The following is a 230686-nucleotide window of genomic DNA, read 5'->3' as shown; positions in this document are numbered from 1 at the left end:
AGTAGCGAAAATGAGTTATTCTAAGCATTAGCATGCTGCTCATTTCCGTATAAATCTTACATGAGTACTAATTTCAAATGTAAAATTAGCATAATAAACTATCCACAGTTATAATCAAAAAGTCATGAAGCTCAGGTCCAAAGCGGCGTATACACTAATGGACGGATATTTTTCCTGCAAAATTTCACCCGCATATACAGAGAGATCAGAAATGGATTCCCTGTGTCACTATGTCTATAATGACCGGAGAAAGTACCATTTTTAGGGAAGGAATTAAATACGAAGGCTCTGCTAAAAAAATAGGAAGCAGAAGGTAAAGAAAATAATAATAATAATAGGGACGTCCACACTAAAGCAATCACCAAAACTTTGTCATTACAGAGAGACTGCATTTGTTATCATACGTAAAGTTCTCCCGGGCATGTGCAGATATACACTGGAAGCTGCTGTGATTATTCGCATGTTCACTTTATTGTTTCTGAATTCTCAGGAGGCCGTTCTCCCTATCTTGGAACAGCGCAGCTTCTATCATCTGAATCCAACCTGTTCAATCTCTCAATAGATGCGCATATAACTATCCTGACCTTGCCTCGTCTTATCGAATTTCATACTGTTTTAGCACTTCTTCGTCAATTTCAAATCCAAGTCCCGGTTTGTTGCCACCATGCAAATAACCATGTTGATCCAATTTCAATCGCGTATCTGACGTTTGGAGAAAATCGCGGCGTTCCACAGACCATGCAGGCGGATCATAAGGGAATTCAAGATAAGCTGTATTTCCTACCCCAAGAGCTGTATGAAGGTTGGCAGCCACACCGATGCCATTGGTCCATGTATGCGGCGAATATACACCTCCATTTGCCTGAACATAGTCAGCGATCTTTCTTCCAAATGTAATTCCTCCACAAAGCGCTACGTCAGGCTGATAAACATCAAGTGCACCAGCATTACTTAACTCACGAAATTCATGGAAGCGACGATTCATTTCACCGCCGGCCACACGCACACTCGTCATATTTCGCAGACGTACCATATTTTCCAAATCATCATGAGGAAGCGGCTCTTCAAGCCAATAAACATTCAGCTGCTCCAGTTCTTTAGCAACTTGGGCGGCCATTTTCAAATCCCATGTAGGTTCAGTATCTCCCGGCATCTTCCAGCCTTGATTTGCATCTACCATAATCTCCATTTTATTCCCTATTGCTTTGCGGACTTCCTCCACTACAGCAAGATCCTCACGCACATCCTGATGATGGAAGCGTATTTTCATTGCTTTGAATCCTCGCTGAGCAAGATGCTCCGCCCGTCTGGCCCGTTCTTCTTTGCTTACTAATTCACCCGTTGAGGCGTAAGCGAGAACTTTATCTTGCTTGCCCCCCAGAAGCTTGTAAACGGGCTGGGCAGTTATTTTACCTATCAAATCCCAAAGAGCAATGTCAAGGGGCCATGATCGCCCATAGTGAAAATCAATGTTATTTAAAACCTGGGCATGCCGTTCCACGTCAAATGGATCGCGCCCAATAAAGAGGTGCTCATGACCTTCAAATCCTGTCATCAAATCGCCGGAGCCAATGCCTGTAAAACCTTCATCTGTATGCACAAAAACGAGTGTTGCCGGAAACTTCTCTCTCGGTTCTGGATCCCAAGCAGCTTTAAATGGCGGATCTAATGGCAGCAAATAATGCTTAATCTGAATTTCTGTTATTTTCATAGATGAAAATTCTCCTTATAATTATCCATTATTTCTAAGCTTTATCTTATATGTTTTTTTACAAGCCAAACTTAGGAAACGCCAAAGAGCAAATATACAATATTTGCTGATAAAAAATCTTTCACAACTGGCAGAAAAAGTGCAACTAAATGCTTTTTTCCGATTACGTAATAATATCTTGATCATGATCATGTATTGATATTTGAATTTTCTAAAATTTAAACTGAAATATAACTTCCCCTGATATAATCAGGGAGACTATCCATTTGTTGTTGTACTTCACTTTTAAATATCTGCATTCCTATATTTAATGTCATTATCATGAATTCAGATTAATTGCTGTAACGAGATCGCCTGATTAGAGTCATAAAAAGCTACTTTTTTTCAGGGCATTTTTGATCTTCACCGACTGAACGGGACTGTGTTTACTTGCCCATCAAGATCGTTACTTCCAGCTGGAAAGAGTCTATGGATAGCTGCCCCTGATAATTAATAATTTAGTGTTACAATCAATCATATAAATCCCCCCATTTGCTCAATATATAAATAAATTCTGCTTTTTAAAGCTAAATTAGCACATATATGATTTTATAATATATTCCCCTAAAAAAATTTTTGAAACCACAAAAGCGGCAAATGCCCCTGTTTTATTTTAATCACATAAAAAAAGCTATTTCTTAAGCCCGGTAATATTGGCTCAAAAATAGCTTTTGCAAATAAGGAAATAATATAATCTTTTTTATAAACCAATAATAAATAATGACTGCAATCAAACAAGTATGATAATTATTCTTTTGATTGGACCTGGTGTATTTTCCACCCCAACATCTTATACGCAAGGGGGAATAAATTATCCAAACCTAATTTTTCTGCATATTATCAAAAAAACCTTTACAATAACTCTTTATTTTTCTTATATGATTTTTTTAATGAAATGAATTCCAATAAAAATGATATGATACCAACACTTATTACCATTCCAAAAAAATCATACCAATTGGCTTCATTAGATGCCATTGTATATACCAGATAGCCGATTCCAAACAGAACAACAAAAGAAGCTGTTCTAGATTTAAGAGCTCTTAACGCTCTTTTATATTCCTTTTCCGTTGCAATATCGGTATATTCGATTCCCGACAGAGTATATCTTCCTAAAATATAAAAAAGGAAAATTGCTATACCGGCTAATAAGATGACACCTGTATCTAAGCTTATAAAATTACTGCAGATAATCATGATTACCAGGAAAAGAAAAAGCAGAACTGCTCCTTCAGCTAAAAAATACAGCATCTTTTTCTCCTTATACTCATCATCCGGCATTAAAAAGGATATCCATGATTTCATTAATCTTCTACCTCCCAAAATAATTCATCTAATGTTTTTTCCAGCTCTTTTGCTATTGCAATACAGAGTGAGAGCGTTGGGTTGTATTCCCCTTTTTCAATCAATCCAATTGTCTGTCTCGTTACACCAACATTCTTTGCCAGCTGCTGCTGGGTCATTGACGTTTTTACACGTGTTATTTTCACATTATTTCTCATTATTCACTCCGCCCCATGAATGCAATATATAAATTACTTTTGTTAATTATATATTACATCATCATATTAATAAAATCAAACTATTTTTTGAATAATGATTGCAGCAATCTAAAGAAAACTAACAGCTGCGAAGCTTTGAATCAGATACTTAATTAACTTATACTGCAAAGAAAAAAGCCATTTGAAGAGTTCCTTCTGCTCTACAAATGGCTTTGCTTTTAATTAAACCAGCTTCTATTTCATTAACAATCTATTCCCTACTTAATCCATCATCCGCTTTTTAAATGTAACAGCAGTTAATACTAACGTTACTACAACCCAGGCTCCAATAATTGCAAAAGGCTTCCAAAGCTCATCAAAACCAGCTCCTGCTTCACTTAAGTTAGCGATTTCTTCCAACTGAATTCCCGGTGTATACTCTAATACTTGTAAAAAACTGAACTGATCAGCAAGCCCAATGAACATATTCGCCATACCAAATATAAACATTACAGGAAGAATATAGACAGATGCTTCCACTACACTTCTTGTGATTAATCCCATCCAAGTTCCTAAAGCGATAAAGAAAATCAGAGATAGAAGAATCCCCGCAATTAACCAGCCTCTTCCAGAAAGTGAAAAATCCATGATGAACATACTAACAGCTGTTACAATAACCGTAATCACAATGGTAACAGCGCTTTTTCCGGCTATAATTTCTGTCAGTGTAGCTGGAGAAAGCATCAGACCGCGCAATGTATTTTTCTCCTTTTCTTCTGCTATTATTGCACATTGCAGAAAGGTTCCAACCAAAGCAAGGGATAACGTAATTACAAATAGGTGCATTGCTAATGGCATTTCCCCTATCCGACTATATATGACAGCAAATATAAGCGGCATCAGCGCTGTGGATGAAATGTACAAATTTCGATATAAATCTTTTAAGTCTTTTTGAAAAATAGCCATAAAACGTTTTACAGAAAATGTCATACTAATTCCCTCCCTGTTACTTCAACAAATATATCTCCTAATGTCGGTTCTTTTGTATAAATTCGCTCCACCATTTCCCGGGAAATATATTGTTGAATTTCCTCAGCACTTGATGCTTTCAAGGGAAGTTCTAATTCTCTTCCATCCTTTAATTCGATACCAATAATTTCTTCCCGATACTGTTTTTTCAGCTGTTTCGGCTCGTCTAAAAGCTGGACAACCCCTTTATTTAAAAAGGCTACCTGGCTGCACAGATGATCAGCCTCCTCCATATCATGTGTTGTCAGAAAAATAGTCGTTCCCTGTCGATTCAGTTCTTTTAAACCATTATGGATATGCTTGGAATTAGCAGGATCCAATGCAGATGTCGGTTCGTCTAAAAATAATAACTCTGGCTTATGCAAAAGTGCTCTTGCCAATAATACCCGCTGTGTCATTCCTTTAGACAGCTTGGCGACCTGTGTTTTTTTCTCGGAATCTAAATTAACGGATTCCAGCGCTTCGTCAATTCGCTGTAAGGATGTACCATATAAATCTGCGTAAAGCTTTAAGTTATCATAAATAGTCAGCCTTGCATATAAACCGCTATTATCTGTCACTACACCAAAACGTTTTCGATATTCAGATGTGTTTAACTTTGAGACTGGTACTCCAAATACATTCGCTGTACCTGAACTCTGCCTCATCTGGCCGGTTAAAATCTTTATTGTTGTTGTCTTTCCTGAACCGCTTGGACCCAGAAAGCCAAATGTTTCTCCTTTTTTAACTTGAAAGGACACATCATGTAATGCCTGTTTATCACCAAAAATCTTCTCTAAAGATTTCACTTCTATCATATTCTCCACTCCAAAAACCTCCTGATCAGTTATTTACCTGTGACTAAAGATTAGTCTCTTTTCAACAATCGTGCAGTATATTTTCAATGAATGGAGTATATTTTAAGCTGAGTTGTGCTTATTCTACTCCCAATAATTCCTTTAGCTCGTTCAATTTTGATTTCGATAATGGAACCTGGGAGCTTTTTTTATCAATAAGGGATAAGCTGTAACTGTTTCTGGTCCATGTAATAACCTCTCTTATTTTTTGAAGATTCACAATATAAGAGCGGTGACAGCGAAAGAAGCCTTGGTGAGATAAACGCTGTTCTAATTCTTTTAAGGTAAGACCTGTTGGAAATCCTTCCCCACGCGTATACAGATATGTTTGACCATTCTGGCTTTCAATATAGTCGATTTCCTGTGGGTCAAATAAAATAATTTTCTCCTCTACTTTGGCAGAAATTTTATTTAACTGAAAGCTTTGCTGTACTTGAACCTCTTCTTCCTCTGATTCTATCCCATCTGTTTCTAAAGATTTCAACCTGCCTTTCTCCTCTGTTTCAACTTCGATTTGATGCAGGCCCTGTTCATCTAAACGATAGACTGTATCCGCAATTGTAATGGCACTCTCCGTGCTTGTTGTTAAAATAAGTACCGCTTTTTGTTGTTCCTGCAAAATCCCGACAAATTGATGAAGTACACGTTTCGTTTCCAAATCCACATTTACCTCAGGCTCTTCAAAAACCACAATTTCTGCTTTCTGCATTAATATTCTGCCGAACTGGACCCGGCGCTTTTCAGAACGGTTCAACTGATGCATTTTCCATCTTGCTTTTTCCTCCAGTTGAATCAGCTGTAGAACTTCCTTTATGGAAGCCTTGCTTTGATATAAGGACCCGATAAATGCCAAATATTCCTGTACCTGCAACCGTTCATAAATACCTTCTTCATACCAGCAAATTCCTAAAGAAGAAAAGTATTTCTGCTTATCCTCCGCCAATGTTTTATGCTGTATCTGAATAGAACCTTTTCGTATACTTTCTTCTCCGGCAATCATCTGCAATAATATCGCACGGACATTAACAGTGGACTGAATCGCTTTAATTTCTCCAGGTTTTATTTCTATATCTATCCTCGGAAATAATGTTTGATCTCCTTGACGATATTCAATTCCGTTCATTCTTAACATGCTTTATACCTCTCTATCCATAAAAACTTCATTCCATTTTATTCTGATAGCTTTTAAGCCTGATTATTATTTCATGACAAACAGTTGAATCTTTGATACAGTAGATTCAAAGAAAATAATGAAAAGCAACTACTAGGGGAGCCCAAAACTGCGGGCTGAGAGGGAAGCATGCTTACTTTCCGACTCTTACAAACCTGATCTGGCTAATACCAGCGTAGGGAAGTAGTCAATCAACTTATGATTACTCTCAGTATACCAAATCAGGCTTCTCTATAAAGCCTGATTTTTTTATTTTTACAAAGTAGTTTACTTTTCATTCCAAAAAGAAAAGCGAAAAGCGCCCGCTTAAAAACGTAGAGATTGCGCCCCCGATCTTTGGGGGGGTTCGACTTTAGTCGAACTTCCTTCACCCTTGAGATAAAGGAAACATGCCCCTTTAGGGGTATGCCGACGTTAGGCTTCAGCCTGCTTTTAGTCGGCCTTCCTTTACTTTAAATCGATGTTGACTTTCACCCGCAGGGTATGACGTGAAATCTCTAAAGATTGGCGCTTGGAGCTAGACATAAAGAGGAGATGATTGGATTGAAAAACCGTACACGCTTATTAACGCTGATGGCTGTTTTTATAGCCATTGGAACAATTGGCTCTCAATTGCTCTGGTTTCCTGCAGGGGTTGCCAGAGCTTATCCCGTGCAGCATGCCATTAATGTCATTGCTGCAATTATACTGGGACCGGGGCCGGCAGTAATTATTGCATTAATGATCAGCCTGCTTCGAAATCTTTTAGGTCTGGGCACAATCGTTGCTTTTCCCGGAGCAATGATTGGAGCATTTGTTGCGGGGGTATTGTATAAGAAAACACAAAGATATTCTATGGCGGCTTTTGGAGAAATAATTGGAACAGGGATTATCGGTTCATTCTTTGCTGTTCCTATTGCAAATCTCCTGATGGGGAGCTCAGTGGGAGCACTTGCATTTATCCCGCCGTTTATTGTCAGCAGCGTCTCCGGTGCTTTGATCGGCTGGCTGCTGGTCAGCCGTTTACCGGCACGGCAGTTTTCTTTAACAAAATAAATTATTTTACAATCCTAAGGAGGATTTTTATTATGAGTCAGGTTCGTTGTGCATTAACCATTGCCGGCACTGATCCAAGCGGTGGTGCTGGAATTCAGGCAGATTTAAAAACATTTCAAGAGTTAAAAACCTATGGTATGTCTGTTATTACTTCTGTTGTAGCCCAAAATACAACAGGTGTCCGTTCTGTCGAGCATATGCCGCTTTCTATGATTGAGGACCAGCTGGATGCAGTCATCGAAGACATGCCAATCCATGCAGTAAAGACAGGAATGATTGCAAGCAAGCCAATGATGGAATTAATCGCTAAAAAATTAGAAAAGATTGATGCACCATATGTGATGGATCCTGTTATGGTTGCGACCAGCGGTGATGCTTTAATAAATAAAGAGGCCCGTAACTTTTTGCGTCAGTATCTTCTTCCTTTAACGACGGTTGTTACACCAAATATTCCGGAAGCAGAATTTCTGACCGGCTTATCTATTGAGTCTACAGATGATATGAAAAGTGCTGCAGAATATCTCGTTCATGAGTATGGTGTGGATGCTGCCTTAGTTAAAGGAGGGCATCTGAAAGGTCAGGCTGTCGATTTTCTTTATGACGGCAAGCAGATGCACAGCTATGCTGCAGATCGTATTGATACGAAAAATACGCATGGAACCGGCTGTACCTATGCTGCTGCCATTGCTGCTTATTTAGGGAAAGATTATCCACTCCCAGAGGCGGTAAAGCATGCAAAAGCTTTTGTAACTGCCGCTATCTCCAAATCATTTGCACTTGGAAAAGGAAATGGCCCGACAAACCACTGGGCAATCCGTGAAAATGCCGGAAAGGAGATTACGCATGAATCCTGATATTATCCAGCAAGTCAGAAACAATACGCCGCTTGTCCATCATTTAACCAATCAGGTTGTTATGAATTTTAGTGCTAATGGGCTGCTCGCTTTTGGCGGCAGTCCTGTTATGGCAAAGGAATTAAAGGAAGCAGCAGATATGGCTAAAATTGCGGATGCACTTGTTTTAAATATTGGCACGATTTTAGAGAATGAAGTCGAAGCAATGATTGCAGCAGGAAAAGCTGCCAATGAAAAAGGTATCCCTGTTGTTCTTGATCCTGTCGGTGTGGCAGCAACCTCTTTTCGGAAAGAAATAATCGAAAGAATTTTACAAGAAGTGCATCCAACAGTCATCAAAGGGAATGCAGGTGAAATTGCTTCCTTGGTTAATGCCGATATTCAAACACGCGGAGTAGATTCTGTCGGTGAAGGAAATATAGATGATATTGCAGAAAAGGCTGGTAAACAATTTGATACTGCGATTGTAGTTACTGGAAAAACGGATGTTATCTATGCTGAGCAGAAATTAATTTATAATCAGACTGGGCATCCGCTTCTCTCCAGCATCACTGGAGCAGGATGTTTATTAGGATCCGTTGCAGCAGCATGCCTGACTACATCCTATCCGGTCGTGGAACAGCTTCGTTCAGCACTCAGCTTCTACGGACTGGCCGCAGAGCATGCAGCAAGGGAACCTCATGTGCAAGGACCGGGAACCTTTTTACCAAGCTTTATTGATGCTTTATCCTTTACACCCAAGCAATTAAATGGAGGAACGGTAGATGGAATTTAATAGACAACAACTAAGAAAATATTTTATTATGGGAAGCCAAAATTGCCACAGAGATCCTTACGCTGTTTTAGAGGAGGCACTCGCTGCAGGCATTACGGCATTTCAATTTCGGGAGAAAGGCACCGGTTCGTTAAATGGTGAGGAAAAACTTAAACTGGGTAAAAGCTTAAGAGAGCAATGCAGAAATCATGATATTCCATTTTTTATTAATGATAATATTGAGCTTGCTGAAGAGTTGGATGCAGACGGTATACATGTAGGTCAGGATGATATGCCTGTCAGGGAAGTTCGTGCTAAGTTCCCGGATAAAATCATTGGCCTGTCCATATCTACACAGCAGGAGCTTGATCAAAGTCCGCTCGATTTAGTGGATTATATTGGTGTCGGACCAATTTTTGCAACCTCTACAAAAGAAGATGCAAAACAGGAAGTAGGCTTAGAATGGATTCATACCATCCGTTTGCAATTTCCAGAAATGCCTGTTGTGGCAATCGGCGGGATTCAGATAGAAAACGCAAGCTCTGTTATAGAAGCAGGCGCTGATGGCGTTTCTTTTATTACTGCTGTTACTGAAGCAGATAATATTAAGGAAGCTGTAGATAGACTGTAGTGTATATCATTTAGATTCATTTTCCGTTGTCTGGTTATTCCGCCCAATCTGTTTGTTATGAAGCGCAAATAATACAGATGCCTCATATGCTATTAGGGAACATCAGCCTAATAGAGGAGGAAAATTATGAATTATTTTCAACCACCGCATCCAAACGGCGAGGAAAACAAACAGAATAACCTGCCCGGGAAGATGCTGAACAACTATTTTCAACCGGCTCCACAGCATGAATATTCCAATGGATTCTTTGCAGGGAGTCCAGAGGGGCCGGAGGGGGAAACTGGCGGGCCAGGAGACTATTATCAAGAGCAGCAGTCTACTGATAATATGCCGTACCAACATCAACATGGACAGCAAAACTTGCCGCCCCAGGAGCGAATCGGCAACTTTTTCCCTGGCTTCCCGGGTGGAAACGGTAATGAATCTCCATTCCCAGACTTTGATACAGATCAATTTATAGGTAATGTATTCCCCGGCCCTCCAAATAACACCGGGGGTGGAGGAGGAAATGAAGGTGCTCCTCCAAATTGGCCGTCGGCTCCATCTTTTCCAAACTTTCCAGGGAGTGGAGGAACTCCTGGACAGCAATCAGGCCCGGCAGAAATGGGCGGCATGAACAGCCAGCCTCCGGTGGGACCGCCGCCAAACTTTGTACCGCAAAAGCAGCAGGTGCAGGCATTTGCGGTTGATCCTGGCGGCATCAGACATTGCATGTTCCGCTTCACCTATATTTGGCCAAATCGAGGCAACGGATTTTGGGCCTTCTCGACGTTTCTAGGCAGAAATTCCATTGCCGGCTTTCGCTGGAATGGTTTCCGCTGGGTTTACTTCGGAATGGATTTAAATAGTATTGAATCCTTTCAATGTATGTAACTATAAAAACGAGCCGCTGAAAAGGTTTTGCTTTCAGCGGCTCGTTTTTATCTTATATTCTTTAATTAATTATATTTCTTATCTTCTTTCTTACGCATTTCACGCTGCCAAATAAGTCCCTGTTCCAATGCCATTTTCTTAGCAATTTTCGGCGCGTTCCAAAGCGGCGGCAATATCAATAGCGATACCGGAACGGCTGTAATGACAATGGAGTTCTGAATAGATGTTATACTATCTTCACCAATTGTAAGAATAACCGCAGTAAATGCTCCAAATAGAACAGCCCAGACAACCCGCAGCCAGCGCGTTGGATTATCATGTCCTGTCAATGTTGCAGCAACTGTATAAGACATTGTATCTGCAGTTGTTGCAACAAAGATAATAGATACAAGCAGGAAAGCAACTCCCATCGCTGTTCCTAAAGGAAGCTGATCAGTAATCGCCATAACTGCAGCAGGCATCCCGCCATCAGTTAATGCTTCAGAAACAGAACCCGGTTTTTCTATTTCAAAGAAAACACCGGTTCCACCAACAATAGAGAACCAGAAATTCGTCACAAGAGGAGCTACAACAGAAACTGCAATGATAAGCTCACGAATTGTTCTCCCTCGGGAGATACGGCTGATAAAGACAATAAGCATCGGTGCATAGCCGATAAACCATGCCCAAAAGAAAATCGTCCATCCTGCCAGCCATTCTCCATCTCCACGATAGAACATCATTTCAAACATATTTTGAATATGGACCCCTGTACCGCCGACAAACCCATCAATAATAAATGCAGTAGGTCCAATAATTAATACTATAATAGCTAAAAGAATTGTAAATTGGACATTCCAGTTACTCAAGTGGTAAATTCCTCTATCAACACCGGTAGCTGCTGAAATTGCTGCTACGGTAACCAGGACAATAACAACGATAATGCTAATTGTTAATGTATTCGGTACATTAAATAGGTGATTTAATCCATAAGAAATCTGTAAACCTAAAAATCCAAGTGGTCCCAATGTTCCTGCTGCCGTTGCAATAATAGAAAAGGAATCGGCCAACGTTCCAATGGCACTTTTTTCATATATCTTATCTCCAAAAATGGGGTACAATAATCCTCGCGGTTTTAGAGGATAACCCTTTTGGTAATGCACATACATCATTACAATAACTGCAAGCGTACCAAGAATTGCCCATGCAAGGAATCCCCAATGCATAAAAGCTTGAGCAAAGGCCGCTTCTATATTATTAAATTCTCCTCCACCAAAAAGAGGCGGTGTAGACATATAATGATACATTGGTTCCGCAGCGGCCCAAAAGACCCCTCCACTGGCCAATAATGTTACTAATATCATACATACCCAGCCAAAATAGCTATATTTTGGCTTATCCTGATTTCCTAACTTTACTTTTCCATACTTTGAAATTGCCAGGCCTAAACCGATGGCGAAATTAAGGAATAAGAGTATTTGCCAATAAGCGCCAAACCACTCAGCAGAATAATTAAATAAGGTGTTTACTGCATTATCCACCATATCACTGTTAATCAGTGACAGGATAATAAATACAACTAAAAATCCTCCACTGATATAAAAAACTGGCCAATCTAAACCTTTTCCTTTTTTTGACTTCACACTTTACCTCCTGATTAATGTAAGCGTCTAAAATATCATAAATGTTATTTACAGACCTTTTTTGGATGAAAGCATTATTTAGAGAAATGCTTGACAAACTTTCATCCTCTCACTTGTTTTATTTGCACATGTCTATCTATTATAATTATATGCTTCATACAATACAACTTATAATTTAGAGACGTATTCAACGAATTACTTTGAATATAGAAGTATTTCCCTTATTAGATATTCCTAAACCCTTCTTATCCCCGAAAATAAAAAAATCTCGTCATATTTAGCGAGATTTTTTTACGAGCCCTTTCTTATTCATCTTTTCATACCTTAAGAATTAATAATTTTATCAACTGTTTCTTCCACTTCATCCCGGGACATTTTTTCTTTACCACTTTTCAGGGCATTTAACGTTTTATGTGCCAATGCTAACGGTATCCGGCAGAAAAGCAGAATATTTTTGGTCGAGATTTGTGTCATATACTCATCTGCTTTTTGCAAATTCGCTTCTGCATATGCAAACATTTCCTTCTTAGACCAGTCATTCGGGAAAAAGCCGACACCTCTTTCAGCATCTTCATCAATATTCCGTAATATATTCACAGCCTGCAGCCCGCGTCCATAACCGATAGCCAGATCACGGTCTGTTTCAGTTCCATCATACCAATTCCAAATATCAGACAGCATCACACCGACAAGGCCTGCTACATAATATGTATACTCATCCAAATCCTCTTTTTTCTTTACTTCCCAGTCTTTACCTACCCATTTAGCCATTCCTTCTGCCATTTCACTTGTCGAATCCTTTACTTTTTGCTGAATATCCTCCGGGCAGAATTCAATCCAGTCAGCTAAGCGCAATGTCACTTCAGGAAGTTCGTTTTCATATGGAGCTACCAGCTGGTGATAAGCCTCGCGGTTAAACACATCTTCCTTTAATAGATGGCTTGTCTCATTTAATAAATGCTGTTTTATTTCTGCATCCATTTCTTCATGGTCTTCCATTTCGTCAACAGCGCGCATGCAGAGGTAAGCTGAACCAACTGTTTTCCGCAACGTTTTGTTCAACAGTTTAATGGGGATATAAAATGTTCTGCTCGTCTGTTTTAAAACCTTCATTGCATCTTTTTCTAATGTTGCTTTGTTACTCACCCAAAACTCCTCCTTATTTCATGCGTTACTATAAGTATAACAAACAAGTCTCATTTTTTCCTTTAAAAGTGTTGCATTCTCACTAATTTTCACATAAAGTCCTTGTGCTATCCTTTTTTTAAAGCTACTATGGTAGATAGTGTTTTTATCACTCAAATGTTAATAGGATAAATATAGATAAGGCGTGTTGATTATGAATAAAAGTGTATACTTACTTATGACAATTTCATTTGTTGTCGGAATGGTTGAATTGATTATTGGCGGTATTCTCGATTTAGTAGCGGATGACCTCGGTGTATCATTAGGAAAAGCTGGATTATTAATCACTATTTTCTCTCTTGTTTTTGCTATTGCTTCTCCAATTTTACTTTATTTAACCGCATCCGTTGAACGAAAAAAACTGACCATTATTTCTTTAGTGTTCTTTTTGCTTGGAAATATTCTTGCTGTTTTTAGTTTAAACTATACGATGATTTTTATTAGCAGAATAATTTCTGCAGCAAGTGCTTCTTTACTCATTGTACTTTGTGTGATGATGGCATCCTCCATTGTTAAGCCGGCTTACAGAGGACGGGCTATCGGTATCGTCAGTATGGGAGTAAGCGGATCTCTTGTTTTTGGGATTCCATTCGGACTGATCCTTGGAGAATCGTTTGGCTGGCGTGCTCCGTTTGTACTTATCTCTTTCTTAACGGTTGCTTCTATTATATTTGTTCATTACTTTATGCAGCGTATTCCTTCGGCGGAAAAACCCCTGCCGTTAACAACACAGCTAAAAATGATCCGGAACCCAAAGATTCTTTTTATATTATTAACAACTTTCTTTGTTCTGGCCGGCCACACAACCTTATATGGCTACTTGAACCCATTTGTAAAAGATTTCATGGAATTAGACGGCATTTGGCTAAGTGCTGTTTATCTGATTTTTGGTATTTCTGCTGTCAGCGGTGGCGGAGCAGGTGGAACATTATCCGATTTATTCGGACCAAAGCGAACTATTCTCAGCGCCATTATCTTATTTGTAGCTACCATTCTAATTATCCCGGTTTCGTCGTTCCATGTTGTCTTATTCCTTGTTGTACTTATACTGTGGGGAATGCTCAGCTGGGCAGTATCGCCGCCGGTTCAAAGCTATTTAATTGAGACCTCCCCGCAGAATTCGAGTATTCTGGTCAGCTTAAATAACTCTGCCTTACATTTAGGTATTGCAGTCGGTTCATTTGTCGGAAGTATCGTTATTGAACAGGCAAGCGTGGAAAAGAATGCCTATGTCGGCGGGGCTATTGTCTTTTTAGGATTAATTACAGCATTAGTCGCACTAAAAGGATATAAACGGCCGGAAGTAACAGCTGACTGATTGGTTGATAAACTGCATGGATGAGTCTGTTTCCATGCAGTTTTTTAATTTACATCAGAAAGTCCCCTGCTCATGTATACGATGTTTTATCTTCCTTATTATTAGAGACCTTCTCCTTCTTTATAATACTCCTTCTGTAAATGACAATAGGCAGCGTCCCAAAAATAAATCCGCTCACTGCGAACACTTCTAATTTATCCAGGCTGTAGCCAATGATTATACCCAGGCTTATGAAAAAAATAAATAACGCTCCAAGATGGTAGATCCGCATATCTTTATATCCCCTTTTTACCTATTATATGAAGGAGATAATTTAATGGTACGTAATCACTTGGGGGGCTTATCCCCATTTCCGCTTAATTATATAAATATCTTTTAAAATTCCGCGTTTTTTCAAGATTACTTTATTGCTGCATTTTTGATAACGGTTACATGCTTAAGCCCGGATGTATTCTAAAAATTCGCTATTGCCTTACTTCCCTTTTCATGTTTAAATAAATTCAATATACAATAGGAAGCGTAGAGGTGGTTAGATGGAAGAGAAGGTTTCAGTAGGATTATTAGGTCTTGGTGTCGTTGGCTCAGGCGTTATTCACTTAATTGAAGATCACCAGGAAAAACTGGCGCATCAATTAGGCTGTAAAGTTGAAGTAGTTAAAGCGCTTGTACGTGATATAGAAAAAGCAAGAAATATTGATGTGAACCAGGAAATTTTAACAACAGATCCCGATGACGTTCTTGAAAATCCGGATATTGATCTCGTCATTGAAGTAATGGGCGGAATTGATCATACAAGAGATTATATGCTAAAAGCCTTTTCTAATAAAAAACATGTTGTATCAGCTAACAAAGACTTGGTAGCTGTGCACGGTCCTGAATTACAGGAAGCTGCGGTTAAAAATAATTGTGATTTTTATTATGAAGCAAGTGTAGCCGGCGGTATTCCTATATTACGTGGAATTAATGAGGGGTTATCCTCCGACCATATTCAAAAAATTATGGGGATTGTCAATGGGACAACCAACTATATTTTAACAAAAATGGATGAAGAAGGTGTAAGCTATGAGGATGCTCTTGCAGAAGCACAGCGCCTCGGCTTTGCAGAATCAGATCCGACTTCTGATGTAGAAGGATTAGACGCGGCCCGGAAAATGGCTATTCTCGGCCGCTTAGCATTCTCTACTCCTGTCGATTTACAGGATGTTGAAGTAGAAGGAATTCATGGTATTGAATTAAAAGATCTCCGTTATGCTTCACAGCTGGGATATACGATGAAGCTTATCGGGTTTGCCAATTTCTTTGACCAGGAATTAGAAATTAGTGTACAGCCCACTTTACTGGCAAAAAACCATCCGCTGGCAAGTGTAAAAAATGAATATAACGCAGTTTATGTTTATGGTGAAGCAGTTGGTGAAACCATGTTCTATGGTCCCGGTGCCGGAAGTCTCCCCACAGCTACAGCGATTTTATCCGATGTTATTGCTGCAATTAAAGCGATGCGTCTCGGAGTATCTGGAAAGCAATTAAATGACATGCAATTTCCAAAGACATTGCTTCCAAAGGATAAGCAGCATGGTCAATATTATGTTCGTTTATGCGTAGAAGACAAGACTGGGGTGTTCTCAGAAATTTCATCGATTTTTCATTCACAGGACATCAGTTTCCAACGTATTCTGCAGACTCCAGTGGATGAAAAAGATTCTGCAGAAATTGTATTAGTCACACACGACACACCATACTCTCAATTTGAACAAGTACTGAATCAGTTAGAAGCATTCGATGCAGTGAATGAGATAAAGAGTTATTATAAAGTAGAAGGAGATGCGTAAGATGGCTTGGAAAGGGTTAATTGAAGAATATCGTGACTTACTTCCTGTCACAGATAAAACACCCGCTTTATCATTATTAGAAGGGAATACTCCCCTATTTCATTTTCCAAATCTATCAAAGGAACTGGGAATTGAATTATACGGGAAGTTTGAAGGCTTAAATCCGACCGGGTCATTTAAAGATCGCGGCATGGTAATGGCTGTTGCCAAAGCAATAGAAGAAGGCTCTAGCTCTGTTATCTGTGCGTCTACCGGAAATACATCTGCCGCAGCAGCAGCGTATGCTGCACGTGCAGGGATCCGTGCAATTATTGTTATTCCAAAAGGAAAAGTCGCTCTTGGAAAACTTGCTCAGGCTGTTATGTACGGAGCTGAAATTGTTGAGATTGAAGGCAACTTTGATCAGGCCTTGCAGCTCGTTCGAAAAATCAGTGAAAAATCACCTATTACTCTAGTAAACTCTGTTAATCCATATCGTTTGGAAGGCCAAAAAACAGCAGCGTTTGAAGTATGTGATCAATTGGGAGGCGCTCCTGATATTCTGGCAATTCCTGTCGGTAATGCTGGAAATATCAGTGCCTACTGGAAAGGCTTTAAAGAATACAGTACATCAAAAGGAACAGCCCTTCCAAAAATGTTTGGTTTTGAAGCGGAAGGTGCAGCAGCCATTGTCAGAAATAAAGTTGTTGAAGAGCCGGAAACAGTGGCAACAGCGATTCGAATTGGAAATCCTGCCAGCTGGGATTTAGCTGTCCAGGCCAGAGAAGAATCAGGCGGAATGATTGGTTCTGTCACAGATGACGAAATCATTTCTGCCTTTAAACTGCTTCCACGCAAGGAAGGAGTTTTTGCGGAGCCGGGCTCAGCTGCTTCTATTGCAGGTGTGATCCAGCAGGTAAAAGCAGGTAAAATTCCGGAGGGCAGCAAAGTTGTTGCGGTATTAACGGGTAACGGATTAAAGGATCCGCAGACAGCCATTGACCAATTAACAATTGATCCTGTTTCGCTTCCCAACGACGAAGATGCCATCCTTGAATATTTAGAGAAGATGATTACATCATGATGCCGTTTCGCATTTCTGTACCTGCAAGCAGTGCTAATCTTGGCCCTGGTTTCGATTCAATGGGCCTTGCATTAGGCTTGTATATTCATTTAGATGTTGAGTGTGCAGATCAGAATGTTTTTTTTGCACATGGTTCTGAGGAATCAGAAGAAAATCATTTTATCTGGAATATCACGACGCAGGTAGCTGAACGATACGGGGCAGCATTGCCTCCGTGTAAGGTACAGGAAACCAATGAAATTCCGTTAGCCAGGGGATTAGGAAGCAGTGCATCTGCAATTGTCGCAGGAATTGAGCTCGCTAATCAGCTTGGAAATTTGCAATTAACCGATGAACAGAAACTGGCATTTGGAACAGAAATCGAAGGTCATCCAGATAATATTGCGCCTGCTTTGTTTGGAGGATTAACAATCTCTACGATGCTTAAAAATGATATCCCTTCTGTCCGGCTAAATGACATCGAATTAGATTTAATTGCATATATTCCGGAGGTAGAGCTGAAAACAGAGGTTGCCAGGGATTGTCTGCCGGATACATATGAACGGGGTTATGCAGCAAGAGCGAGTGCGATGAGCAATCTGGCCGTTGCAGCACTCTACACCAAAGACTATGCTTTGTTTGGAAAAATGCTTGAGAATGATTTATTTCATGAGCCTTTTCGAAAAGCACTTATTCCTAATTTTGATCTTATCCGTGAAAAAGCAAAAGAAGCCGGGGCATATGGTACAGCTTTAAGCGGTGCAGGACCAACGATGCTTTCTTTTATGCCAAAAGGAAATGGGGAAAAAGTTAAGAATGAAATGGTAAAACAGCTTAACGGTTATCAAGTACAGCTTTTAGAGATCGATACAAAAGGGGTTTCTATTTCTCAGAATATATAAAAGTCAAAAATGTGCAAGAGTTTATGGGAGACTCCTGCACATTTTTTTAAATGATGTCATTATAGATTTGACCGTTATTATTCCGAATATCTATGATTTTCAAGCGGTTATCATTTTTAACAAAAATGGTTTTATAATATTTTTCCCCGTCGATTTCATAAAACATCACGCGGGACCCATTGTTGTCTGTTTCAACAACCACATCATATTCACCATCCTCTATCTGCTGCCCGATAACCTTTTGTTCTTCATATTCATAAGCTTCTTCATCTGCCGCCGGTTCTGAATCATTGTTTCCCTCCTCTGAAGTATCCTGTGACTGCTCAGACACTTCTTCAGTAGATCTATCAGAAGGATGTGCTTCTGTTGCTTCATGGTTTTCTTCCGGTTGGCAAGCACTGATAATTAATAAAATAATCAGAAGCCCTGCTGTTTTTAATATGTTCTTCATTTTCCTACCTGCCTTTCCATCAAAACATCACTTGCATTATAACAAATATTTCTATTTTTTCATTTAACAAACACAGATGATTCTACAAGAGTAATTTCATAAGGTCAAGTCCACAGAAAGCTTAGTGTATCTCTGGGGACTAAGATTACTCACCCTAGGGCGGATACCTTCAGCATCTTTATATGCTTTCTTATTCTAAAAAAGAGACAGATAAAAACATGCTCTATCCGTCTCTAATTAATCTTTTATTGTTCCATATAAACATCTTTTAACAGCAAGTATTTTGTAGGAAGCATTTCTAAATTCTTCACTGAATTATTTACGGCCATTAAATAATCCTTATGCATTATATAAAGCATTGGCGCTTCCTCAACAAGTAATTCCTGCGCATCTTCATAAATATTAAAGCGCTCTTCCTCATCCAGCTCTTGGAGCCCTGCTACTAATAATTCATCCAATTCATCATCTTCTATAAAGAAACGGTTGCCGGCAGAACCATGATTATCTGAATGGAACAGTGGTCTTAAGCCCGCATCAGCATCTCCTGTACCTGTTGACCAGCCCATAAGAAACATCTCATGCTCCCCGTTATTGATTTTTTCCTGATAGGAGCCCCACTCAAACATTTCAATGCTTACTTCAATGCCCATTTCTTTTAACTGAGCTTGAATATTGGTGGCAATATCCGTCCGCTCACGAGTTTCATTTGTCCAAAGTGTTGTTGAAAAACCATCCGGATACCCTGCTTCTTCCAGCAGTTCTTTTGCAGCATCAACATCATAGTCCAGACCGGTTAAGCCCTCAGCCGATCCAACAACATCCGGTGCTAATGGTCCTACGGCTTCCTGTGCATAGCCGTTTGCAACACCGTCAATAATCTGTGCTTTATCTATAGCCATAGAAATTGCCTGACGGACTCTTTTATCACTAAATGGTTCCTTATTCATATTAAATCCTAAAAAGTCTAACGAAACACTGCTTTGCTGATATACTTCTAAATTTTCTTCCTGCTCAATTTGATCAATATCTGAAGAACTGAGCGGATTGGAAATATGTGATTCTCCAGTATGTAATTCAGCAATTCTTGTCAGATCCTCAGGCACAACTTTAAATGTCACTGTATCCAGATTCGCTTCTCCATCCCAATAATCTTCATTTTTCACTAATCGGATGTACTGGCCCGTCTGCCATTCATCAAATTTAAAATAGCCCGTTCCAATTGGATTTGCATTGATGACAGATCCAGGGTTTTCCCCATCCTCCATGGCAGCATAATCTTCTTCTATTTGCTTCGGTGAAATCATTGCCCCTATGGAGTGAGCCAAATGTGCAGGCAGGCCGAGAATTGGATATTCGGTTTTAATATGTACAGTGTAATCATCTACCGGATTAATCTCTTTAATCATTTCAATTAAATAAGAAGCCGGAGCTCCAACCTCAGGATCTAAAGAACGCTCCAAATTCACCTTCACAGCTTCTGCATTAAAAGTCTCACCATCATGAAAGGTTACACCTTCCTGAAGCTTAAACTCCCAGGTTGTATCATCAATCGTTTCCCATTCTGTCGCCAAACTCGGCAGCAAGTTCATATCCTGATCATAGTTAACTAATTTTTCAAAAATATTATATTGCACGTCAAACGAAGGTACATCATTTGCTCCGGCAGGATCTAAGGAAACTGCATCAGAAACAGTAGCAATGACAAGATCTCCTCCTGACTGCTCTCCACCATCGGCTGATGTATTTCCTTCTGACTCATCCGGTTCGCTGGCACAGGCAGCTAATACCAGCATACTTAATGCAATAATAAGCATGCTCCACAAATAGTTTTTTCTCCTCATATACTCATCCTCTCTATTATATAAATTCTCTTGCTCACAACTCTCCAAAAAAGATAGAGCTGCTGCTAAAAATCAGCAGCTGCTCTTATTCTGAAACTAATTATTTTCTGTTGCCTTCAATATACTTTACTGTTCTAAATAAACATCTTTTAACAGCAGCATTTTCGTCGGCAGCATTTTTAGGTTTTGAACCTCTGTTCTTTCAGCAAGCAGATAGTCCTTATGCATAATATAGACCATTGGCGCTTCATCAATCAGTAATTCCTGTGCCTCTTTATAGATTTCTAAGCGCTTATCCTCGTCTACTTCCTGACGTCCTGCATCCAGTAATTCATCTAACTCATCATTTTGTAAAAATGTACGGTTGCCGGGAGGTCCCAGATTATCCGAATGGAATAACGGAGCTAATCCAAGATCAGCATCTGCTGTACTGTTTGACCAGCCCAGAATAAACATATCATGATCACCATTACCAATCTGTTCCAGATATGCTCCCCACTCCATCATTTCAATATCGACATCAATCCCGATTTCTTTTAACTGAGCCTGGGCGTTTGTAGCGATATCTGCACGTTCCCGAGTTTCATTTGTCCATAGCGTTGTTGAGAATCCATCAGGATATCCTGCTTCTGCTAAAAGCTCTTTTGCTGCATCAACGTCATAGTCCAATCCTTTGATACTTTCATCATAACCAAACACACCCGGTGAAAGCGGTCCTTCCGCCTCTATCGCATAGCCATTAACAACTCCATCAAGGATTTGGCCTTTATCTAATGCCATAGAAATTGCCTGACGGACACGTTTATCATCAAAAGGCTCTTTTTGTGTATTAAATCCGATATAGTCTAAAGAAACACTGCTTTGCTGATACATTTCCAAATCTTCAGATTGTTCGACCTGCTCAATATCTGAAGAGCTGAGCGGGTTAGAAACATGCGAATCTCCAGTCTGTAATTCTGCTAATCTTGTTAAATCTTCAGGAACTACTTTAAACGTTACCGAATCAAGCTTTGCTGCTCCATCCCAATAGTCTTCGTTTTTGACAAGGCGAATATGCTGCCCTGACGCCCATTCATCAAATTTAAAATAACCTGTGCCAATTGGATTTGCATTAATAACAGATCCTGGATTCTCTCCATCCTCCATTGCCGCATAGTCTTCTTCAATTTGTTTCGGTGAAATCATTGCTCCCATTGGATGCCCTAAATTAGCCGGAAGGCCTGGAAAAGGATACTCTGTATTAATATGAACAGTATAGTCATCCACTACCTCAACATCTTCAATCATTTCCACCATATTTGCAGTTGGATATCCTACATCAGGGTCCATCATTCTCTCAATATTTACTTTTACTGCCTCTGCGTTAAAAGGCTCGCCATCATGGAAGGTTACGCCCTCCTGCAGCTTAAATTCCCAAGTTGTATCATCAACCTGCTCCCACTCTGTTGCCAGACTCGGAAGTAAATTCATGTCTTCATCATGCTTTACCAGCTTTTCAAAAATGTTATATTGTACATCAAATGAAGGTACATCATTTACAGCGCCCGGATCTAAAGAAACTGCATCAGAAATTGTAGCAATTACTAAATCCCCGCCTTCCTGAGCCTGCCCTCCATCTCCTGAGTCACCTTCTGACTCATTTGGCTCGCTTGCACAACCAGCCAACACTAAAGCGGCCATGATCATGCTCATAAAAAATGCTAAGTAAAATTTTTTCATGCTGTCTCCCCCTGTGTTATATTGTTATAATAAATTTTCATTCCGTAAGACTCTTGATTTTCTCTTACGGAATGAGCATTTTTAACAAAATTTCCTGATGTATTATTTTAAATACTGATTCATAAACTCAACAATTTTTGTATTCATTAGAATGTGATTTTCCAGTTTTTCTGTCTGATGTCCTTCATCATCGAATATAATCAGTTCAACATCCTTATTCTGCTTTTCCAAGTCGCTTGTCAGCTGTTCCGCTTCGGATACTGGTACACGTGTATCATTTCTTCCATGGAAAATAAGCAGCGGCACTTCTATCTTATCTGTATGGTTTAATGGCGCAATCTCTTCAAAGAAATCCACATCATTTTCCAATGAGCCATACTCTTGTTCACGCAGTCTCCTTCTCCAAGGGCCTGTATTTTCCAAAAATGTACGGAAATGACTGATACCTACAATATCAACAGCGGCAGCCCAAAGCTTTGGATAGTGTGTAATTGCAGCCAGCACCATAAATCCGCCATAGCTTCTTCCCATAATTCCTACATGGCCTTTATCTGCCTGATGATTTTCTATCAGGTCTTTAACAAGGTAATTCAAATCTGCAACAGAATCCATACGCTTACGGACATCATCTAATTGCACATATTCCCTGCCATATCCCATGCTTCCACGTACATTTGGAGTAGCAACTGCATAGCCTTGTGCAGCCAGGAATTGAATAACCGGATTGTATTCATTCCTTATTTGACTTTCTGGTCCGCCATGAACATGAATCATTACCGGCTGATTGGCATGCTTCTTGCCATATAGAAAATAAGGAACTTTCAGTCCATCAAAGGATGTAAACTGATAGAGCTCTGGTTCCACCCATTGCTTGGCAATCTCTGAATCTGGTGTAACATAGGTTAACCGGGTTGATTGATCTGCAGAAACTTCGACCTTCCATATGTCACCCGGAATGACAGCACTTGTTACGCCCGCCAATAATGACTCCTCATTTAACCAGCTGAGAGATTGATAAACACCTGATGGAATACTCTCTATTGTTTTCACGAAGTTATCTTCCAGATAATAAGCGGCTAATAGTGAGCTTCCTCCTTTATTTAAAGAGTAAGCAAGCTTTGTTTCATCCGGGGAAAGTTTTATTTCTTCAATATCCCACTGTTCATCCTTAAAAAGATACTCAATCTGCTGCGGTGAATCCATTGAAAAAGAAGCTATGGCTAATGTATTTCTACCTTCGTCTGTAACTAGGTATCCGGCACTTCCATCCTTTTTAAGCTGGACAGAATGATATCGTGCAGGAACGTCTGCATTGCCAATTAGTGTTGTCTCTCCTGAGTCTATGTCTAACATATGTAATTGGTTATCAATATTTGAGACTTTCACACTGATAATGAGACCCTTTCCATTTTTCGTCCAGCATAGTGCCGAACAATTCGTATCCGTTTCATATACTGTTTGTTCTTTTCCAGTTTCCACATCACAAACAAAAATATCAAAATAACCTGGATGCCTGCGATTGCTTGCAAAGGCAATCTTCTTTTCATCAGGTGACCATCCCCCAAATTCATGAAAATGATCTTTGGAAATAACTAAGTTCTCTACTGTCTCTCCTTTATCCCCTGTGATATAAAACTGCTGTTTCTCATTCCCTTCAAAATCAGAAGCAATAATAGATTTCTTTCCCGATGGAGAATGATATACCCCAAGGACACGATCGGACATTGTTGTAAAGGCTTCTACTTCATTTTGTTTATTCAGTGTCCATGCCTGAGGTCTTCCTGTAAGGTTAGCCAGAAAAGTAAATTCATCCAAATCACCAATTTTTTGGGGATTGTATGCTCCCTTAGCAGTCAAATATTCCAGCAAAGCTGTCTCGTCTTTTTCTTGCATGTAATCCCTCCAATATTGAATATTTAATAGTTTTACTATACGATAAAGTAAAACTATTACAAGTCTACTTAAATTTTTATATTATCTGAATTTAATTAATAGACTTATAATAAATTGATTATAGATTAAAGGCTTGTAGAAATCAATATTATTTTATCAAAGGAGAGTACATATGTTTGTAATTACTGGAGCTACAATTTGGAATGGCAAGGAAGAAATATTCGAGCATACTAACCTTTTTATCCGCAACGGTAAAATTGAAAAAATCTCTGAGGTATTAGATGCCTCAGATACTTACCGTACAATTGACGGAAAAGGTTACATCATTACTCCCGGATTAATTGATGTACACACACATTTAGGAGTATCCGAGGAAGGAGTAGGACAGGAGGGTGCTGATTTTAATGAAACCTCTGATCCTGTTACACCTGAAGTAAGAGCAATAGACGGTATCAACCCACGGGAAGAAGGCCTGAAAACAGCTCGAAAGTCTGGTATCACAACTGTCCAGGTAATGCCGGGAAGCGCCAATGTAATCGGCGGAGAAATGTCTGTTTTAAAAACAACTGGTCATATTGTTGATGAGATGATAATCCGTCAGACATCCGGAATGAAGGCCGCAACTGGTGAAAACCCTAAGAGATTTCACGGTTCAAAAGGAAAAATGCCGGCTACCCGGATGGGTGTTGCAGCAGTATTAAGGAAAAAGCTGCTGGAAGCAAAAGCATACACAGAAGAAGAGAATCCGAAATGTGATCTTGGTTTAGAGCAATTGGCGAAAGTAATAAATAAAGAAATACCTTTACGTGTTCATGCTCACCGTGCAGATGACATTATCACTGTACTCCGCTTAAAAAGGGAATTTGATATTGATGTAACGATTGAGCACTGTACAGAAGGCCACTTTATTGCTGATTATATTGCCAAGCATGATGTTATGGTTTCCGTCGGCCCGACAATGTCTTCACGTTCTAAGGTAGAACTGAAGGATAAGAGCTGGAGCACGATCAAAGCATTAATGGATGCCGGCATTTCCTGCTCCATTACGACAGATCACCCTGTTGTCGGAATCGAATATCTGCTGACCAGTGCCATTCATGCTGTCAAGAATGGCCTGACCGAACAGCAGGCTTTAAAAGCAATGACCTCCAATGCAGCCAGGCACCTTGGTGTCGCGGATCGTGTAGGGTCACTGGAAGCTGGAAAAGACGCTGATTTTCTGCTTTGGGAAGGAAATCCATTTGATCCGCAATCTAACCTGTGTCATGTATACATCAATGGGGAAGAAATAACAGACTAAAGAACAAAAGAAGCAGGAGGGTTTCTGTTCAGACTCTCTGCTTCTTTACTTTCTACTATTTATCCCATCAACGCTGTCATCAAAGCCTTTTGGGCATGCAGACGATTTTCAGACTGCTGGAAGACAACAGAATGTTCCCCATCAATGACTCCTGCCGAAACCTCTTCCCCGCGATGTGCTGGAAGGCAGTGCATAAAGGTTACATCTGACTTAGCCTTGGCAAGCAATTTTTCATTCACCTGATACTGCTGAAATTCCTGTACACGCTGTGTCTGTTCTGCCTCTTGTCCCATGCTTGCCCATACATCTGTATAAATAACATCAGCATCTTTAACTGCTGCATCCGGGTCATTACTCCATTCAATAGTTGCATCATACTCCCCGGCGAATTTTTTTGCTTTTTCCGTAACCTGTTCCTCAGGCTTATAATTATCTGGTGTCACAGTCACAATATGCATGCCCATCTTCGCAGCACCAATCATTAAAGAATGTGCCATATTATTGCCATCACCAATATAAACAATTTTTTGTCCTTGCAGCACTCCTTTGACCTCTTTAATTGTCTGCAAATCTGCTAATACCTGGCAAGGGTGATACAGGTCAGTCAGCCCATTGATTACAGGAATACTTGCATGCTTTGCCAGCTCCTCCACATCAGACTGATTATAGGTACGGATCATAATTCCATCCAAATAGCCGGACAACACCTGGGCTGTATCTGCGATTGTCTCTCCTCTGCCGATTTGAATATCCTTGGAGCTTAAGAAAATTCCCATTCCGCCAAGCTGATAAATACCTGTTTCAAAGGAGACACGGGTTCTTGTTGACGATTTTTCAAAAATCATGCCCAGCATTTTGCCTTTTAACGGTTCAAAAACAATTCCATCTTTACTTTGTTTCTTTTGATAATCTGCTAATTCAATTAAGTAGTCAATCTCTTCTTTTGTATAGTCCGCAAGCTTCAAAAAATCTCTGCCTTTTAGCGCCTGCTGAAATTGGATTTGGTTTGTTGTCATTCACCTACACCTGCCTATTCAATAAGTTGTTATGCATTATTATGCATTAAAAAGAATATTTATTCAATAGTTTTTGAGATTTTTATTGTCTTTTTTCTTTAGTCCGTATTCCAAATATGATGAGTATATACATTTTCCCACAAAAAAAGGCGTTTTTACAACAAGCCTTGCACCGGTGTAAAAATGCCTCAATAAAATTTATCCCTTTACCTGAATAACTGCTACCTTCAAATAATTCCCCTGTTTAAAATGCTTATCCACCGCAAAATCACCCGGCAATGAGAACTCTTCCAAAATTGTATACTCCTTTTGCTTCGCCTCAAACCCCCTGTGAATCATATCTTTGAATTTCTTCATCCCAAAGGAGGCTGTGTTAGTGGAAGCAATAATCACTCCGTTTTTATCCAGCAGCTCAATAGAATTCTCTATCAGCTCCGGATAATCCTTCGCTGTCCGGAAAGTTCTTTTCTTAGAGCGTGCGAAGCTTGGCGGATCAAGAACAACCACATCAAATTGCAGATTCTTCCGTTTGGCATATTTGAAGTAATCAAATACATCCATTACAATAATATCCTGCTGCTCAAAATCAATCCCATTTACGCTAAACTGTTCAATCGTCTTGCTTTTACTTCGTTTTGCTAAATCAACACTGGTGGTCTTTGATGCACCGCCTAATGCAGCTGCAACAGAAAATGCACCAGTATAGGAAAAGGTGTTTAGCACATGCTTATCCTTGGCGTATTTGTCACGCAATGCTTTTCGGACCTCGCGCTGGTCTAAGAAAATACCGACCATTGCCCCGTCATTCAGATAAACAGCATAATTCATTCCATTTTCCTTCACTATCAGCGGGAATTCACCCCTTGTTCCTTTTACAAAATCATCATCTTCTACATACTGACCCTTCGTATCAAAGCGTTTCTTTTCATAAATCCCCTGATAGTCACCCAGCTCGTCAAAAACCTGTATAACCCAGTTTTTGAACGCATAAATTCCTTCACTGTACCACTGAATAACGTAGTAGCCGTCAAAATAGTCAATGATTAAGCCTCCAATTCCATCTCCTTCCCCATTAAACATGCGAAAGGCCGTTGTTTCTTCGGCTTGATAATAAGAACGTCGTTTATTCATTGCACTGAGCAGCTTCCGCTTAAAGAATGACTGGTCAATAGTCTCTTCCTGCTTAAATGTTAAGACCCAGCCCATCCCTTTATTCTGGCGGCCTGTATATGCCTGTGCCAAAAATTCTCCCTGTGGTGTATGCAGGCCAATGATCTCACCTTCACTAAGTTTATGGGGCTCATCAATAGCTTCTTCTAAAATTAATGGGTTTTGCTGTTTGATATTTTTTACATAGGATTGCTTTACTGTTACTCGCTTCATTATTTCACCTTTATTCCTAATTTGATTCAGGATCTTCAATCACTGCAAAAACACAGGTATCTCTGAGTTCCCCATTTTCTTCTATATCATCATTTCTCAAAATTCCTTCCAGCTCAAAACCGGCTCTTTCAGCAACTGCTTTGCTTCTTCCGTTTTTCGTATCACACCTGATTTCCACACGGTTTGCATCCAGCTCCCGGAATGCAAAAGCAGTCAGTCCTTTGACCAATTCTGTCACATAGCCTTTCCCACGATGCTTCGTATCAATCCAATAACCAATTTCAAATTTCCGTACATCCCAATTAATACGATGTAATCCGCTGGAAATAATAAATTCTCCACTCTCTTTATCAAAAGCATGGAATCGCAAATCCTCACGCGCTAAAAAATTCAGATAAGCCTCTTTTGTTGTCTTTTTCACACCTGATTCTGTCTGCTCCTGTCGTGCAAATGGGAGCCAGGGCATTAACTCATTGATAGAGTCCTGCATCGCTTTATAAAGCGGCTGCCAATCTTCCGGCTTCGGCGCCCGGATGACTAGCCGTTCTGTTTCAAATTGATGTGGAAATGTTAATAGTATAGGCTCCATTGTATCGTACTCCCTCTCTATATCCTAAGCATTTATTTTTCGCGTATCTTCAGATAAAATTCACTTGTATTGCCTTTTTCATATAAATTTATTGTTGAAGTAGAATATTCTTGGATAGCTGCCGGGAAGGATAAAGATTTTCCAGGAATGTTAACCTGAAAATCATTTTTATACAGCAATGTAGTAACGTCATGATAGGTTTCGCTGGTAACATCAAATGAAAATGCGATCTGTTTCTTACCAGCTACTTCATCCAGTTCAACCTGTTTCCCTTCAAACACTTGTTCGTTTATCCTGATTTCCATGTATAATCTCCTCCTTAGTCTAGTCCTACATGCGGGCTGCGGCGTTCCACAAGCACAACATCCCGCCATCTGCCGTCTTCCATCTGTCCGATTTTTTCTCGAAATCCTACCTTGCGAAAGCCCATCTTTTCATGCAGCTTCAGACTGCCTGTATTTTCAGGGAAAATTTCTGATTGCAGCATCCACATTCCTGCTGCTTCACTTTCCTCAATCAATGCCTGCATGAGCTTTGTGCCTACGCCTTTTCCCGTGCTGTCTTTATGCAAATAAATACTGACCTCTGCAACTCCCTGATATGCCTCTCTTGCGGATATCGGTAATAGGGAGGCCCAACCGAGGACATGCTCCCCCTCACGGACCACCAGACGGCACCACTTCAAATGGTCACGATCCCAGTCTTCCCAGGATTTCCAATCAGGTTCATTCATTTCAAAGGTCGCATTACCTGTTTCCATTCCATAATGATATATTTCCAAAACCTGCTTCCAATCTTCCGCTCTCATCTGATCAATAACAAGTTCCATGCAGCAAAGCTCCTTTTTCACGATAGATAATGATTAATATCTTACATGTTTTTCAAATGAAATTCTAGTGAATAAGACAAGTTCTTTAAATGTTGGGGCTTTATTATGGTATAACTAAAAGAGAAACAACTATAGTGAGGAAGGAATTTGAAGAAATCTACCACTCACTAAAAAAGGAAGTGAACGGATGAAAGTTTATGTAGATGCCGATGCCTGTCCGGTCAAAGACATTATTATAGAGGAAGCAGGGAAGAAATCTGTTCATGTAGTACTCGTAACCAGTATCTCACATTTTTCTTTAAAGGAATATCCTGACTGGGTGGAGACGATTTATGTGGACACAGGTGCAGACGCTGCAGATTATCGGATTATGAAGCTTGCCAAAAAAGAGGATATTGTGGTCACACAGGATTATGGACTTGCTTCTCTCGCACTTGCGAAGGGCTGTTATGTACTGCATCATAAGGGATTCACCTATACTAATGACAATATTGATCAGCTTCTGCAATCCCGCTACCTGAGCGCCAAGGAACGGCGGAGCGGAAAGCATTCAAAGGGTCCTAAAGCTTTAACAGAAGAAGACCGGCAAAAGTTTTTAGAGCTTTTCCGCAAATATTTATCGGGTAAAAATTAAAAAAGCACTCTTACTGTTTTCTTAGCCCTTCTTTATCAGGTTGAAAACGTTAGAGTGCTTTTTAAAGGTTATTTTATTCGTCTTCCTCAAAAGCTGCAAAATTGGTGGAGAATAAATGCTTCACGGGATCTCCCGGATCAGCGATCTTTTTCGCGCGGTTAACTGCAATTGGTCCTTCATTAAACGCTCCGGCGATTAATCCAAGTTTATCCGGATAATGTGCGATATCACCAATTGCAAATACACCTTCAACAGAAGTTTGCATACTGGAATCTACAGCAATCATACCGTCTTTCATTTCCAATCCCCATGTAGTAATCGGCTCCAGATTAATTTGAAAACCATGATTGACTACTAGCCGGTCAACCTGAATTTCTTTCTCATCCGCTTCATTCTCTAAATGTCCCAATATTACCTTTTCAATCTGCCCATCTGTTCCATGCAATGCCTTTAATTCATACGGCGTCATTACATTTACACATGAATTTTTCAGCTTCGTCACACTGCTTTCCAATCCTTTAAATTCATTACGGCGGTGGATAAGCGTTACACTTTTTGCAATGTTCTCAAGCTCCAGCGCCCAATCTACAGCACTGTTGCCGCCGCCGGAAATAAGCACATGCTTATCATGATAATCCGCCAGCTTCCTTACCGTATAATGCAGGCTTTTCTCTTCGTAATAAACCGCTTCCGGATGGTCCAGTTTCACAGAGTGCAATGTCCCAAATCCGGTTGCCAGCATAATTGTTTTAGAATAATGGATATTTCCGTTGCTGCTTATAAGCTGAAAATTCCCATCATCCATACGTTGCATATCAACGACCTGTTCTCCCAGAACAACCGTCGGGCCAAAGGTCATTGCCTGTTCCACCAGCTGATCGGTTACTTCTTCTCCAGTAGCATGTGCAATACCACCGATGTCGCGAATTACTTTTTCCGGATAAAAGTACGGTACCTTTCCGCCGAGGTATGGAAGATATTCAATAATTTTTGTCTTCATTTCCCGCATGCCACTATAGAAAGCAGCAAATAACCCGGCAGGTCCGCCGCCAATAATCGTTACGTCGTATATTTCTTCGTTCATAATTACCTGAATCCCTTCCCTTTATTAATTTGTTTTCATCAGCAGATATACAAAATAAGGTGTACTGACAATCGATACAACAATTCCTACTGGTATTGTTGTTGGCGCCAGAATATTACTTCCAATCATATCTGCTGCCATTAAAATAAATGCCCCCAGTAAGGCAGAAATCGGAATCACGTAATGATGCAGCGGCCCTACCAGCTTACGGACAATATGCGGCACAACAAGTCCTAAAAAGGCAATCGCACCACCGGCCGCGACGGATGCTCCCGCTAATGCTACAGCAATTAATAATAAGATTCCCCGCTCTCTTTCAACATGTGTACCAAGACCAGACGCAACATCATCCCCTAAGTGAAAGACATTTAAGTTTCTCGCTTTATTTATTGCGATTGGAATAAGTATCAGCATCCAGGGCAATAAAGCAAATACAAAATTCCAGTTCGCATTCCAAATCTCACCTGACAGCCAAATCGTTACCTGACGATAATTTTGCGGATCCATACGCAGCTGAAAAATCGTCAGAAGAGCACCAAATGCCGCGTTTACCCCGATTCCGACTAAAACAAGCCGAATCGGTGATACTCCTTTTTTCCAGGCAATGGCATAAATCAATATTGCCGCTGTAAACGCCCCAATTAATGCAACAAAAGGAAGCATATAAGTGTTTAGTGCACTCGCTGCCGGTATAACACCTTGAAAGAAATAGAGAAATAACACAATCGCAAAGCCCGCTCCTGAATTAATTCCTAATATTCCCGGATCAGCAAGTCCGTTTTGTGTGATACCCTGCATAATCGTTCCAGAAACCGCCAGGCCTGCTCCGATTAATAATGCCAAAATAATCCCCGGCATCCGGAATTTAAACAACACCAGCTCTTGTCTGTCTGATCCCTGTCCCATCAGTGTTCGAATCACTTCTTTCGGAGAGATGGAAATCGTCCCCAGATTTAAACTGAGAAAGGAAAAAACAATAATCCCGATAACTAATATAATGATAATCGTCCAAAATCGAAGTTTTTTTTGCTTTTCTAATGGATTCATTTTTTGTCACCCCCGCTGCCTCTGGCCAAATAGAGGAAGAATGGCACACCGATAATGGAAGTAATAGCGCCTACCGGTGTTTCAAATGGGGCGTTAATCATCCGTGCAATAAGATCCGCATTCACAAGTAATAAAGCACCCAGCACTGCTGATGTAGGAATAATCCATCGGTAGTCTGTCCCAATAATAAAACGTGTAATATGCGGAATAATCAATCCGACAAACCCGACAGAGCCGGCAACAGAAACTGCAACACCTGTTAATATTAATACAACTACAATGCCGGTAATTTTAATAAGCGTATTATTCTGTCCTAATCCCGTAGACAAATCGTCTCCCAAGCTCAAAACAGTGATGGACTTCGCAATAGATAATGCCAGGATCACCCCTATTGCTCCGGCAATAAGAAGAACCATTACCGCATTCCAGCCTGCTCCGTCTAATCCGCCTGCAAGCCAAAATCCTATATCCTTCTCCAGCTGGAAATGCAATGAAAGAATCGAGGAAACAGACCGCAGCAAAGTTCCTATTGCGACTCCGGCCAGCGCCAGCTTAACAGGTGTCAATCCACTGCTCGAAAAGGATCCCACTAAAAACACCAGGGTTACAGCGATACCCGCCCCAAGAAAAGAAGCAAACATTAAGCCGACACTGGAAACAGCCGGGTAAAAGGCCAGGATAATCACAAGCATAAACGCAGCGCCATCTGTTACCCCCATAATAGATGGCGATGCGAGCGGATTACGCGTCATTCCCTGCATGACAGCTCCAGACATAGCTAAAAACGCACCTACCAGCACGGCAGCCAAGGTACGCGGAATACGCAACTCCCAAATAACCTGGTGGGCCTGTTGTCCTTCACTGAATTTGAACACAGCCTGCCAGACAGTATGTAAATCAATCGTTGTTGCACCATAAGAGATAGACACACCAATCGAAAAAATAACAAGGCAAATCCCTATGATATTAATTAGTATCTTCGTCAACTGAGAAGAACGTGAAAACAATCTCATTTCTTGTATACTCCTATACTTTCTTCATAAAATATGGTTGTAATATGATTTGATTTTTTTAGAATTAAAATTTCGTAAAAGCTTGCTTTTAAATAACTTATTGACTTTCTAATTGAAACTGATTATCATTATCGTTAGACGTTCATTATAACATAAAAGGAGAAAAAGAGATGAACAAATTTATGCAAAAAAAATATTTATTTATGCTGATACTTACCACTCTATTACTTCTTGCTGCTTGCGGCAATAGTAATGATAACAAGTCTGATGATTCAAATACATCTGACGATACAGAGGAAGCATCCGAGATCACCGTTGATTCGGAAATGGGAGAAGTTACTGTTCCGGCAAACCCGGAAAAAATTCTTGCCTCTTACAATGAAGATACATTAATTGCACTTGATGAAAAACCTGTTGCAAAGTGGGCGATTGGCGAAAGTGTCCAGGATTATTTGGAAGAAGACCTTGCAGATGTAGAAACCATTGAATGGACATTGCCTTTAGAGCAAGTACTTAGTATAGAGCCTGATCTTATTATTTTAGATCATACTTTAGATAACTATGAAGGCTCTTACGAAGACTACGCAGCAATTGCTCCAACATATGTATTATCCGAGGAAGAAGTAAGTGACTGGAAGGTACGTTTACAGAAAATAGGAGAAATACTTGGAAAAGAAGAAGAAGCTGAACAGGCTTTAGCAGGCTATGATGAAAAAGTGACAACAGCGAAAGAAGAGCTGGATGAAACATTAGGTGATGAATCTGTTGCGATGATGTGGGTTGTCGGCGGAAAATATTTCTTATTTGAGGAAAATCGTCACTCTGCAAACATGATTTACAATGAATTGGGTGTAGAAGTTCCTGAGCTTGTCAAGGAGCTTGGACAAGGTGAAGAAGCCTGGAACCCAATTTCTTTAGAGAAGCTCTCTGAGATTGATGCGGACCATCTGATTATTTTAGGCTACGAAGACGATGAAGGAATCGAAGCATTGAAAAACAGTAGTGTATGGAACAATACCGATGTAGTCAAAAATGATCAGGTATACTACATTGAGGATGAAAGTAACTGGACAAACAGTGGTTTAGTCGCCTCTGAACAGACGATTGATATGTTTGTTGATTTATTTAAATAATTTCTTGAATAGTATGTCCCTAAAGAACAAAAGCTGACCTCTTCTTTTATCAGCTTTTGTTCTTTTTTTAGATTCAGTCCAATAAAAATTAACTTAACTCTCCTGTTTATCGATAAATTCAACGGCTCAACTCGCTATTTTGAATGTCGCCATAGACAAACTAATCCAGAGCACTGCAAAATATTTCAGAAACAAGCTGCAAATTTGTTACTTCTATAATCAAAGCTTGTCATACCCTGACACAAAAATAGTAATCTCTAAAGAAGTTTAAATATTATTTGTCACCTAATTGAAAATTATTATCATTGACTATTAGTCTCCCAAGCAATAAAATGAAGTAAGTAGCTAATACGCACCTTTTTAGGTCAGGAGGCGTTTTCATTGAACTCATTAACAGCGAGTAACTTAACACTTGGGTTCGGAGACCGGATTATTATAGATGAATTGGACATTTCCATCCCTACAGGGGAAATTACTGTTTTTATCGGCCCAAACGGCTGTGGAAAATCAACTTTATTACGTTCTTTGGCACGTTTATTAAAGCCAAAGCAGGGATCTGTTATATTAAACGGACAAAATATTGCTAAAATGCGGACCCGTGAGGTGGCACAAAACATGGCTATTCTTCCTCAGGCGCCAACCAGCCCGGAAGGATTAACAGTGTATGAGCTTGTTAAGCAGGGCAGACATCCCTACCGTAAAGTTATGAAGCAATGGTCCAAAGAAGATGAGGAAGCTGTACAAAAAGCATTAGAGGATACAAATATGTCTGATTTGAAAGACCAGTCTGTTGATTCACTCTCCGGCGGACAGCGTCAGCGGGCTTGGATTGCTTTAACATTAGCACAGGATACAGACATAATCTTATTAGATGAGCCGACTACTTATCTTGATTTAACACATCAAATTGATGTCCTTGACCTTCTGTTTGAATTAAACGAAAAAGACGGTCGGACGATTGTGATGGTACTGCACGACTTGAATTTGGCAAGCCGTTACGCGCATCATATTATTGCAATTAAAGATAAAAAAGTATATGCGCAGGGAAAGCCTGAGGATACAATTTCAGCAGATCTTGTATCTGCAGTATTCCGGATGCGGTGTAATATCGCATGTGATCCAATATTCGGAACCCCAATGTGTATCCCGCACGGACGGGGAAATTGTTTAATCAAAGATGCTGTGCAGGAGAATTCCATACATCAAACACCAAAAGCTTTATAATATATATAACCGGACCAATTCAAATTCTGATAAGCGAATTTGAATTGGCCCGGTTTTTTCTTTTGGTGACAAATACCTTTTTTTCCGCTATACTGTAAACAACAAATATCGAAAGGGTGAACAAAGGGAACATGAAGTACTAATCCTGTTTTTTTAAAGAATGAATTCAAATAAAAGTATGGTTAACAGCAGAACTATCAGGTTCCATCCTGCTGTGTTATTTTTCATGCTTTCATTGAACGATTTCGGAACAGGATTAGCCTTTATCCTTTGTGGTACCCATATGGAATGAGCAGACGAATGCTCACTCCCTTTTTTGGCGACCCCTGTTCTGATCTGAATGCAGAACAGGGGTTTTGTCATTTGCGAAATCTCCCTGTTCGAACTCTTAACAGATACGGAGATGATTTTATGACTATTTTAGAAGCACATCATATTAAACAAAGTATTAAAGACCGGGAATTGTTCTCTATAGAAAATTTAGCCATTCATTCCAAGGACCGGATTGGTTTAGTCGGTAAAAACGGCTCAGGAAAAACAACCCTGCTCAATCTGCTTGCCGGTAAAATGCAGCCTGAACAAGGTACAATTCAAATGTATACTTCTGTAGAGTTATTGCCACAATTAAAAGAGAAACGTGACCAAAAAAGCGGAGGTGAAGTAACACAGGCTTATATTGTTGAAGCTTTAAAAAAGCAAACCGGACTTCTCCTTGCAGACGAACCAACAACAAATCTGGATACGGCTCATATTGAATGGCTTGAGAAACAGCTGTCTCATTGGCAGGGAGCTCTTATTATTGTCTCTCATGACCGAAACTTTTTAGATAAACTATGCAATGAAATTTGGGAAATAGATGAAGAAATTTTAAAAGTTTATTCCGGCAACTATACAGCTTATCGCCAGCAAAAGGAAAAAGAAGTGGAAAAACAACGACTGGCATATGAGCATTATCAGCAGAAAAAACAACAGCTTGAGCGCGCAATCGAGAAAAAAGAACAGAAAGCACAACGGGCAACAAAAACACCGAAAAGTAAAATTGGTTCTACCGAAGAATCTTTAAAAGGTGCTAAGCCCTACTTTGCCAAAAAGCAGAAAAAGCTGCAAAAAACATCAAAGGCTTTGGAAACAAGATTAGATAATCTCGAAAAAGTGGAAAAGGTCCGAGAAGCTGCTCCTCTGAAAATGACTCTTTCCAATCAAGCAAGATTACAGCAGAAAATTATTTTACGGATAGAGGATTTAGAAGGAGCTGTTCCCGGAAAGCAGTTATGGAAAAAAGCCAGCTTTAATATAAAGGGTGGAGATAAGGTTGGCATCATCGGTCCAAATGGAGCGGGAAAAACAACTTTTGTCAAAAAAATAATGCAGGGAGATGCCGGTATCGCCTTAAACCCATCTGTTAAAATCGGTTATTTTAAACAAGACTTATCAACACTGAACCCAGAAAAGTCGATTCTGGAAAATGTCAAAGAAACCTCCAAGCAGGATGAAACACTAATTAGGACAGTTTTAGCCAGACTGCATTTCTATCAGGAGGATGTATTTAAGCCTGTCCGCGTTCTCAGCGGCGGAGAACAGGTAAAGGTAGCATTTGCTAAGCTTTTTGTCAGTGATATCAATATGCTTATTTTGGATGAACCGACAAACTACCTGGATATCGAGGCGGTAGAAGCATTGGAAGGTCTGCTTCGAGCTTATGAGGGTACTGTTTTGTTTGTATCGCATGACCGGCAGTTTATCGAAAATATTGCAACAAAAATGATTGAAATTAATCATCAGGAGCTTACTTTTTTTGATGGAAGCTCCCGACAGTTCTATGAAGAACCGGCTGAAAAAGAATCGCAAGAAGACCCGGTGGAACAGCAGCTAATGATTATTGAAACAAAGATAACAGAAACCCTGAGCAAGCTCAGCCTGGAGCCTTCCGATGAATTGGATAAGGAATTTCAAAAGCTTCTCCAGGAAAAACGTATTCTTCAAAACAGACAGAAGAAATGATAGAATAAACCTTAATGCAGCAGGAGGGATTTCCCTTCTCCTGCTATATATTTCAGTGCACCTAAATTCAATAATGTCTCATTTCATCGCAGAAAGGAATGCATACATGCAGCAATCAAATGACGTAACTGGTAAAGTAGCGATAGAACTAAATCATGTCAGCTATTCGGATGAAGGCTTAGATATTATTAAAGATGTTTCGGGCATTCTCCCTGAAGGAAAGATTACTACATTTGTCGGACCTTCCGGAGCTGGAAAAACAACCATTTTCCGCCTATTAAACGGACTCATTTCTCCAATAAATGGAGATATTTATCTTTTTGGGGAAAATACTCAATCCATTGAACCGACCGAATTACGGCGTACAGTCGGTATTGCGCTTCAGGATGCTACTATGCTGCGCGGCTCCGTTTATAAAAATCTCGCAATGCCTAAAACATTGCAAAACCAGGAATTTCAAAAGGAAGAAGCAGAACACTTATTAACACAAGTTGGACTGGATGCTTCTTTTCTCAATCGGGATGTAGCAGATTTATCAGGCGGCCAGCGGCAAAAGGTATCGATTGCACGTACACTTGTCAATCAGCCAAGGGTATTGCTGCTTGATGAAATTACTTCCTCCCTTGATCGTATATCTACATCAGACATTGAGCACTTGATCCAGCATATCAATCAGGAATTTGCAGTGACCATTGCCTGGATCACACATAATTTAGAGCAGGCACTGCATATTGGAGATTATACATGGGTCATGATGAATGGGGAGCTTATCGAATCAGGAAATACAGATTTATTGGAAAACCCGGCAGACCCCCGGGTACAGCAATTTGTAAAGGGGGATTGGCAATGAGTTTTCTATCCCTCGGCTTATCGCTTATTTTTGTCCTTATTCCTTTAATCCTTTCCAAAACACTAAATCTCGGCTTGGGAAAAGATACTTTTATCGCAACTATCCGTTCTATCATTCAGCTTATAGCTGTGGGTTATGTTCTGACTTTTGTATTTGAATCTGGCAGCTATCTTTTTATCATCCTGATGGTTGCTCTAATGATTGGAGCGGCAACACATAATGCCCAGAAAAAAGGAGCTTCTATCAAGGGAATTGTATGGAAGCTGATTTTTACATTTATATTTATTGAGATACTGACGCAAAGCATCTTATTAGGGTTTCAAATCACACCGCCGACTGCGCAGTATATTATTCCAATCAGCGGGATGGTTGTCGGTAATTCTATGGTGCTTTCCATTCTTTTTCTCAATCGTTTCACAGCAGAGATTCAAACGCAGAAAAAAGAAACAGAGCTTCTGCTTTCTTTAGGCGGCACACCAAAACAGGCTATCCATCTGCCGCTTATCCATTCTATTAAAGCAAGCCTGATTCCGACAATTGAAAGCCAAAAAACAATCGGTCTTGTTCAATTGCCAGGAATGATGAGCGGACAGATTATTGCCGGGGCAGATCCGATTCAAGCCGTCCAATTTCAGCTGTTAATTCTCTTTCTGTTACTGACAACAGCCGCAGTAACCAGTATAATGCTCGGCTTCTTATCCTATCCAACGCTCTTTAATGAACGGATGCAAATGCTTAAGATTAAGAAGGATGAGGAAGAATAGGTCTACAGGAAGCTCCATTTTTGCAGGCTTTCAAGCTAAATTCTGCTTTTAGGTTAATTTAAAAGAATTCATTTTGAAAAGGATAATCAAAATGAATTCTTTTTTGAATCCACATTTGGAAAAATCAATCGCATACGGCATTCCTTTGTAGTTACTACAAGCATCGACTAAGCCCCGTCAATTTGACAAGTAAGTTATAATTCAGTATTATTTAATTAAATATATCTTAATTAAAAATATATACACTTATATTATCACTTAATAAAAGGAGGCAAAAAAATGTCTGAGAATTTATCACTAAAAACCTTTGTAATTACTATGAAAGCATCCAAGGCTTTAGAAGAAGTTACCAAGCAGGATATAAAAAAACATGGCATGCGTGCATCCGATTTTGCTATTTTAGAAGCCCTGTATCATAAAGGCAGACAAACTATCCGGGAAATTTCTGAATCAGTATTAATCAGTACAGGCTCAATAACATACGTCATTGATAAGCTTGAAAAAAAGGAACTCCTCATCCGGACAAATTGCCCTGATGACAGAAGAGCAGTTTATTTAGAAATCACTGTTAAAGGAAAGCAAACCATGGATGATATTTTCCCAAAACATCAGCAGGTCATTGAAGAACTATTTGAAGGAATCTCGGAGAGTGATAAAAAGACTGTTATCGATGTCTTAAAGAAGGTTGGATATAAAGCAAGCGATAAAGAATAACAGATAAGAAAGGGTGAGAATCAATGAAATATATCTATGAAGAAAAAGCTGGTCCCAATGGTCCTACTCTCCTTCTCCTGCACGGAACCGGCGGCACAGAAAGTGATTTATTACCTTTAGCAGGCATTATTGATCCAAATGCAAATGTCCTGAGTGTCCGAGGAAACGTATTAGAAAATGGTATGCCCCGTTTTTTCCGCCGTCTGGAGGAAGGCGTCTTTGATGAAGAAGATTTAATCAAACGTACTGAGGAATTACATGAATTTTTAAATGAGGCCAGCCAGAGGATTGGTTTTGATCGGAAGCAGGTTACGGCTATCGGCTATTCGAACGGAGCCAATATTGCCGGAAGTCTTTTATTCCATTATAAAAATTCCTTACAAAAAGCAATCCTGCATCATCCGTTGGTTCCCAGAAAAGGAATTGAACTCCCGGATTTAACTGGAACAGAGGTATTTATTGCTGCGGGTGATAACGACCCAATGTGTCCGCCGGAAGAAGCAGAGGAATTACAGCGGTTATTGACAATAGCTGGTGCTAATGCCAATATTCATTGGGAAAGTAACGGTCATCAGCTGACAATGAATGAGGTTAAAGCAGCTGCAAGCTGGTATGCGAATTAAAAAGAAGGAGAGCTTGTTCTCCTTCTTTTTAATTTCTTATAATAATATAGACTGTATACACTATATAGATGAGAGCCAATATAATTCCTTCTCTTCTTCCAATTCGGAAGCTTGTTCGCGAAAAAATTAACAAGAGTATCGTCAATGCTATCATTATCCAGATATCCGTAAAAATCACTGGGTTGATGGATAAAGGTGAAATAAGTGATGCTGCCCCAAGAACAAATAAAATATTAAAAATCCCACTGCCGACAACGTTTCCCAATGCGATTTCACTTTCATTTTTAAGTGCTGCCGAGATAGAAGTAACTAATTCAGGCAATGAGGTTCCTATTGCAACAATGGTCAAACCGACTAACGCTTCACTCATTCCCCAGGACAAAGCAATTTCTGTAGCGTTGGTCACAACAAACTGTCCTCCAAGAATAATTGCAGCCAGCCCAAGAAGAGTAATCAGTGTACTCTTCCCCCATTTTACATTTGAATCTTTAATAGCTTTGGTTTCTTTCCTGCTTTTCAAACCGACCTCAATAATGTAATACATAAAAATCGCTAGAAACAGAAAGAAAATGATTCCATCACTTCTGCTGAGGATATTTTCTGTTGATCCTTGAAGCAGCATATCGCTTCCTAATGCAAACAGTGCTACTGCAGCCAATAATGCAAAAGGAATTTGTTTGACAATCATTTCATTCTGAACCTGAAGCGGGTAAATAGCTGCTGCCAATCCAACAACCATTGTAATATTAAAGATATTGCTTCCAACCACATTTCCGACTGCTACATCAGCTGTTCCCTGCACAGCCGCAATAATACTTACCGTCGCTTCCGGTGCACTCGTCCCTAAGGCAACAATCGTTAATCCAATTAAAATCGGCGGAACACGCAACAGCTGTGCAATATTAGAGGAACCGTCAACAAACCAGTCTGCTCCTTTGACTAATAATGCAAACCCGATAATTAATAAGACATACTCCATGAATGTACTCCTCATCTCACCCTGCTTATTGTGTTTTTATTCTACCTTAATTGTATTTTCCTATCCACTATTTTCATGGAGAGATTTTTTACTTTGTCAAATCAGATAAAAAGATTTGATTTCCTGCCGGGTCTTTTATCATCCCCTTGTGAACCGGATAACCCAATGCTTCCAGTCTTTGAACAGCCTCGTCTGCCTCTTCCTTCATTGGATAAGTTATTGTAAAAAACTTCAACCCAGTTTCATTGGAATCCGGAACCGGCGCCCCTTCTCCATTCCACGTATTTATTGCAATATGGTGGTGATAACCGCTGTCAGATAAAAAAGAAGCTCCAGGATAAGCGGTCACTTCTTGAAAGCCTAATCCTTCTACATAAAATTCCTTTGCTTTTGGCAAATCATTCACATGTAAGTGAATATGGCCAATAATAGTTTCTTCAGGCATGCCCTTCCATTCCTCTGTGGCTAATTCGAGAAGTCCATCTGCATCCAGCGGTTCTGTACTCATCTGTACAAGTTCTTCTGACCAGCTCCAGCTTTCAGATAATCGGTCTCTCGCTATTTCAATCCCATTTCCATCCGGATCTGAGAAATAGAGTGCTTCACTGACTAAGTGATCAGCAGCGCCTAATTGTAAAGAGTACGCTCTTCCTGCTTGCAGAAGATGCTTTAGAAAAGCAGCCAAATCCTTTCTTGCCGGCAGCAGAATAGCAAAATGATAGAGACCGGTTGTCCTTCTCTGTTTTGGTATAACCTCTTCCGGCTGCTCCAGATTGATTAGCCCCTTTTTTCCATCAGCTGAAAGCATCGCTTTATCCTCTGTTTCCTCTATCACCTGAAAACCTAAAAAATCTTGATAAAATTCAATAGACCGTTGCAAATCTGTTACTTGAATAGTTATATCTGACACATGTATTGCTTGTTCATCAAAAAATTTCTTTTCCATTTATCATAGTCACCTTTCCGGTTTTATATTTAACTAAAAATAATTAACTTACTTTATGTAACTAATTATAAATGAGTAAAGTCCGACGGTCAAAAATGTATTCTCATTCAGATTCTTCAATTTCTGTTTAAAGCAATACTTATAATAATAGCTGCAGCAGCAATCCATATTGCCATGATTGAACCAGTAACGAGAAAAGTATAAAATCGATTAATCGTTACTCTGCAAATAAAAATAGTATAAAACGATTGTTTTCCGATTCGAATACTGATATGATAAGCGTTGCATGACGTGGTTCGTAACCATCCCACGCTAAAAAACTAGGAGGAAAATAAAATATGCATATAAGAACACTTGTTATTAATGGGATTATTGCAGCATTATACGTTGCAGTATCTTTACTGGTAGCTCCAGTCGCATTTGGAGTAATTCAATTTCGAATATCAGAGGTATTTAATCATCTGGTTATCTTTGATAAACGTTACTTTTTCGGAATTACCATTGGTGTATTTTTAACAAATTTATTTTCAATGGCTGGCGGTTTAGATTTAGTGTTTGGGACAGCGCACACTGCTATATCCTTAGGAATAATTATTTTTTTAAAAAAATATATTAAAAATACATTAACGCTTTTATTCCTTAATACATTAATTTTCAGCTTTAATATGTTTATTGTAGCTTTCGCTTTAAATGTAGTAGTAGAATGGTCATTTCTATTCATTTGGTTCACACTGGCAATGAGCGAACTGATTATATTACTTATAGGCATTCCAGTTATTTCTGCTTTGCAGAAACGCCTGCGCTTCGATAAGCTTATATAATCAAAAAGAAAAAACGGTGGAATTCCTCCATCGTTTTTTCTTTTTAAAATTGATTAATTATCAAACACCTGTATTTACTAGTGATTTCACAAGATTTTAATGAAATAAATAGGTTCTCTATTTTAGAGTTAATAAACCATGTATTCATTAGAAAGCCTATTTATCTTTTATACCTGTTTTAAATCACCCTGTCCATTGAACAAGCTGTGCAAAGATTAGCATGACAATTCCAATTCCCGACAACACTAAGAATACCGGCAGATAAAAGCGAATCCACTTCTGCCATGAAACGCCGGCAATAACTAATGCTGCCATGAAATAACCTGATGTCGGGAACAGAATATGTGCAAATCCATCTCCAACTTGAAATGCGAGTACAGCAGTTTGTCTTGTAACACCAATGATATCAGCCAGAGGCCCCATAATCGGCATAGTTACAAGAGCTTGTCCACTTCCGGATGGGATGATAAAATTGATGGTCAACTGTGCTAAGAACATCCCAACCGCCCCAAGAACGGATGGCATTTCACCTACAACAGAACCAAGAGCATTTACAATGGTATCCATGATACGCCCATCTTCAAGTACAACTGCTACTGACCGGGCAAGACCAATAATTATTGCCCCCATTAAAACTTCACGAAATCCTTTGGTAAATGCTTCAGAAATTTCCGTTGCATTAAGCCCAGAAATTAAACCCACAACAATTCCCATGAAAATAAAGAGACCAGCCATTTCGACCATAAACCAGCCTTCGTTTAATACACCATAGACTAAAACTAATGCAAATAGTAGTGCTGCAACTGTTCCAAACTTTTGCCTTGTATTCATTGTTCTCATTTCTATATTATCTTTATGTTTATAAAGTTCTCTTTTCTCCATGTCCTCTTCATATACTAAACTGTTTTTAATTGGATCCTGCTGGACTTTTTTTGCATAGCGCATTATGAAGAAGATTCCCACTGGTAATGCAATCACAAATAAGACAAGTCGCAGCTCAATTCCAGAGAAAACTGGAAGACCAACAATTTGCTGTGAAAGTCCTACGTTAATAGGATTTAAAACGCCAGCCGTAAACCCAATAACAGGACCTACTAATGAAACACTTGCTGCAACTATTGAGTCGTACCCTAAAGCAATCATCAGCGGCATAATTACAGGGATATAGACAAGAGCCAACTCCGGTGTTCCAATAAGTGTCGCAATTACTGCAAATACGGTTGTTAAAATTGGAATCAGAAATATACTTCGCTTAGAAAATTTATTTGCCAAACGATCAACGACAATTTCGATAATCCCAGTTGTTCTCAAAACCATGAACATACCGCCGATAATGAATGTAAAGAACACAACTTCTCCAGCATCGATAAGTCCTCTAGGTATAACAGTTAAAAAGTCTGTAATACCTACTGGTGTTGATTCAATCTGCGTAAATGAGTTCGGGTCAACTGTTTCCCTCCCATCAGGGCCAGGAACCCTTTCAAATTCTCCGGCCGGCACAAAATAAGTTGCAATTGCTGCCAGAGCACTAAATAAAAATAAAATCACATAAATATGTGGCATCTGGAACTTTTTTTTCTTTTCTGTTTTAGCCATACTTACTCTCCTTTTGTTTTGCTCCGTGCATAGATGAAGAATATGTGAATGATGTATTTTTTACTTCTCTTTTTTCTCTTATATGTGCTTCTTCTTTAGAATAAATCAATTATCTTAATCAGATTTAATAAATTTTCACATACTGCACGATCTTCAGTTTGAATTTTATTATAGTATAACTGGCTGGACCGGGACCGCGATTACTCGTTCCAGCGAAGGGCTTTTGTAAGACTCCCACTTCAAGAATAGGATAGACTGGAAAATTTCATTTCGAAACCAGGCAACCAGCGCCCGATTGATTCTGGCCAGCAAGATATAGGTCACAAAGGTGGTGTGACAACGGTTTTTGGTGGCACGAGTAATCACAAATGTATACGGCAGGGTGAGTAATCGTATTCTCAGTCCCACGACACCGCACACTTAACCTCTGTTCCTTAGACAGTTGGATACAAAACACTAAATGAAGTTTCACTTTATACGTAATATACAGTACCTATAATATAATAACAAATACTAAAATTGTACAAAAAAACCTACAAATTTTTTTGCTAAAATGTATAAAAACACTATTTATTTTAGTAATAATAGGTTATATGTAAAAATAAACTGGCGTAAATGCCAGTTTGTTACAAAATCTCGACGTAATTATCTACTGTGGACTTGGTTGCTTTTCCTGAATACTCGTTAATTAACACTCTTAATTTTAACTGCGATATGAATAGATCAGAAGTTTAAGCATCCCAAAACGCTTGCAGTGAGAATCAAATATGGAGCTGTTTCTCCCTAATGGAAAACAATCCCTATGTGTACCCATACAATATAACTATTATAATTGATGGGTACTATCGGTTACCTTAGGAAGATGAGGTTCTTCATACGGACGAAACTTCTTGAGGTTATCCTGTATCAAAACGGGAATACGGTGAAAAATCCAACTAAAATCATAACACAGTAATGCGAAATAAAAAAGAATGGAAAAACAGAGTAAACGTTCTGAATGTTTGAAATGGATTTCCCTATAGAGACGTTTGACTCTATGTGATAAGGAATTGGTTTGACAAATTCAATTACATTAGAATACGACCAACAATAAAAGAGGACCTGAAGGTATCCGGTCCCCTTAAGTGTAAGCCAAAACAATATACTTCATGCATTATATTTAATTTTATTAGACCAAGTCTGATTACAGTGACTAATGTAGTTTTTTTTATCATATTGCTATGGGATTCAGGTCACAGAGAGTTCGCGATTATTCTCCCCAAACATATGGAGTTTCCTGATACACATAGTAATTCAACCAATTAGAAAACAGCAGGCTGCAATGACTTTTCCAGCGATGCTTCGGCAGTTTGTCCGGATCGTTATTTGGATAATAATTTTCCGGCAATGCCGTGTCTACACCGCGGGCATGGTCTCGTTCATATTCTTCTTTTAACGTTGTCGCCGTATATTCTAAATGTCCTGTTGCCATAATATGCTTCCCATCCTTGGAAGCAAGTAAAAATACCCCCGCATCATCGGACACAGCTAACAATTGCAAGTCAGGATGATTATCAATTTCTTCCAAAGAAACTGTGGTATAGCGGGAATGCGGTGCTAAGAATATTTCATCAAACCCTCTTACCAGACGCTCTTTCGGCGCTAACACCTCATGCTCAAAAACTCCAAAGCATTTCTGGGGAAGTGCATGCTTATCAATACCATAATGATGGTATAAAGCTGCTTGTGCTCCCCAGCAAATATGAAGCGTAGAAGTAACATGATCATTCGTCCACTCCATGATTTCCTGCAGTTCCTCCCAATAGTCGACATCTGTAAAAGAGAGATGCTCTACCGGTGAACCCGTAATAATCATGCCGTCAAATGTTTTATCCCGAACCTCTTCAAAGGTCTTATAAAATGTATCCAGGTGGTTCTGACTCGTTGTTTTTGATTCATGTGAAGCCATTCGTAAAAAGGAAATCCGCACTTGCAACGGTGTATTTCCCAGATATCTTAACAATTGCGTTTCCGTCTTTTGTTTTTCCGGCATTAAATTGAGGATCAGAATACTCAGCGGACGAATTTCCTGGGAATCGGCACGCTGTTCATCCATCACAAAGATATTTTCCTCTTCTAAAATCTCTTTTGCCGGCAGTTCTCTTGGAATTTTAATCGGCATTGTCTGACCTCCACTTTTATGCTTAAAATATTTTAAACGCTCTGTTCTCAAAATGAAAGATGCTCTATACAAGGAACGCTACTTCCAAATTATTAGTCTATTTCTTATTGTAAAGGCTTGCTAAAAAAGTTCAAGCCTTCTTCCTCTATTTCTTCTAAAAATAAATAAGATTTTTTTGCATATTGTTTACTGGTTGTCCCTATTATAAGATGGATAAATAAGAGGTACAATTTTTCTTAGGAGGGGTATTTATGAAATTAAAAGACAAAGTAGCCATTGTAACCGGAGCTGCTTCAGGCATGGGTAAAGCAATTGCAGAGTTATATGGCAAAGAAGGAGCAAAAGTAATTGTTGCCGATCTCAATTTAGAAGGAGCAGAACAAACAGCTGCATCTATTTCCGATAATGGCGGCAGTGCCGTAGCACTTAAAGTTAATGTTGCGAAGCTGGAAGATATCGAAAATATGATAGACACCGCTGTCTCCGAATTTGGAACACTTGATATATTAGTAAATAATGCAGGAATTATGGATGGAATGGAAGCTGTCGGTGATATTGATGATGAAAAATGGGATCTTATTTTTGATATAAATACAAAAGGGGTTATGCGTGCTATCAAAAAAGCGATCCCCATCTTCTTAGAAAAAGGCAAAGGAAATATTATTAATACCGCTTCTACAGGAGGTTTAAATGGAGCCCATGCTGGTGTTGCATATGTCGCATCTAAACATGCAGTTGTCGGCTTAACAAAAAATACAGGCTTTATGTATGCGAAGGAAGGTATTCGATGTAATGCAATTGCACCAGGTGGAGTGGAAACGAATATTGGTTCGTCCATATCAAATTTGAATGAATTTGGTGCCAGCCGCACACAATTAACACATGCAGTGATGCCAAGATCTGGACAAGCTGAAGAAATTGCACAGGTTGCTTTATTCCTGGCGTCTGATGAATCCAGCTTTGTAAACGGAACTGTTATTACAGCAGATGGCGGGTGGACAGCTGCTTTTTAATACCATTATTAACGAATGCGGATGCAATATCTGCATTCGTTTTTTATTTGGACAAAAATCCTTAAAATAAGGGTTAATTTCATCTCGATTGGCAATGCTAATGAGAAGAAATTTATAAAGGAAATGAGGCTCAACACATGTCTAAAAAAGAAAAATCCACCAGCCAAACAAATATTGAAAATGATAAAACTCTAACTACCCGTCAAGGTCATCCCGTAACAAATAATCAAAATATCCGCACTATCAGCAATCGTGGCCCTGCTACATTAGAGAACTATGATTTCATTGAAAAAATAAGTCATTTCGACCGTGAAAAAGTTCCGGAACGTATTGTGCACGCACGCGGTGCAGGGGCACATGGCTATTTTGAAACCTATGGAACAGTTGGTGATGATCCTGTTTCCAAGTATACAAGAGCAAAAGTTTTTCAGGATAAAGGGAAGCAGACACCCGTATTTGTCCGTTTCTCAACAGTAGTTCATGGAAATCATTCTCCAGAAACCGTCCGTGATCCGCGCGGTTTTGCTGTTAAATTTTATACAGAGGACGGCAACTGGGATCTGGTCGGTAATAACATCAAAATTTTCTTTATCCGTGATGCGATGAAGTTTCCTGATATGATTCATGCTTTTCGTCCGGATCCAGTAACAAATATTCAGGATTCCGAGCGCTTCTTTGATTTTTGCTCCAACTCTCCTGAATCCTTTCATATGGTAACCTTTATCTACTCACCATGGGGAATTCCTGCAAACTATCGGATGATGCAGGGGTCAGGTGTAAACACCTATAAATGGGTCAATCAGGATGGAGAAGCTGTTCTGGTGAAATACCATTGGGAGCCAAAACAGGGGATTAAAAATTTAACGACCAAAGAAGCTGCTGAAATCCAAGGAGAAAATTTTAATCATGCTACCCAGGATTTATATGACGCGATTGAAAAAGGCGATTATCCAGAATGGGAGCTGCTGGTACAAATTATGACAGATGACGATCATCCAGAGCTTGATTTTGACCCGTTAGATGACACAAAGCTGTGGCCGGAGGATAAATTCCCATGGCTTCCTGTAGGAAAAATGGTACTAAATAAAAATCCTGAGAACTATTTTACTGAGGTAGAGCAGGCATCATTCGGAACTGGTGTATTAGTTGACGGACTGGATTTTTCTGATGATAAAATGCTTCAGGGCAGGACCTTCTCCTACTCTGATACACAGCGCTACCGTGTTGGGGCTAACTATTTGCAGGTTCCAATCAATGCAGCTAAAAAGCGGGTTGCTACCAATCAGGAAGGCGGGCAATTACGTCAGCAAAATGACAAAGCTCCCGATCAAAATCCGCATATTAATTACGAGCCGTCCGTGCTTGGCGGGCTGGAGGAAGCGAAACAAACCGGCAAGGAATATACACCTTTTGTAGAGGGAAACCTTGTACGTGAATCTATTGACCGCAATGATAATACAAAGCAGGCGGGAGAAACCTTCCGTCAATTTGATGACTGGGAAAAAGATGAACTATTGTCCAACATGGTTGGTGATTTATCAACCTGTGATAAACGGATTCAGGATAAGATGATTGCACTTGCTGAAGAAGCTGATGAAGAATATGGCCGTCGCCTGAGAGAAGGTTTAGAGCATACGAAAAAGCATGGCACCAGCCAGAATCCATTAGGGGCATCCGATGCAGAACAGGCTCCGAAACATGCTGAAGAGCTTGGTCATGATGCAGACCCTTATTAATAATAAATGGTACCTCAATGATTAAGCTTTGAGGTGCCATTTTAATTATTTATCTTCCTGCAACAGCGGATCAACTAATTTTTTATATGCTTCATATTTCACTTCCCAGGATTCCTTTGGAAAATCCACTGGACTTCCTTCCAATGCTGCCTCAAACATATCTAAACAGATATGCCAGCCGGCTAAGTCCTTAGAAACATGGTCATTGAGCACGGGAATGTATTCTTTTAATTTTAAAATACATTCATTGCCTGCTGACTCCAGTTCAAACCGGACAGAACCTTCTCCCCATTCAAATTGCCAATAGGACTGCGTTTGAAAATCTAAAATAGAAATATCTAAAGATTTCCCTGTTCCATCATTCATATTAAATTTCATTTTTCCATTTTCGTTCAGATCTACCACTTCTAAATTGGGCATCCATTGTTGCAGTTTATCATTTTGTGTTAATGTACCCCAAACTTCGTCAACAGATCTGTCAAATTTACGTTCAAAAATTGCTATATAACCATTGTCTACTTTTTCTACAGCAGCCAGCATGTTCTTTTCCTCCAATAATAAGAATTGTTTGGTTCTGTTTATCTTTATCTTATATTATTATCTCAACTTTCGCACCTAAGAATAAGCAACTATACCTTACTATTCCAGGATGGACATGTATATTGTTAAATCATCCAATGGAAATTGTGTATTGCTCCCGCAACCAACCACTACGCTTTCCATGGGGACGGCTTCAGCTAACTTGAAAAGAAAACCGCTTTTCAAGTGGATCTTCAGCTCGCCCTGTTCCCATAGGAGTCTTCGTGGTTGGTCTGCGCTCAGTTAGGCTTCTACAGCGAATGAAAGGAATCATATCCAGATGGATCTGGATGAAATAATTGCTTTTTGTTTGATAAAAAGATCATTTTAGTGTTTCAACTTGTATAGAGTGCTCCTTCTAGCGGAGGCGGACCGTTTTGACTCCTGAAAGAAAGGCGGAAAGCGTCGTTTAAAAACGTAATAACTGGACCGAAGCAACTGAGATAAAGGAATCACCGTGAGTTTACGAACGGATGATGACTTTCACCAGCGTGGCATAAGTGCGACTTTAGCTCTGTCTGCGCCTGACGGCTTGCCAGTCGCTAAGTCTTCTTTATCGTAGGGCGCTATCGGGAAGTTGTCTAGTTTTTGACGCTTGTAGCTGGACAGGGATCAGCACCATCTGAAGATCCACTTTTGCAAAGTGATCTTCTTGGCAAAAGTTAGCTGAAGAGCGTGCCCCTAGGAAAGCAAAACGGTCCGCCGCAGCGGTCGCCTCACACGTTACCTTCTCTCTGGGTAGAATCTATGCTTTGTCAAGAAATAGATGGAAGGAACAATCAACACCTGTCTCTATGATAGGCAAGTTATTTTTTAAGATGCGAAAGTTGAATTATTATTATATACTTTTCTAAGCTGGAAACAATATTCTAAACTTGCTTCCTTAAGAGTTCCCGGTGATAAATGATTCTGCCGGATAGTAATTTATTATTTTGCAGAGCTGTTTTGCCATATAATCAGGAGATTGCTCAAAATCATTTTTAATCCAGTCCAGAATAATGCCTAAAATTCCATAGGCATAGAACGAGGTATACATATTGTTATCCAACCCATCACGGTAAGGGGTAATCAAGTTAATATCATGCTCGAAAAATTGAGTAATAGATTGCAGAAAAACTTCATAAAAACCTGGTATGGCTTCGAATTCCCTCCAAAGTGCATAAAAACGCTTATTTTCGATAATATAATTAAAAATAACAATTTCTGAAGGAGCTAAGTCGTTTAAATGGATATAATTATTCTTCTTATAAGGGACTTTAAAAGCTTGAATAAGCCCACTTGCCTGATCAGTAATAATTTCCTTGACTAAATCAGACTTTTGATTATAGTGCCGGTAAAAAGTAGCACGATTATAATCCGCATGCTCCACAATATCCGTAACCGTTATTTGCTCATAGCTTTTTTTATACATCAATTCAAGAAGCGCATATTTTAATAATTTTTTTGTCCTCCTCACCCGTCTGTCCAGTATTATATCCTTGGCAACCACTCAAATCACCCCAAATTTCTTTTCATTTTTAAACAGATTGCATTCATCTGTTGTTTATGTGTACAGACCTTAGGTTATTACCGATTGAAAGCGCTTCATGTAAAATTTATACTAAAATTAATTCACATATATAGTTTAACATAATTCAAAAAATCAAAGGGGGTCATCCTATTGGAAAAACAATGGAATGAACATTACGATGTTGTAGTCGTTGGTTCAGGTGCCGGGGGGTTAACAGCTGCTTTAACAGCACGCTTACAGGGGTTATCAGTAATTGTCATTGAAAAGACGGCTCTGTTTGGCGGTTCCACATCAAAATCTGGCGGGACCATCTGGATTCCCAATAATCTTTATTTAGAAGATGCCGGGGTTAAGGATACGTATGAACAGGCAAAAACTTACCTGGACTCTACCGTTGGAGACTGTGTTCCAGATGCTTTAAAAAAGGCTTACCTGAAAAAGGGACCTGAAATGGTAAAGTACCTGCACGAGAATACGGAACATTTCAGATGGGAATACACTCCTGGATATTCTGATTATTACCCTGAAGCACCAGGCGGCCTGGCTTCAGGGAGAGCCGTTGAAGCCCAGCTGTTTGACCTTAGGAAATTAGGAGATGATATCAAGCATTTACGTACTTCAGGTTTGCCGACGAAAGGAATGGTACTTAAATCCAGTGAGTTCCACAAAGTGAACATGATTATGAGGACATGGATTGGAAAAGTAAAGGCAATGAAAGTAGGTATGCGCCTGATTCGCACACTTATTTCCGGCTACAAGCCCACTACTTTAGGAGAGGCAGCAGTTGCCCGTCTATACACTTCACTCAAGGAAGCTAAAGGCGAGGTTTGGCTTAATACCCCTTTTAAAGATTTGATTTATGAGGAAAATCACGTGACAGGTGTCATTGCTGAAAGAGATGGAAAAGAAATCAATATTCAGGCACGTCAAGGTGTGATTTTTGCTTCCGGCGGCTTTTCTCACAATCAGGAGCTGCGGGAAAAATATTTACCACAGCCTACTAATGCAGAGTGGACATTAGCAGCCGAACAGCAGACAGGTGATGTCATTGCTGCCGGTGTAAAGTTAGGCGGCCAATTGGATTTAATGGACAAAATGTGGGGAACTCCTACATCAGCGCCGCCTGGAGCTCCGGCATTTATGCCTGTAGCTGAGCGGGCTACACCCGGCTTAATTATCGTAAACAGTAATGGCGAACGTTATATCAACGAATCTGTTCCATACCATGAATTTGTAGATCAAATGTATGAAAATAATAATGAACAAGGCTCTACAATACCGTCATGGATGATATTTGATAAACGCGTAAAGAGCCGTTATCTTGTATTTGGAATTATGCCATTTCAGCCGTTCCCTAAAGAATGGTTCGAAACAGGGTACGCCAAACAAGCAGATACTCCTGAAGAACTTGCCAAGCAAATCAATATACCTCCAGAAAAATTGGCTGAAACTATTGCCAGGTTTAATACGTTTGCAGCTAATGGGAAAGACGCGGATTTTCAGCGCGGGGATAGTGCTTATGATAGATATTATGGTGATCCGACACTGGATAACCCCAATCTGGCACCACTGGACAAGGCTCCTTACTATGCAATTCCGATTTATCCAGGTGATATCGGAACAAAAGGCGGGCTGGTCATCGATGCATCAGCAAGAGTGATTACAAAGAATGGTACTCCAATAACAGGCTTATATGCTACAGGAAATTGTACAGCCTCTATAATGGGAGAAACATACCCCGGACCCGGTGCAACGATTGGAGCATCTATGGTGTTTGGTTATGCAGCTGTAATGGATATCGTTGAAAGTGAGGGAAAGAAAGACAGTCAAATTCCAAAGGTGACACTGACTGTTTAAGCACATCTATATTTAAATAAGGAAGGAGCATTTATATGCAGAATAAAATGAAAGCCTATCGTCTTCTTGATTGGCAGACGAAGCCGAAATTAGTTGAAACTGAAATTCCTGAACCAGCAGGAGGTGAAGTATTAATAAAGGTAGCCGGAAATGGACTTTGTCATTCAGATATTTCCATGCAGCAAATGCCAAAGGAGATGGTCGAGCAGATAGGATGGAAGGTTCCATTTACTTTAGGACATGAAATTGGCGGCTGGATTGAGAAGCTGGGCGCAGGAGTTACAGGCTTTAAAATTGGAGATCCAGTAGTTTTGGTCAGCTCTTATTTCTGTGGTAATTGTGAATATTGCCTTAAAGGACAAACAAATAATTGTGAGAATGCTGCAGCCGGCAGAGGCTATGGAATCAATGGAGGACTGGCAGAATATGTTTTGGTAGACAAGCCGCAGCAAATTATCAAGCTCGACAAATTAGACCCTGCAACAGCGGGACCATTAACCGATGCGGGCAGTACGTCCTATCATGCAGTCAAGCGTATATTACCCAAATTGATCCCCGGGTCAACAGCTATTGTTATCGGCTCAGGAGGACTAGGAGGATTTGCTATACAGTTTATCCGCGAGCTCAGCCCTGCAAAAATAATTGCAATCGACACAAATGAGAACAGATTGGAAATTGCCAAAGATTATGGTGCCCATCATACACTGGTTGGGGTGAATGAAGCTACATTAGGAGAAATAATGGATTTAACGGATGGACGCGGGGTTGAAGTTGTGCTTGATTTCGCCGGCTTTGATGCAACCATTGAGACGGGATTAGCTGCTGTCAGAAAATCAGGGTCATTCGGCTTAATTGGAGCCGGAATGGGGACTTCAAATAAACCATGGTATGGCAGCCTTCCATTGGATGGAGAAGTATTTAATTTTCAGGGCGGCTCTATCAATGATACAAAAGAAGTTATTAAACTGGCAGAAGCCGGACTTATTCGAAATGAAGTAGAGCTCTTTTCATTGGATGATGTAGAGAAAGCATATGAAAAGATGGAACAAGGAATGCTGAGAGGAAGAGCTGTAGTCAAACCATAGTAATCGCGTGAGCGTGAATCTCCCGGCCCTTTTTTGGAGGAAGAAGCCCTGCGAAATGAATTCCTTTCTCCCTATGATAAAAAAAGAAGATTTCGATTCACTGCTGCTGTTGCAATAGCTAAATCGAAATCCTCTTTTTTTCATGCCATGCCATTAGATTCAGCCCTCTCTTTCTAAACGAAAATATGACTTTTCCCAGTTCTTTACTTTATGTTTTTTCTTTTTATTTTTACATTGCTCCATTGTCTTCCGTACATCCTCCACTTGATAATCAATTTGGCTTTTTAACATTTCATAAGATGAAAACATGGGATAAATCAGCTCCTGAGTATAAGTTATTTGATACTTTTATTGTATCGGCTTATCTCTTCCTGCACATCGGATCAGTGACTGATTTATCCCTTGAAATTATCGCTGCTTCAGACCGAAGAGTTCCTCCTGCTTAAGGTTGAGAACCTCTCCGTCTTGCCTCATTTTAAAGCGAATATACTGCAAATATCGGCTTCATTATAACTGCTTATTTCTCCCCCATCGACTTTTCAATAACATCAAGTACTTGCTGCAGTTTCTGAACTGGAATTTGTCCCGGTGCTGAAGCTCTTTCTCCAGCTCCAAAGGTTAGTACTGAACCGAAAACTTGCCCGGACAACCGGGTAATAACTCCAAGCGGGCCCATCGCCATTGTGATCATTGGCTTCTTTGTAAGTTTTTTCATTTCATTGGTTGCTGTTAACAGCTCTAAAACATCCTCTGTTTCATTTGGCATCACAGCAATTTTTAATACATCGCCGCCAAGCTCATCTGCCCTTTTTAATCGATTGATAATCTCTGATTTAGGCGGTGTTTTTTGAAAATCATGATTGGAAATGATTACGTATGTATGCTGCTGATGTGCGATAGAAATCAGATGCTGAACCGTATCTTCTCCCTGATACAATTCTACGTCCACAAAATCTGCAAGACCTGTCTGGATGACAAATTGATTCAACGATACATAATCTTCTTTGGAAAGTTCCTTTTCTCCCCCCTCTTGATGACTGCGGAAGGTGAAAATCAGCGGAATTCCTTTTAAGATATTCACTAAATCTTTTAGAACCTCCTCTACCGCTTCCTGATTTTCCACTTCTTCAAATATATCCGCACGCCATTCAACAACATCTATTGCCTCTTTTTGATAACGTTTCGCTTCTTCAATGATATCTGCTTTTTTTGAAGAAGTTAAAGGAATACAAATACTCGGCTTCCCTTCTCCCAGTGTTCTATTTTTAACTGTTAATGCTTCTGTCATAATCCATACACCCTCCATTCATTACTGAAACTTATCCTTTAAAAAAACTCTTTCATTACGCACTATACCTGCCTCTTTCCCTTTGAGAAAAGTGAAAAACAACCCATGCTCCTGCAACCAGCAGCATCACTAGACTCGATAGATAGAAAACAGCGGAAATTCCATATACATCTATAATAATAAATGATAGCAAAGGTCCGATTGCTGCTCCTAAATCGACAGCTACCGTATGCAGTGTCATCATCTTAACAGGATTGCTTCTTGCTGCTGCATCTCCCGCCAAGGTGTCTGTTATCGTTACAAGTCCGGTTGAAACCATTTGGAAAAACATAATCGTTATTAATAAAAGAACGAAAGATTCCACACTCCCTATTATCAGAAAAGCAATGCTTCCCAACGTTAACGGGACAAGAATCCAGTTATATTTATACTTGCTTCTATCTACAAAGCTGCCTATCATCGGGGCAAATACAGGATCCCAGGCCCAGCGGATTGCCTGGATTATTCCAGCCAGTGTCGCAGCGCCAATAACAATTCCAAACATTGACCAATTAGCATGATAGGTTTGTTCGATCAGCGGACTTAGTGTAGAAGCAAAAATCCCCATTGTAATAAAGCCCGTCGTTCCTCCAGTCAGGATAACAAGAATAATATATGGATTAAGGATTGCTTGTTTCCCCTTGTCAGGTAAGTCATTGCTTGCAGCTGATTTACCATCTTCTTTATTATTTTTAGGTACCAGCCTGATGATAAAAGGAGAGACTGCAACAGCTATCAATGCAAACAGGGTTGTTACAAATGGTATCGATAGCTGATCCACTAAAAAGCCCCCTGCCAGCATGCCAACTAATCCGCCCAATCCCCATAGTCCATTGTATAATCCCATATAATGGCCTCTTGTTTTTTCTGTAGAGAATGTTACGACTGTAAGCATTCCTCCCAGCTTAACAAATGACCAGGCGACTCCCCATAGTATTCTCGCAAGCAGTAACAGCCAAAAACCCTGAAGCAGACCATAGGATAACGTGCTTAAGGCAGCACAGGCTACAGAAATCAATACACCTGTCCGGATATTGAATTTGCTGTAAAACAACCCCACTAATGGTGTAATCGGCAAACGTACAAAACGATTAATGGATAGCAGCACACCAATTTGCCAGATAGCAGTTAATCCGAAATCCTGCCAATATAGAGGAAGTACAATAAAAAGCATCGCATCTCCCATCACAGTTATTGCTGTAATCAGCGCAATTCCGACAACCTTTCCTTTGTCACTCATAGCATTGACTCTCTTAAACTTGCATGATAAGTATCTCCTCTCACCATCAACCTCTCCTGTCTATCTGTTTTATAATCCATCTCCTTAAATTTTTAGATTACTCTCCAACATACCATAAATTCAAAATATTTCATATAGTAAATTTCTATTTATATAAACCTTATAAATAAAAATGTAATTGTTTGTATTCCCAGTTCTACACCTTCCTATCTCACTTTCCTCCGGGATGTTTTTAATTTTATTGACAATAATCTGTAACACTGTTATGGTTATACACATAAGTATATAACCATAACACAGTATAAGTTTAAATATAATCTTTTAAAGGAGGATATATATGTCTTATTCCATTGAGGTAAGTGATTTAACGGTATATTATAAGAATTTCAAAGCATTGGACCAATTGAATTTCAAGCTGTCTCCAGGCAAGGTTCATGGAATATTAGGAAGAAACGGGGCTGGAAAAACGACCTTATTAATGTACCTCGCTTCCTTTCACAAAGCAAAGCACGGGACAATTGTTATTGATGGAGAAGACCCTTTTGAAAATGAACGGATTATACAGGGAACATCTTTTATTTACGAAAAAGATAATACGTATCACTACGATAAGATCGATAAAATAATCAAGAGTATACATTATTTCCGTCCACATTTTGATGAAGCATATGCGAGAGACTTGGCAAAAAGATTTAAAATTCCAATGAAAAAAAGTGTTGACCAATTATCCAGAGGACAATCTTCCGCTCTACAAATTACAATCGGCTTAGCGAGCAGAACACCTTTAACTATTTTTGATGAAGCGTATCTGGGTATGGATGCACCGGCACGAGAGTTATTTTATAAAGAAATCTTATTGGAGCAGGAAAGATATCCGCGTACGATTTTATTTTCTACACACCTTGTCTCAGAGATGGAATATCTCTTTGATGAAGTGCTCATTATTGATAATGGGAAAGTTCTGCTGCAGGAAACAAATGAACAGCTTCTCGAAAAAGGGCACTCTATCACCGGGCCCAAAGAAAATGTTGAAGCATTTACAAAAACATTGAAAGTCATTCATGAAGAGATGCTGGGAAGAACGAAATCTGTCATGGTTTATGGACATTTACCGGAACAGGAACAACGGAAAGCGGTAGAGCTCGGCTTAGAAATCGGTACATTATCTATAAATAATCTATTTATACATTTGACAAGGGAAGGTGAAGAGGCGTGAAATCATTTCAATTAGTTTGGCATTTTTTCAGCGAACAGATTAAATGGGCAACCTGGTTTTATGGCATTCTGGTAATTTTGACAATTGGAATGACTATCGCGGCGAACCATTGGGGGTTTTTCGATAATCTGGATACCCGCAATACAACTTCTACTATATTTATTCTGATTATCGGGCTGCTTTATTCTTACTGGTTCTTAGATCACTACTTTAAATTAGGAGTTTCACGGAAAAAGTATTTTAAAGCGGCATTGTTCGCTACTGCTATGCTTTCCATTGTATTAGCTTTGGTAACGACAATCATCATTACTTTATTTGAAACAATTGTTCCGAATTTAGGATTTGCTGTTCCGTGGACTGACTTATTAACAGAGAATGGATCCTTATTTGTTATCCAAAGCTTCGTTGATTATTCCTTCTACCATTTCGTTTATCTTCTAATCGGCTGGTTTATGGGAATTGGATTTTATCGTTTTCGCTGGAGGTTTGGATTATTGTTTATTATTCTTTCCTTTCCATTTATCGGCATAACAGAGTTTTTACAGAACAAAGCGGGTGTTGCACATACCATGAAATTTTTCACCGCCAATCCACAGATTATCAGCATTGGCCCATATCTTATTTTCCTTATCATGATAGCCATCTTAATCGTCAGTAACTACCGCTTAACTAAAGACGCACCAATTCGATTATAAAATCAGATCAGAAAGGAGGCTTTACGAATTATGTCTACACAATTTCGGAGTGATAAACCTATCTTCATTCAGGTTCGCGAACAGATTGAAGACCAGATTGTCAATGATCAGTTAAAGGAAGGTGAGCAGGCCCCTTCCACCAATCAGCTGGTCCAATTTTATAAAATTAATCACGCCACCATCTCCAAAGGGGTTACACAGCTTGTAGATGAAGGCATTCTATATAAAAAGCGGGGTGTCGGTATGTTTGTTGCAGAAGGGGCAAAGCAAAAACTCGTTCAAAAACGGAAGCAGGCGTTTATGGATGATTATGTCATCGGTTTAGTCCAGGAAGCAGAGAAGCTTCGTATTTCAGAGAACGAGATCATTGAACTGATAAAAAAAGCGGGAAAGGGGGATAAAGCATGAGTTATGCGATTGAAGCAAAAGAAGTTAGTGTACAATATAAAGGTTTCACAGCCATTGATCAGGTCAGCTTTCAGCTGCAGGCTGGAAAAATTCATGGCTTATTAGGAAGAAATGGCGCAGGGAAAACTACCTTATTATCCGTACTGTCTGCTTTTCGAAAAGCAGATGCAGGAAGTCTCATCATTGATGGAGAAAATCCTTTTGAAAACCCCAGAATCATGCAGGATACAGTCTTTATTTTTGATCAGCAGAAGGACCTGGAGTATACCTATGATAAAGTTGATGAAATGTTAAAAGAAATGGCTTATTTCCGGCCAAATTTTGATGAAGCATATGCATTTGAATTGGTTAAGAAATTCAAGCTGCCTTTAAATAAAAAAGTGAATCAGCTGTCCAAAGGGAAGAAATCAGCTTTTCAGGCTATTATTGGTTTAGCATCCAGAGCTCCTTTAACTATTTTTGATGAAGCTTATGTAGGGATGGATGCACCGACAAGAGAAATTTTTTATAAGGAGATTTTAAATGACCAGGAAGTGTATCCGAGAACGATTATCTTCTCCACCCATCTCGTTTCCGAAGCAGATTACCTATTCGATGAGGTGCTGATGATTCATAACGGAAAGGTTTTATTACAGGACACAAATGAGCAAGTGATTTCCAAAGGATTTTCTCTTACAGGTTCCCTGGAGCAGATAGATGCTTTTTCAAAGGACTTAGACGTTTTAAACAGTCAGGTACTGGGCGGAACAAAATCCGTCACGGTATATGGTGAACTCTCTGAGAAGCAGAGAAATGCAGCGAATCAAGCTGGAATTGAGATTGGCGTCCTCTCTCTCCACGATTTGTTTGTGCATTTGACAAAGGAGGAAGATGAATGAGTTCTATTATCTTATCACCCAAAAAAATAGCCCGGCTCTTATTTATGGAACAGGTGAAATGGACGATGTGGTTTCTTTCCTTTATGTTTGTGATTTATATTGTCGTAGTAAGCTTTGCTTCTGGTCCACATTCCAGTTTTATAGATTTGACAAACTTTTCAAATGGATCCTCAGGTATTTACATGTTAGTTATTGGTATCCTGACAACATCATCTTTCTTTTATTATTACATGCAGCAGGGAGCCGCCAGAAAAAATTTCTTTCTTGGTACAATCATATCATCTGTCCTGATAGCCATTACAATAACAGTCATCTTGATACTGTTAACTTTTATTCTCCAATTTATATCTGGTTGGGTTGGCTGGAATATTCATGGACAAGAGGTTGATTTCACAAGCAGCTTCTCTGCATTTATATATATCTTTGTCAAACTCGCCCTCATGCACCTTATTTACTTTTTAATCGGGTGGATGATTGGTCTGACCTTCTATCGTTTAGGCTGGCTGTACGGACTTTTATCCATTGCTTGCAGCATTATTCTGTTAACAATAACCGGTATTCTGATTGACATCACACATTTTTCTTTCTTTACAAGTTTGCCAGCTTTTATAGCCACACCACTTACCATTGTATTAATTGTTCTTCTTTTTGGTGTTAACTATCGGCTGATTAAAGATGTGACAGTAAAAATATGACTGAATAAAAAGAGTAAAGCATATCCATCCATTATGACATGCTTTACTCTTTTATTTTACTTCAACTGCTGCTCCGCAAAAGAACGGTACAGTTCATGCGATTCAATCAAATTCTGATGGGTCCCTTTCCCGGTAACCTCTCCATTTTCAATAAAGATAATCTGATCCGCATCAATAATTGTTGCTAAACGATGGGCAATTACAAATGTTGTTCTTCCTTCCATCAATCGCTGTAATGCTTTTTGAACCACCTGTTCTGATTGACTGTCGAGACTTGCTGTTGCTTCATCAAGCAGTAAAATTTTCGGATTACGCAGGAAGGCTCTCGCAATATTAATCCGTTGCCGCTGCCCGCCTGACAGCTTTGTACCGCGTTCCCCGACCTGTGTATCCATTCCATTTGGCAGCTCCTGTATAAACTGCGCTGCATAGGCCATTTCTGCAACTGCCCAAAGCTTTTCATCAGCAATATTTTCTGCATTCTCCAATCCATAGGTTAAATTATCACGAATGGTTCCAGACATCATGGAGCTCTCCTGTGATACATATCCGAGCTGGGAACGCCAGGAGCCAAGAGAAATATCCTGAATCGATTCCCCGCCAAGCAGAATTGCTCCTTCATCCGGCTCATAATAGCGTTCAATTAAGCCGAATACAGTGGTCTTCCCTCCACCGCTTGGTCCGGCAAATGCCACCATTTCTCCCGGAGATGCAGAAAACGATACCTTATTGAGAACCTGCTCGCCCGCTTCATAAGAAAAGCTGACTTCTTTAAACTCCAGCGGCAGCTCGCCAATTTGTTTTTCAGAGCCGGGCAAAACCTCTTCCTCTTCTTCCTGTAAAATTTCTGAAATACGCTCGGTAGCTCCTTTTGCTTTTTGTAATTCGGTAAAGAACATCGCAAATGTTGTAATAGGAAAGACAATCTGGAATAAATACAAAAGAAATGCGACAAGCGATCCTGTTGTCATGGTCCCCTGCTCTACCCGGATACCCCCATAGCCGATAATCATAACGATAACAAGCATCACAATCATATACATAAACGGTGCAATCACAGCGAAAATCTTTGCCTCTTTCAAGCCTGTCTGTAATAGCTTGAAAATTCCCTGTAGCCCCCGTTTTTCTTCCTTCTGTTCTGCTGTAGAAGATTTCATTAATCTAATTTCACTGACTGTCTGCTGAATCTCTCCTTGAAAATTAGCTGTCTGATCCTGCAGACTGCGAGATACTTTTGCCATCCGATTACCCAGCGGCAGCATCACTGCCAATGTAATCGGAACAGCAATAAACATAATTAAAGTCATTTTCCAATCCATGAAAAGCAGAATAATAACAGCTCCTATAATGGAAATCAGACCGGAAATAAACTGTGGAAAATGCTGGGATACTAAATCCTTTACTATTCCTGTATCATTAATAACACGGCTGACAGATTCCCCGCTCGGCTGCTTCTGGAAATAAGGAACCGGCAGACGGATCAGCTTTTTCCATAAGATTTCACGAAGCCGCGCAACAACCTTTTGCCCGACATAGGCAAGAGCATAGGCTGATAAACCATCCACCAAGGCATGCACAATAAATACGCCAATAATAACAGCAATAAACCGCCAATCTAAATCAGCGATAGAAAATCCATCCACAAGCTCCCTTGTCAAAAGCGGGATTGTCAGTCCTACCAAAGTGGTCAGAATACTTCCCAGTAACCCTAATGTTAAAACAAGCTTCGGTATTCTTGTAGATAGTAAGAGCTTTATAAAATTACTCGATGATCGCTTCGATGCTTCCATTTAATTCTCTCCTTCTTCCTCGTCCCATAAAGGACCCATATAATCAGTTGTAATTTTCCCAAGCCACGCTTCTTCCTCTTCCGTAATTGGCGAAGGAACAAGCCGCTCGATTTCTTGAACATATGCTTCTATCCGTTCTTCATTCTCTTTATCCTCGATATTTAAAGAAAAAATATCTGTTAATTCTTTCAAAGAGTCCATACCCATTACTTTCAGAATAAGACGATAAAAATCGTCCAGCATCTGTTGAACCTCTGGATCATCTGCAGATTTTCCAAAATGCTTTTTGACCCGCTTATAAAATATCAACAGTCCCTGTTCAAAGATCATCTTCTCCTTAGCTGTCTGCGGAAACATCTTCTTCATGACATCATCCTTAATAATTCCTTTTGCCAGCTCCTCCTGCTTCTTCTCGTTTTGCATGCTTGCCAGTAAGCTGATAAGCACAGCATGGTCAACTTCTTTTTCATTTTCTAAAAGATACGCCGTACGCTGGATAGCATCTAAAGCAATATCAATTTGCTCTTTATCCTTGATCAGCTTTGACTCCTGCAGCCTTAATGTATCAATAAAGCTTAAATCAAAGATATCCGTCTGCATATAATCTTTGATTTCATCTAAGCTCATTCCTAAAAATTTCATTGTCATAATCTTATGCAGCTGAATCATATCCTCTTGTTCATAAACACGGTGTCCTGTATGTTCATCCCGTTTCGGCTTCAATATATTCTTCTCATCATAATAATGCAGTGTCCTTACAGATACGCCTGTCGATTTAGCAAACTCACTGATGGAGAATGTTTCTTTTTTCATATCTGCTTCAATTCCCTTCCCGCTTAATAGCTTTATCATATCACCTCACGTTACGTCAGGCGCAAGCCTAAAAATTAATTTGTGGAATGCAACTGAAGTTAACATAAATGGTTACCCTGCATTGGTTGTTTCCTTTCTATTAACCGTTAAAATAAAAGTATACCCAAACGAAAGGGATGCATGAGATGAACAAAATTACTTTATCACGGAACCTTGCTTTTTTAAGAAGAGAAAATAATTATTCCCAGGAAGAATTAGCAGAAAAAATTGGTGTCACCCGCCAATCGATTGCCAAATGGGAAAATGGAGAGTCCTTACCTGATATTATCAATTGTGATGCACTTGCCACCTTATTTGATGTCTCTTTAGATAATTTAATTCATTATGATCAAAAAGAAAGCGGCTTTCCGATCCCTCCAAAGGGAAAGCATATGTTTAACACCATCCCTTTGGAGGAGGATGGTTATGTAAAATTACCGGAAAAGGCTGTGAATATGGTCAATATGCAGGAAGGGGATCAGTTTCTTGTTTTAGGTGACGAGAATCCTGAAAGTATTGGTATCGCCTTAGTTCCGGTAGAATTTTTCACAGCAATGACGCAAGAAATTCTAAATCCCACAAAGGATCTTAAAAAATGACGGAATATATTCTCGAAGCTAAAAATATCTTCAAAGACTATAATGGCTTTCAAGCATTGGAAAATGTATCGATATCCCTGGAGAAGGGGAAAATTTATGGACTGATCGGTCAAAATGGAGCCGGAAAAACAACATTTATGCGGATTATTGCCGGCCTATCCTTTCCTACTTCCGGAGAGCTGTATTTATTTAACCAATCGAATCAAAAATCATTGCAGGCTGGCCGGAAACAAATGGGCAGTATGATTGAGAATCCAAGTATCCTCGGTAATATGAGCGCACGGGATAATCTCCGTGTCCATAAAACAATGAAAGGAATAAAAGAAGAGAATGTAGAACAAAAAGTGCTCGACATCGTCGGACTGGGGGCCACAGGTAAAAAGAAGGCAAAAGATTTCTCCTTAGGAATGCGGCAGCGCCTGGGAATTGCGATTACTTTACTCGGTAATCCGAAAATACTGATGCTTGATGAGCCTGTTAATGGACTGGACCCAAGCGGTATTGCTGAAATTAGACAGCTAATCAAGAACCTGGCTGCTAAATACCAAATAACCATTCTTTTATCCAGTCACCATTTAGCAGAGCTCCACCAAACTGCTGATGAATTTATTATTGTTAATGAAGGAAAAATCCTTAAAAAGCTCAGTCATGACAAATTAGAGGAACAAATCAACAAGCATCTTCTCGTTGATTGTAATGAGCCGGAGAAGCTGCAGAAGGTGCTGAGAGAATCACTTCAAACAGAGAACTTTATTGTCCAGCCTGATAAAAGTATTAAACTATATGATTTTATTAATAAAAAAGAGGAATTATCAAAAGCCCTAATCAACCATGATATTATTGTGACTACTTTTACGACACAGGAAGAAACATTGGAGAGCTATTATCTTCAATTAATTGGAGGTGTACGCTGATGCAGCTGTTAAAAGCCGATTTCTTTAAATTAAGCAGGTCCATTTCGCCCTGGACAGTATTTATATTATCCATTCTCAGTGCTATTATTTTTGCTGCCAGTTCTCATTATGTTGCGTCAGGAAGCCTAAGCTTAGAGACAGCCTCTGGCACCTTATCCCTTTTTTCTGAAACACAGATGATGGCACTACTGGGCAGTATTGCTGCAGGTATTTGCCTTACGACCGATTTTGAAAATAAGATCATTGAAAATGCAGTTTCTGGAGGGCATAGCAGAAACGCTATTATTATCAATAAGATTGTTTTGTTTTTTATTTTAATTGCATTGTTATATCTGCCCTATATCATCATTACACTTATTTTTGCTTTTACAGATACAGCATTCAGCGGTTTTGTTCCGACACCGACCTTAAACATTTTAGCCGGAGCAGCAGAACAAGGAGTTACAGCCGGATTATTCGGCAAAATCATATTGATCAGCGGACTTTCATTGCTTATCTTTTTCAGTCAGCTGATGGTCAGCATTTTTTATATGTTTCTATTTAAAAGAGCAGTTCTCGTTATTGCTGCCACATATATGACAAGCCTGATCCTTGGACCAATCTCAAGCCTGAATGACACCGTTCATTCTGTGATGGCTTATACTCCTTTTGGGATTGATTTATCACAGCTAGCATTCGGTATGAGCGGTGAATTTATAGTAAAAAGTATGATGATCAGTCTATTATTTATTTTTATTTTCTACCTGGCCAGTTTTCTTATTTTCCGGAAAGCAGAGGTGAAATGATTTTACCTGTTGAGAGTTAACCTGATTACAAATTTACGCTTTTTATCAAGAAAGTCATTCATAAAGTCCCCTGCTCTGATCGATAGCACACTTCACGGGATAAGTAATCGCAATCTTACATTACGATGTTGCCGCACAGGTTTTTTCGCAAATGCCTTTGATTGGGTAAATTCTGGTATGCGAAGATACTTGTGTTTTTTATTCCCTGTAAATGAAAAATGCATAGTTTCATTTGACAGAATAAAAGCATGTCGATATCATATTCTCTATGAAAGCGAGTGACTAACATGAAAACATACACTTATAAAGTAACCAATAACTGTGAAATAAAAGGAACACTGCATGAAACAGGTAAGAAACAAGCACCGCTGCTTATGTATATTCATGGGGGCGGATTAATATGGGGCACAAGAGATGATTTGGATAAAAAGCAGGTTGAATTGTATATTGATGCCGGTTTTAACGTATTTTCCATCGATTACCGGCTGGCTCCAGAAACAAAATTACCAGAAATTATAGAAGATATTCGTGATGCCATCGTCTGGCTTATAGAAGAAGGGAACCGGGAATTTGACTTTGATACGGAAAACATTGCAGTCATCGGCTCTTCTGCCGGTGCTTATCTGGCATTAATGACTGGCGTGCTGGAAACCCGGCCAAAAGCAATTGTTTCCTTCTACGGCTATGGGGACATTACAGGAGACTGGTATACAGAGCCCAGTCCACATTTTACAAAAATGCCTTCTGCTCCGGAAATGCTCGCCAATCAGCTGATTATGGATAAGCCTATCGCTGCTTCTCCTATTGAAAAAAGATATGCTATCTATCTTTATTGCCGGCAGCAGGGAAAATGGATTGATTATGTAACCGGCAAAAGTTCCAAAGAAGATCTATCTTCCTTAAACGAATACTGTCCCGCCCGTCTCGCAGACAGGAACTACCCTCCAACCATGTTATTACATGGTGATCAGGATGAGGATGTACCCTATCAGGAATCTGTTAATATGAAGCAGGTATTGGATGAAGCGGGTGTTGTCAATCAATTGATTACTATATCTGGCGGAAAACATACATTTGATCAGAATATGGAAGATCCGCAGGTTGTCCAGGCATTTGAAAAAGTAATTCAATTTCTGAAACAGCAGCTTAGCTAATTTCTTACAGAGAAATGAATAGGAACGCTGCTAAGTGCATCCGCATCCTGTGACAGTCCGTCAGCTTACTTTTGTACTGGGAGCTGCTGCCTTAGCCTGATCCTTTTCATTATATTTTTTGGCGCCATTGAAAGAGTATTTTACAAACAAGTTTTCTAACACTAAAAGAACAGCCTGCACATCAGACAGGCTGTTCTTTTTTATTCCGAGTTACTTTTAAGCTTTCATTTTAACGTAAGCTTCCGTATTTCTGTTAGGCGGCTTTCGGTATAATATAATTATTCTACAGATTCATATACATCGAGCGCAGCCTGCAGTCCTTTTCCAGAGTTCAATTGAACTCCATGACGAGTTAATACACCTTCCATTGCCGAAATGACAAATAAGACATTTTCTTTCCGACAGCTGTATCCCATCGTACCAATACGCCAAATTTTCCCATGCAAAGGACCAAAGGAGCTCGCAATTTCAATTCCAAATTGCTCAAGAAGCATCTTTCTCACAGAATCACCATCAACACCGTCCGGAATTTTCACACAAGTAACCATCGGCAGCTTCCAGGCTACATCATTGAACAACTTCAGCCCCATTGCTTTAATCCCTTCCATAAGAGCTTTTTCATGAAGCTTATGACGCTTAAAACGAGCTGTCAATCCTTCCTGCAATACAATTCTTACACCTTCACGCAGCCCATACAGCATAGTGGTTGCCTCTGTGTGATGATTTAGCCTCCTAGGCCCCCAATAATCCTGCAGCTGACTTAAATCAAAATAATTACTTTGAATCGGTTCACCTGCATTAACATGATCCTCAGAGGTTGCAATTCCTTTTTCCACTTTTTTTCTGGATGAAAGAATATGTTCAATTCGTTCATTATATGTGATTGGCGCCATACCAGAAGGAACTGACAGACATTTTTGAGTCCCTCCGATGACAGCATCAAGCTGCCATTCATCCACTTTCACCGGAGTACCTCCGATAGTTGCTACTGCATCCACGATACATAACACATCCAGTTCGCGGCAAGCCGGTCCAATTTGATCCAGAGGCTGCATACAGCCCGTAGAGGTTTCTCCGTGTACAATAGCAAGAACTTTAGGATTCACTCTTTTCATCTCTTCGATAATGACTTCCTGATCAAAAACCTCTCCCCACTCGCAATGAATGGTATGAATCTCAGCTTTATTTCTTTCAGCAATTTCAGTCAGCAGATGTCCGAATCTCCCAAAAATAGGAATTAGCACCTTATCTCCCGGCTCAATGACACTGCTCAGCAAGGCTTCTATCCCGGAACGTGATGTTCCATCTACAGGAAAAGCCCATTTATTCCTGGTTTGAAAGACTTCACGAAGCATGTCCATCGTCTCATTCATCATTTTTGTAAAAGCAGGGTCGAATTGTCCGAGAATCGGTGTACTCATCGCACGAAGTACCCTTGGATCAACCTCGACTGGCCCTGGTGTCATAATTGTCCGTAATGGGGCATTAATTTCTTGATAGCTATTCATCCTCAGTCCTCCTAATAAGCTGATTTATTGAATAAAGCTTGGCTGATTATTAAGCTTTAGCTTCTTTACCAGTATCCGGCAAATGACTTTCATCAATTAAAGAGCTTGCAATCCAAGCAATGATTAACAATGCAGCCGCAAAATAAAATCCAATATTCATACTTCCGGTTGTATCCGTAAGCCACCCAGTAATATATGGAGCTAAGATAGAACCTAACATCCCGACAAAATTATAAAACCCAAAAGCTGTCCCTAAGGATTGCCGGGGTGCATTGTTCGCCACAACAGCAATTAAAACAGGATTAACACTGATTTTCCCTACAATTCCGTATACAATAAGCGTGATATATAGAATCGGCATGCTGTCAAAATAAACAATAGAAGCTGTTGATAGAATACCAAACGGCAGCATCATTAGCAATACTGGTTTACGGCGCCCCCACTTATCTGACAGCCAGCTGAAGAATAACGAGCCTGGAATTGCAGCCCAGGGAACAAGCGATGCAACAAAAGCAATGTTTCCACCCGTTAAACCACGTGCTGTTTCCAAATAGTAAGGTAACCAGGTAATAATCATAAAGAATCCGTAAATGGAGCAAAAAATAATAATATATGCCAAAATTAAATTTCTATTAAATAAAGAGGAAAACTTAAACGGCTCAGCTGTCTGGCTTTGGACCTCTTCACTCGTTTTGGGCTTGTCCTTAACGACAATTGCCATAGCAATACCGATAATAACTACAGGTACTGCAATAACGAAAAAGGGTACTCTCCATCCAAAGCCCCATTCCCCTACAACATAGCTGGAAATATAATAACCAATGGATGTCCCAAAAGCCATCCCGGCATTAATTACGGCACTTCCAAGAGTTAATCGATTCTTAGGGATAATCTCAGATGATATGCCATATTGCGGGCCATAGTATACTCCTTGCGCAAGACCAACCATTAACCACGCAGAAATAAACAGAAAGAATGTAGGCATCATTCCAGTGACTGCCGCCAATGTTCCAAATAAAATAACCCCGGGAACAAGCACCTTCTTTTTCCCAATTTTATCACCTAATATCCCAGCAGGGACGTTCATAGCTGCATATCCGATAAAAAAGATACTTGAAATTAATCCAAGCTGTGCCTTGCTTAATGAAAATGCTGATTCAATATCACCCATTATCGGGTTTAATATAGTTCTTGTTGCATATAATGCCACCCAGCCAAAGAAAAACACGATAACAACTTTTCCCCAATAAGGAATCAGCGGCTTTTTTTCGTTGGTTGTATTCACCTTATTTTTCATTTAATTAGCCCTTTCCGTCTCAACCTTTTCAGGTTAACTATTAATTTTAAGCTAAATCAGATGTGTTCCTTCATTCTGATACGTGCTTTGTATCGTAACGTGAAAATGATTCACAATAAATAAATGAATTATTCCGAAAATAAAGCGTCTTTTTAATGATTGTAATAATTGTTAAGAAAGAGGGAGGATGCTAATGCTTTATCCTCTCCCTCAGTATAAATAGTCTATCTTGAATGAAGCTTCACTTTATTTTGAGATACGTGTACCTGCTTTACCTTCTAAAGCATCTACAGCCTGGTCCAGTGAACAAATAATAGCCTCTTTGCCTGCTTTGGCCATTTCTATTCCTGCTTGTATTTTCGGCAGCATACTACCGGCAGGGAATTGTCCTTCTGCTACATATTGCTCTGCTTCCTCAATGGAAACATGGCTTAGCTTCTGCTCGTTTTCTTTACCAAAATTGATATATACATTTGGTACATCTGTTAACATCATGAAAACATCGGCGTTTACCTGCTGTGCCAGCTTTAATCCGGAACGGTCTTTGTCAATCACTGCTTCAACCCCGTGGAGCATACCTTTATCATCCTGATATACAGGTATACCGCCGCCGCCAGAGGAGATGACAATCGTCTCGTCTATCAAACGTCGGATTTCTTCTATTCCGTGTATTATTTTTGGTTCTGGAGAAGGCACTACTCGTCTATAGCCGCGGCCTGCATCTTCTGCCATGGTATAACCATCTGCTTCCATACGCTTAGCCTCTTCTTCAGAGAAAAACACCCCAATGGGTTTTGTCGGGTTTTCAAATGCTTGATCATTTTTATCTACTTCCACCATTGTTAATAATGTAGCTACATTGGCAGCAATACCCCGCTCTTTGATATGATTTTTCAAAGATTTTTCCAGCATATAGCCGATAAACCCTTGTGATTCTGCATTACTAACGTCAATTGGAAATGGTTCTACTACATTTTTAGCGGCCTCGTTTTGTACAATAATATTTCCTACTTGCGGTCCATTACCGTGTGTAATGACAATGTTGTGGCCCGCTTCTCTGATTTCAATCATGTGACCTGTTGCTGATATAACGTTGTTTAATTGATTTGTATAGGTTGCTTCTTGCTTCGGCTGTAAAATTGCATTACCTCCTAATGCAATTACGACACTTTTACCCATTCTTTCACTCCTTCTTTAAAGCCATCCAAATTCCATATAATGTATCTTTTCCAGAAGAAGAGCCTACTTCCATAAGACTTTTCAAACTTTCTAAAGACGAATCATGTTGCAATTGTGTAATCTTTGAACTAAATAAACCTTTCAGAGCACAGGTTAAAAAACGCTTGCTGACAACCGTTGTTAAAGGTTCTTCAATTAGTTTCTCCAAAGTTTCGAGATGATTTGCTGCGATAAAGGGATTAATAAAATGCCCGTACAATATACCAACCAATATATCATCACCTGTTGGAGTTAACCCTTGTCCCCGTCCAATAAAGTACCTGAATTCATCTTCCAGATTTCCAGAAGAGTCCTGTAGTTTACAGATTAATTCAGTTACACGTTTTAATTCAAAATCAGTGGATTCATACGAATTAAATGAAATTTGCTGCATATTTTCTTTTAACATATTAATATTGGCATGTTCAAAATCTGTATTTAAGGGAAGTATCTTTGTATCATCGAACTTGATATCCAAGCGGTTATGGGAAAGGCGTTTATTGCGGACGATGAAGGTATCTCCTACTTCAATTTCTGCTTTCACCTTTTGCTTCGTTTGTGGATCCAGTAAAATTCCAAATGGAAAGGTTCCATTTTCATCTGTACCCAGGAATATCAATTCTTCATTGCAATCAATGATATTCCATCCCTTTTCAAAAATACTGTGAACCGTAAATTTTTTCCCTTCAATTAAGAGCTCGAGTGCGACTGAACCAATCGCACTCGTCTCTAAAATCATTCTTTAAAACCTAATTTTTCAGCATATGCCGTGATTGCTTTTTCAAAACATTCAATTGGAGGGTTAACTGTACCCGCACCAATTTGTCCATAACCAGCAATTTTATGTGCAATACCAGTGTTGATTACCGGTGTAATACCAGTTTCAACAACTTTTCTTGCATCAAGGCCTAAGCATGCACCTTTGAAATCCCATGTTGGAATTGCAAAGTTTGGATTTTCACCGATATAAATTTCAGTCATTTGATTACTTGTTTCAAGCGCATCATTAAATCCGCCAGAACCAACAAATCGTGTAACTGCAGGAGCAGCAATCATGGCTACCCCGCCTACGCCCATTGTTTCTGTAATGGCAGAATCACCAATATCTGTGTTGGCATCTTCTGCTGAATAACCAGTGAAATATAATCCCTGTGGTGTATTAACAGGAGCGGTGAACCATTCATCTCCCATACCAGCAATGCGAATTCCGAAATTTTCACCGTTACGGCACATAGCGGTAACAACTGTTCCATGGCCAATAGTTGCTGCAGCATCCATCATTGCTTTTCCGGTTGCCATTGCAATATTTAAGAAAAATTGATCGGTGTCAGCTAAAAATTGAATAACCTCCGTACGTTTTTCTTTTTCAACATCTTCCAATGCTGAAATGATTGGAGCTACCTCTTTTAAAAACGCAAGTGATGCTGCAATATTGCGCTGGTGGAATTCATCTCCCATTGCAATAGCTTTTGCAATCAAAACATTCACATTTAAGCCGTCTTCCATCGTTTTTAATGCTTTACTTAATACAGGACCAAGCACATCTTTCATCCAGTGCAGACGATTGACTACCTGCTCATTGTATGCACCAAAGCGCAATACAGCACCAATGCCTTCGTTCATTTGACAATAAGCTTCGTTTCCATTCTCTTTGTTGACAACAACAAGAACCGGCATATTAGGTGACGTAATACCGCCCATTGGTCCAACTGCATTCACATGATGACATGGAATGAATGTAATCTTACCATTTTCAAGCAGTTCACGTGCTCCTTCTTCATCTTCTGCCCATCCTTCAAAAAGGATTGCTCCCACACAAGAACCTTGCATTGGATCTGTCATATTTTCATATTTAATCGGAGGCCCGGCATGTAATAATACATGCTCTTCTAATTCAGGAATCACAGACTTGGCAGGCACAACATCTGTTAAAAATGGTGCAGCTGCTATTATCTTTTGGTTAACAGCTTCGTTGGCTTCGTTTATTGTTTTGTAACCCATATTAGATCTTATCTCCTTCATAATAGTTTAGGAATTGAAGTACTTTCATTAATTTTTCATCGCCGCCGGCAATTGGACGCCAGTTAAATTGAACACATTCTGATCCGCTGCTTTGAACAGCTTCTGTAAAGCTTTTCAGTCCAATATTGATAACACTTGGTTTTGTATTGATTAGAGACATAATTTTTTCATCTACTGACAAGTCTTCTTTTGTGTGGTCAAATGTTTGTACATCAACAACAGGCTGTTCCACTTTGCCACCTACAAGATTAATGGCTGTACGTACCATTTGATCGTTTGTTTCACAAATAATAGCGCCACTTTCTCTTAAGGTTTCAACTTGTTTATCATAACCCTGAGGATCCTGCTCTGTACCTACAACTGTCGCCAGTACAGCAAGCTCACGGCCATCTTGACGTGCATTTTCTAAAACACGTTTAATTGTTGGCGCTAATTCATTCGCCATATCATCATGACTGCCATAACCAATGACATTATCAATCATGATTACCGCTGTTTCAGGATCGTTTCCGGATGTCTCAAGCATCTCGATTCGTTTTTCCGGATCAATCATTGGATGCGGCTTTCCTTGGGTATAAATATCATCACCTAAGTCAATAATTTCATGATGTTTTGTTTTTAGGATATAAGCTTCTTTTTTCTCTTCAGGTACTTCATCTTCGAATGCAGCTTTTACTAATACAGCTGCTTCGTACGCTAATGTACCACCTGAGTAATAACCTTTAATACCCACTTGTGAATCTTTTAACGCCACGTTTACATCTTCTTTTACTTTTGGTTCGAAATTTGGTTTCTCACCATTAGATAATTGAACAGACACAACCGCTGCTTCTTCAAGCGTATACGCATGATAAATATTCTCTTCCTGATAAGCTGGCTTATCTCCTAAGAATAATGTAACAACCGGTTTTTCAATATTTCTTAAAACATTTAATACTTTTTCCTGTACTTCTTTTGCCGGCGGCTTAGAAATTACTGTAATCACTTTAACTTTTGGATCTTCATTTAAGGCTTTAATACTGTCTAAAGCTGTGATTGCACCAACCTCTGTAGATAAATCACGGCCGCCGGTACCAATAGCATTGGTAACACCTTTGCCATAACGGTCAATGATAGTTGTTACTTCCTGAATACCTGTACCTGATGCTCCGACAACGCCAATATCTCCTTCTTTTACGATATTGGTAAACGCTAGCGGCAAGCCGTGAATAATTCCGGTACCACAGTCAGGCCCCATCACCAACAGGCCTTTTTCATGTGCTTTTTGTTTCAATTTAACTTCGTCTTCTTTAGCTACGTTATCACTGAACATGAATACGTGCAGTCCTTCATTCAACGCATTTTCTGCTTCCATTGCTGCGTATTGACCAGGAATCGAAATTAATGCCAGGTTAGGGTTGTTAGCAAGCTCCAATGCACGCTTCCAGTTATGAGCTTCCTGATCTTTGGATGCATCCTGTGAACCGGACTCCCCTTTTAACGCTGCTTCTACTTCTTCTTTTACTTCTGTTACTTTTTCTTCCTGTTCTGCATCTACAACGATGACAATATCATTCGGTTTTGCTTTTTCCAATTCATCTGTGCCTAAGCCGGAAGACTTAAAAATATCTTTGTTAGCTGGCGTTCCCATCATGATGGATACTTTGTTTACGCCATCCATTGCAGATAACTTGTTTGATAAAAGCATTAACACGATAGAATCTTGATAAGTGTTTTCTTTTATAATTGTATATAACATAATGTGCCTCCATTTTATTATTCTGCAAATCTATTCTTTCCATGATAACGGTCGTAATGAACATCGTCTGAAACCAGATAATTGTAAATATCATCGACGATTTCAATACCCTCTTTTTCATACTTTGCTTTTCTTAATCCTGCACGTTCTCCAGGATAATAAATTTCTCCAAAGCCTTCTGCCGCCGGTTGTGCTTTTAATTCATCAAGCATCGTTGAGATCTGTTTCTTAAAAGCATCTAAATCGGTAAAGTATGCCGGATTGATTACAATATGAATCTGGCCTAGATCCCGGCCTTTGGTCAAATCTTGATACATGGACGATACATGGACACCATGAGGCACTCCGAGGAGGCTCCCTGATAAAATATCCACCATCATCATCAATCCGTATCCTTTGGGCCCTGCAATTGGAACGAGCGCATGTACGTCTCTTGCATTCGTTGTCGGTTTGCCGGTCGCGTCCACAGCCCATGTGTCTGGAATGGACGCATCTTTACTTCTTGCATCCAGCACTTTTCCCCAAGCCTGAACAGTAGTCGCCATATCAAATGTAATCATGCGCTCATCTGAAGAGGGTGCGCTGAATGCAATCGGGTTCGTTCCAAAATATGGTTCAGTTCCTCCAAACGGGACCACCATAGGGTCAGACTGACACATGCTTATACCAACCATATCTTGTTCTGCTGCCATTTCAACAAAATAACCCAGCGCCCCGCTGTGTGAAATATGCTTCATCCCTACTACAGCAATACCAGATGCTTTTGCCATATCTATGGCTTTTTCCATCGCTTGTTTTGCAGCCTGATGACCTGGACCATTGTCTCCGTCAAAAATGGCAGATGCAGGTCCTGTCTGTTCAAACGTGTAATTCGGGTTTGCTGTAATACCGCCTTTTGCGATTCGTTCTGCATAGTATTCCACACGTACAGCCCCATGAGAATGAATACCCCGGTAATCAGCGAATGTCAATACATCGGAAACATCATGCGCTGCTCCTTCATTTAATCCGGCCTTTATAAACTTTTGTTTCATTAAATCAAACAATTCCTGCTTAGATACACGCATCTGATTACTCCCTTTCATCAAATGATCAGTAAATCTTATCAGACTCTAAATAATCAAAAATATCCTTTGTAACGGGAATGCCTGTTTCTTTGTACTGCTTCATTACATCATTTTGAATTTCACCTGGGTAATACACTTTGTCAAACCCTTCAGCAGGTGGATTATCATGCAATTCTTCAACCATTTGAGATATGTTTTCAAGAAATTGCTCTTTGCCTCCAAAATATTCAGGGTTAATCACAATTTGAAATTGCCCTAAACGGCGGTACTCTGTTAAATCCTTATACATAGAAGTAACATGTTTGCCAAATGGCAAGCCAAGTAAACTTCCCGCCAGAATATCCACCATCATCATTAACCCATATCCTTTAGGTCCTGCTACTGGCAATAGTGCATTTACCTTAAACGGATCCGTTGTAGGTGACCCGCTTTTATCCACTGCCCATGTATCCGGGATAGAATTGTGCTTGCTTCTTGCATCTAAAATCTTTCCCCAGGCTTGTACCGTTGTTGCCATATCAAAGACAATAGGATCACCATCTTTTCTCGGAGCTCCAAAAGCAATAGGGTTTGTTCCAAAGTACGGTTCAGAACCGCCAAACGGCACGACCATAGGGTCAGATTGACATACTGTTATGGAAACCATGCCTTCTAATGCAGCTTGGCGCGCATAGTAGCCGATTGCCCCGCTATGCCCCATTTCTTTAATACCGACGACACCGATGCCGGATGTTTTTGCCAATTCAATTGCTTCTTTTGTTGCCTGATAGCTTACATAATGCCCTGCAGCATTATCTCCGTGATAAATTCCCGATGCCGGACCTGTTTTTTCAAACCTTAAATTCGGTGTCAGGTTAAAGCCGCCTTTTGACGCACGCTCGGAATAGTATTGCATTCTTACTGCACCATGAGAATGGATACCCCGTTCATCTGCAAAAATGAGTAAGTCAGCAGTTTTATCCGCATGATTTTCCGGCAGCCCGGCCTTCACTAATTTATCTTTCATTAGCTGCCGGAGATGATCACGTTCTACATACACTAATGGTTCACTCATAAAACTTGCCCCTCTTTATATATTAATATCTCTATTCGCATCCTTAGAGTAAATATAGGCGAATGGTTCATCCAGACCAATTGCATAGGTAGCCTGCGGTGCATAAGCGCCCATAAAGATATAATCGCCTTTATCCACTGGCATCCATTCATTGTCCAGATTATACATTCCACGTCCGCTTAATACATAGGCGCCGTGTTCCTGAACATGTGTTTCAATGTAACCGTGTGAAGCTCCCGGTTTAAAGGAAAGAATATGAATATTCATGTCATATGCGATATCTTTTGGTAATAAATCTTGAATTAATACTTCTTTCATACCTTCATAAGCTTCTTGTTTAATTTCATCCACATTGCCGGCAACAATCTCGGGTGTATGCCCTTCAAGCGGCTGATAACGTTTTTTATATAGAAATAATCGGCTATCCTCTCCATTATTACTATTTTCAAATGTTAACTGTAAGTGTGGAGGTACATATAAATAGCCGCCTTCTGTTAATTCATATTTTTTCTCATCCACGAAAGCGTTGATTTTACCATATTCGACATAGACAAATGATTGAACTCCATCACCAGCAAAACCAGTTTTATTTCCACCCTGATTTTTAACTGTTACCAAATAATCTACAAACCGTGCACCTAAACGTGGAGAGCCCAAAATGGTTATATCACAATCTTCAAAGCCGGGCACAACATTATTAACCAGACCATCCGGCGTAATTAGCGCATAATTATCTTTTTTAATGACAGAACGTGTTTCTAACAATCCTTCTCTGTATCCTTGATTATGATTCAAATAACTCAAAAGTATCTCTCCTTTTTCCTGTTTATTATTCTTTATAAGCTAATTCATACAGTACATCTTTCAGTACTTCAATCCCTTTTACGAGGTCTTTTACTTCCGTTTCTTCATTGGTGTTGTGGCTGATTCCGGCAATTGAAGGCACAAACAGCATCGCTGTAGGAACAAAATCTGCAAAAATTTGTGAATCATGGCCAGCTCCAGACGGCATGACTTTATAGGCATCCCCTACATTTTTCTTGGCTGCCTGTTCAACAATATTTATGATTTTTTCATCCATTAATGTCGGTGCTTCATCCATCCACAAATTAATGTCATAAGTCATATCATTTGCTTCTGCCACTGACTTAATTTTTTCTTCTATTTCTTTTGAAAAATCATTTAAAGCCTGCTGATCAATATGACGGCAATCTACGGAAAAAGTAATTTCGCCTGGAACAACATTTACAGTGTTTGGAACTGGAGTAACATGGCCAAACGTTAATACAAGGGGCTCTCCGATTTCTCTGGCCCGTTTTATCAAATCCGTAACAATTTCACTATATGCAACCACTGTATCTCTTCGTAATGACATTGGTGTTGTACCGGCATGATTTGCTTCGCCCTTTAAATTGACTGTATAACGTTTTTGACCCACAATTCCATTTACCACACCAATTGTTTTATGCTCTGTCTCCAATACTTTTCCTTGTTCAATATGCACTTCTACAAATGCTTTAATGTCATCACGGACATTGTCATTTTGACGGTAATCAAAACCAGATTCGTGCATCGCATCTTCAAATTTAATACCGTCTGCATCTTCTATCGTTTCAACATCAGCTTTTTTAGCTAAATTAAAGAAGTTTTTGCTTCCCCAAAAAGTATATGGGAATCGGCTTCCTTCTTCTTCTGCAAGTGATAATACTTCTAATGTCCGTAATGGCTGACCATATTTTTCTTTCAAATATTTTACTGCAATCAATGCAGATAAAATACCGAATTGTCCATCCAGATGACCGCCTTCGACAACTGTATCAATATGTGAACCTGTTAAAATCGTCTCATCAGAATATTTACTTCCAACAAGGCGCCCTGATAAGTTACCGACATCATCAAAGCTTACTTCCAGGCCTTCTTCTTTAAAGGTAGATTCCAATTCACGAACTGCATCATTCCATTCCGGTGAATACAACAGTCGAGTAATACCGCCTTGTTCCAAACCGCCAAAACTTGTAAATTTCTTATCTAGCGCTTCAAAGGTTGATTGAATATCCATTCCCTGTTCACTCCCTTTTTCTTATTAATTTCATTATAAAATTCTGGACGCAACCATTCATTGACATAAACAACAATTATATTGGAACGTTTTATGCACTATCAACAAATAACCTTTTCACTAACATATACTATCTGAATATTGAAGCAAACAAAAATAGGCTCTTCATCATTCAGGGAATCAAGCCTCTGCACTGTCGCCATTATAGTATGAGTCACCGGGGTTAATCTTACACTTCGAAATGCAGAAAAATTTTATTATCATTATTCCCATACCCTCCAAAAGAGCAGTCCAATCATGTTTAGAAACAAAAAAACACTATCACTTTTCTTCAGCATCTTCTTTTATAAAAACCAAGAAAATCACATGGTCTTTAAAATACTGGTGTTCTTGACGTGGAGATGTCCGCTACGGGAAGTCGCTTTCCGCGGGCACCTCTTCAGTCCAAGGAAAGTGAAGATACAGCTCTCATCCGTAATGCCCAAAAATGAAGTGCGGATGAATTTCTTTGTTCAAGCAACTGGAGCATGGTATTCTTATTATATAACCCCGCTTTTCCCAAAGGACGCAAATCACGTTGCATATTTTGACCATTCGCAGCCATAATAAATCCCTTTTGATTAAAGAGGGATATATAATAATCTTCAAAGTCAGCATATAATCGAAATTGCAGAACATGCTTGTACTGGCTGACATATTTAATTTTCATTTTATCTTCTGTTAACATAACTGAAAAATAGGGAGGAAGCCTTTTATGGCAACATTGAAAGAAATACTATCTGTATTACAATTTTCAGATTTAACATTGCTGAATGATCAGGGTGATCTGGAGAGAGAGGTGAGAATGGTTGACATTACAGAAACGCCTGATATCAAGGATTTCACAACACCATACTCTTTTATCGTAACAACCGGGATGAATTACAAGGATGACCAGGCCGGGTTAATCAGCCTTATCAACGAACTAAATGATATACAAGTTGCAGGTTTAGGAATCAAGCTATCCCGTTTTTTGAAAAGATTGGATGATGAAGTCATAGAGTTTGCAAACAAATTAAAGTTTCCAATCATTGAAATTCCTGACAGCTGGAATTTAGGATCTATTACGCATCATATATCATCCTTTATTTTGGATGAAGAAACAGAAAAATTACATTTTGCTTTAAATATTCAACAAGAATTAAATGCTATGCTTATGCAGGGGCTTGATTTGAATATGATGATTGAACGATTAAGCAGAATTATAAAGGTCCCGGTAATGCTGTTAAATTCTTTTCACCATGTGGAATCGTTGAGCAATCACTTTCACCAGCATTCCGAACAGGTTCAAAAAAATCTAAATTATTTCAGAAGATATTTATGCTCAGAAAAAAGCAACGCAAATAATAATACAGATTTCCAGGAAGAATATGCCATTTTTAAGGTGCCGGCATTTAAATATTTTCCGTATTATCTTATGGTTTCGAATATAAAAACGCTGAACTATCCGATTAGCTTATTAACAATAGAACAGGCAGTTAATACACTCAGTTTAGCAATTTACAAAAATAGTAAGATTAAAGAAGCTGAACAGGAGGATGTGAATCATTTTTTCTCATCACTCATGTCTGAAAATCCCGATAATCTAAGTTCGCTATCGCAACATATGGATCTTCTAAAAAAATATCATATTCAGCCTTCCAAGTTTTATCAGGTGGTTACTTGTGCAATCGATAAAGAACAGCATATAGAAAATAGTGTCTATTTAAATGAACGGTATCAAATGACATTTGAGTGGTTAACACATAAGCTTACAGCGATTGATCCTTCTATCAGCATTTATATGTCTCAGAGGAAGCGAAGATTTACAATACTTTTTCAAGCAAAGCATCAGTACTATTTAGAATACTGTAAGTATATCCAAAAAGAATATCATTTATTTTTTAATAGTTCTCTTTCATTTGGTATCGGAAATGAGGTTACTGAACTTTCCCAGCTGCCGCTGTCCTATTTTGAAGCGAATGAAGCTTATGATAATAAATATGACCAGGGTGAAAATGAATTTATCGAATTTTATAAGTCCAAAAGTGTGGAAGAATTATTACAGCTGATTCCAGCAAGTAAATTAAAACCATTTATTATGTATACACTAGGTTCTTTAGCTTATCCGCAAACAACGAAGGAAAAGGAACTAAGGTACACGTTAAATGTTTATATGGCGAATCAATGTGATCTCACAAAAACATCAGAAGAAATTTTTATCCATCGTAATACAGTAAAATACCGCATTAAAAAATGTGAAGAGATATTAGGTCAATCTGTAGAATCTCCTGATGCATCATTAGCCATTCGGTTAGCATTATTCGCTTTAGAAAAAGTAACTTTAAAATAAAAATAGGCTGCCTCGACAGCCTATTTTTTATTTTATAATTCGTTCGCAGGTGTTTTTTTCTGTTTCAGCATAACCACAAGGAAGAATAGCACCGCTGCTAGAGCAAGCAGGATAGTTGCAATGTAGAATGCTAATACTTGTGAGCCAGCTACGTCACCAATATACCCTGTAAGTGCTGGTGCAATAACAGATGAACTCATTCCAAAGAAGTTAAAAAGCGTCAATGCTCTTGCCACTTTATCTCCTGCAACGGAATCAGACACATAAGTTATTAATACCGGATCAATGGCAAGCTTACCTAATAAACCGTATAGAATAAGCGCTACATAAAGCACCGGCGGATTTGGTGCAAAAACTGTTAAACCAATCGTTACAGATGCGGCGATTAATAGTAATAAAATTAAACGCAGACGCATATGTGCATTTTTATCAATATATTTAGTAAATAACAAAGCACCAGGTACGGCAGTGACTGCAACTAACGCAGCTACATATCCTACTGAACCTTGATCAAAACCTTTTTCTGAAACGAGGAAGGATGGCAGCCAGGTTACAATCATGTAATAGCCATAACACGTTGCAAAGTATACAAAATATATAACTAATTGTTTTGGAGCAAATAAACTTGCAGAGGAAGTATTTGCACTTTGTACATCCTCTTTCTTTTCTTCAACTTCTTCTTCCTGGTTGACCGATACTTTATCTTGCTTAATAAACAGCATAAATACAAATGTTACAGCAACGATAATAATGGCAGTTATAAATAAAGTATAGTTCCATTGAATTTGGAGACCACCTACCAAGACAGAGGAACCGATTAAACCAATAATCATCCCTAATGCGGAACCACTATTTATAATCGCATTAGCAAAGCTTTTTTTATCTTTTGGTGTATGTTTGGCTGACAATGAAAAGGCAGCACCATAGTAAGATCCAGTTGAAATACCTGCTATTAAAGAACCCAGGTATACCTGCATAATTGTTGAACTTGTACCGATAATAACGGCTGCAAGCGCAAAAGCGATAAATGCAGGAACCAATACCCTTTTTTGTCCAAATTTATCAACCAGAATCCCTGAAGGAATCTGCATTCCCGTATAAGCAAAGAAATAAACTGAAGCCACAAGTCCCATTTGTGTACCAGTAACATCTCCCAAAGACTCTTGAATTTGTGGATATATAGGTGTAAGAATTGTACGATAAATCCAAATAGCAACCCAACCTAAACACAATGCAACAATAATCTTCTTGTAATAATTCGGGTCAGATTTAATTGTTTTGTCCATGATAAGACACGCTCCCCTTTAATTATTTAAATATATTTTCTTCTTAATTTAGATTGTAGGTCATAAGCAGATAAATAACATTGTTCACTTTTAACAAAAACGAAAGTAACATTACACATTTTAGACAAAAGATATTTTATTGCCTCAACTTTCGCATCTGAGAATAAGCATCTATACCTTATACTCAGAATTAGCTGAACCTTTATAAGTATGTTCCAAAAGCTTCTGCTTTATCACTAAAATTTAAGAATTACCTTTATAAATACATTTATAAGGAAGCGTATCGTTTATTGCCTGAATTTTTTCAAATTTAACATTTTTTACGAACTGGCTACAGTAACAGGGTAACCTTTAAACTGGTTTAATCACCCATCAGAACTTGAAGAGGACCTTCTTGCACCCTTTTGTATTATCGTCACTAATATTAAATAGCCTATCGGCAATATACCTGCTATCCAGACTACTGCATTCCACCCTGCTTTATCCCAAATTGGCCCCACGGCGGTACTTCCAAATGCAACACCAATATAATAAGATACTAAATATAGACTGGATGCGCTCCCTTTATGATGTGTTGCCTTTTCAGTTACAAAGGTTGCTGTTAAAGAATGTGCTGTAAAGAAACCAAGACAGGTAACGCATAAACCGACGATAATCCAGGGTAAAGAAAGTATCATGGTCATGGTAATACCAGCAGATAGAATAATTATTCCTGCTATCCGAACAATGTTCAGTCCCAAAGACCCTGCTAGCCAGCCCGCAACGGGAGCTCCAACTACCCCAAAACCATACGCCAAAAACGTATATGAAATAGCTTTTGCGGACAGAAAAAATGGCTCCCCTTCCAGATGGAAAGGCAAATAAGTCCAAACCGATGTAAATGAAAGCTGAAAAATAATTCCCATACCGAAAATTAAAAGCATTGCCGGATTTTTCACATGAAAGGCCATACCCTCTATGTCCTTTCGAAATGGAAGATGAATCGCTTCAAAAAAACGGGACTTTGGCAAAAATATCATGACAACTGCAACAATAATTACTCCCATCCCGGCAAAAATATAAAATATCGTCTGCCAGGCAAAATCCTCAGCTAAGTAGCCCGCCAGTACTCTTCCAACCATTCCGCCAAAAGCATTACTGGCTATGTATAAAGCAGTGGCAATTCCAATACTCGAGCGGTCAATTTCTTCATTAATATAAGCAAGTGATGCTGCCGGTAATCCCGCCAGTGCAAACCCTTGCAAAAATCGCATCAGAATAAAAAAATAAAAGGAGTCTGTCATTGGAATTAACAGAAACGGGATAACCGAAGCAAGTAACGAATATTTGATAAAGGGAACTCTGCCAATTCGATCCGAAAAAAATCCAAGAACAATTAAGCCGATAATTAAACCAACGATATTTACAGATAGCGTTAAAGTAGCTTCTGATACTGATATATCAAAATCCCTGACAAACACAGGCAATAAAGGCTGAACGACATAAAGGCTCGCAAACACGAAAAAAGAAGCCGAAGCTAAGCATAAAGTGATTTTCCAAAAATAAAAATCTGTTTTATGATATTTTTTTGTTTCCATATCATGCCACTCCCTATTCACACCATTATACTATTAAAATAAGTATTTATGATATGATAAATTGTTTATCATATATCGTTACAATAAAGGAATAGATGATTCTGAACGGATGTAAAAAATCTTTAAAAAAATAAATAAACCCTCCTTCAAAAGCCGGATTCCTCCTCTGAATTTTGAAGGCCGGTTTAAAGAGCTCCTTCTTTTAACTTGATTATCAAATAAAAATCCCCAGCCATATAGCTGTCGCAAACGCAAGAAAAAGCAGCTTTTTCTCATCATTTGTTACTTTTTCAACATCGTCAATATCCATTTTGGTAACAAGATAAATGGCATACCCTAAGAAAATACCAGCTCCGATTGCTCCCGCTGGACGGGTAAAGGCTGTCCAAATGAGCAGCAAACCGACAACAATAAAATAAAGCATCGCCGGTAATTTAGCGCCTCTTGCTCCAAAAACATCCTCTGCCCAAACAACAGAGGTCTGCTTTAACGGAGTTGATTCTCGATCAGCATGCCTATCAGGAATATGATGCACCATCACCCAAGCCATACACCAGATTGCATTAATAATACCATTCTGCCAAGCCCACACGGGAATCTGCTCCAGTAAAATCCAAGGCGCCGCAATTCCCAGCGTCAGCATCGTTGGAAATAAACTGAACCATTCCCCTGCGAATGGATAGTAGGCAAATTGAAAAGGCTTTAATGAATAAGATACTGCTCCCCAGATTCCGATCAAGGTTAATACAGCAAATTCTGTAAGCCCGAGAATAGCAAACAATACAGCAGTTATCAATAAGATAATAGTCACCCAGGTACCTAATTGCTTCAGCATCCCTACAGACATTGCTCCAGTCTGTAATACGCCGCTGCCTCCAGACAGGATCCCCGGACTATTTTGATCCGTACCTGATTGATAATCAGCAATATCATTCAGGGTATGCGTCAGCATGCCATGGATGCATACAGCGCCAATTAATAATACGGAAGCAATTGTCATCACAGTACCTGCTGACAAATCCGTATAAAATAAAAGCGGTAATACCGTCGATAGAATTGTTGCCACACTGGAAAATACAACGGCAACAAGACGTAATAGCATAATAATATTTTTTCTGGTTATAGCTGGTTGTGCTGGAATCATTGTCATCATCCTTTTTATAAGAAATCGATTTACATTGAATTCTTTTTTATTAGCATACTAGCTTTTCCCATATTTTATACAGATTATAGTTATATAAATGGTCTTCTTCTATACTGCAACTATTTTTGAAAAGGGGGGTAATCGATATCAGCTCCAGATAAATCATCTAAATTCCATAAAAATACAAAACACCTCTGGTAATAGATGTTCACTCTAATACTTGAGGTGCCGGGTTTCTTAGCTGTCCACCTTTGCCGCCAGGTCTATTCAACGTTTAACATGTGCATGGATACTCCTATGCACTTCTTTCTTTAACTATAACAAGAAAGAGCTTATAATTCTAACCATACATTATTTGAAAAACGTTTCCACTTATTCCATTTTGTTCTGAAAAGAATCTAATTTTCTTTCTATCGCAGCAAGTCTTTCTTCCAACTGCCGATCCTTTTCACTTGTGTCTCTTGCTTCTTGTACGTATTCATCAATTGCCAAGCTTCCAGCATAGGTGCTTATGGCATCTCCTAAAGTAGCTAATAACCCGCCGATTAAAGCAAGCTTTAAACTGTAAGCAATTTGGATTTCATCCGTATTCAGAGAATCATTATTATTCTTTTCATTCATTTGACCTCAACCTCTCGATTCAAATCATGTTCCGTTATTTATAGTATTCAGATTAGACGCTTGCCGTTAATGTAATATAGAAGAAAAACGCCACAGTACCATACTATGACGTTTTTTTCATTACTATTTTCTTTTATATTTCCATAACTCCGCCAGTGTTAGCCGAAGTTACCAGCTTGGAATAGCGGCCAAGCCAGCCTTTTTTCACTTTTGGCTCAAAGCCTTTCCAATTTGCTTTTCGTTTTTCAAATTCTTCATCTGAAACCAGCAGATTCATTTTACGGTTTTCAAGATCTAATTCAATCAAATCTCCATCCTCTACAAAGGCAATTGGACCGCCCTCTGCAGCTTCTGGAGAAATATGTCCAATAGATATCCCTCTGGATGCACCGGAGAAACGTCCGTCCGTGATTAAACCAACTTTCGCACCCAGTCCCCGTCCTACAATCTGCGAAGTCGGAGCAAGCATTTCCGGCATTCCCGGTCCGCCCTTAGGTCCTTCATAACGGATAACAACGACATGACCTTCTTCAACTTTGCCAGATTCAATTCCTTCCATGGCTTCTTCCTGTGAATCAAAGCAGATAGCCGGTCCTTTAAAATATCCGCCAACCTCTGGATCAATAGCACCTACTTTAACAATAGAGCCATTTGGGGCCAAGTTACCAAACAGTACGGCCAGTCCGCCCCGTTCGGAGTGTGGATTATCGAGTGTATGGATAACATCCTTGTCCAGGATTTCCGAATCCTGTACGTTTTCCCGGATTGTTTTCGCCGACACACTGAGGTTATCTCCATAAAACGCACCCGGCTTCTTAAGTAATTCATTAATAATTGCACTGATTCCGCCTGCTCTGTCAACATCTTCAATATGATAATTGGATGCCGGGGCAACTTTCGCTAAATGAGGTACACGATTGGCAATCTCATTAATGCGTTCCAGTGGATAGTCTACTTCTGCTTCATGCGCCAGTGCTAATGTGTGTAACACTGTATTTGTAGATCCGCCCATTGCCATATCCAACGCAAAAGCATTATCAATAGCTTCTTTTGTCACGATATCACGTGGTTTAATATCTTTTTCGATTAATTCCATTAATTGTTTAGCCGAGCGTCTCACAAATTCTTTCCGTTCTTCTGCTACAGCAAGGATTGTTCCATTACCTGGAAGCGCAAGCCCAATTCCTTCTGCCAGACAGTTCATTGAGTTAGCGGTAAACATTCCTGAACAAGACCCGCAAGTCGGACAGGCATTTTGCTCCAATTCCAGTAATCTAGCTTCATCAATTTTTCCAGATTGATAGGCTCCTACCCCTTCAAAAACAGATGTAAGCGAAAGTGGATTTCCCGCACTATCAGTCCCCGCCTTCATCGGGCCGCCGCTGACAAAGATAGATGGAATATTCACACGCAGAGATCCCATCAGCATCCCAGGTGTAATTTTGTCGCAGTTCGGGATACAAACCATGCCATCAAACCAGTGCGCATTTGCTACTGTTTCCACAGAGTCCGCAATAAGCTCACGGCTCGGCAGGGAATAGCGCATTCCAATATGCCCCATTGCAATACCGTCATCTACACCAATTGTATTCATCTCAAATGGTATTCCGCCAGCCTCACGGATTGCTTCTTTAACAATTTTACCAAATTCTTGTAAGTGAATATGTCCTGGAACAATATCTATATAAGAGTTAACCACCAGAATAAATGGTTTTCCCAAGTCCTTTGTTTTTACCCCTGCAGCATGTAGCAGGCTTCGATGCGGTGCGCGATCAACACCCTTTTTAATCATATCGCTGCGTAGTTCTGCCAATTTCAATACCTTCTTTCTAAGATTTTCACTAAAAGTGTAACAGTCAAAGGATGAAACCTCTGTACTGCTTGTTCTGGAATGCATCAGCACGCATTTCATCTAAAAAACCTTCAAAACAGATTTATTTTTCAGTCTATTTTGAATTGGAATTTTATAAATGATTGCTTCATAAAAAACATTCTAATTTTATTATTTTACTACTTATACTATAAAATTAATATACTAAATTACAAATTTAGAGAAAAATCTCAAGATATTTTGACAGCATGTATAAAAAAACGACACAAGAGCTTTTACAACACATATTTATCTATATAAAAGAAAAAAATCGCTAACAGCAGCGATTTTTTCTTTTATACAGATTGGCAGAAGTCTAAGAGACATCCAGCACCGTTCAAAACCTTTCTAAATCACACCAATAACTGTAGCAATAATTACTAATACAATACTTAAGCCCCATAGCCAAGGAAGAGAATATTTGATATGACGTCCCATTTCTAAACCTGATAAACCAAGTGCCAGCCATACTGCCGGCGCAAGCGGACTAACAAATGTTCCAACTATGTTTCCAATAACCATCGCATATACCGTAGATACTGATTCTACCCCAAAGCCTGACGCAATCTGTTCAACAACCGGCATTAATCCAAAGTAATACGCATCTGTACTCGTTAATAAATCAAGAGGTACCCCTAAGAAACCGATAATCAGATGTAAATATGGTCCTACAGCTTCCGGCATGATTTTTACACCATCCTCTGCAATAGCATCCAGCATTCCTGTTCCTGTTAAAATTCCTAAAAATGTTCCAGCTGCTAAAATGATGGTTGCCATTGTCAAGGCACTTGATGCATGTGCTTTGATTCTTTCTGTTTGATCGTTCATTTTTGGATAATTGATTGGCAATGCAAAACCAAGCCCGATCATAAATGCAAGACCAGCCGGGATAATCCCTGACACCAGCAGCGCAATAACCCCTATTGCAATAATCGCATTTACCCAAAGTAATTTAGGGCGAGCATATTGATTTTTATTGGAGGCATCCTTCTCATCATCATATACACTGTCAGCACCTGCTTCTTCAGCAGTCTTCTCCAACGCAGCAGCACCTTTCAATTTTCCAAAGCGCGATTCAACTTTCTTTTTTTCCCTATATCCAAGAAATACCGCTATACCAATCATCAAAACCATCCCAATGATCTGGATTGGAATAAGAGGATACCATAATTCTGTAACATCGGTATCTAAAATAGAAGCAGTCCGCCCTAACGGACCTGCCCACGGAATCATATTCATAATGGCTGCACTTCCTGCGACCAAAAGAAGCAGCAAATATGGATTCATATTCAATCGTTTATACAGCGGAAGCAGTGCCGGTATCGTAATAAGAAATGTTGATGCTCCAGAACCATCTAAATGCGCAATAGCTGCAATAAATACTGTAGCTACACTTACAGCAATAATATTCCCGCGGGAAATGGCAACCATTTTATTAATAAAAGGATCAAAAAGGCCGGCATCTGACATAACACCGAAGAAAAGAATTGCAAAAATGAACATAACAGCAACACTGATTACAGTACCAATTCCTTCATTAAAAAAAACTCCAATTTCCTTCAATCCAAAACCAGCAACAAATGCACCTAAAATAGGTATTAATACCATGGCAATCATCGGTTGAACCTTACCTCTAATCAATAAAATAACAATTGCCAGTATTGTTGCAAATCCTATTAAACTTAACATCCTATCTCCCCTTATTTCATACTATTTATTAACCCTTATAATTGCCAGTTAGTTCTGCCCCTGTCTGAAAGCGTTAACATTTTTTTTCGATTAATAAATAAAATAGCATGAAAAAAAAGAAGGCGGAACCTTCTTCCCATAAGTTGTTTATTTCTTATATTAATCATTTTGTTCATAAGTTTCACGACGCATATATTCCCGTTCCGGTCTGCCAACGGTTCCGTATTTTAATGTCGTATAAACCTCTTTCGCAGACACCAGGTATTCCAGGTAGCGGCGAGCCGTGGATCTGCTCGTCCCGATTTTCTTACTCAGTTCCACAGCGGTGATCCCTTTCCCTTTATCTGCTTCCAAAAGCTGTTTGATATCATTCAAAGTAATTGGATCAATTCCTTTAGGTAAATTCATATTTGCACTACTGGAGTGAAATGAATAACTGACGTCTGTAGCACCTATTAAGGTGTCAATTTCATTTTGTTCTAAAGACGCTTTAGCAGAAAGAAATTTCCGATATTCCTTATACCGCTCCAGAGACTGTGCAAAACGGTCCGCATCGACAGGCTTTACAATATAATCAAAAGCGCCTCCCCTTAATGCTTCTTCAATCGTTCCTGTCTCGTTAGCCGCAGTAACAGGAATCAAATCGATTGCATGATAGAGATGACGTATTTGCCAAAGCAGCTCCAATCCTTTTACGTCAGGAATGTAAATATCAAGCAGAATCAGCTGTGGACGAGAAGCACATGTTTTAAGGTACGCAAGCGCCTCTTCCCCTGTTTTCACTACTTTCTGAACTGTGTACCCTTCTACCTTCTCTACATATCTCCGATTTATTTCTGCAATCCGAAAATCGTCTTCGATAATAAGTGCCTGTATGCTATGACTCATCCGAATCACCCCCACCTTTAGGTATAATCATTACAAAACAGGCACCGCCCATTTCTCCTTCTTCCAGTATAATTTGTCCGCCTTGCTTGTGGACGATATGCCGTGTTAATGCCAGCCCTATTCCGCGGTTTTCCTCTCCTTTTGTGGAGTATCCCTGTTCAAAGATATGGGCTGCCGCTTCTTCTGATACACCCTGGCCAGAATCATCCACCTCTACTACGATATCGTCCCCAATGTCAGTGAAAAAGAGACTAATTTGCCGCTCACCCTCCTGATTACTTTTCACGGCTTCTAACGCATTTTCGAGCATATTTCCAACTCCAGTAATTAATGCCTCCTGTTTATCCCCATGGTAAGCATGATTAAGCTGACTGTCCGGGTGAATCGAGATAGTCACCCCAAGCTCATTAGCCTGATTGATTTTCCCTTGCAAGAGTCCTTGAACTACTGGATCAGCTGCATGCTGTGTTAAGATTTGCGATTGTTTCTCTTGAATATTTCTTTTCTTTTTAATAAAATCAATGGCTTCTTCGCGTTCTCCTAACTGAAGCAAGCCGAGGATGGTATATAAACTGTTGGCAAATTCATGTGTTTGAGCACGTTGGGCATTTGAATACTGTTTGATTTGTTGAAGTTCCCGGGTCACATGCTCTATTTCTGTTTTTTTCCGGAAAGTAGATACTGCTCCAGCTACTTTTCCTTCCATATAAACAGGTACTTGATTTACAATAACAATGGATTCTCCGAATATCATTTCCTTGTCGTACTGACTCTTCCCACTTTCTAGTACATCAGACAAACCAGTATGGGGAATGAGTTGATTAATTGATTTCCCTGAAAATTGATCCAGCTGCTGGTCCTCACGAAAAAGGATCTGTTTTGCTGCTTTGTTCATCATGATTATCATTCCATTATGATCAACCGCTATCATTCCTTCATGTGTGGACTGTAATATCGCTTCCTTTTGCAGTAGTAAATAAGAAATATCCTTTGGTTCCATATTGAACAATAACTTCTTTATATGGTACGCAATAAAAATGGCACCTGCAATTCCTAATACGACAATTCCTATCATGGTAAGCCATAGGGACTTACTTTGATTTGCTATAACGCCTTGGACATCCTCGCTTAGAAAGCCTACCGATACTACACCGATAATATTTCCTGCTTCATCCTTTATTGGTACCTTTCCACGAATGGATAATCCAAGTGACCCCTCACTCTGGGATACATAAGCTTCTCCATTTTGTAAAGCGCGGGTGTTGTCTCCACCCACCATTTTTTCTCCAATTCTTTCCGGGTTTGGATGTGAATAACGGATCCCCTCCTTATTTCCAACAACAATAAATTCAGCATCCGTTTCTTCCTGAATAGGTGCTACTGTTTCCTGAATGACCGAAGCAGGATCATTTAGCTCAAAGGCTGACCTTATTTCTGACATATTGGCAACACTTTTAGCTACGCTTAGTGCCCGTTTCCCAACCTGGTCTTCAATGGTGTCGGAAATAAATGAGTGAAGAAACCAGGTAAATAGAATAAAAATACTTAATATCAGCAAGCTGATCAGGAAAATCATCTTGCTTTTTAAACTCAATGCTGCTTTAGGTTCCAAGTTTTCATTTTTATTTGACTTATACGTATGAAACATATTGTCGATCTCCTCATTATTTGACAACTCCCACAGCTAAAGCAGTGGGGTTCCAAGGTACTCATACACTTCTTAACAGTGCCCTGATCTTTCTATGAAGAAAGAGTTCCCATGGAAATACTGGTGTATATTCTCTTAAAACATTAACGGACGTACTGCGAGATTGCAAGGCACTTCACCAATCCAGCTTGAAAAGACTTCTTGTGTGCTTTTCGTTCCGCATTCTCCTGAACTTTATCAGGACCAGTCAGGTTTGTTTTTTATGTGATAAACCAACGCATTGTTTTACTTTCCTTCTGTCTTAGTCGATCCATTTCACAATAATGCAGTATTGTATAATCCCAACTAAATTTGTCTACTCATTAACCGCAAATCCATTTCCCTTCTTATTTCTAACTTCTATTGCGGACCTCTCCGACTTTTTTTAGAGCCATCAGATCACTCATACGCTATGGCTATGCTTATCTTCTTTTGTGACAGTGTCACCATTCAGATACATACTTATTTACTTCTCTCTACTCTAATAATTACGAACATAAAAAGTAACCTCTTACAACAATCTAGTTAAAGAGATTACTTTCAATTAAATTATAATTATATACTTTCCTTCCTCACAAACAAAAGATTAAATCCTTTATTTAAAATTTCTGCAATCACTTTATTTTTCTCCGTCTGTTATCCTTCTATATCACGCCGTTTATACCCCAGCGCGCCAATAAACATGAATAATACACTTACTCCGCAAAGAATCAGTAACGCTGCATAAGACAGCTCCTCACTTGGATAAACCGGAACATGTTCATAGATTGATAGACTTCGTACCCAATCAGGAAGCTCTAAAATATCTCCTAAATAGATTACGATAAACCCGTAGACAAGCAGCAGCCACACAAGTGAAGCAGCTTTCGGCAGCCAGCCGATGAATAAAACAGCCATACTCAATACGAGTAAAAGGGCAGGGGTATAAACCATAGAGGCACCCAGTACATCTGAAAATGGCATCATATCCTCACTGACGGAAGTTCCTACGCTCCATAATGCCACCGCCTGCAATACCGGCAGCAGAACCGCAATCAGGATAGATGGTATGAGATAAGCCCTCAGCAGCTGCATCCGTGATATTGCCCTGCTGAATACAAGCTCTGTCCGATTGGCTTTCTCCTCTCCGCGCAGCCTCAAAAAACTGATGATTACCGGCGCTGTGATAAATAAGGCCATAATGCCCATCAATAAAACAATAAACTGCTCCATTACATTGCCTTCCCCTGTTAAAAAGGCCTGCATTGCTTCATTTTCTAAAAAGAAGGATTCTAAATCTCCTAATATAAGTGCAAATACAATATTAAGCAGCAAAATGCCAATCGTCCACATGAAAATTATTGTTTTTTGTAAACGAAAGACCAGTCCCGTCTTTGTTTTCAAAAAGCTGGAAGCATGAACAGAGCCTGCCCGTTCAGGTAATAATCCATCTCCTATATCACGTTTTGCCTGCAGGGTAAATGCAGCAATTCCCAATACAAGACTGCTTACCAGCAATAAGCCGATTGGAAAAAAGTTATTTTCTACAAAGACATAAGCTCTTGATAACCAGCCAAGCGGACTGATCCAAGATAAAAATGCCGCATCCACATCCCCGACAGCACGCAAAAGATAGAAGAAAAACAACGCTCCAAAGCTAAATACACTCGTTCCCCTTGAGGAAGTAACAAAATGAGCAAAGAATGCTGTCAATGTACCAAAAAGCAGTCCAAAGCTGCCCAAAAGACCACTATACAGAATGACTCCAGGGAGGCCAAATCCTTCTATTTGCATAGACCCCATTGCTGCTGCAAGCAGGATAACGAATAAAACATTTACAGAAAGCATTACCATAAAGGAAGCTGTCAAATAACTTAAACGCCCGACGGACCTGGATTGAACGAGTTCTAAGATGCCGTTCTCTTCATCATCTCTGGTCAGTTTAGACATGAGTAAAATATTCATAATAGCCACTGCAATCGCAGAAAACAACAGCATCTCCAGTGCAAATAAACTGCCGGCTTTCTGATAATGATCATATCCTATTCCAAGCATGGCAATCATTGCCGGGTTCTCCATGGTGATAGAATAAGCTTCTCTGGAGGCTTGGTCAGGATACATTTCTGGATACGCATAAGCTACCGAACAAGTCACTAAAACAAGGCCTGCCAGCCACAGAAGTAATCGAAGCCGATGCTGCCGGAGTAAAATAGGAAAAAGAATCCTGGTTCCTTTGATTTGCTTTCTCATTGCGCACTCTCCTCACTGCTTCGTTCCTTATAGTGACGCATAAATAAATCTTCTAATGTTGGCGGTGTACTCTCCATTTTCCGCACACCATATTTATTTAAATAGTTGATAATTTCCTCCATATGGTCTGTGTCTGCCTGAAAGGAAATCCACCTTCCTGATTCTTCCAGCTGATGCACGCCGGACAGCTTTGTCAACCCTTCTGGAGCTTCTCTTGTTTCCACCTGTATTTGCATCCTTGTTAAATGCCTCAAATCATCCAGCGTCCCTCTTTCAATGATTTTTCCTTTGCGAATAATCGCAACACGATCACAAAGCTTCTCCACTTCCGATAAAATATGACTGGACAAAAGAACTGTCTTTCCTGCTTCCTTTACTTCTCTGACACTCTGCTGAAAGGTATGCTCCATTAAAGGATCAAGACCAGAAGTCGGCTCATCCAAAATAAATAAATCAGCTTCTGAAGCAAAAGCAGCAATCAAAGCAATTTTTTGCCGATTCCCCTTCGAATAAGACCTTGCTTTCTTGGTTGGATCAAACTGAAATCTTTCCACCCATTCATCACGCTTCTTCTTTGAATAGCTCCCATTCATTTTCAGAAGAACATCAATCACTTCTCCGCCAGTTAAATTGGGCCATACATATACATCACCAGGCACATAAGCACAACGTTTATGAACTTCTGCTGCATCCTTCCAGACATCTTTACCAAATAAGGTTGCACGTCCACCCGTTGCCTTTAGCATTCCCAATAAAATACGTATCGTTGTTGACTTTCCCGCACCATTAGGTCCAATAAACCCATAAATTTCCCCTTCATTTAATTCCATTGACACTTGATCCAGCGCTTGAAAATCGCCAAATTTTTTCGATATTCTATCCAGCTGAAGCACAGACATAAGAAAACCTCCCGAAAGTTTTGAAATATTTAACCTTATATATTTCATAATATAGATAAAATCATCTCAGGTCAATAAGTTTTGAAATATTAATATGTTTATATTTCATTTTTAAATATGATATGATAAAGATGGAGGTGGCAAGCTATGGATGGTTTTGAACGCAGAACATCGATGAAAAAAGAAATGATTTTAAATACAAGTACAACACTCTTTCAAAAGGATGGCATCAAAAAAGTTTCCATCTCAAAGATAGCGAAGGAAGCAAATGTTTCACAGGTAACTATTTATAATTATTTTGAGAGCAAAGAAAAGTTATTGTATGAAGCACTTATTTACTTTGTGAATCAAACATGGGAAAAATACCATAAACTAATTGAAGAGCCGATATCATACGAAGAAAAAATGAAGCAGTTTATATTTTCTGAGGCACAAACTGTAAATGGTTTACACGAAGAATTTTCCAACTATATGATGGACCAATACAAAATACCTGGAAATTTTATTGAACACCTTTATCAAGAAAAAGCACTGCCTGCAATGATGCAGCTCGTTCAGCAAGGCAGAGATGAAGGCTTTATTGATCCTGGTATCAGTGATGCAGCCATCTTCGTCTACCTGCAGATGTTTACCGATTATTTACAAAAAGGAGACGCTATCGAGCAGCTTGTTCCTTTAACAGAAGAACTAATGAAGCTGTTCTTCTACGGTATTGCAGGCAATGGAGAGATAAAAAAACCTGACTGAAAGATTTTTCATCTAACAGTCAGGTTTTTTATTTATCTTTTCACTTTTGCAATAACAATCATAATCACCGCTACAACTGCAGCTGGCAACAGCCAGCCCAAACCTTCTGCATAGAGCGGCAAGGCACCTTCAAGCGTTTTTACAATCGCAGTTAACCATTCCGGAAGTCCCAGATCTAAAGACTTAAAAAGTGCTACGAGCCCGTCAATAATACTAAATATAAACGTAACTGCAATAGTTGGTATATACACAATACGGGAATGCTTGAAAAACGGTGATACAAACGTCAATAATACTAACACCATCGCCAGCGGATATAAGAACATGAGCACTGGTGTAGAGAAAGAAATAATATTTTCTAAACCAAAGTTAGCTATCACAAATGTTAAAATGGAAAAGAAAAAGACCCATGGCTTATAAGCAATCGCAGGAATTAAGGTATGGAAATACTCCGCATTGGCTGTAATCAGACCAATAGCAGTGGTCAAACAAGCTAATATAATAATAGCAGCCAGCAAAATCGTTCCCAATGTACCGAAATAATAGGCTGCCGCACCACTTAGTACAGGTCCCCCATTTTCAAATATCCCTAACTCTGTCACACTTGTTGCACCTAGATAAGAGATTCCTACATAGATAATAACCAGCAGCGCTGTAGACGTTAAACCAATTTTAGTAACAGCAGAAAGAATTTGATTATTATCGGTAATACCAAATCCTTTGATAACATTAATAATAATAATACCAAATACGAGCGCAGCCAAGGCATCCATCGTATTGTAACCTTCTAAAAAGCCAAGAAAAAAGGCTGACGATTGATACGTTTCATCCGGAGATTGAATAGATCCCATTGGATTAAAAAAGGCGACTGCTAATAAAATAAACAGCAGAACCACCAGCGCCGGCGCCAAAAACTTCCCAATATTATCAACAATTTTAGATGGGAATAACGAGAAAAGCAGGGCGATTAAGAAAAAAGCTCCTGTAAAAATCAAAAGAACTGTTGATTGTGCTCCTTCACTTACATATGGAGCAATACCAACTTCATAAGCAACAGTTCCTGTTCTTGGAGCTGCAAAGAATGGTCCAATCGTTAAGTAAAGTAATGCAGTAAATGCTAGACCATAAACAGGATGAACACGGCTCGCAAGCTCCTGCAAATTATTTTTTCCAGAGAAGCCCATTGCCATAATACCGAGAAAAGGCAATCCTACTCCGGTTATTAAAAAGCCAATCGTAGCCGGGGTAATATTATCTCCTGATAACTGCCCCAGTTGAGCTGGAAAAATCAGGTTCCCCGCTCCAAAAAATAAAGCAAATAACATAAATGCAATCGCTAAATAATTACCTATACGCAGTTTGGTATTCATTTTATTCCTCCTACTTCCAAACCTATAGTTATTGGAATTATCTAATTATTTAACATAATTTGACACGATTTCTATCTTACTACTTTAAAATATGAAATGCAATGGAAAGCAGGGGAATAGCGCAATTAGAAAAATATTCCACAAGTAGCTGCTAAAATCTTATCTTTTTTTGATAGACAATCTCTCTGCAAACTTATACTATTATATATAATTATAAAGTGAAATTTCATTCAGGCAGGAGGACTCCTATGCCTGTTAGACTGAGAAAACATTTACAAATCATAATGTAAAGAGGTAGATAAATAATGAAACTATCCCAACGTGTAGAACAGCTTCCTTCCCAGTTCTTTGCATCACTTGCCGGTAAAGTAGCTGCTGCAATCGCAGAAGGAAGAGATATTATTAACCTGGGGCAAGGAAATCCGGATCAGCCGACACCACCGCATATTATCCGTGCCCTTCAGGAAAGTGTTGAAAATCCTGTTACACATAAATACTCTCCTTTCCGCGGTACAGATGAATTAAAGCAGGCCGCTGCAGCATTTTATAAAAGAGAGTATGATGTCGATTTAGATCCCGATACAGAGATTGCTATTTTATTCGGCAGTAAAATCGGCTTAGTAGAACTCCCTTTAGCTCTAATGGATAAAGGTGAATTAATGCTCTTACCCGACCCTGGATACCCGGATTACCTGTCCAGCGTCCCATTAGCAGATGTTACTTATGATACTTTTCCATTATTAGAAGAAAACGATTTTTTACCGGATTATACAGCCTTAACAGATGAACAGAAGAAACTTGCTAAGCTATTATATCTCAACTATCCGAATAACCCGACCGGAGCAGTTGCAACAAAGGAATTTTTTGAAGAAACTGTTGCATTAGCCCGTGAAAATGAAATTGGCATTATCCATGATTTTGCATATGGCGCAATCGGTTTTGACGATTATCAGCCGGTTAGCTTCCTGCAAGCAGAAGGTGCAAAAGATGTTGGTGTTGAGCTGTACACCCTCTCTAAAACCTATAATATGGCAGGATGGCGCGTCGGTTTTGCTGCCGGAAATAAAGATATGATTGAAGCCATCAATATTCTGCAGGATCATTTATTTGTCAGTCTTTTTCCTGCTATTCAAAAAGCTGCTGCCGAAGCATTATCAGGTGATCAAAGCTGCGTCACCTCTCTTGTAAAGCTTTATGAACAACGCAGAAATGTTTTAATGGAAGAATGCAAACGCATCGGCTGGGAGGTAACTGCCCCAAAAGGCTCCTTCTTTGCCTGGCTCCCGGTACCGGCAGCATTTACAAGTGAAGAATTTGCGGATTACTTATTAGAGGAAGCAAAGGTCGCTGTTGCTGCCGGTAATGGTTTCGGAAAAACCGGAGAAGGCTATATACGTGTCGGGTTATTGGTGGAAGACGAGCGGATTCGTGAAGCAATCAGACGTATTGAAAAACTTGATTTATTTCAAAAATAAGCATTGACGAAACCTGTAAAATAGGATATTTTTAAATAATACAATTCTATAAATACTATATCTCTTATCCAGAGTAGCTGAGGGACTGGCCCGTTGAAGCTCGGCAACCTTAAAAAGGTGCTAATTCCAGCAAGACATCCGTCTTGAAAGATGAGAGCAGAAAATAAATCTATGTTTTCGAGCCTCTCTTTCGCCAGAGAGGCTCTTTTTATGAATTGTACAAGTATTGATTAAAAGCGCATCCGCCGCTTAAAAATAGAAAGGCAGGAAGAACATCAATGATCAAGTTAGAAAATGTCACAAAAGTTTTCCCGTCCAAAAAAGGAAAAGATGTTACTGCATTAGACAACGTGACGATTTCTGTCAATAAAGGAGAAATCCATGGCGTTATCGGTTATAGCGGTGCAGGAAAAAGTACATTAATTCGTTGTGTCAATTTACTGGAAACACCATCCAAGGGAAAGGTATGGATTGACGGAATTGATTTAACAAAATTATCTAAGGAAAAGCTTCGGCAGACAAGGCAAAAGGTCGGCATGATATTTCAGCATTTTAATTTATTAAAAACAGCTACCGTCTATGACAATATTGCAATCCCTCTAAAATTACTGGGTGTACCGAAATCAAAAATTGCTGAACGGGTTGTTAAATACTTGGAAATTGTTGATTTAGTTGAGAAAAAAGATTCTTACCCTGCTCAGCTTTCCGGCGGTCAAAAGCAGCGTGTAGCTATTGCAAGAGCACTTTCTCAGGAACCCCAAGTGCTCCTGAGTGATGAAGCAACCAGTGCATTAGATCCGGAAACAACCAATTCCATTCTCGAACTATTATTAAAAATTAATGCAGAGCTCGGGATTACGATCCTTTTAATCACACATGAGATGAATGTTATTCAAAAAATATGCGATTATGTATATGTTATTGAAAATGGAAATCTTATTGAACAAGGCTCTACGATTGAATTATTTACAAAGCCGCAGCAGTCGACCACAAAAAAATTCCTCAATACGATTTCACAGCGGAAGTTATCTGATCGTCTGGTTGATGAATTGAAATTGGGAGGAAGAGTCGTTCGTCTGACCTTCTTAGGGGAAAATACAGGGCAGCCGCTGCTCTCAAAGGTTACACAGCAATTTTATGTAGAACCGAATATCCTGTCAGCGAATATTATCGAATTAAAAAATGGTATCGTCGGTAATCTCGTTGTTCATTTAATCGGCAATGATCATCAGGTAGAACAATCACTCTCTTTCTTGCAGGAACAAGGCGTAGAAATAGAAGAATTGGGGGTAAACTAATATGCAATCATTTATCGATCAATGGCTGCCAATATTTTACGAAGCGATAAAAGATACGTTTCTAATGGTTGCTATTTCTCTTGCTTTCTCAGTACTTATAGGTATCATTTTAGCCATCATCTTAATTTTGACACGTCCCGGACAACCTTTGCAAAATAAATTTGTCTATCAGTTTTTTAATTTACTTATTAACGTCATTCGTTCGATTCCGTTTATTATTCTTTTATTTTTTATGCTTCCATTTACCAAATTCATAGTAGGCACCTCTATTGGCGTGGAAGGAGCTATTGTACCACTCGTAGTTAATGCTGCTCCATATATAGCCAGACTGATTGAATCTTCCCTGCTGGAGGTAAACCAAGGTGTCATTGAAGCATACCGTGCAATGGGGATCAAGACACATCAAATCATTTGGAATGTTATGCTTCGGGAAGCAAGACCGGCAATCGTACTGGCTTTAACCATTGCAACGATCAGTCTTATCGGGGCAACAGCTATGGCCGGCCTGGTTGGTGCAGGTGGCTTAGGTGACCTGGCATACAGATTTGGACATCTGCGCTATGAAACAGATGTGATGTACGTCACTGTTATTCTTCTGATTATTATCGTCCAGGGTATTCAATCTATCGGAAACCGGCTTGCGGCGCGAATGAAAAAAGATTAAAACGGGGGTAAAAACATGTCAGTATCATCACAAAAAGGCTCTTTTTTAGAGCATATAACCATACAGGATTCTTTTCCTATCGGGCCTGAACAGCTTGAAGCAGCGGCAAAGCATACCTTACCTGAAGAAGTGTTTGGCCACATCCGCTCCGGTGCCGGCGGGGAAGAAACATTAAGAAAAAATCGAACGGCCTTTGAGAAATATTCCATCATTCCAAGGTGTTTAAGCAATGTATCCCAGGTGGACACATCCATTCGTATTCTGGGAAAAGAATATACTTTTCCATTTATGGTGGCTCCCATCGGTCATTTAAAAATGGTTCACGAGGAGCCCGACTATGCCATTGCAAAGGTGGCTGCCTCTATGAATATTCCATATATCCAAAGCACCGTTACTGCCAGGTCTATCGAAGAGGTCTCAGAAGCTGTACCTGAAGGACCTAAATGGTTTCAATTGTATTGGTCAAATAATGATGCTATTTCCTACAGCATGGCAGAGCGCGCAGAAAAAGCGGGATATGAAGCAATTGTAGTAACTGTCGATACGGTGATGCTCGGGTGGCGGGAGGATGATATGCGCTATCAATACTCCCCGTTGAAAAAAGGATATGGAAAAGCCAACTATGTACAGGATCCAGCTTTTCAAAAAGGATTGAAGGAAGGCCAGGATGAAATTGATTCTATTATCGAGAATCTGCATCATCCACATCTTCACTGGGACAACATAGCAGAATTACGTCAGCGTACAAATCTGCCAATCTTTTTAAAAGGGATCCTTCATCCGGAAGATGCAAAGCAGGCTATAGAAGCCGGGATCGACGGGATTGTTGTTTCCAATCATGGCGGCAGACAAATGGACGGGATTATTCCAAGTTTGGAGGCATTGCCGGCTATCCGTAAAGCGGTTGGTCCAGACTTCCCTCTTCTCTTTGACAGCGGCATCCGCCGGGGAGCAGATGTAATTAAGGCTCTGGCACTGGGTGCCGATGCAATTTTACTTGGACGCCCTTATGCCTATGCACTGGCTCTGCAGGGCGAAGCAGGTGTCCAAAAGCTATTTGCCAATCTCGCACAGGAGGTTTCTGTATCGATGGCTTTATCTGGAGCAAAGACAGTTGAAGAAGTGAAGCAGCTTACTTTAAAAGCCTCTAATTATTCATTGTAAAAAAGTGCGAATTCCTGTCTGCTCTTTTCTTTTATAAAGCAGCTAAGATTTCAATAGTCTGGAGGAGACTTATGAACAGAAAAGAAAACATAATAATAGGTATCTTATTTGTGTTCTCAGGTATTCTAATTACTTTTTCCCTAAATACAGTAACTATGATTACAGCACTGCTTATTATTGCTGCTACCGCTGTTCACGATATTTATAAGAAACCGGCATTTCCTAAAATTCTTTTTTATATTATTGTATTTGCAGCATTTTCTGCTTATATTGTTTTATTTATTTAGTTTAAGGAGTAACTTTGCGGTAATACGTAGGGTTACTCTTTTTTCATTCAAAAAAGGATAATATAAACGAACTGCTCTTCCTATTTTAAAATATAAGCCTGTTTTTCAAATTTGATATTTATTAGAGTACAAAAAAAGGACATCATCTGTTAAAGTAAAAGTTAAAGCTTACAATAAGAATCTGATGCTATCCAAATTGATATTATTGTACAAGCAAAATCAGAGCGTTCAAGAGGTGTTCGAAAGATGGATGAATGGTACAAACTTGATAATGCAGGCAAAATGTTTCACGCTGTATCTGAACAGACAAATTCCTCTGTTTTCCGGATTGCCGCAGTAATGAAGGAAATGGTGCAGTCTGATAAGCTGCAGCTTGCACTTGATGACGTTTTGGGACGTCTGCCAATGTTTGCGGTAAAGCTCAGCAAAGGTTTATTTTGGGATTTCCTTGTTGAAAATAATGAAAAGCTTTTTGTTCAGTATGAAAACCAGTATCCATGCGCACCCATTGATCCTATAGAAACAAACGGCTTCTTGATGCGTGTTACCTATTATAAGAAAAGGATAGCTGTGGAATTTTTTCACTCTGTAACAGATGGTACAGGCGCTTTAGAATTTATAAAGGCACTTATTTATCATTATCTCCTTCATATGGGCGAAGACGTAAGCTATGAAAGCACACTAATTAACATTCATGATGAACCAAGCTATTACGAGCGGGATGACAGTTACCAAAATTACGTAACAGATGAAAAACCGCAAAAATTCAAAGAAGCAGCTTCGTACCAAATCCGCGGCGGGTCAATAGATCAGACGATTGTCATCCATGGAAAAATGAGCGCAGAGAAGGTACACCAGCTTGCTAAAAAGCATGGGACGACCATTACCGCCTTTATTTCAGCGCTTATTATTGCTGCTATTTATAAAGAAAGATTGAAATTCCGGGCTTATCAGGAGGAAATAAAAATTGCTATTCCTGTTAATTTAAGAAATCTTTTCCCTTCCAATACGCTGCGTAATTTTTTTGGAGTTGTTAATATCGGCATGGCAGTTACGGAAGCAACAACATTAGAAGAAATTATTTCTGAAGTATCCAAGCAGCTGCGGGAAAAAGTACGGAAAGAAAGCCTGCAGCAAAGTATTAATGACCGGGTAAAATGGCAGACGCGACTAACAGCCAGATTCGTTCCGCTTCCTCTTAAATACCATGCAATCCGCTATGGTTATAGAAGTTTTAGTGAACGTACCAAAGCGATGACAATGACGAATGTAGGGAAAGTACAGCTGCCAGAAGCAATGAAATCACACATTTCTCACATGGAGATTATTTTATATCCGAGTAAGAAAAGCCCAATTAATGGAGCAATGATTGCAGTTGGAGATGAGCTTGTGATTTCATTTTCAAGAATGATTAAAGAAGCGGATATTATTCGTACTTTTTTCAGAGAGCTTTCTAAGACATTTAATTTGGAGATAGAAGTATACTCCAATGACAGCAGGTGAAAACAATGCAGCATTATTGCAAAAATTGCAGTGTCTATACAAAACAAAAATATTGTCCGTTATGCAAACGGAAGCTTTCTGATAAAACAGGAGATAATGAATATTATCCTGTTTATGAAACCAAGGTCAAACGGCGCCGCTTTGCCCAGCGTCTTGTCTTATTTATTGCGATATTTGGTATTAGTACAAGCTTATTAATTAATTTATTGACTAATCCAGAAAGATTATGGTTTTTATATGTGTTGGGACCTGTACTGTACGGTGTACTGACGATAAATCATACCTTTCTTTCCAGAGCTCATACGGGATCAAAAGTAATTCTTCAAGTCATCTCGCTTTCTGTCATGCTGTTTATTTTAGATGCAGCATCCGGAAGCTCAAAATGGTCTATTCATTATGTTATTCCGTTTCTTGTTACATTGGCAACATTTTTTGTAACGATGATTGTACTGCGGAAACCAATGAAATGGCGGGAGTACATTGGATATATGTCAACAATGGTCATTCTCGGCTTTCTGCCCGTTATTCTATTTTTAAGCTCCTGGTCCACTGTTTTATGGCCGAGTGCAGCAACTGCTTTATATGCTTTACTGACATTAATCGGTATGATCCTATTTTCGGAAAAAACAATGAAGAATGAAATTGTACGGAGATTTCATTTCTAAATAAAGGCACATGCTCATAATTGAAAAAAGCATGTGCCTTGTTTTTTTACTATTCTATTACTTTCTTATTGTAATGCCCATTGTAAGGAAAACTACTTATCATCATTTTCAAATTTTTGTTGAAGAAAATCTAATTGTTTTTGAGTAGATCCAGCCGCTTTATCATCCGATACTCCCCGCTCCTGTATGTTTCATTTATTAAATGGAAAAACTAAACATACAAAACATTAAAAGGAGCGGCAGAAATGATTGCATTAGATACATATATGTCTGGAAAAAGAGGCTTTTTCAAAAAATTAAAACCACATTTAGAAGAGCTTGGATTTAACATAACAGGAAAAGATAGTGATGATAAAGGCTGTTTTAATGGAGTTCTGGCAAGTCAGGGTCAAAAAAAGCTTTATTTATCTCTTCCTTATCATGTAATAAAAGCAGGATACGACCAGCCATCTGCTCAAATTGAATTTGGAACTCCACTTATTATTAACCATGCTGCTCATTCAGACTCGAATTTCTTTCATCAGCATGATTGGAAGCTGGCAGGAGAACAAGCGGTGCAACAGATTATGAATCATATTGATAATAATCTCTAGTTGAAATCTCCTCTCCATTCCAGCATACTAAAAGAAGAATTACATTCAGGTTTCATAAGGAGGGGCGCTATGTATCACTTTGTGGAAGAGCAAATTAAAAAGGCAGTGGACGATGGCGAGTTTGATAATCTGGCTGGTAAAGGACAGCCATTGGACCTGCGTGATGAATTTGCCGGGTTGCCTGAAGAGGTGAAACAATCTTTTCGTATTTTAAAACGGGCAGGCTACCTTTCAGATGAGCAGGAAAATCAAAAGCAATATATATCGCACCGTGACTTAATCCAAATTGCAACGGATGGAGAAAAACAAGCCGATCTATCAGAAAAACAAGTGGCTTTTCAAACATTGACTAAAGAACGGAAGCTTGATAAAAGCAGCGTTTTTCGTAAATATGCGAGCAGGATCAGGCATAAATTGTTTTGGTAAAAAATAAATTAAATCTTTCCTTCTTCATTATATAAAGAAGGGGTAACCGCCCTTCCTTTACTAACAGTAAAACTAGCTATCTAAAATCAATTCATATTCTTTCTTCAGACTAGATAACTTTTCCTGATATCTGCTCCATTCATCATTTTCCTCTAAAGGCTTCCCTTTGCATAAAGGCTTTTTATTATAAATCTTTCTGATACCAAATTTAATTCCTTCACCTGTTACATTTGAATTAATTTTTATTTTATCCGGATAAATTGTTAACAGGTTTAATAAATGCACCACTTTGGGATCTTTTGAATTCCTTAAAATGCTTAACAGTTCATAATCAGTTAAAAAAGAGATTTCCTTATTAACCACTCTATTAAAATGTAATTTTATTGCCTCAGCTAAAATGCAATCTGCAGCTAACAACTCCGGTGACAGGAACAATTCATGATCTTCTAAAATTAAGTTCATTAAATAATGAGCGGTTTGATTATCTGTTGAAACACCTCTATTATCACATTTAATAAACTTCAATAAATCTCCAGGAAATCTTTCTATAGTTCCATTCATATAAGTATCTCTGAAAAAACTATCTAAATGATCCAGTCCAAGTATTTCATTTGTGCCTGTAATTTGATTATTTGAGTTGAGAAAATCGATTATTTCTTGAGGTGTGAGGTCTGCTTTATGTAGTATGCGTTCTATTTCTTTACTTCTAATATAGTTCTCAGTAATTTTATGATGGTTGTAGCCCAAATTTTTTTCAACCGCATGAGAGAATGGCAGATGTCCAATATCATGTAGTATTGCAGCAGCTTTGCTTAAATTATCTTCCTTAAAATAAATAGCTGTTAATTTCCATACGCCAATTGTATGCTCAAATCGGGAATGAACAACAGGAGAGATAAGAGAACCTGCGCCAAAATGAGATAAATGCTTTAATCTTCTTAAATAAATAGTACTGAACAGCTCAACTTCCCATTTATTCATGTCTATCATGGGGTATAGTGGTTCATTGATATAGTTATAATTTTTAATCATAATTATTTCCCCTTATATATTCTTTTTAAAGCAAAATATGCAGTGTAGATAAAACGATAAAAAAGGGACTAACCAGGTTAATCCCTTTTTAACTTTATATTAAACGTTCCATCTCTTTTAACAGCTCATAAGCTCCCTCAGATTCATTAGAGCACACTACCATCATCTTTTCATCATGTGGATAATGAACTGCACGAAAATTAACTCCCGGATCATATCCCATCTGAATATACTTTATCACTTCTTGATTGTCGTCTAATTCCATATAACCGGAGTAGCCGTAAAAGATATTATCTTCCTCATCTACACATTCACGTGCCTGCAGTACCTCCCGGGTCATTTCCTCAGATAACAGCTGGTAACTCGTCAAGGCATCCCAAAATTTAGCTATATCACGTACAGTAACATATGCACCGCCATCTGATCCGCCCCTAGCAGGAATAGAATAAATATTTGTCTTCCATTTTCCATCCGGTTCTTCCACATAACCTAACGCTGTCCGTTCAGGTAAACAATCCATTTCAAAATATCCTGAATCATTCATCCCCGCTGCTTTAAAAATATTCTCTTCTACAAATGAAGTAAAACTGCAGTTTTCAGCCTGCTCTACAATCAAACCTAATAAGATATAACCTGAATTATTATATTGAAAGGAACTGCCCGGCTTACCCTGCATTTTTCTATGCTGAAAAAGCGGCAGAAAATCTTTCGGTCTTCTGACACCATACATTGGGAAATCCTCCCACAACAACTCGAAATCATCCATCTCTTCCTCATCAAAATAGTCTGGCACTCCTGAAGTATGCGTCAGTAAATGATGGATGGTAATATCCTTGTCGAAGTAAGGAAATTCCTCTGTCACACACTCATGAAGCTTTGTTTCAAAAGAGAGTTTTCCCATTTCCACAAGCTTGGCAATAGCAATTGCTGTAAATAACTTACATCCTGAAGCAATTCCAAATCGGGTATCCACCTGATTTTCAAGTTTCTCAGCACGATTTCTGAATCCACTGCTTCCTGTTATTATCTCATCCTGCTTTTGTGCATAGAAAGCTCCTGAAAAAGAGAGTTTCTTCTGTACTTCCATCAGCTTGTTCCGTTTCTTTTCTGTATTCATTTTTGTCCCTCCTGAAATCCTTTCATATTTTTATTTATGATTTAAAAAAGGATATCAGTTAAGATGTTCATACCATATAACGAATCATATGATTTTCCTCCGTTCTTATAAGAGATAATATTATTGTACGTTAAAATACAGAAAATTACCACAAGTCCAGCTGCTTATAATTTTATTTCCTAAAACAACCCCAGCTGCTGCGAAGCCAGCCCATTAAATTCAATTCCCAACATCTGCTGCAGCTGCTTAGCATTCCCGGCTGCATGTCCGCCGGAGTTATTATTAAACAAAACGATAACTTCTTTGCATTGCTTTTCCAGCCTTTTTACTTCTTCTGCTATAGCAGTTAATTCCTTTTCACTATACTCATATAAATAGCGGACCTTCCGCCAATTTGCATTCCCTGAATAATTCCAGCCATGAACGTTCCTGCCATGCAGCCGGATAATGGCTTTTTCCTTTACGGTTACCACAGGCACAAACGGGACCGATTTCACACCAGCCTGAGGCTCATCAGCAATTGTATGAATCCAGCCCTCCTGCTTCATAAAATCCAGGGTTTGCTGCTGAAATCTTTCCTCATACCAGGATTGATTTCTAAACTCCAAGGCAACCGGTATATCTTTCATTTGCTTTTTACAATAACGGATATACTGTACATGCTCTTGTTTACAATCAAATTTTGGCGGGAATTGAAACAACACAGCTCCCAGCTTCCCTGCTCTCTGAAGTGGTTCAATCGACTCCCTGAAAGCCTGGAACATTTCTGCTATCGTTTCAAAAGGATTTTCCTTTTCTTCTCGATCATGCCCTGTCATCCCCTGATAGGCTTTCACGATAAATTGAAAATTTTCCGGTGTTTCCTTTACCCATTTTTCCATATTGCGGATGGGTTGTACTGCATAAAAAGAGGAGTCTAATTCTACAACCGGAAAATGACTGCTGTATTCCTGCAGCTTCTCATGTGTTCTGGTATCAGCAGCATAAATAGAATCATGGTCTCCCCATCCAGTTAATCCAATTTGAATCATTTTTCACACTCCTCCCCAGTTTATTCTCTTACTCTTCTTTGTTCCCTGCGTACCATATATTTTACGAATGGAATAATTATAATGGATAAAAATAAAATCCGAAACAGCTGAAATGAAGTCACAACGGTAACTTCTGCCTGGATAGAAGCAGCTATAATCCCCATTTGATCCACACCGCCCGGGACAACACTTAAAAAGCTAGTGGCGAAATCCATAAAATAATGTGCCATCCATTCGCTGATCAGAAATGCAACACCAATTAAAATAACACAGGAACCAATAGCATAAACAATATGTGATTTCATTTTCTTCAATTTATCCCGTTTTAACAACAAGCCCATATAAATCCCGATAAAAAGCTGTGCAATATGTAATAAATTATCCGGCATCACCGGAACTTGAATAGACAATAGATTGCATACCATAATCAGAAATACCGGCCCTAATAAATAAGCAGTAGGAACCTTAATAAATTTAAAAACAATTCCCGCTATGTAACATAGTACCAATAAACCTAATAAGATCAGGGAATAGCTTTCTGTTGATTTATCAGGAGTGGCTCCGCCGCTGTTACTGGAAACAATAAAGGGAACCATCGTAATAATTGCCAGCAAGCGCATAACATGATAAAACGTCACGACTGTAATATTTAAATTTTTTTGCTCCTCCGCAAAGACAACTACCTGCTGCAAACCTCCGGGAGCACAGCATGTCATTGCCGTTCCAATATCCAGGCGGGCCCATTTCGAAACTGCGTAACTGACACCAATAAATAAAATAAAAAAGATAATGTTAATCAAAAACATCATCGGAAAATAGCGCACCATCTCCTGAAGTGCATCTAACGTAAATGCAAAACCAATCGTATACCCGGCAAACACTAAGCCGATATTACGAAAGATTGGATCCCATACCATTTTCCAGGGCGACTTTAACTGGAACAGCAATGTCATTAGCATTGATCCGAGCAGCCAGGGAATCGGCAAGCCGATGAGTGAAAAAATAAAAGCTCCTAAGAGGCCAATTGCAAATGTTCTCAGGAATAAAAATATCATATAATTCCCTTCCTTCTCCCCTTATTATAACGTGTTCATGCAAATTCTAAAATCCATTATTTTGTATCTATAAGTAAAATATTTGAAAAATAAAATGCGAAGAAGAAGGTTTTATAAATCTAATTGCTCTCCAACAAAAATGAATCATCCCTATCAAACAAAGAATAACCGCGTCAAAACTTGTTCGTACTTCTTCTTTTTCTGCCTGCTATCTCCTACTTTTCACTAGCTGTCCTTTTCTGATTAGTAATTTGTAATATATATCAGCCATGTTAAATTTCTTCATTGACATACTATGACAGTCATAGTAATATACTTATAGAAATAATTACTTTGTCTGTCATAGTATTTTATTTGTTATAGATAAGAAGAAGCATTGCAAGGCAAGGAGGGGTTTTGTTGGAAGGAAGAATTTCAGCGGATTTATTACGTGGTCATACAGACACAATTGTGTTGGGAATACTATTAAAAAACGATGCCTATGGATACCAAATATACAAATCCATCATGGACCGAACAGACGGGCTATACCAATTAAAGGAAGCTACGCTTTATTCCAGCTATAAACGATTGGAAAAAGAAGCATGTATCGTCGCCTATTGGGGAGATGAAAGTCAGGGCGGCCGGAGAAAATATTACCGGATTACTGATAAAGGCCGCGTACAATACAAACAGAATATCGCCGATTGGGAATTTACTCAGCGAATTTTGAATCGATTATTGAAGGAGGAAGACGACTAATATGATGATAAAAAAATATGTCGATGATTTATTTCACGGGTATGAGTCAACAGCTGAACTGGAGGACTTCAAAGAAGAAATCATAATAAATTTAAAAGATCGCGTGCAGGATTTAGAAAAAGCAGGAAAATCATCTGATAAGGCATTTGCAGAGGCTGTCTCAGAATTAGGTGACATTACAGCCATTGCCGATGATTTAAGCAGAGAAAAAAGAAAGGAAATTATCGGAAAAATGTATGTGGACCCAAAGCCTAAGCTTTCTGCAGGATATGCCATTGGATATACACTTGCTGCTGGAATTTTATTGTTTGGAATTATTACAAGTCTAATCACTTATTTTTCTGCTGAAAATAATTTATTCATTGCTATTTCCTCCTTCCTGCCATTTGTTGTACCTGCAGGAGCAGCATTAACCTATTTAGGTTTAACAACAGAAACAACTGCCAAATATCCGATGAACTGGAAAAGGGCACTTATTTATGCGCTTGCTGTCGGCGTCATTTTATTCGGAATTTCCATCTCCAGTTCACACTATTTTATGGAAAACAGTGATCCAGCTGCTATCCTGGGAGTGCTGGTTCCTTTTGTATTACCAGGCGTTCTGGTTATTGCCTTCTTAATGCTTACCGAAAAGAAGCGGTTCAAACCATGGCTAATGCAAGAGCATGAACGATATCACGAAGCCTACGCTGGCTATTATAAAGATACAGAAGAAGTAACAAAACGCGGAATGCTTTCTGGAGCTTTATGGATTGGAGCGATAGGGGTCTTTCTTCTTATCTGGATATTGACTAATATCCTTTACGCCCTTCCTGTCTTCCTGTTTGCCATTGTAGGAGAACTCTTAATTGAGTACCGTATGATATCAAAGCATAAACGCAATTCAGCAACAAAATAGTATCCATGCTTCCATACTAAATTATCATCTGTTTTTCACACCCATATTCTGAAAAGAAATGGGTGTTTTTTTATGTATAAAATATTTATCCCCGAACAAATTAATTAATAAAGTTAAGTTGAGAATATAATCACTTATTTTCGAGGGTTTGATTCTTTATTTATTGGGTATTATGAGTTTAAATAACTCTCTTAAACAGAGATTGGAAAGGAAGAACAATCATGAAAAAAACTTTACTTCTATGTCTGACACTGCTTCTTTCCATTACTTTAGCAGCCTGCGGGACAAGCGATGACAGTAATACAGATAATAATGCAACGAATAATTCAGATACAAATGAAAAAGCTGACGATACAAATACAGAAGACAAAAATACAAACAACACAGATACCAATGATAATAACGGTGCAGCCGATAGTAATGATGACTTAGATCTTACAAGCGTATCCTTAAGCGTAGAGGATGCCCTCAGCGCATTCCAGGAAAAATTTGCTGATGCACGTGTCTCTTCTATTCAATTAGATGAAGAAAGAGGAGAGCTTGTCTACGATATCGATGGTTTCGATGATTCAATGGAATACTCCGCTGAAATCAATCAGTCCGGCGAAATTATAGCTGAGGAGCAGGAGCAGCAGGATGCAGATGACCGTTATGAAGAGTTGGCACTCGATGATTACATCACAGCAGAGGAAGCATTATCGACAGCTTCAAAAGCTCCCGAAGCAGATGGTATTACTGCAAGAGGATGGTCATTAGAATTTGAAAATGGCAGCCCAATATATGAAATTAATTTTGAAGATATGGGGTCTCAGGAAGTAGATGTTTATATTGATGCAGAATCTGGAGAACAGCTGCATGTGGAAGTAGATGATTAATTTTTAATGAAAGCAGGCCAAGCTATGAGCTTGAGCCTGCATTTTTTATATCAGCTAATTTCTAAGACCTTGAAGCAGAGGAAGACGCTGCAAAAATAGCTGCATTAGTCGAATCAAGTGTTGCTTTGACAGCTTTGGAAACAGGTAGATTCTTACTCATCTCCTTGATTTGTTTTTCTGCCCGTTTAGCTTCTTTCCGTTCCGGTAATACGATGCGAAGTAAATTGCTGATATAGACAAGTGACATCAATACAACGATTCGCTCTTCTTCTTTTTCTAAGAGATCTTGTTTTTTACTTTTTTCTAAAACCGTCCGAAAGCTTTCTCTCATCGTCCTGATAAAATCTGCTTGATTAAAGGTGTACGTATAAGAAGGAAACATACCTAGAATCCGCTTTTCTTCCATGTTACCTACACCAGCCCGGTCTAATTTCCCAGCAATTTTGTTTGGAAGATTCTTGTGTGAACGTTTTAAAGCAGACACCCAGTACTTTGGTGTTTTGTTCTTTTTTAGTTGCATGATTTTTAGTGTTTCTTTCAAAAGCGGGTCTTCTACTTCTGAATGAACAACTTCCAATTTAGAATGATGAAACTCTACCTGCCCTTCCAGCATAAGTTCTGCCAGCAAAGCACCGCTTAAACTATAGGGCAATGCGGAGGAAGCACGTCCATATGCCTGGTTAGTTTTGGGACCAAGTAAAAGCATGTTTTCCTCTCCTTTTCTATCTCCTATTTTTAACTGGTAACATTAAAATACTTTACGCTGATAAACAAATTGACTGATTGTCCAGGATAGGAGATATAAACTGATGGCAATAATTGCACCACTGAGATAAAGTGTTAATGACGACAAGCTTGTAAGAAAATGAATGATTACTGTAAGATTTTCGGTCAAAAAGGGCACAATTGAGGATAAAACAAATGAAAAGACGAGAAATCCAATCATAATTGCTGTTCCTATATATCCAGGCTTTAGTATATAAAATAACGGAAAAGTGAAAGCGGCAAAAATGAAGAACAATCCCGCTCCAATAGCCATATCCCTTATGGTATAGCTATAATTAAAGATATACAGAATGATTCCAGCTACTCCTATTGATAAAACCATAAATAGCGCTGCTCCTACATATTTTGCAGCAACAATTTCTCTTCTTGTGTATGGAAGCGAGTTCCATAATATATTTATTTTTGTCTTTTCTTCGTTTATATAAGCATTGAGCGGCAAAAAAATACTAGCCACCAAAAAAATAAAAAATGGACTGAGCTGCCTGGCAAAGATGGCATATAAAACAATTATAGCTACAGATACAAGCAGCTCTCCTTTTTGTATAATTAAATCCTTTTTTATCAAGTTAAACATATTCGTGTCTTCCTTCTTTCAAGTTGATTGATATTGCACACCATTTCAAAATACTTTACGCTGGTAAATTAATTGACTGACTACCCAGGATATGAGGTATAAACCAATCGCTATAGCTGCACCGCTAAGATAAAGCGTAGCGATTGATAGGCTTGTAATAAAATCTGTAATAGTTGTAAGATGTGCTGCTAAAAATCGAAAAACTGGCGGCAAAATAATGGTTGAAACAATAAATCCAATAAAAGCAGCTATAAAAATATACTCGGCTTTTAAGAAATAAAATAATGGAAAAGCAAAGGCTGCAATGAGACAGAATAATCCAGCAGCAATTGCCACATCACTCATGGTATAGTCAAATTGAAATACATATAGGATAACTCCTGCCAGGGCAATGGATAGAATCATATATACAATTGCGCCAATATATCTTGCAGCAACAATTTCTTTTCTTGTATACGGCAAAGAGTTAAGAAGAATATTTGATTTAGATTGTTGATCAAATATATATGCATTGAGAGGGATAAAAACACTAGCTATCAGAAAAATAAACGCTGGATGTATATTTTCAATGAAAATTGCAAAAATCATAATAATGGGAACAAGTAAGCCTATTTGCGTTTTCTGTATAAAAAAATCTTTTTTTATCAAATTAAACATATTGCCTCTCAGCTCCTTTTGCATAGAACATAATATCTTCTAAAGTAGCAGGTTCCATAGAAACACGATTTCCAAGTACCGCCTTTATTCCAGCTACATCATTTGTTAAAGCTGTGAATCCATAGGAGGAGCGCTCTATCTTAATAAACATTTTTTCGATATCCCGATTGATTACATCCATATTTCCTTTGACTAAAGCATAACGATCCTGCACATCTTCCATGGAATCGGTAAAGAGAATTTTTCCTTTTTGAATAAACGTAATATAATCGGCGATTCGCTCTAAATCACTGGTGATATGTGTAGAAAAAAATAATGTTCTTCTGCCATCCTTCATGATCTCCTGCAGTATGTCCAAAAGCTCTCTCCGGAAAACGGGATCCAATCCTGCCGTCGGCTCATCCATCATAATAAACTCTGCCTCATGCGATAAAGCTATTGCCAGCGAAGCTTTCATCTGCATCCCTTTGGAAAAGGTTTTAATCCCTTTATTTAAAGGCAATTCAAACTTCTTAATATAATCGTAAAATTGCTTGTCATCCCAATTTTTATATGCAGGTGCAACAATCCGTCGTATATCCTTTAAATTTAAACTTTCATAAAACACATTGCTATCGTAGACAAACCCCATCCGCTCCTTAATTTCTTTCTCGTTACTGGCATAATCCATTCCAAATACATTTATGTCTCCCTCATCAGCCTTTAATAAATTCATCATCAGCTTCATTGTTGTAGACTTTCCTGCTCCATTCGCCCCAATAAATCCAGTTACATAGCCTTGTTTAATTTGCAAATTAATATCTTTTATTGAAAAATCTTTTAAGTGCTTGGTTACTCCTTTAAATTCTACTATATTGTTCATATTTTTCACTCCTTCATTAAAATTATAATAATCAGTTCTATTTCGTTCCTACCCATGAAGTTCTGCTTTCGTGATGGCCTCTTTACTTATTTTTCTTAAAAACAAGACTCCAGATATCCGCAAATACACATAAAAACACTGAAATCAGACATAAAAAAGTAGCAAAATTAAAAAATGGATAACTATAAAAATGAAAATACTCCGTAAATAACTTTGCATTTAGGATTCGATTAATTAAATCCGTATCACGAACTCTTGGCTCCCAACCCGTTCCATCCAAAAACATAAAAATAATTTGAGCGAGGATACAACCTCCTATCGTTATTATTGTTTGTTTCCCTGTTTTCTTTGGCTTTTCTGTCTTCTCTGCCATTCGATTTCCCCTTTATATCGCTTTTATATCGTTAAACAAATATTGTATATATACTATATTAACACTATATACATTATTAAATCATCTTTTTATACCCTTTTCAACTATTAAAATAATTTTTTCACAAAAAAAAGAGACCTCAGCTCTATGCTTAAGATCTCTAATCAGTGCCTATTCAATGATTTCTGTGAACTTTAAAAAGTTTTCCGTTGATAAATAATTTGGCTAATTATCCAGGAAATTGCATATAATGCCGTGATAATACCCGCACCGCTTAAGTAAATCGCAAAAGAGGATACATTCATAAGAAAATCAACAACAGGTGTTAAGTATTCTTCAAAAAACATAACTGTCGGACCACTTAACACAACAAACAAAATAAATCCTATCGTAACTGCTGTCCCAATATTACCCGGTTTCAATAGATAAAACAGAGGAAAACTAAATGAGAAAAGGGTAAGTGTTATTCCTGCTCCAATGGCTATATCAGCCCATGTGAAAGGACGATTAAATACATAAAAAAGTGCTGTTGTGATGACAATAGATACAGCCATATAAAAAATAGCACCAATATACCTGGAAGCAATAATTTGCGTACGTGTATAAGGCAAAGAATTTAACAAAATATTTGTTTCTACCTTCTCATCATATGAATAGGCGTTTATCGGAATGAAAAAACCAGCAAATACAAAAATAAAAAAAGCTGACATGTGTGAGCCTGCAAAAATAAAGAAAAGAATAAACGGAATGAATAAATACAACTGATATTTCTGTATAATTAAGTCTCTTCTGATTAAATTAGCCATATAAATTTCGTGCTCCTTTCATATAAAACATGATTTCCTCTAAAGATGCTTCTTCAATCACAACATGCTTTCCGAACACTCCTCTTACCTTTGCCGCTTCTTTTGTCAAAGCCTGAAAACCGTTTGGAGAACGTTCTATTTTTATAAAATATACTTCCGTATCTGCATCAAGCAACTCGTTGCTTCCTTTCACTACCGCATACTGCTCCTGCAGCTCATAAACAGGTTTATCGATGAGTATCTCCCCTTCATCAATCAGAACAATAAAATCTGCTATCCGGTCAAGATCACTTGTGATGTGTGTTGAGAAGAGTATCGTTCTTTTCCCGTCTACCATCACCTCCTGGAAAATGTCTAAAAGTTCCCTGCGAGATGTCGGATCTAACCCCGCAGTCGGCTCGTCCATAACAATTAACTCCGCATCATGAGAGAGAGCCATCGCAATCGATGCTTTCATCTGCATTCCTTTTGAGAATTTCTTCATTGGCTTATTTAAAGGCAAATCAAACTGGTTCACATACGCTTTAAATTGCTGTTGATCCCAATGCGTATATGCCGGTGCAATAATCCTGCTGATATCCTTGAGATTTAAGGACTCATAAAATATATTGCTGTCATAAACAAAGCCGATACGATTCTTTATTTCTTTTTCATGACTGGCATAATCCAGACCAAATACATTTATCTCACCATTATCCGGCTGCAACAGATTCATAATAAGCTTCATTGTCGTCGACTTGCCGGCTCCATTTGCTCCAATAAAACCTGTTACATAGCCTTGTTTTATTTGTAGATCCATATTATGTATTGTGAATGCTTTCAGCGATTTAGATACATCATGGAGCTCTATCACATTTTCCATCCCCATCACTCCTCGTACAACAGCTTTAATAATTCCTGCAGCTCTTCATAAGGCAGTCCAATTTCTTTACTATTAGAAATAACTGCGCTTAGCTGTTCTTCAATTACTCTTAATTTCTTCTCCCGGATAACCTCTAAATTCTGCTCCGCTATAAATGAGCCTTTTCCGACAATGGAATAGATAAATCCCGCTTTTTCCAGCTCTTCATAGGCCCGCTTTGTTGTAATTACACTTATTTTTAAATCCTTTGCCAGCTGTCTGATGGATGGCAGAGCATCTCCTTCTGCCAGTTCACCTGATAAGATTGCTGTTTGAATTTGCTTCAAAATCTGCTCATAAATTGGTTCTTTAGAGCTGTTTGATATGATAATTTGCATGTCCATACCTCATTTTTCTGATTGTATATCTACATTATACACAGTATAAAAAGTATTGGATAATTTCGTCAAGCTAAACTCTATGAGCATCACTTCATTTAGAAATATTCGAGAGAGCTATTTTATACATTGTGCAGGGTGAGTGAAAAGTATGATGGGTCATTCACTTTTGAATACTCTTGAACAAAGCAAGAAAATCGTTTGCAGCACGATGATAACTACGCTAAGAAAAGTAATAAGATTATAAATATCAGCTGTGTAAAAATTGAATATATCGATGAACCATGTTGACTCCATAATACTATCCCGAATTCGCATCAAGAATGAACTATCATAGCGTAATTTTGGACTCCAGCCCATCCTGTCAAAAATAACAAGCAATATTTGCACTCCTGCCAACAAACCTGCAGTACTTAGCCACTCTGCCCAGACTCTATATCTTGAAGTTTTTTTCATAGGTCACCTCACCCATCATTGTGTATATACTTTATAAACAATATATACAAATTAAACCATCTTTTATTCCTTTTTTCAACCNGATGTCCGCTGCGGGAAGTCGCTTTCCGCGGGCAACGCCTCAGCCTCCTCAGAAGAAGACCACTTCTTGCGGGGTCTTCACCTGTTGCTTTTCCCGCAGGAGTCGACTTCCCTTCGCTCCCATCTAAGAAGAAATATGTTTTATTTACTTTTTCACAAAGAAATAAAACATATTTTAGCGACGGTTTTCGATGGGACGAGTAATCGTAGTCCCAGTCCCAGTTGGAAGACCCCGCAGGAAAAAAGTGCTCTTCTTTTTTCGAGGAGATGAGCTCGGGGCCCACGGAAAGCGTAGTGTATTTCTGGGGTTGCGATTACTCACCCCATGAAACCCGTTGCAGCGGCTGACTCCAGCATTTTTATATACTTTCTTATCTTTTAACAGTTGTTGAGCCATTCAATTTAAAGCAGATTGCTGAACCAGCTTCTGTTTCTCCTCTTCAATCTTTCCTTTATCTATTCTTTCAAAAAGCGGCACAACCTTGTTCACCTGCTGCGGAAGTTCACTTATTTCTTCCCAGCCCAGCTCTTTGATCGACAGCATTTCCTGAACCTGTTTTGTAGAATAAGGCAGAAATGGATACAATAGCTGCGTCGTATTTACAATTATATATACACAGGTTGCTAATGTTTTATCAGCTTCCTCAGGGTTTTCTTTCACCTGCTTCCAGGGCGCCTGAACATCAAAATATTTATTTGCTTCCCGTATAAGGTCAAAAACCTCGCTCAATGCCTGCTTTAATTTCCCTGTTTCCACAAGCTCTCCGACAACTGGATAAAGGCTTTTTATTTTATCCACTATCTCTGCTTCCAGATCTGCTTGGGGAATACTCGAATCATTATTTTTCTCAATAAACTTCAGTGTACGATTGATAAAGTTTCCATACGCTCCTAATAGCTCGCTGTTATGACTAAGGATAAATTCCTGCCAGGAAAAATCAGCATCGCGGTTTTCAGGAGCATTAATGGTCAGGAAATAACGTACTGAATCTGGATGATAGGTAGCCAATATATCCTTTATCCAGACAGCCCAGTAATTGCTTGTAGAAATCTTTCTTTTTTCCAAGGTAACATATTCATTGGAAACAATATGGGTAGGAAGCTGTTTATTTCCAAGAGCTAATAAAAGTGCCGGCCAGATAATGGTATGGAACGGAATATTATCTTTACCATGTACATAGTAAGCTTTTGTTGAATTATCAGGCTGCCACCATTTATCTATATCTTGCTGATGCTCCTCTCCCCACGCTTGGCTTGCAGTTAAATACCCTGCAACAGCTTCCAGCCACACATAAATTTTCTTCCCTTCGAATCCTTCTACAGGAACATCTATCCCATTGGGAAGATCTCTTGTCATCGCTCTTTCCTTCAGCCCTTCCCGCAAATAACGCTTTGAGAATTGAATTGCATTATCACGCCAGCGTTCTTCTTTCGCTGCTTTGTTAACTAAGGAAGTAAGCTCATCTGAAAAATTACCAAAGGAAAAATAATAATGCGCTGTTTCACGTATCGCCGGCTCTTCGCCGCAAAGCTTACATTTTTTGTCTTTCAGTTCAAGCGGATCAAGAACCGCAGAGCAATGATCACACTGGTCTCCCCGTGCATTTTCTCCACAGACCGGACATCGTCCTTCTACAAAACGATCCGGTAAAAAGCGCTTATCCTTTTCGCAATATGCCTGTTCTGTCGTTTTCTCTTCTAAAAATCCTTTATCAAGCAGATTTAAAAAGATTTTCTGTACTGCTTGATGATGGAATGTGCTATCTGTTCTCGTATAATAATCATAAGAGAAGCCTAATTTTTCAAAGATGTCCACAAATTCCTGATGATATTTTTCAGCAATAGCCTCCGTTGTCGTTCCTTCCTGTGATGCACGGATAGAAATTGGCGTTCCATTGCAATCACTTCCGGAAACATACAGAACCTCTTCACCCTTTAAACGATAATATCTTGCTAAAATATCCCCCGGCAATAGACTTGCAATATGTCCTAAATGAAGGGAACCATTTGCATACGGCCATGCGCCGCCGATAAATACAGCCATTTCCAACACTCCTTATTTTATAAATTCAATAGATACAGTTATGAGATAAGGAATTTAAGCAATAAAAAAACGCCCTAAGCTTTCTATATCAAAGAAAGCTTAGGACGAGTATTCCCGTGTTACCACCTAATTTTCACAGACTGCTCACACAGCCTGCCTCCTTCTGTACGTCTGGTGAGTCAGTTTTCAGCAGATTATACAGTTGCTGTTGTAACGAGTGCCTCTCGTCGCAGCCTACTATCCATTTGGGAGTTCAGTGCGCAGCTCAAAGGTCATTGTTCAATTGGGAATAGCTGCCTCATTTCCACCAGCAGAGGCTCTCTTTTAGCGCTTCCCAATCTACTTTTCCTTCTCATTGCCTGTTTAACTATTTGTTTCAGTTTACTCTTATTGGACAATATTATCAACTTATTATTTAAAATTGAGTATCCTGCCCGGGTCATATACATGATAAAGTAATATTATTCTTCCAGCTTAAACACACGAGTCGCCTCGACCGCTTTTTGCCAGCCTTTATATAACTTTTCACTTTCTTCATTATCCATTTTATCCTCGAATGTTTTCTCTACTTTCCATTGCTTCGCTATTTCCTCCTGGCTTTCCCAGAAGCCGACAGCTAACCCGGCCAGATAGGCAGATCCAAGTGCTGTTGTCTCCTGAATCACTGGTCGTTCAACAGCTACATCCATAATATCACTTTGGAACTGCATTAAGAAATCATTTTTCACCGCTCCACCGTCTACACGAAGCGTTTTTAATTCCATTTCTGAGTCCGACGCCATTGCCTCTATGACATCTCTTGTCTGATAAGCTAACGACTCTAATGTTGCACGAATAAAGTGTTCTTTCTTAGTTCCTCTTGTTAGTCCAAATACGGAACCTCGTGCATCACTATCCCAATATGGTGTTCCTAAACCGACAAAAGCTGGTACAACATACACGCCGTCTGTAGACTCTACACGTTTCGCAAAATCTTCACTTTCCGGACTGGATTCAATCATTCTTAATCCGTCACGCAGCCACTGAATAGCAGAACCGGCAACAAAAATACTTCCTTCCAGTGCATAGTTTACTTTTCCATCTACACCCCATGCGATAGTAGTCAGTAACCCATTCTTAGATTCCACAGGCTCTTCACCTGTATTCATTAATAAGAAGCCGCCTGTGCCATATGTGTTTTTCGCCATTCCCTGTTCAAAACATGCCTGCCCAAATAAAGCAGCCTGCTGGTCACCGGCAATACCGGCAATCGGAACTTCCTCGCCAAAGAAATGGTAGGATACCGTTTTTGTATATTCTTCAGAAGACGGACGAACCTCTGGAAGCATTGACTTCGGTACGCCCAAAATGTCTAACAGCTCTTCATCCCATTCTAAGTCGTAAATATTAAACATCAATGTCCTGGCAGCATTAGAATAATCAGTAACGTGTGTTTTTCCGCCTGAAAACTTATAAATAAGCCATGAATCAACTGTACCGAATAACAGATCGCCGGCATCTGCTTTCTCTCTTGCTCCCTCTACATTATCCAGAATCCATTTCACCTTGGTTCCTGAGAAATACGGGTCAATTAAGAGACCTGTTTTACTGCGGAATGTATCTTCGTACCCTTGTTCTCTCAGCTCCTTACAAATAGGCTCTGTTTGGCGGGACTGCCAGACAATTGCCTTATAAATCGGTCTGCCAGTGTTCTTGTCCCACACAATTGCCGTTTCGCGTTGATTGGTAATTCCAATCCCTTCTATCTGACTCGCTTCAATACCTGTTTTATTTAATACTTCTGCGATACAGCCAAGCACAGATGTCCATATCTCATTTGCATCATGCTCTACCCAGCCCGGTTTTTCAAAATACTGTTCAAATTCCTTTTGAGCTGTATCGATAATTTCCCCTTTATTATCAAATACAATCGCCCGTGAACTGGTTGTTCCTTGATCGATTGAAAGAATATATTTCTCTGCCATCCCTGATTCCTCCATTTTTAAATTTAGAAAATTACCTGATTTAAAAGTTCAGGTTTACTTATTACGTTTAGTACGCCCTCTTATATTTCATTCCCTTAATTCTTTTTTCTATTCCTATTTTATGAAACAGAATGCGGCGTCCGCTTTTGTTCATTTACAAAAGCTGTTGCAAATATAACAACTACCACAACGGTCATAACCCAAAATCCTGCGCCCATACTTTCATCAAAGAAAGCATGATAGAAAAAGGCACCGTATACTCCGCCGATAATTGGTCCAATCACTGGTATCGGTGCATAGCTCCAATCTGAACCGCCCTTGCCTATTATCGGTAAAATAGCATGTGCGATTCTTGGACCTAAGTCCCGGGCCGGATTAATCGCATAACCCGTCGGTCCTCCCAGCGACATTCCAATCGCGACAATTAACAAACCGACGATAGCTGGATTTAATCCCTCTGTGAATTCGTTTGCACCAATAAATAATAAGCCCATAACCAATACAAAAGTTCCGATTATCTCACTTACTAAATTGGCCGGATAACTTCTAACAGCTGGCCCTGTGGCAAATACCCCAAGTTTTGCCCCTTTATCCTTTGTTTCTCTCCAATGCGGGAGATACTGAAAGTAAATAATGATTGCGCCGATAATTGCGCCAATTAATTGGCCAGCTAAATATGCCGGCACCTTTGCCCATGGAAATTCACCAATTGCGGCAAAACCTAAAGTTACTGCCGGATTCAGATGGGCATCAGATATATTCCCAACTGCATAAACCCCCATTGTTACACCTAAGCCCCATCCTAATGTAACCAGTACCCAGCCGGCGCCAGCAGCTTTTGATTTTTTCAATTCCACACCAGCTACGACTCCTGCACCTAAAATGATCAGAATCATTGTACCGATTAACTCTGCCATAAATTCAGACATGCTTATCGCCCCTTTGTTAAATAGATAGTTCAACTTGAACTTCACAAGTTCGGGAATAGGAAAAAAGCTCACACAGATGTAACCGCATTCTCCTTGCTGAGAGGGCGGCCTACCGTGTGAACTTCATCTCCTACACAATCCTTAACTTGTCTTTTAATACCTTATAACAGAATTAAAACGCTGTCAATAAATTAAATTTATATACTGCATAATTACTCCTGTGATTTTGAACCTGAAGCTTAGAAGTAAAAACGTCCCAAACTTTCTTCACAAAAGGAAGTTTGGGACGTTTTTATTTTGCTGTACAGGGTGTTTAAATTTTTTTATAAATATCATTTCCGGCTGTCCATTCAGCTGTTTTAATTTACTTTTTTTGATTAATATTTCCATTTCCTGTTTCCAGATCATCCTCATATAAGTGACTTCGGATTTTAAAGAACTCAAAGGCATGTGTTACAAACACTTTCAAAAGTGCGTAGCCTGGAACAGCTAATAAGATACCGACAATTCCAAATAGGTTTCCGGATGTCAGGATGATAAAGATGATTGTAATTGGATGCACGCGAAGGTTTCTTCCCATAATCTGCGGAGAAATAAACTTCCCTTCAATAAGCTGTACAATCGTCCAGACAATAATCAGCTTGATAACCATAAATGGCGACGTCACAATTGCAACAATTAGAGCAGGGGTAATCGCAATCGCCGGTCCAAGATAAGGAACAACATTCGTAAAAGCTGCAATTAAAGCTAATACTGGCGCATACTCCAGCCCAATGATGGTAAAGCCGATATACATCAGCACACCGATACAGAAGGCGACAATAATTTGCCCGCGGATAAAGCTGCTGATTTGGTGATTCATTTCCTTCAAAATGTCGAGGGTTGGCTTCCTCATAGATACTGGCAGAAATTTAATGAAATATCCCGGCAGCTTTTCTCCATCCTTTAATAAATAAAATAAGATAAACGGCAGCGTTATAATTGCCAAAACAATCTCTGTCACAGCTCCAATGACATTGCCAATATTGGAAAAGGCACTATTCACTATATCAAGCGAACGATCAGATAATTGCGTAGCAAACCCCTGCAGGTCAATATATTCTACCAATTGAAACTGATTAATAAAATTCCCGCCAATAAAATCATTCACCATTTTCTCAATATCAGAAATAAATGGAGGCAGACTGGTTATGAAACTCGTAATCTGATCTCTCAGAAAAGGAAAGACAGAGCTGATTAAAATAGTTAAAATTCCGATAATAATCAGGTATAACCCAAAGATAGAATAGACCCGCTTTACCTTTTTCTTTTCCAGATAATTAACAATTGGATTCAATAAATAATAGAGAATCGCTGATAAAATAATTGGCAGCAATACTGTTTTCAAAAGCACAACAAACGGTGTGAACACAAATGAGATGTGTGTGAAAATAAGTATGTTTAAGCCAATTAACAATAAGATGACTAAAAATACAACAAAGCGGTTATTTAAGAAAAATCGTTTAAATAAATCTATTTTATCGTTAACGGATTTCAACGCAGCACCTTCTCTTCTCCTCGTAATTCTATGTTACTTCTATTATATCGCAAAAAACGACAGGAATCTCTATCCATCTCATCAATTTTTGCACATTTTAAATGTTAAAAAAATTAGCATCGTTTTTCATAAGGCAGGTAATCGCAACCCCGACATTTTTGATGGGGCAGTCCCAGCCCTGCCCCATCAAAGCCATTCATCTGACAGCATAATGAATTCCTTCTGTTTCTATCCTTCTTTCTCGAAAACTACCAGCTTTTCATAGGCATTCTGTCTTTCTTTATCATAGTTTTCCTTCTGTTTCTGCAGCTTTTGCAGCTCTTCCACTTCTTTCGTCTCCGTCATCCTCAGCTCTATTACATAGATTTCCGCTTCTAACTCTTCAATTTGCTTCTCCAGCTTCTCTATCATTATTGACGAATTCTCTGTACTTTTATACGATTTTTTCATATTTTTGCTTGTTATTTTAACAGAAGAAGATTCCGCTGCCTGTTTTTCTGACAGCTGCTCTTTCCGTTTTTCCTTTGCCCACGAATAATTTCCCAGGTATTTTGTTATTCGCTTATCTTCTATCCAGTATAAATAGTCAAACTGTTTATCTAAGAAATAACGGTCATGACTAACAGCAATAAGGCTTCCTTCAAACCTCTCCAAGGTCTCCTCTAATACTTCTCTCGAATCAATATCTAAATGGTTTGTCGGCTCATCCAGTATAAGTGTATTGATATCCTGATGCATCAACTGCGCTAATCGCAAACGCATTTTTTCACCACCGCTTAATTGCGTTACTTTCCGAAAAACATGCTCCCCGTAAAAAAGAAACTTTGCCAGAATATGTCTTGCTTTTCCTTCTGTTACGGAGATAGCTTCACGGAAGGTTTCGAGTACTGTCTGATCAGGGGCAATATCATGAAACACATGCTGAGACAGATATCCATACTTTACATTACTGCCAATAATAACCTCTCCGTTATCCGGCTTTAAATTACCAAGCATGAGCTGAATAAGGGTTGATTTCCCTGTTCCATTCTCTCCAATAATAGCAACGCGATCCTGATAACGAATATGCATATCTGCATTGGCAAAAAGCAGTTTTTCTCCAAATTGCTTCCGTACATCCGTCATCATAATTACATCCTTGCCGCTTCTTCCTGAACTATCCAATTCCATTTGCATTTTTTTCCGGTTTAACTGGGGCTTATTCAGTTTATCCATCCGTTCCAACGCGCGCTCCATATTTTTGGCACGCTTATGCAGTCCCTCATTTGGCGGATTGGCCCGGTTTGCCCACTCTCTCAAACGTTTAATTGCTTCTTTCATCTTCTTTATTTTCTTCTGCTGCTCTTCATAATCCTGGAACTCCCGAAGCAGCCGTTCTTCCTTTTCTTTCACGTATCCGGAGAAATTCGTATGATAAACAGCAAGCTCTCCATCTTCCAAATCTAAAATTCTTCCTACTACCTCATCCAGAAAATAGCGGTCATGCGAGATAACGACAACTGTTCCCCCATAGTTATTCAGAAATTCACCAAGCCATTCAACAGCCTGCAGATCCAGATGATTTGTCGGTTCGTCTAATAAAAGTAAATCCGGATCCTGGAGGAGTATTCTTGCTAAGCCGACTTTTGTTTTTTCTCCACCGCTAATTTGGTCAAAAGGCATCTGCAGCAAATCATGAATTTGTAAGCCCGTCGTAATCCGGTCAATATCTGCTTCTAATTCATATCCTCCAAGTACCGTAAAACGCTCCTGCGCTTCTCCATATGCACTGATATTTGCTGCCAGCTCCTGTTCTGATCCTGGGTTTTGCATAGCCTGCTCCAATTGCTTCATTTGTTTTTCCAATGCTGTCATTTCGCCACTTGATTGTTTTAATACATCAAATACGCAAGTATCCTCGCCTGGGTTAGGGATTTGTTCTAAATAGCCGATGCTTATCGCTTTCTTCCAATGAATTTTTCCTTCATCCTGTTTCGTGATGCCCGCCATTAATCGTAATAGTGTACTTTTACCTCCACCATTTCTGCCAACAATACCGATACGTTCTTTCTCATTTACCTCTAAGGATAAATTTTCAAATATAACATTCCCGCCGTACATTTTCTTTACTTTATTTATTTGACAAATCATTTTTATTCTCCTTTATCCTCTCTGCATAAAGATGAAGATAAAGCAACAAAAAACACACAAAGAGCAATTCCCCCTGTGTGTTTGTATGGTTATTTCATTTCGTTAATCAACCGTACTATATCAGATGCAGAGATGCTTTTTTGCTTTCGTATTTGCTATTAAATTGCTAAAAAAGGACAGACGAATCCCGTCAGCAATAAATAGCGCAAATTTCGCACGGCAGTAATATAAGAATTCCATCCATTCTCCGCACGATTTCTCAAGCCATAAAAACATCTCTACACCTCCATTTCTTTCATAAATTATATTCATTATATAGAAAATTTGTGCGGTATGCAACTTTTCCCGGTCTACCGCCTGGTTATCGGATTTTGCTTTCTCTTTTCTCTATCATATAATTGTCAGCTCCATTAAAAATAACTTAAAATTCTATCATTTTGATAGATATTCTTCCATTTTAAGGTATACTCATAAAAAAGGAGGCAAAAAAATAATGCTGACACAAGGTAAAACAGTTCAAGATTCTATTTTATTTATTCAACAAAACCTGGATAAAGATCTTTCGCTCAGTGTGCTTGCAAATGAGGCAGCTTACAGTCCGTACCATTTTTCACGTATGTTTAAACGTCAGGTTGGCGTATCACCAATGTACTTTATTTCCAGTTTACGGCTGCAGCTTGCCAAAAAATTATTGCTGGACACCGCATTTCCAATTCGGGAGATAGGTCTTGAAGTCGGACAACAGAGCCTTGGAACCTTTACGACGCGCTTTACAAACAGCATTGGTATGACACCTGCCTCATTTCGGACTACCCGTCAATATTCTGAAGAATATATGACACATTTAAAACAAGACAAATCACAAAGTACAGTAATAAGTTCCTCTTCTTTTCAACAATTAAGCGGGTCTATTCATATAGAAGAAGCCTTCAATGGTATTATTTTTGCCGGCCTATTTCCTAAACCGATTCCAGAGGGGTTGCCTGTCCGTGGAACTTTATTAATGCATTCAGAATCTTTTCATATAACTAATATTCCTGTTGGCACCTACTTTCTAATGGCAACAGCTATATCATGGGACATGGATTCCAAAACGATTCTTATTCCCCGTGAAACATTGCGGGCGCGACACCCTTACCCGATTTGTATTGATGGAAAACGCTCTGTGCCTGAGACACACCTTATTATGAGAAAACCGGTAATTACAGACCCTCCCATTCTTATTTCTTTACCATTATTAATGAAGCATTTCCTGCATCGTTCACCGATTTCTCATTAAATTTCCGATTAGAGCAATCGAGAAGAAATCTATGCGAACAGCTGCTGTTATGCTGAAAAAAAGAAGTTAAGGAGGGAGATAAGGTGACGATTTCAAGGGAGATTATGGAAAAGTTTAATATCGCTTTTGCCAATGGAGATGTTGATTTTATCTTTGAATCAGCTGCAGATAATATTATCTTGAATGAGATTGGTCACGGCACCGCAGAAGGGAAAGCTGCTTTTATTGAAAAGATGGAGCCGATGCGTGACTACAAGGCAGATGTCTATAAAGTTTACCGGACATTAATTGATGGTGATACTGCAGTTGTCGAAGGAGAAATGCAATTCGCAGAGGAAGATGGACAAGTAACTTACTATTTTAATGATTGGTATACTTTTAAGAATGAGAAAATCACAAACCTGACTGCATACTTAATTAAACAAAAGCAGAAGAAATAGGAGGAGAATACGATGCCAACAGGAGTATATGCATATGTTACGATGGATGGTACAGGGAAAGAAGCAGTTGATTTTTATAAAAATGCACTGGATGCGGAAGTATCAGGAGTTCAGACTTTTGGCGAATTACCTGAGAATCCGGAATTCCCCCTCCCGGATGAAGCAAAGAACCGGATATTGCATGCCCAAATACAAGTAGGTAATACGTATTTTATGCTGTCTGATACATTTCCAGGCCAACCTCTGGATACAGGGACACAGGTGAACATCTGTGTGACTCTGGAGGATGTTGAAAAATCTAAGTCGGTATTTGAAAAACTGAAAATGGACGGTAAGGTGCTTATGCCGCTTCAGGAAACGCACTGGAGTCCTTCCTATGGACAGGTGAAGGATAAATTCGGCATCACCTGGCAAATTTCAACGGATTTTCAAGAAGGTATGTAATTTAATTTTGATAAATAGATGAAAGAAAATAGAGCTTATTCTCCTCTTACCAGTGCCTGGTAAGAGTTTTTTTATACGCACATTTCAAATCAAAAAATAGATAAAAATTAATCGTGATAGTGAATAAGAACTTCACGAAACGACTGACAGGCCAAATTGTTTGAATTTTCCTCATTGGAAAGGTAGGATTTTAAATATAAGCGAAGGGAGAGGATATACAGATGACAAATCAAATTCCAGAGATCACATTACATGATGGACTTCAAATTCCTTCTGTCGGCTTTGGTACGTACAAGCTGAAAGGAGAAAGCGGTGCGCAGGCAATCAACCACGCTATTACGAATGGCTATCGTCTGCTGGATTCCGCATACAATTATGAAAATGAAGCTACTGTCGGAGAAGCAATACGCAGATCCTCTGTGCCACGTGAAGAATTACTTGTAACATCTAAGCTTCCTGGACGTTACCATCATTATGATGATGCGATTGTTACCATTCAAGAATCATTGCTTCGGGCAAACTTAGATTATTACGATCTATACCTGATCCACTGGCCAAATCCTATTCAGGATAACTACGTTGAAGCCTGGCAGGCATTAATCGATGCCAAAAAATTTGGTTATATTCGTTCCATCGGTGTATGCAACTTCTTACCAGAACATTTAGAGCGTCTCCAAAAAGAAACAGGTATTTTGCCAACGGTGAACCAAATTGAATTACATCCATTGTTTAATCAGGAAGAACAATTAAAATTCCATGAAGAGCATCATATCGCAACAGAATCATGGAGTCCTCTATCCAGAGCAAGCGACCTGCTTCAGGATGAAACATTACAAAAGATTGCAGATCAGCACAACAGAACTATTTCACAGATTATTCTCCGCTGGCATTATCAGTTGGGAACAATTGCTATTCCGAAATCAGCAACCCCATCCCGTCAAAAAGAGAATATTTCTATCTTTGACTTCGAATTAAGCAAAGAAGAAATGACAATTATTAACAGCCTTTCAAAACAGGATGGGCGTTTGAAAGATCAGGATCCGGCTGTTTATGAAGAGTTTTAATAGATATTTATGAAGAGAGGAAGCTCGTTTATCCTCTCTTTTTTAATGAAATCCTATTCCATTACATTAATAACAGGAAAACGAAATAAACAAGCGGAATAGTAACAACAGAAAGAAGTGTAGAGAAAAAGACCACCACTGCAGAGAATTCTACATCTCCTCCATATACTTGTGCGTACATACTTATCGTTGCCGGACTTGGAGTAGCAGAAAGCAAGCATGCTATCATAAACCATTCAAATGGAATATTGAAGAATAATAATGGTAAAAAGAAGAGGACTGGATACATAAATAGTCGGATAAACACAGCCATATAAACAAAAATATCCTTCATATACGCCAGCGCTTTAGAAAAAGATACCGTTGAAATCATCATACCAATCATAATCATGGATAGAGGTACTGTCATCTGCCCGATGGTTGCAACTTGATCTATGATAAAAGCAGGTATTTGAATTGGAAAAACAAATAAAACAAAGCCAGCTATTGTTGCTAAAAAGCCGGGATTTTTTAAGATAAACATCACTTTGGAATCAGGGAGCTCTTCTGGATTCATAATATAAATCGCATATGTCCAAATTAGAATATAATAAATTAAATTAAATACAGAGGCAAAGAGTACTCCCTCCTGCCCAAACAACTGCAAAATAATTACCATCCCTATAAATCCTTGATTCCCAAACAAAATAACATTTTCAAATACCGCTCTCCGATTCGTCGAAAGCGTTAATTTTCCAGTAATAAATCTGCTTAAAAAAAGGGTCCCTCCCATAATATAGATGGAAAGGACAAACATAACCAGGGCACCATAAGCTTGTTCATATTGGAAAGGCATGTGCATAGAGCTGATAATCAGACAAGGTAAAGCGACATATAATAATAGTGTAGTAAACGCACGCTGACCATGCTCAGAAATCAGACCTGTACGTCTTATAATCCAGCCGATGGCGACAATTACATACAGGGAACCAATCTCGTATGCTAATGTAAATAATGTATCCATGCCCTTCCACCTTCCTCATTAACCTACCATTACAGATTATTCATAAGGTGGAAAACATGTGATAAATGACTACTTATCACTGCTGTTTCGATGCTTTATTAAATCTTTATTTACCTGCTTTGTCGTATACATCCGCTCTCTGCCATTATTTCCACCAATCATTATAAATGGAGGCAATCGGCTCACGTTTATGCATCGTTTTGATATAGTGAGCTTCAATAACTTCTTTTGCTTCCTGAGACACTTCTTTACCTTCTAAATAATCATCTACTTCTTCATAAGTCACACCTAATGCTTCTTCATCCGCTAAAGCCGGACGTTCATCCTCTAAATCAGCGGTAGGCTTCTTCATATAAAGATGCTCAGGACAGCCTAATTCTTTTAATATTTGTTTTCCCTGTCGTTTATTTAAACCCTCGAGCGGTGCAAGATCGCAGGCTCCATCTCCATGCTTTGTAAAGAATCCGGTAATTGCTTCTGCCGCATGGTCTGTTCCTAATACAAAGCAATTATTCATACCGGCGATACTATATTGTACCTTCATGCGCTCTCGTGCTTTTTCATTTCCTTTTAGAAAGTCGCTGATCGTTATACCTGCTTCACGTAATGCTTTGTCGCTTGCATCCACAGCTTCTTTAATATTTACTGTCAATACCTTCGAAGGCTGTATAAACTGAATTGCATCTTCCACATCATCCGCATCGCCTTGTTTTCCATATGGAAGCTTTACGCCAATAAATTGATAAGATTGCTCTTCATGCTCCATGTTTAATTCATCAGCCGTCAATTGGGCTAATTTTGAAAGTAATGTTGAATCCTGACCGCCTGATATTCCAAGAACAAAGCCGTTTGCAAAACTGAATTTGCGCAAATAATCCTTCATAAAATCAATACGCTTACGGATTTCTTCTTTTGGATCAATTTCTGGTTTTACATGTAATGCTTTGATAACGGATTGCTGTAATTCACTCATTTATAGACACTCCTTTATTAGAAACTCCGTATTCACCTGTTTTAGTAAATCAACAGTTTTTTCACTTGGCTTACTGAATTTTTATCTGTTTTGCAGTTGATGCCGGAGTTACCCGCATAACCGGGAACTTCTGCTGCAAATGATACTTTTCTGACATGGAACTAAAGATTTTGATCCTGCTGCTTCACTTGTTTCTTCACATTTTCAATATGCTCCATCTTGTTATTCCATAGTTTTATACTTAAATCAACAGGATATTCAGCCGGATAGTTTGTCCGTTTATATTCGTCCCAGAATAGCTGAAGCTGTTTTTTCGCATAATTTTGTACATGCAGTAAACTCGGGCATTCATAGACGATTTCGCCATTCACCACGATCTCATGATGCAGGTCAACTGCGTCAAAATTGGAAACCATTTTCTTATAATACGTATGAATTGGATGGAAAAGCATAATTTCCGCTTCCTGATTAGGGTCTTCATCCTCTAATGCCAGATAATCACCTTCCGTATGATGGTTCCCTTTATTAATAATCCGGTAAACTTTTTTCTTCCCTGGTGTTGTCATCTTTTCAGGGTTGCCAGATAATTTAATCGTATCGACCATTTCTCCTTGTTCATCCTCAATAGATACCAGCTTATAAACCGCTCCAAGCGCCGGCTGATCATATGCTGTAATCAGTTTTGTCCCGATTCCCCAAACATCAATCTGCGCATGCTGAGCCTGAAGACTTGCTATGGTGTATTCATCTAAATCATTGGAGACATAAATTTTTGCGTTGGTAAATCCGGCTTCATCCATCATTCTTCTGGCTTCCTTGGACAAATATGCCAGGTCACCGCTATCAATCCGAAGACCTTTAAAATCAATTTTATCTCCTAATTCTTTAGCTACTTTAATAGCATTAGGAACACCAGAATAAAGTGTATCGTAGGTATCTACTAAGAAGACACATTCACGATGACGCTCTGCATATTTTTTAAAGGCAACATATTCATCACGATAAGCTTGAACCATTGAATGTGCATGTGTACCAGATACAGGAATTCCAAATAACTTACCGGCGCGGACATTGCTTGTTGCATTGAAACCGCCAATATATGCTGCTCTCGTCCCCCATACAGCAGCATCCATTTCCTGTGCTCTTCGTGTGCCAAATTCCATTACCGGATGATCTCTGACCAGCTGTCTGATTCGTGAAGCTTTTGTAGCAATAAGTGTTTGGTAATTCACAATGTTTAATAAAGCCGTTTCCAACAGCTGTGCTTCTTCTAAAGGAGCTTCTACCCGGACAATCGGCTCATTCGCAAAAACAATTTCCCCTTCACGCATTGATTTCAAAGAACCTGTAAACCGGAGACCGCGTAAATGATCAATAAAATCTTCTTTATAGCCCAGGTCCTTTAAATAGGTTAAATCAGATTCACTGAAACGGAAATTGTGTAAATACTCGATGATTCTTTCTAATCCCGCGTATACTCCATAGCCGTTTCCAAATGGAAGCTTGCGAAAATACAAATCAAACACCGCATTGCGGTTATGTATACCATCATGCCAATATGTTTCAGCCATATTTATTTGATAAAGATCTGTGTGCAGCATTAAGCTGTCATCTATATAATTCATTTCCGATTTCCTCCTGTGGGTTTATATGTCTCCCATTCTATTACCAAATAGATGAGAAAACAATATTATCATTAAATCGATATAACTGAGATGGCCTGAATGAATTCCGTTCTGTTTTCTTTAAGTTCCCATTCGTATCGACAACCTTTTCCAGAAAAGGTAACTTAGGTGCTTTGCCAAAGAATACAGATGTATTTGTAATTCTGGAATGATCAGATACAGTCATCAGTACACGCTGTAATTCAGATAACGTAAATTCCTTGGGCAAAAAGTTTCTCGCGACTGTTGAATGGTGCATATCCCACTCAATCAATGACACAGCATCTGCAATTATTTTTTGATGGTCGAATGCTAAAGAGAGCTGCTTTATTTCTTCCAATGAGAACAACTCGACTTCCTCTGCATCATCCGCCGCCGCTCTACTTTCAAGCTGAAATTCCGGCACAATCGCATAATGTGCATTTGATATAATCCAACCGCGCGGGTCTCTTCCCCACGCATCATATGTTCCAAAATGCTTCAGAAAAACATGATCAATTCCTGTTTCCTCTTTTAACTCTCTTGCTGCTGCCTGTAAAGCAGTTTCCCTTCTTTTGGCATCAACAAACCCGCCGGGCAAAGCCCACTTGCCAGCTTCCATATTAGGGTTGCCTTCTGCATCTATTTTAGCCCTTTTGATCAACAAAAGCTTCAATATTTTCTTTGGAGGTTCTTTTTTACGCTGTTCTTTTGCTTCAGCGTTTTCAGAAACAATGGTAAATACAGCAATATCACTCGTATAACCATCCGGTGTAATGTATTTTGATTTATTCTCCATTTTGTATTTTTCACCTCCAATGAATATCACAATCAGTAATTTGTAATTTTATAATTACTAATTATTATAATCAAAAGAAAAAGAATGTCAAACAATTAAGAACAAAAAAATGGGAAGCATCTTTGCCTCCCATTTTTATCAATTAATCCTCCGCATATTTAACAACTGCATCATGTAAGAGAGAAACAATCTCTTTTCCTGCACGGTCATTATAATATTTTGCAAACCGTTCATCTGCTAAATACATTTGTACCAAGCCTTTATGCGCTTCTGCAGAATAATTCGGCCATGAATACATCAGCCATTCTTTATGAAGCTCATACACTTCTTCAGCTTCTGGAGCATTCAAATCTTTTGTTTTTGCTAATTGGTCCATTTTCGCAAATAATGCCTCTTCTATTCTTTGCATTTCCTGAAAATCCGCTTCGCTGAGGTTCATAAATTTTTCATTCGATTTATCAATTGTTTCCTTACCATATTTTTCTCTGATTTCTTCCCCATATAGTCTTTCATTCTCTTCCAGACGTTCTTTTTTAAATCCTGCAAATTTTTCTTCCGCTGTCATCATAATCTCTCCCTTTGTATATTGAATTGTTTTTCTCACAGTGGCTAACAATTGATTTAACTTTTCTTTCTCTGCTTCCAGTTTGCGCTGATGCTCCTCCAATGCAGTGAGTGTATGAAACGCTGGATCATCCAGTACCGATTGAATCTGCTCCAGCTTCATTCCTAAAGAACGGTAGAGAAGAATTTGCTGCAGCCTATTTAATTCTTCTTCTCCATAAATCCGGTACCCTGAATCGGAAAGCTCTGCAGGCTTTAATAAATCAATTTGATCATAATACCTGAGTGTTCGTGTACTGATACCTGACATATCAGCTACTTGTTTGATAGAATATTTCATTCCTTTTACCTCCCTTCAATTTCTAATATAGAGATTTACGCAGCGTAAAGGTCAAGGATTTTTTAATTTATACTAAAACCCATCTTAAATCAGCCTAAGATGGGTTTATCTTACCTTATTTTAAATAATTTCATTAAAAATTTGTCCGCCACTTAAATCAATAATCTTTAACCGGTTCGTATCTTTAATAAAAATCGTTTTGTATTTTTTCTGATTAGCATCATCACCAATAAATAAAATACGTTTATATGGATTATCCTCCACAACTTGAACAGAATCATTTCCTGTTGGAATTTGATTTTGAATCACTTCCATTTCTTTCAGTGCATCTTCCCCTGTTTCTTCTTCAAGAGTCATTACTTCATTATCTTCTGTAAGTTCTTCCGCTTCTCCTGTGTTAGCATAGATTCCTGTTAGTAATAATGCTCCTGCTGCTGTCGATAATAAAATTGTTTTCATTGGTAAAAACCTCCTTGAGCTATTAACAATTACCAGTTTACCTGACAGCCTCTTATAATGTCCTTAGAGAAAAATGAGAATTCGCTGAGAAAGCCTGGCGTTTATTTTCACGGGGACAGGGAAAAAGATAGTATACTTCTATTCTTTAACAACACTTCTGTCAAAAGAAAGTTCTAAAAATACTTTAAAACGCAGTAAACAATTCAAACTACCAACAAAGGCGGAGGAGCGACAATGAACAAAATATATGATGCTATTGGTATTGGAATCGGTCCATTTAATTTAAGTCTTGCTGCTTTAACAAATGATTTGCAAGAAGCAGACATTTTATTTTTTGAGCAGGAGGCTTCTTTTGATTGGCATCCGGGAATGCTGTTAGAAGGGATGGACTTGCAAACACCATTTATCGCAGACCTTGTGACATTTGCAGATCCTACAAACCGTTTTTCTTATTTAAATTATCTTCACGAGCATCATCGGATGTATTCCTTTTTCTTTTTTAACCGTTTCACCATTCCCAGAGAGGAATACAATACTTATTGTAAATGGGTTGCTTCAGAATTAAACAATTGTCAGTTTGGAAAATGTGTAACAGATGTGAAAGAGGAACCGGGTGAATTGTGTTATGCAGTTACAGTTCAATCCATAGAGGATAGCTGTGAAGAAATACATTATGCAAAACATATTATTTTAGGAACAGGCAGCATACCAAATATTCCAGAAGCATTACAAGGTTTCCCGGAGGAGGATATTACGCACACCAGCCGCTATACTTATTTTCAGAATGATTTCAGGCAAGGAAGCTCCATTATAATTGTTGGCTCAGGGCAAAGTGCATCAGAGGTATTTTATGATTTATTAAAGGATCAAAAAGACTGCGGATACGATTTAACCTGGTTTACGCGTTCCAGCGGAATTTTCCAGAAGGAGGATACTGGTCTGGGCAGAGAAGTATTTTCTCCTGAGTATATTGATTACTTTCATAATCTGGCAATGAAAGATCGGATGGAATCACTTGAAAACTTAAGTACTATCCGGAATGGGATTGATCCTAAGCTGCTGGAAAAGATTTATGAGCTGCTCTATAACCGCTCGATTGAGTCTTCTTTAGATCAGGTCACTATCCAGACTAATACTGCAGTAAATGCAATTGAAGCACGAGCCGATTCAAAAGGAGAAAGCTACAGCCTCCAATGTGAGCAATGGCAAAAAGGAGAAAAATTTAATTATCCTGCCGACAAAGTTATTCTTGCAACCGGATATAAACCGCATCTCCCAGAATGGCTGGACAATTTTCATGAGAAAATAGAATGGGAGGATGAAAAAAGTTTTCGCGTGACAGCAGATTATCGGCTTGTTTTTAAAGACTCCCGTAAAAACCAGATTTATACCTTAACAAATATTGAGCATTCTCATGGATCCAGTGCCACAAACCTTGGATTGTCAGTATTACGCAATCAAAAAATTATCAATTCCATTGCTGGCAAGGAAATCTATCCGACACCAAATCAGGCAGTCTTCCAGCAATTTGAAATGAAAAAATCATAATTACAAAAAAGATGCCAGGTGTGTTTCATACACATTCAGCATCTTTTTCTCTACATCAGATCCATTTCCAATCGGACCATATCTACCACCTGTATTCCGTTTTCAAATATCGGCTCATCATAATGACGCAAAAAGAAGTCACGATCAATGGACACCATCCGGAAACCGCATTTTTGATACAGTGCCAGCTGGGTAACTCCTGAATTACCTGTTCCAATTTCTATCGTACGGTAATTTTGCTTTTTCGCCTCCTGAATAGCGTGCATTACCAGCTGTTTTCCCCATCCTTGTCCATGATAATCTTCATCAACAGCGATATTTACGAGCTCCACTGTATCCGGCCTTGTCGGCAGAAGAACGTATACTCCAATAATCTTTTCTTCTTTCTCCAGCAGATAGCAAATTCCTCTTGATGTATATTCACGGACTAATCTTTCTGACGGATCTGCGAGTAATAACAGATTCATAGGCAATACATCTTCTGCAAGTAACTGACGAATCATATTTTCCACTCCTTTTTATGAAATAGACTTGTTTCTTTTCTGTAATTCTTCTAACATTAGGAATTATATATTGATTATAGTATACCAACTTTTTCAAATTCAAAGGAGCTTAAAATGGATGTTATCACTGTCGCCTTAACAGTCATGATGATGGGGCTTATTTTGTTCATTGGTGCATTGGTTGCCCTGAAAAATACAATTACATATGAAGCAAAACAACTGTTTATGAGCGTTATTATTAATGTTGCCGTTCCATTTATTATTTTAAATGGTGTGTTTAATACTGAATTAACAGATGACGTGTTACATCAGGTTGTTCTAATGTTTATATTCAGTGTCAGCTTTAATGTTTTAGCCGTTGGTATTTGTTTCTTATTCGGAAAAATCATCGGTTTTTCTATGACAAAATCAAAACAGCTCGCTTTACTTGCTGCTATCGGCAATTCTGGATTTATCGGCATTCCATTATGTGCAGCGATCTTCGGTCCAATCGGCGGTCTGCTTGCTGCTATTTTTGATGCAGGGCTGGATGTAGTTGTTTTCTCACTGGGGATCTATCTGCTGCAAAGTGAAGACCGTTTTGAATGGCGACATTTAAAAGCGCTTATAAATATGCCTTTAATTGCTATCAGCTTTGGACTGGTTTTTGCATTCAGCGGATGGGAGGCCCCAGTTTTAATGAAAGATTTGGCCGGTATGCTCTCTGCATTGGCTGCCCCAATGGCTATGCTTTATGTCGGTTTTAGTCTGCCAGACCTTTTCCGCAGCAAACAGCCTTTATTTTTCCGTGAATTGTGGATGCCTTTAGCGTGGAAACTGCTGCTGCTTCCTATTATATTTATGTTTATTCTCTCATTCTTGCCGATAGAGCTGATGCTTAAAAATATATTAGTAATCCTTGCATCTATGCCAACATTCATGCTCTCCGCAGTTCTATTTTCCCGCTATACGGATAAAGAACAGGATGCAGTCGTGACATCCGTGTTTTCCACCTTACTTGCTTTGGGGACTATTCCATTTATCGCTTGGCTGTCTACTTTTTGGATTGGTTGATGCATTGCCTGATATTTTCAACTGCACGTAAAAATGAAAGCAGACAGACATTTCACCTATGCCTGTCTGCTTTCATTTTACTTTTTCTTAATAATAAACCAATTTTTCGCGCCCATAATAAATACAATTAATAAACAAATTAATCCATTAACACAAAATCTACTGAAGGAACAGGTACGTTTGAACTGATTTATTTGTTGCAACAGAAAATAGAAAGCCGTTCTGCTAAAAGAACGGCTTTCTATTGAAAAGAAAAAAGCTGCTGCAGTAGTCACTCATCTGTCAAAAGAAACCGCTAGCCTTCTGACTGCATCGCCTCCTGTTTTGTACGTTCCACTGTGCCAAATGGATGATGGGGCGGTGCATAAATTGTATACAGCTTTAAAGCTTCATCTCCTGTGTTTGTTATATTATGCCACGTACCAGCTGGAACCATAATGGCGCTGTCCTCTTCCACACGCTGCTGAATGGTCAGGTTATCTTGCCGATTTCCCATCTGTACAGTTCCTTCTCCTTCTTCAATGCGTAAAAATTGGTCTGTATCCGGGTGTACCTCTAAACCAATATCACTTCCTACCGGGATACTCATCAATGTAACCTGCAGATGCTCTCCTGTCCATAACGCGGTACGGTAATTTGTGTTTGCTTCTGCAGCATTTTCAATATCAATAACGAACGGATTTCCACCATAATCAGTAACCCGGGAATACATTCCAGAGTCCTGTTGAGGTTCTAAATACCCTGCTAAATAATTCGCAATTTGATAATCTGTCATTGCAAGCTGATAAAGCAGCTGCCGGGAGTGAGGCTCATTTATTTGCTCACTTTTACGATAGTTTTCTTCATAGCCTTGCCGTGCATGCTCATAAACAGATGCAATACTCCCATTTTCTTCTTGCTTATACGCTGACTGCCGTGTATCTATCTGCTGTCCGGTGAAATGCTGATAAACCTGCTCCAGGCTTGCTGCTATTTGATTTTTAGATTGTACTGCATACATTATTCCCTGTCCGGAGGTGTCCTGTCTGAACGGCTCCAGTACTTGAAAATACATAGGAATTAACGAGGCTTCACGCTGCAGTGTTTCCTCTACCATATTAGCTGTCTGTTCATCATAGGCATTTCCCTGATTTAAATTTGGATTCATTCGATTCATTTGCTGCTGATACAAAGGATTATAATACATTTTGGTTTGTTACCTTCCTTTCCTTAATCTCTTATCAGCATATGACTATAAATTAAAAATGGAACCCAGAAAAATTGAATAATCATGGTATCAGAAAAAGAGAAGATACCAGCAAATATCTTCTCATGCCCTTTTATTATTCTCTTTAAATTTTATTTATACAGTACTTACTATTCATGCTTATATATTTCTAAACCTCTCTCTTTCAGCTTATTTCACTTTAACCTCAGTATACCTTGATCCTGGTACCGGCAGACCTAAATGCCCGCGTAATGAGATATCCTTATATTCCTCTCTAAATAACCCGCGCTGTTGAAGCACTGGAATAACTTCATCTACAAACTCGGTTAAGCCGCTTGGCAGAGTTTGAAACATTAAATTAAAACCATCCGCTCCTTCCTTTACAATCCACTCCTCCAGCTGATCGGCAATCTGTTCCGGGGTACCGAAAATTGTCCAGTGCCCCCTTGAGCCGGCAATCCGCTTATAGAGCTGTCTGATTGTTAAATTCTCTCTTTTGGCTAATTCTATAATCAACTTCCTTCTACTTTGGTTTCCGTTAGTTTTTGGAATATCCGCAGGAAGCCGGTCGTCCAGTGAATAATTAGAGAAATCCATTCCCCCAAGATAATCAGATAAAAAATCAAGTCCGACTTCAGGGACAATCAAATCCTGTAATTGCTCATATTTCTCTCTTGCCTCTGCTTCTGTTTTACCAATAAAGGGCGAGACACCAGGCATTATTTTTACTTCATCCGGATTTCTGTCGGCTTCAACAACCTTTCTTTTCACTTTTTGATAAAAATTCTGCGCATCCTCCAGTGTCTGCTGGGCAGTAAAAATTACATCCGCAGTTTTTGCTGCCAATGTTGTACCTGCTTCTGATGAGCCTGCCTGAACAATCACAGGGTGGCCCTGCGGAGAACGTGAGGAGTTCAACGGTCCCTTTACATAAAAATACTTTCCTTCATGATTCAGTGTGTGCAATTTATCGGAATTAAAATAAACTCCGGCGTCCTTATCCCGGATAAAAGCATCTGGTTCCCAGCTATCCCATAACCCCTTCACCACTTCCACAAATTCATCTGCACGCTCATAGCGAAGATCATGCGCTAAATGCTTCTTTTTGGTAAAGTTATTCGCCTCATGCTCATAATAGGACGTTACCACATTCCATGCTGATCTACCATTACTTAAATGATCCATGGAGGAAAATTTTCTGGCAATATGAAAAGGTTCATTATAGGTCGTAGATGCTGTTGCAGCAAGCCCTATTTTTGATGTGACTACAGCTAAAGCCGGGAGCAGCGTAAGTGGATCAAACCGGACGATTTCAGCCGGATGTGATAAGCGATTAAAAGACAAACCATCACTTAAAAAAAGCATATCCAGCTTTCCTTTTTCTGCTATTTTCGCAATCCCCCGGTAATATTCAAAATCTTCAAAACCGTCTGCCGGCACTTCAGGATGTCTCCATGAAGCCATATGATGCCCTGTTCCCATCAGAAAGACACCTAAGTTTATTTGCTTCTTTGACATTTTTTCAGCTCCTCCTTACTCATTCTTTTGATAAACCGGATTCCATTTAAGCAGTTTGCCTTCTAATAGTTTTGCTAAAGAATCTGCCGCCTTTCCTAAAATCGCATATAAAAGTATCGCCAAAACAACAATATCAAGCTGCATAAATTCCCGGGCGTTATTGGACATATAGCCGATACCGGATGAAGCTGCGATGGTTTCGGCAACGATTAATGTTACCCACATGGTTCCAAGCGCATATCGAATACCTACCAATATCGAGGAAAGTGCTCCTGGTAAAATAATTTTGGAAAATAGATGCCATCTCGATAATCGATATACTTTTCCCATTTCTATTAATCCTTTGTCTACCGAACGAATGCCATGATAGGTGTTAATATAAATAGGAAAAAATACTCCAATGGCTACTAAAACAATCTTGGATTCTTCTCCGACACCAAACCATAATATAATCAGCGGAATCAAGGCTAAATGTGGAATATTACGAAGCATTTGGACCGTTGTATCCAAATGCTTTTCTGCAAACGGATAAACTCCATTTAACATACCAATGATGATGCCCAGCCCTCCACCAATGACGAAGCCTATAATAGCCCGGCTGAAGCTGATATAGATATGTGTCCAGAGATCTCCGCTGGCAGCCATAGAAATACCTGTTTGAACCACTTCCAGAGGTGGCGGCAGGATGCTCCCCGAAATAGATTCATTCATTGCAAATAGCTGCCACCCCGCTAAAAGAAGTGCAGGGATAATCCACGGCGCTAAACGATTATAAATATTACCGGATGTCTCTTTCAACTGCTTCACTTCCTTATATATTAAATTCAACCATATTTATTGGCATTCTATTCACTGTCCGGGTTCCAAATATAATCAGAAAAATTGATTTCATTTTCAATTAAACCGATATCCAGTAAATCCGCTGCTTCTATTTCTAAATCCTCTATTGCCTGATCATCCATAAACTGGGCATCTGACTCTTTTTTATTTAATACTGTTTCCCATGTAGCCGCAGGAATTTGCGTCTCCCCTTCCAGCAATTCTGATGCTTCTGATGGATCTTCATTAATCTCCTTACCAACCTTCGCTAAATGTTTAACATATAATTCAACTACTTCCGGATCCTGATCAATGAATTCTGTTGTCGCAAAATAAAAGGATCTGTATGGGACAATATTTTCTGCCGTATGCAGGATTCTGTTTCCTCTGGCTTCAGCATCTGCGAAGTATGGGTCCCAAACGACCCAGACATCGATTTCTCCTTTTTCAAAGGCCAGACTGGCATCAGGAGGGTTTAGATTGACTGTTTCAATATCATCCATGGATAAATCTGCTGAACCCAGGAGCTTGATTAACAGGTATTGGGCAATGGAAGCATTATTATACGCAACCCTTTTCCCTTTTAAATCCTCCAATGATTGAATAGAAGAATCTTCACTGACTAATATCCCTTCTGTTTCTGGAGCAGATGGTTCACTGGCAATATATTGAAAGTCACTCCCCTTATCAAGTGCAAAAATAGACGGAATATCTCCTGCATTTGCTAAATCAATACTTCCTGCGTTTAATGCTTCCAAAATAGAACTCCCCGTATTAAATTCTGACCAGGTAACCGTATAGCCTAACTCCTCCAGCTCCTCTTGAAATTCTCCGCTATTTTTTAAGGCTAATGTCGGCCCTCCTTTTTGGTAGCCGATATTAACCTCACCTTTTGCTCCAGAGGCTGAGCTGCCGCACGCTGCTAAAATGAGTGAAAGCATAGTTATTAAAAATAAAATGAGTATGTGTCTATTCTTATGATGATTCAATAGATTTTCCCCTTTCTTTACACAGTCTGCCTGGAAGAAATAATTTCATGGACCTTAGGAATAACTTTTTCCCCAATTTCCTGAATGGTTTCCAAATGTGGAAAACCTCTTAACAATACTTTATCAAATCCTAAATCAGCATATTCTACAATTCTTTCTGCTACCTGATCAGGTGTGCCGACAAGCGCAATGGAGTTTCCGGATAATACTTGGGTTAACCCGGCCCATAAATTGGGTCCAATTTTAAAATTATTTTTTCTCCCATCCTCCATTAATTGATGAAGCCTTTTTACACCAATGGATTCACCCTTTGACGCGGCATCACTTTTTTCATTCAGAAGATTTTCCTCTGTTTTGCTCAGAAGTCTGTCAGCATTTTCAAAAGCTTCTTCTTCTGTTTCTCCTAACACAACTTGAAAAGAAACACTGTAGCTTAATTCACGATTATAATCTGCAGCACGTTTTTTCATTTCCTCAATTCGTTCCTTGGTATTTTCCAATGTTTCTCCCCAAAGCATGTAAACATCTGACTCTGCCGCAGCTACATCTTTTCCAACATTTGATGCACCGCCAAAGTATATTTCCGGTATTTCTTCAGGTTTTGGGAATAAGGATGCTCCCTTTAATTGATAAAATTCACCATCATGATCAAACTGTTCTTCCGTGAATAGCCGTTTTAGTATTTGAATATATTCACGCGTTCTCTTATATCTTGTTCCATGATCCAGAAAGTCTCCATCTGCCGCTAAGTCTGTCGGTGATCCTCCAGTTACCACATTGACCAAGGCTCTTCCTCCCGACCAATAATCAACCGTTGCAAATTGCTTGGCAAATATGGTTGGCTGTATAGACCCTGGACGAATCGCAAAAAGGAATTTCAAACGGTCCGTTTGTCCGACCAGATTTGCAGCTACAGCTAAGGAATCTAAGCAGGATCCTCCGGTAGGCAATAACAGGGTTGAAAACCCGCCTTTCTCTGCTGCTTGAGCAATATCTCTAATATATTCAAATGTCGGCTGCCGTTCCGCAGCTTCATCTGTTCCTGACCATGCATCAACTTTTCTGCGTGATGAATTGTTGTTTACCGCTCCTACGAATTCTCCATCTCCGGAAGTAGGTGCCATTGTAATAAATTCAATCATTTTAACCCCTCCATTTGTATTTTTAAAGGACTTTACCCTCTATGCTTTGCTGATATCGTTACTTACTCTCCACTTTTCTTAATCTGGGTTCATACTGATGAATCCGTACTTTTCCAAGAACATTCGCCAGTAATTCTTCCTCCAATTCTGCAAACGCCGGATTCAATCGATTTCGTGGCCGTTGTAAATCAACAGGTAAATCCAGCTTTACCGCGCCCTCTTCAATTAAAATAACGCGATCTGCAAGTGTAATGGCTTCATTCATATCATGGGTAACAAGAATTGCTGTAAATTGCTGCTCCAGCCAAAGTTCTTCTATAAGCGACTGCATTTCCATTCTTGTCAGCGCATCGAGTGCTCCCAATGGTTCATCGAGAAGCATTAGCTTCGGTTTCGATGCCAATGCTCTTGCCAGAGCAATACGCTGTTTTTGTCCACCTGATAAAATAGCCGGCCAATCCTCTGCTCTTTGTTCCAGGCCAACCTGCTGCAAAGCCCAGTATGCACGATTCTTCCAGCCTTTTTCTAATCCTAATCCAACGCCTGTGTTCTCCAGAACAGACAACCATGGTAATAATCTTGCATCCTGAAACATAATACGCGCCTGGTCATTTAACCCTTTTAATGCATGCTGGTTCTGTTTAATTCCTCCCGCAGTTGCCTTTTCAAGTCCAGAAATATGTCTTAGCAATGTACTTTTTCCGCATCCGCTCTTTCCGACGATGGCAACAAATTCACCAGATTTGATATTTAAATTGATCTTTCGTAAAACAGCTAGATGTCCATATGATTTCTCCAGTTGATGAATGTGTAACTCAACACCTGCATTTTGAGCCACTACGTTTCCTCCTTTGTATCCCTCTTGTTAAAAGCTTGGAGCAATCTCGTTTTCCGGTAATTCTGTTTGACTGCCCAACTGATTGGTTTTGATTTTTTTTACAAATTGTTCGTATGAAATGATTCCCTCTAATTGAAAAAATCGGATCCCATCATTTTTCGCCTTCTCATAGGATAATTCACAAAATGTCTGTGGAGGGGCAACAAAGGCTGTTGCACCTTTTTCTTCAGCAAACTTTAAAACTGCACCACGTCTTCCTTCTTTTAGATGAATTGCCGGATTTTCAAAATCTTCATATGTGCTTTTCTCCGAATCATAAATACGGATTGTTGCCCCTTCAATAATGGGTACAATTAATTTTATTTCGTTTAGTACAACAGCGATAAGCATGATTTCCTCTCCTTGGTTAATTAAATGGATTTACTCTACGAAACTGGCTTCAACACTCTTTTGTAACGCTTGATCGATATCTGCTTTGATATCCTCCACATCTTCCAGTCCTATTGATAATCTAATTTGTTCTTCTTTAACTCCTGCTGCGAGCTTTTCTTCAGGTGATAACCTTGCATGTGTTGTACTCGCTGGATGAATCACCAGTGTTTTGGAATCACCAACATTTGCCACATGAGAAAGTAATTTCACAGAATCGATAAAGGTTTTCGCAGATTCATATCCGCCTTTTACTCCGAATGTAAAAATAGATCCTGCCCCTTTTGGCAAATAGGTTTTCGCAAGTTTATATTGTGGATCTCCTTCTAATGTTGGGTAATTGACCCATGCAATGAAATGATGATTCACTAAATATTCAGCAATCCTCCGGGTGTTTTCAACATGCTGTCTCATTCGAACAGATAATGACTGCAAGCCCTGAATAAATAACCAGCCATGAAAAGGAGATAATGCCGTCCCAAGGTTATGCCCGAGTTCGAAGCGGGCTTTCGAAATAAACGGACTTGCACTGGACAGTTCAACATACGATTGATTATTTAAAGCTCTGTTCGGTGTTGTAAATTCAGGGAAGTTTCCATTACTCCAATTAAAGCTTCCGGCATCAATCATAATTCCGCCAATAGCTGTTCCATTTCCACCAATAAATTTCGTGGCAGAATGAACGACAATATCTGCTCCATACCCGATTGGCTTTTGTAAGTATGGCGTAGTGAAAGTAGCATCAACAACTAACGGAACGCCATAGGCATGAGCAGCCTTGCTAAGTGCTTTTATATCAGCAATCTGTAAGCCGGGATTACCGATTGACTCTGTAAAAACAGCTTTTGTCTTTTCAGTTATTGCAGCTGTTACTTCCTCAATATTTGTGCCGTCTACAAAACGAACCGTCACTCCAAAGCGTGTAAATGTTTCTGAGAAAAGGTTATATGTTCCGCCATATAATGCGTTTGTTGTTACAATCTCTTCTCCCGCTTTAGCAAGTGTTAATAAAGCTATTGTGATGGCGGATTGTCCGGAAGAAACAGCAAAGGCTTCAATTCCGCCTTCTAAACCGGCTAATCTTTTTTCTAAAACACGATTGGTTGGATTCGCGTTTCGGGAATAGATATATCCTTCTTCCTGCATCTGAAAAAGAGAAGCAGCATGATCCGGACTTTCAAACTCATAAGATGTTGTCTGATAAATCGGCACCGCCCTTGCATGCGTCAAAGCATCTGATTCTTGACCTCCATGCTGTGCAACTGTATTAAAATTTGGTGTACCCTGTTGTTCGTCACTCATTGCTCTTCTCCCTTCTATTTACACATTCTAGAATTCACAATTTTTAAATATTTTTTCTTAAAGTAAGATTTTCACCTGTTTTTTACTAATTGATTTTGTAAAATACTCTACTTGCTTCGTTAATCGTTCCAGCGCATCTGTGTGTACAATAGGATTAGCTGCATTTCTTTTATCAATCTGGCTATCTACGAAATACACACCTTTTAAATTCATTCCCTTTAGAGAAGCCAGCAGCGGTTTTAATGTATATTCCATCGCCAGTAAATGAGAGGTGCTCCCACCTGTCATTAATGGCAATACCGTCTTATCCTCTAATACATCCTGCGGGAGTAAATCTACTAAGGCCTTTAAAACTCCAGAATAGGAAGACTTATAAACAGGTGTTCCAACGATAACCCCCTTTGCCCCTTTGATAAGAGAAGTTATCTTTTGAATAACAAGACTGTTAAATTCCCCATTAAATAATACATCCTGCGGTACATCTCTGACAGATATGTGTGTTACAGAAAACCCCTTCTCCTCAAGTGTTGAACCGATATATTTTAAAACTGCATTTGTACGGGATACTTCAGAGGGACTTCCAGAAAGTACGACAATTTCACTCATCTATTTCATCCTTTCCATTCATTTTCGTATATCCGTATTTAGTATATTTTTAGAAACCTGGACTTCATGGCGCTTTTTCAGGAACACCCTTAAACAGTTTTATAAAAAAATAAAAAGACATCTTTCATCCGATAACATGTATTATCGAAATGGAAGATGCCTTTAGTTGTCTAATGGGCATACATAATATTCATTTTTTAAGAACGGTTTTTCACTAAGGAAAAACGCTTCTTCTCAGTCGTATCTATTTGCGTAATTTTTCCGTCATGCACGGTAATAACTACTGAACCATATTCCAGTTCTTTCAATGCGTTTAAAATATGGTCTAATTTTACATCATCAATTTTTACCAAGCCAGCTCCCCCCTATTTAAGAAATGTCATGAAAAATAAATAAATTCATTAAACTTCTGTTTTCCACATTGCGAAATCTCTCAAATCATGAGCTTAAATATACATGCCTTTGGTAGCCCAATCAGCAATTAAAAAACAAAAATCCCACCTCTAAATAAGAAAAGGGTTGAAACAGCAAGGCTCACTTACTCTTCTTATCTATCAAGCTAAACACTTGCAGGAATTGGCACAGTACTTGCGTAAGTCTGTTGCCGAGGCTTCATCGGGCCAGTCCCTCCGCCTCTCTAGATAAGATATTATTCCGAGTGGTTTAATTGTGTTTATTAGTTTACATACTATTTTTGAGAATGTCAATCCTTATTTTTAAACTTTGGAAATTTAAAATGCTATGGCTGCCTATAACTAAGAAAGTACACCTATATATTCCCTCATTATAAATAGAAAAGCTCTTGTTCAAAGGATCACTTAATTTCCCCTGCATTAAAATAGGTCAATGCTAAGATATTATTCTAAGCATTGACCTATAGCAGACCCGTCATTCATTATTATTTGATAGATTTATATATAATAACATTACCAACAGAGCCTTCTTATAACTTCTTCTTTTTTATTTTGTCGTTAAGTAAAAACTAAAAGTGCCTTCTAGCTTTTCTCCTTCTTCTCTGCCGCAACCATTAAAAACATCGGTCTGCGCAATTCATGCTTCATTTCAGGTATCTTTTTAAGCATCTCCTCAGAAGGCGCGGATTCTTCCACTTGCAAAATCTCAAATCCAGATTGTATTAAACCATGCATAAACGTAGACACAGTACGATGATATTTTGTCACCGTTTCATTTAAAAAGGATGCTTCCCGTTTTCCTTCTATCTGATAATTATCCACTGGCCAATACAAAGGCTCGTTATCAGTTTTATCATAAATCCAGTCCTGCTCTTTTCTTGCTGTAAAAATAGGATGCTCTACAGAAAAGACAAAACTTCCACCTGGTTTTAAAATCGTATATACCTTTTCACAAACACTATCAAATGATTCAATATAATGAAACGCAAGTGAGCTGATAACAATATCCATGGATGCTTCGGGGAAATCCATATCCTCGATAGCCTGATGCAGATACGTAATACCGGAATCATTGGTCAGTTCTTTTGCATGCGTGAGCATCCGTTCAGATATATCAGTTCCTGTTACAGATTCTGCCCCCTGTTCTCTGGCATAGCGGCTGTGCCAGCCAAATCCGCAGCCTAAATCTAAAACATTTTTCCCTTTGAAGTCTGGCAGCATTTCTTTTAAAATATGCCACTCTCCGGCTGCTTCCAGCCCTTTCTTAGATCTGTCCATTTCTGAATATGCCTGAAAAAAATGATTATCATCGTATTTATTTTGTTTCATTGCTTAACTTCCTCTCCAGCATAAAGTGCTATGCTAAAATTCTGTGCAAATAGCCCCTTTAAAAACGTAAAAAAGCATATCTATTGAAAACATGCTTGATATTGATAAAACTATGTAGTTCCTGACAGCAACCTTATTCAAACTTAAAGTGCGATAAGGTATACCGTCAGAATAAATATTTTGAAACATTCTTTTTGAAGATAATTTAAATCGAATCACAGAAGAAGATGATATAGAGGATAAAGAGCAGCTATCGTAAATTATAAAATTTTCTCATATCTGCAATGGTCATGATTGGTTCCTTTATAATCGTAGCCAAAACCTCTATAAATTTGATTAAGCTTTTTATTGCTTTCTACACAGTCTAACCGAATCCGGCGCATTCCCTGCGTTTTTGTATAAGCTTCCATCCATTCGACAATCGGTTTTCCGAGGCCCCGTCCAATATGATCATGATCTACGGACAGGCGATGCATATAAAAGGCATCCTCGCTGGATTGCCCCCAGATATTCTTATCCCAAGGAGTCTGCATTTCATTTAACGTAAATGTAGCAATAATCTCGTCTCCTTCTTTAACAACAAAGGTAGACCCGTCTTCAATAGACTGCCTTACTTCTGGATCTTCCTCATCCTGATCAAGGAACTCCCACTGTTTTAAACGACTTTTCTTTAACCATGTTGTAACACCTTTTAACAGCCGGAGTATGGACTTCATATCTTCTTTTTGCGCAACATGCACATGCAAGTCTTGGTTAATGGATCCAACTTTTTCTGACATAAATCTACCTCCTTATATCCTTTGCTATATATTCGACATAAAATTAAGAAATTCCTTCTTTTCATATAAAAAATTAATATTTCTATTCTAATTTTTTGTTTATTACTCTGTAATCTGCTGACTATTCCTTGACTTTATTACGAAATTCAATTTGCTTAACGATACAGAACTTTACAATCTTTGATCTTGCTCCCTCTCTCATATCGATAAACTGTAATGCAGTTTTGTAAAATTGATTATGCTGTTTCATAACGTTAACAATTTTCCCATTAAATTCTACTTTACCCTGCTCAGTATCTGTCTTCAAGTATAATATACCTTTCACCGCGTCTCCTTCTTCCAATATTTTTGACTCGGAAAGAAAAGCTGCCCCGCCTCCGCTGATATCATGGGTAGTAATTTTCAGCTTTTCCCCTTCTTCTTCATTTGAATCTTCAGCAGGAGGCAATACCAAAGTCATTTCTACAGCTGCCTTCACCCGGAAAAATTGCCTTCTTTGCACTACTTTTATTGAATCCCTCGACGGTTTCGTCATTATTATTTTCCCATTATCATGACGATTTATTCTTGAGCAAAAACTGCACAGTCCTTTTTGATCATCATGAAAATAAACAGTAACATCCAAGTCATTTTCAATAAGCATTGGGACGTTTTGCTTATTTGCAGGTCTTTGAATCAGCAAATCAGTTTCATGTCGTATGAGCTGAGTGAAATATGTTTTTTTATCTGATGTTATAATCTCCAGCATCTGACCAGTCCAAAATTCTGTATAAGTTTGTTCATTCATAAGAATTAACCCCTTTTCTACATATGCTTAATTGTCCATCCATTCATTTTATGTAGTTTCTCTCTGAAAAATTTCAAGCCTTAATAAAAACCAATTTCTGTATTTTTTATAGATCCAACAAAAAATTCCTCGAAAAATAAATAATAAGTCATCATTTATTATGATCTATATTTAAAAATAGGTCTTTAGACAGGACTACTATTACCTAATTATAACGTTTTTTTAGAATTTTTGTAATGATATTTCTAATTTTTATTATTAATTTTGTTATAAAATATCGTCTGCTTAATTGGATTTGTTGTCATGGCTATCGTAACGTATATACTAGAGATACAAGAACTGAAAAAAAGATTGGTAGTGATCATTATGAAGAGTAAAATACTGTTTAGAGCTGATGATTTAGGGTATTCAGAAGCAGTAAATTACGGTATCGAAAAATCTGTCAAGGATGGTTTAATTTCCAGTGTCGGAATCATGGTAAATATGCCTGCCACACAGCATGGAGTCAATTTAATTAAGGAAGAGTCTGTTGCATTCGGTCAGCATACAAATATCTGCGCCGGCAGACCTTTGGCAGATCCGGAAAAAATTCCGTCTTTAGTAATGGAAAATGGTTATTTTAAAACTTCCAAAGAATATCGTACTGCCAAAGAAGATTTTGTTGTCTTCGAAGAAGCACTGATTGAGATTGAAGCACAATATGATAAGTTCATCGATTTATTCGGCAGGAAGCCGGATTATTTTGAGGGTCATGCTATTGCAAGCAATAACTTTTTTAAAGCATTAGAGCATTTTGCTAAGACACATGGATTAACGTATTCTGGATTACCCACAGGATCCAGTCCAAATGATCTTACTGATAATGATTCCTTTATTATGGTAAATGATACGAAGGTATATCTGATGATGGAAAGTATGCAGGCAGATTATAATCCTTATCATACGTTGGAAAAACTACTTGATAATTTGCACGAAGATGGCGTGGATATGCTCATTTTTCATCCCGGCTATTTAGATGATTATATTTTAAATCATTCTTCTTTGCTGATTCCCCGGACACAGGAGGTTGCTATGCTGACGGATAATCGTGTCAAGGAGCAATTAAACGAAAAGCATATTGATTTAATTTCTTACAAAGAGCTGTAATTAGAACGAAAAAAGTTTCTCCAGCCGCTTAACACTACAATTACATTATAAAAAAGCGCAACACTCCAGCTTTAAAACATAGAGTTTGCGCTTCTTCCTGTATCTTATTCCTAATTGAACAAATCTATTAACCTATCCCAAAATCCTTTGCTTTCTTCTTCCTCTTCTGCTTCTTCTGTAGCTTCTTCTGGCTGAATACTATCCGTTTGAATAACAAACTGAACAGAGTTTGTCTTTTCATCATTCTCTTCAGAAACGAAAGACACCGGATCATAATCTGACTTATCGTACTGAGATATCATTTTGTCAATTTCCTCCTGCATTTCATCAGGAATATTTTGCGTGGCATCATACAGCTGACTGGTTCCGCTCTGCAATTCATCTGCTCCGGAAGCAAGTTCATTGCTGCCTGTTGCTGATTCACTGATTCCGTTATGAATATCTGAATAAGATGTGCTGAGCTCATCTACACCATTTGTATAACCTATCAGTCCTTCGTGGAACTGATTATAATTATCTGCCATGGTATTCACGCTTGTTATAAATTCATCCAATCCCTCATCAATATCTATTTGACCGACAGATTGTTCTATCTCATCTGCGAAACTTCGGATTGAACCGGAAATTTCACTGGCAGAGTTTTGAAATTCAGATAATGCCGGCTCGACCGCCTCAAACGATTCTGCAGATTCATTATAGACAGCTAAAGCACTTTGTGCAGCTTCATACGTTCCTGCCAGCTCGTCGATAATCTCTGAATCTATCTCACTATCGTATAAAGCCTGGAAATCTTCTTCCGTTAAGGTTGCTTCCGGTATTTGATCCATTGCTGTTCTCAATGCTTCCTTCGCATCCCCATAGCCTGTCGTCAAAGTATCTATTTCATCCGCTAATGTTTCCATTCCCGCAGCCATATCTGAAGCAGCTTCTGTCATACTGCTCAGCTGATCTACTCCGTCAATTCCGGTAATCTGACCGACTTCTTCCTGTATTCTCTGAAAGGCATTATTAATTTCTGCCGATGCACCTGTTAATTCAGCGCTGGAATTGTTTAACTCATTTAAACCATTTTGGAATTGGGAAGAGCCATTCTCCAAATCTGTTAATCCTCCTGAAAATGCCCGGATACCATCTCCAAGCTCACCAACACCCTGATCAATTTCACCAATGGCATCTGTTAAGCTTTGAAACTCCTCTGTAAGTGCATCGGTATCTGGACCATCTACAGAGACAGATGATGGCAGAGCAGATATTTCCATTCCGTCCAGCTCAAATTGATCTGTATCTGCATGAATCGTCAACGTCTCCTCCTCACCCGGCATCACCGTAAATGCAATCTGCTTATTTTTTCCTGCATTTGCAAGGGTTGCGTTCTCTGCTTCAATATTATAAAAGTGATCCGTATTCAGCGGCTGGGATATTTGCAGCATGTAGTTATCAAAGAAGTCAGCCCCTGTATCTCCATTCTCTTCTACCTTTATTTCTATCTCTACTTGACCAGATTCACCAATAACTGTTTTCGGGTCTACTTTTTCCCCATCCAAATAATATTCAATTGTAAATTTCCAGGGCAGTTCTTTGGAAATGTTTCCTTGATAATAAAAATTATCTGCCGTCGCTTCCATACGGACAGTGTCCCCGTCCTGTTTGATTTCACTGGTATCTGTTAAGTTCTTGACAGATTCATAGTTTCCAAAGTCTTCAATCATTCCTGTTTTATTCAATTCAAATGCATTCACAACGTATATATTTTCTAATGCTCCGCCCGTCTCTAAATTCGCATAAATAACCTCGTTCTTTTCCTTAATTTCTCCCTCTTCATTCTTCTCCTCTGATGACGCAGCCAAAACAGCTGTATTTAAAAAAGGAATAAAGAATAAAGCCAACGCGAGCCAGAGCCATTTAATTGTCCTTCTCATGTTGTTCTTCCTCCTTATCAAACTTCAAACGTAATGATGTTTTTTGAAGTAATGTATCACTATAAACCAGCAATGCCGGCAATAATGTGATAACAAGAATAAACGCCAGTAATGCCCCTCTCCCAAGCAGAAGACCAATAGAGCCTACAATTGGATTGGATGATGTCATCCATAGAATAAATCCGACGCTGGATAAAATGGATACAGAGACCGCTATGGAGAAAATTTTATCATCCAATGTTTTTCTCATCGCTTTCCATTTTGGCATATAGCGGCGATAATTTTTATAAGTCTCCGTCAATAAAATCGCATAATCCACGGTTGCTGCCAGCTGTACAGTACTGACAATCAAATAACCAATGAATACAAGTGGCGTCCCTGTAAAATAAGGAATCGCCAGGTTAATCCAAACTGCGGCCTGAATAACCAGCAGCAGAATAACCGGGAAGGAAATTGACTTGAAATTAACTAATAATACAACTCCTACACCAATAATTGTTAAAATATTTACAAGCTGATTATCTTTGGAAACAATATCTCTCATATCATACAAGGATACACTTTCCCCCGATGTTAAAGCATCGTCTCCATAATACGACGCAGCAATGTCCCTGACACCTTCTACAATTGCAAAAGGAAGTTCTCCCTCTGTTCCAGCCTCTGTATTAATAATAATCCGGCTGTAATTTTCCGAAAGAAATTGCTCTGTCGCATCATCTTCCAAAAAGTCCTGCGGAATTGCAGTTCCTACCATGGTGGCGTAGCTTGTAACAGACGACACATAGTTCACATTCTCCAGCACTTGCGTCATCTCTTCCTCTTTACCAATATCATTATTAGGAACAAGCAGCACAATCGAAGTGGATTCACCAAAGACATTTTCAATTTGCTGAATATCTGCGCCCAGCCTGGAATCTTCCGGCTGTTCTCCCATACCATAAGTAAACGACGTACTGTTTTGCGCCAGAAAGCTTGGTATAATTAATAAGAGAACCAGAATTAAAACTGGAAGCCTTAATTTTAATAATTTTTTCCCTGCTCCAGTAAATCTTGTCGGGACAAAGACCCGGTGCTGCGTCTTATCAATCCAGTGATAAAATAACAGCGTAAATGCAGGCAGAAAAACAATAACGCTGATAAAGCTTAAAATAATTCCCTTAACCAGATTTAGCCCGAGATCAGAGCCTATTTCAAAATTCATGAACATAAGAGCCATGAATCCGAATATAGTCGTCATAGCACTTGAACTGATGACCGGCCACGATTCTTTAATGGCCTTTTTCATTGCCTCTCCAGGCTGATATTCTTTATTCCGGTAATCCTGAAAGCTGTGCAGCAGAAATATCGCATAATCCAGAGAAACAGCAAGCTGCAATATAGGGGCGACCGATTGCGTCACAAATGAAATTTCACCGATGAATACATTTGTCCCTAAGTTAATCAGAACCGAAACACCGATTGCAGTCAGGAAAAAGACCGGCTCCATCCATGAGCTTGTAGAAAGGATAAGAATAATGACAATAATCGGAATTAAAAGCACGGCAGCGTACATGCTTTCTTTTCCTGTCATTTCCTGCTGTGTCGCTGTATTTACTGCCTCTCCAGAAATTGCATTCTCCTCACCAATTAAATTATAAATTTCATTTGTTGCCTCGACTTCTCTACCACTGGCTATGGTAACTGAGAAAAGCGCCTTTTCTTCTTTATAATATGCCTCAACAGTATCCGTATCTGCTGCTTCAATCGGCGTCCGGATATCTACCACATCATCCAGCCATAGAACCTCTGTCACACCGTCTACTGCTTCCAGAGCTTCTTTATACTCTATTGCCTCTTGAATGGAGACATCCTCCACCATTACTCTTGCATTCGGAATACCCCCGGCGAATTCCTCCTCCATCACTTCTAAAGCCTGAGTAGATTCTGCTTCATCCGGCAGGTAATCCTGCATATTATAATTCACATCCACAAACAGAATCCCGGCCAAAGAACAGATAGTAAGGACCGTAAAAAAGATGACGATTGTCTTTTTAAAACGAATAATTATATTTGCCACTGTCATTCCCCATTATCTTGTTGATTTCATCCATATAATTTAATATTATAAAGACACACTGTCAGTTATACAACAAACAGTTGCTTAAAAAATGTACGTTCCACAACAAAAATCCATCATCTGTTGGATAAAAAGCAAAATTTCATATTTTGTTCATAAAGGAGTTAATTAAACTTGGTACAAAAAATAGACCGAAGAAAACGTTATACAAGAATGGCTCTTAAAAATAGCCTGATGGAGCTTTTAAAAGAAAAACCTGTTTCCTCCATTACTATTAAAGAAATTTGTGAGCATGCTGATATTAACCGTTCTACCTTTTACAGTCATTATGCAGATCAATATGATTTAATGACCCATATTGAAGATGAAATTATCGATGAGTTGAATCAGGCATTGCTTCAATATGATTACACGCAGGAAAAAGAAGCGCTGGCGATGTTAAAGTACCTGCTCGAATATGTATACAGCCGTCATGAACATTTCCGGATTCTTTTCAGTGAACATGGCAATAAAAGATTCACATATAAAGTCATGTTTGCCGCACAAACTCATATTATGAACGACTTTAACGGACCAGAACACAAAATGAGCGAAACAGCAGCAAAGTACATGACAATCTATTCTATCAGCGGAAGTATAACAGTAATTGAATACTGGTTGGAAAACGGGATGAAGGAATCAACAGATGAAATGGCTAAAATAATTTCGGAGATTAGTAAGCCTTGTTAAATACAAAGGCATCTAACATCTCTTTTAGTTTAAAAATCGTTGAAAATGAAATTCCAATACACTTTTATAATCAAAAAACGAAATGGAGGATGGAAAAGTTAAGAGACACTCCGACGTTTGGAAGATTGTTTAGAGAAATCAAGGAAGTTACGACAAGGAGAGGCATGGAAAAGGGAATGGCAAGAGGTATGGCCTAAGCTATAGAAAAAGGCGTAGAGCGCGGCATCGAACAAGGAATGAAAGAAGCAGAACGGAATTTTGTGAAAAAGCTTTTAGACAGGGATTATAAGGATGAAGAAATATCTGGATTAACCAGCCTTGAGCTTGAGGAAGTATGTGCGCTTCGGAAATCATTTGATAATTAATAGCAGAATGAGGCGAATAAATCTTACCTGTTTTTTTATACAGGAAGAAAATATAATTTTCTTCCTGTATTCGTGCAACAGTTTTAATACACCAAGTAATCACAAGGCCCATCAAAGAATCCTATTTAATAAGCCTCGTGATGCCAATTTTTTCTAAATAACATTTCATTATTTAAAAATGTTACATGAATTTACTTAAATCCGGATAACCTGTCACCGCCCAGCCGCCATCTACAAGTAAACTGGCTCCATTCACATAGGATGCCTGATCGCTGACAAGGAATAGTGCCGGTCCTGCTATTTCTTTTGGATCTCCTGCTCTCTCCATAGGAATACGTTCCAGATACGCTTCATTAATTGCATCAACATCTGTTAAGCTGGAAGTTAATGGAGTTGATACAAGTCCCGGTAAGATAGCATTAACACGAATATTATGCTTGGACATTTCAAGCGCAGCATTTTTTGTGAGCATCTCCACTCCCGCTTTTGCAGAAGAATAAGCTGCTCCATAATGCATTGGAACATGCGCATTTAAAGAAGCAACATTGACAATCGCTCCTCCGTCATGCTCTTTCATGTATTTTGCTTCATGTTTTAAAGACAGGAAAACACCTTTTAAACACAAATCAACAGTGAAATCCCAATCTTCTTCCGGCTGATCAATGATTGCTCCTGATTTCGATGCCCCTGCTACATTAAAGGCTATATCCAGCCCGCCAAAAGCCTCTACTGTTCTATTTACAAGATTTTTAATATCCTCTTCCTTAGTTACATTTGTTACAACACCTAATAAATTACCTTTATGTTGTTGTTCCATCTCTTTCAGTTTTCCTTCGTTTAAATCTGCTACCCCTACTTTTGCTCCCGCTTCCAGTAAGCTGTGCACCACAGCATAACCAATTCCTGAAGCTCCTCCAGTTACAATTGCAACTTTACCTTTTAATGTTGTCATCTATCAAATTTCCTCCTTTTCGTATTATCTAAGTTAGAGGTATCATTTATTATTTCAACTTATATATAAAGCATACGCTTTTACTTTAATTGCTGTCAAAAAGGGAACTCAGCTCATATAATAAAGTTTTTCCAAAAAATTATTTTACTATTTATGTTTCGATTTTCTTTAAAAGAGGAATAATATAAACTGGATGCAGATCACTACATCTAATCATTTAAATATATTTATTTGGAGGTCTTTTTTATGTCAAAAGTTGCGATTATCACTGGTTCTGCAGGCGGTTTAGGAAAAGGAATTGCTAAACGTCTCGGTGAAGATGGCTTCAAAATTGTTCTGCATGATATTAATAAAGAAATGCTGAACAGCACATTAAAAGAATTTAAGGATGCCGGTGTTGAGTCCATTTCCGTCGTAGGTGATGTATCGAAACGCGAAGACCAATTTAACCTTGTTAAAGAAGCAGTAGACGCCTTTGGTCAATTGGATGTCTTTGTGAACAACGCAGGAATTGACGTTGTCTCTCCATTCCTTGATATTGATGAAAATCAATTGAATAAAACATTTGCAGTAAATGTAAACGGTACTGTATTCGGTACACAAGCTGCTGCTGAACAATTCATTAAACAGGATACAAAAGGGAAAGTCATTAACGCATGCAGTATCGCTGGACATGAATCCTTTGAAATGCTGGGTACTTACTCTGCTACCAAACACGCTGTCCGTTCTTTCACTCATTCTGCTTCTAAAGAACTGGCACCATATAAAATCCGTGTTAATGCCTATTGTCCGGGTGTTGCAGGAACAGCAATGTGGGATCGTATCGATGAAGAAATGGTAAAATATTATGATGATATGGAACGCGGGGATGCCTATAAGCAATTTGTTGATGGCATCTCACTGGGACGTTCCCAAGAGCCGGAGGATGTCGCAAACCTTGTCTCCTTCTTGGCTTCTGATGATTCTGACTATATTACCGGACAGGCTATTATTACAGATGGCGGAATCGTATACAGATAATAGCTGAAGACTGTTAGATCATCGTTTTAACATAATAAGCATCTGGATCTCAAATAAACAAATCCAGATGCTTATTTGTTTCCCTATTTACTTTCTGCCAATAATCCGTTATGATGTAAGCAATTACAAAAATGAGAGAAGGTGATGTCTTATGAAAAAAGTATACGTAAACATGTTGTCGGCAGCTATTTTTCATAGGTACTCACCTTCTCATACGTGATATATTTATTTGGATTTCTAAAAGAACTCCTATATTTTTGACGTGTCCGGGTTGGTGTGTACCAATCCGTTTTTTTATTTCAAAAATATTAGGAGGAAGTCCATTTGTACGAATTTCAAAAAAACTATGCTTATCGTCCGGAAATAAATTATCAAGGTTCTATTGAACTGTTAGCCCGTGTCATCAATGAACAAAAGGAAAGATATACTGTTCAAACCATTTATGGAGCACGCCAGGCAGTTGTAAAAGGCAAGCTCAGACATAATGCTTCATCCAGAGAAGATTTTCCATCTGTTGGGGACTGGGTCGTTCTAAAACAAAATAATCCTCATGATGTTCTTATCATTGACGAGCTGCTTCCCCGTTTCAGCAGCATTGTCCGTAAAGCAGATGAACTGGAAACAAATGCACAAATTCTCGCCAGTAATGTTACCAAAGTATTTATTGTTCTGAGTCTGGAGGAAAAAATTAATGAGCGGAAGCTGGAACGGTTTTTAGTAACTGTCTGGGAAAGCGGCGCCAGTCCAATTATTATTCTTTCAAAAGCTGATTTGGTGGAAAATCTGGAAGCGGCAAAACAAAAAATTGATCAGATTGCTCTCGGTATCCCTGTGTTGACTTGGGATGCCGTTAATGAAATTGGCAAGGAAGAAATCAGGAATACCATCCATGCAGATGATACGATTGTATTAATAGGGAACTCCGGTGTTGGAAAATCAACTTTGATCAATCATTTGTTAGGAGAAGAAGTGCTTAAAACCCAAGCTGTTCGTGATTCGGATAAACGCGGCAGACATACAACAACGCACCGGGAGCTTTTCCGGCTGCCGGATGGCGGTGTGATTATTGATACTCCCGGGATGCGAAGTTTTTTGCTTTGGGCAGGCGAAGAATCCGGATTGTCGCATACCTTTTCGGATATTCAAATGCTGATTGGGAAATGCCGCTTCAATGATTGCCTGCATGATACCGAGCCAGATTGTGCAGTGAAGGAAGCACTTGCATCCGGAGAATTAGATAAAGAACGCTGGAACAGCTATGTTAAATTGCAAAAAGAGCTCGCTTACCTGGAACGCAGGCAAAATGCCCGGCTTGCTGCAGAAGAGAAAAAGAAATGGAAAAGAACAACCATGCAGCATCGTATGAAGTAAATAATTGTCTATATGCTATACTGCTAAAAAGCAGCCGTGTCAAACTGGACACGGCTGCTTTTATTTAATCAAATATAGGAATAAAATACATGACAGGATGATTACTTGGGTGGATATCATGGATGATTTTCTTCACTTTCTCAATTTGGTGAATCATACATCGGAATTCTGCCTTACAATCCGTTTGCAGGAATACATTTTCCGGCTGCAGCGACATTTCCAATGGAGCAAACTCCAATGGCCGGGAATAATGCCTGCATTTTGTATACGAAAGAACATTGTCCTGATTGCCATGGTGCAGGAATCCATGCTCATGGAGCTCCTCCCGCAAACTGCTGATATATTCCTCTGCAATTAACACCTCTACCTTTACATAATTAAGCTTCATCCATAACACCCCCTTTTGTTCAAATCCTGTTTATCTTTAAAATGTTTCATATGAAGATTGCACGTCATTTATATAATTACTCATTAACTGTAGCAAGATGCTCTGTATTATTATAGTCGATAACACGCCATTCGCCGTTTTCACAGGAAAATTTTGTGACTGATGTATTCTGTAAAAATGTAATTCCCGTTCCCAGTTCTCCTTTTGAAATTACAGATAAAAGACTGTTGATTAAAGCACCATGAGAAACGATTAAAACACGCTCATCCGGATAGTTTTCACAAACTTCCTCTAATCCCTTCATTCCTCTGGCCTTTAAATGGTCAAACGACTCGACATTTGGAATATGGTCACGATCGGGGAAGTAGCGGTTTCTATCCTCTATCGTCATGCCCTCAGCGTCTCCATAAGTGCGCTCAACAAAAGCCTTCATTTCATGCAGGGGAAGCTGCAAATCCTGATTAATGATTTCTGCTGTTACCTTCGCACGCGCTAGAGGGCTGGTGATTAATACTGTCGGCTCAAATTGTTTTGCGGCCGTGCAGCAAACTCCAGCTTGTAATTTCCCAGTTTCGTTTAAGGGGATATCTGTCTTTCCCTGAATTCTTTTTTCTTTATTCCAATTTGTTTCTCCATGCCGTATCATACAAATCTCTGTCAAATCCATTTCCCCACTTTCGAACTTTTTTCTTCTTGTACTTATTCTAGCACTATTTCTATCTTTATATCTATTAACATGTATTCACTTCTGACACGTCTTTCTTCTTCACAAAGAAAAAGGCTCAAGGGTTCCAATCTCCCTCGGCCTTTTTCCAATTTCATCTATTTTTCCATACAATGTGATAACGCTCGCTGTTCATTTTCTATAATTTTGTTTACTCTCCCCAAATCTCTTTTGCTACATCCACAATATATTTCAGTTTGTTCCATTGCTCTTCCTCCGTTAAAAGATTCCCGTGATGGGTCGAAGCAAATCCGCATTGAGGACTGATGCATAATTGATTAAATGGAACATATTTGGACGCTTCTTCTACCCTTGCTTTAATATTTTCTTTATTCTCCAGCTCACCATGCTTGGAAGTAAATACACCCAGCACTACACGAGGTCCGCCATTTGGAATGTAATCAAGCGGTTCAAATCCGCCTGAACGGTCATCATCATATTCTAAAAAGAATCCATCTACTTTTTCTTTTGCAAATAAGGTTGGAGCTATTTTCGCATAGCTTCCTTCAAACGCCCATTTCGAACGGTAGTTTCCGCGGCATAGATGTGTTGTAATTGTTAAGTCTTCCGGTTTATCCTCAAGTACACTGTTTAATACATACAGAGCTAAATCAATAAAATACTGACGATCCTTCCCATCTTCTGTTGTCGGGAAGTTCTCTACATTTAATCCTGCAATATAAACGTCGTCCAGCTGCAAATAGCGGCAGCCTGCATCATAAAAAGCTTTTATAGCATCCCGGTAAGTCTGAATCACATCTTCTGCATATTCTGCCAAATTCGGATAAACATCTGGATTCAGGATTCCTTTACCAAATAATTGATTCGGGCTTGGAATCGTTTGTTTAGCAATAGCACGATCGCCGACGATTTCTTTAAATTCCACAAATTCCTTTACATGTGGATGATCTGGATTAAAGGAAACCTTTCCTGTTATACGCACATTATAGCGTTCTGTTTCTTCTCCAACAAATTTAAATCCTGTATCCGGCACATATCCTTCCACTCCATTTAAATGCTCCTGGAAATCTGTGTGCCAGAAGCGGCGTCTAAATTCTCCATCAGTGACAGCCTGTAAACCGACTTCAATCTGTTTATCAACAATACGCTTGATTTCTTCTGTTTCAATTTGGTGAAGCTCTTCTTTAGAAACATTTCCTTCTTGAAAATTCTTTCTTGCCTGATGAATACGTTCCGGTCGTAATAAACTTCCTACATGGTCTGCGCGAAATGGTGCTTTTACTGCTGTTTTTGTCATCTTATCTCTTCTCCTTTTTTACTTCTATATATTTTTTATTATTTATTATGGCAAAATTGCAAAGGAACGGACTGGAAAGCCGCTTGCTTTTTCAGGCTTCGGACTGATGTTAAAAATCACTGCTCCCTTTGCCGGCAATTGATCCAGATTCGTTAACAGCTCGACCTGAAAGGTATCCTGCTCGAGCACATAATACTCGCCGATTAAAGAGCCGTTTTTCTGGGCATCAATTGCTGCATCGGTATCAAATGTTTCATGGCCTACTGCTTTAACCTTCCTTTCCTCAAATAAGAATTTTAAAGCATCCAGACCCCATCCAGGTAAGTGATTATTTCCGTCTTCATCCTTATTCTCAAAGGCTTCTTTGTCCGGCCAGCGTTTACTCCAATCTGTCCGCAGTGCTGCAAAAGTACCTTCTTCAATTTTCCCATGTACCTCTTCAAATGCTAAAATGTCTTCCACTGTCAAAATATAGTCATGATTTTTCGAAGCTGCTTCTGATTTATCAATCACAACAAGCGGAAGGACAACCTCTTTCAGCTCCAGTTCCTCTAAATAGCGCTGATCACGGACAAAATGAATCGGTGCATCAATATGTGTGCCATATTGTCCTGAAAAACTGAATTGCTGTGCCAGGAATCCATCGTCATGTGTGTACAATGTCTTAAACTCAGCATCTTCAAACGCTGAAAAATGAGGAGAACCCGGACCAAACGTATGTGTTAAATCAACCCATGTCTTTGACTTTAGAATTTCTAAAGCATTTAATAATTCATTTTCCTTTGTCAACGTCATTATAACCGCCTCCCAAAAACATTTTTTAAGCCTTTGTTTTGTACTCTGTAATATGCCCCTGCAATGTTTCGTCTTCACCAAATAAGAAATGCTTATACATATCTGGAGAATATTTTGAATTAACAGTTTCTATTCCTACTGCTTCTGCAACAGCCCGCAGCATTGCCGGGGAAGCTCCACAGCATAACCCGATATAATTAACGCCGATGCTTTGCGCTTTTTTCGCCCATTCTGCCAGCTCATAACGGTTATGATAAAGCGGGTCCAAAGAAGTCGGGAATGTTGTTTCTGTCGGCAAATGGCAGCTGCATCCTCCGTCCGGCAGGTTAAAGAAAGTAGGATTTTCTTCTGTTGTCCGGTAAGGGATTGGCAATGCTCCTACATATCCATCCACCTTTTCACGGATTTTCTCTAAATATGGCTGCATGGTATCCGGCCCGCGGAAACAGTTCATCCCGACAACCAGAGCTCCGTTATCTTCTAAAATCTTACAGGACTCTTCAACAGTGTAACCATCACGTAAAATATTTTCTCCCATCAATCCTAGTGTAATTACTGCCGGCAAATCATATTTTTTTATTTCTTCTAAAGCAATCAGCGCTTCTTCATGATAGTAGAAGGTTTCCCCATTAATATAGTCAACATCTTCATCCTTACACCATGAAACCATTTCATTAAACATTGCTCTCACTTTATCCTTTGATTCCTGGTCCTCCGGATTAAAGATATTTGTATTAGAGATATTCCCTGCAACCAGTGCTTCTTCCACCGGATGCTCTTTTGCCACTTCCTTCGCTAATTTAATCGCATTTCTGTTTAATGGCTCCAGCAGTTCTTCTTTGCCAATGATACGCATTTTTTCACGATGTGCGTTATATGTAAATGCCAGCACTACATCGGAACCAGCTTTCATGTAATCACGATATACCGCTTTTAATGTTTCCGGATTATCTAATGCTACTTCCGGTACGAAAGATCCCGCCTGCAGATATCCTCTACGCTCCAGCTCAAACAAATAACCTTCCCCTGCAATTACTGTTCCCTGCTTTAAACGTTCTTCTAAACCTCTTTTTGCCACCTTTAAATTCCCCCTAAATTCATATACTTATATTATTTAACTGCCGATAAGCTGTTATTGAATCGAAAAAAAACCTCTTCTTACTAATAAGAAGAGGTTTTTGAGTACGTTATCAATGTCTCCTCTTATCTGCTAGCTAAACGCTACTGGAATTGGCACAGTTCTTTTATAAGTCTGTTGCCGAGGCTTCAAAGGGCCAGTCCCTCCACCTCTCTGGATAAGAAAATGTATTGCTATTCATTTGTTGTAGATAACTATATATGTATTTGAATTCCTTGTCAATAAGAAATATTAAAAATATTTTAATCTGGTTTTATTTTCAAGTTAGCTGAAGCCGCCCCCATGGAAAGCATAGTGGTTGGTCGGAGCGGCGCTATACACAATTCCCATTTCAATAAAAGGATGGTTTAACAAAATGCAAGTGGGATAATGAAGAACTTGTTCATCCTGGAACAGGAAGGTATAGATGCTTATTCTTAAGTACGAAAGTTAAATTAGATTGAATGATCTTGATGAACAGTTCATATACTGGAAAGACATATTTCGTACACATATAAATCTCTATTTATATCCAGGCATACGTTTAGACTTATTTATAAAAGGGGTATATTGTTTTTATACAAAAAAATTCATAAAGTGTTCAAAAAGTATAGACACATTTGAGAAATAAGCATATAATACACATTAGTCCAAAAAAAATATTCTATATCATATTGAATTTATTTATCAATATTGGTATAATTAAGTTTTTCACTAAAAATATAAAATCTATAAACATAATAATACACGGAAGGGGGCGTAGATGTTGAATAGATATTTGATTATCGCTTTAATGATTATCAGTCTGCCAATGACACACTTATTTTTAGATACACCCCACAACTACGTTCTCGCCGAACAGGATACCCTGGTTGATCATCAGGTATCACATGACTTAGGTTTAGGCGGCAATGACCAGCCGGATAAATCATTTACAGCAACTCCGGTTTTAGTTATTACACTATTTTTATTGGGCGGTCAGTGTTTATTCACCACCGTTGTAAGAGCTGTCCGGACAAAACAGCTGATGAATCCAGTTTTCTATCAATCCAATTTCGTGGTTTAATCCTCTTTTGATATAAGTAAAAGATTAAAAGAGGAGGCTATAAAAATGATGATTTTTAGATTAATCGTTATCGGATTCTTTTCGCTGACTGCATTGTCTGTATTCACTTACCAGGGTGTTGAGGTATTTCATGCAATTGCCGATATGTTCAGAGCAAGATCGTAAATGTTAGAAACTGTACCCTGCGTACAATAAAGTTTCAATTTATAATGTATAAACAAAGTATAAATTTCTGATTATCTTTTTAAATCTGCTTAAATGCTCGTATAGCCTTATTCTATGGCTTTACGAGCATTTTTCCTGTTGGTGATACTTCACGTTTCTCAACACAGCTCCGTAATCATCAGCAATTTACTGATTTTATCTTTTTATGATTTGCTAACACTCACTTAAATGCTTGATAGGCTTCTTCAACCATAGGAACTTGGCGCTCATCACTTTTGGTTTTTGGTGTTTCAATGTAGTACCCAATTTCAGTATCTCTCAATAGTTGATGGTCTACATGGATAAGACGATTCTCAAAATCTAAATCTGAAAATATCATTTTCTAACCGGCAACTTGTAATCTTTATACCCTGACAAACGCTTTAATAGTCGCAATTGTTTTCCCTCTTGAAGGTCCATGAGGTCTGATAGAATATTTTTTTATATGCTCAGGTATAATAAAAGTTTCAGCATAATGAACTATAAAAGGTTCGAACTCACCATTAATACTTTCCACAATGGCTTCCTCCCCTTCCACCAAATTAAGCACATTGACACTATCATGTGTTTCATGATAAACATTGGTTGAAAACCAGTGTCGCCTAGTTTCGATAAATTCTAACTCGTGTAAGCCAGTTTTCTCTTCATACCATCCATCATCTTTAGCTATTAACTTATTTGGAGAACGCAAATGTTCCTTCACCCAATTTTCATCTCTTGTCCATTGGATGGAATGTAAACCATGATGCAAATGTATCGGTCTTGGTCTTCCATCTAAATCGACTCTTCCCCAGTCCCACAGCTTAAAGGTGTAAATATTTGGTGTCGAACTAATTTCAAGAATGACAGAGTTCTTCCCTTGTGAATGGATAGTGCCTCCAGGAATGGAATAATGATCATGTTTCTTTATGTTCATACGGTGAATAAATTTCTCATCATCAAAATCCTTATCTCCTATCTCCGCCTCCTTTAAATCGTTTATCATTTCTGCCTTATCTATATTTTCTTTCACTCCTAAATAAACAACTGCACCTTCCTCAGCATGTAAGACATAGTAGCTTTCATCTTGTGTATAATGCGCCCCAAATTCCTCATGAACATACTCTGTAGTTGGATGAACTTGTAAACTTAAGTTTTGACCTTTTATAGTATCTAAAAAATTAAACCGAATGGGAAATTCTCTGCCAAAACGGCCGTACACTTTATTACCTAATAATTCTGCCGGATGAGAAAAAACCACATTATTGGCTGGAATTTCAATGATGCAATCACCATATTGTAAATAGATACTGTTCTCTGCAGGAACTCCATTGAAACACCAAGCAAAGTTCACTTCCTCTTTATCCAAATTGAATTTCTCTCTCATCCATTCCCCACCCCAAACTCCTGGAGCAAAAAATGGAATGAGTCGAAAAGGCTGCGAAACGACTTGCGTTAATCCTTGTGCATATTGTTCTTTAGAAATCAATTTAAGATTGCCTGTATCGTTCCCGTCTATCCAAAAATCAATTTCATGTAACAATGTTTTTTTCAAACGGTCGGCCAATGGCCATTCAAAAAAGTAAGCACGCTTTATTTTTCGTGACATTTGTTCATCTTGATTATTGGTTTTCCAATTTAGTGCACCCTGTTTGAACCTTTGTTGAATTTCCCATCTCGTGATATCTACATAAATGAGTATACTTGCTTCTGCAAATAGGCTTGCTCCCACCCCATACACAATCATATTTTTCTTCTGATCGTTCTTCATTTTCTCTTTGATAGCTTTTACTTTCTTGTCATCCAGGAATTCATTAAGCGAATGGGGAGAAAAAGTACCGAATACGTCGTCTTCTGTTAGATTACTTTTTATCATTTCTGTGATTTTATCATCATTATAAAATAAATCGTCGGTACAAATCGTTTCATCTGCATGCAAAGGCTGAATGATATCATAATATAAGTTCTTTACATCTACCCCTGGATAGCACTCCACCGCAATTAGATTATGATTCAGAGCTACCCTTTTCAGCTTTTCTACAATAGGTTTAGCCCCTTCCCAGATATCATTGTTATTCTCAGAAACAATTACTGCAGGATATTTATCAAATGTTGTCATTCGAATCTTTCACGCTCCTACTATTTCAAATAAAATAAACAAAACTGCTTGATTAGTTTTTTTATCATTTATACAAAATCAATATTTAGAATTCTTACTGAAGATACTTTCCTTTTTGTTGTATATTCGTTGAGCCATCACTAATATTAATGGTGATTAGCCCTTCATTTAAAATCCGACAAGCATAAATAGCGTCTTCTGCATGATTGTAACGAGTTGATGTCGCAATATGATAAGAAAATTCATAAAAACCTGCTAAATCAACATTAAAATTTGTTTCCCAAAAATTATTCATGATCCAAGTATAGACTGGCTCTTGGTTCTTTTCATTATTTTCTGACCCTGACAATTCAATTAAATGATGTTCCAGATTCCCCATACTAATTAAAGGAACATCTTGTAAAGCAATAGCTATGCCTTTTTGCTGGCCAACATAAGCTAATCCATCTTGCAATAAATAAAACTCTTGGTTTGTATAAGGGAGTTGATCAATGCCTGGACGAACGATACTTCCTGTTTTCTCCACATGCAATTGTTCCTCTTGTCCCGTTGTAAATGGAAGAGAGGCATATAGATTCTCAGGCTCCCAGTAACTTTCTTTATGAATTTTTAATTTCACAGAAATTTTTGGCAAGTCATTGTAAATTTTTAATTGAACAGAATAATGTTTCGTTCCTTCCAAGGCATAATATAGCTCTATCAAGGTATAGACATCCCCTGTGTCGTGTATTTTTATATCACTAAGACTTGCTGCATATCTTTTAGTAGATATATTTTTTCTGTTTCTTCCCATTATTTTTCTTTCTTCCGTTGGAGTTGCTTTTATTTCTGTCTGCTCGTAAATCCCCATAAAAGGAGCATATTTCATATCGTTTCGAATTAATTCCTTATTATCGCTTTTGTCTATCATACTTTTAATTCCAACTGTTTCATCCAACATAATTTTATAATAAGACGTTTCTATATAATGTGGTGACACATGATGTTTGCGACTTTCTATATCTACTGGTTGAATATCTTGAATTCCTTCTGCACCGATATGTGCATGATTCTTAATCGTATAGTAAGTCGGATTTTCTTTAGGCCGAATCTCTAAGGTTTTCTCTTCTTTGGATTCCAGCGTAATAAGAAATTCACAATTATATCCATTACTTGCTGTTGGCATAATTTGATGTGGCAGTACTTCTTTCGTATGCGAATCTATTACTTCTAGAAATGTATTAAGCTCTTCGCCATTCAAATGCATATTATCAAACTTTTCCCAATGACCAATAAATAGACTTGCTGTATCTGTAATCTTCTCAGAATGCGGGTTAATTACTTTATACTTTCTGTTACGATCTGGAATAAGAGAGACTTCTCCTCTTTCAGCTAAAATGAAATCTAAATTCTTAGAAATCGCCTCATCTGCTTTAGTAGCATATCCTGCTTTTCGTTGCTGCAAGCTATTTACTAGTCCATCCCAAGGTTCAGAAACGGAAGTAGAATATCCCCAAGTATGTTCTGCGTATCTCATACTGTTATCTAGATATTCTTCTATTTGCTTCTCATCACTTATCTTTCGCTGAGGATCTAATTTATGACTCAATCTATATTTTCTTTGAGCTTCGCGAAATTGTTTTACTCCAAGCGGAGTAGAACCTACACCATCTGCCCACCAATCATTCCAATCTCCTTTATAAGTTGGAATATCTTGACTGTTTTCACGCAGAATATAAAAAAAGTCTTTCAAAGTAATCATTTCCATCTCTATATTCTCTGAATGTTTTTGATTCCATGCATCAATAAATTCTATGATCCTTGCGTTTGGAGGAGCATTATCACTAATAACTCCTGAAGCCATAATAGGAACAAATTGGAATGGATAATCTTCTTTAATTAAATTTTCTATATATCTATAAATTCTCTTCTCTGCGACTTGAAAAGGTTCAGAATGCATGTTCAAGGACAGTTCATCGCGTATGGTATAACTGGTACCTCCATTAGGGACTATCCCTAACTCGTTGCCCAAATGATAATGTTCCCCTATCCAAACTAACACTTTATTTCCTTCTGGTGACTCCCAATAAAACGGAGTTTGCTTTTGATTAAGCGGGAACAGACCATGGTGAGGGTGGATGCATGAAAATAAGTTTTCCACTCCATTTTGATACAATGATTCTGCATATCCCCAGGCATATCCATTAATATCAGCTGTCATTGCACTAGTTGGTCTATATCCTAAAGACTCTGCCAACTCCAAACCAGCTTTTAATTTTCTATTTAACACTTCTTGGTCAACGAGCTCTGTCATATTTAAATAATTACCAGATATATCGATTTCTCCACTTTGAATATATTTTTTAAAATCATTCCTATATGATTCATTTGCTGACTTGATAAAATTTTCAACTTGCCATGTGTTTTCGCATGTCCATCGGAATCCTTCCCACTCTGAAGCATCTCCTTGATGAATAAGATTTAGAATATCAATGGCTTGCTTAATAAAATCAACATGGTATCGTTCTATCTTTTCCTGACGTTCTGTATAGCCAATATCTGTATGGGAATGATGAACAACATACATTTTCATTTTCTTTTTCATTATTATTCCTGTCCTTTCTTAATTTTTATTTAGACGTAGTTGGAAAACCATAGTTGAAACTTTTATTTAAAACTAGAAATATGAAAAAAGTTGGTATAGATGCAAGAATAGCTGCTAATAAAGCGGAAGGGACATCATTTGTTCCCGAGGCTCCATTTAGTAAAGACAAGGAACTCATAATGGGCCTTGCTTCTGCAGACTTAGAAAGGGTTAGACCAAATAGAAGGTCGTTCCATACCCATGTAAATTGAAATAAGAAACAGGCAGCTATAGGCGCTTTCGCCATTTTCATAAAAATACTTACATAAATTTTGAAATCAGAAGCACCATCCATTTTGGCAGACTCCACTAACTCTTTAGGAATTGAATAAAAATAGTTTCTTAATACGAATAAACAAAAAGGAATACAAAGAGCTGTGTATACTGCTAATAGTCCTATTTTGCTATCGTATAGATCAACATTTGAATACATTCGAAAGATGGGAATGATATACATTTGGAATGGAAAAATGGTTCCACTGTAAATCAACATAAACCAAAACATTTTCCCTTTTATCTTTAATGCCGAAATAGCATATGCTGCTAAAGAAGCAAACAAAATGGCTAACGTTGTTGCGATAGCACCGTATAACAAGCTATTCATAAATCCCATCATAAAATCGATACGATCATTTATATATTCATAGTTTTCCAAAATGGAAATTCCTTTTGGCAAGTCCCAAAACTCTCCCAAGTTATATTCTTTTCTTGTTTTCACACCGTTTATCACTACATATAAAAATGGGAGAAACCATAAAAAGCAAAAAAACGAGAGTAATATAGTAATAGTTTTTCTACTATTCTCCGTATAGGTTTTCATAAATGTATCCTCACTCCTCCCCTTTAAACGTATCGCGCAGTAAGAACCATGAAATGATTAAAACAGTAACAGATAACAGCATGGCAATCGCCGAACCATAGCCTAATTGATTATTGACGAATGCTTCTTTATACATAGTTACTGCCAATGTTTCAGAAGTTCTGAAAGGGCCTCCATTTGTCATCACCCAAATGGTATCAAAGGACTTAAAGCTATTAACCAAAGACATCAGTAATACGATCAGCATAATTGGTTTTAATAAAGGAAGAACAACTTTTGTATATAACCTAATTCCTTTTGCACCTTCCATTATTGCTGCTTCAATCGGTTCCTTTGGAATCTGATTCAATCCGACAATAAATAAGATTAAGTTCAATCCTATCCCTTGCCAGCCGCTAGAAACAACCATAATCAGTGTGTTTATATACGGCACGGTGAGCCAATCTTTAGCTAAACTCTCAAAACCCATAACTCCTAGTAAATGTGGTAAGCCATACGTGCTTAAAATAGTGGTTAGAATAATACCAGCAATGGTTTGAGACAAAGCATTCGGTAAATAAAATACAATTTTGAAAAATGATTGTGTTTTTACATGTGTAATAGCAATCGCAAAAAGTAAAGCGATGAAGACTGGAATGAGCAGGGTACCAAAAACCCAAATTAAGGTGTTAATAGATGATAATAAAAAATTCGGGTCTTGAAACATTTGAATGTAATTTTGAAATCCAATGAACTGCATCTCGTTTAATCCATCCCACTCAGTAAAGCTCACAATTAAAGAGAAAAAATCAGAATATATACAAAAAATAACAACCAGTATCACAGCAGGAACTAAATATAAATATGGTGTTATTTTTTCTATTTTTCGTTTCATGGAAAGTTTGGATGAAGGTTTCGATTTTACAATTTCCATTTTTATGCCTCCCTCATTAAGCAAGGTATTGAAAAACGCACTAAACAATGATTTATAACAGCAAATATCCAGGGTTATTTAGTTTACTTACTTTTTATCCCTCTTTTGACATCTTGACTATAAACCATTGTTTTGTTTACAAAGTGCGATAACAGTTTTTATTACTTTCAACATTCAAAAACTATTTGACGATACCTTAAATAAAATTCATCCATTAGCTTAAAAATCCTCTTCATCAGCTACTTTCTGAATATTTGCTAACGCCTTTTTAAGGCTATTTTCACTTGGATTGTAGAAAAACTCCCATAAATTTTCTGTTGCAGTATCTACAATATTCGAAGGGGTTGCTTCGTAATAACGCAATTTCAGAATGTAATCATCACTATTTGCAATTTCATTAATTTCATCACTAATTTCATTTCCAGTCTCAACCCCTTCTACAAACGCAGCTTTCGATTCCTTTGCATAAATCTCAAAGCTATCTTTCGTCTCTAGTTCTCTCAATACTTTTTTTGCGTCATCTTTTTGAGAACTTGCTTCTGAAATAACTAGAGGAGATGCTTCATAAAAAATGACCGGTTCAGTATCCCCATCCATGGAAGGAATGACAAACATCCCGTAATCTTCATTTGCTTCCATATCATAATCATCTTCTAATCCCTTAATAAAAATGGGTGGCTCATATGCCATGGCAGCATCTCCCATTGCAAACTGTCTAGTTTGGTTTTCGGATTTTACCGGTTCACCAAAATAGCCTGCTTCGATCATTGACTGCCAAACAGTTAATGCCTCTACAACTTGATCATCTTCATAAGACACGTTTCCTTCTACTAAATCTGTATAAAGATCAGGATCATAGGCACCAAGGAAAAATTGCAGCCAAACAAAACTGGCCCACCCATCATTTTTAACTGCTAATGGAATTACACCTTCATTTTTTAACGTTTCTGCAATATCTAAGAAATCATCAAATGTTTCTGGTGGTGATAGATTATACTCATCAAAAACATTCTTATTATAGAAAACAACATTATATAAAACAGATAACGGTGCTCCATATATTTTTCCATCTACTGTAAAAGCCTCTGCTAATTCCGGATTAATTCCTGCATCGATATAGTAGTCTTCCCATTCGTCTGTTAAATCTGCAATTTCACCAGTAGAGGCTAAAGTATTCAAGCGATAGCCACTCCACCATTTAAAAATTCCTGGTGAATCTTCTTTCCCCAAAGATTGTGAAGCTGCAGTTTGATAAGCTTGCCCATCTGAATACCCTGTAAAATTTATAGACAAATCAATTTTTTCTTCCATATTTTCTGATATTTCCTCTACAATTGGTCCATCGTCAGCTAAGTCTGAATAATAATCGACAGCATTTGCACTATTTCCGCCACTTCCATTATTTCCTCCACATGCAACTAACAAAAGACTTGTACTAGTCACTAAAAATATCCAAAATAATTTTTTTCTCACCTTAGCAAACCCCTTTCTAATTCCATTAACCTAAATGGTTAGGTTAGTATGGATTAAATATTCTTGCTATTTTTCATAAAAAGCAGGCTAATATATTTTGTAATATTCAAATAATCCTTTAAACGTACTTCGTTCTGTTTGTCTACTTAACATGATTTGGATTGTTTTATCTTCTAAATTTTCTATTAAACTTTTTTCATAATACTTATATACTTTCGCTATTTCACCACCAATAACAATAACCTCTGATTTAAATCCTTCATTTATCGTGTTAAGTACTTCACTAAAATAGCAGCCAAATTTGTTAAATAACTCAATTGCTCGATAATCTCCTAACTCATATTTTTCTATAATCTCTTCTATGTTTTCAGACATTCCAATTTCTTTGGCGATTCTCATTATTCCTCTGTGAGAAATATAATCATCGATAATTGAGTCATAAAATGCCAGATTATAAATCCAACCATTAGGGGGCACATCATATCGATCTGTAATAATTCTGCCATTCTCTAAAAAAGCTGAACCTACTCCATTTCCTACAGTTAAGAAAATACCCCGAGTGACTTTACTGGCAAGTCCTCGATTTTTCCATTCTCCTATAGCAAACATAGTTGCATTATTTTGGAAAAAGAAAATAGCATCTTTTGAAATTCGGTTAAATATTCTCTTTTTTGTTAAGCGCTTCCAAATTTCCGTTTGAATATTAAGTCCAAAAATAGAATTAAATTTATCAACGTCTTTCACGTAACAAATACCATTTTCATAATCAAATGGCCCTGGAAAAGCGAAGCCTATTCCTTTAATTAAATAATTTTTGTCTAAGATTCTATTAATTTGATTACAAATTATATTTGTTAAATTATCTAAAATCACTTCGGCACTCTTCCGACTTTTAGCAGGATAAAAAGAAAAAGAAGAATTTATAAACTCACCTTGATGATTGAAAGCACCTCCCTTTATAAATTGTCCACCTACATCAAACGTTAAAAAATAATTATTCATCATGTCATCCACCTAACTAAAAATATATAGTATTGATTAAGGTTTGTATTTGTAATTTTGAGCCTCATATTTATAAAAATCGGACATTACCTAAAAACGAATTGAATATTTTTTGAAAAATAGTATATTATCATTAATTATAAAGTTTCCATCATATCATCTGTAAGGTTTTTATATTTTGAAAAATTGAATGTCATGCACACTCAAAAGCTACTCTTGCTCACTATCATTTTGCCACTATAAATCTTATGTATCCACTGAAAGACTAATAAAAACCAAAAGGATGAATGTTAATTATGGACATTCTTATTGAGAGCACAACAATAAATCAGGGAAATCATTATCTAAACCATAATATTCATTATGTAAAAAGTGAAAAAATGAATTTATACCTCCATCATTGGGGTAGAGATAGTTTTTTACAAAATGATTTCTTTAGTAAACATTATGAAGTGTACTATATTTTAAATGGCGAAGGTACCTTTATTTTCAACAAGCAAGATTATCCCATCATCCCTGGGGATTTATTTCTTTTAAAGCCATACGCAGAGTGTCATCTAAAAGATCAATCCAATGTAAGCATGTTATTTTTTTCTTTTGAACCTTATTCACTAACAGAAACAAAAGAATTAATGGATTTTTTCGATCGAATAGAACATGTAGAGCATTTTGAACATTTTCTATTAAACAATCAATTTAATGTGGGATTGTTATGGAAAGAAATTCTGATTCAGAGTAATCAACAAAGCCTGTTTACCCAAGAAATTATCAAACCTTTAGCATATTCTCTCATTAAGATTATTATTCAAAATTTCTATCAACAAATCATTGGCCTCGAAAGTGTTGATCTGAAAGATTCTAAAATTCTCGAATCAAATGCGATTATTTATAATGCCAAATTATTTATAAATGATAATTTAGACAAACATTTAAAATTAAGTGAAGTAGCAGACCGCCTTCACGTTTCCTATCGGCATCTTTCAAGATTATTCACACAGCATATCGATGTCACATTTACACAATATGTACGTTCAGAAAAAATAAACAAAGCTGCTATACTGCTTGCTACAACAGATCTGCCGATTAAAATAGTTGCTCAAAAAGTTGGTTTTGATACGGTTCATTATTTTTCACGTGTATTTAAAAATGTAATGGATATTCCCCCTGGAGAGTTTAGGACAAGATTACAATCAGATTGAAAAATATACTTTTTAAGAATCAAAAGGAAAAATTCAGTAGAGAGGTGAATGAACTATGTCCAATCGTTTAATGCTTGCTTTAGATGTAGGTGGTACGTTTACAAAGGGATGTATCATTGATCATCATCAAATTCTTACTTCCACAATCAAAAAATACCATACTTATTCATATTTAGATGCAGATGCGATTCTTAACAATTTTAAACTAATCATTGAAGGTTTTTTCTATCAATATTTAAGAGACCACAACAAAAAAAATATTAACCAATTAAATATTGGATTGACCTTTCCCGGACCTTTTGATTACCAAAAGGGTATTAGTTACGTAAAAGGCGTAGGAAAATTTGAAGCATTATACGAAATGAATATTCGTGAAGAAATACTAAAGAGGTTACTCGCTGCAAAACTTCCAGTAAATGATCAAATTAATATTCGTTTTGAAAATGACTGTCGTCTATTTGGGATTGGGGTGAGTGAAGAACTGTCAGCAAAAAGATTAATCTGTTTAACAATTGGAACAGGATTAGGATCCGCTTTTTTAGATAAAGGACAAATTTTAAAAAATAGAAAAGGAATCCCACCTGGAGGATATCTTTATCAAGTTCCGTATGAAATATCAATCGTGGATGATTATTTTTCGATCAGAGGGATCCTCAAATTAGCTTCGTCTAAAGGAGTTGATATTAATCGTTACAATACCGTGAAAGATATTTCTCTTCTCGCAAAAGAAAAAAACGATCCAGCTCTTCAAACATTTGAGACTTTTGGAAATAAACTAGCTGAAATGTTAGAACCGTATATTCAATCTTTTCAACCAGATAAAATTGTAATAGGCGGTCAAATTTCAAAAAGTTTTAACCTGTTTGGAAATGCTTTGCAAAAAATCGCTCAACAACATAATATAGAGGCAATAGCTATGAAAGACGAACTTTATTACACCTTTAAAGGAATTGATATTATTTTTAATAATGATGATAATTAATAGTTGAAATCACTAAGAATGTTTATATTGCTCCCTATTGTTTCGTGCAAATAGGGAGATTGCCATGTAGTAGAAGCTTGACTAAAATAACAAGAGCGGATTTATTTCATTTATTATGCCCACAAAAATATAGACTCTAATTTTAAAAGAATCCGCTAAAATTCAATTGAGGTCCATTTATCGATAATATGGTTTACACTCTTTTGCTATGAGCACTCAATCCATCGATAAAACTTTTTTGCACAAAATATGTGCTATAAGAAGATTGTGAGTTAGATACACGTGAGTTTTTTGTCTGATTATGTTGATTACACCAAAGCATAGGAAAATACAGCCTTGTCTGTCACCACTCGCGCAAAACCAATTTGTTTATCTGTATAGTATAAACCAAAGGAAAGAAAATGATTAATACTTTTCACAATCGTTTCTATTTATTCTACTCGCTGATCCATAAATAGTTTAAAAGAACTCTCAACTGCATTCTGGTATCCATCTTCATTATAATTAATAGTGCCCTCTTCAAATACGGCAGGATATCCAACCGTAAACGGATGACCGAACGGCATTATGGAGGACCCTTCCACGCTAACTATAAAGTCCGCATATTCCAAGACAGCATATACGTGAGATTATCCCGAATTTCCATCAATCCCTTGTATTAAAAATTTCCGCCTCGCACTTCTGTTACATCGTAGACAGTTACAAATGCTGTTGGATCGACATCTTGGATCGTTTCTTTCATTTTGCTTTCTTCCAGTCGGGTAATAACACATTTAATTTGTTTAAATTTCTTTTTGGAATATCCGCCTTCTACATGCTGCAAAGTACAGCTGCGTTCAAGTCGATCCCTGATTTCTTTCATCATTTCCTCAGCATGCTCTGTAATAATATAAACTGCTTTAGTACTGCTTAAACCTTCTTCAATAATGTGAATAACCTTCGAGGCAATGTAATAAGCAACACCTGACATTAACGCTCCCTTTAATCCAAACACGGTAGATACCACAATAAATACAAATAAATTCAAGAATAAAATTAAATCACTGGTTCCAAATGGCAGCTTACGGGATAATAATACAGCCAACATATCAATCCCGTCCAGCGCTCCCCCATTACGAAGTGCCAGCCCCATACCGGTTCCAATAATTATCCCGCCGACAGCGGTGACCAGTAATGTATCTCCCTCAATTTCAATAATGGATGGAATATGATGCATCATGCTTGTACTTATAGCAAGTGAAGCGATACCTAAAGTAGAGAGGATTGCAAAATTCTTGCCGATTTGTTTATACCCTAAGTAAACAAATGGAATATTTATGACAGCAATTAAAAGCCCGAGCGGTAACCCGGTCCACTCTGATCCTACGATACTTATCCCGGTTACACCGCCATCAGAAACACTGTTCGGTATCAATACTGCTTCCAATCCATATGCTGTAATAAATCCGCCAATAATAATTATTAAACCTCTTGCAAAAAGTATAGCTTTTCTTGATTTTTTCGTTTGTGCTTTGCTCATCCAACTTTCCTTTCTTCTGCATTCCTAACAGTATGTGAAACAGGTCACCATGCTGCCCCCAATCTCTGTCGGAGTATTCTGCATTTTCCTGTTTAAATAAAATGGAGAATTACGAAACTTACTATTTCGATTATATTTTTACGATCTAAATCTTTTCATAGCTTAGTTTTCCTTATTTCACATAAAATAATCTCAAAGAAATCGCCTTTTTGATATTATTTATTATACGCTTCTCCGCTTCAAACACAAATATTTTGCAGTCAAAAAATGGATTATTCAGCTAAGTATCACACCCTGATTCGCCATTCTTTTTTCTCAATATGCTGTCCGTTCCCATCTGTGAAAAGGATTATATCCGCCCGCCTTTTATATTGATCCATAAAATGTCTGTATTGAATTCGTCTTTCCTGATGTGATTTTTGTATATCTGTCAGATTTCGACTTCGTTTTACTGGATCCCGGCTGGAACGCCGATTTAATTCTGTCTCTCCATCTGTATAAAGATAAATTTGTAAATCCAGATAATCAGGGTTTACAAACGCTATACTCATTCCCTCCATAATAGTCAACTTTTTGTTTGGATCTACTCTTTTACTCGGCAAATAATCTGTGTCAACCGTATTCCACGCCATGCCTGCCTGAGTCATTTGAATATCACGCTCCAAAGCTTCCACATAATGAGCTAAAGGATGACAAGCAGTCATTTTGGCAGTACGGACTTTGTTTTGATAAGTATATGTAATTTTCGTGTCTTTTCTTAACGCAGAACTGACAATATACGGGTCTGTACAAATTAAATTTACATCCTGATTCAAAGCCCGTTTCAAATGCTCAGCAAATGTGCTTTTCCCTGCTCCGCCATGTCCGGTAATACCGATGATGACATGCTTTTTTTGTGCATTTATCCATTTTATTAAATCCTGTATGATACTATCCATGGGAATCACCTCCGCTTCTATTATATCTTAATCAAAAAACAAAGCAGAAGTCTTTTTCCTAAAGAGAGAAAAAAATTCGATTTTGCATATCTGACTTTCTATTTCAAGATGAAAAATTAAAATTGCTGGATGATTTATTTCCAAATACCTTTCTTAATGTAGACTGTTTGAAAAATATCATTTTAGACCAGCTGATCCAACACCAATTACGTCTTACAGATGATGCAATAAAAAATTTAATCATTCACATTATCATTACAGTTTGGAGAATACAAAACCACAAAGAATCTATTGTAAGCAAAGAGATGCAGTATGCCATGGAGCATACAAAAGAATTCGCAGTGCCCCATTTTAATCTAAAAAGTATAATTTGACTCCTTATCAGAATTCTTTTAAAATCTGCTTTAAACAGCTACATATAATTATCAGCAAAAATCGCATGGATGGAGAGATGTTTGATGAATATCAATAATAGTAATGTACTTCTTCGCCCATTAACACTGAAAGATTTTCAAACTGTCTTAACCTGGAGCAGAGACAGCAGCTTTTGTGTGGCGAACGGTTGGGAATTAAATCGTTCCCAAGAAGAACTTTATCTATGGTGGAGCCGTAATGTCAATAACCAACAGCCAAATTTTATCCGGTTGGGTATCGAGTTCCAACATACACTCATTGGTTATGTTGATTTAGCTGAAATACATAGTAATACCGCTGAATTAGGCATCGCTATTGGTGAAAGCAGTTTATGGGGCAAGGGCATTGGAATTACTGCTGCAAATAAAATGATCGCATACGGAGCAGAGCAGCTTAGTATTCATCTATTCCGTGCAGAAACGCATATCACAAATCAGCGTGCTCAGAAAATGTTGAAGCGGATCGGCTTCCAGGAAGAAAGCTGGCCTGGAAATGAAACTCCCAGCTCTTATATTCCATTCATATTACATGTAGAGCGTTCTGTCTAGCTCTCTTTTAAATCTCTTTTTGACAAATATTAATTTTCACATAGCCTACTGCCAAGAAAGAGTTCTTTCAAATTTAAACTGGAGCAATTTCACTGATATCCTTCCATTTATACACAAGCAGATCCGGCACATCATCGTCTTGAATAATTTTTTCCCATTTCTGCTTCTTATCTTCTACAGAGGGATGCTGTAAAAATCGATCATCTATCATTCCCCGGTAACTATCTGCCAGCTTTCTACATTTATTTCTCTATCCCGTCGACATTGGAGATTCTCTCTTCTCTTAACATTTTTTCACTCCTTATTCAGAATGGTCTTATTAATTCATTTAAAGGTTTTTAATGCATTTATATAGAAGTGTTATTTAACATAATGAAGGGATTGGATATCGATGACTCATGCTAAAAGCGTTTTACTGGATCAGTTATTAGCAAATGCGAATGACCAAAGCTGGCATCTTTCTTTTGATCAGGCTGTTGAAGGAGTTACAGAGAAAGAAGCTTTTTGGAGACCTGATACAGACAGCCACTGTATTGCTGAAATTACATCTCATCTCATTTATTGGAATAGAGTATGGCAAACCAGATATGAACAATCTAATGTTCAAGCAGTTAAAGCATTGGAAGATAACGCAGACACCTTCCAAGTCTCCAGCGAACAGTCATTTTCTGATTTAAAAAATGACTTATTAAATATCCTTTTAAATTGGCAAAAGCTCATTACTGGCGAACAAAAACTAGAATCCATAGTTCCCGGATTTCCTGTAGAAGCTGAATGGTGGAATTTAATCAGTAATGCAGCGACACATAATGCCTACCATATTGGACAAATTGTTTATATAAGAAAAATGAAAAAGCCGTTTACTTAAAACTATCACATTTAAATCCAGATTTAGAACTGTGTGTTTTACTGTGATATTAAAAATAGCTTTACATTCCCATGTCTTCTTTGATAGAATAATCTCTTGTGTATTTATAAATACGTTGTAAAGGAATTGTTCTTATGTACTTTTCAAAGAAAGATTTTTTAAATAGATATTATATCGTTCTATTACTCTTAGCTATTTTACTTATTGCAGCAACACTCCGTTCTCCAATTTCATCTGTCGGGCCGCTTATTCCTTTTTTTCGGGGAGAATTAGAAGCCTCCAATGCGATGATTGGATTAGTCAACACACTTCCATTGCTTGCTTTCGGCTTATTCTCTCCTTTTGTGCCGCGACTGTCCAGCAAGTTTGGGATGGAATTTACGCTGCTGATTGCTATGATTTTCCTGTCTATTGGTGTATTTATCCGGGCAAGCGGCGGAATAGAGCTGTTATTATTCGGTACGCTCCTGACTGGAATGGCTATTGCTGTCGGTAATATCCTGATGCCGGGATTAATTAAATCAACCTTCCCCTATCGGATTGGGCTGATGACAGGGCTTTACTCTGTCTCGATGAATTTATTCGGCGCGATTGCCTCTGGTATTTCCGTGCCGATCGCTTCCATAAATGCATTCGATTGGCGGAATGCTATGCAAATTTGGAGCATCATCTCTTTAGCAGCTGTCATTGTTTTATTACTACGCCTTCCAGTTACGCGTGCAGGCGAAAAAAAAGTATTTATGAATGTAAAAAGCCAGCCGTCCAGAGCTATCTTCAAATCAAAAATTGCCTGGGCTGTTACATTTTTTATGGGGCTGCAATCACTTATCCCCTACAGTTTATTTACTTGGCTGCCTGATATTTTACTCACAAAAGGATTTGATGAAAGTGAAGCCGGGTGGTTAATTGCCATTTATCAACTCGGGCTTATTCCAACAACATTTATTGCTCCAATTCTTGCCGGAAGAATGAAAAGCCAGCGTCTGATCGGCTGCAGCGCAGGATTGTTATTTTTCTTCGGTCTGTTGGGAGTTGCTTTCACTTCATCACATTTGATTATCGCCTTTCTTATCTTAACCGGTGTCGGGGCGGGAACTGCATTCAGTTTAGCAATGATGTTCTTTGTTCTCCGTACCAATACGGTTATAGAATCTGCGCAGCTATCCAGCATGGCCCAGTCTATTGGCTATATCGTTGCTTCTACCGGCCCTCTTTTTCTTGGAACAATCTCAGAAATGGCAGGAGGCTGGATGGTGCCATTTATTATTTTAATGGCTGTAGCCTTATGTATTGCCTTCCTTGGGACAATTGCAGGTAAGAATCAAAAGATTTCATTTGAATCTACAGAAGAAACAGTAACAAAATAAAATGAGGCCGGAGAGTTTTTCCGCCTCATTTTATTTATCTATTTGCAGAGAAGAAATAACCTTCTTCACATCATCCGCTGATTGATTTAACTGTTGTTTTTCTTCCTCTGTTAATGGTAATTCAATAACACTTTCAATTCCCTTTCCTCCCAGGATTGTCGGCACCCCTAAATAAATATCATGATAGCCGTACTCTCCTTCAAGGTATGCAATCGATGGCAATATACGTTTCTTATCCTTAACAATCGCTTCTGCTATTTCAACAAGTGATGCAGCCGGGGCATAATAGGCACTGCCATTACCGAGAAGATTTACAATTTCTCCTCCCCCTTTTCTTGTCCGCTCTACAATTGCTTCCAGCTTGTCTTTCGGAAGCAGATTACTGATTGGTATACCACCTACATTGGAGTAGCGGATTAAAGGCACCATACTATCTCCATGTCCGCCAAGCACAAATCCAGTCACATCCTCCACAGAAAGTTCCAGTGCTTCTGCAACGAATGTATTAAAACGTGCGGTATCTAAAACTCCAGATTGACCGATTACCCTGTTCTTTGGAAACCTGGTTGTTTTAAAGCAAGTGTAAGTCATGGCATCAACCGGATTACTTAAAACAAGAATGTAGCTTTCTGGTGCATAGTGAACAATTTTCTTTGAGATATCAGTCATTATATCTGCATTAATCGCAACAAGATCATCACGACTCATCCCTGGTTTTCTCGCAATTCCTGCAGTAATAATAACCATATCTGCATCTTTGATTTCTTCATAATCCGATGTACCGGTTACTTTCCCATTAAATTTTTCTACAGGTCCCGACTCAAGCATATCCAAGGCTTTCCCTTTTGTCGGGTTCTCCTGATCAGGAATATCTACTAAAACGACATCTCCAAGCTCCTTTTGTGCAAGCAAAAAAGCTGTTGTAGCTCCAGTAAATCCGGCACCGATAACTGCAAATTTTCTCCGTTTAAATGTCAATGTAAGTCCCTCCTTTATTGCTTCATATCGCTATTTCTAATAAGTCTTATCCAGCCCTCCAGCATTTCCAAAGAATATCTCTTTTATGTATTAAAAGAGATAGGTGCTCCAAAATAAGAGCACCTATTTTCTCTATTAATCTGGAAGAATATCAGATAACTCATTATGCGGACGAGGTATTACATGAACGGATAATAATTCCCCGACACGACTTGCTGCTTCGCTACCTGCATCTGTAGCTGCTTTTACTGCTCCTACATCTCCGCTTACAAGTACGGTTACTAAGCCCGCACCAATTTGTTCTTTCCCAATTAAATGTACATTTGCTGCCTTTACCATTGCGTCTGCCGCTTCAATTGCCCCTACCAATCCTTTTGTTTCTACCATTCCTAAAGCTCCATTTACTTTACCCATTTTAAATTCCTCCTTAAAATATTATTGATTTTGATATTCCTTTAAAACCTTCTTCACAAGCTCCTCTATTTTTGTTTTATCAATTTCTTTGCCTGCTGCACCAGATTTTTCAACTGTTTCCTTCATTAGGTGCTCTATTTTTTTACTTGAAACTGCTTCTGATTTACTTTCTCCAGGCTGCGGAATATTTGCAGCCTTCAGACCGTAAGCAATTCTTTTTACATTATAAAGATGACGTGCAGTAATATTATCCGAGCTGATATTTCCGCCGTACGCTCCACACCCTAAAGTCAGAGATGGAGCTAATGCGGTTGTTGCACCTACTGCTCCTATGGACGACAGTGTGTTTACCAGCACTCTGGAGACTGGCATCGCCTTTCCAAACTCACGGGCCAAGTGATCATCCTTGGTATGAATAGAGAAGGAATGACCTCTTCCCCCTAAATTCAGCAGCTCTAAGCATCTTTCTTTTGCTTCATTAGAATTTTCTGCTGTATATAATGCAAATACGGGGGCAAGCTTTTCCAGAGAAAAAGGAATATGCTTGCCTACCTGATTTTCTTCAGCTATTAAGAGTCTGGTGTCATCAGGAATATCTATCCCCGCTAATTCTGCAATTTTAAGAGCCGGCTTCCCGACAATATCCGGATTGACCTTTCCATGTCCAATTGATATAATTTGTTCCATTTTCTTTTTCTCTTCTGGGTTACAAATGTAAGAACCGTTTTTTTCGAGCTCTCTTTTCACCTGTTCTTGAATAGCCTTATCTACAACAATCGCTTGCTCTGTGGCACAAATTGTACCGTTATCAAAGGTTTTACTATCAACAACCATTTTTACACTTTTCTCAACATCGGCTGATTTTTCAATATACACCGGTACATTTCCAGGCCCTACCCCATATGCAGGTTTTCCTGAGCTATAGGCCGCTTTAACAAGGCCGCCCCCGCCAGTGGAAAGAATTAAATTCACGTCTGGGTGAGTCATTAATTGATTGGTTGCTTCCATACTGGGCTCCGAAATCCAGCCAATTAATCCTTCTGGTGCCCCTTCTTCCAGCGCGGCTTCCATGCAGATTTTCAGTGTTTCTACCGTGCATTTTTTAGCACGCGGATGCGGGCTGACTACAATCGCGTTTCCTGACTTCAAAGCTGCTATTGTTTTAAACATTGCTGTAGAGGTAGGATTGGTTGTCGGGATAATGGCAGCTATCACACCATATGGATAAGCAATTTCTGTTACTTTATTTTCTGTATCTTCATGAATAATCCCAATGGTTTTCTCATCTTTAATAGATTCATAGACATCTCTTGAGCCTACTTGATTTTTTATAAGCTTATGCTCTACAACACCCATTCCTGTTTCTTCTACAGCCATTCGTGCTAATCCTTTTGATTGGTTGAAGGCTGCTGTAGCAATTGCTTTGACAATTGAATCAATTTTCCACTGCGAGAATTGCATAAATTCCTGCTGTGCCTTTTTTGCCTTCTTTACTGCATCCCGCATTTCTTGAATAGAGGATAAATCCTTATCTAGTGTCAACAGTAACACTCCTTCCTGCCTAAATTCCTTTCGTATATGGTTTGAGGGTAATTACCTCACCTCTCTTTTGTTCCACCTCTTCTGCCTGTCGTTCAACAGGATCTGGAAGAGGGCTTTCATGAGGCCATATTTTAATAGTTATTTTCTTGTTGGAATCTTCTTCTTGCATTTCTTCTAAAACTGTGACAACCATTTTCGTTACTCTTTCTACAAGCTCTTTATCCATCTCATTCCTCCTTCCTGCTCTGCTGTCTCCGGGCTTTAGCACTTTCATGGAAGATAAGATTCTCAGATGGATGATTGGCAGCGTATGCTCTCATTTCGTCCAATGACTGACATCCGACAAGAGCAGGAATGATATCTATGCCTTCCCCTGTATAGGCAGATGTGATAACTATCGGACCTTTGACGATTGCCTTTTTTAATAAGCTGATTGCTTGTTCTATATTTGCTTCACTTGCATCTGCTTTCGTCACAACACCGATTGACAGTTTATTAATTCCTAAACTGAATCCAGGTGCGAAAATTGTTTTTTCATTGGCCGCATCCTGTACAAATAACACATGTGTAATCTCAAGGGAGGTTGCCATAATACTCCGGTAATGCATGGGATTTTCCGTATATTCACCAGGAGTATCGACAATCCAATCCTCATAAATCAAAGACTGTGTTTTTATTTTTTTCGGCTGTCTCTCTCTGCCAAAAAGCGCTTCTTTTAACGTTGTCTTCCCAGCATCTATTCCACCCAGAATCATGGCTCGATTTTTTAATGGCATCCATTCCCCTCCCTTTTTAAGACTTTGTAATTTCTGCAGGTGTATAGTTCAAAATATCTGCTAAAAATTGATTTACGTCATGCAAAGCCGTTTCTACCTCGGAAACACTGCCTACAATCACCAAACTCCCAGTGAACCGGTCGAGAAAGCCGATATCCACATTTGCAGCTTTGGTTGCACGATCTCCGGCTATAATAACCGTCTCACTTGGTGTCAGCGTCAGTATCCCTAATGCTCCAGCCTGCTGCACGCCTAATTTATCGAACATGTCCTCAACAGGATTAGCTATTAAATGGCTCAGGGTTACTTGTTTTCCAGGTACAAATTCTTGAATAAACCTTTTTTTCTCTTCCATATGCACTCCTTCTTCCCTTCCCATTTTTACATTTCCCGGAATAGGAAAGCTGCTTTTCATATTTCTCAGGTAGCTTTTGTAAGTTTAGTTTCTTTCTCTTCACTTTTTCCTAAAATAGCATTTGCAATCACAATCGCGATTACAATGGCAATAATTCCTCCAGCGAACTTTCCAATTATCATTGGAAAAATCATTTCACGTGCTACTCCTGCGGCAAAGCCCAGATGGTCTCCAAGCACAAAGGCTGCAGGTACAGAAAATGCTACGTTAATTACTTTTCCGCGATTATCCATATCCTTCATCAAATTAAACATGGCAATATTATTAGCCAGTGTTGCAACCATACCAGCTGCAGCAACATCATTCATACCGAGCATTTTCCCCATGTTCATCAGCGGTTTCTTAAACACACGTGTGATCACCTCTACCATAACAAAGGCTCCTGCAAGCACAATTGCAATGCTTCCGACCACCTCTATCCCTTCTCCTAAAGGAGCAATTCCTGGAATAACAGTAATGCCTGTCAGAACGTCAATAATACCGATTGCCAAACCTGCTGTAGCAACAACTACTACTCCATATCCAAAAATCGTAAAGCCTTTAATCATTTGATTTGGTATTTTCCAAAGTCCCAAAATAACGAGGACTGCCAAAATAAAGATAGGAATTAGATTCATAATAACCATGGAAAAGGAATATCCAGCTACTAATCCACCGATAATTGCTCCAAAAGGAATTGCAATAAAGCCCGCCAGCATACCGGTAGCAAGATAACGCTGATCTTCTTTTTTAATAATTCCCAAGGATACAGGAATAGAGAATACTATCGTTGCCCCCATCATTGCTCCAAGAATAATACCCGAGAACATAGCTGCATCCTGACTCTGTCCCAGCTCTTGAGCCAACTGCAGGCCTCCCATATCAATAGCTAATAAACTTCCGGCAAACATAGCCGGGTCTGCGCCAAGCGCCGTATAAATTGGAACAATAACAGGACTCAACACATTCGCAAGGACAGGGGCCATGACAATAATACCGACCATCGCAAGTGCCAGGGCGCCCATCGCCATAATACCTTCATCAAACTTATCTCCGAGTCCGAGTTTATTTTTAAATATCTTATCAATGGCACCGATTACCATGAAAATGACCATAATATAAATTACAATCTCATTTACGCCCATACCTCTTCCTCCTCAACTCATGTGATTTTCTATTCTTTTTGAACCATATCAATCGAGTCAACTACGCCTACAATTACGGAATCAATGGGCAGTCTTTCTTTTCCAAAAGCAGACCTTGCACTGCTTCCTCTCGTTACTAATACGGTATCTCCAACACCGGCACCCGCTAAATCCGCAGCAACAAAGGTGGAGGATAAATCATCATTATACGTCGGTTTGACAATTAACAGCTTTAGGCCGTTCAGTTTTTCATCTTTTCGTGTTGCCCATACAGAGCCCATCACATCGCCGATGATCATTCCTCATTCTCCTCACCTCGTTGAATTTCTAATTTATGCTTTTTTGCGTAATCCACACCCAGCGGCGTTACAATACTATTTTTCGGTATCAAAATCTTCTTCTTTTTCTGCATCAGCAGCTTTTGTAAATCCCTTTCTGTAATAACCCGCTTCTCTATAAATTCCGTATCATTCCCAGGTGCATGACAGATTTCTGCAGATATATCAGCCTTTTCTATATTTAGAGGCTCTTTCAACGCGTTTTTTTTAATAATCTTGCCAAGTGCTCCCTGCTGGAACTCACAGGAATTTGCTTCATCAAAATCAATATGCATATAAGTCTGATAGTTGGGATGAACACGTATAACAACATCATCAAATATAAGTGAACGCTCTCCAAACACCTTTACCTGCACAATTTCTTTATGCTCTACCTGTAGCTTCGCAGCATCATGCAAAGCTACATGAATATGCCGTTTAGCGACGATAAGTCCTTCCTCCAGATACAATTCCTTATCTCCATAAACAATTGTCACTCCTGGTGTTCCGTCAATATCCCCGCTTTCTCTCACCGGGATGTTTCCTCCTAAAACAACTGCATCTGTTTTAGACACTTCAACCTGGGATGAGCTTCTTTCAGGTCCTAAAATCACTACATTTTCAAGTTTTCCCTTAGGTCCTTTAATTGTAATTCTTTCCTTACATGCGTACTGACCCGGTTGTGATAATTCTTTAGCCTTCGTTAATTGATAGCCTGCACCAAATAAATAATCGACAGCTTCTCTGCTTAAATGTACATGCCTGCCAGAGGCTTCTATTTCAACTAAAGACTGGTTCAGCATTTCCTTCTTTACTGCTTCTTCGATCGTTTTTACAAGTAGCTCGTCCAAATCAATCACCTCAATTCTAAAGCTCCGCTACTTCCAGATTTTAAGCTTCATCAAATTGCTTTGGAAGGATTGCACTAACCTCAGTATGCGGACGTGGAATAACATGGACAGATAATAACTCCCCTACACGATCAGCGGCTGCTGCTCCAGCATCTGTTGCTGCTTTTACTGCTCCTACATCTCCTCTGACAAGTACAGTTACCAGCCCTGCACCAATCTGTTCTTTGCCGACTAACGTAACATTTGCTGCCTTTACCATTGCATCAGCTGCTTCAATAGCCCCAACTAATCCTTTTGTTTCTACCATTCCTAACGCATTTGCATTTTGCATTATAAATTCCTCCTTTAAGTAATTAACCTATTTTTCTTTCTTTTCATTATTGTCTTTTGCAAGTAAAGCCTGGACTAACTCACTCTTTCTTGCGTATTTTATATTTTTTGCTTGATCCAGCAGGTTGATATCATTTGCTCTGGCCAGCTGTCTTAATTGAAGCACCGTCATTTTTTCCAGATTTTCCAGTTCCCAGCCTGAAATGGAATAATCAGGTTTTGTATCTATACCTGGTTTATTTTCAGCTACAGAGCTGGGCTGTATCTCAACTTCCAGCTTGGCAGGAGCTGTTTCCTGTAATGGCAGCTTTTTTAGCAAAGTGCTGGTTTCATGATGCATTCTTGGAATAACATGGACGGAAATCAATGTTTGAAATGATGTAATTGCATTTTCAGCAGCTTCCACTGCCGACTGAACAGCTGCAACATCTCCAAGCAGCTGGACTGTAACAAGCCCGCCCTTGATAATTTCTGCATCCAGGAGCTTCACATTTGCCGCCTTTACCGCTGCGTCTGCTGCCACAATAGAGCTCAATAATCCTCTCGTTTCAATTAATCCTAATGCTTCCATTTATCTCACCTAATATCCTTTTGGATTATCTGCCACATCATTTACCGCGTGTGCAAATGCTTCACAAGCAGCGTGACAGGCAGATTGACTTCCAGTTAGTAAGGCTCCTCCAAAGTTTGTTTCAGATGGTGGACCGAAGAATGCAGCCAGCCTCACATCCGCTGACTTCAACGCCATATCTAACGCATAAACAGCTTCCAATGGCGGAGCAATTAAATAAGCAATTGCTTCCCCTTCCGTTATATTTGCCTGCTTGGAAAGAAATGTTCCAGTCCGTGATACTAAGTGCGCAAAATAAGGAATAGAATCATCCTCATTGGCGCTGACAAAATAGGCATCATTCTCAATATAGGAAATTGCTGCATCTAATCCGCTTCTTACTTCCTCCGGATTATAGCCTGCCAGAATACCAATAACTTCTCCGGTTAATTTTGTTGTGGCATTATCTGCACCGGCATACATCGATTCTGCATAAACTACCTCTACATCTGCTTTTTTTGTTGCTTCATCTAATGCTGTGTAGACAACATCATCTATATCACCTGTCAGGATCCCGATGCTTCGTTGATTGGGCAGTAATTTTAATTCTTCTGCTAAATGCGCATCCACATTTGAAATCAGCTTCACACCGAGGACCTGTGCATAAATTGCATCATCCTTCATGCTAAACCCTCCCTTTCTATGCTTTATCGTTCAGCAATACTTTGAAATGCCTTAGATCTTATTCAAATCGAGACCTGAAGCCTTTTTATCTATCATTTTCTTAATTAATTCCGCGATATGTGCTCCCGCTTCGACTGGAGGTGTACCGCCCTCGTGGATATTCGATATAACGGTACGTCTTGCTTCCGGCATATCGACAGTCGGTTTATATGCGATGTAAGCACTCATTGATTCTGCTGTAACCAGACCTGGACGCTCACCAACAAGCAGACAGACAACGTCAGCTCCTGTTAGTTCACCAATGACATCCATCGCCGGCACACGGCAATGCTTTATAAATAAATCATTCGTTACATCAATACCATGCAGCTTCAGACCCTGTTTGATAGCTGGCAAAGTATTTTCCAGATTTGCTTCGATAGAAGCTGAACTCAAGCCGTCTCCTACAACAATTTGTACTTTAGGATTGCCACAATGGGTTTTTATTTTTTCTTTCTCCTCATCAGAGAATTGTCTTCCTAAATCAGGCCGGGTTACGTACTCATCCTTATCCTGACAGACAGTTGCAACAGGAAATAGATTATTTTCTTTGACAAAATCCTCACTGACATAAGAGAACACGGCATCCTGAGCAGCAGCGTGATCTGCTTTAAATCTTAATGCGCTGGATGTCATATAGCGTGCCCCGCTCCGCCATACTCCTAAGCGGGCAGGTGTTTTATCCTTCATATCCAAATATCCTTCTTCATCTGAGGGATCTGGCACAAGAAGTTCTTTCTTAATCAGTACTTCTGATATATCAGGCAGCACTTCCTCACTGACAGCATGATTTGTACTATCCGTTTGCTCCGATTTTGGTGTATGCTCCTCAGAAGCTTTGCTTTCTCCCGCCATTTCCAGAACAATCTTTTCAATCAGCGTTTTTAATTCTGTATCTGTAACCATCCTTTCTCCTCCTTACACTAAGAATAATGATGCATCTCCTGCCTGCTTCGTTAATCTGCCGGATAAATCAATAACATCCATTTTCCGAAGCCACTCTTCAAATTCCTTAATTGGTTTCAGCTGCAGCAATTCCCGCAATGTCTGAATTTCATGATAGCCAAGACTTTGATAGTTCAACATGACATCATCGCCATGAGGAGCAGTGATTAAGAAATTAACTCCAGCCTGGGCAAGCAGTGTACTTAAAATCTCCATATCATCCTGATCTGCTTTCATGTGGTTGGTATAACAAACATCCACACCCATCGGAAGCCCGGAAAGCTTACCCATAAAATGATCCTCTAATCCAGCCCGGATAACCTGCTTCGAATCGTATAAATATTCCGGTCCAATGAATCCTACAACTGTATTCACCAGGAAAGGCTCATAGGTTTTACCAAACCCATAGCATCTGGCTTCCAAAGTGAGCTGGTCCACACCATGGTGGGCGTTAGAGGATAGTTCAGCACCCTGTCCAGTTTCAAAATACATGACATTTGGTCCGGCTGCTGTTCCTTCACGCAAAGCAAGCTCTCTTGCCTCCGCAATTAGTTCGCCACTTATTCCAAAGGCTGTATTTCCTTTTTCAGAGCCGGCAATAGATTGGAAGATTAAATCAGCAGGTGCTCCCTCCCGAATAGCCTGCATCTGTGTTGTTACATGGGCAAGCACGCTATTCTGAGTAGGAATTGCATACTTATTTTTTACTTCTTCCAGCCGATGGAACATCCGCTTAACACTTTCGAGCGTATCATCGACCGGATTCAATCCAATTACAGCGTCACCAGATCCATATGCAAGACCTTCTAAAATGGATGCGACAATTCCGTCTTCATTATCAGATGGATGGTTTGGCTGCAATCTTGCTGATAAGGTTCCTTCTAACCCTATTGTCGTATTGCAATGTGCTGTAACAGTTATTTTATTACCTGCTGTAATCAAATCTAAATTAGACATCAGCTTGGTTACTGCTGCTACCATTTCTGAAGTCAGCCCTCTTGAAATTCTCCTGATGTCATTTCCTGATGTATTGTAATCAAGGATTTTCTCGCGGAGCTCCTGTACAGTCCAACGCTTCATAGAATCATAGATTTTCTCATTCAGACCATCCTGAATGATTCGTGTAACCTCATCCTGTTCATAGGGAATAGCTGGATTATTCCGCAAATCCTCCAATGTTAAATTTGCTAAAACAACCTTGGCAGCGACACGCTCTTCTGCGGATTCTGCTGCAATCCCGGCCATCACATCCCCTGATTTTTCTTCATTTGCTTTCGCCATTACTTCGTTAATTGATTTAAATTGATAGGTTCTTCCAAACAATACTGTACTTAAAATCATGCATATCCTCCTCTCGAAATTTGCAAAATAGCTTAATTAAATACAAGCGTTTTAATCACTACCGGCAATACACTCCCTTCTGCAAGCGGATGTCCAATGTCGATATAATCGCCATCTTCAACAAAAACACTATCAATACAGATGATTTCAATATCTTGCCCAAGCATGGTATAAAGTGTCTGACCAAGCACCTTTCCAATATCCTTCTCTACAATGACAATGAGCGGGAGGCCTAAATTCAGATAATCTCGGGAGCCCTTTATAATTTCTTCTGCCACGCTTGTTATATCTTTAAAGCTCGATATTTCTCTGCCTGAAAAAGATAATGCCACACGCTGTTTTTCTTCCTCCAGTTGAAATCTGCTTAAGTTTTCCTGTGTGTAAGCTGTAATAGAATGGAATCGGTTCATCTCTTCATCAGGAATTTTTACAACTGGGATATTTTTAATCGGAAATTTATTTTGAGAATAATGGATGGTGCTTCCACTAATTTCTGTCGTATGTGATCCAGCTCCTACAACTGTTGCCCGAATTAATTCTTTTGGTTCTACCAGCGTCAAATGCTTCGTTAATGCAGATTCACTGATCGCTGTACCCAGTAAAATACCAATATCTCCAAACCTGAACACATCACCTTCAGATGGCTGATAAACCGCCTCTGCAACACCTCCCGTAAATGAAATATGTGAAATATCCTTTTTGTGCTGAATTCCTCTATGTGTCACTATTTTGGTAAAAGCCTCTGTCTGCGGCCGGATGCCCACACTCTCTTCCAGCAGCTGAACCATACGCTCAATCAGCGGTTTAAATAAAATTTCTGTTGCTTTTTCTCCTACATAAATGGGCCACCCATTTTCTTTGATTAAGTCCTGTATTTTTTCCGAAATATATTCAATTTTTTTCGTTTCCTTATTTACTTTGACAAGTCTGCCGCCGATATCTAAGCAGCCGGTATCTACTATCTCTCCCCGTTGCATCACAGCCATATTGCTTGTTCCGCCGCCAACATCCAGATTGACGAGCTTCCCGGCATGCTCTTTGGAATACCGGTGAAGCCCGGCTCCTTTCGCCGCAATAACACTTTCCAGATCTGGTCCGGCAGTTGCAACAACAAAATCTCCAGCATACCCGCTCAAGCCCTGTAAAACCTCTTCTGCATTTTCTTTTCTGGCAGTCTCTCCAGTAATAATGACAGCACCCGTTTGAATGCTTTCTTTGGCAATATCTGCTTTCGCATACTCTCCCGCTACAAACTGCTCAATGCGGGATTGATCAATCCGCTTTCCTTCTAAAAGCGGAGTATCAATAATGTCACTCTTATATACAACCTTTTTATCAACAATCACAATGCGCGGGACATTAAAAGCAGATGCTGTGTTTTCAATCTTCAGATGCGAGAATACGAGCTGTGTGGTCGAAGTCCCAATATCAATCCCGACACTTAAAACATTTTCAGCCATTTTCTCCTCCTCCCTTCTGTTCAGCTTTAAAGGTTATTAAAAAAGCAAAGAAGCTTAAAGTATAAAAAATTGCACATAGCAATCCCATTTATACCTTAAGCTTCTTTGCTTTCGGATTCACTTATACATCATTGTACAGTGTCTGTTTAAATTGAAAGGTAACTTCCATACCCTTTTTCTGGCGATTAAATTGAATCGTTCCTTTCAGCTTGTCTTTCACATAATTTTGAACGATAACTAACCCCAGGCTATTCTTTTTAATTTCATCGATTGAAAAACCTATACCATTATCTGCAACGGTGATAGATACTGTTTCATCATATTTTTTCAATGAAACCTTCAGCTTTCCGTTGCTTTTTCCTATGAAAGCATGGTTATAACTGTTTTGTACGAGCTCATTCACAATAAGAGAAACTGAGGTGGCGATTTCACTTCTGACAATAATGGATTCCTCTGCATCAAGACTTAATTCAAGGTTGTTTAAAAGCATATAGCTCCGATGCATATTATTCACAATAAATTTAATTACTTCACTTAATTCTACTTTATCACCAAGCTGTCTTGCTAAAATATCATGCGTAGCAGCAATAGACATTACCCGGTTCATATTGTCTGATAAAATATGCTTAATTTCTTCATTCTCGCTTCTTCTTTTCTCCATCCGCAAAAGGGAGGCCATTGTCTGCAAATTATTTTTTATACGGTGATGCGTTTCTCGAATCGCCTCTGTCTTGGAAATAATTTCAGCTTCTTTGTTTTTTAATTGCGTGATGTCCCTTAGAATAATCGCAAACTCCAGCTTATCATCTTCTAAAATAATCCGCTTCATCATATAAAATTTATCATCAAGCTCAATTTCCTTCATAAATGCTTTTTTATCATTTAAGACCAGATCACTATAAGGAATTTGGTTACCAAACAACTGATTATAATAAACTTCCTCCTGCAAACTGTCTTTTAAAATACTGTCTGCTTTCTCATTTTGAAAAATCAGCCTGCTGGATGAGTCAAAAAAATAGATAGCATCATCAATATAATTGTTTAATCGGGCAGTCATGACCATATAATCATTTTGTTCTTCTGTTCCATCCTTCTGCACTTCATGAAAAGGCGTTTCCATAATATATGTTCCAAGAATCTTGTCCTGATATTCAATGGCATATATATTTTGGCGGATAAACACATTTTCCTGTGTGAACGCTTTATATCCTTTCAGCTTTCCGCCAGCCCGTGAAACCTTCCAGACCCCCGGTTCATTCATCTTCATTGCCGGCTGGCCTACAGGAGATTGCTCATAGAGTGATTCCTTCGATACAGGAAGAACATGATAAATAACAATGGAAGCAGTACTGTTCTTCAGAGGAACATCTATAAAAATATCACAATCAAAAATAGCAGCTAATTCATCCAGAGCATACGCTTTTTGATAAATAATTGCAATCTCTTCATCTGTCATCTCCGTATATTTCTTGCATAATTCCCTGATTTTATCTTTTTGCTTATTCATAAACAATCGCTATCGTCCGAGCAACTTCACTGATGGACTTTCTTCCATCCATACTCATTTTCCGAAGAAGCTTATAAGCCTCCTGCTCATCCAGATTCCTCTCTTTCATTAATAAGCCCTTAGCAATATCAATAATCTTCCGGTCTTCCAGTTTTTGAGATACCTCCTGCACCTGCTTTTCCAGGGACTGGATCTTTTCTGCCCGGGATAAGCACATTTCCACTGTCGGGATAAATGATTTTTCATCGAGCGGCTTTACTAAATATCCTAACGCTCCAATTTCTCTTGCTTTTTTTACAAATGCTTCATCGTAAAAAGCAGTAAGCAGCAATATACCGCCGGCAATCTTGTCATACATGATCTTTTTACTGGCCTTAAGCCCATCCAGTACAGGCATTTTTATATCCATGATAACAAGATCTGGACGTTGCTCCTGGCAAACATCAATTGCTTCGAACCCATCAGAAGCCTGTCCTACCACATCGTATCCGGCTTCCTCCAAAAGCTCCTGCAAATCCATCTTTGTAATAGGTTCATCGTCGACTATCACAATTTTTTCATTCATATCCATACTCCTTAAAAAATATAATTCATTGTTAATTATTGAAGATTTAATGATACTCCATCCGTAAAAATGCAAAAAAAGGGCATGAAAAAGATACGTTCTTTTCCAAAGCCCCTTTGCTTTTATCATCAACTAACTGCATTCATTTGATTACTTACGCACGCCATTGTGCTTCTAAAACCATTATATATTTGAAAGCACTTTCTTGCAAGCCTCTTTTACACTGGAAAAAATCCGCATAATTATCTTATCTTTTTTAAAATGGCTATGATATCCTGAGAGGCCGGTTCAACAGGATTCATATTTGTGCAGTTGTCGTTTAATGAAGCCTCTGCAATTTCCCTTTCTATCTCATCACTGTTTTCCAATTGGTATTCTTTTAAATTGGCAGGGATGTCTAACTTCTTCCGGAGCTTCTCTATTTCTTTAATCAGGCTTCTTACTCCGCTGGCATGACTCGATGCAGGAAGATTCAATAATCTGGCAAGCATTGCATATCTTTCTGCTGCCGGAGTGATATGCTGATAATGATTTTGATGGATACCTGCATTAAACGCGATGACGTGCGGGAGTAAAATGGCGTTCAGACGGCCATGTGGAACATGAATCCTTGCCCCGCAGGCATGGGCAATACTGTGATTAATCCCTAAGCCAGCTGTGTTAAATGCAAATCCTGCCAATGTTGAAGCATGATGAACTTTTTCCTTTGCTTCTTCATCCTGTTCATTTTGATAGGACTTTGGCAGATACTCGAAAAGAAGGCGAATTGCCTTTTCCGCCATTGCATCCGAAAAATCATTGGCATTTTTAGCAACATATGCTTCAACAGCGTGTGTTAATGCGTCCATTCCTGTATCAGCTACAATCGGTTTCGGAACAGTTTTCACAAGCTCTACATCTAAAATAGTTGTTTCGGGAATAAGCGAATCAGCAGTTAATGGATATTTTACTCCTTTATTTTGATCCGTTATAACAGAATAGGAGGTTACTTCCGAGCCAGTCCCGCTTGTTGTTGGAATAGCAAGAAGCGATAGCTCGTTAATAGAGTATACCTTCCTGGCAATATCCTTCATCGCTTTTGCCGCATCCATTGCCGATCCTCCGCCAATGGCAATGACAAAATCAGGCTCAAAATCCTTCATTGCCTCTACACCCGCAGTAACATTCTCTATCGGCGGATCAGGCACAACATCCGTAAATAACTTCCATATATTACCTCCTTTTAAAAGATGCCCTTCTATTTTCTCCAAAATCTCTGTTTTTTTTAGAAAGGGATCTAAAACAATGAAAATCCGTTTATCTCTAATCGTTTTCAAATAATCCAAAGCGTTCTTGCCATAGTAAATATCTGTTTGAAAAGCTACCTTTTTCAAGAAAACTCCCCCTCATTTTTTGGCATAAAAAAAGCAGAAAAACTCTACAGAATTGATTATTCTGCAAAGCTCCTCTGCTTTTAAACTACACGTCTTTGTGTTAACTGTAGTGTACTATTAATCTGTGAACCTTGTCAATTTAAATTTACAAACAGGAGGATTCACCACTTCTTTGGAGTGAATCTTCCATCATTGAAGGTATTACTTCTTTGTAATTACCTTTCCGAGCCGGTTACTTCTTTGTAACACTGCATCCTTACGATCCATGTAAGGCTTATTGGAGTCTGCCGTATTGCAAACCCGAATGCTCAACAAACTTTTGGTTTCGCACAAACCAAAGTAAGCAATGACCATCAGTCATTTATCGCTCTATACACATTAAAAAACCCTCACCTGTCTTAAGTTGAGAGCAGCAAATAGAATTCAATTTGTATTCATTGAATTACCAGTATGCATCTCCTTTTCCCAGAAGGCAGCTGTGCATATTACTTTGGCAAGTCTCCTGACTCATGGCTGTCATCCACTCCGCCTTCCCGGAAACATCCAGTGGCAACGTAGAGTGAACCTACCATTTACAGTGGCCGGACCGTCCAGGATTTTCACCTGATTCCTTTTTAATCATTCACAGCATTGTAAATGAACCAAAATAAATTCCATATAAGTTTGTTAGATTTATTATATATCAGTTTCATACTTTTTCAAAGTAAATGTTATCCTGGTTCTCTTCACACAAAAATCAGGCAGTCTAAATGAATTCATTTAGACTGCCTGACCTTAACCCTATTCAATTAATATAACGATATTCCATCAGCTGATTCAGCATTTCAATTTCTTCCTGCAGCTTAGCTCCAACATTGGTTTCCCTGACCTTTTTCCGTTCCAGCTCTTTGTCTACCACCCGCCGGACAGATAAAACATCTGCACCATTTAATACAACATCTTCTTTGGAATTAAAATGCTGATGAGCAACGAGCTGCATGCCAAACGAATTATATAGTAAAGTATAGCCGGCGATACCTGTTGTAGATTGATAGGCTTTTGAGAACCCGCCGTCGATAACAATCATTTTCCCGTTGGCTTTGATTGGATTCTCACCGTCTATTTCTTTTACTGGCGTATGTCCGTTAATAATATGCCCCTGACTTGGGTCCAGTTCAAATTCTTCCAGCATCTTCCGGCACATTTCTTCATTTTCACGCAAATAATAGTATGGATTTTTTTCTTCTTTATGAGATACCTTGTCCGAAATAAAGTAACGCTCAAAAGTGGTCATAGCCCGTTTTCCAAAAAGCGAAGAATATTCTCCCGTCCATAAATACCACACCATATCCGTTGCTAAATCATCTGTCAATTCTTTATGTGCAAAAGCATAACGCAAATAGGACTCAAATTTATCCAGCAATTCTCTTCCTTTGTATGCTTGTCCCTCAATTTCCATCTGCTCCATATCCCCATTTTCATCGACAGGAATACAGCCATGAATTAACAGATTTCCATTATATTTCAGATACAGACTTCCTTTTTTCATTAAGAAGTTCATATGTCTTTTCAGCTTCTCTGATTGCTGTACTGAGAGCAAAAGCTTATCAATGACTTCCTCTTCCTCCGGTAACAGCTTGGCTGGATCAGACGGGTCAACAGTAGAAAAACATGTGTTTTCCAGCGGATACGTTTTCCCATACACCGTGATTTCCTGTTTATCATAATCTGTTTTCTCTAATACCAGTCTTTCTTCCATATTAAAGAAAGAACGACGTTTAATAATTGGACTTTCCAGCTTAAATTGAATCATAGCAATTGCCTGGTGAATCTTCGTAATCTGTAATTTTTCCTGATCCGTAATATTCTGATCGGAATGTTTTTTAGGACGGAAAGCTGGATTATCTCCATAATACTTTTCCGCCAAGTTAAGTAATGGACGTAGATTAATTCCATAAGCATCCTCTATGATATCTAAATTATCATAACGGGCACAGATTCGAATAATATTGGCAAGGCAAACCTTGGAGCCTGCAAATGCACCTATCCACAGCACATCATGGTTGCCCCATTGAATATCTATAGAATGATAGTTGATTAGTGTTTCCATAATTTTATCCGGCTCTGGTCCACGATCGTAAATATCTCCAACAACATGCAGATGATCCACAACAAGACGCTGTGTTGTATAGGATAAACCAATAATCAGCTTCTCTGCCTGTCCAAGCGAGATAATTTTTTGAACAATTTTCTCATAATACGGCTTCTTATTCGTATATTCGTCCGTCTTATACAAAAGCTCTTCAATAATATAGACAAATTGCTCCGGCAGGGCCTTACGCAGCTTTGAACGTGTATATTTAGAGGAAGCATAGGAAATTAAATGAATCATATGATGAATTTTCTCTGCATACCACTCATCCAGCTCCTGCTTGGAATTAAATTGATGCTTAATGAGCTTCAGCTTATCTTCCGGATAATAGACAAGCGCAGCAAAATCATTAATATCTTCCTCCGGTAATGTATCCTTAAAAATATCATTTATCTTCTCTCTGACTTTACCCGAACCGTTCCGGAGCACATGCTGAAAAGCCTGATATTCCCCATGTAAATCACTTACAAAATGCTCCGTTCCTTTTGGCAAATCTAAAATTGACTCTAAATTGATAATCTCTGTAACTACCTTCTCTTCGCTATCATATTTCTCCGCTAATAAATCAAGGTATTTTGTATTCAATTTCCAAATCTCCCTTTTAATTATGCCATATTATTTCTAAATAGTATAACACTTTTAAGTTGGAATTGCAGTAATTAGCAGAAGAGCACTTTTATAATCATTTAAACGTCATCGTATATACCTTTTGGAAAATACCGCCTGCTTCTAATTGATTAATGCCAAACTTTTCTTTTAAATTTCCTGTTGTATCATGTGTATCTGCAACACCGCACCAAGGCTCAATACAAACAAATGGTGCCATACTATTGTTTTCCTCATTATATTTAGACCAGATTCCTACAAAAGGAAAGTCAGTAAACCCTACCTCTATACCATGATTTGATTTTGCAGAAACAAGTTCAATCCGGTCTATATGACTGTATATTATCGCATCCTTTGTAAACAGCCCCGGCTGCACCTGGATATCCGGCAAATTAGTACGGACTCCTTTCTCATGAATCAGTGCATTTCCCAATTCATATTCCATGACTTCTTTATGTGGAGCTGGTGTAAATTTCAACTGGTAATCCTCTACCCCTTCACTTTCTATAAGCGGAATTCGAAAAGCAGGATGTGCGCCAATTGAAAAATACATTTCTCCGTTATTTTGGTTTTCAATTTTCCAATCAACGGAGAGGGAATTCTGATTCAGTGCATAGGTAATGACCGCTTTAAATTCATATGGATAGATATCCTTAAAACGTCCATTAGAAGTTATTTCAAAAGAAGCATTCCCCCCAGAATGTGTGCTCAGCTCAAAATCAACATCTCTTAAAAAGCCGTGCTGCGACATCTCGTAGGTATTTCCTTCAAGCTGATATTTATCCTCCTTCAAACGGCCGACGATCGGAAATAGTACTGGTGACACGCGCCCCCAATATGCGCTGTCTCCTGTCCACATATAATTTATTTTATTCTTTTTATGCTCTACAGCCCTTATTTCCGCGCCATGACTGTCTATTTCAACTTTTAACCAATCATTTTCAATTATTTGCTTCACTTTGCTTCATCCCTTCTAATTATAAAGACTTAACAGAAAAGTATCTCTATCCTTCATCTTAATGTGCGGAATATAGGCTGTCTAGTCTGACTTTCTGTTATTATTTGATTGGTCATATTTCTTATTTCCTTTATTGAGTTAGTCAACTTTCGCACCTGAGAATAAGCATCTACACCTTTCTATTCCAAAATGAACATGTTCTTCATTATCCTGCTTGCAGATTTAATCAATCAATTGTAAAATAAAACTTAATTAATTAAATTAATAAAATAACATAATTTATTTTTAGAATTTTGTAGCTATTTATATCCATTATGTTCAAATTAGTAAAATGCGAATGTTTACAGCAAAAGCATGATAATTGCACAACATCAAAAATACGTATGGATATAAACTGTTTACTTTTAACAATAAGGAGGTCCCGATGACAAATTTAACCAGACGATTCCAAGAAACTTTTAATACATCAGAGGTACCAAGAAAATTCTTTGCTCCAGGACGTATCAATCTTATTGGCGAGCACACTGATTACAATGGCGGACATGTTTTTCCTGCTTCTATCTCACTTGGCACGTATGCTCTCGGGAGAAAACGTACAGATAATAAATTTCGATTTTATTCATTAAATTTCTCTGAAAATGGTATCATTGAATGCACACTGGATGAGCTTTCTTTTCAGCAGAAGCATGCCTGGGCTAATTATCCGAAGGGAATGATTCAATATATAGTTGATCAAGGATATGTGCTGGACTCTGGTGCAGATATTTTATTCTATGGCAATATTCCTAATGGTGCAGGCCTCTCCTCTTCGGCATCGATTGAATTAGCAACTGGTGTTTTATTAGAAGGTCTTTTCCATTTAGAGATTGACCGTATCGAAATGATTCAAATCGGCCAGAAAGTCGAAAATAAATACATTGGTGTCAATAGCGGAATCATGGATCAATTTGCTATTGGCATGGGAAAAAAAGATAATGCGATCCTGTTAGACTGCCAGACACTGAATTATCAGTACGCACCTGTCGCATTACAAGACCATATTATTATCATTATTAATACGAATAAACAGCGGACCCTGGCAGGTTCTAAATATAATGAACGATTCGCTGAATGCAAAGAGGCATTAGCGGAGCTTCAAAAAAATCTCCCTATCCAGAGTCTCGGCGAATTATCGCCAGAACAGTTTGAGGATGCCAAGCACGCTATTACGAATAAAATTCTTCAAAAACGTGCCAGACATGCTGTTTATGAAAACGCACGTGCCCTGCAGGCCTTCGAGGAGCTGCATAAGGGTGATTTGACTGCTTTTGGAGCATTGATGAATGAATCACATCGTTCTCTGCAGAATGATTATGAAGTGACTGGTCTTGAATTGGATACAATCGTGCATGCTGCCTGGAAGCAGGAAGGTGTTATCGGTGCCCGTATGACAGGAGCCGGTTTTGGCGGTTGTGCTATTGCGATTATCCATCAGGATTTTGTTGATAATTTTAAGCAGAATGTGAATCAAATCTATCAAAATATCATTGGCTATGACGCTACATTTTATCTAGCTTCCATTGCAGATGGAGCGAAAGAAATTATGGAGGGAGAAATCCTATGAGTATTTTAGTTTTAGGCGGGGCTGGTTATATTGGTTCCCATGCGGTGTATCAGTTAATTGACCAAGGAAAACAGGTTGTTGTTGTCGATAATTTGGAAACTGGTCATCCAGAAGCTATTCACCCAAAGGCAATCTTTTATCAAGGAGATATACGTAATATCTCTTTTCTTCGCGAGGTATTTGCCAAGGAATCGATCGATGCTGTCCTTCATTTTGCTGCAAATTCCTTAGTTGGAGAATCGATGGAAAATCCGCTTAAGTATTTTGATAATAATGTGTATGGTACACAAATCTTGTTGAAAGTGATGATAGAACATAATGTGAAAAAAATCGTCTTCTCTTCCAGTGCTGCAACTTACGGAGAAGCAGCATCTATGCCAATTTCAGAAGAAATGGACTGTCTTCCTGCAAATACCTATGGAGAAACCAAGCTCATCATGGAGAAGCTCATGAAGTGGACAGCTCAGGCGCATGATTTAAATTATATTTCTCTCCGCTATTTTAATGTTGCCGGCGCCAGAGAAACAGCTGAAATTGGCGAGGACCATACTCCAGAGACACATTTGATACCAATCATTTTACAAGCAGCTCTGGGGCAAAGAGAATATATTTCTATTTTTGGTGATGATTATGATACAGCGGATGGTACATGTATCCGAGATTATATCCATGTGGAGGACCTTATCGAAGCACATCTACTAGCCTTGAATTACTTGGATAATTATGGGGAGAGCGACATCTTTAACTTGGGAAGCAGTCAAGGATTTTCTGTAAAAGAAGTGATTGCCGCAGCAAGGTCTGTCACAGGAATCGATATCACTGAAAAAATGAGCGGACGCCGGGCTGGTGATCCTGCCATGCTTATTGCCAGCTCTGAAAAAGCAAAAAGCAGACTTGGCTGGAATCCCTACCGCACATCTATGGAAAAGATGATTCAGGATGCCTGGAATTGGCATCGTACACATCCACATGGATACAGTGGGGAGGAATTATAAAATGATTTACTCCATCATTGAAGGGTTGATCCAGCAAGCTGCCAAAAATGGATTAATCGAATCTGCTGATCGAATTTATGTGCGTAATCAGGTTATTGCTTTATTAAACCTGGAATCCATACCTGAAGAAATGCCGGATGCGTTACAGGATACCGTTCCAAATCTATTAGAAGAAGTCATAGCCTATGCTGTAGAGCAGCAGCTGATTGAAGACATTTTTGATGAAAAAGAGATATTTGCTGCAAATATAATGAATTGCTTCGTTGCCCGTCCTTCTGTAATACAAGCAGCTTTTTATAAAAAATATGAAACATCTCCCAAAGCAGCAACCGATTATTTTTACAGTTTGAGTAAGAACAGTAATTATATACAGATGAACCGGATTAAGAAAAATATCCACTTTAAGGCAGAAACAGCTTACGGCAGGCTCGATATAACCATTAATTTATCTAAACCGGAAAAAGACCCAGAACAATTAAAATGGGAAAGACAAATGAAGCAATCCATTTCTTATCCAAAATGTCTATTATGTGTGGAAAATGAAGGATACAAGGGCAGAATCGGCTATCCTGCCCGGGCCAACCACCGTTTAGTGAAGGTTCCTTTAGGTGATGAAAACTGGTATCTTCAATACTCCCCCTATGTTTATTATAATGAGCATAGTATCGTATTATCAGAAGAGCACCGGGATATGAAAATTAATCAAGATACATTTGAAAGGCTTGTTACTTTCACAGAAAAATTCCCACATTATTTTATTGGCTCCAATGCTGATTTACCGATTGTTGGTGGTTCTATTTTGAGTCACGATCATTATCAGGCGGGAAATTATGAATTCACCATGACAAATGCCGGGACTTCCTTTTCTATTGATCTGCAGCATTATTCTGCTGTAAATGCATCAGTTTTAAACTGGCCATTGTCCGTTATTCGTCTGCATAGCAAAAACAAAAAAGCCCTGCTGTCTCTGGCAAATCACATCCTGCAAACATGGAAATATTATGATGATGAGCAAGCCGGCATTCGAGCTTTTTCTAAGGATACACCACATAATACCATTACACCAATTGCAAGAATGCGGGATAACAGCTATGAGCTTGATCTTGTTCTGCGTAATAACCGGACATCTGACGAGCACCCTCTGGGCATTTTTCATCCTCATGAAGATGTTCATCATATTAAAAAGGAAAATATAGGTTTAATTGAAGTGATGGGCCTTGCCGTACTGCCCCCTCGTTTAAAGGATGAGCTAAACGAAATCCAGCATTTTTTATGCGGTGAGCCATCTAGTATAGAGACTTATCATCGGGAATGGGCAGAACAGATTAGACAGAAATATGGCACCTGCTCCAATTCTGAACAGGCAGGCATGATTTTGCAAAAGGAACTAGGACAGAAATTTACCAAAGTATTAGAAGATGCAGGAGTTTTTAAAGAGAAGGAAGCATTCGAGAGATTTATTAAGGCATTGAATACCTCCAGTTGAATACTGTCGTTATTTCCCGGGAAATGTTGAAATAGAGGTCATATTGTAAAAAGTGGACGAAGCTTATATGCCGCCCACTTTTTCTGCCATGAAGGTTAATCTTTCCAGCCTTCAAAATTGTAATAATACAGTATGTCTTTTCTTATTAACGAAATAAACCATTTCCTTAAATCCAAGTTGTCTTAGTGTATCTTGTACCTCTTTATAGTCATCGCCAATCCGGGAAGGGACGTGTGAGTCAGAACCAAAGGAAATATCTACTCCATAATAATGTGCTCTTTCTAATATTTCATGAGATGGATACCAGCCGCCACAATCTTTATTTTTCCCGGATGTATTTACTTCAATCGCAACTCCTTCATCAGCAATCACCTTCAATGTCTCATCTATAACCGGTGTCTTTTCATCATGAAAATCTAATAGAAACCCCTTCATTGCGTCAATATGCCCCAGAACCTGAAACATACCGCTCTTTGCAGATTGCTGTATCAAACGGTAGTAAGCCTCTTTTTCCTCCAGGCGTTCCTGTTTTGATAAATTGTCCCATCTGCCTCTTTGAAAAATACTCTTGCCATGAACAAAATGTACAGAGCCAATAATATAGTCAAAAGGATATTGCTTATATTTTTCTTTATACAACGCTTCATACTCCGGAAAATAATCACTTTCCATTCCTAATAGTACATGGATTTTATCCTGGTATTTTTTCTTTAGTGACAATACTTCCTTTACATAGTTGTTCAATTCACTCTTTGCCATTGCTATTCCGGGATGGAGTTGATCTTCATCCGCATAAAAATATGGAGAATGATCAGAAATGCCTATGTAATGAAGCCCTCGATCGATAGCTGCTTGAATATAATCTTCTATTTTCCCTTCTGCATGTCCACAGCGGTCATGATGTGAGTGTAAATCAAAGATAATATTTGTCATATATTTTTCTCTCCCTTTCCATGCTTTTCATCTAATTATACCCTATTAATACTTTCCTTTGTTATATTCATTCCTATGAGGCTGTCAATACGCTTTATCATTTTCTTCTCGCCTTCAAAAAATTTCACAACAAAAAACTACCATCCGCATCACAGATGATAGTTCCTTGTAAATTACTGTTTTTCAAACTGCAAGTTATATGATTTCCTGTCTACCTCTTTATTGAATCGGAATATCTGATCCATTATCTCCCGTTTATCTGTCTAACTACCCTGCAATTGGATAGGTTACCTCACTGTATTCTAAAGAAACACTCTGAGCGCCAAGCATAATTGTCTTCGTATAAACATTATTTCCAGCCCCCAGACGAAGACGGATGTTTGCGTTACCTTCTGATGCACCATTACCAACCCGCATCGTCACTGTCACCTCAGCTTCTCCCGATTCATCCGCCTCTAGAGTACCAATGCTTTGATAGCCATAGCTGTTGCCTGGCCAGCTTCCATCTTTATTCTGTATTTGTGATACAGCTTTCCCGCCATCAAGATAAATTTGCATTTCCGCATTTTCGATAACTTGGCCAGGCTCCATATCTGCCAACGTTATCGTTGCTTCAAATGACGTACCATCAACAGGAATTATCTCCGGTGTATCAATATTATATGTGATATCTTTCGGCGGACTCACCTCAGATCCAAAAGCACCATCAGCAAATGTAGACGGATCATACCATAGATAGCCCTCTGCAGGCTCTCTCCATGGTTCACTTTCAGGCTCCGAAGAGTTTTCTGGTGTCTCCATATCTAAAATTGGAGATGGCTCATCTAAAGGAATATCCACCTCGGAAAAATCCTGATAATCCTCCTGGTCGGCCAGCCAATTCACGATATTGATCAATAACAGACCATTATCTGCATCCGTAAAACCATCATAGGTGCTTTTGGTCTCTCCATGCTCCTCATTGCGATACTTTGGTGTGCTGTCCTCTACGGAAGAAGAATCTCCAATAAACGCAGACTTTCCATCTCCTTTTTTCCCAATAGCCGCAAAAGGACCTTCATCTATTCCTCCGCCAAAATAAACACCCTGATCGACAGCATTGTTCCATTTATTTTCCGTTTCTGTTAACCCTTCAGGCAAATACACAATTCCTTTGACAATTTCAGGATTTGTTACAGCCAGTGTCGACCCTGCATGAATAGTTACTTCTCCGACATCCTCTGTTATGCCAAAAACTTCCGCTGAAGGAACGATGTCGTTTCCTATCGTATTATCCACTGCATTAAACCGGAACCGGATTCCGAATTCATCACTCAGCCAGTCGGTGCTTTCCACTCCGATCATTGCTTCCTGCTCTCCGCTGCTCATTCCTTTTGTCGGGTCTTCGTATGCCCCACGCCGCCAGCCATTCATGATTTCATTCGAGTCCCAGCGATTGAAATTCCGGTCAGCGTTATAATGATCCGCTATAAAGAAGACGCCTCCTCCGTTCTCAGCAAATGCAGCAACTGCTTCTTGTTCTGATTTCTTAAAAGGAATTTGTGCTTCTGGAATGACAAGTACATTAAAATCATCTAAATCTTCCAGCGATAAAGGTTCCGTACTTCGATGTTCCTGAACAACGTACCCGTCTTCAACCAATGCGTCGGCAAAATCAGAAAATGCTCCATCAATTACCCAGTCAGATTGTCCCGCAGTTTGACCATGACTATTGTCAAACAGAACTTTCATCCCGTTCGGCTCTTCAGGATTCAGTACAGGACCTGGATCATTAGGTCCTTCTGCCGCAACAATATTGCCAAATGTTAACAACAACACAAAACACAGGGCTGACATTGTCCATCTCAAGACATACTTCATTCTACACATACCTCCCATCAAATTTGGAAACGCTTTTCTATACTGTTCTATCATAACAAAACAGTTAGAATATTGCATTATTTTTACAAAACTTTAATATTTTACATTTAAAGCTAACAGTGTGTCATAATTTACTTTTTTTTAACAAAATTATATATATTATTTGACATATTCCATGTTATAATTATGTAGAATTTCGAAATAATAGGTAATCGAATCTATTACCCATAATTTTTACTAGGAGGTTTTATTAATGACGTGGAAGAAAACAGGCATTTTTCTATTTGCTGTATCTTTATTATTTTTAGCTGCGTGCGGCAGTTCAGATGATTCGGCAGATGGCGATAATTCATCAGACGGTGATACATACGTACCCGATTCGCTGACAGTACAATTCGTTCCTTCTCAAAACGCAGAAACTTTAGAGGCAAAAGCAAAACCTTTAGAAGATTTACTGGAAAACGAGCTGGATATTGATGTTACTGTAAGTGTTTCAACAAATTATAACTCTGTTGTCGAAGCATTGGCTTCCGAGCAGATTGATGTCGGATTCCTGCCGCCGAATGCCTATGTACAGGCGCATGACGAATATGGAGCAGCAGATGTAATACTGCAGTCTCAGCGTTATGGTGTAAATGACGATGGTACAAACACTGATGAGCTTGTAGACTCTTATTACTCTATGTTTATTGCAAAAGCTGATTCCGATATTGACAGCATAGCTGACTTGAAAGGTAAAACTATTGCGTTCCAGGATATCACTTCTTCAGCTGGTTATGTTTGGCCTGCTGCTGCTTTGATGGATGAGGGAATTGATCCTTTAACAGATGTGAAACCGTTAACTCTTCAAGGGCATGATGCTGCTGTTACAGCAGTACTAAATGGAGAAGCAGATGCTGCAGCTATCTTCCAGGATGCACGTAACGTTGTTTTATCTGATTTCCCTGACGTATTTGAAGATACGAAGGTTATTGCTCATACAGAGCTTATTCCAAACGATACGATCGCTGTCCAAACAAACATGGATGAAGAATGGAAAGAAAAAATCAAGCAGGCATTTATCAATGTCGGTGAATCCGAAGAAGGCCGGGAAATTGTTCGTGACATTTACACACACGAAGGCTATGTTGAATCCCAGGATTCCAATTTTGATATTGTCCGGGAATATTCAGAACGTATTCAGGACCAGTAGAAACAACTTGCTGTTCCTATAGAAAACCTTTAGATTTAAAAAACAAGGCTTTATTAATGAAAGCTTTATAGTATCATTCCTGAAAGGATGTCTAAAAGGGTAAATCCTTTTTATTCATCCTTTTTAAAATTTGTCAGCATTTTTTAACATCTTCCCAAATCTTGTGTATATGGGAATCTGCATAGAGTCAGCTTATGGCCGACTATTTCTGATAAGAAAGTTGGGTAAATATGATTGAATTAAATGACGTTTCTAAAGTCTATTCAAACGGCGTAAAAGGATTAGAAGACGTTAATCTAAAAATTAATAAAGGCGAATTTGTATCGATTGTCGGTTTATCAGGAGCGGGTAAATCTACCTTGCTCCGTTCGATCAATCGTCTCATTGATATTTCTTCCGGTGATATAAAAATAAATGAAAAATCGATCACGTCTGCATCGGAAAAACAGCTGCGGCTGATACGCAGAGACATCGGGATGATTTTTCAAAGCTTCAATCTTGTCAAGCGTTCCAGTGTACTGCGCAATGTGCTCTCCGGGCGTGTTGCTTATAATAATACTTTACGGACGCTTTTAAATCTTTTTCCGCAAAAGGATGTTGACCTTGCCTTGAAAGCATTGGAAAGAGTGAATATATTGGATAAAGCCTATACAAGATCCAGTGAACTATCCGGCGGACAACAGCAACGTGTTTCCATTGCCCGTACATTGGCCCAGGAGGCAAAAATAATCCTGGCTGACGAACCGACAGCATCACTTGATCCGGTAACTACGAAACAGGTAATGGATGATCTAAAAAAAATCAATACAGAAGATGATGTCACGGTTATTATCAACCTGCATTTTGTTGACCTGGCAAAAGAATACTCCACAAGGATTATTGGCCTTCAGGCAGGAAAAGTTGTCTTCGACGGCACACCGGAAGAGGCCACCCCAGAAGTATTTGAAGAAATTTACGGCCGTTCACTTAAAGAAGATGAATTGCTTGGGGAGGAAAATCTATGATAGACACAAAACTGAATGGACCCCTCCCGGCAAAGCCTTCAAGGTGGCCATTTTACCTTTTTCTACTTGGTCTGTTTGCAATTGTGTTAATTAGCGCCATTTATATAGGAGCTAATCCGATTACTTTTATCCAGAACAGCGACAATATGGTTGATTTATTTGTCAGAATGTTTCCGCCTGCCTGGTCATATATAGCAACAACAACGCCGGCCATGTTGGAGACAATCCGAATGGCTCTCTTAGGAACAACCATCGGGATGATATTTTCCATTCCTATTATGTTCCTGTGCGCGCGTAATATCTTCCGGCTGCGCTGGCTGGTGGAATTATCACGAATTGGTTTGAACATTTTACGTACTATTCCCGATTTACTTTTAGCTGCTATTTTTGCAGCAATTCTCGGGTTCTCTCCTCTCGCAGGGATTGTTGCATTATCTATTTTTTCGATTGGTATCATTGCAAAGCTATCCTTTGAAGCAATTGAAAATATTGATAACGGACCATTGGAATCAATGACTGCGGTTGGGGCAAATAAACTGCAATGGATTGCTTTCGGTGTTGTCCCGCAAATACTGCCGCATTTTGTTTCCTATGTGCTTTATACGTTTGAAATTAACATCCGTGCTGCAGCTATTCTTGGCTTGGTAGGAGCTGGCGGTATTGGAGTCTTCTATGACCGCGCACTTGGTTTTTTCGCCTACGATCAGGTTCTGGCACTGATTCTGTATACCTTAGTCGTTGTTATTATCATTGATTTAATTAGTTTGAAGATAAGGGAGAAACTGCTATGAGTCAACGTGATCAACTAAAAAAAGCACGCGCCAGGAAAAGAGGAAAAATCGCAATTATTCTTATCGGCCTGATTGCTATATACGTCTGGGCAATCTCCGGAATTGAGTTTAGAGGTATTCAAGAAACAGCGGGACCTGTTACGAAAAATATATTAAAAGGCTTTATTTCACCGGATTGGAGCTATGTATACAGTCCTGACGGGGAAGATTTAATCAGAGGATTGCTGGAAACCTTGGCTATTGCTATTGCCGGGATTTTCCTGTCTATTATTCTTGCTGTGCCAGTCGGACTTTGGGCAGCCAAAAATTTAAGTAAAAGCTTCATCACTTCCCAAAGCGGAAAAGGGGTATTGAGCTTTTTCCGTACACTTCCCGATATCATTCTGGCTCTTCTTTTTATCAAAGTAGTCGGACCTGGTGCATTTGCCGGGATGCTGGCCCTTGGTATTGGAGCCATGGGAATGCTGGGTAAATTATATGCAGAGGAAGTAGAAGCAATGGATCCGGGGCCAGTTGAATCGATTGCGGCTGTTGGAGGGAATAAATTGCAGCAGCTTGCTTTTGGAGTTATTCCCCAGGTACTGCCCGGTTTTATTTCAGCAACACTCTATCGTTTTGAAATCAATATGCGTTCTGCAGCTACGCTGGGACTCATCGGTGCTGGAGGAGTCGGTACAGCATTAATCTTTGCCATCCAGGGCCGGAGCTGGGACCGTGTTGGTATCATTCTCATCGGAATTGTTGTAGTTGTGTTAATCGTCGATCTGCTTTCCAGCGCACTGAGAAAGAAAATTACTTAAAAACAATACAGTTAACCTCCTCCCCGAAATCGACTTATTTACGATTTATGGGAGGAGGCTTCTTATAAGTCCCATTCGCGAATGAAAGGAGCGTGCATATTTTTGGAAAAGAAAAAAATCGTTATTTTATTTACAAGTGATGTCCACGGCAAAATTTCACCATACAACAGCCAGGACAAAAGCTATGATGGCAAGGGATATGCTAAAGTTTCTTCTGTCATAAATACAGTAAGACAAGAAGAAGAAAACGTGATTGTTATTGAGAATGGAGATATGCTTCAAGGCACACCGCTTTCGCATTACATGCTTGCAGAAAAAGAAGACAGCAGCCAAATTCATCCGGTAATTTCTGCTTGTAATACTATTCAATATGATGCAGCTGTTATTGGTAATCATGAATTTAATTATGGCCGGGAGAAGCTGGAAAAAGCCGTGAACGATTCGAATTTCCCTTGGTTGTCCGCTAATATTGTTAAAAAAGGAACAACTGAGCCTTATTTTGGTACACCATATATGATAAAAAATTTCGATGGCCTGACTGTTGGTATCCTTGGATTAACAACAAAAAATATTCCTGTTTGGGAACCGGACCGCCATATTGACCGTTTCGATTTCCTGGACCCGGTGGAAACTGCAAAAACTTGGATAAGCCACTTAAAAGATGAGAAGCAGGTAGATGCTGTCGTTATTGCCTATCACGGCGGTTTTGAATCAGATCCTGTAACTGGACAGTATCTTGCTGCCAAAAATGGGGAAAATCAAGGAAATGATCTGCTGGCAAGCCTGCCTGAGCTGGATGTATTAATTACCGGCCACCAGCATCTGGTTTATCACGCTGTTACAGAATCTGGCACAGCGGTTATCCAGTCAGGAACAAAGGGAGAATTCGTCGGCCGCATCGATCTGGACTTTGAAAAGAAACAGAAAGAAGACCCTTATACGTTAGCAGACCGGGAAACATCGCTTATTCCAGTAAAAGATGCCAAAGCAGATGAAAAGATTTTATCAGATATTAAAGAGATCGAAAATGAAGTAGACGATTGGCTTGATGAAACATTAACAACTGTATCTGATCCGTCTACGATGCAAATTGAAGACCCGCTTGAGGACGTATGGACCAAAGAACATCCTATGATTGAATGGGTAAATAAAACCTTTTTGAAAATCACTGGAGCAGAAATGGCATCCACAGCCTTTTTCCTCACTCAGGGTATGACATTCGGCAATACGCTTACCAGAAGAGATATACACGCATTCTATCCATTTGCCAATACATTAGTCGTGATGGAGGCAACCGGAGAAGAAATTCAAGCCTCGCTGGAGTTCAGCGCATCCTTTTTAACATTAGATGCAGATGGCCGCCCTGCGGTAAGCGAGTCCTGGAAATATCCGCGCTTACTCAGCTATAACTATGATATGTGGGAAGGAATTCAGTATACTGTTAATCTGCGTAAACCAAAAGGGGAACGGATTACTTCTCTTACATTTAACGGAGAAGCACTGGCTCCAAATAAAAAATACCGCGTAGCAACGAGCAGCTATCGGGCAAGTGGTACAGGCGGCTATGATATGTTTGGCGAGGATAAAATTATCAAGGAATTTCCGTTTGGTGTAACTGAAATGCTGATTGAGGAATTGGAAAACACAGAGGAGTTTGTTCCGACAACCAATCAAAATTGGAAGGTATTGATGTAAGATTTTTGTTGTATTGAAAAAACCGGCTGTTTCTACAAATAGAAACAGCCGGTTTTTTTAATGATATATTTCCTCTATTTCTTGAAGTAAGCGTCTAAAAAAGCTCTTCGTTGGGACGAGTAAGCGCAGTCCCAGTCCCAGCCCCAGCCAACTACACTACGATAAACCATATTATATGCGGTTAAATGATGATATCCTTCCCAGATTAAGTTTTACCCTCTTCCTTATCATAAAATTCAATTGTTGACATGAAATGCATTTCATACATTATGATTTACGTTAAAAGGAGCGATTAAAAAATGAACAATAAAAAAATCATATTTTTTGATATTGACGGGACATTAGTGACAGAAGATAAGATTATACCGGAAAGCACAAAAATGGCCATACAATATTTGCAGGAGAAAGGACATTATACCGTGATAGCTACCGGAAGAGGCCCCAGCATGTTTCATCATATCCAAAAAGAATTAAATATTTCCTCTTATGTAGCATTCAATGGACAGCTGGTGGTATGTGACGGTTTCGAGGTTCATTCGGAAACATTGGATTCCGAATTTGTAGATGATATTACCGCCTATGCTAATCAGCATAATCATGCAATTGGTTTTGGAAACCAAAAAGATTTTATGATTACGCATGCTGATCACCCACTGGTAAAAGATAATTTTTTGCATTTAAAATTAGACTATCCTGCAGTTGACCCAAATTATTACAGGGAGCATACAGTAAATCAGTTGAATTTATTCTGTACAGAGCAAGAGGAAGTTATCTATAAAGAAAAATACACAGATTATACGTTTGTTCGCTGGGGAGACTTTGGAGCAGATGTGCTGCCTTCAGGCTCTTCAAAAGCTTTAGGTATTCAAAAATTTATTGAGCATGCAGGTATAGATCTTGATCATGTTTATGCTTTTGGAGACGGCAAAAATGATATAGAGATGCTGTCACTGGTGAAGAACGGAGTTGCTATGGGAAATGCAGTCAGTGAATTAAAAGACGTAGCTTCTTATATCACAACAGATTGTGACCAAGATGGAATTTTATATGGTTTACAACACTTAGAACTTATTGAGCCATCATTTGAAAATCATCAGTACGACTTGTCTGTAGAAAAATCTTGAATACGGCTAGATTACTCATTCCTAATCTGTTTTAAGCGAAAGAAGAATCTGCTTCAACACAGATTCTTCTTTCGTAAAATGGATTTGCTCACTCCAAATAAAAAAGTAGTGAATTGGAAATTAATTTTTCTGCCCCACTACTTTTTTATAATACTTATCCACTTACTTCCCTACTTCAAACAAAACCTTCATTGCTTTCTCTTTACCACTAGTTATTTTTTGAAAGATATTTGGTCCTTCTTTTAAAGGTAAATAATGAGATATCATTGGTTTCGTTTTTAACTTTCCTTCTTTAAGAAATTGCAATGTTGTCGTAAACTCTCTTCCTGGAAATGGAGCAGATACCGCATTCCATGATCCTCGTACCGTTAATTCTTGTCTGACGATTCTCTCAAAATAAAATCTTTTTAAAGTAATATCACTATATGGAATCCCAAGAAATAAAACCTCTCCACCTTTTTTGGGAGCTGCAAATACCTCTTCTGATGTCTGAACGGAACCAGCTGCTTCAATAGCTAAGTCCACACCACTATTCTCTGTCACTTCCATTAATTTCGAATAAGTGGACACACTTTTTTCTGGTTTTATTATTTCATCCGCCCCTAACTCTTTGGCTAATTGGAGCTTCTCTGAATCAATATCAATTACTACAACTTTTTCTGCTCCAAATAATTTAGCCCACTGACAAGCAAGTAAACCAATTGTTCCACAGCCATATACAGCTACTGTTTTTCCAGGCTGAAGCTTTGTCTGAAAAAGTCCATGCAGAACAACAGAGGACGGCTCTATTAACGCCGCTTCCTGAAAACTGACATTGCCAGATAATTTCAATACGTTTTCTGCTGGAACCTTTGTATAGGAAGCGAACCCCCCTGGCTCCTTTGCACCTATTACTAATAAATTCGGACATGCTGCAAAATATCCTGATTTGCAGGCTTCACACTCTCCGCATTTTAATTGGGGACAAACGGCCACACGGTCGCCAACATTCACATTCGTTACCTTATTCCCCACTTCTTCAACTATCCCTGAGCACTCATGTCCAAAAATATTTCCAGGAGTAAGCGGTCCCAGCTTTTTATATCTGGATAGATCTGAGCCGCAAATTCCTGCATACTTCACCTTGATAATCACTTCATCTTCTTTTTTCAATCTTGGTTTATCCTTCTGCTCATAACGGATATCGCCAATTCCATAAAAAGCTAAAGCTTCCATTTAATCATCCTTTACCTTCTAAATGATTTTTTAAGTTGTAGACTGGCACATAAACATTTTGATAAAAATCCTGAAGTATCTGTACCCTTTCCTCTTTAGGCGTGTATGTTTTTATCTTTGCTTCCGGCAGTGTTTCCATCAAGCCTTGTTTCCGGCTACTTAATATTGCCGCTCCTTTAGCAACCGCTTCTTCTTCCTCGTAAGCTATGATTTCCGCTTGAAGAATATCTGCCTTCAGCTGCAGCCAAAGTGGATTTTTTACTGCCGGCCCAATCACTTTTATTCTATTGATTTTAGAATTCAGATACTGCTCATATACACCTTTTAACTGCTTTAATTCAAAACAAAGTCCTGCAATCATTGAGAAAAGAATATCATCATCTGTTGATTGATCCGTCAGTCCATAAATCATTACCTTTGAAGAAGTACTGCGAATTGGAGGTCCGCTCCCTCTTAGATGTGGAATAAACACCTGCATTCTCTCCACCATGGAACCAAAGGAAAATGCATATTCCTGATAAATTTCATCGCATAGTCTGCCAGTATCTGTGATTTCCTTATTAAATATTTTGGATATCCAGCTAAAGCTTTGTCCCGCTGTCGGCATAGACCCATAAATGCTATATGTCGATTCCAGCACATAACAGCCGTTAGATATTAAGAATTTTCTGAACTCATTTGATAGATTAGGCTTATCTGCTAATAATAATAGCCCTTCTGTTGTTCCCGTTGAGTTTAATATCTCTGTCTGCTTTTGTAATCCTGTACTGATGGAACCAGCCATGTGATCGTGTCCTGCTATAGAAACGGTGACATGCTTGGGCAGCCCTGTCTTCTCAGAAATAGATTCTTTGATATTAGCAACCCTCGCACCTGATTCCACAACATGAGGGAATGTTTCCACATCTAGTTCAAACATCTCGATGAATTTGTTATCCCATGTTTTCTTTGTTATATCAAATAACATCGTCCGGGATGCTAAGCTCCAATCCGTAGCAAAAACACCTGTTAAGCGGGAAGCAATAAAGCCTGACATACATGTCCATGCATGCATTCTTTTAAATGCCGTATTTTCATGCCGCTTCAGCCATAACAGCTTTGTTAAACTATGATTTGAGTGAGAGTTGATTCCAGTCACTTCGTATATTCTTTCTTCTCCTAAAATCTCTTTTGCTTCCTGAGCTTCTGCTTTCGTTCTTGGATCAAACCAGGCAATAGTCGGAGGAATAACTTTCTCCTGCCTGTCCTGGAGTACAATCGCCTGTCCAAAGCTTGAAACAGTGATCTGCTTAATTTGCTGTGCGTCTTTAACAGCATCACTTAATTTCTGTAATGCTTTGAGAATATTTCCCCAAAGCTGTTCCGCATCTAAATCTGTTTCTGTACCCTTCACTAATTGAGGTGTCGCAAACTTGACTACTTCTGCTAATTGAAAATCTGGCAGCTGATATAAGCATACCTTTGTATTTGTAGTACCAACATCGATGCTGATGATATACATGTTTAACGGTTCAATGCCTCAAATTTAGTTATAGCCGTTTCCTTTACCGCTGTTTGCGCCTCTAATAATACAGAAATCAAATTATATTCGTTCGGATTTTTTTCATAACGCTTCCCGACAGCAGTAATAAACGCTTTTCTTAAATCACTTGCTAAATTGACTTTTCTTACCCCATAATCCCTCAGCTTTGCCAAAGCCTCATCTGGTATCCCAGATCCACCATGGATTACCAATGGAACATCTACTTTTTCATTGATTTCTTGAAGCAGATTAAAATTCAGGTCTGGAGCTTGATCAATCCCATGAATATTTCCAATGGAAACTGCCAATAAATCTATACCGGTTCGATCGACAAAGTCTTTACATAAGGAAGCATCTGTTTGTGCTGCATCTTCTGCCACAATGTCGTCTTCTTTCCCGCTCAGCTCTCCTAATTCTGCTTCTACCAAAACACCCCGCTGATGACAATATTCCACAACTTCTTTTGTCAGTTTAATATTTTCCTCATAGTCTAAGGTAGAAGCATCAATCATGACAGAAGCAAATCCGGCGTCCACTGCTTTCTTAACATCCTCAAAGCTCATACCATGATCCAGATGTAAAGTAACTGGAACCGATACATTCTCTGCAGCTTTTTTGACAATTTCTGCAATATAGTCATAACCTGATAGTTTTACATTCGTTGGAGCAATTTGAACCATTACCGGATAACCTGTTTCTTTCGCTGCTTCTACAATTGCAATTGTCATCTCTAAATTGGTTGTGTTCATTGCAGGCGCAACATAATTTCCTTCCTCTAACGCTTCTAAAAAAGCATCCATCGCTTTATACGTCATATAAATTCCCCTCTCTATTCATTCTTTAAAACAATTTTTAAGACATTTTCTGTTTTATTCTGTGTTAATTCAATTGCTCTACCTAAATCAGATAATGGCATTTCATGTGTGATTAATGCTTCCGTATTAATCACTCCCTTTTGAATGGCCAAAATAGCTTCTTCAAATTCATATGGAGAGACACTATATGTTCCAACGATAGATTTCTCATCATGGAAAAACATACTTGCATCAATCTCTACTACCGGCTTGATTGTAAAGGGGGAAAAGCAGACCACGGTTCCTCCTCTTTTTAATACATTCATCGCTTGAGGAAGTAACGCAGATACACCCGCTGCAATAATAACCACATCAAATCCCGGATGTTTCTGTTCTTGTAAATATGTTTCCAAATCGGTTTTTCCTGTATTAATGGTTAAATCAGCACCGAACTCATGCGCATTATTCAAGCGATGATCAGACACATCCGTTATGACAACTTCTTTCACTAATTTGTTTTTTAGAAGCTGGGAGTGAATCAAACCAATCGGTCCTGCTCCCATCACAAGCACTCTATCTCCAGCATGAATATGGACCGCCTTCTGTCCATGGATACAGCAGGCAACCGGCTCTGCGAGAGAAGCTTCGGAATAGCTCATTCCATCCGGAATCTTATAAAGTAAATGCTTCACATGTTCTTCCGGGAGTTTTATATACTCTGCAAATCCTCCCGGATGAATATTCGTCTTTTTGAATTCCGGACATAAGGTATAATGACCTCTTGAACATTGCTCACATGTGAAACATGGGACATGAATTCCACCTGTAACTCTATCTCCCAGGCTGAAATCAGAAACTTCTTTTCCAACCGCAACGATTTCTCCAGCATATTCATGGCCTAGTACAGAACCTGAAGGAACTAATTCTTCCGTTACTTTATGAATATCTGTTCCGCAAAGACCACATGCCTTCATCTGAATTAATATTTCTTTATCACGTATATCCGGTTGTTCTACTTCTTCAAAACGAATATCATTTTTCCCATAAAAAACAGACGCTTTCAATGAATAACACTCCTTTTTACCTGATTATACTGATGATAATAATAAGTTTTTATTCTTTCAGCTGACCGTTTTCATCAAAATCTCTTCTGCTAAGTTTATAAATATACCAGACGACAATTAAGATAACCGGGATAGCTGCAATTGCAATCCAATTTCCTTGTGCCAGCATAACAAGCCAATATCTAACCGGGTTCCCTCCATCTAAAAAGCTGTTAATCATAGATGTTGCACCTTCTGGAAATTCATATTGAATACTTTCTGCTACATTCGTAACAAGCGGAGCTAAATTTGATGCAAAATAGAGAGAGACGATAAGCATTGGTATACCGATGATCGCTGATCGCACAATATTTTTGTTGGTAGCAACCAGAACCATTGCTAATGGAACAACGATGAATGGTAAGTCTCCTAATGGCATGATAATGACACCTGGAAGAACTACTGCTAACAATATCGTGACAGGCACCAGCAAAAGGGCTGTAGATACAACTGCAGGGTTACCAATAATTACTGCTATATCAAGACCAATATTCAAATCCTTACGATCAGGAAACCTTTTCTGTAAGAAATTACGTATAGCATCTGATAACGGCATTAACCCTTCCATAAGAATTTTAACCATCCGTGGCATAATAAACATAACTGCCCCCAGAGAGATTCCCAACTCAATAATATTTCTTATTTCAAATCTGGCAATAATTCCAATAATGATACCTAAAATTACCCCAATCATCATTGGTTCCCCAAATACACCAAAACGTTTTTTTATTGATTCCGGATCGGCATTCAATTTGTTCAGACCAGGTATTAAATTAATGATTTTATCTCCTAAAATTCCAACAGGGAAATAGATAACTGCTGATAATGTCGGCAGAGAAATTCCGGGCAGTCCCATTCTTTTATGAATATATGGAGCAGACCAGTCAGCGAGTTTAAAGGTTATAATTGTAGCAATTGCTGCGCCAATCAGCCCAACGATTAAACTTCCTGTAGCTATATAGACTAATGAGCCGGCAAATGCAAAATGCCAATAGTTCCACAAATCGACATCAACGGTTTTTGTCCACTTAAATATCAGCATGGCTACGTTGATAACGATCGTCAGTATGATGACAATCGGAGCAATTGGTGATGCAAAAGCAATTGCTGCAAGCGGCGGCCAGCCTGTATCCATGACTGGCAGATTTACTCCTGAATTGTCGATCATCGCTTCAATTGCGGGGCCAAGACTTCCTGTCAGTAAATCCAGTACTAAAAAGATACCCACAAATCCAAATCCGATAGTTAAAGCAGATTTTAATGCTTTACTGAAGCTGACCCGAAAGGCAATAGCCATGATGAATATGATAATCGGCAGCATAACTTCAGGTCCGAAGCTGAGAATGTATTGAAAAACATCTACGATTGTTTGTCCCATTATTTTCATCTCCTTTTTAAAATGTCGTTTAAATATCGATTAATAAAGTATTGCTGCGTTTTCCAGGTGTTCACCAAAATCTATGACTGATAAAACTTTATTTTCACATTCATTTCAACCATAGATTTTTAGCGTTGACCTTTATCTTCATCCTTTTAAAAGCGAAACAATATGATCTAATACTTCCTGTTCTCCGATTCCAGTAAGAATGGGCAATGCATTCACAACTGGTGTTTTATAACCGCCCCCAACATCTGAAGTAACAACAAACAAATCAACGGAATCATCTAATCCTGTTAGTTCACCCACTGTAGCTTGCCGGGAATCAATATCAATCCCATGCTGCTCACAATGCTCTCTTACTTTTTCTGCTACTACCGTAGATGTTGCAATTCCACTTGAACACGCGAAAACAATATTTTTTTTCATTTTAAATTCCTCCAATTTTATTCTGATTTTAAATGTTCCTGTAAGTAGTCATAAAGCTCGTTTTGACGCATTTCGACCATTTTTTTCAATACGCCCTGCTCTTTAATCAGTTCCATAATCTGACGCAGAATATTTAAATGTTTTGTACTCTCTGATAGCCCTAATAAAAATATTACTTTGACCTCAATGGTTTCTTTTGCATTGACCATATTATTAAAAATGACGGGTTCTTTTAAAACAGCAATGCTTAAAGAGTCCTTATTTACAAATTTTGGGTCTGTATGTGGAATGGCGATCCCGTAATCATAGGCTTCTATCCCTGTAGGAGCATTCCTTTCTCTATCCAAAATGCTCGCATAGTATCCCTCATTTACAAATCCATTTTTTGAAAAAGCCTCGGACATCTTTTTTAAGGCTTCTTCCTTATCGGAAGCCTCTAATTCTGTAAAAACAGCATTCTCTGATATCATTATTTTTTTTGTCAAACTAAATCACCTCGTTTACAAAATGGTTAATAATCCCTTTCACATCTTCTTCAGAGCCTGCTTTTTTAATTTGATTAACGGTACTTTCATCTTCTGCAAGTCTTCTAAGTTGAAGTAATGGATTAATATGTTTTTCCTTATCCTCTGCGGCAATAAAACAAATTAAATTCATACGTTGACCATTAGGGAATTCTACAGGTTCTTTCAGACTTAACAGGCTCATTCCAAGCTTCAACACACCTTCTTCAGGTTTTGCATGAGGAATCGCTACTCGGTTGGCTAACATGATATAATCTGAATTTCTTCTGCAGTTCTCCATAACAGCATCCACATAGGATTCTTTTATATATCCGCTGTCTAGTAGCGGCTGGGCCACCAACCTGATTGCTTCTTCCCACGTTTTCACTCTATCAGCCAGCTGGATGGTATTATTGGTTAAAAAATCATCCAATGTCCTTTCCATATCATACATATTGGTTTGAGCAGCAGCCGGATTTTGATCCAGTAAATATTTATTTAAATTGTCCATCAGCTTCACTCGATTTTTTACATCCGCATGTTCTTCAATGATGCTCATAATTGCATCCATATCAATACTTGAAAAAGAAAAACCATACAGCTCAGTAAAAACAGTTGATTGCAATTTTCTAATATCAATCTCACTCATAATTGGTTCGACCAGGAATTGTTTTACATTGGTATCCAATTTATCCGTGGTAAATACAATATCTACTTCTCCTTCATAATTAGAGAATTCTCGAATCGACATAGGATTTAAAAATAAAAAATCTTTAAATATCGATGTTAATGTCACATGAATCATAACGGATACAGAGTGACCGTTCGGGCAAACTACTGCTGCCAGAATCTTTTTGTTAAAGTCAATACCGTGCTGTCTCAGCCAGCCGCCGATAATAATAGTTATATAGACCAGTTCACTTTCCGGTACTTTTTTACTTAAAGCGTTTTCAATCGGTTCAACAATTAATTTAATTACCCGATGAAGGTTGGTAAGCTTTTGATCAAATTTTAAAGCTAATGATGAATTATCAATCAGGTCAAATTTAATCCGGTAATATGCAGGCTTCATATGAATATATAATTTTTCTACTAATAATTCCTTTTGAGGAATATCAATGACACTTACTCTTTCAAATTTATCAAGCATTTCCTGCAATGCTTTTTTGATGTTGTTCATGGATTCACTGGTATAAAAATTCTTGGTAGAAAATACATTCATAATCATCAGCTGCAATGTTACGTAATGTAACTCACTTTCGTTAATAAAACGAAGCTCATGAAATACTTTTTTCACCGTATAATATTCTTTCTTATCCGCCAAATCAAATTTACTCATTTCGTTTTCTTCCACTGTCTTTCCTTGCCTTACACGATTCTGCCAAACCGCTAAGCAGTATGCCACTGTAGTAATCATATTGTCCGAAAAAGTGTAACCAAGTGTTTTCTCGCATTGTTCCAATTTATGATAAAAAACTTTCAAATCTTCTGAGTCAATATCTCCATACTTCTCTAACAGCTCTCTGTCTTTTCTGTTTTTCACGTACTGCTGAATAATATCAAATAATAACTTTCTTTTTTCATACTCGCCTCCTAAAAGTTGATAGCCCTCTATTCTTGAATAATTTAATTCAATTTGATACAGCTTAAGCTTTTCTTTAGCTTGCTTGATAACCTTTGTTATCGTGTTTCTGCTGAAATCCAATAACTCCGTTAAATGGGTAAGTGACAAATCCTGTGACCGGTTTAAAATGATAACTAATAGGATATCAGCCCTCTCGTTTTCTGATAAAACATAGGAATGACCGCCTTTAGCTTCTGAAAACATTTCTGTGATTTTCCCTGGCATAATAAATTGTCCTTTAGGAGTACGCTCAATCTGCACATGGTGAATATCCATTAAATGACTATTAATTTTTTCAAGACTATATTTTATTTGTCGTTGATTAATACCCATCTTAGCTTCAAGTGACTTTAACGTTGCATTTGGATTGTTAATTAATTCCTGCAGCAATTGATTGCTTCTTTCATCGATATGCATTTATTGCTCGCCTCCTGTTACATATCATTTTAGATTGTGCCCCCTTCAAAGTAAATTCAATTTCAGCCCAACGTTTATTATGCTCATTGTTTCACAAGATGATGTAGTTTTTTTATATTGCCCATTCATTGAAGTATATAGACTAGTATATATGCGTTCCTCATCTATAACTATGAAAGCTGGGGCAGTTATGCTTCTCCCACTTTGTTCTTTTCACGTTCTTATACTGCCGGTTTCCATACACAATAATTCCAACACATCAATTAAGCGGGAAATACAAGTAATGATAAAAGAATTATTTCAATCATTTTTACATATGCTATTAAAATAAATATGTCAGTTTGTTTACTATAAAAGGATATACTGACTACAGAACATAGGAACAAAAGGAGAACCCAATGGATACTATTTTCTTTGCTATTTTTTCGATCGTTTATTTTATATTGATCCTATTAGCCATAAGGTTATTGAGGAGTCCTTATGCTCGAAGCTCCATATACTTATTACCTGTTATCGCAGGTCTGTTCTATGATAATACCCTACTTGCTATAGGCCGCTTCATTGGCGAAGGAGATTTTTTAGAAAAACTAAATATTGCAAAGTATTGGATACATGCCTTCTTTACGCCTTTTCTTATACTATTCGCATGGAAAACACTTGAGCAAGCAAACATGAAATGGACAAGAATGATTTCTGTCCGGATTTCTGCTATAGGTTTAACCGTATTACTCATACTTTTTGAATTATTTACTGAAGTATTTAGTCTTAACATCGAAGCAAAATGGGAATTGGGAGTGTTAAGTTATAAAAGCATGGAGCCTTCGAGCGGTCCCCCATTCATGATATTGTTTGTCTCGCTCGTATTAATTGCAGCTTCCATCTTCATATGGATTAAACAGAAATGGGCCTGGTTTTTTATTGGCTCCTTACTAATGATAATTGGAAGTGTTATTCAGTGGCCTGTAAAGAGCGGTGCTATTACCAACCTTTTTGAGCTGATATTAATCATTTCATTACTTGGAACAGCTTACTTTCAGAGGAAAACTTAAATCAATGCGAAAGGTTTTTATTAAGGCCTGCTTTATAAACATGCGCTTAAATTAATGGAAGCATTTTTAAAGAAGAATGGCAGCAACAGCTCTTCTCAAATAAACGGTGTGCTGCCTTCTTCTTCATTAAGCCAAATTAAAATCGTAACTACTCCAGCCAATTAATGATTTCTTCAATAATCAAATCCTGCTGTTTCTTTGGAGATATAGATGCCTCTAAATCATTTTTTTGTTCACCATACATACCAAATTGCGCATGATTTCCACCTTTAATTTCAACGTATTTAGTTGATTTCGGATTATAGATACGATTCTTTTCGATTTTATCCAAGGTACTTAGTCCATCAAATTCAGCATAGATAGAAAGAGAAGGAATAGTCAGCTCTGATAAATTATTGCTATCGGTTGTATACGATCCCAGAAAAAATAGTCCATCAACTTTGTCAGGATGTTTTTTTGTATAAGCCGTTGCCATTGATCCACCTAATGAATGTCCGCCAATATACCAGGTTGTAATTAATTCATCAAGTTGCATGACATCATCCGCTCTATTAATCCCGAATACAGCAAAATTTAATGGCATTGATGGAATGAACACATTATAGCCTTCGTTTGCTATTTGTTCAGCGAGATAGCTATATGCCAGTGCTTCTACTTTAGCACCGGGATATAAAATAATTCCTACCTCGGATGATTCTTCCGGTGTGAAAACATACGTAGAGCCTTCCTTATTATCAGTTACCTCGGAAAGATCAACAAGCTCTTGAAGTTCATTGGTAGGCTTATATGTGATTTGTGACCAGATAAGAAAACATATAGCTGCTAGAGCAATTAATCCTCCAATGATTAATATGGTTCTTTTGAAAATTTTCATAGAAAAACTCCTTCGTTTAGCTCTTTTATTATAATAGTTCACATTTGTAATTCAAAACAATTATTATTCCATATGTATCAGCTAAGGAAATAAATAACTTCTTCCTCAATTAATCGTTCTAAATTCTTTTTTTGTCTAGAAGAGAGCATTTCATTCTCTTCATATATCTAAACTAATTATAATACTCCGCTATTTTATGTTTAAAGTTCAAAATAAAAATAGTATACTCCCATATTTCCGAAAAAATTTCACTCAATTGACATTTTTTCAAAAGAAGCATAAACTAAAAAACCATAACAAACTAAACTGATAGGAATTAGAGGTGTTAGAAATGTCTACATTGGCACAATCAGTTCCCAAACAACCAGCAGCAACAAAAAAAGCGCCAAAACTGAATCCGCCTCAGAAAAAACTGGTTACAGGCGGAATCCTTGCTACATTCATTCTGACAATTTATTTAGCAGCCACACAGCATATCGTTCAACCATTGCTATTATTGATTGGTGTGCTGCTTGGATACACATTGTTTCATGCACGCTTCGGCTTCACTTCTGCTTTCCGGAGACTTGCTTCAGTAGGTAATGGCCAGTCTCTTCGGGCACACATGTTTATGCTGGCGATTGCATGTACATTATTTGCACCTATTCTGGCTTTTGGCTATTCTTTTTTCGGAGGAACCCCTGCCGGTAATATTTCGCCAATCGGTATCAGTCTGATTGTTGGAGCCTTTATGTTTGGCATTGGCATGCAGCTTGGAGGCGGCTGTGCTTCCGGTACACTTTACGCAGTTGGCGGAGGCCGGACCGTTATGTTTATTACCCTGTTTTTTTTTATCGTCGGTTCAACCATCGGCGCTGCCCACTCCACGTTCTGGATGGAAGATTTACCAGCGGCAGAGCCTTTTTCACTCGCGACCTCAACAGGACTTGGCTACGGTGGAGCATGGGCAGTTTCTCTGCTGATTTTTGCCATCGTTGCCGGGATAACCATTTTAATTGAGAAAAAGCGAAAGCCTCCTAAAATGGCTGTGCTCCCTTCTGAAAAAGGATGGAAACGCATTTTCCGAGGCTCCTGGCCACTTTTCGCAGCCGCTGCAGCATTGGCTGTTTTAAACGCTCTTACACTGCTTACTCGTGACAGTCCATGGGGAGTTACAGCAGCATTTACGCTATGGGGATCAAAAGTGGCAGAGGCGCTTGGCTTTAACGTAGAAAACTGGGGCTACTGGGCAGGAAATACCGAAGCTCTTCACGCTTCCATTTTCGCTGATACAACTACTGCTCTTAATTTCGGTGTTATCTTGGGAGCTTTTATTGCTTCGGCAGCAGGAGGACTATTCCGTTTTACAAAAATCACGAAAGGAAATACTGCTGCTTCCATTATTGGCGGCCTTTTAATGGGTTATGGTGCACGGCTTGCGTTTGGTTGTAATGTCGGTGCTTATTTCAGCGGTATTGCTTCCTTCAGTGCCCACGGTTATATTTGGGGTGTGATGGCGCTCGCAGGTACGTTCCTCGCTTTATATTTGCGTCCATTATTCGGTCTTTCGGTGCCGAAACCCAGGGATTCATTTTGCTGATAGAACTGGGATTATGCAGACATAATCCTTTCCTAATTTCAACAAGTGAAACCAGTGAACTTCATGAGTGAGTGACAGGAAATGTGCTTCTTTATCGATAGAATAAAAAACACAGGGATGGTACCTCCTCCAAAAGCTAGAGTAGAAAATCTAACTTTTGGGGGTAACTACTATCCCTGTGTTTTTTCTATTTCAAGTATTGTTTGATATCTTCAATTGTTTCAAATTCATCTATATGATCTATTATGGTTTCCAGTGTACTTATTTCCTATTCGCATATTTTTGCCTTTATACTTTCTGAAAGTGGAGCTACAAATTTTGTGATTAATCGAATGGCAGTATTAGATAATGCATCTGTTTGCCCTTCTACTTTGCCTTCTGCTCTGCCCTCTTCTTTACCCTCTGCTCTGCCTTCTTCTTTGCCCTCCGCTCTACCTGCTTCTTTCCCTTCATTCCGAAAAATCTCTGCTAAAGTCATTGCCAATTCGCTCCCTTCTTGATAAGTATTTCCTATATGTTTGATTATATCATAATACTGATTTTTAGTTAGGTGGCGATGGACACGGAAAATATAATAAAACAACGTCTCAAGGTACTCTGTTGCCGTTCTTTGATCCTGTAATTGCCGCAAATAATCAACAGCTCGATAAATAGTATTCAATACAACTTGGACATCATTTTTACGGATATCCCGAAACACCATCAGTATGATTCGCAGGAACACATTCAATTGCGTATCTTCATCTTCGTAATCGGACACGTTATACAGAAAGAATTCATAATCAGGGACGTATTTCTGCAGTTCCTGCGGGAAATCCTGATACCCTTCCAAAAGATTACTGAACGAAGCTCCAGCGTTCCAATCCGTATTGCCATGATACAGAACAATCGGCATAATGAGTGGCAGCTTCTTCTCATCTTTATTATCTCGTTTAGTCTCCCATATCTCAACCATATATCGCAGTAACTGCAGAGAGGTATAGTAATCATGATAGCTTTTATGCTCGAATAGAAAATATACGTAAGCGGGTTTTTGATGAATTTTTGTCTGGAATAATAAATCGGAGAAATAATTAAATCCATTGTATATTTTTCAATTTTAACTGCAAACTAAGTATCGTTGTTGATTCACATTCTAAATGGATAGGGATGATAATTAATGATGAATAATAAAAAAGGAATGACCACGTCACTGATTGCTGCAGGTGTAGCAGGCGCTGCAGCCTATGGAATAAGTATGGGTATGCAAAATGGATCATTTCAAAACATGTCACAAAAGCTTTCCAATTCCATGAATAGCTCCACCATGCAGGATATTGCAAAACCAATCCAGGATATGCTTTCTGGCGGTGACCAGGCAATGAACCAGAGCAATAGTGGCGGCCAGAATCAAACACAATCTTCTTAAAATGTGAATGCAGAAGCGTTTACTATTTAAGATAACAAAAAGGGACGGCTCCATTTTGGCGTCATCCCTTTTTTAATGGCTAGTGAAATATATGGATTTGTAACGATTTCTTTCTTATTTCAGCAAGAAGCCAGTCCAGCTTCAAGTCTGACTTCATTTACCATTTATGTCCACGACTGCAATGCGTTTAGAGATTTTTCAATAATCATTCCCTGATCATTATCTAATGTCGCTACATGATAGCTCTCCTTCATAGAAATGATTTCTTTCTGCTCAGAGGCTATTCCTTCCAATATCATTTGAGCATTATCCGGTGGAACAACATGATCTTCATCTGAGACAAAAATAAGCGCCGGGCAGGTTACTTTCCCTAAGTTTGCTTTTGTTTCCTCCATCAGTTTCTTTATCTCTCCAATTGATTTTACCGGTGTTTTATCATAAGCTAACTCCACTACACCTGCTTTTTTAATATCTGAACCAATTGCATCAATAAAACGGACTTTTTGATCTGCTTCCATTGCCGGAATATCCACCGCTGCGTTGATTAAAATAATCCCTGACAAAGGATGCTTTGCAGCTGTATTGAGCGTTAATGTTCCGCCCATTGACAAGCCGCACATAAAAATCGTATCACATCTTTCTTCAAGCCAGGAATATGCTTCTTCAATAGAGTTTACCCAATCCTGATACGTACATTTTTCCATATCCTCAGGAGCTGTCCCATGACCTTTTAATCTTGGACCATAAACAGTATAGCCTGCATCCGCAAAGGCTTTTCCTATTGGATACATACTTTGTGTTGTGCCAGTAAATCCATGGGATACGAGAACACCAACACGATTTCCTTCGAAGTAAAATGGCTCTGCATTTTTTAATACCGGATACTGCTCGTTCATTTATTTTTCCTCCTCCTGAAACTGATTTTTATTCTTGCTGTTACATAGTTTTAGAATAGAACGAATCAGATAATCCCACAAGTGATAACGCTTTCTTTTTCAACAAAAAGCTTGAATTACTTCAAAAGCTCTATTATTTCTTTATCAATCAAATTTTTTAAAGCTGTTAAATCCTGTTTATTTATTGTCTGCTTATCCGCCTCTTTCACCTGATAATTATGCTGCAGGCTTTTTATGATTGGAAGCATGCTCTCCGGAAAATCCTTAAGCGCTCTTTCTCCTGCTTCCTCCTTCGATAAAATACAGCCCTCTTTTAAATACCAGTAGAAACGCAGCATATTCAGCAGCGCATAAACAGGTTTATCCAAATAAGCAGCCAGACATTCTTCATAATCTGACTCACTAGCATTGCATTAATTATGTCTAATAATACAAAATAATCCTAATTTTCGGTTTTTACTGTTTTAAGCCATAAAAAAATCCTTTATAATGAATTGGTCAGG

General features: G+C 38.7%; 218 protein-coding genes, 3 pseudogenes, 6 riboswitches and 1 other annotated feature. Of the genes and pseudogenes, 75 read left to right on the top strand and 146 right to left on the bottom strand.

The window, feature by feature from the left end; all coding sequences use genetic code 11:
• Positions 1–595: 595 nt before the first annotated feature.
• The 6 genes from IEX29_RS16095 to IEX29_RS16070 all read right to left on the bottom strand — a co-directional run bounded on the left by IEX29_RS16095 (position 596) and on the right by IEX29_RS16070 (position 6219).
• Positions 596–1711 (bottom strand): mandelate racemase/muconate lactonizing enzyme family protein, encoded by a 1116-nt coding sequence (locus IEX29_RS16095; protein WP_188735383.1) that lies wholly within the window; start codon positions 1709–1711, stop codon positions 596–598.
• 891 nt (positions 1712–2602) lie between these two features.
• On the bottom strand, positions 2603–3055 hold the full coding sequence (locus tag IEX29_RS16090; RefSeq protein ID WP_188735382.1) for a hypothetical protein: 453 nt from the start codon (positions 3053–3055) through the stop codon (positions 2603–2605).
• A complete protein-coding gene (locus IEX29_RS16085) occupies positions 3055–3252 on the bottom strand; it encodes a helix-turn-helix transcriptional regulator (protein WP_188735381.1) in 198 nt (65 codons plus the stop codon). The genes IEX29_RS16090 and IEX29_RS16085 overlap by 1 nt, the downstream gene beginning before the upstream one ends.
• Before the next feature lie 261 nt (positions 3253–3513).
• Complete coding sequence (locus tag IEX29_RS16080) at positions 3514–4221, bottom strand: ABC transporter permease subunit (protein WP_188735380.1); 708 nt, start codon at positions 4219–4221, stop codon at positions 3514–3516.
• Entirely contained in the window at positions 4218–5066 is an 849-nt protein-coding gene (locus tag IEX29_RS16075) for an ABC transporter ATP-binding protein (protein ID WP_188735379.1), read from the bottom strand. The genes IEX29_RS16080 and IEX29_RS16075 overlap by 4 nt, the downstream gene beginning before the upstream one ends.
• A 109-nt stretch (positions 5067–5175) precedes the next feature.
• Positions 5176–6219, bottom strand: coding sequence for a response regulator transcription factor (locus IEX29_RS16070; protein WP_229720251.1), 1044 nt, complete (start codon positions 6217–6219; stop codon positions 5176–5178).
• A 133-nt stretch (positions 6220–6352) separates the two neighbouring features.
• A riboswitch (TPP riboswitch) is annotated at positions 6353–6466 on the top strand.
• A 344-nt stretch (positions 6467–6810) separates the two neighbouring features.
• Here IEX29_RS16070 and thiW point away from each other — a divergent pair.
• The 5 genes from thiW to IEX29_RS16045 all read left to right on the top strand — a co-directional run bounded on the left by thiW (position 6811) and on the right by IEX29_RS16045 (position 10414).
• On the top strand, positions 6811–7302 hold the full coding sequence (gene thiW, locus IEX29_RS16065; protein WP_268239074.1) for an energy coupling factor transporter S component ThiW: 492 nt from the start codon (positions 6811–6813) through the stop codon (positions 7300–7302).
• 32 nt (positions 7303–7334) lie between these two features.
• Complete coding sequence (gene thiD, locus IEX29_RS16060) at positions 7335–8156, top strand: bifunctional hydroxymethylpyrimidine kinase/phosphomethylpyrimidine kinase (RefSeq protein WP_188735377.1); 822 nt, start codon at positions 7335–7337, stop codon at positions 8154–8156.
• Positions 8146–8931, top strand: a complete 786-nt coding sequence (gene thiM, locus IEX29_RS16055) for a hydroxyethylthiazole kinase (RefSeq protein WP_188735376.1) — start codon at positions 8146–8148, stop codon at positions 8929–8931. The genes thiD and thiM overlap by 11 nt, the downstream gene beginning before the upstream one ends.
• Positions 8921–9541, top strand: coding sequence for a thiamine phosphate synthase (gene thiE, locus IEX29_RS16050; protein WP_188735375.1), 621 nt, complete (start codon positions 8921–8923; stop codon positions 9539–9541). Before thiM ends, thiE begins: the two co-directional genes overlap by 11 nt.
• Positions 9542–9667: 126 nt before the next feature.
• Positions 9668–10414 carry a hypothetical protein gene (locus IEX29_RS16045; RefSeq protein ID WP_188735374.1) on the top strand — a complete coding sequence of 249 codons (747 nt, stop codon included), beginning with the start codon at positions 9668–9670 and terminating at the stop codon, positions 10412–10414.
• A gap of 65 nt (positions 10415–10479) precedes the next feature.
• Here IEX29_RS16045 and IEX29_RS16040 read toward each other — a convergent pair whose 3' ends face one another.
• Together IEX29_RS16040 and IEX29_RS16035 are read right to left on the bottom strand one after the other, a co-directional pair.
• Positions 10480–12036 carry a BCCT family transporter gene (locus tag IEX29_RS16040; RefSeq protein ID WP_188735373.1) on the bottom strand — a complete coding sequence of 519 codons (1557 nt, stop codon included), beginning with the start codon at positions 12034–12036 and terminating at the stop codon, positions 10480–10482.
• A gap of 324 nt (positions 12037–12360) precedes the next feature.
• Positions 12361–13182 (bottom strand): squalene/phytoene synthase family protein, encoded by an 822-nt coding sequence (locus IEX29_RS16035; RefSeq protein WP_188735372.1) that lies wholly within the window; start codon positions 13180–13182, stop codon positions 12361–12363.
• 193 nt (positions 13183–13375) lie between these two features.
• Between IEX29_RS16035 and IEX29_RS16030 the strand changes: the two genes are divergently transcribed.
• Entirely contained in the window at positions 13376–14539 is a 1164-nt protein-coding gene (locus tag IEX29_RS16030; RefSeq protein ID WP_188735371.1) for an MFS transporter, read from the top strand.
• A 70-nt stretch (positions 14540–14609) separates the two neighbouring features.
• On the opposite strand, the gene IEX29_RS16025 is transcribed toward IEX29_RS16030, so the two are convergent.
• The gene (locus tag IEX29_RS16025; protein WP_188735370.1) at positions 14610–14810 is read right to left on the bottom strand and encodes a hypothetical protein; all 201 of its coding nucleotides are present in this window, start codon (positions 14808–14810) and stop codon (positions 14610–14612) included.
• A gap of 262 nt (positions 14811–15072) precedes the next feature.
• Between IEX29_RS16025 and IEX29_RS16020 the strand changes: the two genes are divergently transcribed.
• From IEX29_RS16020 to thrB, 3 genes are read left to right on the top strand one after another with little or no spacing between them, the layout of a single operon-like run.
• Complete coding sequence (locus IEX29_RS16020) at positions 15073–16368, top strand: homoserine dehydrogenase (RefSeq protein WP_188735369.1); 1296 nt, start codon at positions 15073–15075, stop codon at positions 16366–16368.
• 1 nt (position 16369) lies between these two features.
• Positions 16370–17431, top strand: coding sequence for a threonine synthase (gene thrC / locus IEX29_RS16015; protein WP_188735368.1), 1062 nt, complete (start codon positions 16370–16372; stop codon positions 17429–17431).
• Complete coding sequence (gene thrB, locus IEX29_RS16010) at positions 17428–18312, top strand: homoserine kinase (RefSeq protein ID WP_188735367.1); 885 nt, start codon at positions 17428–17430, stop codon at positions 18310–18312. The genes thrC and thrB overlap by 4 nt, the downstream gene beginning before the upstream one ends.
• A gap of 46 nt (positions 18313–18358) precedes the next feature.
• On the opposite strand, the gene IEX29_RS16005 is transcribed toward thrB, so the two are convergent.
• The 4 genes from IEX29_RS16005 to IEX29_RS15990 form a co-directional block, all read right to left on the bottom strand.
• Positions 18359–18763: a hypothetical protein gene (locus IEX29_RS16005; protein ID WP_188735366.1), complete on the bottom strand. Its 405-nt coding sequence runs from the start codon at positions 18761–18763 to the stop codon at positions 18359–18361.
• 245 nt (positions 18764–19008) lie between these two features.
• Positions 19009–20604: a glutathione ABC transporter substrate-binding protein gene (locus tag IEX29_RS16000; RefSeq protein WP_188735365.1), complete on the bottom strand. Its 1596-nt coding sequence runs from the start codon at positions 20602–20604 to the stop codon at positions 19009–19011.
• A gap of 126 nt (positions 20605–20730) precedes the next feature.
• Positions 20731–22323, bottom strand: coding sequence for a glutathione ABC transporter substrate-binding protein (locus IEX29_RS15995; RefSeq protein WP_188735364.1), 1593 nt, complete (start codon positions 22321–22323; stop codon positions 20731–20733).
• A 102-nt stretch (positions 22324–22425) separates the two neighbouring features.
• A complete protein-coding gene (locus tag IEX29_RS15990) occupies positions 22426–24216 on the bottom strand; it encodes a S9 family peptidase (RefSeq protein ID WP_188735363.1) in 1791 nt (596 codons plus the stop codon).
• Between the two features lie 172 nt (positions 24217–24388).
• On the opposite strand from IEX29_RS15990, the gene IEX29_RS15985 reads away from it, so the two are divergent.
• Positions 24389–25516 carry an amidohydrolase gene (locus tag IEX29_RS15985; protein WP_188735362.1) on the top strand — a complete coding sequence of 376 codons (1128 nt, stop codon included), beginning with the start codon at positions 24389–24391 and terminating at the stop codon, positions 25514–25516.
• A gap of 59 nt (positions 25517–25575) precedes the next feature.
• Here IEX29_RS15985 and argF read toward each other — a convergent pair whose 3' ends face one another.
• The 5 genes from argF to IEX29_RS15960 all read right to left on the bottom strand — a co-directional run bounded on the left by argF (position 25576) and on the right by IEX29_RS15960 (position 29333).
• A complete protein-coding gene (argF, locus tag IEX29_RS15980; protein ID WP_188735361.1) occupies positions 25576–26532 on the bottom strand; it encodes an ornithine carbamoyltransferase in 957 nt (318 codons plus the stop codon).
• Between the two features lie 198 nt (positions 26533–26730).
• Entirely contained in the window at positions 26731–27915 is a 1185-nt protein-coding gene (locus IEX29_RS15975; protein ID WP_188735360.1) for a class I SAM-dependent rRNA methyltransferase, read from the bottom strand.
• A gap of 16 nt (positions 27916–27931) precedes the next feature.
• Positions 27932–28504, bottom strand: a complete 573-nt coding sequence (locus tag IEX29_RS15970) for a GNAT family N-acetyltransferase (RefSeq protein ID WP_188735359.1) — start codon at positions 28502–28504, stop codon at positions 27932–27934.
• Positions 28505–28536: 32 nt separating this feature from the next.
• A complete protein-coding gene (locus IEX29_RS15965) occupies positions 28537–28809 on the bottom strand; it encodes a DUF3219 family protein (protein ID WP_188735358.1) in 273 nt (90 codons plus the stop codon).
• A 14-nt stretch (positions 28810–28823) separates the two neighbouring features.
• On the bottom strand, positions 28824–29333 hold the full coding sequence (locus IEX29_RS15960; RefSeq protein WP_188735357.1) for a GNAT family N-acetyltransferase: 510 nt from the start codon (positions 29331–29333) through the stop codon (positions 28824–28826).
• 187 nt (positions 29334–29520) lie between these two features.
• Here IEX29_RS15960 and IEX29_RS15955 point away from each other — a divergent pair, with 187 nt between their 5' ends.
• Positions 29521–29967, top strand: coding sequence for a YaiI/YqxD family protein (locus IEX29_RS15955; RefSeq protein ID WP_188735356.1), 447 nt, complete (start codon positions 29521–29523; stop codon positions 29965–29967).
• 73 nt (positions 29968–30040) lie between these two features.
• Here the strand turns inward: IEX29_RS15955 and IEX29_RS15950 are convergent, their stop codons facing one another.
• Genes IEX29_RS15950 through IEX29_RS15940 form a run of 3 tightly spaced genes read right to left on the bottom strand, consistent with a single transcriptional unit; the run spans position 30041 to position 33111 of the window.
• Entirely contained in the window at positions 30041–31051 is a 1011-nt protein-coding gene (locus IEX29_RS15950; protein WP_188735355.1) for an NAD(P)/FAD-dependent oxidoreductase, read from the bottom strand.
• Between the two features lie 24 nt (positions 31052–31075).
• Positions 31076–32098: a FecCD family ABC transporter permease gene (locus IEX29_RS15945; protein WP_188735354.1), complete on the bottom strand. Its 1023-nt coding sequence runs from the start codon at positions 32096–32098 to the stop codon at positions 31076–31078.
• Positions 32095–33111 carry a FecCD family ABC transporter permease gene (locus tag IEX29_RS15940; RefSeq protein ID WP_188735353.1) on the bottom strand — a complete coding sequence of 339 codons (1017 nt, stop codon included), beginning with the start codon at positions 33109–33111 and terminating at the stop codon, positions 32095–32097. Before IEX29_RS15940 ends, IEX29_RS15945 begins: the two co-directional genes overlap by 4 nt.
• Before the next feature lie 170 nt (positions 33112–33281).
• Here IEX29_RS15940 and IEX29_RS15935 point away from each other — a divergent pair, with 170 nt between their 5' ends.
• The 7 genes from IEX29_RS15935 (at position 33282) to IEX29_RS15905 (ending at position 40420) form a co-directional block, all read left to right on the top strand.
• Positions 33282–34244, top strand: a complete 963-nt coding sequence (locus tag IEX29_RS15935; RefSeq protein WP_188735352.1) for an iron-hydroxamate ABC transporter substrate-binding protein — start codon at positions 33282–33284, stop codon at positions 34242–34244.
• Between the two features lie 381 nt (positions 34245–34625).
• Positions 34626–35468 (top strand): ABC transporter ATP-binding protein, encoded by an 843-nt coding sequence (locus tag IEX29_RS15930; protein WP_188735351.1) that lies wholly within the window; start codon positions 34626–34628, stop codon positions 35466–35468.
• Between the two features lie 411 nt (positions 35469–35879).
• A complete protein-coding gene (locus tag IEX29_RS15925; RefSeq protein WP_188735350.1) occupies positions 35880–37469 on the top strand; it encodes a Vga family ABC-F type ribosomal protection protein in 1590 nt (529 codons plus the stop codon).
• A gap of 106 nt (positions 37470–37575) precedes the next feature.
• On the top strand, positions 37576–38319 hold the full coding sequence (locus IEX29_RS15920) for an ABC transporter ATP-binding protein (RefSeq protein WP_188735349.1): 744 nt from the start codon (positions 37576–37578) through the stop codon (positions 38317–38319).
• Positions 38316–39083, top strand: coding sequence for an ABC transporter permease (locus IEX29_RS15915; protein WP_188735348.1), 768 nt, complete (start codon positions 38316–38318; stop codon positions 39081–39083). The genes IEX29_RS15920 and IEX29_RS15915 overlap by 4 nt, the downstream gene beginning before the upstream one ends.
• Positions 39084–39362: 279 nt before the next feature.
• The gene (locus IEX29_RS15910; RefSeq protein ID WP_188735347.1) at positions 39363–39797 is read left to right on the top strand and encodes a MarR family winged helix-turn-helix transcriptional regulator; all 435 of its coding nucleotides are present in this window, start codon (positions 39363–39365) and stop codon (positions 39795–39797) included.
• A 23-nt stretch (positions 39798–39820) separates the two neighbouring features.
• Positions 39821–40420 (top strand): alpha/beta hydrolase, encoded by a 600-nt coding sequence (locus IEX29_RS15905; protein WP_188735346.1) that lies wholly within the window; start codon positions 39821–39823, stop codon positions 40418–40420.
• Between the two features lie 28 nt (positions 40421–40448).
• Here IEX29_RS15905 and IEX29_RS15900 read toward each other — a convergent pair whose 3' ends face one another.
• Positions 40449–41399, bottom strand: a complete 951-nt coding sequence (locus tag IEX29_RS15900; protein ID WP_188735345.1) for a calcium/sodium antiporter — start codon at positions 41397–41399, stop codon at positions 40449–40451.
• An 88-nt stretch (positions 41400–41487) separates the two neighbouring features.
• Positions 41488–42345, bottom strand: coding sequence for a VOC family protein (locus tag IEX29_RS15895; RefSeq protein ID WP_188735344.1), 858 nt, complete (start codon positions 42343–42345; stop codon positions 41488–41490).
• 285 nt (positions 42346–42630) lie between these two features.
• A riboswitch (PreQ1 riboswitch) is annotated at positions 42631–42675 on the top strand.
• 8 nt (positions 42676–42683) lie between these two features.
• On the opposite strand from IEX29_RS15895, the gene IEX29_RS15890 reads away from it, so the two are divergent.
• Positions 42684–43166: a QueT transporter family protein gene (locus IEX29_RS15890; protein WP_188735343.1), complete on the top strand. Its 483-nt coding sequence runs from the start codon at positions 42684–42686 to the stop codon at positions 43164–43166.
• Positions 43167–43349: 183 nt separating this feature from the next.
• Here the strand turns inward: IEX29_RS15890 and IEX29_RS15885 are convergent, their stop codons facing one another.
• Both IEX29_RS15885 and metA read right to left on the bottom strand, forming a co-directional pair.
• Positions 43350–44762, bottom strand: a complete 1413-nt coding sequence (locus IEX29_RS15885) for a YfcC family protein (RefSeq protein ID WP_188735342.1) — start codon at positions 44760–44762, stop codon at positions 43350–43352.
• Positions 44763–46011: 1249 nt separating this feature from the next.
• Positions 46012–46923, bottom strand: coding sequence for a homoserine O-acetyltransferase MetA (metA, locus tag IEX29_RS15880; RefSeq protein WP_147210817.1), 912 nt, complete (start codon positions 46921–46923; stop codon positions 46012–46014).
• 251 nt (positions 46924–47174) lie between these two features.
• Between metA and IEX29_RS15875 the strand changes: the two genes are divergently transcribed.
• Both IEX29_RS15875 and IEX29_RS15870 read left to right on the top strand, forming a co-directional pair.
• Positions 47175–47936: an SDR family oxidoreductase gene (locus IEX29_RS15875; RefSeq protein WP_188735341.1), complete on the top strand. Its 762-nt coding sequence runs from the start codon at positions 47175–47177 to the stop codon at positions 47934–47936.
• A 137-nt stretch (positions 47937–48073) separates the two neighbouring features.
• On the top strand, positions 48074–49672 hold the full coding sequence (locus IEX29_RS15870) for a catalase (RefSeq protein ID WP_188735340.1): 1599 nt from the start codon (positions 48074–48076) through the stop codon (positions 49670–49672).
• A gap of 45 nt (positions 49673–49717) precedes the next feature.
• On the opposite strand, the gene IEX29_RS15865 is transcribed toward IEX29_RS15870, so the two are convergent.
• Together IEX29_RS15865 and IEX29_RS15860 are read right to left on the bottom strand one after the other, a co-directional pair.
• Complete coding sequence (locus tag IEX29_RS15865) at positions 49718–50212, bottom strand: SRPBCC family protein (protein WP_188735339.1); 495 nt, start codon at positions 50210–50212, stop codon at positions 49718–49720.
• A gap of 922 nt (positions 50213–51134) precedes the next feature.
• Complete coding sequence (locus IEX29_RS15860) at positions 51135–51662, bottom strand: TetR/AcrR family transcriptional regulator (protein WP_229720256.1); 528 nt, start codon at positions 51660–51662, stop codon at positions 51135–51137.
• Between the two features lie 249 nt (positions 51663–51911).
• Here IEX29_RS15860 and IEX29_RS15855 point away from each other — a divergent pair, with 249 nt between their 5' ends.
• Positions 51912–53618, top strand: coding sequence for an FAD-dependent oxidoreductase (locus IEX29_RS15855; protein WP_188735337.1), 1707 nt, complete (start codon positions 51912–51914; stop codon positions 53616–53618).
• Positions 53619–53653: 35 nt separating this feature from the next.
• Positions 53654–54703, top strand: a complete 1050-nt coding sequence (locus tag IEX29_RS15850) for an NAD(P)-dependent alcohol dehydrogenase (protein WP_204799038.1) — start codon at positions 53654–53656, stop codon at positions 54701–54703.
• 159 nt (positions 54704–54862) lie between these two features.
• Here IEX29_RS15850 and IEX29_RS27055 read toward each other — a convergent pair whose 3' ends face one another.
• The 3 genes from IEX29_RS27055 to IEX29_RS15835 form a co-directional block, all read right to left on the bottom strand.
• Entirely contained in the window at positions 54863–54994 is a 132-nt protein-coding gene (locus tag IEX29_RS27055; RefSeq protein WP_268239072.1) for a hypothetical protein, read from the bottom strand.
• A gap of 226 nt (positions 54995–55220) precedes the next feature.
• Entirely contained in the window at positions 55221–55991 is a 771-nt protein-coding gene (gene aroD / locus IEX29_RS15840; RefSeq protein ID WP_188735335.1) for a type I 3-dehydroquinate dehydratase, read from the bottom strand.
• A 55-nt stretch (positions 55992–56046) separates the two neighbouring features.
• Positions 56047–57270, bottom strand: a complete 1224-nt coding sequence (locus IEX29_RS15835) for an MFS transporter (RefSeq protein ID WP_188735334.1) — start codon at positions 57268–57270, stop codon at positions 56047–56049.
• A gap of 337 nt (positions 57271–57607) precedes the next feature.
• On the opposite strand from IEX29_RS15835, the gene IEX29_RS15830 reads away from it, so the two are divergent.
• Genes IEX29_RS15830 through IEX29_RS15810 form a run of 5 tightly spaced genes read left to right on the top strand, consistent with a single transcriptional unit; the run spans position 57608 to position 61162 of the window.
• Positions 57608–58486, top strand: a complete 879-nt coding sequence (locus IEX29_RS15830) for an ATP-binding cassette domain-containing protein (RefSeq protein ID WP_188735333.1) — start codon at positions 57608–57610, stop codon at positions 58484–58486.
• A complete protein-coding gene (locus tag IEX29_RS15825) occupies positions 58483–59181 on the top strand; it encodes a hypothetical protein (RefSeq protein ID WP_188735332.1) in 699 nt (232 codons plus the stop codon). The genes IEX29_RS15830 and IEX29_RS15825 overlap by 4 nt, the downstream gene beginning before the upstream one ends.
• Positions 59182–59211: 30 nt before the next feature.
• Positions 59212–59589, top strand: coding sequence for a GntR family transcriptional regulator (locus tag IEX29_RS15820; RefSeq protein WP_188735331.1), 378 nt, complete (start codon positions 59212–59214; stop codon positions 59587–59589).
• Positions 59586–60467 (top strand): ATP-binding cassette domain-containing protein, encoded by an 882-nt coding sequence (locus IEX29_RS15815; protein ID WP_188735330.1) that lies wholly within the window; start codon positions 59586–59588, stop codon positions 60465–60467. Before IEX29_RS15820 ends, IEX29_RS15815 begins: the two co-directional genes overlap by 4 nt.
• On the top strand, positions 60464–61162 hold the full coding sequence (locus tag IEX29_RS15810) for a hypothetical protein (protein WP_188735329.1): 699 nt from the start codon (positions 60464–60466) through the stop codon (positions 61160–61162). Before IEX29_RS15815 ends, IEX29_RS15810 begins: the two co-directional genes overlap by 4 nt.
• 56 nt (positions 61163–61218) lie before the next feature.
• On the opposite strand, the gene IEX29_RS15805 is transcribed toward IEX29_RS15810, so the two are convergent.
• Together IEX29_RS15805 and IEX29_RS15800 are read right to left on the bottom strand one after the other, a co-directional pair.
• Positions 61219–62952 (bottom strand): ABC transporter ATP-binding protein, encoded by a 1734-nt coding sequence (locus tag IEX29_RS15805; protein WP_188735328.1) that lies wholly within the window; start codon positions 62950–62952, stop codon positions 61219–61221.
• On the bottom strand, positions 62953–63804 hold the full coding sequence (locus tag IEX29_RS15800; RefSeq protein WP_188735327.1) for a MerR family transcriptional regulator: 852 nt from the start codon (positions 63802–63804) through the stop codon (positions 62953–62955).
• A 146-nt stretch (positions 63805–63950) separates the two neighbouring features.
• Between IEX29_RS15800 and IEX29_RS15795 the strand changes: the two genes are divergently transcribed.
• The 4 genes from IEX29_RS15795 to IEX29_RS15780 all read left to right on the top strand — a co-directional run bounded on the left by IEX29_RS15795 (position 63951) and on the right by IEX29_RS15780 (position 67256).
• A complete protein-coding gene (locus tag IEX29_RS15795; RefSeq protein ID WP_204799037.1) occupies positions 63951–64403 on the top strand; it encodes a helix-turn-helix transcriptional regulator in 453 nt (150 codons plus the stop codon).
• Positions 64400–65317 (top strand): ATP-binding cassette domain-containing protein, encoded by a 918-nt coding sequence (locus tag IEX29_RS15790; protein ID WP_188735325.1) that lies wholly within the window; start codon positions 64400–64402, stop codon positions 65315–65317. The genes IEX29_RS15795 and IEX29_RS15790 overlap by 4 nt, the downstream gene beginning before the upstream one ends.
• Positions 65317–66102 (top strand): hypothetical protein, encoded by a 786-nt coding sequence (locus IEX29_RS15785; RefSeq protein ID WP_188735324.1) that lies wholly within the window; start codon positions 65317–65319, stop codon positions 66100–66102. The genes IEX29_RS15790 and IEX29_RS15785 overlap by 1 nt, the downstream gene beginning before the upstream one ends.
• A gap of 287 nt (positions 66103–66389) precedes the next feature.
• Positions 66390–67256, top strand: a complete 867-nt coding sequence (locus tag IEX29_RS15780) for an alpha/beta hydrolase (RefSeq protein WP_188735323.1) — start codon at positions 66390–66392, stop codon at positions 67254–67256.
• 278 nt (positions 67257–67534) lie between these two features.
• Here IEX29_RS15780 and IEX29_RS15775 read toward each other — a convergent pair whose 3' ends face one another.
• The 11 genes from IEX29_RS15775 to IEX29_RS15725 all read right to left on the bottom strand — a co-directional run bounded on the left by IEX29_RS15775 (position 67535) and on the right by IEX29_RS15725 (position 79946).
• Positions 67535–68764 carry a pyridoxal-phosphate-dependent aminotransferase family protein gene (locus IEX29_RS15775; RefSeq protein WP_188735322.1) on the bottom strand — a complete coding sequence of 410 codons (1230 nt, stop codon included), beginning with the start codon at positions 68762–68764 and terminating at the stop codon, positions 67535–67537.
• A 49-nt stretch (positions 68765–68813) separates the two neighbouring features.
• A complete protein-coding gene (locus IEX29_RS15770) occupies positions 68814–70061 on the bottom strand; it encodes an MFS transporter (RefSeq protein WP_188735321.1) in 1248 nt (415 codons plus the stop codon).
• 246 nt (positions 70062–70307) lie between these two features.
• Complete coding sequence (arcC, locus tag IEX29_RS15765) at positions 70308–71240, bottom strand: carbamate kinase (protein WP_188735320.1); 933 nt, start codon at positions 71238–71240, stop codon at positions 70308–70310.
• A gap of 4 nt (positions 71241–71244) precedes the next feature.
• Positions 71245–72018 (bottom strand): oxamate carbamoyltransferase subunit AllH family protein, encoded by a 774-nt coding sequence (locus IEX29_RS15760; protein ID WP_188735319.1) that lies wholly within the window; start codon positions 72016–72018, stop codon positions 71245–71247.
• Positions 72015–73280, bottom strand: coding sequence for a YlbE family protein (locus tag IEX29_RS15755; protein ID WP_188735318.1), 1266 nt, complete (start codon positions 73278–73280; stop codon positions 72015–72017). Before IEX29_RS15755 ends, IEX29_RS15760 begins: the two co-directional genes overlap by 4 nt.
• Position 73281: 1 nt before the next feature.
• A complete protein-coding gene (locus IEX29_RS15750) occupies positions 73282–75039 on the bottom strand; it encodes an acyl-CoA synthetase FdrA (RefSeq protein ID WP_188735317.1) in 1758 nt (585 codons plus the stop codon).
• Positions 75040–75056: 17 nt separating this feature from the next.
• Complete coding sequence (gene allD / locus IEX29_RS15745; protein WP_188735316.1) at positions 75057–76106, bottom strand: ureidoglycolate dehydrogenase; 1050 nt, start codon at positions 76104–76106, stop codon at positions 75057–75059.
• Positions 76107–76131: 25 nt separating this feature from the next.
• Positions 76132–77160 (bottom strand): ureidoglycolate dehydrogenase, encoded by a 1029-nt coding sequence (gene allD, locus IEX29_RS15740; protein ID WP_188735315.1) that lies wholly within the window; start codon positions 77158–77160, stop codon positions 76132–76134.
• Between the two features lie 15 nt (positions 77161–77175).
• A complete protein-coding gene (gene allE / locus IEX29_RS15735; RefSeq protein ID WP_188735314.1) occupies positions 77176–77964 on the bottom strand; it encodes a (S)-ureidoglycine aminohydrolase in 789 nt (262 codons plus the stop codon).
• A 25-nt stretch (positions 77965–77989) separates the two neighbouring features.
• Positions 77990–79219 carry an allantoate deiminase gene (allC, locus tag IEX29_RS15730; RefSeq protein ID WP_188735313.1) on the bottom strand — a complete coding sequence of 410 codons (1230 nt, stop codon included), beginning with the start codon at positions 79217–79219 and terminating at the stop codon, positions 77990–77992.
• Between the two features lie 439 nt (positions 79220–79658).
• Complete coding sequence (locus IEX29_RS15725) at positions 79659–79946, bottom strand: hypothetical protein (RefSeq protein WP_229720250.1); 288 nt, start codon at positions 79944–79946, stop codon at positions 79659–79661.
• Positions 79947–79973: 27 nt separating this feature from the next.
• Between IEX29_RS15725 and IEX29_RS15720 the strand changes: the two genes are divergently transcribed.
• Positions 79974–81590 (top strand): PucR family transcriptional regulator, encoded by a 1617-nt coding sequence (locus IEX29_RS15720; protein WP_188735311.1) that lies wholly within the window; start codon positions 79974–79976, stop codon positions 81588–81590.
• Positions 81591–81622: 32 nt separating this feature from the next.
• On the opposite strand, the gene IEX29_RS15715 is transcribed toward IEX29_RS15720, so the two are convergent.
• The 10 genes from IEX29_RS15715 to IEX29_RS15670 form a co-directional block, all read right to left on the bottom strand.
• The gene (locus IEX29_RS15715) at positions 81623–82876 is read right to left on the bottom strand and encodes an MFS transporter (RefSeq protein ID WP_188735310.1); all 1254 of its coding nucleotides are present in this window, start codon (positions 82874–82876) and stop codon (positions 81623–81625) included.
• Positions 82877–83241: 365 nt separating this feature from the next.
• Positions 83242–84453: an MFS transporter gene (locus IEX29_RS15710; protein ID WP_188735309.1), complete on the bottom strand. Its 1212-nt coding sequence runs from the start codon at positions 84451–84453 to the stop codon at positions 83242–83244.
• A 214-nt stretch (positions 84454–84667) separates the two neighbouring features.
• Entirely contained in the window at positions 84668–85606 is a 939-nt protein-coding gene (locus IEX29_RS15705; RefSeq protein ID WP_229720249.1) for a prenyltransferase, read from the bottom strand.
• Between the two features lie 363 nt (positions 85607–85969).
• The gene (locus IEX29_RS15700; RefSeq protein ID WP_188735307.1) at positions 85970–86218 is read right to left on the bottom strand and encodes a hypothetical protein; all 249 of its coding nucleotides are present in this window, start codon (positions 86216–86218) and stop codon (positions 85970–85972) included.
• 133 nt (positions 86219–86351) lie between these two features.
• The gene (gene ilvD, locus IEX29_RS15695; RefSeq protein WP_373290685.1) at positions 86352–88031 is read right to left on the bottom strand and encodes a dihydroxy-acid dehydratase; all 1680 of its coding nucleotides are present in this window, start codon (positions 88029–88031) and stop codon (positions 86352–86354) included.
• A 405-nt stretch (positions 88032–88436) separates the two neighbouring features.
• The gene (locus tag IEX29_RS15690; protein WP_188735306.1) at positions 88437–89777 is read right to left on the bottom strand and encodes a CitMHS family transporter; all 1341 of its coding nucleotides are present in this window, start codon (positions 89775–89777) and stop codon (positions 88437–88439) included.
• Positions 89778–89936: 159 nt separating this feature from the next.
• On the bottom strand, positions 89937–90665 hold the full coding sequence (locus IEX29_RS15685; RefSeq protein ID WP_188735305.1) for a response regulator: 729 nt from the start codon (positions 90663–90665) through the stop codon (positions 89937–89939).
• Positions 90655–92313, bottom strand: a complete 1659-nt coding sequence (locus IEX29_RS15680; RefSeq protein WP_188735304.1) for an ATP-binding protein — start codon at positions 92311–92313, stop codon at positions 90655–90657. The genes IEX29_RS15685 and IEX29_RS15680 overlap by 11 nt, the downstream gene beginning before the upstream one ends.
• Before the next feature lie 675 nt (positions 92314–92988).
• Positions 92989–94581, bottom strand: a complete 1593-nt coding sequence (locus tag IEX29_RS15675; protein WP_188735303.1) for an ABC transporter permease — start codon at positions 94579–94581, stop codon at positions 92989–92991.
• A complete protein-coding gene (locus IEX29_RS15670; protein WP_188735302.1) occupies positions 94578–95480 on the bottom strand; it encodes an ABC transporter ATP-binding protein in 903 nt (300 codons plus the stop codon). Before IEX29_RS15670 ends, IEX29_RS15675 begins: the two co-directional genes overlap by 4 nt.
• Before the next feature lie 147 nt (positions 95481–95627).
• Here IEX29_RS15670 and IEX29_RS15665 point away from each other — a divergent pair, with 147 nt between their 5' ends.
• The gene (locus IEX29_RS15665) at positions 95628–96227 is read left to right on the top strand and encodes a TetR/AcrR family transcriptional regulator (RefSeq protein ID WP_188735301.1); all 600 of its coding nucleotides are present in this window, start codon (positions 95628–95630) and stop codon (positions 96225–96227) included.
• A gap of 32 nt (positions 96228–96259) precedes the next feature.
• Here the strand turns inward: IEX29_RS15665 and brnQ are convergent, their stop codons facing one another.
• Positions 96260–97597: a branched-chain amino acid transport system II carrier protein gene (gene brnQ / locus IEX29_RS15660; RefSeq protein WP_188735300.1), complete on the bottom strand. Its 1338-nt coding sequence runs from the start codon at positions 97595–97597 to the stop codon at positions 96260–96262.
• Positions 97598–97902: 305 nt separating this feature from the next.
• On the opposite strand from brnQ, the gene IEX29_RS15655 reads away from it, so the two are divergent.
• From IEX29_RS15655 to IEX29_RS15615, 9 genes are all read left to right on the top strand, one after another.
• On the top strand, positions 97903–99072 hold the full coding sequence (locus tag IEX29_RS15655; RefSeq protein ID WP_188735299.1) for a pyridoxal phosphate-dependent aminotransferase: 1170 nt from the start codon (positions 97903–97905) through the stop codon (positions 99070–99072).
• 61 nt (positions 99073–99133) lie between these two features.
• Positions 99134–99229: riboswitch (SAM riboswitch) on the top strand.
• A gap of 121 nt (positions 99230–99350) precedes the next feature.
• A complete protein-coding gene (locus IEX29_RS15650) occupies positions 99351–100370 on the top strand; it encodes a methionine ABC transporter ATP-binding protein (protein ID WP_188735298.1) in 1020 nt (339 codons plus the stop codon).
• 1 nt (position 100371) lies between these two features.
• Positions 100372–101034 (top strand): methionine ABC transporter permease, encoded by a 663-nt coding sequence (locus IEX29_RS15645; protein ID WP_077604620.1) that lies wholly within the window; start codon positions 100372–100374, stop codon positions 101032–101034.
• Between the two features lie 15 nt (positions 101035–101049).
• Positions 101050–102198, top strand: a complete 1149-nt coding sequence (locus IEX29_RS15640) for an alpha-hydroxy-acid oxidizing protein (protein WP_188735297.1) — start codon at positions 101050–101052, stop codon at positions 102196–102198.
• A 71-nt stretch (positions 102199–102269) separates the two neighbouring features.
• Positions 102270–102485, top strand: coding sequence for a hypothetical protein (locus IEX29_RS15635; protein WP_188735296.1), 216 nt, complete (start codon positions 102270–102272; stop codon positions 102483–102485).
• A 246-nt stretch (positions 102486–102731) separates the two neighbouring features.
• Positions 102732–103988: a phthiocerol/phthiodiolone dimycocerosyl transferase family protein gene (locus tag IEX29_RS15630; protein WP_188735295.1), complete on the top strand. Its 1257-nt coding sequence runs from the start codon at positions 102732–102734 to the stop codon at positions 103986–103988.
• 5 nt (positions 103989–103993) lie between these two features.
• Positions 103994–104653, top strand: a complete 660-nt coding sequence (locus tag IEX29_RS15625; RefSeq protein WP_188735294.1) for a DUF6320 domain-containing protein — start codon at positions 103994–103996, stop codon at positions 104651–104653.
• 245 nt (positions 104654–104898) lie between these two features.
• On the top strand, positions 104899–105246 hold the full coding sequence (locus IEX29_RS15620) for a YugN family protein (protein WP_188735293.1): 348 nt from the start codon (positions 104899–104901) through the stop codon (positions 105244–105246).
• 69 nt (positions 105247–105315) lie between these two features.
• The gene (locus IEX29_RS15615) at positions 105316–105672 is read left to right on the top strand and encodes a DnaJ family domain-containing protein (RefSeq protein WP_188735292.1); all 357 of its coding nucleotides are present in this window, start codon (positions 105316–105318) and stop codon (positions 105670–105672) included.
• A gap of 72 nt (positions 105673–105744) precedes the next feature.
• Here the strand turns inward: IEX29_RS15615 and IEX29_RS15610 are convergent, their stop codons facing one another.
• The 4 genes from IEX29_RS15610 to IEX29_RS15595 form a co-directional block, all read right to left on the bottom strand.
• Positions 105745–106704 (bottom strand): HD domain-containing protein, encoded by a 960-nt coding sequence (locus IEX29_RS15610; protein ID WP_188735291.1) that lies wholly within the window; start codon positions 106702–106704, stop codon positions 105745–105747.
• Positions 106705–106798: 94 nt separating this feature from the next.
• Positions 106799–107821, bottom strand: coding sequence for a serine hydrolase domain-containing protein (locus tag IEX29_RS15605; RefSeq protein WP_188735290.1), 1023 nt, complete (start codon positions 107819–107821; stop codon positions 106799–106801).
• Between the two features lie 179 nt (positions 107822–108000).
• Positions 108001–108852, bottom strand: coding sequence for a DUF72 domain-containing protein (locus IEX29_RS15600; RefSeq protein WP_188735289.1), 852 nt, complete (start codon positions 108850–108852; stop codon positions 108001–108003).
• A 20-nt stretch (positions 108853–108872) separates the two neighbouring features.
• The gene (locus IEX29_RS15595; protein WP_188735288.1) at positions 108873–109907 is read right to left on the bottom strand and encodes an AbrB family transcriptional regulator; all 1035 of its coding nucleotides are present in this window, start codon (positions 109905–109907) and stop codon (positions 108873–108875) included.
• Between the two features lie 396 nt (positions 109908–110303).
• Between IEX29_RS15595 and IEX29_RS15590 the strand changes: the two genes are divergently transcribed.
• The 3 genes from IEX29_RS15590 (at position 110304) to IEX29_RS15580 (ending at position 112421) form a co-directional block, all read left to right on the top strand.
• A complete protein-coding gene (locus IEX29_RS15590) occupies positions 110304–110648 on the top strand; it encodes a PadR family transcriptional regulator (RefSeq protein WP_373290684.1) in 345 nt (114 codons plus the stop codon).
• A gap of 1 nt (position 110649) precedes the next feature.
• Positions 110650–111546: a permease prefix domain 1-containing protein gene (locus tag IEX29_RS15585; protein ID WP_188735286.1), complete on the top strand. Its 897-nt coding sequence runs from the start codon at positions 110650–110652 to the stop codon at positions 111544–111546.
• A gap of 221 nt (positions 111547–111767) precedes the next feature.
• Positions 111768–112421 (top strand): PepSY domain-containing protein, encoded by a 654-nt coding sequence (locus IEX29_RS15580; protein WP_188735285.1) that lies wholly within the window; start codon positions 111768–111770, stop codon positions 112419–112421.
• 61 nt (positions 112422–112482) lie between these two features.
• Here IEX29_RS15580 and IEX29_RS15575 read toward each other — a convergent pair whose 3' ends face one another.
• The 15 genes from IEX29_RS15575 to IEX29_RS15505 form a co-directional block, all read right to left on the bottom strand.
• Complete coding sequence (locus tag IEX29_RS15575) at positions 112483–113127, bottom strand: GOLPH3/VPS74 family protein (RefSeq protein ID WP_188735284.1); 645 nt, start codon at positions 113125–113127, stop codon at positions 112483–112485.
• 42 nt (positions 113128–113169) lie between these two features.
• Positions 113170–113781: an ABC-2 transporter permease gene (locus tag IEX29_RS15570; RefSeq protein ID WP_188735283.1), complete on the bottom strand. Its 612-nt coding sequence runs from the start codon at positions 113779–113781 to the stop codon at positions 113170–113172.
• A gap of 45 nt (positions 113782–113826) precedes the next feature.
• On the bottom strand, positions 113827–114438 hold the full coding sequence (locus tag IEX29_RS15565) for an ABC-2 transporter permease (protein WP_188735282.1): 612 nt from the start codon (positions 114436–114438) through the stop codon (positions 113827–113829).
• Complete coding sequence (locus IEX29_RS15560) at positions 114431–115300, bottom strand: ABC transporter ATP-binding protein (protein ID WP_188735281.1); 870 nt, start codon at positions 115298–115300, stop codon at positions 114431–114433. Before IEX29_RS15560 ends, IEX29_RS15565 begins: the two co-directional genes overlap by 8 nt.
• An 82-nt stretch (positions 115301–115382) precedes the next feature.
• Positions 115383–115673: a YfzA family protein gene (locus IEX29_RS15555; protein ID WP_188735280.1), complete on the bottom strand. Its 291-nt coding sequence runs from the start codon at positions 115671–115673 to the stop codon at positions 115383–115385.
• A 194-nt stretch (positions 115674–115867) separates the two neighbouring features.
• Positions 115868–116479, bottom strand: coding sequence for an ABC-2 transporter permease (locus IEX29_RS15550; protein WP_188735279.1), 612 nt, complete (start codon positions 116477–116479; stop codon positions 115868–115870).
• Positions 116472–117341, bottom strand: a complete 870-nt coding sequence (locus IEX29_RS15545) for an ABC transporter ATP-binding protein (protein WP_188735278.1) — start codon at positions 117339–117341, stop codon at positions 116472–116474. The genes IEX29_RS15550 and IEX29_RS15545 overlap by 8 nt, the downstream gene beginning before the upstream one ends.
• 5 nt (positions 117342–117346) lie before the next feature.
• A complete protein-coding gene (locus tag IEX29_RS15540) occupies positions 117347–117718 on the bottom strand; it encodes a GntR family transcriptional regulator (RefSeq protein WP_188735277.1) in 372 nt (123 codons plus the stop codon).
• 159 nt (positions 117719–117877) lie between these two features.
• Positions 117878–118174: a YfzA family protein gene (locus tag IEX29_RS15535; RefSeq protein WP_188735276.1), complete on the bottom strand. Its 297-nt coding sequence runs from the start codon at positions 118172–118174 to the stop codon at positions 117878–117880.
• A 478-nt stretch (positions 118175–118652) separates the two neighbouring features.
• Positions 118653–120299, bottom strand: coding sequence for a methionine--tRNA ligase (gene metG / locus IEX29_RS15530; protein ID WP_188735275.1), 1647 nt, complete (start codon positions 120297–120299; stop codon positions 118653–118655).
• Between the two features lie 97 nt (positions 120300–120396).
• Positions 120397–120664, bottom strand: a binding site (T-box leader).
• 96 nt (positions 120665–120760) lie between these two features.
• The gene (gene glpK, locus IEX29_RS15525) at positions 120761–122263 is read right to left on the bottom strand and encodes a glycerol kinase GlpK (protein ID WP_188735274.1); all 1503 of its coding nucleotides are present in this window, start codon (positions 122261–122263) and stop codon (positions 120761–120763) included.
• Positions 122264–122382: 119 nt separating this feature from the next.
• Complete coding sequence (locus IEX29_RS15520) at positions 122383–123192, bottom strand: MIP/aquaporin family protein (protein ID WP_188735273.1); 810 nt, start codon at positions 123190–123192, stop codon at positions 122383–122385.
• Positions 123193–123556: 364 nt separating this feature from the next.
• Complete coding sequence (locus tag IEX29_RS15515) at positions 123557–124729, bottom strand: AI-2E family transporter (protein WP_188735272.1); 1173 nt, start codon at positions 124727–124729, stop codon at positions 123557–123559.
• Positions 124730–124957: 228 nt separating this feature from the next.
• Complete coding sequence (abc-f, locus tag IEX29_RS15510) at positions 124958–126859, bottom strand: ribosomal protection-like ABC-F family protein (RefSeq protein ID WP_188735271.1); 1902 nt, start codon at positions 126857–126859, stop codon at positions 124958–124960.
• 120 nt (positions 126860–126979) lie between these two features.
• On the bottom strand, positions 126980–127171 hold the full coding sequence (locus tag IEX29_RS15505; protein ID WP_229720258.1) for an RAxF-45 family protein: 192 nt from the start codon (positions 127169–127171) through the stop codon (positions 126980–126982).
• Positions 127172–127352: 181 nt separating this feature from the next.
• Here IEX29_RS15505 and IEX29_RS15500 point away from each other — a divergent pair, with 181 nt between their 5' ends.
• From IEX29_RS15500 to IEX29_RS15485, 4 genes are all read left to right on the top strand, one after another.
• A complete protein-coding gene (locus tag IEX29_RS15500; protein WP_188735269.1) occupies positions 127353–128138 on the top strand; it encodes a helix-turn-helix transcriptional regulator in 786 nt (261 codons plus the stop codon).
• A gap of 83 nt (positions 128139–128221) precedes the next feature.
• Positions 128222–128578 (top strand): nuclear transport factor 2 family protein, encoded by a 357-nt coding sequence (locus IEX29_RS15495; protein WP_188735268.1) that lies wholly within the window; start codon positions 128222–128224, stop codon positions 128576–128578.
• 12 nt (positions 128579–128590) lie between these two features.
• Complete coding sequence (locus tag IEX29_RS15490) at positions 128591–129022, top strand: VOC family protein (protein WP_188735267.1); 432 nt, start codon at positions 128591–128593, stop codon at positions 129020–129022.
• Positions 129023–129243: 221 nt separating this feature from the next.
• Positions 129244–130086, top strand: a complete 843-nt coding sequence (locus IEX29_RS15485) for an aldo/keto reductase (protein WP_188735266.1) — start codon at positions 129244–129246, stop codon at positions 130084–130086.
• Between the two features lie 61 nt (positions 130087–130147).
• Here IEX29_RS15485 and IEX29_RS15480 read toward each other — a convergent pair whose 3' ends face one another.
• The 6 genes from IEX29_RS15480 to IEX29_RS15455 all read right to left on the bottom strand — a co-directional run bounded on the left by IEX29_RS15480 (position 130148) and on the right by IEX29_RS15455 (position 135867).
• The gene (locus IEX29_RS15480; protein WP_188735265.1) at positions 130148–131089 is read right to left on the bottom strand and encodes an AEC family transporter; all 942 of its coding nucleotides are present in this window, start codon (positions 131087–131089) and stop codon (positions 130148–130150) included.
• 145 nt (positions 131090–131234) lie between these two features.
• Positions 131235–132062, bottom strand: coding sequence for an NAD(+) synthase (nadE, locus tag IEX29_RS15475; protein WP_188735264.1), 828 nt, complete (start codon positions 132060–132062; stop codon positions 131235–131237).
• Positions 132063–132223: 161 nt separating this feature from the next.
• Complete coding sequence (locus tag IEX29_RS15470; RefSeq protein ID WP_188735263.1) at positions 132224–133687, bottom strand: nicotinate phosphoribosyltransferase; 1464 nt, start codon at positions 133685–133687, stop codon at positions 132224–132226.
• Between the two features lie 40 nt (positions 133688–133727).
• Complete coding sequence (locus IEX29_RS15465; RefSeq protein ID WP_188735262.1) at positions 133728–134504, bottom strand: NUDIX hydrolase; 777 nt, start codon at positions 134502–134504, stop codon at positions 133728–133730.
• Positions 134505–134646: 142 nt separating this feature from the next.
• Positions 134647–135408 (bottom strand): MerR family transcriptional regulator, encoded by a 762-nt coding sequence (locus IEX29_RS15460; RefSeq protein ID WP_188735261.1) that lies wholly within the window; start codon positions 135406–135408, stop codon positions 134647–134649.
• 120 nt (positions 135409–135528) lie between these two features.
• Complete coding sequence (locus tag IEX29_RS15455; protein WP_188735260.1) at positions 135529–135867, bottom strand: hypothetical protein; 339 nt, start codon at positions 135865–135867, stop codon at positions 135529–135531.
• 234 nt (positions 135868–136101) lie between these two features.
• On the opposite strand from IEX29_RS15455, the gene IEX29_RS15450 reads away from it, so the two are divergent.
• Positions 136102–137415 carry a lysine N(6)-hydroxylase/L-ornithine N(5)-oxygenase family protein gene (locus IEX29_RS15450; protein ID WP_188735259.1) on the top strand — a complete coding sequence of 438 codons (1314 nt, stop codon included), beginning with the start codon at positions 136102–136104 and terminating at the stop codon, positions 137413–137415.
• Positions 137416–137465: 50 nt separating this feature from the next.
• Here the strand turns inward: IEX29_RS15450 and IEX29_RS15445 are convergent, their stop codons facing one another.
• Complete coding sequence (locus IEX29_RS15445) at positions 137466–137918, bottom strand: GNAT family N-acetyltransferase (RefSeq protein ID WP_188735258.1); 453 nt, start codon at positions 137916–137918, stop codon at positions 137466–137468.
• A 114-nt stretch (positions 137919–138032) separates the two neighbouring features.
• On the opposite strand from IEX29_RS15445, the gene IEX29_RS15440 reads away from it, so the two are divergent.
• Positions 138033–138971 carry an AEC family transporter gene (locus IEX29_RS15440; RefSeq protein WP_188735257.1) on the top strand — a complete coding sequence of 313 codons (939 nt, stop codon included), beginning with the start codon at positions 138033–138035 and terminating at the stop codon, positions 138969–138971.
• A gap of 295 nt (positions 138972–139266) precedes the next feature.
• Here IEX29_RS15440 and IEX29_RS15435 read toward each other — a convergent pair whose 3' ends face one another.
• The 13 genes from IEX29_RS15435 to IEX29_RS15375 form a co-directional block, all read right to left on the bottom strand.
• Positions 139267–140157: a cupin domain-containing protein gene (locus IEX29_RS15435; protein ID WP_229720248.1), complete on the bottom strand. Its 891-nt coding sequence runs from the start codon at positions 140155–140157 to the stop codon at positions 139267–139269.
• A gap of 210 nt (positions 140158–140367) precedes the next feature.
• Entirely contained in the window at positions 140368–141696 is a 1329-nt protein-coding gene (locus IEX29_RS15430; RefSeq protein ID WP_188735256.1) for an LLM class flavin-dependent oxidoreductase, read from the bottom strand.
• A gap of 15 nt (positions 141697–141711) precedes the next feature.
• The gene (locus IEX29_RS15425) at positions 141712–142494 is read right to left on the bottom strand and encodes an ABC transporter permease subunit (RefSeq protein ID WP_373290683.1); all 783 of its coding nucleotides are present in this window, start codon (positions 142492–142494) and stop codon (positions 141712–141714) included.
• 47 nt (positions 142495–142541) lie between these two features.
• Positions 142542–143504 carry an aliphatic sulfonate ABC transporter substrate-binding protein gene (locus IEX29_RS15420; protein WP_229720247.1) on the bottom strand — a complete coding sequence of 321 codons (963 nt, stop codon included), beginning with the start codon at positions 143502–143504 and terminating at the stop codon, positions 142542–142544.
• 17 nt (positions 143505–143521) lie between these two features.
• Positions 143522–144646, bottom strand: coding sequence for an LLM class flavin-dependent oxidoreductase (locus tag IEX29_RS15415; protein ID WP_188735255.1), 1125 nt, complete (start codon positions 144644–144646; stop codon positions 143522–143524).
• 58 nt (positions 144647–144704) lie between these two features.
• Positions 144705–145484, bottom strand: coding sequence for an ATP-binding cassette domain-containing protein (locus IEX29_RS15410; protein ID WP_188735254.1), 780 nt, complete (start codon positions 145482–145484; stop codon positions 144705–144707).
• Positions 145485–145511: 27 nt separating this feature from the next.
• The gene (locus IEX29_RS15405; protein WP_188735253.1) at positions 145512–145874 is read right to left on the bottom strand and encodes a NifB/NifX family molybdenum-iron cluster-binding protein; all 363 of its coding nucleotides are present in this window, start codon (positions 145872–145874) and stop codon (positions 145512–145514) included.
• 30 nt (positions 145875–145904) lie between these two features.
• A complete protein-coding gene (locus tag IEX29_RS15400) occupies positions 145905–147215 on the bottom strand; it encodes an O-acetylhomoserine aminocarboxypropyltransferase/cysteine synthase family protein (protein WP_188735252.1) in 1311 nt (436 codons plus the stop codon).
• A gap of 57 nt (positions 147216–147272) precedes the next feature.
• Complete coding sequence (gene ssuE / locus IEX29_RS15395; RefSeq protein WP_188735251.1) at positions 147273–147821, bottom strand: NADPH-dependent FMN reductase; 549 nt, start codon at positions 147819–147821, stop codon at positions 147273–147275.
• 197 nt (positions 147822–148018) lie between these two features.
• Positions 148019–148165, bottom strand: a complete 147-nt coding sequence (locus tag IEX29_RS15390; RefSeq protein ID WP_188735422.1) for a YezD family protein — start codon at positions 148163–148165, stop codon at positions 148019–148021.
• Between the two features lie 200 nt (positions 148166–148365).
• Positions 148366–148469: riboswitch (SAM riboswitch) on the bottom strand.
• 347 nt (positions 148470–148816) lie between these two features.
• Entirely contained in the window at positions 148817–149563 is a 747-nt protein-coding gene (locus tag IEX29_RS15385) for a class I SAM-dependent methyltransferase (RefSeq protein WP_188735250.1), read from the bottom strand.
• Positions 149564–149823: 260 nt separating this feature from the next.
• Complete coding sequence (locus tag IEX29_RS15380) at positions 149824–150342, bottom strand: GNAT family N-acetyltransferase (RefSeq protein WP_188735249.1); 519 nt, start codon at positions 150340–150342, stop codon at positions 149824–149826.
• Between the two features lie 121 nt (positions 150343–150463).
• Positions 150464–151129, bottom strand: a complete 666-nt coding sequence (locus IEX29_RS15375) for a flagellar brake protein (RefSeq protein ID WP_188735248.1) — start codon at positions 151127–151129, stop codon at positions 150464–150466.
• Positions 151130–151495: 366 nt separating this feature from the next.
• On the opposite strand from IEX29_RS15375, the gene IEX29_RS15370 reads away from it, so the two are divergent.
• On the top strand, positions 151496–152275 hold the full coding sequence (locus tag IEX29_RS15370) for a ChbG/HpnK family deacetylase (RefSeq protein ID WP_188735421.1): 780 nt from the start codon (positions 151496–151498) through the stop codon (positions 152273–152275).
• A 110-nt stretch (positions 152276–152385) separates the two neighbouring features.
• Here the strand turns inward: IEX29_RS15370 and IEX29_RS15365 are convergent, their stop codons facing one another.
• Positions 152386–154194, bottom strand: a complete 1809-nt coding sequence (locus IEX29_RS15365; protein ID WP_188735247.1) for a methyl-accepting chemotaxis protein — start codon at positions 154192–154194, stop codon at positions 152386–152388.
• Complete coding sequence (locus tag IEX29_RS15360; protein ID WP_188735246.1) at positions 154178–156256, bottom strand: efflux RND transporter permease subunit; 2079 nt, start codon at positions 156254–156256, stop codon at positions 154178–154180. Before IEX29_RS15360 ends, IEX29_RS15365 begins: the two co-directional genes overlap by 17 nt.
• A 168-nt stretch (positions 156257–156424) precedes the next feature.
• Between IEX29_RS15360 and IEX29_RS15355 the strand changes: the two genes are divergently transcribed.
• Positions 156425–156979: a TetR/AcrR family transcriptional regulator gene (locus IEX29_RS15355; RefSeq protein ID WP_188735245.1), complete on the top strand. Its 555-nt coding sequence runs from the start codon at positions 156425–156427 to the stop codon at positions 156977–156979.
• A 236-nt stretch (positions 156980–157215) separates the two neighbouring features.
• Positions 157216–157344, top strand: a complete 129-nt coding sequence (locus IEX29_RS27050) for a hypothetical protein (RefSeq protein WP_268239071.1) — start codon at positions 157216–157218, stop codon at positions 157342–157344.
• A 181-nt stretch (positions 157345–157525) separates the two neighbouring features.
• Here IEX29_RS27050 and IEX29_RS15350 read toward each other — a convergent pair whose 3' ends face one another.
• Positions 157526–158296, bottom strand: coding sequence for an SDR family NAD(P)-dependent oxidoreductase (locus IEX29_RS15350; protein WP_188735244.1), 771 nt, complete (start codon positions 158294–158296; stop codon positions 157526–157528).
• Positions 158297–158542: 246 nt separating this feature from the next.
• Between IEX29_RS15350 and IEX29_RS15345 the strand changes: the two genes are divergently transcribed.
• Both IEX29_RS15345 and rsgA read left to right on the top strand, forming a co-directional pair.
• Positions 158543–159316, top strand: coding sequence for an acetoin reductase (locus tag IEX29_RS15345; RefSeq protein ID WP_188735243.1), 774 nt, complete (start codon positions 158543–158545; stop codon positions 159314–159316).
• 324 nt (positions 159317–159640) lie between these two features.
• A complete protein-coding gene (rsgA, locus tag IEX29_RS15340) occupies positions 159641–160687 on the top strand; it encodes a ribosome small subunit-dependent GTPase A (RefSeq protein WP_188735242.1) in 1047 nt (348 codons plus the stop codon).
• A gap of 64 nt (positions 160688–160751) precedes the next feature.
• On the opposite strand, the gene IEX29_RS15335 is transcribed toward rsgA, so the two are convergent.
• From IEX29_RS15335 to IEX29_RS15315, 5 genes are all read right to left on the bottom strand, one after another.
• A complete protein-coding gene (locus IEX29_RS15335) occupies positions 160752–161075 on the bottom strand; it encodes a cytochrome C biogenesis protein (RefSeq protein ID WP_188735241.1) in 324 nt (107 codons plus the stop codon).
• Positions 161076–161151: 76 nt separating this feature from the next.
• On the bottom strand, positions 161152–161742 hold the full coding sequence (locus IEX29_RS15330; RefSeq protein WP_229720246.1) for a histidine phosphatase family protein: 591 nt from the start codon (positions 161740–161742) through the stop codon (positions 161152–161154).
• Positions 161743–161950: 208 nt separating this feature from the next.
• A complete protein-coding gene (locus IEX29_RS15325) occupies positions 161951–163057 on the bottom strand; it encodes a 5-methyltetrahydropteroyltriglutamate--homocysteine S-methyltransferase (RefSeq protein ID WP_188735239.1) in 1107 nt (368 codons plus the stop codon).
• Positions 163058–163102: 45 nt separating this feature from the next.
• Positions 163103–163852, bottom strand: a complete 750-nt coding sequence (locus IEX29_RS15320) for a cyclase family protein (protein WP_188735238.1) — start codon at positions 163850–163852, stop codon at positions 163103–163105.
• A 25-nt stretch (positions 163853–163877) separates the two neighbouring features.
• The gene (locus tag IEX29_RS15315; RefSeq protein WP_188735237.1) at positions 163878–164930 is read right to left on the bottom strand and encodes a homocysteine S-methyltransferase family protein; all 1053 of its coding nucleotides are present in this window, start codon (positions 164928–164930) and stop codon (positions 163878–163880) included.
• A gap of 122 nt (positions 164931–165052) precedes the next feature.
• Positions 165053–165154: riboswitch (SAM riboswitch) on the bottom strand.
• Between the two features lie 578 nt (positions 165155–165732).
• On the opposite strand from IEX29_RS15315, the gene IEX29_RS15310 reads away from it, so the two are divergent.
• Positions 165733–166035 (top strand): hypothetical protein, encoded by a 303-nt coding sequence (locus tag IEX29_RS15310; RefSeq protein WP_188735236.1) that lies wholly within the window; start codon positions 165733–165735, stop codon positions 166033–166035.
• Positions 166036–166423: 388 nt separating this feature from the next.
• Here the strand turns inward: IEX29_RS15310 and IEX29_RS15305 are convergent.
• The 7 genes and pseudogenes from IEX29_RS15305 to IEX29_RS15275 form a co-directional block, all read right to left on the bottom strand.
• Positions 166424–166567: pseudogene (locus tag IEX29_RS15305) on the bottom strand (site-specific integrase); the annotation flags it as partial.
• A 36-nt stretch (positions 166568–166603) separates the two neighbouring features.
• The gene (locus IEX29_RS15300) at positions 166604–168337 is read right to left on the bottom strand and encodes a class I mannose-6-phosphate isomerase (protein WP_188735235.1); all 1734 of its coding nucleotides are present in this window, start codon (positions 168335–168337) and stop codon (positions 166604–166606) included.
• A 94-nt stretch (positions 168338–168431) separates the two neighbouring features.
• Positions 168432–170921, bottom strand: coding sequence for a glycoside hydrolase family 38 N-terminal domain-containing protein (locus tag IEX29_RS15295; protein ID WP_229720245.1), 2490 nt, complete (start codon positions 170919–170921; stop codon positions 168432–168434).
• A 25-nt stretch (positions 170922–170946) separates the two neighbouring features.
• Entirely contained in the window at positions 170947–171780 is an 834-nt protein-coding gene (locus tag IEX29_RS15290) for a carbohydrate ABC transporter permease (RefSeq protein ID WP_188735234.1), read from the bottom strand.
• 10 nt (positions 171781–171790) lie between these two features.
• The gene (locus IEX29_RS15285; RefSeq protein ID WP_188735233.1) at positions 171791–172693 is read right to left on the bottom strand and encodes a carbohydrate ABC transporter permease; all 903 of its coding nucleotides are present in this window, start codon (positions 172691–172693) and stop codon (positions 171791–171793) included.
• 219 nt (positions 172694–172912) lie between these two features.
• Positions 172913–174166, bottom strand: coding sequence for an ABC transporter substrate-binding protein (locus IEX29_RS15280; RefSeq protein WP_188735232.1), 1254 nt, complete (start codon positions 174164–174166; stop codon positions 172913–172915).
• 87 nt (positions 174167–174253) lie between these two features.
• Complete coding sequence (locus tag IEX29_RS15275) at positions 174254–175171, bottom strand: ROK family protein (protein WP_188735231.1); 918 nt, start codon at positions 175169–175171, stop codon at positions 174254–174256.
• A gap of 293 nt (positions 175172–175464) precedes the next feature.
• Between IEX29_RS15275 and IEX29_RS15270 the strand changes: the two genes are divergently transcribed.
• The gene (locus IEX29_RS15270) at positions 175465–176367 is read left to right on the top strand and encodes a helix-turn-helix transcriptional regulator (RefSeq protein WP_188735230.1); all 903 of its coding nucleotides are present in this window, start codon (positions 175465–175467) and stop codon (positions 176365–176367) included.
• A 55-nt stretch (positions 176368–176422) separates the two neighbouring features.
• Positions 176423–177349 carry an ROK family protein gene (locus tag IEX29_RS15265; protein ID WP_188735229.1) on the top strand — a complete coding sequence of 309 codons (927 nt, stop codon included), beginning with the start codon at positions 176423–176425 and terminating at the stop codon, positions 177347–177349.
• A 431-nt stretch (positions 177350–177780) separates the two neighbouring features.
• On the opposite strand, the gene IEX29_RS27045 is transcribed toward IEX29_RS15265, so the two are convergent.
• The 3 genes from IEX29_RS27045 to IEX29_RS15255 all read right to left on the bottom strand — a co-directional run bounded on the left by IEX29_RS27045 (position 177781) and on the right by IEX29_RS15255 (position 179806).
• The gene (locus IEX29_RS27045; RefSeq protein ID WP_268239068.1) at positions 177781–177915 is read right to left on the bottom strand and encodes a hypothetical protein; all 135 of its coding nucleotides are present in this window, start codon (positions 177913–177915) and stop codon (positions 177781–177783) included.
• A 92-nt stretch (positions 177916–178007) separates the two neighbouring features.
• Positions 178008–178868, bottom strand: coding sequence for a YitT family protein (locus IEX29_RS15260; RefSeq protein WP_188735228.1), 861 nt, complete (start codon positions 178866–178868; stop codon positions 178008–178010).
• Positions 178869–179155: 287 nt separating this feature from the next.
• Complete coding sequence (locus IEX29_RS15255; protein ID WP_188735227.1) at positions 179156–179806, bottom strand: uridine kinase family protein; 651 nt, start codon at positions 179804–179806, stop codon at positions 179156–179158.
• Between the two features lie 458 nt (positions 179807–180264).
• Between IEX29_RS15255 and IEX29_RS15250 the strand changes: the two genes are divergently transcribed.
• On the top strand, positions 180265–180768 hold the full coding sequence (locus tag IEX29_RS15250; RefSeq protein ID WP_188735226.1) for a GNAT family N-acetyltransferase: 504 nt from the start codon (positions 180265–180267) through the stop codon (positions 180766–180768).
• A 73-nt stretch (positions 180769–180841) separates the two neighbouring features.
• Here IEX29_RS15250 and IEX29_RS15245 read toward each other — a convergent pair whose 3' ends face one another.
• A complete protein-coding gene (locus IEX29_RS15245) occupies positions 180842–180979 on the bottom strand; it encodes a hypothetical protein (protein WP_188735225.1) in 138 nt (45 codons plus the stop codon).
• Between the two features lie 180 nt (positions 180980–181159).
• Here IEX29_RS15245 and IEX29_RS15240 point away from each other — a divergent pair, with 180 nt between their 5' ends.
• Together IEX29_RS15240 and IEX29_RS15235 are read left to right on the top strand one after the other, a co-directional pair.
• Positions 181160–181636 (top strand): DinB family protein, encoded by a 477-nt coding sequence (locus IEX29_RS15240; protein WP_188735224.1) that lies wholly within the window; start codon positions 181160–181162, stop codon positions 181634–181636.
• A 134-nt stretch (positions 181637–181770) separates the two neighbouring features.
• Positions 181771–183003, top strand: coding sequence for a CynX/NimT family MFS transporter (locus IEX29_RS15235; protein ID WP_188735223.1), 1233 nt, complete (start codon positions 181771–181773; stop codon positions 183001–183003).
• Positions 183004–183033: 30 nt separating this feature from the next.
• Here the strand turns inward: IEX29_RS15235 and mdh are convergent, their stop codons facing one another.
• The 20 genes and pseudogenes from mdh to IEX29_RS15135 all read right to left on the bottom strand — a co-directional run bounded on the left by mdh (position 183034) and on the right by IEX29_RS15135 (position 201909).
• Positions 183034–183981, bottom strand: coding sequence for a malate dehydrogenase (gene mdh / locus IEX29_RS15230; RefSeq protein ID WP_188735222.1), 948 nt, complete (start codon positions 183979–183981; stop codon positions 183034–183036).
• A 135-nt stretch (positions 183982–184116) separates the two neighbouring features.
• Entirely contained in the window at positions 184117–184395 is a 279-nt protein-coding gene (locus IEX29_RS15225) for a BMC domain-containing protein (RefSeq protein WP_077604696.1), read from the bottom strand.
• Positions 184396–184416: 21 nt separating this feature from the next.
• Complete coding sequence (locus IEX29_RS15220; RefSeq protein ID WP_229720244.1) at positions 184417–185937, bottom strand: aldehyde dehydrogenase family protein; 1521 nt, start codon at positions 185935–185937, stop codon at positions 184417–184419.
• A gap of 19 nt (positions 185938–185956) precedes the next feature.
• Positions 185957–186163 carry a hypothetical protein gene (locus IEX29_RS15215; protein WP_188735221.1) on the bottom strand — a complete coding sequence of 69 codons (207 nt, stop codon included), beginning with the start codon at positions 186161–186163 and terminating at the stop codon, positions 185957–185959.
• Between the two features lies 1 nt (position 186164).
• A complete protein-coding gene (locus IEX29_RS15210) occupies positions 186165–186713 on the bottom strand; it encodes a EutP/PduV family microcompartment system protein (RefSeq protein ID WP_188735220.1) in 549 nt (182 codons plus the stop codon).
• 16 nt (positions 186714–186729) lie between these two features.
• Positions 186730–187068: an ethanolamine utilization microcompartment protein EutS gene (eutS, locus tag IEX29_RS15205; protein WP_188735219.1), complete on the bottom strand. Its 339-nt coding sequence runs from the start codon at positions 187066–187068 to the stop codon at positions 186730–186732.
• A 65-nt stretch (positions 187069–187133) separates the two neighbouring features.
• Positions 187134–188252: an ethanolamine utilization protein EutH gene (gene eutH / locus IEX29_RS15200; protein WP_188735218.1), complete on the bottom strand. Its 1119-nt coding sequence runs from the start codon at positions 188250–188252 to the stop codon at positions 187134–187136.
• Positions 188253–188281: 29 nt separating this feature from the next.
• Positions 188282–188551: a EutN/CcmL family microcompartment protein gene (locus IEX29_RS15195; protein ID WP_077604700.1), complete on the bottom strand. Its 270-nt coding sequence runs from the start codon at positions 188549–188551 to the stop codon at positions 188282–188284.
• A 230-nt stretch (positions 188552–188781) separates the two neighbouring features.
• Positions 188782–189372, bottom strand: a pseudogene (gene pduL, locus IEX29_RS15190) (phosphate propanoyltransferase); the annotation flags it as partial.
• Between the two features lie 88 nt (positions 189373–189460).
• Complete coding sequence (pduA, locus tag IEX29_RS15185; protein WP_077604702.1) at positions 189461–189751, bottom strand: propanediol utilization microcompartment protein PduA; 291 nt, start codon at positions 189749–189751, stop codon at positions 189461–189463.
• 27 nt (positions 189752–189778) lie between these two features.
• Positions 189779–190321, bottom strand: a complete 543-nt coding sequence (locus tag IEX29_RS27130; protein WP_188735217.1) for a BMC domain-containing protein — start codon at positions 190319–190321, stop codon at positions 189779–189781.
• A 9-nt stretch (positions 190322–190330) separates the two neighbouring features.
• Positions 190331–190984: an ethanolamine utilization microcompartment protein EutL gene (eutL, locus tag IEX29_RS15175; protein WP_188735216.1), complete on the bottom strand. Its 654-nt coding sequence runs from the start codon at positions 190982–190984 to the stop codon at positions 190331–190333.
• Between the two features lie 51 nt (positions 190985–191035).
• Positions 191036–191929, bottom strand: a complete 894-nt coding sequence (eutC, locus tag IEX29_RS15170; RefSeq protein ID WP_188735215.1) for an ethanolamine ammonia-lyase subunit EutC — start codon at positions 191927–191929, stop codon at positions 191036–191038.
• 12 nt (positions 191930–191941) lie between these two features.
• Positions 191942–193309, bottom strand: a complete 1368-nt coding sequence (locus IEX29_RS15165) for an ethanolamine ammonia-lyase subunit EutB (protein WP_188735214.1) — start codon at positions 193307–193309, stop codon at positions 191942–191944.
• Between the two features lie 32 nt (positions 193310–193341).
• Positions 193342–194769, bottom strand: a complete 1428-nt coding sequence (gene eutA, locus IEX29_RS15160) for an ethanolamine ammonia-lyase reactivating factor EutA (protein ID WP_188735213.1) — start codon at positions 194767–194769, stop codon at positions 193342–193344.
• Positions 194770–194890: 121 nt separating this feature from the next.
• The gene (locus IEX29_RS15155; RefSeq protein ID WP_188735212.1) at positions 194891–196276 is read right to left on the bottom strand and encodes a histidine kinase N-terminal domain-containing protein; all 1386 of its coding nucleotides are present in this window, start codon (positions 196274–196276) and stop codon (positions 194891–194893) included.
• Positions 196269–196841 (bottom strand): ANTAR domain-containing response regulator, encoded by a 573-nt coding sequence (locus IEX29_RS15150; protein ID WP_188735211.1) that lies wholly within the window; start codon positions 196839–196841, stop codon positions 196269–196271. Before IEX29_RS15150 ends, IEX29_RS15155 begins: the two co-directional genes overlap by 8 nt.
• Before the next feature lie 242 nt (positions 196842–197083).
• Positions 197084–198214, bottom strand: coding sequence for a 1-propanol dehydrogenase PduQ (locus IEX29_RS15145; protein WP_188735210.1), 1131 nt, complete (start codon positions 198212–198214; stop codon positions 197084–197086).
• Positions 198215–198689: 475 nt separating this feature from the next.
• Positions 198690–198875, bottom strand: a riboswitch (cobalamin riboswitch).
• Positions 198876–198998: 123 nt separating this feature from the next.
• Entirely contained in the window at positions 198999–200930 is a 1932-nt protein-coding gene (locus IEX29_RS15140; RefSeq protein WP_188735209.1) for a fructose-1,6-bisphosphatase, read from the bottom strand.
• Positions 200931–201027: 97 nt separating this feature from the next.
• Positions 201028–201909: an aldose 1-epimerase family protein gene (locus IEX29_RS15135; protein ID WP_188735208.1), complete on the bottom strand. Its 882-nt coding sequence runs from the start codon at positions 201907–201909 to the stop codon at positions 201028–201030.
• 424 nt (positions 201910–202333) lie between these two features.
• On the opposite strand from IEX29_RS15135, the gene IEX29_RS15130 reads away from it, so the two are divergent.
• Genes IEX29_RS15130 through galT form a run of 3 tightly spaced genes read left to right on the top strand, consistent with a single transcriptional unit; the run spans position 202334 to position 205993 of the window.
• Positions 202334–203512 (top strand): galactokinase, encoded by a 1179-nt coding sequence (locus IEX29_RS15130; RefSeq protein WP_188735207.1) that lies wholly within the window; start codon positions 202334–202336, stop codon positions 203510–203512.
• The gene (gene galE / locus IEX29_RS15125; protein ID WP_188735206.1) at positions 203509–204507 is read left to right on the top strand and encodes a UDP-glucose 4-epimerase GalE; all 999 of its coding nucleotides are present in this window, start codon (positions 203509–203511) and stop codon (positions 204505–204507) included. The genes IEX29_RS15130 and galE overlap by 4 nt, the downstream gene beginning before the upstream one ends.
• A 1-nt stretch (position 204508) precedes the next feature.
• Positions 204509–205993, top strand: coding sequence for a UDP-glucose--hexose-1-phosphate uridylyltransferase (gene galT, locus IEX29_RS15120; RefSeq protein ID WP_188735205.1), 1485 nt, complete (start codon positions 204509–204511; stop codon positions 205991–205993).
• Between the two features lie 111 nt (positions 205994–206104).
• Here galT and IEX29_RS15115 read toward each other — a convergent pair whose 3' ends face one another.
• Both IEX29_RS15115 and IEX29_RS15110 read right to left on the bottom strand, forming a co-directional pair.
• Positions 206105–206917, bottom strand: coding sequence for a histidinol-phosphatase (locus IEX29_RS15115; RefSeq protein ID WP_188735417.1), 813 nt, complete (start codon positions 206915–206917; stop codon positions 206105–206107).
• A gap of 276 nt (positions 206918–207193) precedes the next feature.
• A complete protein-coding gene (locus IEX29_RS15110; RefSeq protein WP_188735204.1) occupies positions 207194–208786 on the bottom strand; it encodes a motility-associated ABC transporter substrate-binding family protein in 1593 nt (530 codons plus the stop codon).
• Between the two features lie 253 nt (positions 208787–209039).
• Between IEX29_RS15110 and IEX29_RS15105 the strand changes: the two genes are divergently transcribed.
• The 6 genes from IEX29_RS15105 (at position 209040) to IEX29_RS15080 (ending at position 215392) form a co-directional block, all read left to right on the top strand.
• Positions 209040–209978 carry a phosphate/phosphite/phosphonate ABC transporter substrate-binding protein gene (locus IEX29_RS15105; protein ID WP_188735203.1) on the top strand — a complete coding sequence of 313 codons (939 nt, stop codon included), beginning with the start codon at positions 209040–209042 and terminating at the stop codon, positions 209976–209978.
• Positions 209979–210208: 230 nt separating this feature from the next.
• Complete coding sequence (gene phnC / locus IEX29_RS15100) at positions 210209–210982, top strand: phosphonate ABC transporter ATP-binding protein (protein WP_188735202.1); 774 nt, start codon at positions 210209–210211, stop codon at positions 210980–210982.
• A complete protein-coding gene (gene phnE / locus IEX29_RS15095; RefSeq protein WP_188735201.1) occupies positions 210979–211773 on the top strand; it encodes a phosphonate ABC transporter, permease protein PhnE in 795 nt (264 codons plus the stop codon). Before phnC ends, phnE (IEX29_RS15095) begins: the two co-directional genes overlap by 4 nt.
• A complete protein-coding gene (gene phnE / locus IEX29_RS15090; RefSeq protein WP_156985792.1) occupies positions 211770–212573 on the top strand; it encodes a phosphonate ABC transporter, permease protein PhnE in 804 nt (267 codons plus the stop codon). Before phnE (IEX29_RS15095) ends, phnE (IEX29_RS15090) begins: the two co-directional genes overlap by 4 nt.
• Positions 212574–212675: 102 nt before the next feature.
• Positions 212676–214268 (top strand): bifunctional metallophosphatase/5'-nucleotidase, encoded by a 1593-nt coding sequence (locus IEX29_RS15085; protein WP_188735200.1) that lies wholly within the window; start codon positions 212676–212678, stop codon positions 214266–214268.
• A 299-nt stretch (positions 214269–214567) separates the two neighbouring features.
• Positions 214568–215392, top strand: a complete 825-nt coding sequence (locus IEX29_RS15080) for a Cof-type HAD-IIB family hydrolase (protein ID WP_188735199.1) — start codon at positions 214568–214570, stop codon at positions 215390–215392.
• Positions 215393–215554: 162 nt separating this feature from the next.
• Here the strand turns inward: IEX29_RS15080 and IEX29_RS15075 are convergent, their stop codons facing one another.
• The 8 genes from IEX29_RS15075 to IEX29_RS15040 form a co-directional block, all read right to left on the bottom strand.
• Positions 215555–216607, bottom strand: a complete 1053-nt coding sequence (locus tag IEX29_RS15075) for a galactitol-1-phosphate 5-dehydrogenase (RefSeq protein ID WP_188735198.1) — start codon at positions 216605–216607, stop codon at positions 215555–215557.
• A 4-nt stretch (positions 216608–216611) separates the two neighbouring features.
• The gene (locus IEX29_RS15070; RefSeq protein ID WP_188735197.1) at positions 216612–218108 is read right to left on the bottom strand and encodes an FGGY-family carbohydrate kinase; all 1497 of its coding nucleotides are present in this window, start codon (positions 218106–218108) and stop codon (positions 216612–216614) included.
• 2 nt (positions 218109–218110) lie between these two features.
• Positions 218111–218944 carry a class II aldolase gene (locus IEX29_RS15065; protein ID WP_188735196.1) on the bottom strand — a complete coding sequence of 278 codons (834 nt, stop codon included), beginning with the start codon at positions 218942–218944 and terminating at the stop codon, positions 218111–218113.
• A gap of 14 nt (positions 218945–218958) precedes the next feature.
• Positions 218959–219987 carry an alcohol dehydrogenase catalytic domain-containing protein gene (locus IEX29_RS15060; protein WP_188735195.1) on the bottom strand — a complete coding sequence of 343 codons (1029 nt, stop codon included), beginning with the start codon at positions 219985–219987 and terminating at the stop codon, positions 218959–218961.
• 49 nt (positions 219988–220036) lie between these two features.
• A complete protein-coding gene (locus IEX29_RS15055) occupies positions 220037–221404 on the bottom strand; it encodes a PTS galactitol transporter subunit IIC (protein ID WP_204799036.1) in 1368 nt (455 codons plus the stop codon).
• Positions 221405–221551: 147 nt separating this feature from the next.
• The gene (locus IEX29_RS15050; protein ID WP_188735193.1) at positions 221552–221833 is read right to left on the bottom strand and encodes a PTS sugar transporter subunit IIB; all 282 of its coding nucleotides are present in this window, start codon (positions 221831–221833) and stop codon (positions 221552–221554) included.
• A gap of 17 nt (positions 221834–221850) precedes the next feature.
• Positions 221851–222318 carry a PTS sugar transporter subunit IIA gene (locus IEX29_RS15045; protein ID WP_188735192.1) on the bottom strand — a complete coding sequence of 156 codons (468 nt, stop codon included), beginning with the start codon at positions 222316–222318 and terminating at the stop codon, positions 221851–221853.
• 1 nt (position 222319) lies between these two features.
• Positions 222320–224377 (bottom strand): BglG family transcription antiterminator, encoded by a 2058-nt coding sequence (locus tag IEX29_RS15040; RefSeq protein ID WP_188735191.1) that lies wholly within the window; start codon positions 224375–224377, stop codon positions 222320–222322.
• Positions 224378–225048: 671 nt separating this feature from the next.
• Between IEX29_RS15040 and IEX29_RS26775 the strand changes: the two genes are divergently transcribed.
• On the top strand, positions 225049–225426 hold the full coding sequence (locus IEX29_RS26775) for a hypothetical protein (RefSeq protein ID WP_229720243.1): 378 nt from the start codon (positions 225049–225051) through the stop codon (positions 225424–225426).
• Positions 225427–225574: 148 nt separating this feature from the next.
• On the opposite strand, the gene IEX29_RS15030 is transcribed toward IEX29_RS26775, so the two are convergent.
• Complete coding sequence (locus tag IEX29_RS15030) at positions 225575–226300, bottom strand: alpha/beta fold hydrolase (protein ID WP_188735189.1); 726 nt, start codon at positions 226298–226300, stop codon at positions 225575–225577.
• A 331-nt stretch (positions 226301–226631) separates the two neighbouring features.
• On the opposite strand from IEX29_RS15030, the gene IEX29_RS15025 reads away from it, so the two are divergent.
• Positions 226632–227879 carry a YeeE/YedE family protein gene (locus IEX29_RS15025; RefSeq protein WP_188735188.1) on the top strand — a complete coding sequence of 416 codons (1248 nt, stop codon included), beginning with the start codon at positions 226632–226634 and terminating at the stop codon, positions 227877–227879.
• A 268-nt stretch (positions 227880–228147) separates the two neighbouring features.
• On the opposite strand, the gene IEX29_RS26770 is transcribed toward IEX29_RS15025, so the two are convergent.
• The gene (locus IEX29_RS26770) at positions 228148–228969 is read right to left on the bottom strand and encodes an Rpn family recombination-promoting nuclease/putative transposase (RefSeq protein ID WP_268239075.1); all 822 of its coding nucleotides are present in this window, start codon (positions 228967–228969) and stop codon (positions 228148–228150) included.
• Positions 228970–229038: 69 nt separating this feature from the next.
• On the opposite strand from IEX29_RS26770, the gene IEX29_RS15015 reads away from it, so the two are divergent.
• Positions 229039–229287, top strand: a complete 249-nt coding sequence (locus IEX29_RS15015; RefSeq protein WP_077604723.1) for a hypothetical protein — start codon at positions 229039–229041, stop codon at positions 229285–229287.
• Between the two features lie 164 nt (positions 229288–229451).
• Here the strand turns inward: IEX29_RS15015 and IEX29_RS15010 are convergent, their stop codons facing one another.
• Positions 229452–230183, bottom strand: coding sequence for an alpha/beta hydrolase (locus IEX29_RS15010; protein WP_188735187.1), 732 nt, complete (start codon positions 230181–230183; stop codon positions 229452–229454).
• Between the two features lie 116 nt (positions 230184–230299).
• Positions 230300–230578, bottom strand: a pseudogene (locus IEX29_RS15005) (aminoglycoside adenylyltransferase domain-containing protein); the annotation flags it as partial.
• Positions 230579–230686 lie beyond the last annotated feature (108 nt).

The organism is Oceanobacillus neutriphilus, from assembly GCF_014645515.1.
In the GTDB taxonomy this organism is placed as follows: Bacteria; Bacillota; Bacilli; order Bacillales; family Amphibacillaceae; genus Oceanobacillus; species Oceanobacillus neutriphilus.
Note: the sequence above shows the minus strand (reverse complement) of the source record. Positions and strands in the feature narration are given on the sequence as shown.

Bases quoted from the DNA above. Each gene is read 5' to 3' on its own strand.
- IEX29_RS15405 (WP_188735253.1), bottom strand. From the start codon at position 145,874: ATGCTTATCGCTGTTGTACTAAACGAAATAAAATTAATTGTACCCATT.
- thiM (WP_188735376.1), top strand. From the start codon at position 8,146: ATGAATCCTGATATTATCCAGCAAGTCAGAAACAATACGCCGCTTGTC.
- IEX29_RS16025 (WP_188735370.1), bottom strand. From the start codon at position 14,810: ATGCGGATCTACCATCTTGGAGCGTTATTTATTTTTTTCATAAGCCTG.
- IEX29_RS15920 (WP_188735349.1), top strand. From the start codon at position 37,576: ATGCAGCAATCAAATGACGTAACTGGTAAAGTAGCGATAGAACTAAAT.
- IEX29_RS16005 (WP_188735366.1), bottom strand. From the start codon at position 18,763: ATGAAGAACATATTAAAAACAGCAGGGCTTCTGATTATTTTATTAATT.
- IEX29_RS15685 (WP_188735305.1), bottom strand. From the start codon at position 90,665: ATGAGTCATAGCATACAGGCACTTATTATCGAAGACGATTTTCGGATT.
- IEX29_RS15670 (WP_188735302.1), bottom strand. From the start codon at position 95,480: ATGTCTGTGCTTCAGCTGGATAGAATATCGAAAAAATTTGGCGATTTT.
- IEX29_RS15415 (WP_188735255.1), bottom strand. From the start codon at position 144,646: ATGATTGAATTTATTACAATGGCACCTACTTCCGGAGATGGAGAATTC.
- IEX29_RS15430 (WP_188735256.1), bottom strand. From the start codon at position 141,696: ATGTCAAAGAAGCAAATAAACTTAGGTGTCTTTCTGATGGGAACAGGG.
- IEX29_RS16090 (WP_188735382.1), bottom strand. From the start codon at position 3,055: ATGAAATCATGGATATCCTTTTTAATGCCGGATGATGAGTATAAGGAG.
- ssuE (WP_188735251.1), bottom strand. From the start codon at position 147,821: ATGAGTGAAATTGTCGTACTTTCTGGAAGTCCCTCTGAAGTATCCCGT.
- thrB (WP_188735367.1), top strand. From the start codon at position 17,428: ATGATGCCGTTTCGCATTTCTGTACCTGCAAGCAGTGCTAATCTTGGC.
- IEX29_RS15935 (WP_188735352.1), top strand. From the start codon at position 33,282: ATGAACAAATTTATGCAAAAAAAATATTTATTTATGCTGATACTTACC.
- IEX29_RS15690 (WP_188735306.1), bottom strand. From the start codon at position 89,777: ATGTTAAGTTTAATAGGATTTGCAACAATACTGGCAATTGTTATTTTA.
- IEX29_RS15700 (WP_188735307.1), bottom strand. From the start codon at position 86,218: ATGAATGAAAAGAATAATAATGATTCTCTGAATACGGATGAAATCCAA.
- IEX29_RS15790 (WP_188735325.1), top strand. From the start codon at position 64,400: ATGACGGAATATATTCTCGAAGCTAAAAATATCTTCAAAGACTATAAT.
- IEX29_RS15365 (WP_188735247.1), bottom strand. From the start codon at position 154,194: ATGAGAAGGACAATTAAATGGCTCTGGCTCGCGTTGGCTTTATTCTTT.
- IEX29_RS15605 (WP_188735290.1), bottom strand. From the start codon at position 107,821: ATGAATACAGAAAAGAAACGGAACAAGCTGATGGAAGTACAGAAGAAA.
- IEX29_RS15225 (WP_077604696.1), bottom strand. From the start codon at position 184,395: ATGGGTAAAGTAAATGGAGCTTTAGGAATGGTAGAAACAAAAGGATTG.
- IEX29_RS15750 (WP_188735317.1), bottom strand. From the start codon at position 75,039: ATGTTATATACAATTATAAAAGAAAACACTTATCAAGATTCTATCGTG.
- IEX29_RS15380 (WP_188735249.1), bottom strand. From the start codon at position 150,342: ATGTCAGAAAAAGTTGGATCCATTAACCAAGACTTGCATGTGCATGTT.
- IEX29_RS15870 (WP_188735340.1), top strand. From the start codon at position 48,074: ATGTCTAAAAAAGAAAAATCCACCAGCCAAACAAATATTGAAAATGAT.
- IEX29_RS15635 (WP_188735296.1), top strand. From the start codon at position 102,270: ATGAACAGAAAAGAAAACATAATAATAGGTATCTTATTTGTGTTCTCA.
- IEX29_RS15055 (WP_204799036.1), bottom strand. From the start codon at position 221,404: ATGGGACAAACAATCGTAGATGTTTTTCAATACATTCTCAGCTTCGGA.
- IEX29_RS15650 (WP_188735298.1), top strand. From the start codon at position 99,351: ATGATCAAGTTAGAAAATGTCACAAAAGTTTTCCCGTCCAAAAAAGGA.
- IEX29_RS15130 (WP_188735207.1), top strand. From the start codon at position 202,334: ATGACAAATTTAACCAGACGATTCCAAGAAACTTTTAATACATCAGAG.
- IEX29_RS15350 (WP_188735244.1), bottom strand. From the start codon at position 158,296: ATGACAACATTAAAAGGTAAAGTTGCAATTGTAACTGGAGGAGCTTCA.
- IEX29_RS27045 (WP_268239068.1), bottom strand. From the start codon at position 177,915: ATGCCGTTCGGTCATCCGTTTACGGTTGGATATCCTGCCGTATTTGAA.
- IEX29_RS15155 (WP_188735212.1), bottom strand. From the start codon at position 196,276: ATGAATAAGCAAAAAGATAAAATCAGGGAATTATGCAAGAAATATACG.
- IEX29_RS15030 (WP_188735189.1), bottom strand. From the start codon at position 226,300: ATGAAAATTTTCAAAAGAACCATATTAATCATTGGAGGATTAATTGCT.
- IEX29_RS16095 (WP_188735383.1), bottom strand. From the start codon at position 1,711: ATGAAAATAACAGAAATTCAGATTAAGCATTATTTGCTGCCATTAGAT.
- IEX29_RS15865 (WP_188735339.1), bottom strand. From the start codon at position 50,212: ATGCTGGCTGCTGTAGAAAAAGTAGACAATGGTTATATAGCAATTTTT.
- thiE (WP_188735375.1), top strand. From the start codon at position 8,921: ATGGAATTTAATAGACAACAACTAAGAAAATATTTTATTATGGGAAGC.
- IEX29_RS15860 (WP_229720256.1), bottom strand. From the start codon at position 51,662: ATGTATAAAAAAAGCTATGAGCAAATAACGGTTACGGATATTGTGGAG.
- allD (WP_188735315.1), bottom strand. From the start codon at position 77,160: ATGAGTGAACCATTAGTGTATGTAGAACGTGATCATCTCCGGCAGCTA.
- IEX29_RS15800 (WP_188735327.1), bottom strand. From the start codon at position 63,804: ATGATAAAGCTATTAAGCGGGAAGGGAATTGAAGCAGATATGAAAAAA.
- IEX29_RS15900 (WP_188735345.1), bottom strand. From the start codon at position 41,399: ATGGAGTATGTCTTATTAATTATCGGGTTTGCATTATTAGTCAAAGGA.
- pduA (WP_077604702.1), bottom strand. From the start codon at position 189,751: ATGCAAAATGCAAATGCGTTAGGAATGGTAGAAACAAAAGGATTAGTT.
- IEX29_RS15445 (WP_188735258.1), bottom strand. From the start codon at position 137,918: ATGATTCGTCAGTTACTTGCAGAAGATGTATTGCCTATGAATCTGTTA.
- IEX29_RS15815 (WP_188735330.1), top strand. From the start codon at position 59,586: ATGAGTTATGCGATTGAAGCAAAAGAAGTTAGTGTACAATATAAAGGT.
- IEX29_RS15990 (WP_188735363.1), bottom strand. From the start codon at position 24,216: ATGCAAGAAAAAGACGAGACAGCTTTGCTGGAATATTTGACTGCTAAG.
- IEX29_RS15050 (WP_188735193.1), bottom strand. From the start codon at position 221,833: ATGAAAAAAAATATTGTTTTCGCGTGTTCAAGTGGAATTGCAACATCT.
- IEX29_RS15710 (WP_188735309.1), bottom strand. From the start codon at position 84,453: ATGGAAACAAAAAAATATCATAAAACAGATTTTTATTTTTGGAAAATC.
- IEX29_RS15575 (WP_188735284.1), bottom strand. From the start codon at position 113,127: ATGCTTTTACTTGGTCCCAAAACTAACCAGGCATATGGACGTGCTTCC.
- IEX29_RS15615 (WP_188735292.1), top strand. From the start codon at position 105,316: ATGTATCACTTTGTGGAAGAGCAAATTAAAAAGGCAGTGGACGATGGC.
- IEX29_RS15465 (WP_188735262.1), bottom strand. From the start codon at position 134,504: ATGGAGAATAAATCAAAATACATTACACCGGATGGTTATACGAGTGAT.
- metA (WP_147210817.1), bottom strand. From the start codon at position 46,923: ATGCCGATTAAAATTCCAAGAGAACTGCCGGCAAAAGAGATTTTAGAA.
- IEX29_RS15785 (WP_188735324.1), top strand. From the start codon at position 65,317: ATGCAGCTGTTAAAAGCCGATTTCTTTAAATTAAGCAGGTCCATTTCG.
- IEX29_RS15255 (WP_188735227.1), bottom strand. From the start codon at position 179,806: ATGGATAGTATCATACAGGATTTAATAAAATGGATAAATGCACAAAAA.
- IEX29_RS15720 (WP_188735311.1), top strand. From the start codon at position 79,974: ATGGCAACATTGAAAGAAATACTATCTGTATTACAATTTTCAGATTTA.
- IEX29_RS15680 (WP_188735304.1), bottom strand. From the start codon at position 92,313: ATGTTTCATACGTATAAGTCAAATAAAAATGAAAACTTGGAACCTAAA.
- IEX29_RS15295 (WP_229720245.1), bottom strand. From the start codon at position 170,921: ATGAAAAAGAAAATGAAAATGTATGTTGTTCATCATTCCCATACAGAT.
- IEX29_RS15250 (WP_188735226.1), top strand. From the start codon at position 180,265: ATGAATATCAATAATAGTAATGTACTTCTTCGCCCATTAACACTGAAA.
- glpK (WP_188735274.1), bottom strand. From the start codon at position 122,263: ATGGCAGAGAAATATATTCTTTCAATCGATCAAGGAACAACCAGTTCA.
- IEX29_RS15610 (WP_188735291.1), bottom strand. From the start codon at position 106,704: ATGATTAAAAATTATAACTATATCAATGAACCACTATACCCCATGATA.
- IEX29_RS15805 (WP_188735328.1), bottom strand. From the start codon at position 62,952: ATGGAAGCATCGAAGCGATCATCGAGTAATTTTATAAAGCTCTTACTA.
- IEX29_RS15755 (WP_188735318.1), bottom strand. From the start codon at position 73,280: ATGGGTTACAAAACAATAAACGAAGCCAACGAAGCTGTTAACCAAAAG.
- IEX29_RS15550 (WP_188735279.1), bottom strand. From the start codon at position 116,479: ATGGCTAATTTAATCAGAAGAGACTTAATTATACAGAAATATCAGTTG.
- IEX29_RS15570 (WP_188735283.1), bottom strand. From the start codon at position 113,781: ATGTTTAACTTGATAAAAAAGGATTTAATTATACAAAAAGGAGAGCTG.
- IEX29_RS15555 (WP_188735280.1), bottom strand. From the start codon at position 115,673: ATGGCAGAGAAGACAGAAAAGCCAAAGAAAACAGGGAAACAAACAATA.
- IEX29_RS16030 (WP_188735371.1), top strand. From the start codon at position 13,376: ATGAATAAAAGTGTATACTTACTTATGACAATTTCATTTGTTGTCGGA.
- phnC (WP_188735202.1), top strand. From the start codon at position 210,209: ATGATTGAATTAAATGACGTTTCTAAAGTCTATTCAAACGGCGTAAAA.
- IEX29_RS15375 (WP_188735248.1), bottom strand. From the start codon at position 151,129: ATGAATGAACAAACTTATACAGAATTTTGGACTGGTCAGATGCTGGAG.
- IEX29_RS15975 (WP_188735360.1), bottom strand. From the start codon at position 27,915: ATGAAGCGAGTAACAGTAAAGCAATCCTATGTAAAAAATATCAAACAG.
- IEX29_RS15480 (WP_188735265.1), bottom strand. From the start codon at position 131,089: ATGGATACATTATTTACATTAGCATACGAGATTGGTTCCCTGTATGTA.
- IEX29_RS15925 (WP_188735350.1), top strand. From the start codon at position 35,880: ATGACTATTTTAGAAGCACATCATATTAAACAAAGTATTAAAGACCGG.
- IEX29_RS15345 (WP_188735243.1), top strand. From the start codon at position 158,543: ATGTCAAAAGTTGCGATTATCACTGGTTCTGCAGGCGGTTTAGGAAAA.
- IEX29_RS15490 (WP_188735267.1), top strand. From the start codon at position 128,591: ATGCCAACAGGAGTATATGCATATGTTACGATGGATGGTACAGGGAAA.
- IEX29_RS15945 (WP_188735354.1), bottom strand. From the start codon at position 32,098: ATGAATCCATTAGAAAAGCAAAAAAAACTTCGATTTTGGACGATTATC.
- IEX29_RS15300 (WP_188735235.1), bottom strand. From the start codon at position 168,337: ATGACAACATTTGATAAATATCCTGCAGTAATTGTTTCTGAGAATAAC.
- IEX29_RS15455 (WP_188735260.1), bottom strand. From the start codon at position 135,867: ATGAAAACAATTTTATTATCGACAGCAGCAGGAGCATTATTACTAACA.
- IEX29_RS15260 (WP_188735228.1), bottom strand. From the start codon at position 178,868: ATGAGCAAAGCACAAACGAAAAAATCAAGAAAAGCTATACTTTTTGCA.
- IEX29_RS15960 (WP_188735357.1), bottom strand. From the start codon at position 29,333: ATGGAACTTGTTATTGATCAGATGAGAGCGGAAGATTGGAAGCAGGTT.
- IEX29_RS15835 (WP_188735334.1), bottom strand. From the start codon at position 57,270: ATGAGTGACAAAGGAAAGGTTGTCGGAATTGCGCTGATTACAGCAATA.
- IEX29_RS15540 (WP_188735277.1), bottom strand. From the start codon at position 117,718: ATGCAAATTATCATATCAAACAGCTCTAAAGAACCAATTTATGAGCAG.
- IEX29_RS27130 (WP_188735217.1), bottom strand. From the start codon at position 190,321: ATGGAAGCATTAGGATTAATTGAAACGAGAGGATTATTGAGCTCTATT.
- eutL (WP_188735216.1), bottom strand. From the start codon at position 190,984: ATGAAGGATGATGCAATTTATGCACAGGTCCTCGGTGTGAAGCTGATT.
- IEX29_RS15775 (WP_188735322.1), bottom strand. From the start codon at position 68,764: ATGAATAGCTATCAAGAAATTAATGCCCCATTACGGACAATTATGACA.
- IEX29_RS15995 (WP_188735364.1), bottom strand. From the start codon at position 22,323: ATGAAAAAATTTTACTTAGCATTTTTTATGAGCATGATCATGGCCGCT.
- IEX29_RS15385 (WP_188735250.1), bottom strand. From the start codon at position 149,563: ATGAAACAAAATAAATACGATGATAATCATTTTTTTCAGGCATATTCA.
- IEX29_RS15890 (WP_188735343.1), top strand. From the start codon at position 42,684: ATGCATATAAGAACACTTGTTATTAATGGGATTATTGCAGCATTATAC.
- IEX29_RS15535 (WP_188735276.1), bottom strand. From the start codon at position 118,174: ATGAAAAAAACTTCAAGATATAGAGTCTGGGCAGAGTGGCTAAGTACT.
- IEX29_RS15210 (WP_188735220.1), bottom strand. From the start codon at position 186,713: ATGCCATTAAAAAATCGAGCCATGATTCTGGGTGGAATAGATGCTGGG.
- IEX29_RS15875 (WP_188735341.1), top strand. From the start codon at position 47,175: ATGAAATTAAAAGACAAAGTAGCCATTGTAACCGGAGCTGCTTCAGGC.
- IEX29_RS15645 (WP_077604620.1), top strand. From the start codon at position 100,372: ATGCAATCATTTATCGATCAATGGCTGCCAATATTTTACGAAGCGATA.
- IEX29_RS16045 (WP_188735374.1), top strand. From the start codon at position 9,668: ATGAATTATTTTCAACCACCGCATCCAAACGGCGAGGAAAACAAACAG.
- IEX29_RS15715 (WP_188735310.1), bottom strand. From the start codon at position 82,876: ATGGACAAAACAATTAAATCTGACCCGAATTATTACAAGAAGATTATT.
- IEX29_RS15795 (WP_204799037.1), top strand. From the start codon at position 63,951: ATGAACAAAATTACTTTATCACGGAACCTTGCTTTTTTAAGAAGAGAA.
- IEX29_RS15325 (WP_188735239.1), bottom strand. From the start codon at position 163,057: ATGACAAAAACAGCAGTAAAAGCACCATTTCGCGCAGACCATGTAGGA.
- eutH (WP_188735218.1), bottom strand. From the start codon at position 188,252: ATGGGCGTAAATGAGATTGTAATTTATATTATGGTCATTTTCATGGTA.
- IEX29_RS15290 (WP_188735234.1), bottom strand. From the start codon at position 171,780: ATGAAAACCTATACGGAGAATAGTAGAAAAACTATTACTATATTACTC.
- IEX29_RS15705 (WP_229720249.1), bottom strand. From the start codon at position 85,606: ATGATGACAATGATTCCAGCACAACCAGCTATAACCAGAAAAAATATT.
- IEX29_RS15065 (WP_188735196.1), bottom strand. From the start codon at position 218,944: ATGACGTATAAAGCGATGGATGCTTTTTTAGAAGCGTTAGAGGAAGGA.
- IEX29_RS15770 (WP_188735321.1), bottom strand. From the start codon at position 70,061: ATGAAAAATAAGGTGAATACAACCAACGAAAAAAAGCCGCTGATTCCT.
- IEX29_RS15950 (WP_188735355.1), bottom strand. From the start codon at position 31,051: ATGAACGAAGAAATATACGACGTAACGATTATTGGCGGCGGACCTGCC.
- IEX29_RS15985 (WP_188735362.1), top strand. From the start codon at position 24,389: ATGTTTGTAATTACTGGAGCTACAATTTGGAATGGCAAGGAAGAAATA.
- thrC (WP_188735368.1), top strand. From the start codon at position 16,370: ATGGCTTGGAAAGGGTTAATTGAAGAATATCGTGACTTACTTCCTGTC.
- allD (WP_188735316.1), bottom strand. From the start codon at position 76,106: ATGCGTGTATCTAAGCAGGAATTGTTTGATTTAATGAAACAAAAGTTT.
- brnQ (WP_188735300.1), bottom strand. From the start codon at position 97,597: ATGAATACCAAACTGCGTATAGGTAATTATTTAGCGATTGCATTTATG.
- IEX29_RS15310 (WP_188735236.1), top strand. From the start codon at position 165,733: ATGTTGAATAGATATTTGATTATCGCTTTAATGATTATCAGTCTGCCA.
- IEX29_RS16080 (WP_188735380.1), bottom strand. From the start codon at position 4,221: ATGACATTTTCTGTAAAACGTTTTATGGCTATTTTTCAAAAAGACTTA.
- IEX29_RS27055 (WP_268239072.1), bottom strand. From the start codon at position 54,994: ATGTTAAAAAGCCAAATTGATTATCAAGTGGAGGATGTACGGAAGACA.
- IEX29_RS15010 (WP_188735187.1), bottom strand. From the start codon at position 230,183: ATGAACGAGCAGTATCCGGTATTAAAAAATGCAGAGCCATTTTACTTC.
- IEX29_RS15595 (WP_188735288.1), bottom strand. From the start codon at position 109,907: ATGATATTTTTATTCCTGAGAACATTTGCAATTGGCCTCTTAGGAGCT.
- IEX29_RS15215 (WP_188735221.1), bottom strand. From the start codon at position 186,163: ATGGATAAAGAGCTTGTAGAAAGAGTAACGAAAATGGTTGTCACAGTT.
- IEX29_RS15015 (WP_077604723.1), top strand. From the start codon at position 229,039: ATGATGAATAATAAAAAAGGAATGACCACGTCACTGATTGCTGCAGGT.
- IEX29_RS15485 (WP_188735266.1), top strand. From the start codon at position 129,244: ATGACAAATCAAATTCCAGAGATCACATTACATGATGGACTTCAAATT.
- IEX29_RS15360 (WP_188735246.1), bottom strand. From the start codon at position 156,256: ATGACAGTGGCAAATATAATTATTCGTTTTAAAAAGACAATCGTCATC.
- IEX29_RS15895 (WP_188735344.1), bottom strand. From the start codon at position 42,345: ATGGAAAAGAAATTTTTTGATGAACAAGCAATACATGTGTCAGATATA.
- IEX29_RS15910 (WP_188735347.1), top strand. From the start codon at position 39,363: ATGTCTGAGAATTTATCACTAAAAACCTTTGTAATTACTATGAAAGCA.
- IEX29_RS15075 (WP_188735198.1), bottom strand. From the start codon at position 216,607: ATGGAAGCTTTAGCTTTTTATGGAATTGGCGATATCCGTTATGAGCAG.
- IEX29_RS15905 (WP_188735346.1), top strand. From the start codon at position 39,821: ATGAAATATATCTATGAAGAAAAAGCTGGTCCCAATGGTCCTACTCTC.
- IEX29_RS15760 (WP_188735319.1), bottom strand. From the start codon at position 72,018: ATGATTTTAGAGACGAGTGCGATTGGTTCAGTCGCACTCGAGCTCTTA.
- IEX29_RS15585 (WP_188735286.1), top strand. From the start codon at position 110,650: ATGATGATAAAAAAATATGTCGATGATTTATTTCACGGGTATGAGTCA.
- IEX29_RS15080 (WP_188735199.1), top strand. From the start codon at position 214,568: ATGAACAATAAAAAAATCATATTTTTTGATATTGACGGGACATTAGTG.
- IEX29_RS15625 (WP_188735294.1), top strand. From the start codon at position 103,994: ATGCAGCATTATTGCAAAAATTGCAGTGTCTATACAAAACAAAAATAT.
- IEX29_RS15400 (WP_188735252.1), bottom strand. From the start codon at position 147,215: ATGAGTGACGAACAACAGGGTACACCAAATTTTAATACAGTTGCACAG.
- IEX29_RS15320 (WP_188735238.1), bottom strand. From the start codon at position 163,852: ATGACGTTGACAAAGGAAAATGAATTATTAAATGCTTTAGAAATTCTA.
- IEX29_RS15545 (WP_188735278.1), bottom strand. From the start codon at position 117,341: ATGGAAAATGTGATAGAGCTCCATGATGTATCTAAATCGCTGAAAGCA.
- IEX29_RS15885 (WP_188735342.1), bottom strand. From the start codon at position 44,762: ATGGCTAAAACAGAAAAGAAAAAAAAGTTCCAGATGCCACATATTTAT.
- IEX29_RS15915 (WP_188735348.1), top strand. From the start codon at position 38,316: ATGAGTTTTCTATCCCTCGGCTTATCGCTTATTTTTGTCCTTATTCCT.
- IEX29_RS16000 (WP_188735365.1), bottom strand. From the start codon at position 20,604: ATGAGGAGAAAAAACTATTTGTGGAGCATGCTTATTATTGCATTAAGT.
- IEX29_RS15165 (WP_188735214.1), bottom strand. From the start codon at position 193,309: ATGATTTTAAGTACAGTATTGTTTGGAAGAACCTATCAATTTAAATCA.
- IEX29_RS15655 (WP_188735299.1), top strand. From the start codon at position 97,903: ATGAAACTATCCCAACGTGTAGAACAGCTTCCTTCCCAGTTCTTTGCA.
- eutA (WP_188735213.1), bottom strand. From the start codon at position 194,769: ATGGCTGAAAATGTTTTAAGTGTCGGGATTGATATTGGGACTTCGACC.
- IEX29_RS15965 (WP_188735358.1), bottom strand. From the start codon at position 28,809: ATGGAAATCAGGATAAACGAACAAGTGTTTGAAGGGAAACAGGTTGAA.
- argF (WP_188735361.1), bottom strand. From the start codon at position 26,532: ATGACAACAAACCAAATCCAATTTCAGCAGGCGCTAAAAGGCAGAGAT.
- IEX29_RS15955 (WP_188735356.1), top strand. From the start codon at position 29,521: ATGAAAGTTTATGTAGATGCCGATGCCTGTCCGGTCAAAGACATTATT.
- IEX29_RS15460 (WP_188735261.1), bottom strand. From the start codon at position 135,408: ATGAAATATTCTATCAAACAAGTAGCTGATATGTCAGGTATCAGTACA.
- IEX29_RS15560 (WP_188735281.1), bottom strand. From the start codon at position 115,300: ATGAACAATATAGTAGAATTTAAAGGAGTAACCAAGCACTTAAAAGAT.
- allC (WP_188735313.1), bottom strand. From the start codon at position 79,219: ATGGATATTCAATCAACCTTTGAAGCGCTAGATAAGAAATTTACAAGT.
- IEX29_RS15150 (WP_188735211.1), bottom strand. From the start codon at position 196,841: ATGAATGAAAAAATTGTGATAGTCGACGATGAACCTATTACAAAGATG.
- IEX29_RS15470 (WP_188735263.1), bottom strand. From the start codon at position 133,687: ATGAATTATATAGATGACAGCTTAATGCTGCACACAGATCTTTATCAA.
- IEX29_RS15330 (WP_229720246.1), bottom strand. From the start codon at position 161,742: ATGGATTTGACAGAGATTTGTATGATACGGCATGGAGAAACAAATTGG.
- thiD (WP_188735377.1), top strand. From the start codon at position 7,335: ATGAGTCAGGTTCGTTGTGCATTAACCATTGCCGGCACTGATCCAAGC.
- IEX29_RS15970 (WP_188735359.1), bottom strand. From the start codon at position 28,504: ATGGAGCCTATACTATTAACATTTCCACATCAATTTGAAACAGAACGG.
- aroD (WP_188735335.1), bottom strand. From the start codon at position 55,991: ATGACAGAAGCATTAACAGTTAAAAATAGAACACTGGGAGAAGGGAAG.
- galE (WP_188735206.1), top strand. From the start codon at position 203,509: ATGAGTATTTTAGTTTTAGGCGGGGCTGGTTATATTGGTTCCCATGCG.
- IEX29_RS15675 (WP_188735303.1), bottom strand. From the start codon at position 94,581: ATGAGAAAGCAAATCAAAGGAACCAGGATTCTTTTTCCTATTTTACTC.
- phnE (WP_188735201.1), top strand. From the start codon at position 210,979: ATGATAGACACAAAACTGAATGGACCCCTCCCGGCAAAGCCTTCAAGG.
- IEX29_RS15025 (WP_188735188.1), top strand. From the start codon at position 226,632: ATGTCTACATTGGCACAATCAGTTCCCAAACAACCAGCAGCAACAAAA.
- IEX29_RS15110 (WP_188735204.1), bottom strand. From the start codon at position 208,786: ATGAAGTATGTCTTGAGATGGACAATGTCAGCCCTGTGTTTTGTGTTG.
- phnE (WP_156985792.1), top strand. From the start codon at position 211,770: ATGAGTCAACGTGATCAACTAAAAAAAGCACGCGCCAGGAAAAGAGGA.
- IEX29_RS15620 (WP_188735293.1), top strand. From the start codon at position 104,899: ATGATTGCATTAGATACATATATGTCTGGAAAAAGAGGCTTTTTCAAA.
- metG (WP_188735275.1), bottom strand. From the start codon at position 120,299: ATGGCTGTATTTATCGGCGGCGCATGGCCGTATGCAAATGGTTCCCTT.
- IEX29_RS15820 (WP_188735331.1), top strand. From the start codon at position 59,212: ATGTCTACACAATTTCGGAGTGATAAACCTATCTTCATTCAGGTTCGC.
- IEX29_RS15270 (WP_188735230.1), top strand. From the start codon at position 175,465: ATGGACATTCTTATTGAGAGCACAACAATAAATCAGGGAAATCATTAT.
- IEX29_RS15440 (WP_188735257.1), top strand. From the start codon at position 138,033: ATGGATGTTATCACTGTCGCCTTAACAGTCATGATGATGGGGCTTATT.
- IEX29_RS15040 (WP_188735191.1), bottom strand. From the start codon at position 224,377: ATGCATATCGATGAAAGAAGCAATCAATTGCTGCAGGAATTAATTAAC.
- IEX29_RS15105 (WP_188735203.1), top strand. From the start codon at position 209,040: ATGACGTGGAAGAAAACAGGCATTTTTCTATTTGCTGTATCTTTATTA.
- IEX29_RS15565 (WP_188735282.1), bottom strand. From the start codon at position 114,438: ATGTTTAATTTGATAAAAAAAGATTTTTTTATACAGAAAACGCAAATA.
- IEX29_RS15725 (WP_229720250.1), bottom strand. From the start codon at position 79,946: ATGTTAACAGAAGATAAAATGAAAATTAAATATGTCAGCCAGTACAAG.
- IEX29_RS15850 (WP_204799038.1), top strand. From the start codon at position 53,654: ATGCAGAATAAAATGAAAGCCTATCGTCTTCTTGATTGGCAGACGAAG.
- IEX29_RS15265 (WP_188735229.1), top strand. From the start codon at position 176,423: ATGTCCAATCGTTTAATGCTTGCTTTAGATGTAGGTGGTACGTTTACA.
- IEX29_RS15275 (WP_188735231.1), bottom strand. From the start codon at position 175,171: ATGATGAATAATTATTTTTTAACGTTTGATGTAGGTGGACAATTTATA.
- IEX29_RS15630 (WP_188735295.1), top strand. From the start codon at position 102,732: ATGGATGAATGGTACAAACTTGATAATGCAGGCAAAATGTTTCACGCT.
- IEX29_RS15500 (WP_188735269.1), top strand. From the start codon at position 127,353: ATGCTGACACAAGGTAAAACAGTTCAAGATTCTATTTTATTTATTCAA.
- IEX29_RS15285 (WP_188735233.1), bottom strand. From the start codon at position 172,693: ATGGAAATTGTAAAATCGAAACCTTCATCCAAACTTTCCATGAAACGA.
- abc-f (WP_188735271.1), bottom strand. From the start codon at position 126,859: ATGATTTGTCAAATAAATAAAGTAAAGAAAATGTACGGCGGGAATGTT.
- IEX29_RS15240 (WP_188735224.1), top strand. From the start codon at position 181,160: ATGACTCATGCTAAAAGCGTTTTACTGGATCAGTTATTAGCAAATGCG.
- IEX29_RS15335 (WP_188735241.1), bottom strand. From the start codon at position 161,075: ATGAAGCTTAATTATGTAAAGGTAGAGGTGTTAATTGCAGAGGAATAT.
- eutS (WP_188735219.1), bottom strand. From the start codon at position 187,068: ATGGAAGAGAAAAAAAGGTTTATTCAAGAATTTGTACCTGGAAAACAA.
- IEX29_RS27050 (WP_268239071.1), top strand. From the start codon at position 157,216: ATGAAAGAAGCAGAACGGAATTTTGTGAAAAAGCTTTTAGACAGGGAT.
- IEX29_RS15640 (WP_188735297.1), top strand. From the start codon at position 101,050: ATGTCAGTATCATCACAAAAAGGCTCTTTTTTAGAGCATATAACCATA.
- IEX29_RS15505 (WP_229720258.1), bottom strand. From the start codon at position 127,171: ATGAATATAATTTATGAAAGAAATGGAGGTGTAGAGATGTTTTTATGG.
- IEX29_RS15435 (WP_229720248.1), bottom strand. From the start codon at position 140,157: ATGTATTATAATCCTTTGTATCAGCAGCAAATGAATCGAATGAATCCA.
- nadE (WP_188735264.1), bottom strand. From the start codon at position 132,062: ATGAGTGAATTACAGCAATCCGTTATCAAAGCATTACATGTAAAACCA.
- IEX29_RS15780 (WP_188735323.1), top strand. From the start codon at position 66,390: ATGAAAACATACACTTATAAAGTAACCAATAACTGTGAAATAAAAGGA.
- IEX29_RS15810 (WP_188735329.1), top strand. From the start codon at position 60,464: ATGAGTTCTATTATCTTATCACCCAAAAAAATAGCCCGGCTCTTATTT.
- IEX29_RS15520 (WP_188735273.1), bottom strand. From the start codon at position 123,192: ATGTCTGAATTTATGGCAGAGTTAATCGGTACAATGATTCTGATCATT.
- arcC (WP_188735320.1), bottom strand. From the start codon at position 71,240: ATGGGTAAAAGTGTCGTAATTGCATTAGGAGGTAATGCAATTTTACAG.
- IEX29_RS16020 (WP_188735369.1), top strand. From the start codon at position 15,073: ATGGAAGAGAAGGTTTCAGTAGGATTATTAGGTCTTGGTGTCGTTGGC.
- IEX29_RS15245 (WP_188735225.1), bottom strand. From the start codon at position 180,979: ATGATAGATGATCGATTTTTACAGCATCCCTCTGTAGAAGATAAGAAG.
- galT (WP_188735205.1), top strand. From the start codon at position 204,509: ATGATTTACTCCATCATTGAAGGGTTGATCCAGCAAGCTGCCAAAAAT.
- eutC (WP_188735215.1), bottom strand. From the start codon at position 191,929: ATGGTTACAGATACAGAATTAAAAACGCTGATTGAAAAGATTGTTCTG.
- IEX29_RS15235 (WP_188735223.1), top strand. From the start codon at position 181,771: ATGTACTTTTCAAAGAAAGATTTTTTAAATAGATATTATATCGTTCTA.
- IEX29_RS16085 (WP_188735381.1), bottom strand. From the start codon at position 3,252: ATGAGAAATAATGTGAAAATAACACGTGTAAAAACGTCAATGACCCAG.
- IEX29_RS15940 (WP_188735353.1), bottom strand. From the start codon at position 33,111: ATGAGATTGTTTTCACGTTCTTCTCAGTTGACGAAGATACTAATTAAT.
- IEX29_RS15070 (WP_188735197.1), bottom strand. From the start codon at position 218,108: ATGTATATCATCAGCATCGATGTTGGTACTACAAATACAAAGGTATGC.
- IEX29_RS15450 (WP_188735259.1), top strand. From the start codon at position 136,102: ATGAACAAAATATATGATGCTATTGGTATTGGAATCGGTCCATTTAAT.
- IEX29_RS26775 (WP_229720243.1), top strand. From the start codon at position 225,049: ATGAAATGGACAAGAATGATTTCTGTCCGGATTTCTGCTATAGGTTTA.
- IEX29_RS16070 (WP_229720251.1), bottom strand. From the start codon at position 6,219: ATGAACGGAATTGAATATCGTCAAGGAGATCAAACATTATTTCCGAGG.
- IEX29_RS15195 (WP_077604700.1), bottom strand. From the start codon at position 188,551: ATGATCATCGGCGATGTGATGGGCTCTGTATGGGCAACACGAAAAGAT.
- IEX29_RS15600 (WP_188735289.1), bottom strand. From the start codon at position 108,852: ATGATTCAAATTGGATTAACTGGATGGGGAGACCATGATTCTATTTAT.
- IEX29_RS15830 (WP_188735333.1), top strand. From the start codon at position 57,608: ATGTCTTATTCCATTGAGGTAAGTGATTTAACGGTATATTATAAGAAT.
- IEX29_RS15370 (WP_188735421.1), top strand. From the start codon at position 151,496: ATGAAGAGTAAAATACTGTTTAGAGCTGATGATTTAGGGTATTCAGAA.
- IEX29_RS15665 (WP_188735301.1), top strand. From the start codon at position 95,628: ATGGATGGTTTTGAACGCAGAACATCGATGAAAAAAGAAATGATTTTA.
- IEX29_RS15580 (WP_188735285.1), top strand. From the start codon at position 111,768: ATGAAAAAAACTTTACTTCTATGTCTGACACTGCTTCTTTCCATTACT.